Consider the following 213019-nt stretch of genomic DNA (forward strand, 5'->3'; position numbering starts at 1 on the left):
CCAGCCCAAGCCCCAGCAGCATTTCCAGATTGAGTGCAATCGCCAGAAACAGCACCGTGCGGCCGAAGGCAGACCAGAACTTGGCGCTGTGCATGGCTTTTTCGTAGTTATAGGTGCCAATCCAGCGGAAAAGCGAATCCGGCTTGGTCAGCCGGTAAGGCGTAAAGCTCGAATAGAGCGAAAACAGCAGCGGAATCAGCACCACCGCCAGAAGCACGATCAGCGCCGGCAGGATCAGCAGGAACCAGGGGGGGAGTTTCTTGAGAGACATGGCAGGCTCGCAGTTTGAAGGCAGGGGCGGCCCGATTGCCGCCCCTGCAAGATGTCACCGGCTCAATATACGCCGTTTTCCCGCATCATTTCATCAACCGCGTCCGAAGCATCCTGCAGAGCCTCGTCTACAGTCTTGTCGCCCAGAATGGCCGCCTGGATTTCCGGGAAGATCAGGTTACTTGCCTCGATCCAGTATTCGGTTTTCGGCACCGGGAAGGCATAGGTCGCACCCTCCCTGAAGGCATTGAGCGCCATGGTCCGGTAAGGATCGCCCTCAGCGTTCTTCAAAATCACATCCCAGACAGCCGTGCGGGTGGGCAGCGAGCCGCCGGCGCTTTCGGCGATCTGGCTTTCCTCGGATGTCAGGAACTCGACCAGCGAAACCGCGGCTTCTTTATTCGGACAGCCCTCGGTCACGGAAAAGCCGTGAAAGCCCGACCAGCCGGTGTGAATACCCGCACTGCCCACGGGCTGCACGGTAATGCCGACATTGCCGGCCACCTTGGAGCTTTCGGGATCGTTGAAAAAGCCCGACCAGCCCGGCCAATCCAGGTCGATCGCGATGGTGCCCGAGGCAAAGCCCGCGCCCAGCTCATCCCACAGATACGATGTCGTTCCCGGCGGCACGGCCTTGGCCTTGTAGAGGTCCACGAACCATTGCAGCGCTTCCTTGCCGGCGGCGCTGTTGAAGGCCGGAGTCCAGTCGTCGTTGAACATCTTGCCGCCATTGGCCACGACCATTTCATAAAACCGACCTGTTGCACCTTCGTCCTTGCCGGCATATTGCGTGCCGTAGAAATTCGGCGGATCGGCAAAGAAGATCGCCTAGCGCTTGAATTCCTCCAGCGTGGTTGGCGGGGCAAGATCCACGCCGAATTTTTCCTTGTAGGCGGCCTTTTTGTCCGCATCCTCATAGAGCGATTTCTGGTAATAGAGTACCGATACGTCGAATTGCGCGCGCGGCAGCATCACCAGCTTGCCGTCAATCGTCGCGCCTTCGATGATCGACGGCACGAATTCGGCAACATCTTCGGGCGCAACATACTTGGACAGGTCGATATAGAGCGAACCATATTGCGGCGCAAAAGAGGAGTGGTTCGAGCCAACGCACCAGCTGGTGGTGCCGGCGGCAATGTCGGACTTGATCTCGCGGTCCAGCTCGAAGTGAGCCTTCTTCGAGATGATGTTGACCTTGGCGCCGGTGGCCGCTTCCCACTCACTGATGCGCCCGTAAAGCGCTTCGTATTGCTGGCCGCCAATCAGCTTGGCATCAATGGTTATGCCATCGAATTTGCCGGCAAACACAGGCGTAGCCGCCAGCATTGCCAGGCAGGTCGTCGCGCTCAGCAGTGACCGGATCTTGGATTGTTTCATCATGTCCTCCCGTTGGGTTGCAATGTGGAATGTCTCTGTCAGACAGGCACATGTTTCACAGGTAAACTTGACTTTCGTATTTAGTCAAGCAAGACTTGATCTACCGACAAGGAGGCCCCATGTTTTTCGACACCCACCTGCACCTGATCTACCCCGACCGGCTGAGCTATCCTTGGTTGGCGGATTTTCCCGCCCTGAACAAGCCCAGCACCTTTGACGACTATCTGCGCCGCGCGCGCCGTCTGGGGATCACCGATTGCCTGCATATGGAGGTCGATGTGGCCCCGACGCAGATCGGGCGCGAAACCGAGCTGGTCAGCGAACTGATGGCCCTGCCCGCCAGCCCGATGCGTGGTGCGATCTCGGCATGCCGGCCGGAAGAACCGGAATTCGCGGCCTTTCTTGATACCGCACGGCAAAACCCGGCGATCCGGGGCTTTCGTCGGGTCCTGCACACACAGCCCGACGAACTGTCGCAATCGGCGACCTTTCGCGACAACATCAGGCGGCTTACCGGCACCGGGCTCACCTTTGATCTATGCGTGCTGCCACGCCAGCTTGGCCTTGCCGGCAAACTGGCCGATCACTGCCCTGACGTGCGCTTTGTGCTGGATCATTGCGGCGTGCCGGATATCGCCGCAAGCGCGTTTTCGCCATGGCGGGAAAACATGACCGATCTGGCCCGCCGCCCCAATGTCACGGCCAAAATATCGGGGATCATCGCCTATGCGGACCCGGAAAACTGGGGACTCGACGATATTCGCCCCTATTTCGATCATACCGTAGACAGCTTTGGCCATGACCGGATCATCTGGGGCTCGGACAGCCCGGTCTGCAATCTTGGCGGTGGGCTGGAAACATGGGTGGCAGCAACGCACGCCCTGACCGAAGGCTGGAGCGCCGATGAGCGCTCCCGTCTTTATGCCGGTAATGCCCGCGCGCGCTGGAAACTATAGCTTCATTTCGCTTCGATCCCATGATAACCAGCGCCCTTTACCACAATCGACGGAGCCACCTTGAGCAAAACCAAAACCCCAGCAACAGCCCAGGCACCGGAAAAATACAGCGCGCCGGCCCTCTCGAAGGGGCTGGATATTCTTGAGCTTCTGGCCACCCGCAAGGACGGTCTGCGCAAATCCGAAATCGCAAGCGCGCTCGACCGTTCGGTCAGCGAAATCTTTCGCATGCTGGCCGTTCTGGTCGATCGCGGCTATGTCCTGTTCGATCCGGCAGGCGAAAAATATTTGCTCAGCCTCAGGCTGTTCGAACTTGCCCACCAGCACCCGCCGGTCAAGCGGCTGACCACGGTGGCGGCCGAGCCGATGGCACGCCTGGCCGACCGTCTGAACCAGTCCGCGCATCTGGGTATCCTGAGCGGCAACGAAGTGCTGGTCATCGCGCAAAACGACCCCCCTGGAAACAACATAACCAGCGTGCGCCTGGGCGCACGCCTCCCCGCAGCCATCACCGCTACCGGGGCGGCCCTGATTTCGCACCTGAGCGCAACCGAAATTTCACGATTTTGCAGCCAGTTGAAAGATGCCACTCCCGAACAGATCAAAACTTTCAGGGAGAATGTCGAACAGATCAAACAAGACGGCGGATGCGTTTCTCCGTCGATGGTGATTGCCGGCGTGCAGAATATCTCGGCCCCCATAACCGACTATTCCGGCAAAGTTGCCGCCGCCCTGACAGTGCCCTATATTCAGCGCCAGATCTCGACCGACGATCCGGACGCCGAAACCACAAAACACGCCCTCATGGCCGCGACAAAAGAAATCTCGGTTCAGCTGGGCGCGAATGCGGCTGATCCCGCTTCATAGGCAGCACTGCCGGCAAGTCCGTGAACATGGGTCGGGATGACAGCTGCGAACTTGCGGCGCGGCATCAGCCAGCGCGCGTGTCAGCGTTGCTTGGGACCCGGTGGCCGTTGCGTGTCTTGCACGATAAGACCTCTGCATAACATCGGGATTCCCCCGGGTTGGCCGTTTTGGTAAGCTAGCCGGGAAATCTCTGGGGTGAATAGATGGACCTTTTCCTGCACGAAGCGGCGGCACGGATCGGCGCGGATGACGTTCTGTCGAAGATCGACGCGCTGATGGATTGGAACTCGTTTTTGCCGATCCTGCGGCGCGGTCTGGGGCGCTCGGGGATCGGGCCTCAGGGCTATGATCCGCTGGTTCTGTTCAAGTGTCTTCTGGTTGGCCAGTGGCACGGGCTGAGCGACCCGAAGCTGGAGCGGGCCTTGAAGGTGCGGCTGGATTTCATGCTGTTCTGCGGGCTCGATCTGCACGCGTCGGTGCCGGATGAGACGACCCACTGCCGGTTCCGCAATGCGCTGGTCCGGGGTGGCGTTTACGATGAGCTGCTGGCCGAGGTCTGCCGCCAGATCGAGGCGCATGGGCTGAAGCTGAAAGAGGCTGAGGCGGCGATCATTGATGCGACCCTGATCGCGGCGGCGGCGCGCCCGCGCACCCATATCGACGCCCCGCAGGACCGGGCAGAGGACGGGGCAAGGGAAGGGACGCCGGATGATCCGCCCGAGGTCTCACCCGACGGGGCACAGCTGCATTTCAGCGCCGACCCTGATGCCCGCTGGGTCAAGAAGGGCCGCAAGAGCACGCTCGGCTACAAGGGCTTTGCCCGCTGCGACGAAGAGGGCTTTATCGACAAGGTGCACACCACGCCCGCCAATGCCGCCGAAAGCCCCGAATTCGCCACCATGATCGCGGGCGCAAAGGCGCAGCGGGTGCTGGCCGACAAGGCCTATGCGAGCAAGGCCAACCGCCAGATGCTGCGCGGCAAATACCGCGACGGCATCCTGCGCAAGGCAGCGCGCGGCCGCCCCCTGCGGCAATCGGAGAAACGCTTCAACCGGCTGATTTCGAAACGCCGCTTCCGCATCGAGCAGACTTTCGGCACGATGAAACGCCTCTTCGGCCTGCAGCGGGCGAGATATTTCGGGCGCGCCAGGGTGCATGCCCAGATGGTCATGGCCGCCATCGCGCAAAACCTGCTCAAGGCCGCAAACAGGATCACCCTCAACCCGCAAACCCCCGCAATCGCATAGCCCCAAACCCCGCCACCCGTCTGTCCGCCGGACCCGCAGGGGCGCAAGGTGGGCGGCCGAAATCTTGCTTCAACCGAAAGCCATGGCCTCATGCAGAGGTCTTACGATGCTATCAATCGTTGCGCCCGAGGACGGGGAGAAACCGGAAATCAAGTGGCAATAATTTGCGATCCTCCCGACAACTTCACAAAATCACCCGGTTTTCGGGCACGCCTTCAATTTCAGTGACGGTCGCAAAAGTCTTCCCGGCATCTGGATCGGCATGCTCAAGGCCAATCGTGGCCGAGGTTGTGAATAGTGTTTTCATGCCTGGCCCGCCAAAGGCCGGGCATGTCACGTTTTCAGTCGGCATTGCGACAGTGCGCTCAAGGCGCCCGTCCGGCGTGTAGCGCGCGATGCGCGAGGCCCCCCATTGGGCATTCCACAATCCCCCTTCGGCATCGCATACCGCGCCATCCGGGTTCAGCCCCTCTCTGGCGAGATCAAGAAATTTCTCGGCCGCGCCCTTGGGCCAGCCGTCGTGCGCGTCGAGCGGCTGGCGCCAGATCACGGCGTTTGCCGTGTCGGTGTAGTAGACGCACCGCCGGTCCGGTGCGAAACAGATCGCATTGGGGATGGTGACACCGGGGATGAGCCTGCGAAGCTCGCCCCTGAACCAGCGATAGATGGCCCCTGCGCCGGCTTGGGCATCAAGCCCCATCGTGCCAATCCAGAATCCCCCCCAGGGATCGGCGCGACCATCATTTGAGCGGGTCGCCGGGTTGTCGCTTTCCAGCGCGCAAACCTCGCGCCGTTCGCCTGTTTCAAGGTTAAAAAGGAAGAGTGACCGATCATCGGCGATCAGCAGGTTCTCGCGGTCGACCCAGCCCGCAGCCGAAACGAAGCGGTCGAATTGCCAGGCCCGCCCCTTGGTGTGTAGCCGTTTGGCAAGGATGTCGAACCAGAACAATTCCCCGCGCAACGGGTGCCACAGCGGCCCCTCGCCCAGTTCACACGGCGTTTCATCGTAAATCATCGGGTTGCCTCGTCGAATGCCGCAACGGCAGCACGCGCAGCGCGGCGGACCGAGGCAACATCGTCCCCCGCCCGGTAGAGGGATGTGCCCAGCCCGAAGCCATCCGCGCCGGCGGTGATCCATTCGGCAAAGTTGTCGGGGCCGGCGCCGCCGACCGCGTAGCATTGCGTTTGCGGCGGCAGAACCGCGCGGATTGCGCGCAGCCCGTCAGTGCCGATCTTGAAGCCGGGAAACAGCTTGAGCCCATCCGCCCCGTGTTTGAGTGCCGTAAAGCATTCGCTTGGCGTCATGACCCCGGGCCAGGATTGCAGGCCAAGGCGCTTGGTGGCCACAATCACATCGCTATCGCAATTGGGCGAGACGATCAGCCGCGCGCCGGTTGCGGCAACGTCGCGCACCTGCTCGGGTGCAAGAACGGTGCCGGCACCGATCACAGCCTCATCGCCAAAGGCGGCGACCAGTTTTTCGATACTCGCAAGCGGCGATGGCGAATTCAGCGGCACTTCTATCGTGGTGATCCCGGCTTCGATCAGTGCGGCGGCAATGTCGGTAACCTCGTCGGGGCGCACGCCACGCAGAATGGCGATCAGGTTTCGGCTCATGTCTGGCCCTCCTTTGTGAGCGCGCCATATACTGCCTTCAGCCCGTCGAGCGTTGCATCCTCGCCGGCGACCGGTTCGCATTGTGCCCCCTGGGCCTTGAGTGCCCGCAGGTAGATGCCCGCCAGCTTCGCCCCCCCCAGAATGACAAGCCGCATCCCCAGCCACCAGCCCCTGGCCGCGGCAATCTCCTGCCCGATCAAAAGGCCTGAAAGGCGTGCCCGCGCCTGGCCGGCCGGCAGCCCCTTCAGCAGATCCTCTGCGCGCAGCCGGAACAACTCGCCCGCCACCTGGGCCGGAAAACCGGTGCCAGTGGTGACGGCGTTATCAAAGGCCTGCTCGTCGAACCCCCCCGCACCCACGCTGTGGCACAGCACCGAGTGACCGGCCAGCAACGCAAAAAGCTCACCCGTCATGAAGGTGGTGAAGCCGACAACCTCGCCAGCGGAAATACGCACCCATTTGCTGTGGGTGCCCGGCAGGCAGACGACGCCATCAAAATCCGGGCTTTGTGAAAGAAAACCGGCTATCTGGGTTTCCTCACCGCGCATGACATCGGCCGGGTCATCCTGCTTCAGCCCCGGCAGGATGAAGACGCGGATCCGCGGATCGCGCGCCGGGGCCTGCACGGGGGGCACGCGCCCGACCACTGGCGCGGGCACAGGGCGATAGGGGGCCTCGATCCAGCCCTGACGCGCCCCCACCATACCGCAGCAGAGCACATCGGTTTGACTGGCAGGGTCAAGCCAGTCGCCAATGACGTCCAGCAAGGCATCTTCGAACCCGGAAGGTTTCAGCCGCCCCATTCCCCAGTCTGACTGAGCGCTGCCTTGAATTGAACCATCCCCGGCAACCGCCCATGCGCGCAGGTTGCTGGTGCCCCAGTCTACCGCAATCCATTCTGGCGGGGTCTTGTCGCTCATCCGTTCCTCCCGCGCGCCGCTCAGGCCGGGTGATGCAGCACGCTGAGCCCGCCGTCGGCAGTCAGACAAGCCGCATTGATAAAGGGGCATTCATCGGAAATCAGAAACACCGCCGCCATCGCGATCTCTTCGGGGGTTGCAATGCGCCCGCCCGGATGCAGCGCCAGTGTTTGCGCCCGCGCCGCTTGCGGGTCGGGGAAGCTGTTCCAGTAGTCGATGTTCTTTTGCGTTTCCACATAACCGGGCGCAAGCGCGTTCACCCGCACGCCGTGCGGGGCATATTCGATGCCAAGCGCCCTGGTCATGCCCAGCAGCGCATGTTTGGCCACCGGATAGGGAAAGGTATGGGGAATGATCGTGAAGGCGTGGGTAGAGGCGATGTTCAGAATACAGCCGGCCCCCTCGGCAATCATCGCGGGCAGAACCGCCTTGCAGCAGTTCCACGCACCTTTCAGATCGACATCCATGCACTTTTCCCATTCGCTGTCGGGCATGGACAGCGGATCGTGGAAAACATTGATGCCGGCATTGTTGATCAATGCATTGACGCCCCCGAAAAGGGCGCGGGCCTTTTCCACCGAAGCATTGATGGCGTCCTGATCGGTGATGTCGGCAACGGCGTGGCCCAGCTGCCCCGCATCCGCTTCCAGTTCCGTGACGGCCTGTTCCAGTGTTCTGCCATCACGATCTGTCAGGAATACCTGCGCACCCTCACGCAGGCAGGCGCGGGCGATGGCAAGCCCGATCCCCTGGGCGGCACCGGTGATGAAGATCTGCTTTCCCGCAAGCCGTGCCATCTGTCTGCCTGTCCTTCCTCTAGCGCCCGGTCAGGGACTGCCCCCGGATACGGCGTTCGATGATGGTCTGCAACACAACCGATATGACAATCACCAGACCAAAGACCAGCTGGACGAAGAAGGCGTTGATTCCCGCAGACACGACGCCCGCATTGATCGCGCCGATGATATAGGTGGCCACGAATGTGCCGATCACGGAGCCTGTTCCGCCAAAGACGGACGTGCCGCCAAGAAAGACCGATGCGATGGTATTGAGCAGGAAGCCCTCGCCTGTCGTTGGCCAAAAGTAGTAACCGTAGATCGAGGTCATCAACCCGGCAAATACTGCGAACAGCCCGACCAGCATGAAAGCGCGGATCTTGACTGACACCACGTTCACACCCATCAGCCGCGCACTGGTCTGGTTGTCGCCGACAAGAAACACATGCGCACCGAACCTTGTGCGGTTGAGAAGAATCCAGGCGATGACGCCCAGAACAATCATCCAGACGGTCTGAATCGGAATGCCCCAGAGGGGTTCGCGGAAGATCGCGTGCATGGCCGGATATTCCTCGGCCGTCAGCGGCACGCCGGTGCCGTCCATGAGCACCAGTTCGATGCCGCGAAACAGGAAGGATGTGCCGATAGTGATGACCAGCGAGGGGATGTTCAGCTTGGCCACCAGAAACCCGTTAAGCAGGCCACAGGCGGCACCGGTTGCAAACCCTGCAATCAGGCCCACATACCATGGCATGCCGCCATAGGCTGTTGTCAGGGCAAAGACTGCCGTGCCCAGGGCCATGATCGAAGGGAACGACAGGTCGATTTCGCCGGTGATCACGACGAAGGTCAGCGCCAGCGCGATGATGCCGAACTGGGGCGAAGTCTGCATGAAGGCCAGATAGATGTCCTTGTCGGTGAAAACCGCAGGCGCGGCGGCCACAAAGACCAGCCACATCGCCAATCCGACGCCAATGATCCCCAGCTGGCTGCCATAGCGGCGCAAGGCTGAAGGCGGTGCAACCCGGTTGTTGGCGGGAGCTTTCCGTGCGCTCATGTCATTCTTCCTCCAGCTTGCCGGATCGCGCGACGCGATACAGGCTTTCGATCAACTCATCCATGGTGATCTCATCCTTGGAATAGGTGCCTGCCACCTTGCCGCGGTCGAGCACATAAAGTCGGTCCACCACCGGGTAGACATGGAAAATATTGTGGTCGATGAATACCGACGAACGCCCGGCACGTTTGATGTTCTTGATGAATTCCAACGTCTTTTTGGTTTCCGACAGCGACAGGCCCATTGTGGGTTCGTCCAGAATAACCAGCTCGGCTTCGAAATAGAGCGCCCGCGTGATCGCCACGCCCTGCTTTTCACCGCCCGACATTGTCGCGACGATGTTGTCAGGATGCACTGCGGCCGAGGTAAAGCCCATGTGTACACTCATCAGGCGCGCCGCTTCGGCACGCATGCCGGCTACGTCGAGCAATCCGCTCTTGCCGCGCATCTCGCGCCCCATGAACATGTTGCGCCAGATCGGCTGTTTCTCGCAAAGGGCGCGTTCCTGATAGACCGTTTCAATGCCAAGGTCGCGCGCCTTTTGCACCGACCAGTCACTGATCTTTTCACCCCTGAACCAGACCTCGCCGCCGGGATCGGGCTTGTGGAAACCCATGATCGTCTTGACCATGGTTGACTTGCCGGCACCGTTGTCGCCAAGCAGGCCGACGATTTCGCCGGGCCGCACCTCAAAGTCGATATTCGACAGCGCGCGCACCTCCCCAAAGGTCTTCGACGCATTCTTCAACTCGATAATCGCCGGGCCTGTGCCCGTTTGATCCAACGCCATATTCCCACCTCCAGGGTATCGCATGCCAGTTGCGGCAGGACGCGCCCGCCGCAACATTTTCAGAGCCGCAAGGCCTGCTTCAGCGGATTTCGACAGCCGCCAGCGGGGCAACCACCGCCACGTTGTCGGCGTCCACGAAAGCGCCGGCAGTGTTGATATCAAGCCCCGAGAAGCCGAATTTCTTGGTCAGGCAGATATTGAGGATCGGCAGGTAGCCCTGCAGGTAGGGCTGCTGGTCGATCACCAGGTTCTGATAACCCTCCTCGATCGCCTTGGCGGTGTTGGGCGACATGTCAAACCCGGCAAAGAAGACCTGCCCGGGCTCCTACGAGGCTGCCTGGGCAAATACGCCGGCATTGGACGTCAACCCGCCGTGATCGGTGATAACCGCCTTGATGCCCGGGTGCGCCTTCATCACACCAACGAATGTGGCGGTACCGGCGTTGGGCGAGCCGTTCGTTGCGCTGTCGATTTCCTGGTAGGTCACCTTGACGCCCGCTTCTTCAAGCGCGTCAAGAACGCCGACCGTGCGTTGACCGCGGTCACCGCCCTGCCCTTTCAGCCCCCAGACAAAGACTTCATCGCCCTCGCCAAGACCAGCGCGCTTGACCACCTCTGCCCCGAGCGCATGCCCGGCCGCATAGTTGGGCGCGCCAACATAACCCATGCCCTGCGCCGAGTATTTCGCCTGGCTTTCCGGCAGCGCGGTGTTGAGGGTTGTGAAATCCGTACCCTGAGCAAAGGCGCGGTCGACCAGCGGTGCCGTGGCCGGCTCGCCGCCAAAACCGTAGGTGGCGATGCCGTCAACCTTGGTGGCCAGCGCCTGTTGAATCTGGCCAAGCATTTTGTTGGCGTCCCAATCCGAGAAGTAATAGGTCACGTCCGGGCCAAGATCAAGCTCGGCTTGGCGAAACCCGTTGTAGACATTGTTGGAAAATACGCCGCCCTGTGGCCCGCCCGGAAACGCCGCAATGGTCACGCCCTTGCACCATTTTTCAACCGGCTCGGTTGCAAGTGCTGCGGACGGGACGGCAGACGCCATAAGCAGCGCCGCGATAACTTTGGCTGGGGTGTTTGTTTTGCGTTTCATGTCGATCTCCCTGTGAATACCGTCGGGCAAAGCTGTTCTTGAAAAGTCACCCGTTGTACGCACACATATTTCACCAAACATCATACCAGTCAATATTTATTGTATGATGCATCAGGAATTGCTATCAACATTGCGACTACGCGGCGTCCGCCGGTTTGCGTTGTTGGCAAGACAGCACACAACTCGCGTGATATTGACCGCAACCAGACTGAAAAATGAGGGTTCGCCAGTGATGGACCAGAAGGTGAATATGAAAGCACAGCTCAAACGACCGCGGGTCGGCAAGGGGTTCACCGGTGTCCTGGGGCGTGATATTTGTACCGGCACCTTTCCGGTCGGCACCGTCCTGCCCAGTGAAAGCGAGTTGTGCAATCGCTATGGAGTCAGCCGGACCGTTGTGCGCGAAACCCTGAACGTGTTTGAATCCAAGGGGCTGATCAGCCGCAAGGCACGTGTCGGAACCACCGTGAACCCGCAGGACGAATGGAACATCCTTGATGAACAGGTTCTGCGCTGGCTGGGTGACGGCATCCGCGATACCAATATCCTTTTCTCGGTCCTCGAGGCGCGTCGACTGATCGAACCGGTCGCCGCCGAGAAAGCCGCCGAGCGGGCCAGCATGTCGGAAGTGGCCGCACTGGAATCCGCCTGGCAAGGCATGGTCGATGGCCGCGATGACCGTGCAGCTTTTGTCGAGGCTGATGTTGAATTTCACAAGATTCTTTTGAAAGCGAGCCACAACCGGGTTTTTCACCAACTCGGCGCTTCCTTTCAGGCGGCAATTCACATGGTGCTTGAAACGTCGGGCCAGGCGGCAGAGAACCTTGATGACGCAATCGCCACACATGGAAAACTCGTCGAGGCGCTGCGCATCCGAGATAGTGTTCTGGCGCGTGAAACAGTCACCAAGATGCTTGAACTGTCGGCGCGCGATTTGGCGCTGGCCGAAAAGAAAAACGATAACTAACCGGATTGGCCAACACATGCGCATTACCAGACTGACCACATATAACGTCCCGCCACGTTGGGTGTTCCTCAAGGTGGAAACCGACGAAGGCATTGTCGGCTGGGGCGAACCGGTGATCGAGGGCCGCGCGGATACGGTGATTGCCGCCGTGAAGGAATTGTCGGATTACCTTATCGGCAAGGATCCCGCGCAGATCGAGGATCTGTGGAACGTGATGTATCGCGGCGGCTTCTACCGTGGCGGGCCAATCCTGATGAGCGCCATCGCCGGCATCGACCAGGCGCTGTGGGACATCAAAGGCAAGGCTCTGGGCGTGCCGGTGCATCAGCTTTTGGGGGGGCGCTGCCGCGATCGCATTCGCGCCTATTCCTGGGTTGGCGGCGACCGGCCGGGCGATGTTGCCGATGCGGCGCGCGCCGAACAGGCCAGAGGCTTTGGCGCGATCAAGATGAATGGCGCACAGGAATTGCAGATTGTCGACAGCTACGAAAAAGTTGATGCAATCCTTGAGACCATCGGCGCGGTGCGCGATGCGGTTGGCCCGCATATGGGGATCGCGGTCGATTTCCACGGCCGCGTTCAGCGCCCCATGGCCAAGGTTCTCGTGCGCGAGCTTGAGCAATTCCGGCTCATGTTCATCGAGGAACCGGTGCTGAGCGAAAATCACGAAGCGCTGGCCGAGATTGCACGATATACCAACACCCCCATCGCCCTTGGCGAGCGGCTCTTTTCCCGCTGGGATTTCAAACCGATCCTTGCGGCCGGGCATGTGGATATCATCCAGCCGGATCTCTCGCATGCAGGCGGCATTTCCGAGTGTCGCAAAATCGCGGCAATGGCCGAGGCATATGACGTGGCGCTTGCCCCGCATTGCCCCCTTGGCCCGATCGCCCTTGCCGCCTGCCTGCAACTGGACGCGGTCAGCCATAACGCGTTCATCCAGGAACAAAGCGTCGGCATCCACTACAACCAGGGCGCCGATCTGCTGGATTACGTGATCAACAAGGAGACCTTCCGCGCCCAGGACGGATGCCTCCCCCTGCCCCAAGGCCCGGGCCTCGGGGTGGAAATAGACGAAGCCTTTCTTGCTTCAATGGCCCGCAAGGCGCCACACTGGCACAACCCTGTCTGGCGCCACGCAGACGGGTCGGTGGCTGAATGGTAGGGCCGCGGGAATTCGCAGCATTCGCCAAGATGAAACACCCGACAGAAAGGCGATGTGAAATGACGAAAGGGAAGTGCCCGCAACGCTAACAGGTTCTGGGCATCTGGCCTATGCCAGCGCCCGACTCTGCGGTGTCGTTTCACGGTTTTGCATGGACCCACAAGCTTGTAGGGGCGCGGAATTCCCATCCGAAGAAATCATGGGGTTTTTCCGTGTCCAGGGTGATGCTTGAAAATTTTTCAAGCAAAACCCGGATCGCAATTTCCATTTGCGGTGAAGCCATCCATTTTCCGGCGCAAAAATGCGGGCCAAAGCCGAATGCGGCATGGTTTTTAGCATCTCTTTCAATGTCAAAACGGTCGGCATCGTCAAAAACGTCTTCATCCCGATTCGCCGAGGCGAGGACCGCGCAAACCGTCTGACCTTCCGGGATGGTCACGCCGTTCAGCTCGACATCTTGGGTTGTCTTGCGCACCTGCGTGCCAATCGGTGCAACCCAACGTATGCCTTCGGCAACCGCCTTGGGCAAATTGGTCGCCATGTCCGAGCGAACCAGGTCAAGCTGGTCGGGGTTCTCCAGCAAAGCGGCCATGGTGGAAGCCGCCCCGTGGCCGGGCTCCTGCGCGCCTCCGAGCAGCATGACCAGAACTGTCGGCATGATGAACTCGCGCGATCGCCGCTCGCCTTCCGGCATGCCGTGATACATCAGATGCGACAGCGGCGTGTTGTTCGGGGCTTTTTCAAGCTCGGCAAAGATCGGGTCCAGCGCCTTATCAATTTTCTTTTTGGTTTCTTCGCAGATCCGCGTGCGCTCGGGGTCACGCGAGTAGTTGATTGCCCCCATCACAAGGCCATGAAACCATTCTTGCAGCGTTTTCGTGTCAATCCCGTTCACCCCCAGAGTCCGGGCCAGGCATTGCACCGAGATCGGCTCAAAGTAGTCATCGACAAGATTGACATTGCCGTCCTCGGGAAAGGCGGCGATGCATTCTTCGGCCAGAGGCACGACCAGATCCTCGATGTATTCGGCAACTTTTCTGGGCGCATAATGCGGAGCCAGGCCGCCGCGCAGTTCGCGGTGCAGATCCCCATCGGTATGAATGATCGCGGTTTTGCCAAAATGGATCGAGACCGGAGCCTCTTCATCTGTTGCCTGAAACAGATCCGGCGAGGTCCCAATCTTCTGCACGTCGTCCCATTTGGTGACCAGCCAAGAGTTGACCGCCGGAATGTAAACGACCGGAGACTCGGCCCGCAGGCGCCGATAGACGTCGTAGGGGTTGGCTTCCATCTCTTCCAGAGTCAGGTTTTTCGTATAGGGTGTCTGCATCATGTCTACCTGTCGTTTTATGTTTACGCCCCGGAGCGTTTTACTGCTCCGGGGCACTTCCATTTCAAGTCGCCGGGTTACTGAGCCGCAGCTTCATCGACGTGTTCCAGGATCTGCGCATCGGTTTCGATACGCTCAGCCGTTTGTGCGGCATCCTGCCAGTAGACAAATGCTCCGGTGCGTTGCGCCAGTGCCTGAGCTTCCTCGCCCAGAACTGTTTCGCGGGCGACATCCGCGATTGTCTTGATGATTTCGGGATCCGTACCTTCGCGGACAAACAGACCATTCCACAGCTCGACACTAAGATCGGGGTAGATCTCCTTCAGGGTCGGAGCATCGGGTGTCAGCGGGATCCGCTCGGGTGTAAACGAGACAAGGACGTTCAGATCGTCAATGCACGGAAGCAAGAGCTGCATGGTCGAGTTGATCACATCAGCATCACCAGATGCGAGTGTGTTGCAGTCGATTGCATCAAAAGCGGAATCGCTCGCAAAGGTGATCCCCTCGCGGTTCGCCATCGCAAATGTCATCTGCGTCGGGATAAGACCGGCGCCGAAATGTGCCAGAACAACATCGTGGCTCTGCGAATATTCAGCCAGTTCTTTCAGATCCCTGTACGGCGCATCTTTGGATGTGGCCACGACGAAAGGATATGTGAGAAAGCTGCCGACGGGCACAAAGGGGTTGGGCGACAATTCCTCTATCCCGATCTTTGGTCCGGTAATCACAACCCCCATGACAAAAGAACCGATCGTGTAGCCATCCGCGGGCTGCTCGGCCACATAGATAGCACCGGGGAATGGCCCCCCACCGCCACCTGGCTTGTTGACAACCGCAGCCGGCGAGGAAAACGTTTCCTGGAACTGGCTGGCGATCATTCGGGTCAGCTGGTCTTCCAAATCTCCCGGCGGCCAGGGAACGATAAAGGTGACAGGTCTTTCGGGATAGTCTGCGAATACGGCGGTGCCGGTAGCGGCGGCCATGATTGTGGTCATGGCCAAAATAGCTGCGCGTTTCATGATTTCCTCCTGTGTTGGTCGGATGATTGGATCACAGAATTCAGAAAAAGAATTGACATTTTACAGCCTTTTTTTGATAGTTAACATATGAAGTTATCGACAATCCGCTCTTCTGTGCTGGAAGGTTTCACAGATTGTATTGTGAAATTGGGCGGGGATCCCAACAACGTTCTCAAACGAGAAATAAGGGATTCGGACAATGTTGAAGAGCCACTCTCCACTGTTCCGATTGGCCGCTTTCAGAAACTTCTGAACGAGGCCGCTCTGGAAACGGCCACCCCTCATTTTGGTCTGTACTACGGAGCCAGATATCGCCGCAGAAATCTGGGGTTCATGTCATATTTATTTTCCTACAGCGACACGCTGCTGGGCGCTATCAAGCGCTTTGAGCGCAATTTTGCAGCCCTGCAAACCAATTCTCATTATGCCTTCAGGATCTGTGGCAAGTCGGTTGTCATCGAATATGCTGCGCCGGGCGGTGACGTTGCGTTCAAGGCCCAGGATGCGGAGTTTTCCCTGATGCTGCATTGCCGGTTTCTTCAGTTTTCCCTAGGTGGAAAATGGATGCCTCAGCGTATCGACTTTCAACACGAGCAGCTTGGCGGGACTTCTGTTTACGCCCAATTTCTGCAATGCGACACCCGGTTTGGGCAGGGAATGAACCAGGTGGTGTTTGCGTCCAAAGACCTTTTTGTGGAAAATCAGAATGCCGATCGCAATATGCTCCTGCTGATTGAAAGGGCGCTGGAAGAGGCGCGCCGCGAGACAGAAGGCAACATTGATCCGGTTCACTTGGTGCGCCGGGCCATTGTTGATTGTATTTTGTCGTCCAGAATGCCGACCCTGGATACCGTTGCGCAAGTGCTGGGCGTTTCCAGGGATACGCTGGGGCAGGTGCTCAGGCGCAACGAGGTGAATTTCCGCCAATTGCAAAACGAAGAGCGCATACGCTCGGCCAAGGGGTTGCTGCGCGAAGGGCATAAGTCCATTGGCGAAATCTCTGCCTATTTGCAATATTCCGAGATTTCAGCCTTTTCACGGAATTTCAAAAAAGTCGTTGGTCTTTCCCCCAACCAATACCGCCAGAGAAGCATCCAGGAGAACCCGGCGTGAAGCAGGCAAGATCGGCTGAAAAGTCTTGCGCCCGATCCGGTTTGGCCGCTACCCTGTCGAAGAACTGCCACCGGTCCGGCAATACCGTCTATGACCTCAGGAAAAACCATGCCTCCATCCGAGAACCCAGCCTTCGTTTTCATTCATGGTGCCTGGAGCAATCACCACACATGGGACAAGGTGGTTGCCATCCTCGCGAACAAGGGATTTGCCTCTGTCGCCATTGACCTGCCGGGGGCCGGAGCCAATGCGGCAGTGCCTCAATCCTTTCGCCATCGCCCGCTTGATCGTGAAGCATTCGCCGCTGAACCCTCACCCAATGGCGATGTCACCCAGGAAGAACGCACCGCTGCCGTTCTGAACAGCTTGGAAAAGGCCAGGACGCTGGGGAATGGCAAGGTCATTCTGGTCGGGCATTCGCTCGGCGGGCTGACACTCAACCATGTTGGCGAGGCCGCACCCGAACAGTTACACGCTCTGGTTTACCTGTCGGCCTTTATGCTGCCACGCGGGATGGATGCTGTTGAATTCATACGCAGCGCGCCCATGTCCGACGCGGTCGTGCCATCGCTGTTCATGGCCGACCCGGAAGGTGTCGGAGCAATGCGAATTGACCCGACCTCGGATGATCCCGATTATGTCGCAGCGATGCGTGAAGCCTTTTGCGCAGACGCCTCGGAGGAAGACTTCGAGCTGGCCAAAGCCCAGCTTCACCCGGATGAACCGGCGCAGGTAGCGACTGTACAATCACCAATTACCCCTGAACGGTTCGGGTGCGTGCCGCGCCATTATATTTGCTGCTCTCAGGACAAAGCCATTACCATCGCAGGTCAGAAAACGCTTGTTTCACTGGTCGATACACAGTTGGGAAACCAAACCAACGTCCATGTTCTGGATTCAAGCCATGAACCATTTCTGTCGATGCCTGAAGCGGTATGCGATATTCTTGTCCATGCGGCCCAATCACCCCACATTCGAGGAAATCTCTGATGAGCGGGTCAGTTTTTCACTTTCCTCCTCGTCAACGCTTTCCACCAACCGGGTTTCCAGCAATTGCCCATGGCGGTACAAAATCGGATAGGCGATGGCGGAAATCCGGGCGTTGAGGTCCTTTAACGCGCGCAGGGTTTCAAGGTGGATATCAGAGGTGTCAAAACTGCGCTCATCTCCGTCGCGCAGGCGCTTGAGATGTTTCTTGCGGCTTTTGCGCTCGCGCGCGGCAAATTCCGCTTTTTCACTCAGCAGCAACCGCGCGCTTTCGATGTCTTCGCTCACCAGCACATTGAACGCAAGCGACATGTTGCGCATGACCGCATCGAACAGCGCCTCAAGCTCTTTGCGCCCCTCTTCGGTAAATCGCAGGTTATTGCGTTTTTTCTGTTCCGCCAGGACCATCAGGTTCTTGGAAATGATGTCGCCCGCCTCCTCAAGGCTGATCGCGTACTCTACCAATTCGTGAATGCGTTGGCGCTGTTCCTTGGTCATGTCTGTGAATCGGCGTGCAAAACTGACCCACTTGGGTGGGTTATGAGCGAGTAAAATTGACCCACCTGTTTCGTTAACATCCGCGCAAAATTGTGCGGAGGAAAGAGCAGGTGATATTGATGGAAAGCGTATCGAAGATCCGGCGCTGGGTGCTGGTTGAAGGGCGCAGCATCCGGTCTGTGGCGCGGGCGACGGGACTGTCGCGGAACACGATCAAGAAGTATTTGAAGGACGAGAATCCGCCGAGCTACCAGCGCCATGCGCCGCCAGTTCGGCACAAACTGTGCAATGGGTTTGATCTTCGGCTGCAGGAACTGTTTGATCAGGACTCGAGGCGACCACGCCGGGAGCGGCGGACGGCCCAGAAGCTATACGAGCAGCTTGTGGCAGAGGGCTATACCGGGTCCTATTCGCCGGTTCAGCGTTTTGTTCGTGAGTTGAAGCGCGCCGGGGCCTGTTCGGGAGATGCGTTTATCCCGCTGCATTTTGCGGCGGGTGACGCGCTGCAATTTGACTGGAGCGAAGAACGGGTCGTACTGGGTGGTGTCGAGCAGAAGGTGAAGGTCGCTCATTTCCGCCTGTGTCACAGCCGCAAGCCTTTCGTGATTGCCTATCCCGGTGAAGCCCAGGAGATGGTGCTGGATGCTTTCGTGCAGGCGCTGTCCTTTTACGGAGGCGTTCCGCGCAGGGTGATCATCGACAACCCCAAGACCATGGTGACCTACGTTTCGCGCTCGAAGGAGCGGATATTCCATCCCCGGTTCCTGGCCTTGATGAACCACTATGTGATGGAGCCGGTGGCCTGCACGCCCGCTGCGGGCTGGGAGAAGGGACAGGTCGAGAACCAGGTCCAGTTCTTGCGGGGCCGGTTGTTCGTTCCCGAACCGGCCTTTGATGATCTCGAGGCGCTGAACGCGTGGCTGCGTCTGCGTTGCGAAGATCTGGCAGAGCGTCCCCATCCCGAGCAGCAGGATCGCACGATTACCGAAGTGTTCGAAGACGAGCGCGCCGAACTGCGCCCCCTGGGTCGGGCCTTCGACGGCTACGTGGAAAAGACCGTCCGTGTCCGCTCCACCTGCCTGGTTCAATATGCCAGCAATCGCTACAGCGTGCCCTCCCGCTTTGCCGGGCATCATGTGTCGCTACGCGCCTATGCCGGCCGGATCGTGGTGGTCTCCGGTCAGGATGTGATTGCCGAGCACAGGCGTCATTTTACCCGCAATATCAGCTATTTCGAGCCCTGGCATTACGTTCCCCTGCTGGACCGCAAGCCTGGTGCCCTGCGCAATGGCGCCCCCTTTGTGGGCTGGGAACTGCCCGAGGCCATGCATCGGATCAGGGAACATTACATGGCTGGTAAAGGCGGGGATCGGGAGTTCGTCGACCTGCTCCTGCTGGCACAGGATCACGGGATCGAGGTGGTCGAGACGGCCTGCAATCTGGCGGTGGCACAAAACACCCTGCGGCTGCCCGCCATCATCAATCTGATCAACCAGTTGGTGGAACCGGTCATCACACCGCTCAGCGATGCCTGCGCTTATCCGCAGCTGACCTTGCGGCCCGAAGCCGATTGCAAACGCTATGAGACCCTGTGCTCGGCTGAGGAGGTTGCCGTATGAATGCCTTGATCGACCAACTGACAGCCCTCAGGTTGCATGGAATGGCAGCTTGCGCCCATGATCTGCTGTCCGCGCGCAAGCCGCCAAGTCTGACCACAGCGATAAGGCAACTGATCGACGCCGAGACTGTAGAGCGCCGGGTGCGCTCCATCCAGTATCAAATGAGGGTTGCGAAGTTCCCCCATCACAAGGACTTCGCCACCTTCGATTACAGCGCCGCCGCCCTCACCCAGGCCCAGATCGAACCATTCTGCACCGGCCAGTTCACAGAGGAGGCCCATAACCTCATCCTGGTGGGCGGAACCGGCACGGGCAAAACCACATCGCCATCGCGCTGGGAACGACGCTGATCAACAACGGCAAGAAGGCGCGCTTCTTCAACGCCGTCGATCTGATCAACGCCCTGATCAAGGAACAGGCCGACGGCAATGCAGGGAAGATCATCCGGCAGCTCTCGGCTTTGGACTGCGTCATCATCGACGAGCTGGGCTACATCCCGTTTCCCAAATCCGGTGGCGCGTTGCTCTTCCATCTGATCAGCAAGCTCTACGAGAAGACCAGCATCATCATCACAACCAACCTTGAGTTCGGTGAATGGGTCTCGGTCTTCGGGGATGCCAAGATGACAACCGCCCTTCTGGATCGCGTCACTCATCACTGCAACATCATCGAAACCGGCAATACCTCATACCGGTTCGCCCAGAGTAAACGCCGTAGAAAAAACTAGCCGTTCCGCAAGCAAAGCCCCCAGACGGACTCGCTACATGAAGGCGGCCCGACTGGGGGCTTTGCGCCACAAAGGGGGGGGCAAATTTAAATGCCGAAACCGGGTCAGTTTTAAATGCTCATTGACACTTTCGCCAAAGGATCGCTCAGGAACAGGCTTTCCCGGATTTGGGGATCAACCCACAGATCAGGTTTTTCCAGCGCGGATTTCGTTACAGTGATGTCGTTGTTTTCCAGAACAGCGGGGAGTATCCAAGGTGGTTCACCTTCTTTTTGTGGGTATGAAGGTTTCATCAATTTTGGCGAATACTCCGGCACGGCGGCCTGTTTCTGGTTGCCGAAATTGATACAGAAATATTCCCCCTCGACAGGCGTTTCGCGGTCATGTTGAAACAACTCTACCGGATACAGAGCACCCTTCCCCAGATCGAACCTGCGCAGCACATCGGCGAAGGCTGCGGAAACGCAATGGAAGCCGCCTCCGTAAAAAAAGCCGGGGTTAATCCGTTTTACTTTCTTGTCGCGATAGTTGAAGTACATTTCTTTCGGGAAATGGTCTGCAGGCAAGGCAACGCCCTTTTCATTTAATCGCATTGCTTGAAGAAGCCTGTCTTTGGCCTGTTCGAAATTGGCAGGCGTGAATGCCTTTATCAGCCTTGTATCCCCCATCGAATCGCTGACCCAGACGGTTTCGTTTGCTTTGCTCATTTGCTGGTCTCCAAAATATCAGAAGGGGTTGCGTTGCTGACGGTTTACGGCACCGCCAATTGGTATGTGCACATTTTGAATTGACATGCGGCCCTTAGAGCGGGGAACTGTTTTGCTGGGAAAACGGACCAACTGAATAATTTGGATACAAACATAAAACATCTCTTACAATTTTGTGGTAGCTAGACATTTTGTCGCATTTACTATTGGGAACCTCTGTAAATTCCCGTTTTCGCCTTCTTCGCGGCGGGGTGGACGGTTTTTCGCCTGTCCCGCCTGATTGCTTCGGATCATAAACCCATTTTCACCGGTTTCAAGCCGGTTTTGGGTATTTCAGGCACACCTCACCCCATGAACCCTTATCCCGGCGCCGCCAGGCCGCATTCGAACTGGACGAAGCGCTTCATGTTGTAGACCAGGTTCATCATCCCGATGCGAAATCGCGCCCGCTTCAGGCCGATGGAGCGGATCAGCTTGCCGCCCATGGAGCGCTCCTGAAAAGCGAATACATGCTCGACCCGGACCCGCACTTTCGAGCGCCTCCGGTTGGCCTTTTGCTGGCGCTCGCCAAGCGGCTTGCCGCGCCTGCCCTTGTGATGGATATGGCTGTGAAGCCCCCGCTCTTCCAGCTCGCTTTCGATCTTTTGCGAGCGATAGGCGCTGTCGGCCCACAGGTCCGATGAGGTGTTGCTCGCATCAATCAGACCGGCAAGCGCCTGGCTGTCATGCACGGCGGCATCGGTGACATCATAAGCGCGGATGAATTTGTGCCGCCGGTCGACATTGATGTGGTTCTTGTAGCCGTAATAGCTCTTGCCGTGCTTCTTCGTCCAGCGCGCATCCACGTCCTTCTGGCGCTTCTTGTGGGGTTTTTCCTCCCACTCTTCAGGCGTTTCGCCCGCCTTGATTTTCTCGTTCTCGTCCCTTTTGTTGTGCTGGCGCGGCGCCGGAACGATGCTCGCATCAACAATCTGCCCGCCCATCGCCAGATAGCCCTTTTCGCGCAGAAAGGCATCGAACTTGTCAAACAGCTCCTTCATCTTCCCGGCCCCGGCCAGCCTTTCACGGTAGGCCCAGATGGTCTTGGCGTCAGGTACGCTGTCTTCAATGCCAAGGCCGAGAAACCGCATGAACGACAGGCGGTCGCGGATCTGATACTCGATCTGATCGTCAGAGAGGTTGTAGAGCTGCTGCAAAACCATCGTCTTGAATATCAGCACCTCATCCCAAGGCGGGCGGCCAGCGTTGGATTTGCGCTGTTCGGGCGGCGTGCGCCATATGGCCTTCAGCTCGTCCCGGTAATCCTCGAACGGCACCATGTCGTTGAGCAACACCAGCGGATCACCAGATTTGTCCAGTCCCGCGTATCGGCTGGAAAGATCAAAAAATCCCATCTGACCCATGACAAAACCCCGTCGGTCGAATCATTTTCATCCTGATGACGATTCTACCCCGTCAGGCCGGATTTTGGGGGATTTTTAGAGGTTCCCTACAGGCGGAAATCCAGTATCATTACCTGCGCGAGCGGCTAAAACAGATTGCCCTGCCGCCGGAGGTGATCAACGCCGCCCGCGATACTTTCGTAGCGACGCCCAAGCTGAAACTGTTGCTGGACGAGCAAGGCAGCGCCATGGTCGCCGATGCGGTCCAACAGGCGTTTCCAGACGACCCCGTTGATATTCTCTGCATCGACCCGATCCGCAATGTCTTCGATGGCGGCCCCGAAGGCGGCGGTGAAAACGACAATGGCGCGATGATGTTTTTCCTGCGCGACCGTATTGAGGTTTTGCGTGAGGCGGTGAATCCGGAATGCGGTGTGATCCTCGTCCATCACACGAAGAAACTCGGCAAGCATCAGGTCAAGGAGGATCCGTTTCTGGCCCTGTCCGGGGCCAGCTCCCTGCGCGGGTTCTATACCTCGGGCATCATCATGCACCGCCCCGACGAGGAAGCCAGCCAGCGCAAACTGGAAATTGAGCTGCGCAACGGTCCCGCGCTGTCATCCAAGCTGATCGACAAGGTCAAGGGCCAGTGGGTGGAGCTGAATCCGATGAACGAGCGCCTCGTGCGCAAGGACGTGGGCGCAAAACATGATGCCGAGCGGGTGCGCAAGGGCGATGTGATCATCCAGATGATTGCCGAGCAGGCTGCGCGCGGCAAGATGTTCACGATGACCCAGTTCGCGGAGGCTTTCGAGAACAAGGCCGGCCTCGGCGGCAAGACCGTCATCCGGGACCGCCTGAATGTTCTGGCCACGAAAGGCTATCTGAAATTTGTCCGTCAAGACGCGGTGAAGGGTCTGGGGCTTGCTGCCGACCGGAGCAAATACGGGTATCTCTGCGTCGAGGACATGGCCCTGAAAACGGGTGCAGATGCAGTCGACCCGCAGACCGGTGAGGTCACCGAGCAGGCCGTACCCGTGCTTCCCAGCCACTATAAATGCCCACAGACCGGTGCGGTTCTGCCTGTCGAAAATCCCGATATCTGGGTCTATCCGACGGAGGATGAATGATGGGCTATTGTGCTGAAATCACCCCCGTTTTCCATCCGGAATCTGGCGCGGAATTTCCGGAATCTGGCCAGATTACGCGGAATCTGGAATCTGGATGGAATCTGGAATCTGGATTTTACCCTTCAAAAACAATGTGTTGCACCTGCAATTCCAGATTCCGGAAGGGTGTTTCCGAAATCTGGGCTGGAATCTGGATTAACGCAATAAAATCAGTGTATTGCGCCAGATTCCAGATTCCGGATTTTCTTACCCTAAGGGGTAGGTGTCCTTCCCGCTCAAGGCGGGAGAGACACCACCTACCCCGGGGCAGGCTTGTCAGCCCCGACCTTTCACCCCGAGCAGTTCAAACGACAGGAGACCACCTCATGAACACCATCGATCCGACTCTAGCCAAACCCGAACCCGCACTGGCCACTCCCCCACCAACCCTCGGAGCCGTCCTTGCCCTCGATCTTGGCACCACCACGGGCTGGGCGCTGAAGTCTCCTGATGGATTGGTCACCAGCGGAACCGTATCGTTTCGCCCGCGGCGCTTTGATGGCGGGGGCATGCGTTACCTGAGGTTCGTAAACTGGCTGACCGAGCTGGACCAACTCGCAGGACCGATCGCAACCATCTGGTTCGAGGAGGTCCGCCGCCACGCGGGCACCGATGCAGCCCATGTCTATGGCGGGCTGATGGCCACGCTGACCGCTTGGGCAGAAATGCGGGGCGTGCCCTATCAGGGTGTGCCCGTCGGCACGATCAAGAAACACGCCACCGGCAAGGGCAATGCCAGCAAGGCCATGATGATCGAAGCCGCACAGGCACGGGGCTACCGCCCTGCGGATGACAACGAGGCCGACGCCATCGCCATCCTGCACTGGGCGCTGGAAACGAAAGGAGGCATGGCATGAACGGGATGAGGTTTACGCCGAGGGGTTATGGCGGGCATCGCCGCACACCCGATCAGGTCAAGCGAGAGGGCTGGAAGGGTGAGGCGGGACCGTGGCCGCAGTGCGGCCGCGTAAGCCCGCCGAACGGGCTGCTGGCTGTGGCGCTCGATGATGACCGGCTGACCTGGCCGGAACGGGAACTCGTGCGTCAGCTCGGCGAGAAACTTTATGGCAGACGACCTGAAAGCAGCGAGGTATCACGATGACCGGCTGGACAATTGCTCGAGTGCAGGACCGGTTGGAATTGGCGGCCGAGGTCATGCGACAGATGCCGGGCGTGAAACCGCAAGGGTATTTCAATGCCTGGCCGGATTACTTTCACAGCTTTGCCGATCAGGTCGGACAGGAGCCCGTGATGCGAAAACCTCGGCCAAGCCCGCGTATGATCACCGAGGCTGATGAGGCGATGCTGTGGCTGCGCTGGCTGGAGGTGGAGGACGCAAAGCTGGTCTGGATGCGCGCCAATGGCAAGGCGTGGAAGCCGATCTGTTGGGAGTTTGGTATGTCGCGGGCAGCGGCCGCGCGGCGCTGGCAGTACGGGTTGGCCGTGATTGTCTGGCGGCTGAACGGGAGGGTCCCACCGACCAGGCGTTCGCAACGTTTCGTGATTGAGAACGCGAACAGCCTGTCAAGAAAAATCGTATTGTGAGACAATTTTCAGTGAGACACCGAAACGCGTGACACATTCGGTTTGAGGGGCTACAAATTGGACATAATCGCGAGAGACGTGGGCGGAAACGCCTGAAGCGGAAGTCCCGACGAACACGAACCCCACCGATTTGTGCGGGTCCCTTCCTGTGCAAAACGTATACGGGGGGGCTAGGCGCGCAAGTTTCCCAGTGACGCCGGTAAAAACACCCGTTTCGTTTCGTTTTGATAATACAACCCATGAAACAAGGGCCTGACGGCCTATAAACCCTGCCTGAAACGAAACGGCCTCTCGGGGGCATTTCGTTTCGCACGCCGACACGCTTCGTTTTGGCGCACCAACCCAAGGAAAAATGATGGACGTGATCGAACTGCCTCTCGGGCAGATCATTCCCTATGCGCGCAACCCGCGCCAGAACGAAAAAGCCATCGCCACGGTTGCGGCCTCGATCGCCGAGTTTGGCTGGCGGCAGCCGATTGTGGTTGACGAGAACATGATCATTCTGGCCGGTCACACCCGGCTGGCGGCGGCGCAGCACTTGGGCCTGAAAACAGCGCCGGTGCATATCGCCAAGGGGCTGAGCGAAACGCAGGCACAGGCGTTCCGGATCATGGACAACCGCTCGGCGGAAAACGCCGAGTGGATGGAAGATCTGCTGAACCTTGAATTGAGCGATCTGCTGGACGCGGATTATGATCTGGAGTTGACCGGTTTTACCGACGAGGAATTGAACGGCCTGCTGTCCGGCCTTGAGGGCGAAACCGACACAGAGGGCGAGGATGACATTCCCGAGCCGCCCGAGGATCCGGTCAGCCGACCGGGCGATCTCTGGGTGCTGGGCAATCACCGCCTGCTTTGCGGGGATGCTACGGTGGCCACGGATGTGGAACGGGTGCTGGATGGTGCCAAGGCAAATCTCTGTTTTTGCGACCCGCCCTATAACGTCGATTACGCCGGAGGCGCAGGGGCGGAACAGGCTGGCAAGGGGCGTCGGATCAAGAACGATGCGCTTGGCGATGCGTTTGGCCAGTTCCTTTATGACGCCTGCGTGCTGATCAACACCCATACAAATGGTGCGGTTTACATCTGCATGTCCTCGAGCGAATTGCACACGTTGCAAGCCGCCTTCACCAAAGCAGGCGGGCATTGGTCTACCTTTGTGATCTGGGCCAAGAACCGGTTCACGCTTGGCCGGTCCGATTACCAGCGCCAATACGAGCCAATCCTTTATGGCTGGCCCGAAGGTGTGAAACGCCGCTGGTGCGGGGCGCGCGATCAGGGCGATGTGTGGAACATCAATCGCCCGACCAAGAATGACCTGCACCCGACCATGAAGCCAGTCAGCCTTGTGGAACGCGCCATTCAAAATTCCAGCCGCAAGGGTGACCTTGTGTTTGACCCGTTCGGCGGCAGCGGCACGACGCTGATTGCGGCCGAGACCACGGGGCGGGTCTGCCATGGGATCGAGTTGAACCCCGCTTACGTCGATGTGGCCGTCGAGCGCTGGCAGCAATTCACCGGCCAAACCGCAACACTGGACGGGACCGACCAAACCTTCGCCGAGCTGGCGGAAAACCCGCGCTGAGGCATGCATGAGCTGGCTTTACATCCCACCGGAGACACTTCCGGAGCCGCAGACCTGTTCTCAGGTCTGTCGCTCTGCACCGGAGCTGGCGGGATCGACCTTGGCCTCACCATCGCATGCCCCGGGTATCGCACTGTCTGTTACGTCGAGCGGGAAAGCTATGCTGCGGCCACCCTCGTGGCGCGGATGGAAGACGCGGCCCTGGATCAGGCACCTCTGTGGGACGACATTACCACCTTCGATGGCCGCCCTTGGCGTGGCACGGTGGATATCCTCACTGGAGGCTATCCATGTCAACCTTTCAGCGTCGCGGGGAAGCGCCAAGGCGCGGAGGATCCCCGCCATTTATGGCCACATTTCGCGCGGATCATCGCGGAATGCCACCCCGAATGGGTGTTTCTGGAAAACGTCGCCAATCATCTCAACCTCGGTTATCGCGAGGTCAGAGGCGAGCTGGAAGGCCTGGGCTACGACGTTACGGAAGGATTGTTTACAGCGGCAGAAGTCGGCGCGCCGCACAAGCGCCAGCGGCTGTTCATCCTCGCTCGGCGAAACCAACTGGCCGACACCACGCGCCAGCGCGAACGAAAACCGGCAGACCAGACCGACGCCGTCGCAACTGGCCGGCAAGCACGGGATGAATCTGGCGACCAAGGCGGCGATGTGGCCCACGCCCCAGACCGACAGTTTCCGCACGCGGAGTGGAGCGCGCAAGAACGAAAAGGGGCTGGACCGCATGGCGCGGGACTGGCCGACCCCGATGGCGAGCGATGGCTGCAAGCCCAGCGGCGGCAACCGCCGCTCCGCCGATCTGACCCATGTGGCGGGTATGTGGTCGCACCACCCGCAGTGGTCGCACCACCCGCTGTGGCCGACACCGCTGGCGCGGGACTGGAAGGGAACGAACAGCCCCGAGCATGTGAAACAGCAGCCCCCGGCGCGCAATCACATGGATCAACTGGCGAATTTCGCTGTGTATTCCCGCCAGGCCCTGACGATCTCGGGGGATGGCGGGAATACCTCGGATCAGCGCCGCAGCTTGAACCCAGCCTTCGTCGAGGCGCTGATCACTGCCCGGCAGGTGATGCTTGCATCACCGAGAGGGGGCTGGCCAACCGCGTGGACCGGCTTCGACTTTGCGGTAACGGCGTGGTCCCCCTGGTTGCAGCACATGCGTTCAGAATTCTTGCGGCTCGGTTCAGTGATGATGGCTGATGAGGCGGCACAATGAAACAATCGCGCGCAATGAGATAACGGCCTCTAGGGTGGTGATTTACGAGCATTTACGAGATCGCTTCAATAGTGTAAGCCATTGAAAAAGTGAATGGACACGAATTATGATGGGGTGGATGGCTCCACCCGCCGGCATCGCAATGTGCCATATTGGTGCTGTCGCAAACCAATAAGAGAAGGAGCCATCCACAATGGAGATTACAACACTCGGGATCGATCTGGCAAAGTCTGTTTTTCAGCTTCACGGCGTTGATGCTGCAGGACAGATTGTGCTGATGAAGAAATTGCGCCGCAATGCCGTTCTGGAGTTCATGAGCGCGTTGCCGCCTTGTCTTGTGGGAATAGAAGCTTGCGGTACCTCCCATTTCTGGGCGCGGGAGATTGCGGCGCTCGGCCATGATGTGCGGCTGATCCCGCCCGCCTATGTCAAACCCTATGTCAAACGGCAAAAGAACGACATGGCAGATGCCGAGGCGATCTGCGAGGCCGTAACACGCCCGAACATGCGCTTTGTACCGATCAAGACGCCTGGGCAACAGGGTGTCATGGTGCTGCACCGGACGCGAAAGTTGCTGATCCGGCAACGGACCATGATGCTCAATTCGTTTCGCAGCCATCTGGCCGAATTCGGCATCATTGCGCCACAGGGGCCGCAACATGTCGTAAGAATGGCGAAGGCCATGAAGGACGGAGAGCATGACGACCTGCCGGAGGTCGCGCGTACGGCGTTGCTGGGTTTTGCCCGTCAGCTTGAGACGCTCACCGTAGAAATCCGTTTGCTCGATAATCAGCTGCGTGCCTGGCATCGACAAAGTGCGGTGAGCCAGCGGTTACAGACGATCCCGGGCGTCGGGTTCATCACGGCAACCGCCATGGCCGCAAGCGTTCCGGACCCGGCTGCCTTCGCGTCGGGGCGCCAGTTCGCGGCCTTCCTCGGGCTCGTACCAAGGCAGAATTCGTCAGGAGGCAAGGACAGGCTCGGCCGAATATCCAAAATGGGCGATCCCTATCTGCGAACTCTGCTGGTAAATGGTGCCACATCGATCATTCGCAGAGACGGACGCGACGACAGCGCCACCGGCATCTGGATCCGCAGATTGCTTGATAAAAAGCCCGCGCGTGTGGTCACGGTTGCCATTGCCAACAAAACAGCGCGCATCATCTGGGCCGTGCTGTTGCGCGGAGATGTTTATCGCCGCCCGGCAGTCAACTGACAGGAATCGCAGCGACCGGGATACGGGTTCGCCGCACCGAGTTGCGAGGGCAAAGATGAATGATGATGATCAACGAAAGCCGCCGCCGGGACACCCCGTATCGGTAGCCCGGGCATAAAAGCTCGTCTCCATGATTGGGACCCAGGCGACGCGGACTTCATCAGGGCCAGCGGTCAAACGTACCGCGCCAACAGGCCGAACACATGACCGCAACCGCAATGATCAAAACTTCAAATTAACCCTTGCAAAAAAGGAGCCATCCACACATGGCTATAATTGAAAAGTCAAAAAAGCTCTCTTCGGAGCAAGAAGAATACCGGATATGCTCCAAGCCCTATATTTTCTATCGAGTGATCGTTGATCAAAATGGGGTTCGGCTCATGACTGCGACTGCATCGGAGGATACAGGGGAGTACCGTGCCTACAAAGACCTAAAATCACTAATTTCCGCGACGTCGCAAGTCTTCGAAGATTTCGGGATGGAAATCATTCCAAAGGAAGACCATGCTGGCAGGCCCTACATCGAAACGACTGTCTATCCAGACTGTGAATCGGCGTGCAAAACTGACCCACTTGGGTGGGTTATGAGCGAGTAAAATTGACCCACCTGTTTCGTTAACATCCGCGCAAAATTGTGCGGAGGAAAGAGCAGGTGATATTGATGGAAAGCGTATCGAAGATCCGGCGCTGGGTGCTGGTTGAAGGGCGCAGCATCCGGTCTGTGGCGCGGGCGACGGGACTGTCGCGGAACACGATCAAGAAGTATTTGAAGGACGAGAATCCGCCGAGCTACCAGCGCCATGCGCCGCCAGTTCGGCACAAACTGTGCAATGGGTTTGATCTTCGGCTGCAGGAACTGTTTGATCAGGACTCGAGGCGACCACGCCGGGAGCGGCGGACGGCCCAGAAGCTATACGAGCAGCTTGTGGCAGAGGGCTATACCGGGTCCTATTCGCCGGTTCAGCGTTTTGTTCGTGAGTTGAAGCGCGCCGGGGCCTGTTCGGGAGATGCGTTTATCCCGCTGCATTTTGCGGCGGGTGACGCGCTGCAATTTGACTGGAGCGAAGAACGGGTCGTACTGGGTGGTGTCGAGCAGAAGGTGAAGGTCGCTCATTTCCGCCTGTGTCACAGCCGCAAGCCTTTCGTGATTGCCTATCCCGGTGAAGCCCAGGAGATGGTGCTGGATGCTTTCGTGCAGGCGCTGTCCTTTTACGGAGGCGTTCCGCGCAGGGTGATCATCGACAACCCCAAGACCATGGTGACCTACGTTTCGCGCTCGAAGGAGCGGATATTCCATCCCCGGTTCCTGGCCTTGATGAACCACTATGTGATGGAGCCGGTGGCCTGCACGCCCGCTGCGGGCTGGGAGAAGGGACAGGTCGAGAACCAGGTCCAGTTCTTGCGGGGCCGGTTGTTCGTTCCCGAACCGGCCTTTGATGATCTCGAGGCGCTGAACGCGTGGCTGCGTCTGCGTTGCGAAGATCTGGCAGAGCGTCCCCATCCCGAGCAGCAGGATCGCACGATTACCGAAGTGTTCGAAGACGAGCGCGCCGAACTGCGCCCCCTGGGTCGGGCCTTCGACGGCTACGTGGAAAAGACCGTCCGTGTCCGCTCCACCTGCCTGGTTCAATATGCCAGCAATCGCTACAGCGTGCCCTCCCGCTTTGCCGGGCATCATGTGTCGCTACGCGCCTATGCCGGCCGGATCGTGGTGGTCTCCGGTCAGGATGTGATTGCCGAGCACAGGCGTCATTTTACCCGCAATATCAGCTATTTCGAGCCCTGGCATTACGTTCCCCTGCTGGACCGCAAGCCTGGTGCCCTGCGCAATGGCGCCCCCTTTGTGGGCTGGGAACTGCCCGAGGCCATGCATCGGATCAGGGAACATTACATGGCTGGTAAAGGCGGGGATCGGGAGTTCGTCGACCTGCTCCTGCTGGCACAGGATCACGGGATCGAGGTGGTCGAGACGGCCTGCAATCTGGCGGTGGCACAAAACACCCTGCGGCTGCCCGCCATCATCAATCTGATCAACCAGTTGGTGGAACCGGTCATCACACCGCTCAGCGATGCCTGCGCTTATCCGCAGCTGACCTTGCGGCCCGAAGCCGATTGCAAACGCTATGAGACCCTGTGCTCGGCTGAGGAGGTTGCCGTATGAATGCCTTGATCGACCAACTGACAGCCCTCAGGTTGCATGGAATGGCAGCTTGCGCCCATGATCTGCTGTCCGCGCGCAAGCCGCCAAGTCTGACCACAGCGATAAGGCAACTGATCGACGCCGAGACTGTAGAGCGCCGGGTGCGCTCCATCCAGTATCAAATGAGGGTTGCGAAGTTCCCCCATCACAAGGACTTCGCCACCTTCGATTACAGCGCCGCCGCCCTCACCCAGGCCCAGATCGAACCATTCTGCACCGGCCAGTTCACAGAGGAGGCCCATAACCTCATCCTGGTGGGCGGAACCGGCACGGGCAAAACCCACATCGCCATCGCGCTGGGAACGACGCTGATCAACAACGGCAAGAAGGCGCGCTTCTTCAACGCCGTCGATCTGATCAACGCCCTGATCAAGGAACAGGCCGACGGCAATGCAGGGAAGATCATCCGGCAGCTCTCGGCTTTGGACTGCGTCATCATCGACGAGCTGGGCTACATCCCGTTTCCCAAATCCGGTGGCGCGTTGCTCTTCCATCTGATCAGCAAGCTCTACGAGAAGACCAGCATCATCATCACAACCAACCTTGAGTTCGGTGAATGGGTCTCGGTCTTCGGGGATGCCAAGATGACAACCGCCCTTCTGGATCGCGTCACTCATCACTGCAACATCATCGAAACCGGCAATACCTCATACCGGTTCGCCCAGAGTAAACGCCGTAGAAAAAACTAGCCGTTCCGCAAGCAAAGCCCCCAGACGGACTCGCTACATGAAGGCGGCCCGACTGGGGGCTTTGCGCCACAAAGGGGGGGGCAAATTTAAATGCCGAAACCGGGTCAGTTTTAAATGCTCATTGACACGCTCACCGGAGCGGCGCAGGGACAGGAGGAACAGGGTTATTGTGAGGGCGATGGCGGCCCATTTCCCGACGGTTAAGGCAAACCGGCTGCCGGTGAACCATGTGATCAGCGCGCCCATCAGCGCCGCCCCTTTCGCCAGTCGTCCCAACGGGCATAGATGGTGGTTCCGATGCCGATCAGGGCTACGGCGATGAACAGCCAGCGGATTGTGTCGAGATAGGGGATCAGCGGTTGCAGGGCGGACTGGGTGTCGGTGACGGCCTGTTGCACCACCTCGACGCCCGCCGCGCCGATGGTGGCAATGCCCGCTGCGCCGCCTCCTTTCATGGTGCGGCTTTCCGTCAGGCTTTCACGCAGGCGTGGCGGCTCATCGGCAAACCGTGTGGTGCGACCACTGCGAGTGGCACGCGGCGGGAACGGGTCGCCCCACTGGCGGGCGCGGCCGGTGTCGATGTGCATGAAGTTTTGCCTCGGATAGAAGCCGAAACCCGTAAACCCGATGGCCCGCGCTGCTGCTTCAAAACTCTTCGGATCATGGTTGGCCATGGAAATATCAAACGCCGCGCCCTGCAAGTGCATGGAGTGTTTGGCCCCGCCGACCTGCCGGTTATAGGCAGGGCTGCGATAGGCGGAATGCACGATCAACGGCACGCCGAGACGGTTGCGCAGGGCCTGCAGCTTGTCGAGCGCCGGCTCGTTGATGCGTATGGTGCCATCGCCACGGCAGGCGATCTCCTCCGGGCTGAAGTTGGGCCAGCGCCAGAGCTTGTCCGGCACATCGCGCCAGTCGGCGTAATAATGGGTGATAGCATCACTCGCAGTGGTCATGGTTTCCTCCAGAAATGAAAAACCCCGCCAGTTGGCGGGTGTGGTCGGGATAAATTGTGTCGAGGTTGCTTCAGCCGAACAGTTTCAGCTTCACGGCAATGCCCGCGATCAGGGCGAGCAGCAGGCCGGTGGTGCGACCACTGCGAGTGGTGATCAGGCGCACGATGGTCTGCCAGGCGGTGCGCCGCGCAATACGCAGGCTATCGAGCAGTGTGCGCAGATCATGGATGTCGATGGCGGCTTCGGGACCGTCGAGGCCAACGTCGGCCAAGGCACGGCGTGCGCCCTGTTCAGCGGCGCGGGCCAGCATGGCTTCGAATTCATCCTCGGGCATGCGCACGAAGCCCGCTTCAAGTTTGGGCGGGGTCATTTGAGCTCCTTGTTGTTCGGGGTGGATCAGACTTCGCGCCATTTCGGGAAGACCATCTGGTAGACCCAGTTGTTGGTCGAGGTCATGGTGCTGACGGGGTTGCCGGTCCAGCTGGCGGGCAGACCGCCGGTGATCTCGGCCTGGGTAGTGTCGCGAGTTTGGTGGAAATTCGAGGACGGCGTAATCTCCGGGTGCATCGAAGCCACCCAACCGGCGGCTGGAACCGCCAAGGAGATCACGCCATGACAAAGAATACAGCAACATCGACATCCGCGCTACTGGCCAATGAAGCAGGCTATGACCCGATTGAAGACCGGCTGCGCCAGAACATCCGCGCGACGATCGAGGCGGTTTTCGAAGAGGAGCTGGAGCAGTTTCTGGGCCGTTGCCGGTATGGCCGCAGCGGCGGGGCAAAGGCCGGATACCGCCACGGGCATCGCGAGCGGCAACTGGTCGGAACATTTGGAACCGAAACGGTGCGCGTGCCGCGTGCGCGGATCACAGGCGAGGCCGGCAAGGCCAGAGAATGGCGCTCGAAGGCATTGCCCCGCTACCAGCGGCTGACGAAGAAGGCCGAGGCGCTGATCGCTGCTGTCTACCTTTCGGGCACCAACACACGGCGGGTAAAACGCGCCCTGTTCGGCCTGTTTCAGGGGGCGGTCAGCAAGGATGTGGTGAGCCGCGCCTGGCGCAAGGTGAAGGTGGACTGGCAGGCGTGGTGCGCCCGCAGCCTTGCGGATGAAGACATCGTGCGGCTGATCCTGGACGGCACCGTGATCAAAACGCGGATTGACAGGAAGGCCACCAATATCTCGGTTCTGGCCGCGATTGGCGTGCGCCGGGATGGGCAGAAGGTCTTGTTATCACTGATGAACATGGGCGGCGAAAGCACCTCCGCCTGGCGTCAGTTCATCAACGATCTGGATGCGCGCGGGTTGAAACGGCCCGAATTTGTCATCGTGGACGGGGCACCGGGACTTGAGGTCGCTCTCATTGCCCTCTGGGGTGAAGATCTGCCGATCCAGAGGTGCACGGTGCACAAGCACCGCAACCTTCTGGCCAAGGCACCCAAGCGTATGCATGATGAGTTGACAGAAGATTACCGCGACATGATCTACGCCAAAACACCCGAGGAAATCGCCACCCGCCGCAAGGCATTTCTGCGAAAATGGCGGCTGAAATGCAAGGCCGTCGCTGACAGCTTGGAAGAAGCAGGAGATAAGCTTTTCACCTTCACGCGTCTGCCACAAGGCCAGTGGAAATCGGCCAGAACGACAAATGCGATCGAACGCCTGAACGAGGAATTCCGCCGCCGCATCAAGACCCAGACCGTGCTGCCATGCGCCGAGACCGTGCCGATGCTGCTTTGGGCTCTGATGGCCTCGGGGCAGATCGTCATGCGAAAGGTCGATGGCTGGGAAACGCTCGCTCAGCCCGTCGCCGACGCAACCCTTGACCAAGCCGCCTGACCGGCGCATAACTCAACCCGCTCGGAGGTGCCTGAAATCAATTTCCACCACTTTCGAGACACAACCCTCGGCATTGCTGCTGTTTTCATAGAGATAGACCTGCGGGGCGACGACGCGGGGATAGGCGCTGGTGCCGCTGCTGTGGGGATAATACCGGGTCAGGCCCGGCGTCATCCAGCGACCATATCGGGCGTAGGCACCGGCTCCGCTTACCCCCATGGTAGTGACATACCAGCCTTTGCTCAGGGTCTGCGGCGTGGCCAGATCGAAGATTTTGTGCCCCGCCACGTCCGCCGGCAGCGTCCCGAAATCCGCCACCCGCGCACCGATATCCCAATTGTCACCATTGGGCGCGCCAAGCCGGTAGATGCCACAGCGCAGCAATGCCCCTGCGGTGGTCGAGGCGGTATGCTGGGCGACAAACGCGCCAAGCAGCTGGATCGGGCGATCGATAAAAAATGCCATGAAATACATCCGGTTTTGCGACAGGGCCTGCTGCGAGCCGGTGCTGTAACTCAACGTGAACGGATCGACCGGCCCCCACCAGTCGGTGCCGCCGCCCTTGGTCAGGCCGCCAATGCTGCGGCGCTCGGGATCCATGCCGTTCGGAAAGCTGGCCGCGCCGGTATTGCCGTCTGCCTTCATCGCCTCAAAAAACGTACTGCCGTCGGCACTGACCTTGATCGCGAAATCGTCACTGCCCGCCGTGCCCATCTCGGCGCGCCCAGACCAGTTGGTCTGAAACAAAAGGCTGGCGGTGTCAGCGGATGCGGCCTTGTTGATCTTGAGCTGGTGGCCGTTGCCGGCGTGATTGAGCAGGGTTGCGGTGGCGGAAACCGCCAGCCTGTTGGTGGCGTCCGATGAGGTGCCGATGCCGACACCCGCGAGGTTTTGCAGGTTCGGCACAAAGGAAACCCACGCGCTGCCGTTCCAGACCAGCAACTCGCTGGCCGAAACATCCCACGCCATCCAGCCCACCTGCGGGATCAGGCGCAACCATGCACCACCGGAAAACAGAGCGATGCTGTTGTCCCAGCCGGACCATGCACCGGTTGCGCTGCTGCCGATAATGTGGCGATCCCCCTCGGCCGGTGTGGCGGGCGGAGATGTTGCACCAACGGCAACAACTGCCATCTGGGCCAGCGCATCGATCAGGCTCAGCGCCTCGTTGACCGTAACGTGCTTCTGCGCCTGGGCGGCGGCGAGATAGGGCAATGACAGGTTCGGGGTGTTGGTCATAGGCTTTCCTTGATGGCGAGGGTTTCAAAATGCGGAACACCCCGACCGAGCGCGCCGATCTGGTAAAGGCGGACGGACAGGCTGGTGACAGGCCCGCCGAAATCAGCGGTCTGCATTGCGGCGGTGTAGGTGAACGTGGGGCTGGCAACGGTCAAGGATCGCTTGACAGTTGCCCCGTCCAAAAATTCCAGATCATAGGCTTCGCTGGCTTCCGACATCGGCACATCGGTCAGCACCCAGCTATCGGCCGAGAGTGAGCGGTCGCACCGCAGCCAGCGCAGGGTCAGATCACCGTTTGCTTCCCGCCGCATCCGCACCTGTTCCGGAGCGAAAGGCATCAGCCCGCGCCCGTTCGAGGTGAAACTCTGCGCTTGCATGATGGCATCAGACGGGGCCGCGCTGGCCGGACCGATGCGCCAGTTCCATGGCAGACCCAGATCGGCCTCGGCAATGGAGAGCGGTTGGAGGCCGGACCCCAGCACCACCATCCGCGCGCCGGTGGGTGTGGGATTGCCCATGGCATCAAAGGTGCCACGCTGGCCGCGTAGCAGGTGCATCAGGCGATAACGGCCCGAAGAAACCAGCTCCGCATTTCCGAATTGGATGATCTCCCAATTGCCAGTCGCGCTTTCCACCGCCAGCGCATTGGCTCCGGCAAACAACTCGGTATCGGTGACGCTGGTCAGCGTGCCGGAGGAAACATCCAGCAGCAGTTCATTGCCATGATCGAACCGGTCGAGAGGACCGGCCGGAAGATCCGCAACCAGCGTGCCAAACTGCGCCGCCTGACCAATGGTATCCAGCAAGGCAAAGCCCGAAGTGTCGGCACTGCGCCAGACGGCCGCCGTGCCATACCACGGCTTGGCGAACACCGCTGCATAGGGCCGGTGCGCCGGAACGGCATCAGAAATTTGCGGCAGGTCCATCAGGGCAATTTCCGCCGGACCATAAACGGTGGCTCCGGGCAGACTCGCGGGTCGGTATTGCCCGGGTGGCAGGTCGTAAATCGTGGCGTCGGTGCGGATCGCCTCGATGGCCCGCGCGCCGGCGTCACCGATGCGGGTGATGCGATAATCGATCAGGCGACCGTCATTGGCGAGACTGACGACATCACCGGGATCGAGAGACAGGTTTGAGGGTGGAAATTTGGCCGTCAGGGTCTCGCGTCCTATCCACGCTTCCATCAATGCGCGGCGACAGCGTCGGTCGGCCTCTTCCAGCGATACGGCCAGCGGGAAGCTCTCCGAGGTCACGCGGGCAGCTTCCACCGTGACACGGCGGGCCTCGACCGTGGCGGCGTCGTATTCCTCGTCGGGGCGCACCAGTTGCCATTTGAGCGCTTGCGGCAGCTCGGTTTCCTGCCCGCGGGTCAATTCCATCACGTCGCCTTGTGCAGCCACCATGTTATCAGGTGCAATGAAAGCTACGGCCCGCTGGCCACGCGTCATAAACCGGATCACCCCGCCGCTTTCCACCGCATCAAATCCGAAATGCCGCGCCAACGTCGAGATCGAGGCGCGCGGGCTTTCCAGCGCGGAAATCACAAACCCCGGCACCGTGTCGGAAAGCGCGCTGACGTCGATCAGGACATCATCCAGCCCCGCGCGGCGGCAAAGCTCCCGCACCAGCGCGCCGAGCCCGACCGCACCAAGCCGACCGTTCAGCCAATGCCCCAATCGCCAGTTCGGCGCATCGGCCCAGACATCGTCGCGAGCGGGGAAATCCGGATAGGGCCGCGCGTCCCATGTCCACACAGCCGCCTCGCCCATATCGATCATCGGCGCGGCATAAACGCTGCTGGTCGGGTTGTTGGCCGGATCACCCCAGTATCCCAGCATCGCCTCGATATAGCGCCGCTGGATGGCTTCGTCCTGCCAGCCCCGCGAAAAGTGCGGCAGTGCACTCTCGGACGACTTCGGGTCATAAAACACGTTCGGCTGGTTGGTGCCGCGATCGATGGCCGGACAGCCAAGCTCGGTGAAGCGGACGGGTTTGGATTGCGAGATCCAACCGGTCGGCGTTACGCTTTCAACCCCGCCCGGGCGGTCATAATGCGCATTGCCCCACCACGCGCGCATATCCTTGGGGCGGAAAACCCACGGCTTGTTGTAGGCTCCGTCGGTGATGGGGGTGCGGATCTGGGCGATGCGGTCGGCATCGGAGGCATAGAACCAGTCAAACCCTTCGCCGCCCTCGATATTGCTGCGCAGATAGTCGAGGTCACGGATAGAACCCCATCCCGCCTGCGCATCCGCATGATCAAACCCGTCGCGCCAGTCGGACAGCGGCAGGTAATTGTCGATGCCGATGAAGTGGACGTTCGGATCAGACCACAATGGGTCGAGATGATAGAACAGATCGCCGGAGCCATCCTGCGGCTGGTGCCCGAAATATTCCGACCAGTCGGCGGCATAGCTGATGGCGGTGCTGGCTCCCGGAATATTGGCAACATCAGCGACCAGTTGCTTCAGGGCGGTTACAACCGGATAGGTGGTTGCCCCGTCGCGGATTGTGGTCAGCCCGCGCAATTCCGATCCGATCAGAAACGTATCCACCCCGCCAGCCGCCGCGCAAAGATGGGCATAATGCAGGATCATACGCCGATAGCCCCAATCGGGGCCGCCGGTCCAGGAGACGGTCTCGCCGCTGACGCTGAAATCCGAGGCCTGCGCATTGCCCATAAACGCAGACACCTGCGTGGCGGCAGCTGCGGTCTTGTCAACGGTTCCGGCATAGCCTGCCGCCGGAGAACAGGTGATCCGGCCGCGCCAGGGATAGGTGCTTTGTCCAACCGTGGCCGCATTGTCTGAATATGGATCGGGCAGCGTATTACCCACCGGAATATCCATCAGCAGAAAGGGATAGAAAGTGACCCGCAGCCCGCGTGCCTTGAGTTCCTGGATCGCCTGCACCACGGCGAAATCGGCCGGCGTGCCGCCAAAGGCCGTGCGGCCGGTTGCATCGAGGCTGATCACATGGGCCGCCGTGCGTGTGACGCCGTTCACGGCCCAGCTTTTCGGAGTGGTCGCCTTCGTGGTGTTTTCCACACCGGGCACAATCTGGCAGTTTCCGGCCCGCAGGTCGGTTCCAAACCAGCTGACCACGAGGCTGATGCTTTCGATGTTCGGGGCGGCCGCCTGCAACTGATCAAGCGCGGCCACGATATCCGGCACGGCATTGGTGGTGTGCACATTCTCGGAGGCGGTATTTCCGCCGGATCCGCGAGATACCGGCTCGGTGGCATAGACGAACTCGCCGGTGCCGGGGATCAGGGTGACGGAGCGGATCATGCCCTCGGCGGTATCGGGCTCGATGACGGGGCGGAAAACCTCGAAAGACAGCTGCGGGATACGATTGCCGAATTGCTCCAGCGGCAATTCCTCGAACATCACATAGGCGGTGCCGCGATAGGCGGGGGCATTTCCGACCCCCATTTTGGTCTCAACGAACGGGTCCGGTTGCTGGGTCTCGTCGCCCGCATACAGACGCCATGTCACGTTTGAGAGATCGAGCGGCTTGCCATCGGCCCAGATGCGCCCGATGCCCGAGATTGGCCCCTCGCACAGCGCCACGGCAAAGGAGGCGGAATAGAGGTAGGCCGTGGTGGTCACCTTCGGCCCGCCACCCTTGCCGCCACCCTGCGTGGTCGTGTTGACCGTTTCGGTGAAATCCGTGGCCCAGATGATGTTGCCGCCAATCCGCATGCGGCCATAGATGCGCGGGATAATCGCCCCCTCGGTCGAGGTGGTGAGGGTCAGGTCGTCCAGCCGCTGGCCTTCGATGCGCTGCCCGGGGGCAAGTGACGATACAATCCAGCTGTCGATCATCGAGCCCGCGAAGGAGCCGATCGCACCGCCAATGGTGGCGGCCGACACGCCAAGGATCGCCCCGCCGATGCTGCCGCCAATGGCCGCGCCAGCCGAGGCGAGAAGAATGGAAGCCATGGTTTACCTCACAGGAAAACGAAAAGCGAAGGCGATCCGGCGCTGCCAGGCAGGCGACAGATGTTCCTCGATTACGCCTGTGCGCTCATAGGCGTGAATAAAGTGCGAGCGCGCACTGCGGGCGGTGCCAGACAGAATACCGACATGCTTGGCAATCGCGCCCGCACGCATGCGAAACAGGATAACATCGCCGGTGCGGGCCTCCACAACGTCCAGCTCCTGCATTGCCGCCCGTGCGGCCTCGGCCAACACCTCGACCGGTCCCGTTTCGCCCCAGTCGCGGGAATAAGGCGGCACGGGCATCGGTTCGGGACCAATCACATCCCGCCAGACGCCGCGTAAAAGCCCGAGGCAGTCGCACCCGACACCGCGCACCGAGGCCTGATCGTGATACGGCGTGCCAATCCAGCGGCGGGCGGCTTTAACGATGCGGGCCGGGGCGGTCTGCGATGTTTCTTCCATTATCAGTCTGCTTTCATTACTTAGCCGTTGGTGCGTATTTTTTGTGCCACCAAAGATCGGCAAGAGATATCGGCAAGCACTTGCCTTTATGGGCTCTAATGCTCTATATTCAGGGGATAATTTCCCTGCGATAGATCGGCAAAGTATATGATAGAAACACCGGCCAGAATTGAACCCTGCCTTTTCGAGGACAGGATTCCGGCCGATCTCGCCGATCTTGTGGTCGAGATCCAGCAAGCTGCGGATGGCCTGGGGCGCGATCTTCATCCGGAAAGCGCGGCGGAACTGGCCGAGCTCGTGCGGATCATGAATTGCTATTACTCAAACCTGATTGAGGGCCATAATACCCGCCCCCGGGACATCGAGCGCGCTCTTGCCGGTGCCGAGCTGGAAGAGGAAACCCGCCCCCTGGCGCTGGAGGCGCGTGCCCACGTTATTGTGCAGCGGAAAATCGATGAAGACTTTCGAACAGGGACACTCGCCCAGCCGACATCTCCGGAATTTATATCCTGGGTTCACAGGGCCTTTTACGAGGAAATGCCCGGGGAGTTTCGTTATGTCGAGCATCCCGACGGAACAAGGGAGGAAATAATCCCTGGCCGGATGCGTCAGGAGGCAGATACCGAAGTTGCGGTTGGCCGCCATCTTCCACCCTCGTCCGACAGGGTTCCTGCCTTCATGGCGTATTTTGAAAAGCGCTTCGGGATGGCGGAAAAATCCGCCAGCAACCGGATAATTGCCATTGCTTCGGCGCATCACCGCCTGAACTATATTCATCCTTTTCCGGACGGGAATGGTCGGGTCAGCCGGTTGATGTCTCACGCCATGGCGCTGAGGGCCGGTATTGGTGGCCAGGGGCTTTGGTCTGTGTCGCGTGGCCTTGCGCGTGGTTTGGAAGACCGGGGGGAATACAAGCGGATGATGGATTATGCCGATACGCCACGACAGGGGGATCGCGACGGTCGTGGCAACCTGTCCGAGGCTGCACTCCATTCTTTTTGCCGCTGGTTTTTACAGGTGATGCTGGACCAGATCACCTTTTCCGCCCGTTTATTCGATTTGGGCGGATTGGAGGAGCGGTATCGTCGGCTGGTGCGGGATGTCCTGCCGGACAAGCGGGCGGAGGATCTGCTTTCGGCCGTATTGCGGTACGGTTCGCTGGAGCGGGGAGATGCAGCCCTGGTTCTGAAGGTTTCCGAACGCTCGGCGCGCAATACGATGTCCGCATTGACGAAGGCCGGTTTTCTTAAATCGGCATCGCCGAAAACACCGGTACGCCTTGCATTCCCGCTGGAATATCGCGAGCGATTATTTCCCAACCTGTTTGCCGACGGGGAATTGAATCTCTGAGGGTGGTTCACAATACCGACCCCGCATTGGCATCACCCTTGGCCGCGTAGCGGATGATGGTGTCTTGCCCCGGGATATGGGGAAAACCCCGGAAATTGGCGGCGTTAGCGAACCTGGCTTGACAGGTTTCGAACCGCTTGTCGCAACCGGCGAAGATGTCGAAGGTGTTGCCAATCTCTGTTGGCCGCACAGGAGCCTCGAGCAATTTGATGATCACGTCCGCGCCCATGATGGCATGGCTCAGCACCTCGGCCTTGCGTCCGGTATTGGCACCGGTCAGCCATTGCAGGGTTCCAAGCGCAAACCAGCCTTCGGCAAAACCCGAGAGGCTGGAGACCGCAAAGCCGCGATCGCCCGACAGCGAAACCACCGTGCCCGATGCCTTGAAGGCCGGATCGTTCAGATCAACGCCGCAGCGTGCATCCCCCAAGGCGGCATCGCAACTTGCCTGAAACGTCCGCCCGATAGTCTGGCCCAGCACATGCGCCAGCGAGCGCATCTCGGCGACAAAATGTAACCGTCCGCGCCGGACCTGACCGATCGCGCCCCGACGCAGCAGAGCACGGCTGGTGGTGTCGGCCCAGTTGACGCGCCAGATTTCCACGGTGGCGTTGTCCCAGCGGCCATCGAGGATATCGGTCTCGGTGATGGTGGTGGAGGTCAGCACACCCTCGGCCTCCTGCGCATCGACAGACAGGTCGGAACCGGCGCGGATTTCCGAGGCGGTGAAACCGGACTCGGGCTCGAAAATCGTGCTGTCAAAACTCAGCGGCCGGTCATGATCGGTGAAGCCGAACACCGCGCCGTCATTGCGGGTGAGACGCCAGCACCAGGCGAGTGTGGTCGTGCCGGACTCAAAGTGGGTTTGCAGGGACTGGGAAAATTGCTTCATCGCCGGACCTCGATCAGGGGAATGGATGTGATGGAGCCGAGCCGCTCCAGATCATGGGTGACGTCGAGTTGGTCGGTATCGAAACGCACCGGAACATCGAATTCAAAACCGGCGGTGACAATGACGCCGCCGGCCGGAGCTGTGGTGAAGGTGATCTGGCCGGTGGTCGTGTTCACGGACCAGCCTGCAGCCTGCGAAACTCCATCCAGAGCCACCGAGACAGAACCTGCCACCGGTTTCGTGATCGCGCGGGTCCATGTTTGCGCGCCGGATGAATAGGCTTTCACCAGCTGAAACACGGTGGCGGTGCCATCACCAATGCCAATAGCCTGATCGGTTGCCTCCGGTACTCCCGACGGCAAGCACGATTTGTAATCACCCCAATCCTTCCAGCGAAACCCGTAGAGCCGTCCGTTGCGCGCCTCGAAAAACGCCACCACGGCGGCCAGATCGTCGGCGCGGCGGATGCCGTAGGCGGCATCATAGCGGCGACGCGAGTTAGCCCAGCTGGCATTACGCTCCTCGTCGCCGGAGGCCAGCTCGACAATCTGCGTGCGCCGCTCGGGGCCGCCACGCGCGCCCCGGCTGATATTGTCGGGGAAACGGATTTCGTGAAACGCCATTAAGATTTTCCTTGTTCATGCTTCTTGTCCGAAAACCGGTTCCCACTTTTCGGGAAGCCCTCACATGCCCCTCCGGCCCATGGCGACGGCGCGGGCAATATCGGCCGAGACTTGCGTGCGGGATTGCCGGAAGCTTTCCGCATCGCGGGTCTGGATATTGATGGTGATGTTTTGGGAGCCGCCCGTGCCGTATTGGGAAGCCTCGCGCCGCGACAATACCCGTTCGCCCTTTTGCAGGATGGCGGGAACTTCGTTAGGCTTGAGGCCTGCCCACCCGCCGGAATGCATGCGGGGCGCATTTGCAAAAGCCATGGCCGGCACCATCCTTTGCGGCGCGGCACCGCCAACCATACCACCCGCGTGCAGCACCGGTGCAAATATCTTTCCAAGACCTCCAAGTGCCCCCGACAGGGCATTGGCCAGCGGCCTGAGGATGAACTTGCGCGCCGACAGCTTGGCGAGATCGGCCAGCATCGAGGTCACCAGCGAGCTGAAATCCAGCTTGCCGGTTTTGACGAACTCGCCAATGGCGTTCTCCGCGCTGGTGAAGGCCCCGACCAGCGCATCGCCGATCCTCTTGCCGACATTGGCGGCCTTGCTGGCGTAATCCTTGAGCGAATCGGCCGCCAATTCCCATGCGGTTTTGGCGACCTCGGCCGCTGCGCGCGCCGCACCACCGGCACCGGTGACCGCCCGGGACAGAGTTTCCGCAGCGGTAGTCGTGCCCGCAAGGCCGCTTTCGCCGTCCTCGGTGCTGGCTTTCATCGCATCACGCAGAGCCTGCATGGAAGTTAGCGGCGCGGTTGCGGCCTGGGCCATTTCGCGGGAGGACGTCACCAGCCCGTCAGCAGCATTCCTTGCGTCCTCGGCGGTGGCGGCCATTTCGTAATAGGCTGATCCGGCCATGATTGCCGCATTGCCGATGGCCAGCATGGCGCTGTCCATGCCCGGGATATTCGAGATCCCGCGCGTCATCGCATGCAGGAAATCCGTCCATGTCTTCTGGATATTGGCCAGCATCGTCAGCCAGCCGGCCTTGATCCGCGCCCAGACCGACGAGAGCGCCGCGCCGAGGGATTTTCCGCCGAGCTTGATGCGCTCCCAGACCTCTATGGCGACATTCTTCAGCAAGCGCATGGCCTCGCCAAAGCCGCCAGCGCCTTTGACGAGGCGGCTGAACCAGTAGATCAATTCGCCCGCGCCGATGATCAGCGCACCGCGCAGGGCCACCAGTGAAATCGACACGCCTTTGATCCCCAGTGCGGCGCTGGCCAGCGCGATCACCAGCCGACCGCCCAGCACGGCGGCGAAGGTGGCGGCAATGGTGGCGATCTCGCCGATATGGTTAAACAGACCCTTGATGGCGCGCCCGAGCGGGCCGGTAGTCTTGCCGATCACGGCCATGGCGTTGGCGATCGATTCCAGCGCCGGAGCCGCCGCCACTGCCAGCTGGTTGGCAATGCCGCGCCAGAGCAAACCCATGCGGGACAACGCATCATTGGTGCGCTGGATTTGCGCCGCATCGCTCTCGGACACCGCCACCCCGAAATCCTCTACGTCCTGCGTGGCCTGGTGCAGGGTGGCGCTGTCGATGCGGGTGAAAATCAGACCGGCGCGGGAACCAAAAATCTGTGAGGCCACAGCCGCTTGCTGGGCTGTCGGGATGAACTTCGCAATCGCATCCTGAATGGCAGCCATCTTTTCATCGATCGGCAGCTTGGCGAGATCGGCGGCAGACAGATTCAAGGTATCCAGAGCTTTTACAGCAGGGCCTGTTCCCTGCGCCGCCTGGCTCAGGCTCTTGGTCATCATGATCGTGGCTTGTTCAACCTCGCCCTGCGACACCCCAGCCAGATCAGCCGCGCGCGCCAGCACCTGCATGCTTGCCGTCGTGGTGCGCAGGGATGCCGCCAGTTTGGCCTGCTCGTCGATGGTCTGCAGGCTGGAGCGCACCATGGCAATGCCGGCCGCCACCGCAGCCGCCGCCATGATACCGGCGGCGATCTTGGCGCGGCGGGCAAAGCGGGCGAGACGCGCATTCGCAATCTCGGCCTCTTTCGAGACTTTGCCAATCCCGCGCTTGCCAGCCTCGCCGATGCCTTCAAACTCGGCTTTGACCTGTTTGCCGCCCACGGCCGCGAGGCGGACAGAAACCCTTTTCTCGGCCATCTTACTTGTCCATCTGTTCGTTGAGTTTGCGCACCATCACCGCCTCGATTGCGGGGAGGATTTCGGCGGTAGCTATCGGACAGACACCAAGAGCCAAGGCCAATGCCAAAGCCGTGCCCATGTCCCAGCCGATCACGCCACCGCTCGGGGCAACGCGCAACTGGCCACCAAGACGGGCAACCAGATCCCAGACCTGCCAGCCCTCACAGGTTTGCGGCCGGTTCAGGATTTGCGGGCAGTCCGGGCAAGTTTTTGAACAGGCTTGGCAATACCCGTCGCCCCCGCCGAAGACCCATTCGGCAAGGGCGCAGAGGCGTTTTTTTCCGCATCCAGCACCAGACCCTTGGCGACGTATTTGGTCTGGAAAGCTTCGAAGAGCGGCCAGACATCCAGCAGGGCATCGATCCCTTCGGGGCTGACAGGAATGGTGGCACCATCGGCACCCCCGACACCTTCCCAATCCAGCACCGCGTTGCGGGCCAGCGCCTTGGCAAAGACCAGTGCGCTGGCCTCGTCCGTTGCGTTTTCGTCCAGAGCGGTAACAGCCGGATCATTGCGCGAGGCCACCATCATGGCGGTGGTCAGGGGGTGCAGATGCAAGCGAACCCCGTGGCCAAGGTCCAGCCACGCGGGTTCGTTTTTAAGATCAAGATGGATCATGTTGTTCCTCAGTAGGTTGCGATGTCGTTGACAAGGGTGATGGTGCACATCTGCCCGGCGGTGGCGTCATAGGCCGCCTGCCAGTCAAAGCTGGCCTGCACCCCCTGCGGCCCCTGAATTTCGATGCGCGGGCGCGGCAGATAAACGGCATGGGCGGTGATGCTCAGGCTGACTTTGGCGGAAATCGAATAGGCAAATTCCAGACTGGCCGCCGTGCCGTTCAACGCCTGATCCATCAGAGTGGTGTCGGCAAAGCGCACATCCATTTTGCCGGTCAGCGCGGCTATGGACGGATCAGCCCCGTCTATGCGCCCGTCCGAACGGATGGTCTCGATCCGGTCGAGATTGTTGGCATATTGAATATCGGCCGAAACGATATTGCCGAGAGCCGTGCCATTGCGTTTAATCGACCCGTTGAAATGCCCGAACCTTTGCAAGGTCCAGCCGGTCGGTGTTCCGGCGGCCGTTGTGGTTGCCACGTTTTCCCCCTGGGCGATCAGCTTGGCGGAGGCCGTCAGCAGGCCGGAGCGCTGCATTTGCCACGAGAGCTGGTCCAGCACGCAGCCGGTATACATGGCAAAGCGGGGGATTTCCGGCATGGCAACCTCGATGGCCATGCTCGGCAGGGTCCACCCGCCGGATTTGTAGGTATGGGTCTTGTTGGTGGTGCCGGTAGTGACCGGCGCGCCGAACGCTGCCTTCAGCCAGAAGCCGAACGCCTCCGCATCAATCGGTACCACGACGTCGCCATCCGCCGTCACCGCGTCCTTGATCGGGGCCAGCGGATCGCGACCATAGCCCAGCAATTCGGAGGTCAGCAGGGGTTGCTCCGCTCCCAATGAGGCACTGGCAAAGGGCATCCGGAAATATCCGCTTGCCGGTGCCGTGCCATAAGTTGTCTCGAACGCAGCCGCAAGTTGCGACCGCGCGCCTTGTGCGCGTGCCATAGTGTTTTCCTTTGTTTTGTGGTGTCAGCCGGTGGAGCTCATCCCGCGGGGATCAGCCCATGGGGGTCATCCCAATGGGTCGGCCGTGGTGTAAGTCAGAATGACCGGAATGATTGCTGCTTTGAGGGCCGCAGCACCTTCCACCGGCATATCAACCGGCTGCGGGGCCTGGGCCTCCACCCAGTCACAAAGCCCGCCCAGTGTGCGGTCGGCAGCAAGGGCCGTGCCGATGGATTGCAATAGAGTGTCGAAGATGGTCGCCCGCGCGGCAGGTGTTTTTCCCTGCACGATCACCTCAACCTCGGCGCGGTGCTCGTAATGGTATTGCAGCGGTGACAGCGTAACTTCGGGCGTGCCGGGGTCACCATCGCGCAGGATCACGAGGCCACCAGCAGGCAGGCGCTCGGGCAAAACTTCTTCGCGTAGCACGGTTGCTGCGGGCATGGTTTGCAGGGCCGCAAGCAGGGCTTGCAGGATGGTTTCTCGGGGTGTGGGCATGGGAGTTCTCGTCTGATTGGTGTTTTTCAAAACACGGAATTTGTGTTACAGGTAGATCTGCCAATTCCTTTCAGGGGCCATAATATGACAACCAAGCGCGGTGTTCCCGTACAACTCCATCCTGAAATATCCGAACCCGTTGAGCGCGAAGCATTTCGTCAGGCTGGTCTGGAAGCATGGAGAAATTATCGGAAAACCGGCCTGCATCTCGGCCATACTGCAGCCGATGAGTGGCTGGCCAAACTGGAGGCCGGTGAAAAGGTGCCGGCCCCTGATTTCCAGATATGAACCGGCATCTGCTAAGGGCCTAACCTCAATGGTTCTGGTCTGGCCGTTGTTTTTCGAGGCTCGCCAGCTTTGACGGCAGATTGCTCCTGCTGTGCAGAAAATCCACGATGATCACGCTGGCCTCATCCTCGACAAACACGATGAAATGCTGCCCCGAGCGGGCAAAGCGCAAATCCTCTTTCAGTTCGGGGTCGATGATTGCCCGACAGCTTTGTGATGGCACACTGCCCGATGCAATGCCGGAACAGCGCGCAATTAAATCTTCCTCATAGGCCTGCGCTTGACGCGGGCCGAAGGTTTCGATCGTCCAGAGGGCAATATCCGATAGGGACGCTTCTGCCTGACGGGTCAGCCGCCAGGGTTTGGGCATCAGGGCTTGCCTCGCGCAGCGGCAAAAACGCGCCGGATAGCATCCTCGCCGCTCCCTTCGGCCAGATCACCGGCCTTGGCCTGTGCCAGCCCTGTCGCGAGCTGGTTGCGCAGGGCATCGAGTTCACTTTCCTCGCGCTCCAGAAGACGCAAACCGGCACGCAATGCCTCACTGGCATTCTGGTAACGGCCGGTCTCGACCAGGCGGTCGACCAGGCTGGATTGCGTATCGGTCAGAACTACGTTTCGTGTGGCCATGGGGTATCCTTTCGTGTCATTGGCAATATATGCCAATGACGGGCGGATGTCCACAATGCCGAAATTTCCCGAGTGTGGTTCACGCTTGATCCGCCCACTTCTCCACAATCAACCGCGGCACGGACCCCGCAACCCTTTCCGCATCCCGCGCCAAATCGAGCCGTTTGCGCAGTTTTACCTGTGGCACCAGCAGGAATATCGGCGCGCTGACTTGGCCGCGTCCTGTCTTTGACCGCGACGCCACCGCTGTTCCCCGCGTGTTGATCCGCGCCTTTTCGGCCACCAGCAGGCTCGGGCCGTTGCGGCGATAGATGAACCGCAGGCGCGTACCGCGCCGTCGCTCCCATTCCGCCGGTGTCATGCGGGCACCGCGACGGCCTTTTCCGGCGGCCTCGGTCGGGATCGCCAGCCAGAAGCCGGATTTCGAGCGGATCAGCGCGCCGCGATCATGGGCGTTGAGGATTTCCGGCGCGTTGCTCCAGACCAGAGCAGCGGCGTTGATGCTGTCACCGCTGGTCGGATAGGTCCGGTTGCGGATAGTGCGCGGCAGGCGGTGGCCTAACCGCGCGCGGGTGATTTGTTCGCGCCAGTCCTGTTTCAACTCCGCACCGGCGGATTTCATGGCCAAGGTTACCGCGCGCTCACCGGCTTTGATCTCCTGCTCCAGCAGCGCCACCAGATCGGGCGAGAAGGTGACGCCCAGTTTCATACGGGCACCAGTTCTACCGTCCAGATCAGGCGCTCGCGATCCCGCAGCGGTTCGCCCTGCACGGTGTAGGATATGCCGTCAATGTCGATCCTGTCTCCGGTCGCAAGGCTCGGGGCTTCGCTCACCCGAATATCGGCAATCACGGTTTCTGACCAGATACGCGCCGCTCCGAACTCGGTAACCGTATCCGGCGAACGCAGGATCACGCGCAGCGATTGCCCCGGGCCAGTGCCTCCCGGGAACCATGTTGCGGCTTTGCCCATAACGGGGTTAGCGAACAACGCAGCCAGTGCTTTATCCGTCACACCCATCAGACAGCCCGATCAGACCGTGCCGTTGAGGCGCACGCGGCCGATGGTTTCGGAAGCGCCCCCGCCGACGGCAAGAGCCGCCGCACCGATCAGCGTGTTGCCGCTGGCGGTGGTGGTGGCCCGCCAGTTGGTGGCGTCCCAATAGACCTTGGCCCCGATCGCCCAGGATTGCGAGGGGGCTTTGGCAAGATCAAAGACACCGGTCAGCTTGATGGTGCCCTCTGCGCCGGTGGCAATGTCACCGGTGGCCACGCCGAACAGCGCGCCAAGCTGCACCGCGTCGCCCGAGGCGATATCGGCACCGGAGGTGAAGGACAGGCGGTCACCTGTGGAAATGTAGTTTTTCATGGGAGTTCTCCGTCAGAGGTGGGGGTTACACACCGGCGTTTTTGAACAGACCGCGCCAGTCGATGGCCTTGGCGGCAAAATCGTGGCGCGCCTTGATCTCGATGCCGTCGACTTCAAAGCCCGATCGGGTTTCGGTGTAGACACCTTCCTGACCGTCGAGATAGGCATACTCGATCGTATCCACCCGCGAAGGATCGGCCGCCAGAAACCACGGATCATTGCCCGATGCGGGGATAAGGCGCGGTTCCTCGATCACCTGCAAGCGCCCCGCGAATGTGTTGACGTCGGCCGTGGCCGAGGGGGTGGTCTGGGTCATCTGCTTGCGCGCCTCGATAGCCCGCGTGCCGGGCGGTGTAATGATGTAGCTCGGCAGGATCGAGATCAGCCGCCCCTCCAGCCCCTTTTGCGAGCCGAACTTGCGGTAGGCTTCGCCCAGCGCGGTTTCGGTTACACCGGCGGCGGTGCCAATGTTGCCGTGGCTGGCATGGAACAGCGCCTTGTTGTCGGCCATGGTCGGGTTCTGGGTCAGGATCGCATAAACGATATCGCTTTCCAGATCCGCCGCAGCCGCGCCAAAGGCCGAGGGGATGCGGGTGAAGGCATCGAGATCGTCGTTGATCAGCACTTGACGGGTGATTGCCACGATGCGGCCATAGGTGGCCAGTGCGTAGGTTTCCTTGCCTTCGCCGATGGAGCCGTATTTGAACTCGCCGCTTTCCAGCACTTTTTCGAGATCCGGCGCACCGGCAATTTGCGTGCGGCTGACCGGTTTGAAATCGGTGATGGTGGCGCGGCGCGCCTAGGCCGCAAAAGTGCGCGGGCTGCTGGAATAGGCCTGCCGCAGGGTTTTGTTGGCGACATTGGCAAGGATGATCGGAAAGTCCGAGGTGGACATCGCACCGGCGGCGCGGGTGCCCAGCGCCTCTCCGGCCAGCTCCATGCGCGACATGCCGCGGGTCGAGCGTCCGTGGCGTTCCAGCGCGTGGCGGGCCAGCTCGATCAGGGACATGCCGCGAAAGTCCCGCCCGTTGGCAGTCAACTCGTGGGAGGAAGGATTGTGGCGGTGCAACAGGGCCTCAGCCACCGCATCGCGATAGGCGGTGTCCGCATCTCCATTGCCACGCGCCGTTGCAGGGGCCGGTTCATGCACGCGGCCCTGTAGAGGGTCGGCGTCCGCAATCTTGTCGAGGATCTCGGCGCGGGCGGCATCAAGACTGACCCCGCGCCCGATCAGGTCAGCGGCCAGAGTATCGAGATCATGGCGGCGACACAGGGTCATGATTTCGGAGGCGCGCTGGCGTTCCTCCCTGCGGATGGTGTCGGGATCGGGTGTGGGCGGGGTTTCCGGCGCGGGGGGTTGCACAACGGAGTCTTCACTGCGGGTCTTGGTGGTATCATCACCACCCGCTGTTTTGCTCTTGGGCATTTCGTTTCCTTTCGGGAACCTCTGTAAATTCCCGTTTTCGCCTTCTTCGCGGCGGGGTGGACGGTTTTTCGCCTGTCCCGCCTGATTGCTTCGGATCATAAACCCATTTTCACCGGTTTCAAGCCGGTTTTGGGTATTTCAGGCACACCTCACCCCATGAACCCTTATCCCGGCGCCGCCAGGCCGCATTCGAACTGGACGAAGCGCTTCATGTTGTAGACCAGGTTCATCATCCCGATGCGAAATCGCGCCCGCTTCAGGCCGATGGAGCGGATCAGCTTGCCGCCCATGGAGCGCTCCTGAAAAGCGAATACATGCTCGACCCGGACCCGCACTTTCGAGCGCCTCCGGTTGGCCTTTTGCTGGCGCTCGCCAAGCGGCTTGCCGCGCCTGCCCTTGTGATGGATATGGCTGTGAAGCCCCCGCTCTTCCAGCTCGCTTTCGATCTTTTGCGAGCGATAGGCGCTGTCGGCCCACAGGTCCGATGAGGTGTTGCTCGCATCAATCAGACCGGCAAGCGCCTGGCTGTCATGCACGGCGGCATCGGTGACATCATAAGCGCGGATGAATTTGTGCCGCCGGTCGACATTGATGTGGTTCTTGTAGCCGTAATAGCTCTTGCCGTGCTTCTTCGTCCAGCGCGCATCCACGTCCTTCTGGCGCTTCTTGTGGGGTTTTTCCTCCCACTCTTCAGGCGTTTCGCCCGCCTTGATTTTCTCGTTCTCGTCCCTTTTGTTGTGCTGGCGCGGCGCCGGAACGATGCTCGCATCAACAATCTGCCCGCCCATCGCCAGATAGCCCTTTTCGCGCAGAAAGGCATCGAACTTGTCAAACAGCTCCTTCATCTTCCCGGCCCCGGCCAGCCTTTCACGGTAGGCCCAGATGGTCTTGGCGTCAGGTACGCTGTCTTCAATGCCAAGGCCGAGAAACCGCATGAACGACAGGCGGTCGCGGATCTGATACTCGATCTGATCGTCAGAGAGGTTGTAGAGCTGCTGCAAAACCATCGTCTTGAATATCAGCACCTCATCCCAAGGCGGGCGGCCAGCGTTGGATTTGCGCTGTTCGGGCGGCGTGCGCCATATGGCCTTCAGCTCGTCCCGGTAATCCTCGAACGGCACCATGTCGTTGAGCAACACCAGCGGATCACCAGATTTGTCCAGTCCCGCGTATCGGCTGGAAAGATCAAAAAATCCCATCTGACCCATGACAAAACCCCGTCGGTCGAATCATTTTCATCCTGATGACGATTCTACCCCGTCAGGCCGGATTTTGGGGGATTTTTAGAGGTTCCCTTTCGTGATTTCGTACTTATTGGGGGCGTTTTCCTGCCGCGTCAGAATACAGGGGCTGCGGGCCTCGGTTTGATCACCGCTGCGCACCTGCGCGCCCGGATCGGCTCCGATCGGGACGGCGGAGATTTCCAACGGTTCCCAGTCGACCGCGCGCCAAAGCTCGGGCGCACCGTCGCGTTTCTCGATGTCGTAACGATGCACGCGATAACCGACCGAGACATTGCGGATGATGCCGGCGGCAATATCGCGAAACACCGGCTCCACCTCGGCGCGCTCGGAAAAGCGGATCGTGGCGGTGCCCAGCCCGTTTTCAATACGGGCGGAGCCTGCCTCTACCACGCCCAGCACGGAGTCGAGCGACCCCGCGCGGTGCGTGTTTAGAAACGGCGCGCCGGCATTCAGGCGTTCCAGCCGCACGGCATCGGGTTCCACCGACAATTCCTCGTCGATCGCATCCTGAAACAGCCGGTTGCGGCGTACGGTGGCTCCGCTGGTCCAGGTGATTTCAACGGTGCGGGCGGCTTCATTAACGGTTTCGGCGCGCAGATGCGCCTCGCGGCTGAGCGCTGGAAGCTCTATGGTGGTTTCGGGCATATTTTTCTCCTTCAGGTATTGCCCTGATCCGGCGGTTGAACTGGCTGGGACGGGTCGTTGGTCTGGGCGAGGCCGGCCTTGCTGACCAGCCGCGGGTCGCTGTCAAACACCAGATCGAGCGCATCGGTCTTGTCGGCAAAGGCGGCCCAGTCGGCGATCAGGGTTTCCGGATCAAGGCCGCGCCGCGCGATCTGCTGCGGCAGGCTGGAAAATCCTGCGCGCACCTCGAGCATATCGGCCTGCGCATCCTGCAACGGGTTGACGCTTTCAAAGCGCGGCGGGGTCCATTGCGCGGGGATGTGCGCATCTGTTGGCAGAAGGCCTGCCACCTGTGCCATCTCGATAAACCAGCGCCAGATTGGCTCACAGAACATCGGGATCACCGTCTGGTGCTGGATTTGTGCCACCATACGGCGGAATTCATTGAGACCCACACGGGAGGAGGCAAAGTTCGTCTGGCTCAGATCACCGGTCATCAGCGCATAGGGCACGCGGAACCCCGCCGCGATAATGTGGAGTTGCACACGGTGCCATTCATAGACACCGGCGGTGCTGGCGGGCTGGTTGAACTTGATGTCCTTGCCGCCGCGCGCATAGGCAATCAGCCCCGGCTCGAACTGTTCCACGCGGTTGCCATCTGCGTCCTGCACCGTGGGGGCAATCGACATCTGGTCTTCCTCGGCCCCGAAGACGATACCGACAAGGCAGGCCTCGGTTTTCTTGCGCACGAGCTCGGCGTTCTGCCAGTCATCCACATCGCGAATGGCACGCATGGCGGGGGTGCCCCAGGGCACGCCACGGTTCTGCACGCGTTGGCGCTCGAACAGATGAGCGACCATGTTGGCGCTCACGCGCACCGGCGCGGATTGGGTGACGGCAAGGGAATTGCCCGGATGGTTCGGGTGCATCCAGTAGGCGACACGGTTGCCGGACTTGTCGTATTCAATGCCCTGACGAATGCCGGAGCCGTCGCGCAGATGGTTGGCGCGGGCCTCGTCCAGATGATCCGCCTCGCGCAATTCGATACGCAGAGGGACACCTCCGGCCGCACCCTTGCGCTGCGGACGTTTCAGGGCAAACACATCGCCACCCTCGATCATTTCGCGCACGGCAAGGCTCAAAAGCCCCTGAAACGTCGTGTGTCCGTGGGCATCACAGGTGGCCGCCCAGCGCTGCCAGAGCTGATCGACTGTTTTGTCCAGTTCTGCATCGCCGGTATTGGCGCGCGGAATAATACCGGAGCCGACGATATTGTTGACCAGCACCTGCACCGCCTGCGCCGCGATGGCGTTATTGCGCACCAGATCGCGCATGCGCGCCCGCAACAGCGGTCCGGCCACGGCAATTTCCGCGTCGGCCGATGTGCCGCCCGCGACCCAGCCATCGGTGGCCCGTCCGCGCGCCGCGCCGTCATAACCACGACGCATATTGGCAATGGCGACACGGGCGGCATAGCGGCGCGAGGCGGTGCGCGGCGCAATACCGGAAATCACCGCATCCAGCAGCCCCCAGCGCACAGTTGGTGTGGTCGGTTTCATCAGCGTGCCCTGCGCGATGTGGCAAACCCTGCTACGGGAAGCGCTTTTCCCGCTGCCTTGGCCATTTCCCCCTCGATCACGGAGATGCGGCGCAGCATATCTTCGGCGCTGCCGTATTCGACAGATTTGCCGTCATAGGTCAGGCGCAGAACACCCGCGGCAAAGGCCGCCTTTAATGCATCGAGCTCCGTTTGTGTATATGCCATATCCTAAAACCATTTCCCTCTGCGCGACCCCATCCAGTCGGATGGACGGCGCTTTATCTGTTGTTGCGGGGACCGGTTGGGCACGCCCGCAGGCGCGGCCTCGATCTTCCCCGGCCGCAATTGTTCTTCCAGCTGCTCCCAGCGTCGATCATCCCAGCGATCAATGCCCATCAGCCACGCGGCCGCGCGGGCGTAGACCCGACAATCCAGCGCCTCGTTGCGCTCGCGGATCTGCTGCCATTCCAGCTTTTGAAACCCCTGACGGGTTTTACTCGCCATCAGATGCTCGGCCGTCAGCTGGCGGAACCACTCGGCAGGCGTGCCCTTGGGGATGTGGACATATCCGGCGGGCCATTCGCCACCTTCCGCCAGATCATCATCCGTGGGCGGGGTCAGGCGCAGCAGGCGATATAGCTCGGATTTGAACACCGCGCCCGCCACTTTCTAGAGCTGCACGCCGCGTTTGAGTTTACGCCCGCCCTCGGTGGTTTCAACGTAAGTTGGCCCGTCCACCGGCGTGGAGCGATCAAACCCGCCAACCCCCTTGATGGCAATCACCTGACCCCGACCGGCCGCGCGCACCCAGGCGTAAACCATGGCAGTGGTGACCCCGTCGCCGGTATCGATTGCCATCCGAGCCAGCGCCATGCGGGCACCATCCACATGCGGCCATGTGGTGGCGAGAAACTCCGACAATTGCGCCCAAACCTGCGGACTGGCGGTATCCCCGTCAATCACCACATGCTCGATCAGCCAGGATTGCAGGTTTCGTCCCCAACCCCAGATGTCGATCTCGATCCGGTCACGCTGCACATCCGCACCGGCCGTCAGCACCAGCACACCGGCGGGCACATGGCCCAGCTGATAATCCTCGCGCCGCTCGTAAAGCTGTTGCCAGTCAGGCGCTTCGCCGCGTTCCTGCCATGTCTCGCCCAGCACGGTGTTTTTGAGGGTTTTCAGGGCGGCGTCATTGCCCGCTGCTTCCTCCCAGCTGCGGGCTATCTCTACCCAGCCAAGCCAGCCCAGCGGCGAATACAGCCCGTTGATATGATAGCCGACAACACCGGCAGCCTCGGCCACGGCGCGTGTCGCATCATCGGCCGTGGACCTCCAGCAAGCTCCGTTCGCCTCGTCCATCATCTGCGTTTTGAACCGCTCCTCAATCGGCTCCTCGCAATGCTCGCAGATATAGCGCGTGGTTTCCGGTTGGCCTTTCGCCCAGCGCAACCGCTCGAACTGCAGCCACTGCAGGCCGCCGCAGTGCGGACAGGGCACAAAATACCGTCGCTGGTCGGACACTTCATACTCCCGCTCGATCCGGCTCACGCCCTTGATGGTCGGGGTCGAGGTCAGAAACACTTTTGATCGGTGCCCGAAACTGATGGTGCGCGCCTCGGCCAAGGCAATCGGGTCGCCTTCGCCATCAATGTCGCCCGGATAGGCATCGACCTCGTCCAGAAATATCCAGCGTGCCGGCATCGAGCGCAGGCCCACCGCCGAATTCGCCCCTGTCAAAATCAACTGCCCGCCGGGAAAGCGTTTTGCCAGAATGGTATTGCCGGAATCCCGCGATCGCGACGGCATGATCAGTTCGCGCAGCTCGGGGCTTTCCTCGACCAGCGGGTTGATCCGCTGCTGGCTCAGCCGCTTGGCCAGATCGACCGTCGGCTGTACCGCCAGAAACGGACCCGGTGCGCGGTGGATGCAATAGCCGATCCAGTTGTTGCCCGCCTCGGTCGCCCCGACCTGGGCAGATTTCATGAACACAACGCGCCGCGCGGGGTGGCTTGGTGATAGCGCGTCCATGATTTCGCGCATGAACGGCGTACGGGCGGTGCGATAGGGACCGGCCTCCGAGGCCGAGCGCGACGACAGTATCCGGTGGCGATCCGACCATTCGGAAACCGTTAGCGTCGGGTCCGGTGCAAGGCCTGCTTTCCAGGCCCGCAGGAGTTCATCCGAGCCGTCAAATTCACCTGAGCGCAATCTCTATCTCCGCCATATCGGCGAGGTGCCGGCGCAGGTATTTGTCCAGCACCTGTTCGGTCAGATGCGTATCCACACCCAGCTCGGCCGCCATATTGGCCGCCACGCGCGAGGGCCAGTTCAGCCAGGCATCGCGCTCGCGCCGCGCCAGATCAAACACCATGGTGGTGGCGCTGGCCCGATCGACCAGTTCGCCCTTCATCTTTTGCAGCCGCACCTTGGCGGTTTGCGCCTTCAGCACCTCGTTGGCCATGCGGGCGCGCATGAAAGACACCTCGCCACCGGCTTCCGGCATGGCTCCAGCATCGCGCAGGGTGTCATCCACGGCGCGCAGAGCGGATTTGGGCACGGGCTTTGTTGCCGCGCTTCCGGTATTCCGGCCCCGCTGCATCGCCGGATCGGTCTGCGCGGCCCACTGCCTATCGGCCTTCACCGGATCAATGGTGCCGTCCGCCTCCACCGTAATGCGTCCCGCCGCAATGGCCTTGCGCACAGCCTTTTCACTGACCCCGCGACGGGTGGCATATTTCCTGCGCGAAAGGCCCATTTCCGGCATGTTTCCTGTGTTGGATTGTAATCATGTGGCGGGTCATAAAGCACTGAAATTACGTCGATTATCGTTGATTAGACGTGCGGATAGAGCGAATCTGATTACAACGAAAAGGAGCCAGACCATGACAACCAAAACCAACCAAGCCGCCCCCGCCGACCTGATGACCGGCATTGCCCAAAAGCACCTCTTCATCGAGACGCTGGAAGAGCGCAAAAGCGACAGCCTCGACTTTCACGAGGTTTCGGTCTGGGGCGTCAAAGCCGCCCTTGAAGCCGCCTACGCCGCAGGGCTGGCCGCCGCACAGGAGGCAAAATGATGACCCGCAGCAATGACAAGGCTCTGGTCGCCTTCCTGACCCGCAAGGCCGAGATCGACACCATGCTTGCCCGCCTTCAGGGGCTCAGTGACGAGCATTTCGAGGCCAACCCCGATGAAATTCACTGATGGCGTGGATGGCCCCTGCTTCCGTCAACTCACTATGGCAAAGTGAGGGCCGTAGAAGTGCTTCACAAGGAGAGGATCATGAACAAGAAACTACAAGCAGAGGCTATCGTCACCGTCGGCCTCGACATTGCCAAGAATGTTTTTCAGGTGCACGGCATTGATATACAAGGGCAAGTGATTGTCCGACGCCAGTTGCGCCGCAGCCAGGTTCTTTCATTCTTTAGGCTGCTGAATTCCTGTCTGATTGGCATTGAGGCCTGCGCCGGAGCCCACTTCTGGGCGCGTGAGCTGACACGTCTGGGCCATAATGTGCGTCTGATGCCACCTTCTTATGTCAAGCCCTACATCAAGCGTCAAAAGACGGATGCCGCAGATGCGGAAGCAATATGCGAGGCTGTAACCCGGCCGACCATGCGCTTTGTGCCAGCCAAGACCGAAGAACACCAAGCCATCTTGATGCAACACCGCACCCGCGATATTCTGGTCCGGCAGGTCACGCAGATCGTCAATGCCATCCGCTCGCATCTGGCTGAATTCGGAATTGTTGCGCCTGTTGGCGTACAAAATGTCGACCGTCTGCTTGAGGCAGCCGCAGAGCTTCCAGAACAAGCTGGCGTTGCATTCGATCTCCTTTCCCGGCAGTTCCATGAGACCCGTGATCGGGTTGCCGAAATCACCCGCCAAATTGAGATTTCCCAACGGCAAGACCCAACTGCACGTCGCCTGACCACGATCCCCGGTGTCGGGGTGCTGACTTCCAGCGCGATTACCGCGACAACGCCGGATGTGTCGCAGTTCCGCTCAGCACGCGACTATGCGGCATGGATCGGCCTTACCCCCAAACAGAATTCAAGCGGCGGTCGGGAACGGATGGGTGGCATATCGAAAATGGGTGACCGGTATATTCGACGGTTACTTTATCTTGGCGCTCTGGCGCGTATCCGCACACGACGCCGGCGTGGGGAAGGCGATGATTGGATCTGGCAATTGCTGAAGAGAAAGCCGGTGAAGGTGGTGGCGATTGCCATTGCGAACAAAATGGCCCGAACGATCTGGGCGTTGTTGAAATCCGGCCAAAGCTACCGGCCCGCATAAATTGACCAAAACACAATAGCCGGGCCCGCCCGGCTTCCGAGACGGCAAGGCGCAAAGTGAGGTGATGGCAAAAGGCAATAAACGTATCAGGACACCCCGTGTGGCCCCAAGCGATACGATCGCGTTCCACTGATTGGACCTGATACATGCGGACTTCATCAAGGCGCGCAGAAATACATCTGCAAACAGACGCCGAATACATGGCCGCGAAACGCCAGTTGCAGTACCAATTTTGTACTTGCCCAGCAGGGGCCATCCATACATGGGGCCATGTGGGCGATCTGGCCGACATTTCAAAGAACCTGCGCGAGATTTGCGACCGCGCCTTTCAAGAAGGAGAATATTCAGCATGAGCAAACTTACCGAAACCCAGACCCTCATCTTGTCGCGTGCGTCGCAACAGGACGACCGTATTGCCTTGCCGCTGCCGGACCGCCTGCGGGGCGGGGCCGCCAACAAGGTGATCGTGCCCTTGATCCGGAAGGGTTTTCTGGACGAGGTCGAAGCCGATATTCGCAAGGGCGAACCGACATGGCGCAAGACCGGCGATGGCCACGGCACCACGCTGGTCATTACCGATGCGGGGCTGGCGGCCATCGGGGTCGAAACAGAAACGCCGCAAACTGATCCGGCACAGCCCAAACCCCGAGCAGGCACCAAACAGGCCATGCTGATCGAGATGCTCGAAGCCCCCGACGGGGCAACGATCGCCGAGATCGCCAAGGCAACTAACTGGCAGTCGCACACTATACGTGGAGCCATTTCAGGCACATTGAAAAAGCGGCTGGGGCTGGCCATCACCTCCGAGAAAGTCGAGGGGCGCGGTCGAACTTACAAAATCGCTTCCTAGCCATGTCATTCATTGCCATTTAAAGGTTTGGTTGGGGTATCTAAAATTAGACGATTGATCAGAAGGTAGTGTCGCGAGTTTGGTGGAAATTCGAGGACGGCGTAATCTCCGGGTGCATCGAAGCCACCCAACCGGCGGCTGGAACCGCCAAGGAGATCACGCCATGACAAAGAATACAGCAACATCGACATCCGCGCTACTGGCCAATGAAGCAGGCTATGACCCGATTGAAGACCGGCTGCGCCAGAACATCCGCGCGACGATCGAGGCGGTTTTCGAAGAGGAGCTGGAGCAGTTTCTGGGCCGTTGCCGGTATGGCCGCAGCGGCGGGGCAAAGGCCGGATACCGCCACGGGCATCGCGAGCGGCAACTGGTCGGAACATTTGGAACCGAAACGGTGCGCGTGCCGCGTGCGCGGATCACAGGCGAGGCCGGCAAGGCCAGAGAATGGCGCTCGAAGGCATTGCCCCGCTACCAGCGGCTGACGAAGAAGGCCGAGGCGCTGATCGCTGCTGTCTACCTTTCGGGCACCAACACACGGCGGGTAAAACGCGCCCTGTTCGGCCTGTTTCAGGGGGCGGTCAGCAAGGATGTGGTGAGCCGCGCCTGGCGCAAGGTGAAGGTGGACTGGCAGGCGTGGTGCGCCCGCAGCCTTGCGGATGAAGACATCGTGCGGCTGATCCTGGACGGCACCGTGATCAAAACGCGGATTGACAGGAAGGCCACCAATATCTCGGTTCTGGCCGCGATTGGCGTGCGCCGGGATGGGCAGAAGGTCTTGTTATCACTGATGAACATGGGCGGCGAAAGCACCTCCGCCTGGCGTCAGTTCATCAACGATCTGGATGCGCGCGGGTTGAAACGGCCCGAATTTGTCATCGTGGACGGGGCACCGGGACTTGAGGTCGCTCTCATTGCCCTCTGGGGTGAAGATCTGCCGATCCAGAGGTGCACGGTGCACAAGCACCGCAACCTTCTGGCCAAGGCACCCAAGCGTATGCATGATGAGTTGACAGAAGATTACCGCGACATGATCTACGCCAAAACACCCGAGGAAATCGCCACCCGCCGCAAGGCATTTCTGCGAAAATGGCGGCTGAAATGCAAGGCCGTCGCTGACAGCTTGGAAGAAGCAGGAGATAAGCTTTTCACCTTCACGCGTCTGCCACAAGGCCAGTGGAAATCGGCCAGAACGACAAATGCGATCGAACGCCTGAACGAGGAATTCCGCCGCCGCATCAAGACCCAGACCGTGCTGCCATGCGCCGAGACCGTGCCGATGCTGCTTTGGGCTCTGATGGCCTCGGGGCAGATCGTCATGCGAAAGGTCGATGGCTGGGAAACGCTCGCTCAGCCCGTCGCCGACGCAACCCTTGACCAAGCCGCCTGACCGGCGCATAACTCAACCCGCTCGGAGGTGCCTGAAATCAATTTCCACCACTTTCGAGACACAACCGATCAGAACGGAATTTCACTGTCATCGTTGGCTGTGGAACTGTTTATACTCGGTGTTTCTGATTTATCATTCGAGGCGAAATCCTTGCTGTCCGTGAAAAATACTTCAAAGCCATCAGAAGTCCGCCGCCGAACATGAGGGCGCTCATTCGTACGATCCCAATTGGATAATTCCTCAAACGATGAAAACAGCGGGCCCTGTGTGTATCCTCTTGCAAACATCGACGCCCGCCAAGTTTCCTGCCCATCCTGACTATTCGCGGTTTCAAGCTTTTGTTTGCGGGTTTCTCGTAGGTATTCCCTGTTGTAGCCATCAATAATATCGACAGCGTCGGCCCCCGCACCAAAGACATCCTCAAAATCACCCATATTGTTACACCGTCCGTTTCGTGAAATCCAACGTCTCGCTCAGTTAAAAATTATTTTTCGATCATCCGACCGTCCGGCGTAACCCACATTCCGTCGCTGAGGTAAGTATCTTCGCCATTATCACTTATGGAAAACTCGTCATACAATGTCTTCATTTCTCGAAGTGCAAGTACCGAAACATCTTCAAATCCAATGCGATCAAGTGCTGTAGTGGCGATGTGAAGTAAATGCTCTTTGTCTGGATTGTCAATGAGCATTTAAAACTGACCCGGTTTCGGCATTTAAATTTGCCCCCCCCTTTGTGGCGCAAAGCCCCCAGTCGGGCCGCCTTCATGTAGCGAGTCCGTCTGGGGGCTTTGCTTGCGGAACGGCTAGTTTTTTCTACGGCGTTTACTCTGGGCGAACCGGTATGAGGTATTGCCGGTTTCGATGATGTTGCAGTGATGAGTGACGCGATCCAGAAGGGCGGTTGTCATCTTGGCATCCCCGAAGACCGAGACCCATTCACCGAACTCAAGGTTGGTTGTGATGATGATGCTGGTCTTCTCGTAGAGCTTGCTGATCAGATGGAAGAGCAACGCGCCACCGGATTTGGGAAACGGGATGTAGCCCAGCTCGTCGATGATGACGCAGTCCAAAGCCGAGAGCTGCCGGATGATCTTCCCTGCATTGCCGTCGGCCTGTTCCTTGATCAGGGCGTTGATCAGATCGACGGCGTTGAAGAAGCGCGCCTTCTTGCCGTTGTTGATCAGCGTCGTTCCCAGCGCGATGGCGATGTGGGTTTTGCCCGTGCCGGTTCCGCCCACCAGGATGAGGTTATGGGCCTCCTCTGTGAACTGGCCGGTGCAGAATGGTTCGATCTGGGCCTGGGTGAGGGCGGCGGCGCTGTAATCGAAGGTGGCGAAGTCCTTGTGATGGGGGAACTTCGCAACCCTCATTTGATACTGGATGGAGCGCACCCGGCGCTCTACAGTCTCGGCGTCGATCAGTTGCCTTATCGCTGTGGTCAGACTTGGCGGCTTGCGCGCGGACAGCAGATCATGGGCGCAAGCTGCCATTCCATGCAACCTGAGGGCTGTCAGTTGGTCGATCAAGGCATTCATACGGCAACCTCCTCAGCCGAGCACAGGGTCTCATAGCGTTTGCAATCGGCTTCGGGCCGCAAGGTCAGCTGCGGATAAGCGCAGGCATCGCTGAGCGGTGTGATGACCGGTTCCACCAACTGGTTGATCAGATTGATGATGGCGGGCAGCCGCAGGGTGTTTTGTGCCACCGCCAGATTGCAGGCCGTCTCGACCACCTCGATCCCGTGATCCTGTGCCAGCAGGAGCAGGTCGACGAACTCCCGATCCCCGCCTTTACCAGCCATGTAATGTTCCCTGATCCGATGCATGGCCTCGGGCAGTTCCCAGCCCACAAAGGGGGCGCCATTGCGCAGGGCACCAGGCTTGCGGTCCAGCAGGGGAACGTAATGCCAGGGCTCGAAATAGCTGATATTGCGGGTAAAATGACGCCTGTGCTCGGCAATCACATCCTGACCGGAGACCACCACGATCCGGCCGGCATAGGCGCGTAGCGACACATGATGCCCGGCAAAGCGGGAGGGCACGCTGTAGCGATTGCTGGCATATTGAACCAGGCAGGTGGAGCGGACACGGACGGTCTTTTCCACGTAGCCGTCGAAGGCCCGACCCAGGGGGCGCAGTTCGGCGCGCTCGTCTTCGAACACTTCGGTAATCGTGCGATCCTGCTGCTCGGGATGGGGACGCTCTGCCAGATCTTCGCAACGCAGACGCAGCCACGCGTTCAGCGCCTCGAGATCATCAAAGGCCGGTTCGGGAACGAACAACCGGCCCCGCAAGAACTGGACCTGGTTCTCGACCTGTCCCTTCTCCCAGCCCGCAGCGGGCGTGCAGGCCACCGGCTCCATCACATAGTGGTTCATCAAGGCCAGGAACCGGGGATGGAATATCCGCTCCTTCGAGCGCGAAACGTAGGTCACCATGGTCTTGGGGTTGTCGATGATCACCCTGCGCGGAACGCCTCCGTAAAAGGACAGCGCCTGCACGAAAGCATCCAGCACCATCTCCTGGGCTTCACCGGGATAGGCAATCACGAAAGGCTTGCGGCTGTGACACAGGCGGAAATGAGCGACCTTCACCTTCTGCTCGACACCACCCAGTACGACCCGTTCTTCGCTCCAGTCAAATTGCAGCGCGTCACCCGCCGCAAAATGCAGCGGGATAAACGCATCTCCCGAACAGGCCCCGGCGCGCTTCAACTCACGAACAAAACGCTGAACCGGCGAATAGGACCCGGTATAGCCCTCTGCCACAAGCTGCTCGTATAGCTTCTGGGCCGTCCGCCGCTCCCGGCGTGGTCGCCTCGAGTCCTGATCAAACAGTTCCTGCAGCCGAAGATCAAACCCATTGCACAGTTTGTGCCGAACTGGCGGCGCATGGCGCTGGTAGCTCGGCGGATTCTCGTCCTTCAAATACTTCTTGATCGTGTTCCGCGACAGTCCCGTCGCCCGCGCCACAGACCGGATGCTGCGCCCTTCAACCAGCACCCAGCGCCGGATCTTCGATACGCTTTCCATCAATATCACCTGCTCTTTCCTCCGCACAATTTTGCGCGGATGTTAACGAAACAGGTGGGTCAATTTTACTCGCTCATAACCCACCCAAGTGGGTCAGTTTTGCACGCCGATTCACATTTTAGACATACGAATATAGCCAAAAACGGGGAAAACATGAAATTCAAAGAAGTTTTGTCGCGTGTTACCGGGCTGAGCAGTCCAGTTTGTGGTGTCTCGTGGACCCCGCCAGAGGCGCAAATCACCACTGCGCGAAAACTCGTTACATTCTTGGAAGATCGTAGGGTGCTCTACAATCCGTCCGAGATGGAGGTGCCGATTCACTGCGTAAGACCTCTGCATAACATCGGGATTCCCCCGGGTTGGCCGTTTTGGTAAGCTAGCCGGGAAATCTCTGGGGTGAATAGATGGACCTTTTCCTGCACGAAGCGGCGGCACGGATCGGCGCGGATGACGTTCTGTCGAAGATCGACGCGCTGATGGATTGGAACTCGTTTTTGCCGATCCTGCGGCGCGGTCTGGGGCGCTCGGGGATCGGGCCTCAGGGCTATGATCCGCTTGTTCTGTTCAAGTGTCTTCTGGTTGGCCAGTGGCACGGGCTGAGCGACCCGAAGCTGGAGCGGGCCTTGAAGGTGCGGCTGGATTTCATGCTGTTCTGCGGGCTCGATCTGCACGCGTCGGTGCCGGATGAGACGACCCACTGCCGGTTCCGCAATGCGCTGGTCCGGGGTGGCGTTTACGATGAGCTGCTGGCCGAGGTCTGCCGCCAGATCGAGGCGCATGGGCTGAAGCTGAAAGAGGCTGAGGCGGCGATCATTGATGCGACCCTGATCGCGGCGGCGGCGCGCCCGCGCACCCATATCGACGCCCCGCAGGACCGGGCAGAGGACGGGGCAAGGGAAGGGACGCCGGATGATCCGCCCGAGGTCTCACCCGACGGGGCACAGCTGCATTTCAGCGCCGACCCTGATGCCCGCTGGGTCAAGAAGGGCCGCAAGAGCACGCTCGGCTACAAGGGCTTTGCCCGCTGCGACGAAGAGGGCTTTATCGACAAGGTGCACACCACGCCCGCCAATGCCGCCGAAAGCCCCGAATTCGCCACCATGATCGCGGGCGCAAAGGCGCAGCGGGTGCTGGCCGACAAGGCCTATGCGAGCAAGGCCAACCGCCAGATGCTGCGCGGCAAATACCGCGACGGCATCCTGCGCAAGGCAGCGCGCGGCCGCCCCCTGCGGCAATCGGAGAAACGCTTCAACCGGCTGATTTCGAAACGCCGCTTCCGCATCGAGCAGACTTTCGGCACGATGAAACGCCTCTTCGGCCTGCAGCGGGCGAGATATTTCGGGCGCGCCAGGGTGCATGCCCAGATGGTCATGGCCGCCATCGCGCAAAACCTGCTCAAGGCCGCAAACAGGATCACCCTCAACCCGCAAACCCCCGCAATCGCATAGCCCCAAACCCCGCCACCCGTCTGTCCGCCGGACCCGCAGGGGCGCAAGGTGGGCGGCCGAAATCTTGCTTCAACCGAAAGCCATGGCCTCATGCAGAGGTCTTTGCGTGCACTCTGTAACGGAAATACGCCGGTTCCTGACCGACCTGCTCTATTCAGCAGCTGCGAACAGCGAGTTGGCCGAGAGCATTCGCGCGCTTCGGTTATGCCTCCAATCCTTCTTATAAATTATCCTATAGACCTTTGCCCGCTTCCATTGGCATAAACAGGAAAACAAACGAGGCACGCCAATGAAAATCGCAAACCGCAGCATTTCCCCCGACCACCCGCCACTGGTAATCGCCGAAATCGGCATCAATCATGGCGGCAGCCTTGAGGTTGCCAAGGAAATGGCGCGGCTGGCGGCGGCTTCGGGGTGCGAGATGGTCAAGCACCAGACCCACTTCGTAGCTGATGAAATGACAGACGAGGCAAAGGCCATCTTCCCCCCCAATGCCGATGTGTCGATCTGGGAGGTGATGGAGCGGTGCGCCCTGTCCAAAGACGATGAAATCGCGCTGAAGGATTATGTTGAATCCCTTGGCATGATCTATATTTCCACCCCGTTTTCCCGCGCTGCCGCCGATTTCCTGAACGACATCGACGTGCCTGCTTTCAAGATCGGCTCGGGCGAGGCGGATAACCTGCCGCTGATCCGCCACATCGCCGCTTTTGGCAAACCGGTGATCATGTCGACGGGGATGCAGACGATTGAAAGCCTGCGGGCCTCGGTTCAGATACTGGAGGACGCGGGCGTGGAATATGCGCTGCTGGAATGCACAAACCTGTACCCATCGCCGCCGGAAATTGTGTCGCTGAAGGGGGTGACGGAGTTGCAAAAGGCCTTCCCGAACGCCGTTGTCGGCTTTTCGGACCATTCGATCGGACCGGAAATGGCGCTGGCCTCGGTCGCGCTGGGGGCTTGCATTCTGGAGCGTCACTATACCGATAGCCGGTATCGCGCAGGGCCGGATATCATCTGTTCGATGGACCCAGCCGAACTGCGTCTGTTGGTGGACCGTTCGCGCGAAATCCACACCGCGTTGCACAACGACAAACAGCGCACCGGGCCGGAAGAGGACGTTTACCGTTTCGCCCGCGCCTCGGTGGTGGCCGACCGTGATTTGCCAGCGGGCCATGTGATCACCGAAATCGACATCTGGGCGCGGCGCCCTGGGTCGGGGGAAATTGCAGGATATGATTTTGACAAGGTTGTGGGCAAACGCCTGACCCGTGCGGTGACGCGCAATGAACAACTGAAATGGAATGATCTGTCGGGCTGACTTGCCCCGCCCTTACCGATGGCGTTAGTGTCAGGCCAGATAGTGTAGTACGGATCAACATGAGCAAAAGAATCCTCTTCGTCACCGGAACCCGCGCCGATTTCGGCAAGCTGGAGCCATTGGCCCTTGCCGCCCGAGATGCCGGTTTCGACGTCGGCTTTTTCGTCACCGGCATGCATATGATGGAACGCTACGGGCTGACCAAAAACGAAGTCCACCGGATGCAGGGGGTCGTGGTTTCGGAATACCTGAACCAGCGGCAGGATGACCCGCAGGATATGGTGCTTGCCAAAACCGTGATCGGCTTTTCCGATTTCATCGCCGAACAGAACCCCGATCTGGTGGTGGTGCATGGCGATCGGGTCGAGGCCTTGGCCTGCGCGCTGGTCTGTGCCACCAACTATGTGCGCTGTGCCCATATCGAGGGCGGCGAGGTGTCGGGCACGATCGACGAGGTATTCCGCCACTGCAACACCAAACTGGCCGCCAGCCATTTTGTCAGCTCGGACGTGGCCAAGAAACGTATCATGGCGATGGGCGAAGTGGCGGAGACGATCCATGTGATCGGCTCGCCCGAACTGGATTCACATGCGGCGGATTCCGGTGTGACCATTGACGAGGTGCGCAAATATTACGACATCCCGTTTGAGGATTACGGCATCGTCACCTTTCACCCCGTCACCAGCGAACAGGCCAGCATCGGCGCGCAGGCCCGCGCATTGTTTGACCGGCTGGTCGCGTCAAACCACAACTTTGTTGTGATCTTGCCCAACAATGATCCGGGGGCCAGCGACATTCTGGATGTGGTCAACACCCTGCCAAAGGATCGTTTCCGCGTGATCCCCTCGATGCGGTTTGCCTATTTTTCCGAACTGCTGAAAAACGCCGCCGCCCATATCGGCAACAGTTCGGTTGGCGTGCGCGAAGCCCCGTTTCTGGGCGTGCCGAGCCTTGACATCGGCACGCGGCAAAACAACCGCTCAGAGGCGGCTTCGATCACCTCTTGCCCGGCCGATGATGCCGCCACGATTGACAGTTTTCTAAAGGACAAATGGGGCAAACGTCTGCCTTCGGACACGGGGTTTGGCGCGGGGCAATCCGCACAGCGGTTTGTCGAGGTGCTAAGGGATGAAACCTTCTGGTCGCGCCCGCTGCAAAAAGAGTTTTGCGACCTTGGCTAAGCCGCCCAAATCCGCCCTGCTGGGACTGTATCTGACGGCCAGCCCTCTGATCCGCCTGTTTGCCCGCCGCCATCTGGAAAAACGCGTGTTGCGTGGCAAAGAGGACGGGCAGCGGTACCGCGAAAAGCTGGGGCTGACCGATGTGCCCCGCCCCGATGGCCCGCTGGTCTGGATGCACGCGGTGGGGGTGGGCGAGCTGCTGGCCCTGCCCGCGTTGATCCGTGAAATGCAGGCCCGTGATCCGGCGCTGAATTTCCTGCTGACGTCTTCGGCCAAGACCTCGGCTCAGGCGATTGAACACAACCTGCCACCGCGCACGATCCACCAGTTTCTGCCACTGGACACCCGCGCCTATGCCCGCCGGTTTTTGGACCATTGGCAACCGCAACTGTCCGTCTGGGCCGAGCGCGATATATGGCCGGTGTTCCTGACCGAGGTTGAACGCAGAGGCATCCCGCTGGCCCTGATCAACGGAAGGATGAGCCACGAGTCCGCCGCCAAAAAACAACGCGCCAAGGCAATGTTCGCCGCCCTTTACGCCAAGTTCCGCTTTATCGAGGTGCAGGATGAGGAGAGCGCCGAAGGGTTCGGGTGCCTTGGGGTTCCTGCCGACAAGATCACCGTCACCGGCACTTTGAAAGCGGGGGCTGATCCGCTGGCCGACCAGCCGGAAAAGCGCAGCCAAATGGAACAAGCACTGGCAGGGCGGCCCGTGTGGCTGGCGGCCTCGACCCATCCCGAGGACGAAATCGCCGTGTTCAAGGCACATCGAAAGATTCTGGAAACCGCGCCCGATACCTGCCTGATCCTCGCTCCGCGTGACCCATCCCGTGCGAGGCGGATTTTAAACCACGCACTGGATCTGGGGTTTGATGCTGCCATTCTGGATGGGGCGGATAGCCTGAAAGGCGCACAAATCGCCATCATTGACCGGATCGGAGAATTGGGCCTGTGGTTCCGGCTGACAGACCGCTGTTTCATCGGCGGATCAATCGCCCCCGTTGGCGGGCATAACCCGTATGAGCCGGCCCGACTGGATTGTGCCATCACCTTTGGTCCCAACGTGCAAAATTTCGCGGATGACTATGCCGCCTTCCACGCCGCCAATGCCGCGCGGCAGGTGACGGACGGGGAAACCCTTGCCGAAGCACTGCTGGACCCCGCCCTGACAGACTTGCGCCCCGCCGCCGCCAAGGTGGCCGATGCAGGGCGGCAAGCGGTGGTCAGGACGGCAGAGCGGTTGTTGGGGGTGATGTAAGCCCTTCTTTCACACCCGGTATTTTGCCAGACCCTTTACCAGACGCAAATCATACGCGTTTCATACCCCCCAATGTAGCCCTACAATATTCCGCGTGACCCTCCCTGCCCCTGCCGCTATTCATACCCCCGTAAACAAACAGACAGGTGCCCCGATGTTCACGATTGACGATCTGAAAGCCGCGCAAGGACTGGTTTACCGCCAGATGCTGCCCACCCCGCAAATCCACTGGCCGCAACTGACCGCCCCGACCGGCGCCCACGTCATCGTCAAACACGAAAACCACGCCCCCACCGGCGCCTTCAAGGTGCGCGGCGGCATTACATTCATCGACTGGCTGAAACGCACCCACCCGGATGCCCGCGGCATCATCACCGCCACCCGCGGCAACCACGGCCAGTCTCAGGCCCGCGCTGCAACCGCCGCCGGTCTGGTCGCAAAAATCTATGTCCCGCGCGGCAATTCGGTGGAAAAGAACGCCGCGATGCGGGCCTATGGCGCGGAACTGGTGGAATTCGGAGATGACTTTGACGAGGCCAAAACCGAAGCCATGCGCGTGGCCGAGGCCGAGGGACTGTTCGTCGTTCCGCCATTCCATACCGAACTGATGCGCGGGGTGGCGACCTATGGGGTTGAGCTGTTCACCGCCCACCCCGATCTGGACACGGTCTATGTGCCGATTGGTTGTGGCTCGGGCATTTGCGGCACCATCACCGCCCGCGATGCGCTGGGGCTGGATACCAAAATCGTCGGCGTGGTGTCGGAAAACGCCCAGACCGCAAAGCTGTCGGTTGACGCGGGCCGGATGGTCGAAACCAATTCCGCCGTCACCTTTGCCGATGGCATGGCCGTGCGGGTTCCGGTGCAGGCCGCTTATGACATTTACGCCAAAGGCGCGGACCGGATCATCACTGTTTCGGATGATGAAGTGGCGAATGCCATCCGCACCTATTACACCGGCATCCACAATCTGGCCGAAGGCGCGGGTGCTGCCCCGCTGGCCGGTCTGATACAGGAAAAGGACCGGATGCAGGGCAAGAAGGTTGGTGTGATCCTAAGCGGTGGCAACATCGACAGTGCCTGGTTTTCCAAGGTTTTGACGGGCGAAACACCCACGCCATAGGGGGATTCCGCCCAACAATTTGCCAATTTTGCACTATTTACCACAAAATATGGGGAACCTCTAAAAATCCCCCAAAATCCGGCCTGACGGGGTAGAATCGTCATCAGGATGAAAATGATTCGACCGACGGGGTTTTGTCATGGGTCAGATGGGATTTTTTGATCTTTCCAGCCGATATGCGGGACTGGACAAATCTGGTGATCCGCTGGTGTTGCTCAACGACATGGTGCCGTTCGAGGATTACCGGGACGAGCTGAAGGCCATATGGCGCACGCCGCCCGAACAGCGCAAATCCAACGCTGGCCGCCCGCCTTGGGATGAGGTGCTGATATTCAAGACGATGGTTTTGCAGCAGCTCTACAACCTCTCTGACGATCAGATCGAGTATCAGATCCGCGACCGCCTGTCGTTCATGCGGTTTCTCGGCCTTGGCATTGAAGACAGCGTACCTGACGCCAAGACCATCTGGGCCTACCGTGAAAGGCTGGCCGGGGCCGGGAAGATGAAGGAGCTGTTTGACAAGTTCGATGCCTTTCTGCGCGAAAAGGGCTATCTGGCGATGGGCGGGCAGATTGTTGATGCGAGCATCGTTCCGGCGCCGCGCCAGCACAACAAAAGGGACGAGAACGAGAAAATCAAGGCGGGCGAAACGCCTGAAGAGTGGGAGGAAAAACCCCACAAGAAGCGCCAGAAGGACGTGGATGCGCGCTGGACGAAGAAGCACGGCAAGAGCTATTACGGCTACAAGAACCACATCAATGTCGACCGGCGGCACAAATTCATCCGCGCTTATGATGTCACCGATGCCGCCGTGCATGACAGCCAGGCGCTTGCCGGTCTGATTGATGCGAGCAACACCTCATCGGACCTGTGGGCCGACAGCGCCTATCGCTCGCAAAAGATCGAAAGCGAGCTGGAAGAGCGGGGGCTTCACAGCCATATCCATCACAAGGGCAGGCGCGGCAAGCCGCTTGGCGAGCGCCAGCAAAAGGCCAACCGGAGGCGCTCGAAAGTGCGGGTCCGGGTCGAGCATGTATTCGCTTTTCAGGAGCGCTCCATGGGCGGCAAGCTGATCCGCTCCATCGGCCTGAAGCGGGCGCGATTTCGCATCGGGATGATGAACCTGGTCTACAACATGAAGCGCTTCGTCCAGTTCGAATGCGGCCTGGCGGCGCCGGGATAAGGGTTCATGGGGTGAGGTGTGCCTGAAATACCCAAAACCGGCTTGAAACCGGTGAAAATGGGTTTATGATCCGAAGCAATCAGGCGGGACAGGCGAAAAACCGTCCACCCCGCCGCGAAGAAGGCGAAAACGGGAATTTACAGAGGTTCCCTATGGTGAAAACCCCTGCAAGTGCTTCCAAATTGTCTAAAACTTGCCTATTTTAATCATTAGCAAAGAAAAACACGCTAATAACGCGGGTAACAGGTATTAAACGGCGGCAAAAAGACGTGACTGTAGTCAAGGTAAAACACAAGCCACAGCGGCTGGATGTGTCACACAAGCATGACGTGCGCACCCAATTCGGGGCGCTGTGCTATCGCATCCATGACGGCAAGGTGCAGGTGCTGCTGGTGACCAGCCGCGGCACGGGGCGCTGGATCATTCCCAAAGGCTGGCCGATGGATGGCGAAACCCCCGCTGGTGCCGCCGCAACCGAAGCGTTCGAGGAAGCCGGGGTCGAGGGCAAACCATCCGACATCTGCCTTGGCATCTATTCTTACACCAAAGCCCTGCCCAAAGGGGACAACCTGCCGATCATCGTTGCAGTGTTCCCGTTCAAGGTTAAGCGGGTTTTGAAAGAATACCCCGAGGCAGGTCAGCGCAAGCGCAAATGGTTCAGCCTGAAAAAGGCCGCCATGATGATCAGCGAACCCGAGTTGGGTCCACTGATCCGCAATTTTGATCCGAAACGGCTGAAGCATTAGGCCGTTGATTTCGAGCCACAAATGGTTACTTTTGATCTGCACGATACAAAGGCCAAGGCAATGATCCGCTATTCGCTAAAATGCGAAAATGACCACAGGTTTGAAAGCTGGTTCCAGTCGGGACCGGCCTTTGACAAGCTGTATGCCGCCAAAATGGTGGCCTGCCCGACCTGCGCCAGCACAACGGTGGAAAAGGCCATCATGGCCCCGCGCGTGCGCACTGCCCGCAAGGCCACACGGACCCCGCAACCGGAACTCCAGCAACCGGACGCCCCCCTGACCACGCCGCAGAACGATGCGGAACGCGCCATCGCCGAGTTGAAATCACAGGTCGAGGCCAATTCCGAATACGTCGGCATGGAGTTCGCAACTCAGGCCCGCGCCATCCACGATGGCGATGCGCCCGAACGCCCGATCTATGGCGAAGCCGCGCCGGAAGAAGCCAGGAAGCTGCTGGAAGACGGCGTGCCCGTGGCCCCTCTGCCCTTCACCCCCAGCCGCAAAACCAATTAGGTGCATTGCCGCATTCGGCCCCTCTTGCCCTGACGCCAATCGCCCCGTAAACACCCTCTAAACAAAAGCAAAGTTGCAAAGGGCGGATATGCCGACACTTGTGATGAAATTCGGTGGCACTTCGGTGGCCACGCTTGACCGCATACGCCGCGCCGCCAAACGGGTCGGTGTCGAGGTGGCCAAGGGCTATGACGTGATCGTCATCGTCTCGGCCATGTCGGGCAAAACCAACGAACTGGTGGGCTGGGTCGAGGAAACCTCGCCGCTGTTCGATGCGCGGGAATATGATGCCGTGGTATCGTCCGGTGAAAATGTCACCGCCGGTCTGATGGCGCTGATCCTGCAGGAAATGGATGTGCCCGCCCGCAGTTGGCAGGGCTGGCAAGTGCCGCTGAAAACCAATTCGGTGCATTCGGCCGCACGGATCGAGGAAATCCCGACAGACAACATCAACGCCAAATTCGCCGAGGGCATGAAGGTGGCCGTGGTCGCCGGATTTCAGGGCGTCAGCCCAGAGGGGCGCATCACCACGCTGGGCCGTGGCGGGTCCGACACGACAGCCGTGGCCTTTGCCGCTGCGTTTGATGCCGAGCGCTGCGATATCTACACCGATGTGGACGGCGTTTACACCACCGATCCGCGGATCGAGGACAAGGCCCGCAAACTGGACAGGATCGCGTTCGAGGAAATGCTGGAACTGGCGTCACTGGGTGCCAAGGTTCTGCAAACCCGCTCGGTTGAACTGGCCATGCGGTTTGGCATGCGCCTGCGGGTGCTCAGTTCGTTCGAGGAACAATCAGATGACGCAGGCACATTGGTCTGCCCCGAGGAGGAAATCATGGAAAGCAATGTCGTTGCCGGAGTCGCCTATCAACGTGACGAGGCCAAGATGACCCTTATTTCGGTCGCCGACCGCCCCGGTATCGCCGCCGCCATTTTCGTGCCGCTGTCGGATGCGGGCGTGAATGTGGATATGATCGTGCAGAATATTTCCGAAGAGGGGCGCACGGATATGACCTTTTCCTGCCCCGTCGATCAGGTCGCCCGCGCCGAAGCTGCAATGGCCGAAGCCAAAGCCAGCGGCGAGATCAATTTCCACGATTTGTTGGCCGATACGGACGTGGCCAAGGTTTCGGTCGTGGGCATCGGCATGCGCAGCCACACCGGCGTTGCCGCCAAGATGTTCGAGGTTCTGTCGAACGAAGGCATCAACATCAAGGTGATCACAACTTCGGAAATCAAGATTTCCGTGCTGGTCGATCGTAAATATATGGAATTGGCCGTGCAGGCGCTGCATGATGCGTTCGAACTGGACAAGGTTGGGTGATTTGGCGGGGCGCATATTCACCAGCAAACCCATTTTCCACAGCCTGTTAACCGAAAACATATGGAACTTGCGCCCCTAACACGGCATGATGCGCTTAAACTCGGCACGACCGGTTGAATCACCCGAACGAGGGGGGCGCATGACAAACAGCACCAAAAGCAAAAGCCGCACCCTGCTGGTGCGCCTGCGTGAAGCCTTGGCCGGCGAGGGCGAAGGCCAGGAACGGCTGGACCGGATCACCCAGATCATCGCGGAATCGATGGAATGCGAGGTGTGCTCGATCTATCTGTTTCGCGATGATGAAACGCTGGAACTATGCGCAACCCAAGGGCTGAACCCTGAATCCGTTCACCAGACCCGTATGCGGCTGGGCGAAGGGCTGGTGGGGCGTGTGGCCAAAACCTCGCATATAGTGAACACGGCGGATGCGCCATCGTCGCGCGGGTTTCGCTTTATGCCGGAAACCGGCGAAGAGGTGTTTCCATCCTTTCTGGGTGTGCCGATCCAGCGGCTGGGTGAACGGCTGGGCGTTTTGGTGGTGCAATCGCGCGAGGCACGCAAGTTTTCGGACGACGAGGTTTACGCGCTGGAAGTCGTGGCGATGGTGGTTGCCGAAATGACCGAGCTCGGCGCTTTCATTGGCGAAGGCGCGGCCCTGTCGGCCCGCCACCAGCAACCGGTTCTGTTTCGCGGCGGTGTGGGGCAGGAAGGGGCTGGTATGGGTCATGTTTTCCTGCATGAACCCCGCGTTGTGGTGACCAACCCGATTGCCGATGATCCGCAGGCCGAACTTGCCCGCCTGCACGCCGCTGTCGATGAATTGCGGGTGTCCGTGGATGATATGCTGGCCACAGCTGGCAATGGCGCAGGGGCCGAACATAAAGAACAAATGCAGGTTCTGGAAACCTACCGGATGTTTGCCAATTCCAAGGGCTGGATGCGCCGGATGGAAGAGGACATTGCACGTGGCCTGTCGGCCGAAGCCGCCGTGGAAAAAGAACAATCCGCCGCCCGCACCCGCATGGGCCAGGTTACAGATGCCTACCTGCGTGAACGGCTGCATGATCTGGACGATCTGTCAAACCGCCTGTTGCGGATCTTGACCGGCCAAGGGAACCACACCGGCGTGGAAATGCCCGATGATCCGGTTCTTGTGGCCCGCAACATCGGCCCGGCCGAATTGCTGGAATACGGGCGCAAACTGCGCGGCATCGTGCTCGAGGAAGGCTCGGTCGGCAGTCACGCCGCGATTGTTGCGCGCGCACTGGCGATCCCGCTGGTGATCCACGCCGAACGCATCACAACCGAAGCCCTGAATGGCGATCCGATCATGGTCGATGGCGATCAGGGCATCGTGCATCTACGCCCCGACGACAACGTGGTTAACGCCTTCAAAGACAAAATCGCAATGCTGGCCAAGGAACAGGAGCGTTATTCCTCGATCCGCGACAAACCGGCCGAGACACTGGATGGTAAGATCATATCCCTGTCGATGAACGCGGGGTTGATTGCCGACCTGCCGTCGCTGGAAAGCTCCGGCGCCGAGGGTGTGGGCCTGTTTCGCACCGAATTGCAATTTCTGATCCGCAATAAAATGCCCAAACGCGCCGAACTGGCAGAGCTATATTCCCGCGTTATCAAAGCCGCCAAAGGCCAGCGCGTGGTGTTTCGCACGCTTGATATCGGTTCAGACAAGGTGCTGCCCTATTTGAAAGCCCAGGACGAACCCAACCCCGCCCTTGGTTGGCGTGCCATCCGTGTGGGGTTGGACAAACCGGGCGTGATGCGGATGCAACTGCAAGCGTTGATCCGTGCCGCCAACGGACGCCCGCTGACCGTGATGTTTCCGTTCATCGCCCAGTTCGAGGAATACTGCCAGGCCCACGACCATCTGGACCGTGTGCTGGAACGCGAAGCGGCACTTGGCCACCCGATACCCGAAAAACTCGAGGTCGGGGCGATGCTGGAAACCCCGTCATTGGCCTTTGCCCCACGCAAATTCTTTGAAGAAGTGGATTTCATCTCAATCGGCGGCAACGATCTGAAACAGTTCTTCTTTGCTGCAGACCGTGAAAACGAGCGGGTACGGCAGCGTTACGATACCCTGAATGTCAGCTTCCTGAGCCTGATCGAGCGGATCGTGGAGCGTTGCGATGAAACCGGCACGCCTGTGTCTTTTTGTGGCGAGGATGCCGGCCGGCCAATCGAAGCCTTGTGTTTCGCCGCGATGGGCCTTCGCATCCTGTCCATGCGCCCGGCCTCGATTGGCCCCGTCAAAAGCCTGCTGCGCCGCGCCAATCTGGACCAGGTCAAAGCCGTGATCGACGAGGCCCGCGCCCGTGGTGATCAATCCGTGCGCCCTGCCATCATGGGCTGGCTAAGAGGACGGTAACAAATATGGAAAACACAGCAATACTCGCCACGGTCACCATCACGGCTGCCGTATTACTGTGGCCACGGCTGGCTAACTCTAAAGGGTGGCGGGCCATGATTACCCCGTTGGCCTCGATCATCGGCAGTGGTTTTCTGGTTTTGGGGCCAATCCTGAATGATTCCTTCGGCGCCTACGCTCCGCTGATGCTGCTGGTGCTGTGCGGTGTCGCCTATCTGTTCGGCCATGCCATCCGGTTTAACATTGCCGAATTGAACAATGGCACTCCTCGCCCTTTTCTTGCCGAGCGGATGGAAACACTTTCCAGCTGGATGTTGTCCTTTGCCTATTTTATTTCAGTTGCCTATTACCTGAACCTGCTGGGTGCTTTCGGTATGCGCCTAACGCCTTGGAACTCCCCCTTGAATGCCCGCCTGCTGACCACCGCCGTATTCCTGTTCATCCTGTTCATCGGCTGGACCCGCGGGTTCAAAGCCCTTGAACATCTTGAAGAATACAGCGTCGGAATTAAACTGGCCATCATTGCCGGATTACTGGTCGGGATGGGGTTCTATTTTACCAATCGCGCAGTTGAGGGCGCCATGCTATTGAACCCGCCCACAATTACCGGTTGGCCTGCCCTGACGCTGGCCTTTGGATTGTTGATCACGGTGCAGGGGTTCGAAACCTCGCGCTATCTGGGCGAAACCTATGACGCGAAAACCCGCATCCGATCGATGAAACAGGCGCAGTGGCTTTCGACGCTGATTTACATCGTTTATATCGTTCTGCTGGCCTATGTCTTTGCCCCGGGCACAATGAAACTGACAGAAACCGCAATTATCGACATGATGGAAGTCGTCGCTCCAATCCTGCCCTTTTTGCTAATCATCGCCGCTCTCGCTGCCCAGTTCAGCGCCGCCATTGCCGATACGTCCGGTGCCGGCGGGTTGGTCGAAGAACTGACCAGCCACCGTTTAAAACCGCGCGATGCCTATGCGGTTCTGGTCGCGATCGGATTGCTTTTAACATGGGCAACCGATATTTTCCAGATCATCGCCTATGCCTCGAGGGCCTTTGCGCTCTATTATGGTATGCAAGCCGCCATCGCCGCCATCACTGCCGCCAAAACCCCGCGTCTGCACCGTGCCAAATGGTTCTACGGGGCATTGGCCATACTGGGCTTTGCCATCGCCATCTTTGGTCGCGCGGTCGAGGGAGGCTAACCCCTCCTTCTTTTTGCCAATAAATACCTGCGCCGCAGGCATCCGTGCGCCCCGACAGGGGCGCGCGGGGTGATGCGCGCCAGCGCAGCACAACCCCTTCCCAAAGCCAAATCCAGCAGATAGGTATTGCCACAAAACACCCACATTGAACCGGAGCCATCCCCATGTCCGAAACCCTCGCCACCGCCCTTCTGCATGCTCTCAAATCCCGTGGCGCCAAGAATATTTTCGGCATCCCCGGCGATTTCGTGCTGCCGTTTTTTCGCGTGATCGAGGACAGCAATATCCTGCCGTGGTACACCCTGTCCCACGAACCCGGCGTGGGCTATGCCGCCGATGCCTCGGCGCGGATCAGTTCCACCCTTGGTGTGGCCGTGATCACCTATGGCGCAGGCGCGCTGAACATGGTGAACGCCGTGGCGCAGGCCTATGCTGAAAAATCACCACTGGTGGTGATTTCCGGCGGGCCGGGCAAGGGCGAAGGCGAAATGGGCCTTGGGCTACACCATCAGGTGAAAACCCTGAATTCACAGCTGGAAATCTACAAGGAACTGACCTGCGATCAGACCGTATTGAACAATCCGGCCACCGCCCCTGCCGAAATCGCCCGCGTGCTGGACAGCGCGCAAAAACATTCGCGCCCCGTCTATATCGAAATCCCGCGCGATCTGGTTGATGCGCCCTGCGGTCCGGTTCCCGCCTTCACCCCCGACACCCCCGACATGGACGCCGCCCGTGCCTGTGCCGTTGAAATCCTCACCCGCCTGAAATCCGCCAAATCCCCGGCCATCCTGATCGGCGTTGAATCGCGGCGCTACGGGCTTGAGGACAAGATCGGCAAGCTGTGCAAAACCCTCAGCATTCCCGTTGCCACCAGTTTCATGGGCCGCGGGCTGTTTGCCGAACATGATCTGCCATTGCTGGGCACCTATCTGGGCACCGCTGGTGACGAACATATCGCCCAAAGCATCGAAGGCGCGGATGCCCTGTTGATGCTGGGGGCGATCACCAGCGACACCAATTTCGGCGTATCCGGCAAAAACATCGACATGCGTGGGGCGATTTCCGCCTTTGACAACGCCGTGGGTTTTGCCCACTACCGTTATCCCGACATCACGCTGGAAACCCTGATCGACGCGATGACCGAGATTGCCAAGCCCATCGGCAATGCCACCGGCAACCACAAACCCGCCTATTCCCGTGGCCTGCCCGATGATGACACGCCGCTATCCCCCTCGCATATCGCCACCGCCGTGAATGATCTGTTCGCCACGCACGGGCGGATGCCGATTGCATCAGACATGGGTGATTGTTTTTTCACTGGTCTCGAGATTGAAAACACCGAATTCGCCGGCCCCGGTTACTACGCCTCGATGGGGCCCGGTGTACCGGCCGGCATGGCGATTGCCGCCTCTGGCAAACGACCAATCGTGCTGGTTGGCGACGGGGCCTTTCAGATGACCGGCTGGGAGTTGGGCAATTGCCGCAAATACGGCTGGGCGCCGATTGTGATCCTGTTCAACAACAAAAGCTGGGAAATGCTACGCACCTTTCAGCCCGGCCCCAGCTATCATGATCTGGATGATTGGCATTACGCCGAAATCGCCCCGCATCTGGGCGGCAAGGGTGTGCGGGTTCACACCTGTGCCGAGTTGAAACAGGCGCTCGATGCGGCCCATAAGGACGACAGTTGTTTCCAGTTGATCGAGGTAATGCTGGAACGCGGCGACGTGTCGGACACGTTGGCGGGGTTTGTCGATGCGGTGCGCAAAATGTCGGCATTGGGGGATGAATAACCTTGTTTTTCTCTTGACGAAGGCCCTCTAAAGATTCCACCTTCCCCGTGCAACCAATCGGGCGCTGAGCGCGGCACGCAATATGCGGCAACCGCGGCGCTGGCCCCTTTTGTGTTTCCGGTTGCCGCAAAATATCAGGGGTCATTTCCTAGGAGAGCCCTTGATGAAAACCATCATCGAACCATTCCGTATCAAAGCCGTTGAACCCATCCGCATGACCACCCGCGACGAGCGGCGGGCGAAACTGGCAGCGGCCAACCACAATGTTTTCACCCTTGCCTCGGATGATGTGCTGATTGATCTGCTGACCGACAGCGGCACCGGCGCGATGAGTAGCGAGCAATGGGCCGCCATCATGCGCGGCGATGAAAGCTATGCCGGATCCCCATCGTTTGAGCGTTTTCAGGCCGCCATTCGCAATCTGATGCCGTTTGATCATATCATCCCCACCCATCAGGGCCGCGCCGCCGAAGCGATCCTGTTTTCCATCCTTGGCGGACCGGGCAAGAATTTTCCCTCGAACACCCATTTCGACACCACCCGTGGCAATATCGAAGCCGGTGGCGCGCGCGGGCATGACCTGTTGATTGACGAGGGCAAAGACCCCGCCAACCTGCACCCGTTCAAGGGCAATATGGACCTTGAGAAACTGGAAAAATACCTGCAGGAACACGGCGACAGCGTGCCTTGCGTGATGCTGACCATCACCAACAACGCCGGTGGCGGCCAGCCCGTCAGCCTTGAAAACATCCATGCGGTGGCCGAAATCGCCCACGCCCATGGCCGCCCCTTTATCATCGACGGCTGCCGCTTTGCCGAAAATGCATGGTTCATCAAGCAGCGCGAAAAGGGGCAACAGGACCGCTCGATTCCCGACATCGTGCGCGACTGTTTTTCGGTGGCCGATGGCATGACGATGAGCGCCAAAAAGGATGCATTCGCCAATATCGGCGGCTGGCTGGCGCTGAACGATCCGGACCTTGCCGAACTGGCCCGCGCCCGCCTGATCCAGACCGAGGGTTTCCCGACCTACGGCGGCCTTGCCGGTCGTGATCTGGACGCCATCGCGCAGGGTCTGACGGAAATCGTGGACGAGGATTATCTGCGCTACCGCATCCGCACCAACGAATACATCATCGAGCGGCTGGATGCGCTGGGCATTCCCGTGGTCAAACCGGCGGGCGGGCACGCGGTGTTCATTGACGCCAAAGCCTGGCTTCCCCACATCCCGCCGCTGGAATATCCGGGCTATTCGGTGGCCGCCGCGCTCTATGAAATCGGCGGGATACGCTGTGCCGAAATCGGCTCGGTGATGTTTGGCCGCCAACCGGACGGCAGCGAAAAACCGGCAATGATGGAACTGGTCCGCATGGCCATCCCGCGGCGCACCTATACGCAATCGCACGCGGATTACATCATCGAATGTTTTGCCGAGCTGGCGGCGAAAAAGGACAGCCTGCGCGGCTATCGCATCACATGGGAGCCAAAACTGATGCGTCATTTCACCTGCAGGTTTGAACCGCTCGCCTGATCCATGCGCTCATCAAGCCTTGCGGCTTTCTTCGCGAAGAATGCCAGTCAGGGCTTGATGAGCCGCTCCACATCCCCCCGCACCCCATCCCAGGCACCCGCAATCAATTCCCGTGCCAATACCCGCGCGGGATTGGTTGGCGGCGGCATCACCACCCCTTTGATCCGCAAAAACCCGAACCGTTTGTAATAAGGCTTGTCCCCCACCAGCAGCGCCCGTTCCCAACCCAGCGCCTGTGCCTTGGCCAGTGACTGCCGGATCAGCACACCGCCCAGCCCTTCGCCCTGCCGTGTGGGATGCACCGCCACCGGTCCCAGCAGCAGCACCCGCGCGCCGCCAACCTGCACCGGCCAATAGCGGATCGCACCACCGATGATGCCGCCCTCGTCCCGCGCCACAAAGCACAGATCGGCCACCGGATCGACACCGTCGCGCAGCCTGTAGGACGACAACGCCTCGCGCCCCGGGGCAAAGCACAGATCATAGAGTGCCTCGACCTCCCACCAGTCGTCTTTGGTTTCCCGCATTAGCCCGATCACGTGATGCCCCGTCTTTTCACTGGAAACCGCCCTAGCATGGCGTTATCCCCTGATCAAACAAAGGATACGCGAACATATGGGAACCTCTAAAAATCCCCCAAAATCCGGCCTGACGGGGTAGAATCGTCATCAGGATGAAAATGATTCGACCGACGGGGTTTTGTCATGGGTCAGATGGGATTTTTTGATCTTTCCAGCCGATACGCGGGACTGGACAAATCTGGTGATCCGCTGGTGTTGCTCAACGACATGGTGCCGTTCGAGGATTACCGGGACGAGCTGAAGGCCATATGGCGCACGCCGCCCGAACAGCGCAAATCCAACGCTGGCCGCCCGCCTTGGGATGAGGTGCTGATATTCAAGACGATGGTTTTGCAGCAGCTCTACAACCTCTCTGACGATCAGATCGAGTATCAGATCCGCGACCGCCTGTCGTTCATGCGGTTTCTCGGCCTTGGCATTGAAGACAGCGTACCTGACGCCAAGACCATCTGGGCCTACCGTGAAAGGCTGGCCGGGGCCGGGAAGATGAAGGAGCTGTTTGACAAGTTCGATGCCTTTCTGCGCGAAAAGGGCTATCTGGCGATGGGCGGGCAGATTGTTGATGCGAGCATCGTTCCGGCGCCGCGCCAGCACAACAAAAGGGACGAGAACGAGAAAATCAAGGCGGGCGAAACGCCTGAAGAGTGGGAGGAAAAACCCCACAAGAAGCGCCAGAAGGACGTGGATGCGCGCTGGACGAAGAAGCACGGCAAGAGCTATTACGGCTACAAGAACCACATCAATGTCGACCGGCGGCACAAATTCATCCGCGCTTATGATGTCACCGATGCCGCCGTGCATGACAGCCAGGCGCTTGCCGGTCTGATTGATGCGAGCAACACCTCATCGGACCTGTGGGCCGACAGCGCCTATCGCTCGCAAAAGATCGAAAGCGAGCTGGAAGAGCGGGGGCTTCACAGCCATATCCATCACAAGGGCAGGCGCGGCAAGCCGCTTGGCGAGCGCCAGCAAAAGGCCAACCGGAGGCGCTCGAAAGTGCGGGTCCGGGTCGAGCATGTATTCGCTTTTCAGGAGCGCTCCATGGGCGGCAAGCTGATCCGCTCCATCGGCCTGAAGCGGGCGCGATTTCGCATCGGGATGATGAACCTGGTCTACAACATGAAGCGCTTCGTCCAGTTCGAATGCGGCCTGGCGGCGCCGGGATAAGGGTTCATGGGGTGAGGTGTGCCTGAAATACCCAAAACCGGCTTGAAACCGGTGAAAATGGGTTTATGATCCGAAGCAATCAGGCGGGACAGGCGAAAAACCGTCCACCCCGCCGCGAAGAAGGCGAAAACGGGAATTTACAGAGGTTCCCATATGTTTTATCAACCCAAAAACGGTCATACGCTGCCGCACAACCCTTTTTCCGCCATCGTGTCCCCGCGCCCGATCGGCTGGATCTCGACCCGTGGCAAGGACGGGGTGGACAACCTTGCCCCCTATTCGTTTTTCAACGCGGTGGCTTACGCGCCGCCACAGGTGATGTTCGCCTCGACCTCTTTGAAAGAGGGCCGGCACATGGGCAAGGACTCGGTCGCCAATATCGACGAAACCGGCGTGTTTTGCGTGAATATTGTGGAATATGCGATGCGCGATGCGATGAACGCCACTTCGGCCAGCCACCCCGAGGGCGGCGACGAATTCACCCATGCAGGGGTGGAACGGGCGGAATGCGAAACCATCGCCTGTTCACGAGTGGCTGGGGCGCCGGCAACGCTGGAATGCAAACTGTTGCAAATCGTGCCATTGGCGGGCGAGCACAACCTGATCGTGATCGGTGAAGTCACCGGCGTGCACCTGCGGGATGATTGCCTGAAAGACGGGGTGTTCGACGTGACCAGCTATCAGCCATTGGCGCGGCTGGGCTATCAGGATTACACGCGGGTGGAGGGGCTGTTCAGTTTGAAGCGGCCGGAGTAGCTCCGACCGCCCCATGCCCATTTTGTGGAAATGACAGCACCCGCCCGGGTGGGTGCGTGGCGTATCGGATTTCGCTTGCGGCACTGTGGCAGACAAATCCAAAACGGTCACTCTGATGCAGCGTTGCATAGCACCCGCCGTGGGGCGGGCGGGTGCTGTCATTTCTACAAAATGACGGACGTATATAAACGGGAATATGCACAAAGCGGAAAATCGCATCCCCTCTCCCCCCTCTCGTGCATATTCCCCCGCAAGCACCAACAAGGGGGATCCCATGACCAATACAGTAATAGGCATCATCGGCGGCTCGGGCGTATATGATATTGACGGGCTGCAAGACGCCGCATGGCAAAGCGTGGACAGCCCGTGGGGCAAGCCCTCGGACGACATTCTGACCGGCACGCTGGACGGGGTGAAAATGGCCTTTCTGCCCCGTCACGGGCGCGGGCATGTGCATTCGCCCACCACCGTCCCCTACCGCGCCAATATCGATGCGCTGAAACGGCTCGGCGTCACCGATGTGATCTCGGTTTCCGCCTGCGGCAGTTTTCGCGAGGAAATGGCGCCCGGCGATTTCGTGATTGTAGATCAGTTCATTGACCGCACCATCGCCCGCGAGAAATCCTTTTTTGGCACCGGCTGTGTGGCGCATGTGTCCGTCGCGCACCCAACCTGCCCGCGCCTGTCCGATGCCTGCGAGGTGGCGGCGCGTGACGCGGGGATCACCGTGCACAAGGGAGGCACTTATCTGGCGATGGAAGGACCGCAGTTTTCCACGCTGGCCGAAAGCAGAATGTATCGCGAGGTCTGGAATTGCGACGTGATCGGCATGACCAACATGCCCGAAGCCAAACTGGCCCGCGAGGCCGAGCTTTGCTATGCGAGCGTTGCGATGATCACCGATTACGACAGCTGGCACCCCGATCATGGCGAGGTGGACGTGACCGAGATCATCAAAACCCTGACCGGTAACGCCGACAAGGCCCGCAATCTAGTGTCCCGCCTGCCCGCCCTGCTGGGGACCGGGCGCAGCCCTTGCGAACACCACTGCGACCGCGCGCTGGAATACGCCATCCTGACCGCCCCCGAGGCCCGCAATCCGGCGCTGGTGGAGAAACTGGACGCCGTGGCGGGGCGGGTGTTGTAATCCCCGTATGAGCGCGCCCCGAACCCTCCTGCTTGGTGCCGCCGGTTTCATCGGCCAGCACATCGCCATTGCCCTGCGCGATGCGGGCCACAACGTATTGGCCTCTGCCCGCGATACCCGACGCCTGACCGCGATGGGGTTTGATACGCTTCAGGCCGATCTGACCGATCCCGCCACCCACAGCCCCGATTTCTGGCGCCCGCATCTGGCGGGCTGCATCCGTGTGATCAACTGCGCCGGTCTGCTGACCGGTACCGATACGGATTTCCACGCTGTCCATGTTGCTGCCCCGCAGGCCGTCTATGCGGCCCTGCCCACCACGGCCCGCGGTGTGCTGATCTCTGCCGTCGGGATAGATGCCGATACCCCCTTTGCCCACTACCGCCGCAGTGGTGAAGAGGCCGCCCAAACCGCCCCGATCCCTGTCACCATCCTGCGCCCCGGTCTGGTGCTGGCCGATGGCAGCTATGGCGGCTCGTCCCTTGCCCGCGCGCTGGCAGCGCTGCCGTTAATCACGCCTGTGATCGGCATGGGCAACCACCCCTTCAACCCGATCCACGCCGATGATCTGGCCGCGCTGGTGATCGAGGCACTGGAGGTCAAAACACCCGCCCAGCCAATCGAAGTTGGCGGACCCGAGCAGATCACCCAGACTGCCCTGCTCACCTCCTTGCGCGCATGGCTGGGCCTGCGCCCCGCCCGTATCCTGCACTTGCCCCTGCCGCTGGCCCGCCTGACGGGCCGCATCGGGGATGCCCTGCGCCTTGCCCCGATCTCGGCCACATCGGTGCAGCAACTGGAACAGGGCGTGGCCACCGACATAACCGGACAGATCCGCCATTTCAAAACCCGCCCGCGCGGCTTTGCCTCTTTTCTGCGCGCCCGCCCCTCGCAAACGCAAGACCTGTGGCACGCCCGCCTTTACCTGCTGCGCCCCGTTTTGCGGCTTACGCTGGCGCTGATGTGGCTTGCCTCGGGCCTAATCGGCCTGCTGCTGCCAACCGACAGCTTCCTGCCCTATGTTTCAGGCCTGTTGCCCGACGGACTACTGATCGCCGCCGCCCGTATCACCGGTGCCATAGACCTTTTGGTCGCACTGGCCCTGCTGCGCGCATGGCACCTGAAACAGATCGCATGGCTGCAGTTTTTGATGGTCGCGGGCTATACTGTGGGCCTGACCCTGATCAGCCCCGCCCTTTGGCTTGCCCCGTTCGGCGGATTGCTGAAAAACCTGCCGATCCTTGTGCTGATCCTGATCCACCGCGTGCTAGAGGAAGAACGGTAAATGGACCCGTACCTGACCCTGAAATACCTGCATATCCTGTCCTCGACCGTGCTGTTTGGCACCGGCATGGGCACGGCCTTCCAGATGGTCTGGGCCTGGCGCACGGGGCGGGTGGAGACCATCCACTCGGTCGCCTCGGGCGTGGTGGTGGCTGACTGGATTTTCACAACCCCCGCCGGATTGCTCCAGCCCCTCACCGGTTATTTTCTGATCCAGCAACAAGGATATGACTGGAACGAACCCTGGCTGCTGTTAACCTATGCCCTATACACACTCGCCTTCATCTGCTGGGCCCCTGTCGTTCACCTGCAAATCAAAATCCGCGATCTGGCTGGCGAGGCACTGGCCAACAACACCCCCCTGCCCGATCAGGCCCGCAAACACTTCCGCCTGTGGTTTATATTGGGCTGGCCCGCCTTCGCGGCGCTTGCCTGGGTGTTCTGGCTGATGGTGAATAGGCCGGATATGCCTCTATAACGCTCGCCCCTCCGCAGAGCGAGGTTGCCCTTGCGCCTCAATGCCACAATCGCCTGACCAATCTATGGTCAGTATTGTGAAATTGTGTGAAGTGGCGGAGTTAGAGGGAGATTATTCGAACCCCGGATGCTTCCATCGTTTCTGCGAAACGACTACCGCCCAACACTTTAATTCGGATGTTTCTGGCGTTTTGCTGCGCAAAAAGCCTGTGGCGGAGGAGATGGTTTTGGCAGCGGACGTTCTCTGGAACAGGTTCGCAAGTCTGCGAAAATCCGGTGCTTTCTGTCTGCCTTTAATGCAGTGTCGCTCAATCGCTCTGTTCATCTTCGGCGAACGCCTGCACCAGCGCCTCGAGCAGCAGGCGCACGCGGCGGGGCTGGTTCTGGCCGGGAGGGTAGACGACCTGTAGCGGGATGGGGGCGACCTCGTAATCCTGCAAGAGCGGGATCAGCCGGCCCGCGGCCAGGTCATCGGCGATGTCCCATTGGGATTTGCGGGCGATGCCGTGGCCCTTGACGCACCATTTGCGCACCAGGCCGCCGTCATTGGCGATGCGGTTGCCACGCACTGCCAGCACCTGTTTGCGCCCGTCCTTTTCAAACGGCCAGAACCGGTCGGCATCGGTGCCAAAGCGCATCAGCAGGCAGTTGTGGTGCAGCAGGTCATCGGGGGTGGCGGGTGTGCCGCACCGCGCCAGATAGGCGGGCGAGGCGACAACGATGCGCGCGCTGTCGGCCAGTTTGCGCAGCTTCAGGCTGCTGTCGCCCAAGGCGCCATAGCGGATCGCCAGATCGGCCCCCATGCCCGCCAGATCCACATAGCCATCCCCCAAGGTGAGGTCGATGCTGACTTCGGGGTGTTCATCGAGAAAGGCGTCAAAGACCCCGGACAGTTTGTTGCGCCCCAGATCGACCGGCGCATGCACATGGATGATTCCGGCCACCCGGTTCACCCCCAGCCTGATCCGGGTTTCCAGATCTTCTGCCTCGTTCAACAGCCGCTGCGCCCCTTCCACCAGATCGCGCCCCTCGTCGGTCAGGCTGAGCGAGCGGGTGGTGCGGTTGAGCAGCCTTGCGCCGTAATGGGCCTCGAGTGCTGCGAGACGCTCGGACACCGTTGCCGGCGACAGGCCCAGTTCGCGTCCCGCAGCGGCCATGCCGCCCTTTTCGACGATGCGCAGAAACAGGGAGAGGTTGTCTAGCAGCATTGTTCGCCTTGTCCGAATTATGTTTCCGGCAATATCCCAATTATCTTTGTGTTCCGCAAGGTGTATCTCCTGCTCAAGCGCAAAGGAGCAACCCTATGCACATTGACCATATCACCATCCGCACCCGCAACCTGCCGGTGACACGGGATTTTTTCCTCGATCTGTTCGAGCTTGAGGAGCACGAACGCCCCGAGGCGATCCGGCGCATTCCCGGCCACTGGCTGTATTCCGGGGGCAAGCCGATCGTGCATCTGATCGCCAGCCACGGGCGCGGGCTGGACGGGGCGGCCGAAGCCTATGACCACGTCGGGTTTCGCCTTGAAGGCTACGGCGCATTTCGCGCCAGGCTCGAGCGTCTTGGCATCCGTTATTCCCCCATGGATCTGCCGGAACTGAACGAACGCCGGCTGTTTTTCCGCACCCCCTGCGGCCCCCTGCTGGAGGCCGTTTTCACCGAACCGATGCCCGAAGGAGCAAAGCAATGAATACTTTCACCGAGCAAACCCGAACCCTGATTGTCGGCGGCACCTCGGGCATCGGCAAGGCCGTTGCCGATGCGCTGTCAGAACGCCCCGGCAAGGTTGTTGCAGTATCGCGCGCGACAGGCCTTGACGTGAGCGATGCCAAAGCGGTTTGCGCCTATGTCAGGGAAAACGGCCCGTTCGATCACCTCGTTTTCACCGCCGGTTCCGCCGCCCCCGGCGGGGCTGTAACCGATGTCGACCTGCAGGCAGCCAGAGCCGCGTTTGATACCAAGTTCTGGGGCGGCATCAACGTGGTACGCGCGGTGGCACAGAAGATGCCCGCCGGCGGCACGATCACCCTCACATCCGGTTTTCTGGCGCGCCGCACCGTGCCGGGAACCTTTGTCAAGACCGCAATGAATGCCGCGATCGAGGCCAGCGCCAAGATACTTGCCAAAGAACTGGCTCCGATCCGGGTGAATGTCGTCAGCCCCGGCCTGACCGACACAGAAGCCTACGCCGGCATGCCCGAGGAGGCCCGCAAGGCGATGCTGGAGGCCACAGCGGCGAAACTGCCCGTGGCCGGGTCGGTCGAGCCCGGGACATTGCCCGGGGCTACCTGCTGGCCATCGACACCCCCTTCATGACCGGAGCAGTCATCGACATCGATGGCGGCGCCCTGATCAACTGAATTTCGCGCAGGAAAGGAACGCGCCATGTCACTGAAAACAAGGGGCTGACCCAGATAACCTAAAAAGAGGTTATGATGGGAAGCATGAGAAAGAGTCGCCTGAGCCACTACAAGCAAGACCGTCTTACGGAGCATTTTGTTTCGGGATCGACAGCACGAACAGCAGCCAGTTTGTGTGGTGTAAACCGCAAGACCGCAGCGTTTTATTTTCTACGCCTGCGCGAGATAATCGCCTATGAGCTGGAGGCGGAAAGCCAAGCTATGTTCGGCGGAGAAATAGAAGTGGACGAAAGCTACTTTGGCGGCAAACGCAAAGGTAAACGCGGGCGTGGTGCGGCAGGTAAAATTCCCGTTTTTGGTATATTAAAAAGGGGTGGGAAGGTTTACACCAAGATCATCCCGGACGCCAAATCCGCCACTCTGATCCCGATCATAGAGCGCAAAGTCGTGCCGGATTCCATCGTCTATTCCGATTGTTGGCGCGGTTATAATGTGCTGGATGTGTCAGACTTCCACCACTTTCGCATCAACCATTCCAAGCTCTTTGCAGACCGTCACAACCACATCAATGGCATCGAGAATTTCTGGAACCAAGCCAAGCGCCACATGCGCCGATTTAACGGTGTCCCCAAGGCCCAATTTGGGCTATATTTGAAGGAATGCGAGTGGCGTTTCAACAACAGTGACCCTTCAGCTCAGTTATTGCAGCTAAGACAATGGGTTAAGCGTTACTTGAAGTAGTTATCTGGGTCAGCCCCTTCCGGTTTTATCGGGCGGCGCAAATCATCCCCGAAAAGGCTCTGAAGCTCTTCGCGCGACGTTGGCTGTGGTTTCATATCTTTCTGACGGATCTTGCCGTGCCCTTTGCGAAATGTGGGCAACGCAATGCGGATTACAGCGCGTGGCGTTGCATCATTGTGGAAATCGTCAGCAGGAACCGACGTATTGCGCGACATAGCAAACATACTTTTTCCTCAACTTGGGCACGAAATTTAATCACTCGTTAAAATATAACCGCGTGCGCCTGAAAAACCGAGGGGGAAAATTGCCCAAATACCTGCCTAATTGGGCAGTTTTTCGCCATGACGTAACGTAACTTTCAGCCAAATTCCGTCTTTTGAGCGCACAGTCAGGTGTGCAATTGGCGTTGCCGGCCGGTTTTCAACCGATTCGAATCGTAGCGCCCGCACTAACATTCCAAGGATCAGCGGCCCTTCAATCATCGCAAATCCGGACCCGGGACAAACCCGTGATCCGGCGGAAAACGGGATATAAGCCTCTCGCATACTTGCTTTTCCTGCTTTGGTTTGCCACCTTTGGGGATCAAAATCATCCGGTCTGTCCCATAGGCGTTCGTGCCTGTGCAGGTGCCACGGGCTGATCACGATCTGTGCCCCTTTACGAATTGCGCGGTTGCGAAAATTCACGGGGCAAGTATTTTCGCGCACCATCATCGGAACCGGCGGATACAAGCGCATCGCCTCGCGGAACACATCGCGGGTCAGCTTCAATTTTGACACCGCCGAGAAATACGGCACCTCGGGGTCAATCACCTCGGCAGCCTCGGCGGCGACACGATCCTGCATCCCCGGGTTGGTGGCCAAAAGATACAACGCCCAACCCAAAGCCGAAGCACTTGTTTCATGCCCGGCAAGAAAAAAGATGGCCACCTGATCGACCATTTCATCGGGCGTAAAGCATTTGCCGGTTTCCGGATCAGGCGTTGTCATGATCTTGGTTGCCAGATCATCAGGTGCGGTGCCGGCCTGAATTTCCTTCATCCGCTGATGGGTCAATTGCGAAATCAGCCCGCGAATGTTACGCGCCGTTTCCTTGGTGCGTTTTTTGAAAAACCGCGGCATCCATTTGGGCATCGGCAGTAGTGCTGCGATATTCACAATCGGCTGGGTGCGCTGGTAATCCTTGAACTCGGAAAATACCTTGGCCGCAACCTCGTTTTCGATCGGAATGGAAAACAGCGTGCGGAATATCACATCCGCTGCCACATGGCTGGTCACCCCCTCCATTTCAACCGGTCCCTGCCCCGCCTTTTTCTTAAGGCGTTCGACAGCGGCCACAGCCGCATCCCAGATTGCTGGATAAATCTCGCGCAGGCGTCCGCCTTCGAATGCCGGATCAATAATGCGCCGCTGGGCCTTCCAGATATCGCCATTGGTGACAAATACCGAATTGCCCAGTAATGGTGCCAGCCCTTCTTTTACCCGGTCGGATTTTGGGAAATCATCTGGGCGTTCGCGTAAAACCGTGTTGATCAGATCAGGCTGGTTGATCATGTAGGACCGAAAGAACGGTGTGCGAAATTCTGCCATCCACGCCCGATACAGGCGCTCGGGCTGGGCTGACAGGATGTCTTGGCGAAACAGTTTGATATACTTGAAAAAGGAAACCTTGTTCGGGCGCGAGGGGGGTTTGGGGGGTAAGGTCATTGGGTCACTGAGGTAAAAGGCGATGCCGGCACATCAATGCGCGATTTTGATGGTTGCCGGTTCTGGTAACGGGAATGCAGGGTTTCCGGTCCTGCGGTGATTTTAAAGTAGTCATAATCGCCGGGGCGATCAAATGCACATAAATACTGGAAATGCAGCCGGAAATACCGCCACTTTAGCGCGGCCCAGCGGTTCGGCGACAGGGTTTGCGTAAAGGCAGCAGAAATAACCAGCGGCCAGCGTTTGACCTTTGGCGCAACACCGGTGACCGCCACAGGATCGCACAGCGAAAAGGCGCAGACATCGCCGGGGGCCGAGACATCAACCCAGATCAATTCGTCCCGCGTGGAAAGGTATTTCAAATCTGCCCGCAAGCGGTATGCTTTGGGCAGGAACGACACCATCGGCACCACCTGCCCCAGAGTCAGAAACTCCAAAGCGGGGCCACCCATTGGCACCCTGCCTGCGCGGATCAGATCGGCCAGCACAGACACCCCGATATGCGCGCCCGAGGAATGGCCAACCACCAGAACCTCGTCCAGATCGCTCTTCAGAGCGGCGGCGATCTCATCGGTAAATTCAGCCATACGCGCCTCAAGCTCTGGCGGGTCTTCCCCCTTGGAGCGGGCGGAGTAGGCGTAATCATGCATCAGGTAATAGGCAAACAGCTTGTTATCTATTTTGCGGAATCCCCGCAGGATCACGACGATCAGCGGCAGTGCGGCAGCCCAGCCCAGCATCCGCGCAACCATCTGCCAATCCACCAGAACCCGCACGCCTTTGGCAATCATGGCCCCGACGAACCACGCCAGCAACACTGCGATCAGCAGTTGCAGCAACAGCATCCCGATCGGATAAAGCGCGGTCAGCACCGGCCCCTTGCGCAGCCACATCAACCGGCGCAACGCGCCCGAGGCAATATAGGTCCAAGCCATGCGGGCCAGCACCAGATAGGTTTGCGGGATATTCAGATCCATCGAGGATTTGACAATATCGGACCAGACCAGCACGTCGAAACCGGCATCCACCTGTGATCCGTCAATGTGGCCCATAACGTGCCAGCCATAGCGCCCGCCGCCCTGCTTTGGTGACAGATCAAGGGTATATCCTGAAATTTTCGCCTGATCCGCGCCTTCGCTGCGATATAATTCGCGATAGCGACGCGGGTGAATCGGGTCATAGCCGGGAATATAGAACACCCTGCGCTTTGCGACTGTCTGACCTTCACCCTGCATTTACTGGCAATCCCGTTACATAACTGGGCGCAGTTTAGCGCAAAGACGCGGCATTGCTAGCCAATGTTCGCAAGTGCCGGAAATGTTTCCAACAGCCAGAATGAAAATGCGCTGAAGGCACCGGTCATCAAGGCAATGCCAACCACGATCAGCAACAGCCCCATCACCTTTTCTATCATTCCCATGTGGCGTTTTAGCCGGTTCATCACGCCGACTGCCCGCTGGATAAAAATTGCGGCCAGCAGAAACGGAATGCCCAGTCCCAGCGCATAAACTGCCAACAAAGCCGTGCCGCGTGTGACAGATGCCTCGGAGGCGGCCATCGATAGGATCGCCCCCAGTTGCGGGCCGATACACGGCGTCCAGCCAAAGGCAAAGGCCAATCCCAGAATATAGGCGCCAAAGGCCGATCCGCCCCGATCCCCCGCATCAATCCGCGTGTCGCGGTCCAGAAATGGGATACGAAAAATACCAAGAAAATGCAGGCCGAATAGCACGATCACCCCGCCGGATATTTTCGCGAAAAGCTCTTGATTTTGCAGGAAAAACGCTCCAAAAACCGAGGCCGTGAACCCCAGCAGCAAAAAGATGGTCGAAAGCCCCAGCACAAAGAACAGCGCCGGAATAATCGCCCCGCCGCGCTTGCCGCCTTCGCCAGTCATTTCGCTCATGGTCATGCCGCTCATGTAGGCCAGATAGGGTGGCACGATTGGCAATACGCAAGGCGACAGAAACGATAGCAACCCGCCCATTAAGGCAACAAACATCGCCGGCAGCAGGCTTGCATCAAGAATTTCGATTCCGAACATCACAGGGCCTTCCAATTGATTTGCCCATTCTTAGGCGATCCACCCCGCCGCGTCACCTGCCGAAATGTCACATTTGCGTGGACTTGTGACAAATCCCGCCCTATCCAGACGCCATGACCATTGATGAAGAAATCGACGCCATCGGCATGCTCTGCCCCCTGCCCGTTCTGAAACTGCGCAAGCGGCTGCAAAGCCATGTTTCGGGGGCCGTTGTGCGATTGTTGGCCGATGATCCGGCGGCGGTGATTGATGTGCCGCATTTTTGCAATGAACAAGGTCACGAGTTGATCGAGGTGGCGCAGGGCGAACACAGTCAAACCTATCTGGTACGCAAAGCCTGAGGCATAAAAAAACCGGCAAGCACATGGCCCGCCGGTTTTTTGTTTCAATATTCAGCCGATATTACCGACCCAAAGACCACCAGCCTTTGCGCTTGGGCTTATCTGACTTTGGCTCGGGCTTGACCTCAACCGGCTCCGGGGCCGCTTTTGGCTCCGGCTTCACCTCTATCGGCTCGGGTTTGGCCTCGGCCACAGGTGCTGTGTCTTCTGCCGGTGCGGTTTCGACTTCTTCTACCTTGGCCTTTTTCGCAGCAGGCTTGCGCCGAGTGCGTTTCTTGGGCGCAGGTTTCTCTTCCTCGGCAGCAACCTCGGCTTCAGGGGCTTCTTTTGCGGCCTCCTCGGCTTTGGGGGCGTCCTCGGCATCCGCTTTCTTGCGACGACGGCGAACCGGCTTTTTCTTGGGCTCTTCTGCAGCTTCCTCTGGTGCGGCTTCTTCCGAAGCGGCCTCGTCGGGTTTGGCACCCGAAATTTCCGCATCAGCCGCTTTGGCCGATTTGCGCGGGGCACGTTTGCGTGGCTTGCGCTTGGGCTTTTCGTCCTCGGCTTTTTCCTCGGTCCCGGCAGGTGCTTCGACAACCGCTTCATCCTTGGCAGCATCTTCTGCCATGGCTTCACCCTCGGGTGCCGCGTCGGTTTTCACCGCGTCCTCACCATTCTGTCTTGCCTCGGCGTTATCCCCACCACGGCCGCGACGACGACGACGGCGACGGCGGCGCTTCTTGGGCTGTGCCTCGCCTTCCCCTTCGTCAACGGCTTCCACCGGTGTTTCTTCCTCGACCACCTCGGCGTCATCAATATCATCCATGATCGCGGCGCTACCGGATACCACCGGCGCGCTGACCTGTTTGACAACGCGGCTGGCGGTCTTGAATTTCTCGATCGAGAAATCGGGCGACACAAGGAACGGATCGGCCTCGATACGCACGGACATGCCGTAACGCGCCTCGATCTGGGCGATGTGCTCGCGCTTGTTGTTCATCAGATAATTGGCGATGCCCACAGGTGCCTTCAACAGCACCTCGCGGCTACGTTTGCGCGTGCCCTCTTCTTCCAGCTGACGCAGGATCGACAGGGCCAGATTTTCGTCCGAACGGATCAAACCGGTGCCGTGGCAATGCGAACAAGGCTGTGTTGTGGCCTCGATCATGCCGGGGCGCAGACGCTGGCGCGACATTTCCATCAGGCCGAAACCGGAAATACGGCCCACCTGAATGCGGGCGCGGTCGTTCTTCAACCGGTCCTTCAGACGCTTTTCAACCGCGTTGTTGTTGCGGCGTTCGTCCATGTCGATGTAGTCGATCACGATCAGACCAGCCAGATCGCGCAGACGCAATTGGCGTGCCACCTCGTCCGAGGCTTCCAGATTGGTTTTCAGCGCCGTGTCCTCGATGCTGCCCTCTTTGGTCGACCGACCCGAGTTCACATCAATCGCCACCAGTGCTTCGGTAATCCCGATTACAATGTAGCCGCCGGATTTCAGTTGGACCGTCGGATTGAACATGCTGGCCAGATAGCCTTCGACCTGATAGCGGGCGAACAGCGGCATTGCTTCGTTATACAGCTTAACGTTTTTAGCGTGGGACGGCATGATCATTTTCATGAAGTCCTTGGCCACGCGATAGCCTTCTTCGCCTTCCACCAGAACTTCGTCAATCTCGCGGTTATACAGGTCGCGGATCGAGCGTTTGATCAGGTTGCCTTCCTCGTAAATCTTGGCAGGTGCGATGGATTTCAGCGTCAGGGCGCGAATTTCTTCCCACAGGCGCTGCAAATACTCGTAGTCGCGCTTGATCTCGGATTTGGTGCTCTTGGCACCGGCCGTGCGCACGATCAGACCGGCCCCTTCGGGCACTTCGATTTCGTTTGCGATGGCTTTCAGTTTCTTGCGGTCGGCGGCGTTGGTGATCTTGCGGGAAATGCCGCCACCACGCGCGGTGTTGGGCATCAAGACACAGTAACGACCCGCCAGCGACAGATAGGTGGTCAGGGCCGCGCCCTTGTTGCCGCGCTCCTCTTTCACCACTTGCACCAGAAGGATCTGGCGAACCTTGATCACTTCCTGAATTTTGTAGCGGCGCGGACGGGGTTTGCGCACGGGGCGCAGTTCCTCGGGGGCGTCATCATCGGCCACCGATTCAATCCGGTCGTCTTTTTCGGTTGCTTCCAGCGGTTCATCTTCGCCATCCGCATCATCCGTCGTATCCGCGTCATCCGCTCTCGCATCCTCAACCGGTGCTTCCGCAGGCGTTTCGATCTTGGCGGCCTCATCGGCCTCGCCGGATTCTGGCGTGTCTACCGGTGTTTCGGCAACCAGTTCCATTGGCGATGATCCCTCGACGGAATCTTCGCCCAGATCAACCACATCCATACCGGATGCGCCGTTGTTCTCGACCTCTTTTGTCTCGACTAAATCGTCAGACTTGACCTCTTCGGCCTTGCTGCGCGAGCGCGAGCGGCGGCGGCGTTTTGGTTTGGGTTTTTCGTCTTCCTCGGCCATTGCCTTGGCGTAGGCGCGTTCCTCGGCCAGCAGGGCCTCGCGGTCGGCGACGGGGATCTGGTAGTAATCCGGGTGGATTTCCGAAAACGCCAGAAAACCATGCCGGTTTCCGCCGTAGTCAATAAACGCCGCCTGTAGCGACGGTTCAACCCGTGTAACTTTTGCCAGATATATGTTGCCAGCTAGCTGGCGTTTGTTTTCAGACTCAAAGTCGAATTCCTCAACCTTGGTTCCGTCAACCACCACAACGCGGGTTTCTTCCGCGTGGGTGGCATCGATAAGCATCTTTTTAGCCATGTTTTCTCATTGCACCGCGGCAATCGCCGTAACCCCGGGGGGCTTTTTGATTGCAGGGGGTGTCTTGTAAGGGCGAAGGGGGACGCGCAGCACATGCGCAGGTCGGCCATTTCGGCCCCTGTCGCAGTCTCTGAATTCTTTTCGCGTCGCATCGCGTTTCTATCTCCGGACGCCAAATTTGCGTCCAAACTGTGAAGCCCCGGCCAGTTGGCACAAGGGCATAAATACCGGTCTTTCGACCCAATCGGTCTGTTCTGTCGGGAATTGGCAGGTGTATTTTTCTGCGTAACCTCGGGAACAGCGAAACTTTTGTCCGGTGGTTCAACTGCTGTTGCGCTGACCACCTTGGATGGAACATAAGGGGGATGGGGGTGCAATTACAATGGGGAAAATAGTTAATGTGTGAATTTGCCGTCTTCTTTTCCCTAGAGCATGTCGTACCACCCCGAGGGTTGTGTCTCGAAAGTGGTGGAAATTGATTTCAGGCACCTCCGAGCGGGTTGAGTTATGCGCCGGTCAGGCGGCTTGGTCAAGGGTTGCGTCGGCGACGGGCTGAGCGAGCGTTTCCCAGCCATCGACCTTTCGCATGACGATCTGCCCCGAGGCCATCAGAGCCCAAAGCAGCATCGGCACGGTCTCGGCGCATGGCAGCACGGTCTGGGTCTTGATGCGGCGGCGGAATTCCTCGTTCAGGCGTTCGATCGCATTTGTCGTTCTGGCCGATTTCCACTGGCCTTGTGGCAGACGCGTGAAGGTGAAAAGCTTATCTCCTGCTTCTTCCAAGCTGTCAGCGACGGCCTTGCATTTCAGCCGCCATTTTCGCAGAAATGCCTTGCGGCGGGTGGCGATTTCCTCGGGTGTTTTGGCGTAGATCATGTCGCGGTAATCTTCTGTCAACTCATCATGCATACGCTTGGGTGCCTTGGCCAGAAGGTTGCGGTGCTTGTGCACCGTGCACCTCTGGATCGGCAGATCTTCACCCCAGAGGGCAATGAGAGCGACCTCAAGTCCCGGTGCCCCGTCCACGATGACAAATTCGGGCCGTTTCAACCCGCGCGCATCCAGATCGTTGATGAACTGACGCCAGGCGGAGGTGCTTTCGCCGCCCATGTTCATCAGTGATAACAAGACCTTCTGCCCATCCCGGCGCACGCCAATCGCGGCCAGAACCGAGATATTGGTGGCCTTCCTGTCAATCCGCGTTTTGATCACGGTGCCGTCCAGGATCAGCCGCACGATGTCTTCATCCGCAAGGCTGCGGGCGCACCACGCCTGCCAGTCCACCTTCACCTTGCGCCAGGCGCGGCTCACCACATCCTTGCTGACCGCCCCCTGAAACAGGCCGAACAGGGCGCGTTTTACCCGCCGTGTGTTGGTGCCCGAAAGGTAGACAGCAGCGATCAGCGCCTCGGCCTTCTTCGTCAGCCGCTGGTAGCGGGGCAATGCCTTCGAGCGCCATTCTCTGGCCTTGCCGGCCTCGCCTGTGATCCGCGCACGCGGCACGCGCACCGTTTCGGTTCCAAATGTTCCGACCAGTTGCCGCTCGCGATGCCCGTGGCGGTATCCGGCCTTTGCCCCGCCGCTGCGGCCATACCGGCAACGGCCCAGAAACTGCTCCAGCTCCTCTTCGAAAACCGCCTCGATCGTCGCGCGGATGTTCTGGCGCAGCCGGTCTTCAATCGGGTCTTAGCCTGCTTCATTGGCCAGTAGCGCGGATGTCGATGTTGCTGTATTCTTTGTCATGGCGTGATCTCCTTGGCGGTTCCAGCCGCCGGTTGGGTGGCTTCGATGCACCCGGAGATTACGCCGTCCTCGAATTTCCACCAAACTCGCGACACTACCCAAATCGAATTCGCCGACCCGACCGAACGCATTCACTTATGCAAACGCTGCCTCGGTCGGGTCAGCGAATGCTAAAATCTGATCAGGTGCGACACGCTCTAAATACTTGCACCGCAGGCATTGAAAAATCAAAGCCTGCAGCCTGTTCGCAAATAAAGCATAAACAACGATTTACAGGTAATCCGACCGCTGCAACCCGTATTTCGCCATCTTTTCGTTCAGCGTACGCCGTGGCAGGCACAACTCGTCCATCACATTGACGATGCTGCCTTTATGGCGGCGCATAGTGTTGTCGATCAGCATCCGTTCAAACGCCTCGACATACTCCTTTAGCGGCTTGCCCTCGGTGGTCATCACCGGCTGGGTTTCCTCGTTATCGGCCATCAGCAGGCTAGCAATGGTGCCCGAGCCACGACGGTTTTGCAGCACCGCCCGTTCGGCCACGTTGATCAACTGGCGGATGTTGCCGGGCCACGGGGCTTGCAGCAGTTGCGCGGCCTCTTGCGCCGAAACCTCGGGGGCATCACAGCCGTATTCCTCGGCGAATTGTTCGGACAGGCGGGCAAACAGTGTCAGGATGTCTTCACCACGCTGGCGCAGCGGTGGCAGGGTGATTTTCATCGCTGCCAGACGGTAATAAAGGTCGGGGCGCAACACATCCTCGACGGTTTTATCCTCGGCCTGAAGGTTGGAAATGGCCACGATGCGGGTTTCTGCGGGGCTGCCCTGTTCATTGATATAGGTCAGCAGGCGCGCCTGCAGGCCATCCGACAGTGCATCAATATCCTCAAGCACCAGCGTGCCGCCACGGGCTTCCTCGACCAATGGCTGCGGACCATCGTCCAGCATCGGGCCGAACAGGCGGCGACCAAGGTCTTCTTCTTCAAACGCCGCGCAGGAAACCAGCGAGAATTTCTTGCCCGCACGCGATCCCACCGCATGAAGCGCATGGGCCACCAGCGTTTTGCCGGTGCCGGTTTCGCCATCAATCAGCACATGGCCATCGGCCTGCCCCAGATCCAGAATATCCTCGCGCAGGCGCTCCATCACCGGAGAAGACCCGATAAGTTTCTTCATCACCGCCGTGCCATCGCCCAATTCGCGCCGCAACGCGCGGTTGTCCAATGTCAGGCGGCGGGTCTGGGTGGCCTTTTTGGCCAGTTCGGTCATCTTGTCGGGGTTGAACGGCTTTTCCAGAAAGTCATAGGCGCCGACACGCATCGCCTCAACCGCCATCGGCACATCGCCGTGACCCGTGATCATGATCACCGGCAGGCCCGAATCCACGCTCATCAACCGTTTCAGAAACTGCATCCCGTCCATACCGGGCATTTTGATATCACTGACCACCACACCGGGATAATCCGGCCCCAGCTTTTTCAGCGCGTCCTCGGCGTTGGCAAAGGTTTCGGTATCAAACCCCGACAGGGCCAGCCATTGGCTGATCGACTGGCGCATGTCCTGCTCGTCATCCACAATCGCGATTTTCATTGCTTGTGCCATAATTCAGTGTCTCACTCGGCTGCTTTGGTTTCATCTAACAATATGGGCAACTGCACTTCAAATACAGCCCCGCCCACCGTGGCGTTCCTTGCGGTTAACCGTGCGCCCAAGTCGTTCACGATGCCCGAGGAAATGGCAAGCCCCAAGCCAACCCCGTCGCCGGCCTGTTTTGTGGTGTAGAACGGCTCGAACAGGTTATCCAGATCCTCGATCCCTGCCCCGTTATCGCGCACCGTTAACAGCGCGGTTTCACCGGCCGCAAGCAGGATGTCGATCTGCGGATCTTTCACGGTTTTGGTGGCGTCCAAGGCATTGCGAAACAGGTTGATAATCACCTGTTCAACGCGCACCCGATCGCCCAGCACCATCACCGGTTCGCGCGGCAGGGTTTTGGTGATTTCCACATGGCGGCGTTTCAATTGCGGCTCCATCATCGACAGGGCCGAATTGACCGCATCCCTCATGTCCAAAGGCGCAAACGCATCGCCGCCTTTGCGGGCATAGCTTTTCAACTGCTTGGTAATCGCGCCCATGCGTTCAATCAGATCATCAATCCGCTGGAACGACGAAACCGCCTCTTCCGGCCGTTTTCGACGCAGCAAAAGGCGCGCGCCGGCAAGGTAGGTTTTCATTGCCGCCAAGGGCTGGTTCAACTCGTGCGACACAGCTGCCGACATTTCGCCCAGCGCCGCCAGTTTCGAGCTTTGTGCAAGGGTCTGTTCGGCCACCTGAAGGCTCTTTTCCGCCTTTTCACGTTCGGCAATTTCCCGCTGCAAGCGCTGGTTAAGCTGGCGGAGTTCTGCCGACTCGCGCTGGAAAAACCGCGACTGCACCTGCGCCTTGCGCGACAGGAAGAAAAACGTCAGCGCCAAAAGGATGGCAAATCCCATAATTTCCAGCGCCAGAACCCCGTTCACCCGCTGGCGCACCGACGCATAGGTGGTGAACGAGGTCATCTTCCACCCCTGAAAGGGTATCCGCGCCTCTTGTCGCATGACACCGGACCCCAGCAGATTTGCGGCAGTGGTCAGGGTAACCCAGTCAGTTGTTGTCTGGATTGACCGCTGGATAGCCGCTGAAGGAGACCGTAAATGAAGTGCTTCTTTTTCGTTCATACCCCTCCATGCGGGTTCGGTTGCCAAAAGGATTTCACCCTCGCTGTTGGAAACAAAAACCGCGTCCGAAATACCTGCCCAGCTATTTTGAAACTGTTTCAGGTCCACTTCGACAACAATCACTCCGATCGGGCTGCCCGCATATTCCATCTTGCGCGAGTAGGTGAACATAACAGCGCCGTTTTCATCCTTTGTGACCGTAAAAATTGTATCGTTCGAGCGCACAGCGTTTACGAAATAGGCATCCGATCTGTGGTTCGCCCCGATAAGGTTGCGATCCGATGCAGCAACCACGCGACCAGAGTTGTCCAACAACAGCAGCGAGGCCGCGCCGATCTCGTCAATATAGGAAATCAGACGTTGCGAGCTTTGGGTGTAATCCTGCGAATTCAGTGCCCCGATCAGGGTTGGATCACGCGCCAGCAATTGAGGCACAATAGATGAACGCTTCAATTCGCTGATCAGGTTCCCCGCAGATAGCGTCATGCGGACTTGTGCCCGATTGCGCGTGCTTTCAGTGAATCGCGCTGTCAGCAAGGAATTTGTGACCCAGACAACTCCAACAGCAATCGCAATCAGCAACAGAATCGCAATCCGGACACGCCAGTGGTTCTCTGGGTGGTCTTGCTCGGTTTTTGTTGTATCGGAATCCCCGCTCATAGGACCAGTCTACGCCCGAACGTGTCCCGCCTCAAGTTAGGCGTGCTGCATTGCCCCGACAACCGCGCGGAAAAGCGCCTGTCCGTCGGTGCCCCCATGCTGTGCATCCGCCGCACGTTCAGGATGGGGCATCATTCCCAGCACATGGCGGTTCTGGCTAAAGATACCCGCGATATCGGCGGTCGAACCATTGGGGTTGTCGGCATAACGGAACGCCACACGCCCGTCGCCCTCAAGGCGTGCAACAGTATCGGCGTCAGCGGTATAGTTGCCATCGTGATGGGCAATCGGGAACATCACCTGTTCGCCCTGACTGTACCCCGATGTATAGGCGCTGTCGGTGTTTTCCACTGTCAAGGGAATGGTCTTGCAGATGTATTTCAGGTTGGCATTGCGCAACAGCGCACCGGGCAGCAGGCCGGTTTCGGTCAGGATCTGAAAGCCGTTACAAACCCCCAGCACATAGCCCCCTGCCTTGGCATGATCGACCACCGCGCGGCAAATCGGGGATTGCGCCGCAATCGCACCGCAGCGCAGGTAATCGCCAAAGGAAAACCCGCCCGGAACACCGATCATATCCAGCCCCTTGGGCAGGGATGTTTCCTTGTGCCAGATCATCGTGACATCAGCACCGGCGGCGCGAAAGGCAACTTCCAGATCACGGTCACAGTTGGACCCCGGAAAAACGACAATCCCGACCAGCATCACAGTATCTCGATGCTGTAAGATTCAATCACCGTATTGGCCAACAGCTTCTCGCACATCTGGCCAACGGTCTTTTCGGCAGCGGCGGCGTCGGTTTCGGCCAGATCCAGCAGGATCACCTTGCCTTGCCGCACCCCGTTCACCCCGTCAAAGCCCAAAGCGTCCAGCGCATGGTGCACCGCCTCGCCTTGCGGGTCCAGAACCCCGTTTTTCAGCATCACAGTCACACGCGCTTTCATCCCCTGATCCCCCTAGTTGACAAGCGTTGGTTTGCCGGGCTGCGGCCCGTTCACTGGCAGCACACCCAAACGGCGCGCCACTTCGGTATAAGCATCGGCCAGATTGCCCAGATCGCGGCGGAACACGTCCTTGTCCAGTTTCTGGCCGGTTTCAACGTCCCACAGACGGCAGCTGTCGGGGCTGATTTCGTCGGCCACAATCAGCCGCTGAAAATCGCCATCCCAGACGCGGCCGATTTCGATCTTGAAATCAATCAGCTTGATGCCGACCGCCATCATCACACCGGACATGAAATCATTCACCCGCAGCGCCAGCGACACGATATCGTCCAGATCCTGCTGACTGGCCCAGCCAAAAGCGATGATATATTCTTCGGGCACCAGCGGATCTCCCAGCGCATCATCCTTATAGGAAAACTCGACAATCGGGCGCGGCAGTTGTGTGCCTTCCTCGATCCCCAAACGTTTGGAGATGGAGCCAGCGGCCACATTGCGCACGATCACTTCCAGCGGGATAATCTCCACCTGCCGGATCAGCTGTTCGCGCATGTTCAGGCGTTTGATAAAATGGGTCGGCACACCGATCTGCATCAAACCCTTCATAAAGAATTCGCTTAAACGGTTGTTCAGCGCACCCTTGCCGTCGATCACGTCCTTTTTTTCAGCGTTAAAGGCCGTGGCGTCATCTTTGAAATATTGCACCAATGTGCCCGGTTCGGGGCCTTCGTACAGGATTTTGGCTTTGCCTTCGTAAATCATCTTGCGTCGCGACATGGGGTCTCCGATCCGGTCGGGGCAGAAATTAAGTGCCTGTTGTCCGCGCCTATACGACATGCCCTGCCTTCCCGCAATCCCGCAATGGCAGCTAAGTGGCGATAAACTGTCGCTGCCCCCTTGCGATATGGCCCGCGCAAGGGCATATCGGGTAGGAACACGAACCCTTTTTCCCAAGCGAGGATATAATGAGTACATTCGACGACCGCGAAACCGCCTTCGAGAACAAATACGCCCATGACGCCGAAATCCAGTTCAAGGTTAATGCGCGCAGTCATAAGCTGTTGGGCCTGTGGGCCGCCGAAAAGCTGGGCAAATCCGGGGACGAAGCGGAAAGCTATGCCAAGGAAGTGGTCATTTCCGATCTGGAAGAAGCCGGTCACGAGGACGTTGTACGCAAGGTTGCCAGTGATCTGGGCGACAAAGCCAGTGCCGATGAAATCCGCGCCAAGATGGACGAATTTTTTGTCGAAGCAAAGAAACAAGTCATGACCGAAGACTGATTGGCCAATACGGATTACGACAAGGGCATCTGTTTTGCAGGTGCCTTTTTTAATAGAATTTCGAATTTTCCCACAACCGGCCACCTTTCTTAACGCCATTTTCAAGATCATTATGATCAATATGCGTTTGCACTAATGCCTTTACCGTGGCATTGGACCAGCAACAGCCGCCTTTGTGCGGCCGAATTTCGTGCATGAAAGGCTATTTCAAATGACCAACGCCCTATCGCGTATGCTGGCTGAGCGGGACTGGATTTTGGCGGACGGGGCCACAGGCACCACGCTGTTCAACATGGGCCTAAGTTCGGGCGATGCGCCGGAACTCTGGAACGTCGACCACCCGGAAAAAATCCGCGCGCTTTATCGCGGCGCAGTGGATGCGGGCAGTGATCTGTTTTTGACCAACAGCTTTGGTGGCAACGCCTCGCGCCTGAAACTGCACGGCGCTGAATCGCGCGCCCGTGAATTGTCGCGCATCTCGGCTGAACTGGGCCGCGAAGTGGCCGATGCCTCGGGCCGGACCATCATCGTTGCAGGCTCGGTCGGACCGACCGGTGAAATCATGGCCCCGATGGGGGAATTAACCCACGAGTTGGCCGTCGAAATTTTCCACGAACAGGCCGAGGGCCTGAAAGAAGGCGGCGTGGATGTTTTGTGGTGCGAAACCATTTCCGCCCCCGAAGAATACAAAGCCGCCGCCGAAGCCTTTGCACTGGCCGATATGCCGTGGTGTGGCACGATGAGCTTTGACACCGCCGGACGCACCATGATGGGCCTGACATCTGCCGGCATGGTCGATATGGTCGAAAAACTGAAGAACCCACCGATTGCTTACGGGGCCAACTGTGGTGTCGGTGCTGCGGATTTGCTGCGCACCATTCTTGGCTTTGCCGCGCAAGGGTCGGAACGCCCGATCATCGCCAAAGGCAACGCCGGTATCCCGAAATTCCACGATGGTCACATCCATTACGACGGCACACCGGAACTGATGGGAAAATACGCCTGTCTGGCCGCCGATTGCGGTGCCAAAATCATCGGCGGGTGCTGTGGCACCACGCCCGAACATCTGGTCGCCATGCGCGCCGCGCTGGAATCCCACACACCCGGCCCGCGCCCCTCGCTCGAGGCAATTGCCGAGGTGCTGGGCGGCTTTTCATCCGCTTCGGACGGCACCGATGACGCCACCCCCGCCGCCCGAAAAAACCGCCGCCGTAGCAGGGGTTAGCCTCGTTTTGGTCGTTGCCGGAGCGGTCCATGTCGCAAGTGGCCTATACCGGCCAGCGACAAAACGCCAATCTGGTGAAATAGAAAACCGCGCGACATGCGCCTGTCAGGGAAAGAAACCATGGCCGAAGAAGATGATCTGATCCTCTCCGAACTGTCTGACGACGAACTTGTGCTGCAAATGCACGATGACCTGTATGATGGCATGAAAGAGGAAATCGAGGAAGGCGTGGCCATCCTGCTGGACCGTAAGTGGGAGCCTTACAAAGTCCTGACCGAAGCACTGGTTGCCGGCATGACCATCGTCGGGGCCGATTTTCGCGATGGCATCCTGTTTGTGCCCGAGGTTCTGCTGGCCGCCAACGCGATGAAGGGCGGCATGGCCATCCTGAAACCGCTGCTGGCCGAATCCGGCGCACCGCGCATGGGCAAAATGGTAATCGGCACCGTAAAGGGCGACATCCACGACATCGGCAAAAACCTGGTTTCGATGATGATGGAAGGCGCCGGTTTCGAGGTGGTCGATCTGGGCATCAACAACCCGGTCGAGGATTATCTGGACGCCCTGACCCGCGAAGACGCCGATATTCTGGGCATGTCCGCCCTGCTGACCACCACCATGCCCTATATGAAGGTTGTGATCGACACGATGGTCGAAAAAGGCATCCGCGATGATTACATCGTGCTGGTCGGCGGCGCCCCCTTGAACGAGGAATTCGGCAAAGCCATCGGCGCCAACGCTTACTGCCGCGATGCGGCGGTTGCGGTGGAAACGGCCAAAGACCTGATGTTGCGCAAACATAACCAGATGGCGGCGGGCTGATCCGCCAAGGCGGGATCATGACACCTGACGATAAAACCCTGACCGAAAGCGGGTTTGCCCCAACCGGGGACAAGGCCCGCATCCTGCTGCTGGCCTGCGGGGCGTTGGCACATGAAATCCTGTCGCTGATCAAACTGAATGGCTGGGATCACATCAGCCTGACCTGCCTGCCCGCCAACCTGCATCTTTATCCCGATCGCATTCCCGCCGCAGTCGAGGAAATCGTGCTTAAACATCATGCGGATTATGATGATATATTCGTGGTTTACGCCGATTGCGGCACCGGCGGGTTGCTACAGAAAAAATGTGCGGAACTGGGCATAGAGATGATGCAGGGGCCGCATTGCTATTCGTTTTACGAGGGAAATGACACCTTTGCCAAGATTTCCGAAAACGAATGCACGGCCTTTTACCTGACCGATTTTCTGGTTCGCCAGTTTGATGCCTTTGTCTGGAAACCAATGGGGCTGGACCGGCACCCGGAATTGCTGGAAATGTATTTCGGCAATTACGAAAAGCTGGTGTATCAGGCGCAAACAAATGCGCCCGAACTGGATGAAAAGGCCCGCGAATGCGCCAGACGCATGGGGCTGACCTATGAGCGGCGTTTTACCGGATATGGTGATCTGGCGACAACGCTGGATCAGGTCGCAACCTAACCCGCCGCTGCCTCGCCTGCGATTTTGCGGATGCGTTCCACCATTGCCCGCAACCCGTTGCTGCGCTGCGCTGATAGATGGTCGTTCAACTGAAGCCGCGCCAATTCGCCACCCGCGTCCACCTTCAGCACCTCAGCCACCGTCAACCCGTTGAACAGCGCTGTCAGGACTGCCACCAGACCGCGCACGATCATCGCATCGCTGTCGCCGCGAAACCGGAACACCGCCTCAGGCCCGCTGCCGTCAACCTGTGCTGCGATCCACACCTGCGAGGTGCAGCCGTCCACTTTGGTCGCGGGCACTTTCAACGCATCCTCCAGCGGGTCCATCGCCTTGCCCAGATCAATCACGAACCGATAACGGTCCTCCCAATCGTCCAGAAATTCAAAATTCTCTACGATGTCTTCAAAGGCTTCGGTTGCCATCTGCCTGCTCCTTCATTTGTGTCCCATCAGATAGTGGGCCAAAGCAGAAAGGTCCAGACCGCACAAGACGGGTTTTCAAACCCCGCGCAATCGGCTAATTCGGTTACATGGAACGAAGGGGCCTGACACCATGAGAACACCGATCGCTGCATTATTGCTGGGCACGCTTGTGCTGACAGGCTGTGCCACCAAACTGAACCCGTTCAATTGGTTCAAACGCGGCAGCACACAGGAAACGCTTGCCGAATTGCCAGACCCGACCGTGATCAATGATAATCGCGCCTTGGTGCAACAGGTGGTGTCCTTGTCGGTCGACAAAACCCCCGGCGGCGCCATCATCCGTGCAACCGGCCTGCCCCCGACCCAAGGATACTGGGATGCCGAACTGGTCCCCGAGAATGGTGAAGAGCCGGTAAAAGGCGTGCTGACATATCAATTCCGCATCGAGGAACCGATTGATTTCCAACGTGTTTCCACCCCGCAAAGCCGCGAAGTGGTGGTGGCGCGATTTGTGTCGAACATCAAATTGGATGGCGTGCGCCAAATCCGTGTGGTCGGGGCGAAAAACGCCCGTTCGACCCGCCGTTAAAGGTCTACAACCTTAACCGCTGTGCCCTGCGCTGTCAGGGCGATCTTACCGTCACACAGACGCAAGGCATCTTTGCCGAACACCTCGTTACGCCAACCCGACAGGGATTTCCCGTTGCGCTGGCCTGCCGCGATCTTGTCCAGTTCGGCGGATGTGGCGATCAGCTTCAACGCCACGCCGGCCTCCTCGGCCTTGGATTTCAACAGCACCCGCAACAGATCGGCCAACGCCGGATTGACCTGTAGCTTTTCGCGCGATTTGTCGGGTTTGGGGAAATCGGCGGGATCGGCGACCAACCCTTTGGCGACGGCGGCCAATATACCCTCGGCAATCTCGCCCTTGCGGGCTTCGCGTTGCAACAGGCGTGAACGGCCCAGATCCTGCATGGTCTTTGGCTTGGTCGAGGCCAGTTCCAGCATCGCCTCGTCCTTGTAGACCCGATTGCGCGGCACATTGCGCCCTTGGGCATAGATTTCGCGAAACGCCGCCAGTTCTTTGACAATCGCCATGAAGCGGCCGGAATTGCTGCGGGTTTTCACCCGTTTCCACGCGTTTTCGGGCTGGATGATATATGTTTCGGGGCTAAGAAGAACTTTAAGTTCCTCTTCTACCCATTTGGTTCTGTTTGTTTTTTCAATCTTGCCCTTCAGGAATTCGTAAATCACCCGCAGATGGGTCACATCCCCGATCGCATAGGTTTTCTGTGCATCCGTCAGGGGGCGGCGTGACCAGTCGGTAAAGCGGGATGACTTGTCCAGCGATTCTTTGGCGATCTTGCGCACCAGTGTTTCATAGCCCACCTGCTCGCCAAAATCACACACCATAGCGGCGACCTGGGTGTCGAACAACGGCTTGGGAAACACCCCGCCTTCGATAAAGAAAATCTCAAGGTCTTGACGTGCGGCATGGAACACCTTGACCACATCCTCGTTGCGAAACAGATCGTACAGTGGTTCCAGCGACAGCCCGTCGGTAGTGTCGCGAGTTTGGTGGAAATTCGAGGACGGCGTAATCTCCGGGTGCATCGAAGCCACCCAACCGGCGGCTGGAACCGCCAAGGAGATCACGCCATGACAAAGAATACAGCAACATCGACATCCGCGCTACTGGCCAATGAAGCAGGCTATGACCCGATTGAAGACCGGCTGCGCCAGAACATCCGCGCGACGATCGAGGCGGTTTTCGAAGAGGAGCTGGAGCAGTTTCTGGGCCGTTGCCGGTATGGCCGCAGCGGCGGGGCAAAGGCCGGATACCGCCACGGGCATCGCGAGCGGCAACTGGTCGGAACATTTGGAACCGAAACGGTGCGCGTGCCGCGTGCGCGGATCACAGGCGAGGCCGGCAAGGCCAGAGAATGGCGCTCGAAGGCATTGCCCCGCTACCAGCGGCTGACGAAGAAGGCCGAGGCGCTGATCGCTGCTGTCTACCTTTCGGGCACCAACACACGGCGGGTAAAACGCGCCCTGTTCGGCCTGTTTCAGGGGGCGGTCAGCAAGGATGTGGTGAGCCGCGCCTGGCGCAAGGTGAAGGTGGACTGGCAGGCGTGGTGCGCCCGCAGCCTTGCGGATGAAGACATCGTGCGGCTGATCCTGGACGGCACCGTGATCAAAACGCGGATTGACAGGAAGGCCACCAATATCTCGGTTCTGGCCGCGATTGGCGTGCGCCGGGATGGGCAGAAGGTCTTGTTATCACTGATGAACATGGGCGGCGAAAGCACCTCCGCCTGGCGTCAGTTCATCAACGATCTGGATGCGCGCGGGTTGAAACGGCCCGAATTTGTCATCGTGGACGGGGCACCGGGACTTGAGGTCGCTCTCATTGCCCTCTGGGGTGAAGATCTGCCGATCCAGAGGTGCACGGTGCACAAGCACCGCAACCTTCTGGCCAAGGCACCCAAGCGTATGCATGATGAGTTGACAGAAGATTACCGCGACATGATCTACGCCAAAACACCCGAGGAAATCGCCACCCGCCGCAAGGCATTTCTGCGAAAATGGCGGCCGAAATGCAAGGCCGTCGCTGACAGCTTGGAAGAAGCAGGAGATAAGCTTTTCACCTTCACGCGTCTGCCACAAGGCCAGTGGAAATCGGCCAGAACGACAAATGCGATCGAACGCCTGAACGAGGAATTCCGCCGCCGCATCAAGACCCAGACCGTGCTGCCATGCGCCGAGACCGTGCCGATGCTGCTTTGGGCTCTGATGGCCTCGGGGCAGATCGTCATGCGAAAGGTCGATGGCTGGGAAACGCTCGCTCAGCCCGTCGCCGACGCAACCCTTGACCAAGCCGCCTGACCGGCGCATAACCCAACCCGCTCGGAGGTGCCTGAAATCAATTTCCACCACTTTCGAGACACAACCAGCCCGTCCACCAGCGGATCGACCAGAACCGCGCAGTCCTTATCATCGCCTTTGACCGCCAACTGGACCAGGCACAGTTTGGAATAATAGGTGCGTTCGCGTAAAAATTCGGTGTCGATCGTCACATAGGGGTGTTTGGCGGCCATTTCGCAAAAATCGGCCAGCTGTTGCGTGGTGGTCAGGGTTTTCATAAAGGTCTGCTGCTCAATTGGGACTGGTTGGCGGCTTCTTACGCAATTTGCGCAGAAATGGAAAGCCTCAGGGCAAATTGACCACGGTTTTGTCCCCCGCCGCAAAACGGCGCAACACGTCAGGATAAAGCCGATGTTCCATCGGCAGCACGCGGGCGGCCAGGGTTTCCGGGGTGTCACCCGGTAAAACCGGCACCCGCGCCTGCCCCAAAACGGGCCCGCCATCCAGTTCGGCAGTGACCAGATGCACGGAACAACCGGCCTGTTTATCGCCGGCCTCGATCGCGCGGGCGTGGGTGTGCAACCCTTTGTATTTGGGCAATAATGACGGGTGGATGTTCAAAATCCGGCCCTGCCAGCGGGTGACGAAATCAGCCCCCAGCACCCGCATGAAACCGGCAAGGCAAATGATGTCGGGTTGAGCCTGTTCCAGCCTGCGGGTCAACGCGGCCTCGAACGCGGCGCGGTCCTTGCCAAAGGGGCGATGATCAACCACCGCCGCGGCAATCCCCATATCCGCTGCCTTTTGCAAGCCACCGGCATTCGCATTATTGGCCAGCACAAGAACGGCGCGTGCGGGGTGGTCCCCTGTCATCGACTGCGCCAGGGCCACCATGTTCGAGCCACCGCCCGAAATCAGTATCGCCACCCGTTTGTTCACAAAAGCGCGCCTGTATAGGAAACGCCCGACCCGTCAGCCACCTGACCGATGCGGAACACCGTTTCGCCCTCGGCCAGCAATAGTTCGGTGATGGCATCTGCGCGATCTGCAGATACGGCCAGCACCATGCCGATCCCGGCGTTGAAAGTTTTCAGCAGTTCGGACTGCTCCATGCCGGCCGTTTCGGTCAGCCATTTGAACACCGGCGGCAAGTCCCATGCCGACAGGTCCACCTGTGCCCCCATCCCTTCGGGCAATACCCGTGGCACGTTTTCCGTCAACCCGCCGCCAGTGATATGGGCCAGCGCATGCACACCCCCTACCCGTATCGCCGCCAGCGTCGATTTTACATACAGCCGTGTGGGCGCCAGCAGAGCCGTGCCAAGGGGACCATCGCCAAACGGGCAATCCGCGTCCCAGCCAAGGCCGGAAACCTCGACCACCTTGCGCACCAGCGAATATCCGTTGGAATGCACCCCGTCACTGGCCAGCCCCAGCAACACATCCCCCGCCGCCACACCATCCGGCAGGGCCATTCCACGCTCCATCGCGCCCACGGCAAAACCGGCCAGATCAAAGTCGCCATCGTGGTACATCCCCGGCATTTCCGCCGTTTCGCCGCCAATCAACGCGCAACCGGACAATTCACAGCCCTTGGCGATACCCTCGATAATCTGCGTGGCCTGATCCAGTTCCAGCTTGCCTGTGGCGAAATAATCCAGAAAGAACAGCGGTTCGGCCCCCTGACAAATCAGGTCATTCACACACATCGCCACCAGATCAATGCCGATGGTGGATACATTGCCGGTATCAATCGCAATCCGCAGCTTGGTGCCAACCCCGTCGGTCGCGGCCACCAGCACAGGGTCGGTATAGCCCGCGCCCTTCAGATCAAACAGCGCGCCAAAGCCGCCCAGCCCCGACATTACCCCGGGCCGTGTGGTGCGTTTGGCGGCGGGTTTTATCCGCTCGACCAGCGCGTTGCCCGCATCAATATCCACACCGGCATCGGCATAGGTCAAACCGTTTTTACCCGAAGTCATCTGGCAGCACCCCTTGGAATAGAATCCGTTTAGCAGCGCAGTAACAACTCTGCCCCCTTCTGTCCATCATAACGGGCAAAACACCCCTTGACCAAAGGGCTGCACACAAATACCCATGCGCCCATGACTACAGTGGGCCTGTAGCTCAGTTGGTTAGAGCAGAGCACTCATAACGCTTTGGTCGCAGGTTCGAGTCCTGCCGGGCCTACCATGGTTTTCTAACAGTGCTTGTTTACGAAATAGCCTGCAAACAGGCATCGGCATCAATCCGTTTGATCACGGCATTTTCCGGCGGGATGGCCAGATCGGGACAGTTGGCTTGCAAATGCAGCTTCATTTCCGCCCCTGTCATCGGATCCAGACCCTCCTTGCGCCGTTTTGCCTGAATCAGGGAAACAACACCGGCCACAATACCACTGGCCGCCGAGGTCCCCCCGAACGAGGCAAACTGCGAACGCTGCATAATCGAGGATTCGTACCCCGTTTCCTCGATCGTGGAAACGCCGCCATCTTCGGCCCCGAAGGCACCCGGCACATCTGTGGACAGGACGCCCCATGTGGAATAATCCCCTGCATCCGCAGGCTCGGACCCGGCCTGTGTGACAACATGGTTGTGCATCGTGCGCCCCTTTGGATCAAGGCGCAGTTCCTTGTGGGTCCAGACCGGTGCGTCATCACTGGGGGCATAGACCGTCACGTTCCTTGTGTTGGTATAGGAACTCGGCTTGCGCTTGCCGTTGATTGCCCCGACCGAGATCAGTGCATTATCGGGACCAGCCAGTGACGCCGGATAAACCGTTTCACTTTTGAACCCGTTGTTGCCTGCGGCAATGATCACCGGCACACGCGCTGCTATTTCCAGCAGCAGGGATTCGAAAATTTCCGAATGCCGTTTCACAACCGGATCGGTATCAATCCGCGAGGCGCGTTTGTCTTTTGGACGGTGCGGATCAACCTTGTTGCCTTTGGCCGTCGGCATATAAATCGCGCGCGGGATGCAAATGGCATCGGCCCCCATGCCAACCGCATAAAGCAGCGCATGGATCAGCCCGATGAATTCGGGCCGAAAACTGGTGTTTAGCGGCAACAGGCGGCAACGGGGATCAGCACCGAAATAGGCGATAGCCTCGGCACATTCTTCGGGCATCACGGCAGGGGCACGCGCCCCCACAACACCGGCCAGCAATGTGCCATGTGTCGGCAGATCATCTGCATATGTGGTGACCGAGCGGACAACACCCTTTGTATTTTCAAGGGCATCGATGATGTCACTCACCCCTTGTATATCGGTTTCCTGATCAAAATCGCTAATACGTTGCCAGAAGTTCGGGTCAGCCGCATTAGCGGCATCAAAATGGTTCAGGCGGCCTTCGCGGTCCGTGGTGCATTTTTCCGTTTCATCCGCTGCGTCTTCGTCATCCAACGGACGTATAATCGCCCCGAAATCATGGGTGGCAAAATCTATGCCTTCGACCATGCCACCGGCATTCCCCACCGCTGGCAAATAGGGGTGTTGCGATGAACAGCCGTTGTCAATCATCACCACAAGCGACGGTTCCACTGCATCGTCATACAGATCATCCCAGACACTGCCGGTAACCTCGTAATGTGGCAGGCCCTCGCCTTCGGCCAGTTCAAGGGTTATCACGCCCGCATCATGCAGATGCCACAGGTAATGGGCGTATTCGCTGTCACGGTTCAGATCATTTACCGGCATTATATCCACTCCTGCATCGCGGCGAACACCTGTTCGCGGCATAATTCGATCATGTAAGGGCAGAACCATTTGGCCAGCAAACGGCCTGCATCTGTGTCAGACGGGTAGTGGATACCGGCATATTCGCGGTTTTCACCCACCCGTTGCGCAACTAAAGAACAATTCCGGCATCGCCCCGACTTCGGGTACCATGCGCGACAGAACCTCGGCGACGGAATACATCTGGAATGTATGGTTTGACGGATAGGCATTATGCGGCGGGTTGCCGACAAAGGGGCGTAATGTCGGATCAATCAGGTTTGGCCGTGTGCGGCTGAATTTGTCCTTGTAGTGAAACCCGACAACGCCTGCGACATCAATCACCGTCCGGATCAGGGTTTCAGTGGCACCATACCCGCCCAGTTCTTCAATCCCCATTGGCCGTAAAATATCGCTGATATCTTCGGTCGTTGCCTGATCCATGATTTCGGACTGACGCAAAGGGTCTTTCATCAAGCGTTTTTGATATTTATGTAAATGCTTGATCTCTTTGATAAAAGTTTCATCCTGATCCGGCGGGGCGGGCAATGGCAGGTTTTCCCAGGCAAACCGTTTTGCCTTCAATTCTTCTGGCAATTGCGCCCAGAACAGCTCGCGAAATTCGTACCAGTTCTGTAACGGTGCACCGCCCCCTGCTGCCGCCACATTGCTGCGGGACCGCGACCGGCTGCGTGATCTTGAGCGACTGCGGGACCGGCTGCGCGATCTGGACCGGCTAAGCGCACCGGAACCGGTTGCCGCCGCCCCTGCCCCTTCGCCCGATCCGGTTCCGAACGCACTGATCAGCTGTGACACGCCCCCCGGTTCCACATGGACCAGTTTGCTGTTTCTGTAGACCAGCAAATTGCCACTGATCGACTCGGAAAATTTTGGATACACAATAGTATCTGGCATAATCATATTCCTTAGGGAACCTCTAAAAATCCCCCAAAATCCGGCCTGACGGGGTAGAATCGTCATCAGGATGAAAATGATTCGACCGACGGGGTTTTGTCATGGGTCAGATGGGATTTTTTGATCTTTCCAGCCGATACGCGGGACTGGACAAATCTGGTGATCCGCTGGTGTTGCTCAACGACATGGTGCCGTTCGAGGATTACCGGGACGAGCTGAAGGCCATATGGCGCACGCCGCCCGAACAGCGCAAATCCAACGCTGGCCGCCCGCCTTGGGATGAGGTGCTGATATTCAAGACGATGGTTTTGCAGCAGCTCTACAACCTCTCTGACGATCAGATCGAGTATCAGATCCGCGACCGCCTGTCGTTCATGCGGTTTCTCGGCCTTGGCATTGAAGACAGCGTACCTGACGCCAAGACCATCTGGGCCTACCGTGAAAGGCTGGCCGGGGCCGGGAAGATGAAGGAGCTGTTTGACAAGTTCGATGCCTTTCTGCGCGAAAAGGGCTATCTGGCGATGGGCGGGCAGATTGTTGATGCGAGCATCGTTCCGGCGCCGCGCCAGCACAACAAAAGGGACGAGAACGAGAAAATCAAGGCGGGCGAAACGCCTGAAGAGTGGGAGGAAAAACCCCACAAGAAGCGCCAGAAGGACGTGGATGCGCGCTGGACGAAGAAGCACGGCAAGAGCTATTACGGCTACAAGAACCACATCAATGTCGACCGGCGGCACAAATTCATCCGCGCTTATGATGTCACCGATGCCGCCGTGCATGACAGCCAGGCGCTTGCCGGTCTGATTGATGCGAGCAACACCTCATCGGACCTGTGGGCCGACAGCGCCTATCGCTCGCAAAAGATCGAAAGCGAGCTGGAAGAGCGGGGGCTTCACAGCCATATCCATCACAAGGGCAGGCGCGGCAAGCCGCTTGGCGAGCGCCAGCAAAAGGCCAACCGGAGGCGCTCGAAAGTGCGGGTCCGGGTCGAGCATGTATTCGCTTTTCAGGAGCGCTCCATGGGCGGCAAGCTGATCCGCTCCATCGGCCTGAAGCGGGCGCGATTTCGCATCGGGATGATGAACCTGGTCTACAACATGAAGCGCTTCGTCCAGTTCGAATGCGGCCTGGCGGCGCCGGGATAAGGGTTCATGGGGTGAGGTGTGCCTGAAATACCCAAAACCGGCTTGAAACCGGTGAAAATGGGTTTATGATCCGAAGCAATCAGGCGGGACAGGCGAAAAACCGTCCACCCCGCCGCGAAGAAGGCGAAAACGGGAATTTACAGAGGTTCCCCATAGATTAACACACCCACCAGCACCGCCCCGCCAAAGAACAGGAATAGCGCCTGATAGGGCTGTGCGGGATCCGTTGCGCCGACCAAAGCCGCCCCATGTACCCGCCCGCTTAGCGATTGCAGGATGCCCGCGCCACCAATCCCGAACAGGTTCAGCAATGTCACCCCCCGCCCCGTCAGATGCGGCGGGATAAAGGCCCGCGCATGCGCGATGATCACAGCAAAGCTGGCGGCAAACAGACCCACAGCCGCCATCATCGCAATGGAAAACCACAGGTTGCTGGCAGGCAGAAAATACAGCGAAAGCAGCGAAATCGCCGCCGCCAGATTGCCCCAGAACACGATCCACTTGCGGGTCGGGAACAAACGATCCAGCGGTCCGTAAACGAAATTTCCCAGCGCCATCGCCAGCCCCATTGCCAGCGTCGCCTTGCCGATCATTGCCGCATCGGCGGTAAACACATCGCTCAGGTAGGGCCCGATCCACAGGCCGCGGATACCGGCAGCGGCCGCGTAATTCACCGTCATCATCGGGAAGATTAGCCACAGCGCGGGCATTTTCAGCAGGCTGAAAACAGAGCCTTGGGCATCCTGTTCATGCGCCGGTGTTTCCGGATCTTTGACAAATAGCAGGATTGCCAGCGCAACAGCCAGCGTAATGGCCGCCAGCGCAAACAATGTCTCGCGCCAACCGAATGTTTCACTGGCCCATGTCATCGGCAGGGAACTGGCGATATTGCCCAGTGACCCGAACCCGATGATCGCCCCGGCAAGCGAGGCAAACACAACGGGCAGAAAGCTGCGGGCGAAGATGTAGAAAGAGGCCATCAACACCGGCGCGCATCCGATCCCCAACAGCACCATCGCGATGATGATATGCAGCGGCGATTGCGCCAGTCCGAACACCAGCGCGCCACCGGCCCCGCCAAAGGCCAGCAGGATCGACGCGGTGCGCTTTGGCCCGATCTTGTCCAGCGCCCATCCGACCGGCAATTGCATCACCGCAAAGGCCAGAAACCACATCCCCGAGGCCAGCGACAAATCATCCGGCAACGCCCCGATATCCGCCTTTAACGCAGGCGTCAGCACCGCCAGAAAAGCGCGGTAAAACTGGCTGAGCATATAGGCCAGAACGAGGGTGAAAATTCCGAGTTTCATCCGCAGCAGTTTTCACGGCTTGGGGCGGGATGCAAGTTTTATTACCAGTGGGGGGATCGTTTGCTGAATGATGTCGGCTCATGGTCCGAGGTGGTTTTGTCCGAGGCTTTGGTCGAGCCGCTGTGGGCGTATAATCTGACGGTCGAGGGGTGGCAAACAGCGGGATACCTTGCCAGTCAAGAACATCCCCGTTTATTCCCTCGCCCCCTTGCCCTAAGATACCCGTAACAACAGGCAAGGAGCGGTGATGTTACGGACATTGGGACGGGGTCTGATGGCCCTGATGCTATTGGCGGGCTGTGTGCCCGAGCAGCAGGTGCAAACCGGCGGGCAATGTGTGCCCAAACCGGCGTTTCAGGCTCCGCCGGTCAATCCTTGCGCCGATTCCGAACGGGTCCGGCTGACCATCGTGGGCGATGTGTTGCTGCATTGGCCGATCCAGCAAACCGGCTATCGGTATGGTTTTCGCAAGATGTGGGCGCAGGCCGATCCCTATCTGGCGTGGGGTGATCTGACCATCGGCAATATGGAAGGCCCCGTTGCGCCGGGGGTGGATCAATCGGGCCGTCAGGTGGGCGATCCGGGGCCGGTTTATGGCACCGGCGTCTATACCGGCTTTCCGATGTTCAACTACCATCCACAGATTTTGAAGGAACTGAAAGCCTCGGGGTTTGACCTGATGACCACCGCGAACAACCACGCGATGGATCGCGGGTCACTGGGCGCAGATATGACATTGCGCGAAATGTCCAAAGCGGGGTTGGGGGCTGTGGGAACGATCCGGTCGGGCGCGGCGCGGCGGTTTGCGGTGCGACGGGGCACGGCATTGGGCACGGTTTCCTTTATCGGGTGCAGCTTTTCGACCAACGGCAACCCTGATCCGAAACGGCAGGTTTTGCTTTGCTATGGCAATCGCAGCGAATTGCTGTCGCTGGTGCGACGCGAGGCGGCCGATCCATCTGTTGCGGCGGTGATCGTGCTGCCGCACTGGGGGCAGGAATATTCCTCGACTCCCGACACACAGCAAGTGGCGCTGGCCCGTGATCTGGCAGCGGCGGGGGCTACGGCAATCGTGGGCACCCACCCCCATGCGGTGCAACCGTTTCGTCTGTTGAATACGGGGCGCGGGCAGGTGGTGCCGGTGGTTTATTCCACAGGGAACTTCATTGCGATGCAGACCGAAATGCCCTCGATCGTGGGGGCAATAGCCCTGTTGGAGATGTGCAAGGCACCAAACGGCAAGGTGCTGACGGTAAATCGTCTGGGCTGGATTGCCGAACAGATGCATTTCACCAAAACCAAATACTGGATGGAGATCGCGCCCGTGGGGGCCACAGGAGACAAAGGATTGCCCTATCGCCATCTATCCAAGATCGCACCCGGTTTTTCAGCCCAGCCGCAGGCGTGTCGCTAGGCTTTGCCCAGCGCCCGACTGCGTTCCAGCAACTCGTCACGATTGGCGGCGATGTCGGCAATGGTCAGCCTATCCAGAACGGCCATAAAGGCGGATGTGGCCTCTTGAATGGCAAAGGACAGGCGGCAAACGCCCGACAGCAGGCAGGTATTTTTGCTGGGGTTGAAACACTCGACCACATCCAGATTACCTTCGGTCAGGCGCACCACTTCGCCAACGTTGATCTGGTCCGCCGGCCGCGCCAGCCGAAACCCGCCGCCACGCCCGCGCTGGGTTTCCAGATAGCCCGCCTTGCCCAGTTGATGCACGATTTTCACGATGTGCGGGCGGGCCAACCTATGCACCTTGGCTACATCATCAACCCGCAACAGATTCGGGTCATGCAGGGCAGCCATTTGTAACGTGCGCAGAGCGTAATTCGTGTAACTCGTTAGATTCATAGGTATTTCCGCTTATTCCAAGGTGCGACAATAAAGATATATTTCAGATATTGCTTTATGGCAAGCATCTCTATTAAACATGTATCCATTAAATATATATGGCTATTATAACTATGAGGCATCGCCATGTTTGACGGATTCACAGCCGAGGCTCTGGCACGGGCACAATTCGCCTTTACCATCTCGTTCCATATCATCTTTCCGGCCTTTTCTATCGGGCTGGCCAGTTTCCTGACGGTTCTAAACGCCCTCTGGCTGCGCACGCAGGACCGCACCTATCTGACGCTGTTTGAATACTGGAAAAAGATATTTGCAGTGGTGTTTGGCATGGGCGTGGTTTCGGGCATCGTCATGTCCTACCAGTTCGGCACCAACTGGAGCGTATTTGCCGACAAAACCGGCCCCATCCTGGGCCCGTTACTGGCCTACGAAGTTTTGTCTGCCTTTTTCCTGGAAGCTGGATTTCTGGGCATCATGTTGTTTGGCCGTGAAAAGGTGGGGCCGCGCCTGCACATGTTCGCAACTGCAATGGTGGCGATCGGCACACTGATGTCGGCCACATGGATTCTGTCGGCCAATTCCTGGATGCAGACGCCTGCGGGCTATTCCATCAACGAGGCGGGGCAGTTCATACCCCAGGATTGGTGGGCGATCATATTCAACCCGTCCTTCCCCTACCGTCTAGTGCATATGGTGCTGGCAGCGTTCCTGTCCACATCCTTTGCGGTTGCTGCTGTTGCTGGCTGGCATCTTTTGAAGGACCGCAACAATGGCGCAACCATGCGAATGTTTTCCATGGCGATGTGGATGGCGGCGATTGTTGCCCCGATCCAGATCATTGCCGGTGACGCGCACGGGTTGAACACACTGGAACACCAGCCCGCCAAGGTGATGGCGATGGAAGGTCACTACGACAGCCACCCTGACGGCGCCCCTCTGATCCTGTTTGGCATCCCGAACCCGCAGGAAAAGCGCATCGACTACGCTATTCAAATTCCGAAGTTGTCCAGCCTGATCCTGAAACATGATCTGAATGCACCGCTCGCGGGGCTGGACACAGTGCCGGATGCAGACGAGCCGCCCGTTACCGTTTTATTCTGGTCCTTCCGCATTATGATCGCCATTGGTTTTGCCATGCTGGGCATTGGCGGCTGGAGCCTGTGGCGGCGCTGGCGCGGCACCCTCTATCAAGACAAATGGCTGCACCGCGTTTCGGTTCTGATGGGACCAAGCGGCTTTATCGCTCTGCTGGCCGGATGGATCACCACCGAAGTCGGCCGCCAGCCCTTCACCGTCTATGGCGCGTTGCGCACGGTCGATTCCATCGGGCCGGTGGATGCGCCCGCCGTGGGCGCATCGCTGCTAGCCTTTATCTGGGTCTATTTCTTCGTCTTCGGCGCCGGGCTGTTCTACGTTTTCCGACTGATGCAGCAGGCACCGGATGCGCCCGCGCCGACCACCCCACCCGCCAACACAGTTCCCGCATAGGAGGCTGAAATGCTGTTCGATCTACCATTCATCTGGGCCGGTATCATCGCCTTTGCCGTGCTGACATATGTTGTCCTTGACGGGTTCGACCTTGGTGTCGGAATTCTGTTTCCCTTTGCCAAATCCGAACAGGACAAAGACCTGATGATGAATTCCATCGCGCCAGTCTGGGATGGCAACGAAACATGGCTGATCCTTGGCGGCGGGGGCCTGTTGGCCGTGTTCCCGCTGGCCTATGCCATCATCCTGCCCGCCCTGTACATGCCGATCATAACCATGCTGCTGGCACTGATATTCCGCGGGGTTGCCTTTGAGTACCGTGGCTGCACCAAACGCTGGAAACCGGTGTGGGAGGTTGGATTTGCCGCCGGATCAACCATCGCAGCAATGATGCAGGGCATTACCCTTGGCGCATTTGTGCAGGGGATTAACGTGGTGGACCGTGCCTATGCCGGTGGCTGGTGGGACTGGCTTAGCCCGTTCACTGTGCTGACCGGCCTGTCCGTGGTTGTCGGTTACGCCTTGCTGGGGTCAACATGGCTGATCCTGAAAACCGAAGGCGCGTTGCAACAAATGATGCGTGAAAAGGCCACCATGCTGGGCATGATCACACTGGCCGCAATCGGCACCGTCTCGGTGCTGACCCCGTTTCAGGATCCGGTCTACTTCCAGCGTTGGTTCAACCTGCCCGGCAGCCTTTATACAATGGTCGTGCCACTGGCGATGATGGCCCTGACTTGGCTGTTGTTCAGCAGCCTGAAAGCGGGTCACGAAGCCCGCCCCTTCATCGCCTCTCTGCTGATATTCGTGGTCAGTTTTGTCGGCGTCGGGATCAGTTTCTACCCCAACATCGTGCCCCCGTCTGTCAGCATCTGGGAGGCCGCAGCACCGGACTCGAGCCTGCGCTTCACCCTATATGGCACGCTGGCCCTGATGCCTGTGATCCTTGGATACACCGGATACGCCTATTGGGTGTTCCGTGGCAAAGTTAACCCTGACGAAGGATACCACTGATGACCCAACACAGGTAGTGTCGCGAGTTTGGTGGAAATTCGAGGACGGCGTAATCTCCGGGTGCATCGAAGCCACCCAACCGGCGGCTGGAACCGCCAAGGAGATCACGCCATGACAAAGAATACAGCAACATCGACATCCGCGCTACTGGCCAATGAAGCAGGCTATGACCCGATTGAAGACCGGCTGCGCCAGAACATCCGCGCGACGATCGAGGCGGTTTTCGAAGAGGAGCTGGAGCAGTTTCTGGGCCGTTGCCGGTATGGCCGCAGCGGCGGGGCAAAGGCCGGATACCGCCACGGGCATCGCGAGCGGCAACTGGTCGGAACATTTGGAACCGAAACGGTGCGCGTGCCGCGTGCGCGGATCACAGGCGAGGCCGGCAAGGCCAGAGAATGGCGCTCGAAGGCATTGCCCCGCTACCAGCGGCTGACGAAGAAGGCCGAGGCGCTGATCGCTGCTGTCTACCTTTCGGGCACCAACACACGGCGGGTAAAACGCGCCCTGTTCGGCCTGTTTCAGGGGGCGGTCAGCAAGGATGTGGTGAGCCGCGCCTGGCGCAAGGTGAAGGTGGACTGGCAGGCGTGGTGCGCCCGCAGCCTTGCGGATGAAGACATCGTGCGGCTGATCCTGGACGGCACCGTGATCAAAACGCGGATTGACAGGAAGGCCACCAATATCTCGGTTCTGGCCGCGATTGGCGTGCGCCGGGATGGGCAGAAGGTCTTGTTATCACTGATGAACATGGGCGGCGAAAGCACCTCCGCCTGGCGTCAGTTCATCAACGATCTGGATGCGCGCGGGTTGAAACGGCCCGAATTTGTCATCGTGGACGGGGCACCGGGACTTGAGGTCGCTCTCATTGCCCTCTGGGGTGAAGATCTGCCGATCCAGAGGTGCACGGTGCACAAGCACCGCAACCTTCTGGCCAAGGCACCCAAGCGTATGCATGATGAGTTGACAGAAGATTACCGCGACATGATCTACGCCAAAACACCCGAGGAAATCGCCACCCGCCGCAAGGCATTTCTGCGAAAATGGCGGCTGAAATGCAAGGCCGTCGCTGACAGCTTGGAAGAAGCAGGAGATAAGCTTTTCACCTTCACGCGTCTGCCACAAGGCCAGTGGAAATCGGCCAGAACGACAAATGCGATCGAACGCCTGAACGAGGAATTCCGCCGCCGCATCAAGACCCAGACCGTGCTGCCATGCGCCGAGACCGTGCCGATGCTGCTTTGGGCTCTGATGGCCTCGGGGCAGATCGTCATGCGAAAGGTCGATGGCTGGGAAACGCTCGCTCAGCCCGTCGCCGACGCAACCCTTGACCAAGCCGCCTGACCGGCGCATAACTCAACCCGCTCGGAGGTGCCTGAAATCAATTTCCACCACTTTCGAGACACAACCCTTTGGACAGTGTTCTGGATTCTGATGATAGTTCGCAACAGCAAGAGTGGTTTTCTTCTAAGGAAGATGCGCTAATCGCAGTGAGGGAAATGTGGGCATAATTACCAAATGTGGAAATTAAAGATGTATCGTTCAAAAGGACAATTGTCACACTGTCTCCGATAGGAACCATTTATGGCCCCAAACAATGGCAACAAGAATAAAGCAGGGCAACTGGTTCTGCTTCGCGGGGTCCACCCCTTTTATGTCGATATGGACTTTCAGGATTTTTGTGTAGCTTTGAAAGGCTGGGAGGTTGAAGATGCTAACGTTACCGTTGACGAGTATTCTCTAGGTGCCAAAAAGAAATGGGATACATCGCTAAGTTTTGTTGCCAAATGTAATTCATTTAGAGTTGTATTAAACTTTATAGGGAACCCCCGTGGGCGTGTGAATTTTTCAGATCTGGTAAGTATTGAAACAGATGATGCTATCTTGCCTGATGGCCGCGCTCTTTCCGAGATAGGTATTCGTGAATTTGAAGAAATATTTTCCTGTGAACTGATACGAGATGAGATACCCGACCACCAAATTGAGGGAATGGGGCACTGGAGTTGTGAAGATGATTTGGCGTCTATGTCAGTTTTTGAATATGAAGGACTGGTCACTGGTATAGGGATATACAGGGATCCTGTAAGCGATACTTGATGTGGGTGTCAGACATCGGTTGTGTCTCGAAAGTGGTGGAAATTGATTTCAGGCACCTCCGAGCGGGTTGAATTATGCGCCGGTCAGGCGGCTTGGTCAAGGGTTGCGTCGGCGACGGGCTGAGCGAGCGTTTCCCAGCCATCGACCTTTCGCATGACGATCTGCCCCGAGGCCATCAGAGCCCAAAGCAGCATCGGCACGGTCTCGGCGCATGGCAGCACGGTCTGGGTCTTGATGCGGCGGCGGAATTCCTCGTTCAGGCGTTCGATCGCATTTGTCGTTCTGGCCGATTTCCACTGGCCTTGTGGCAGACGCGTGAAGGTGAAAAGCTTATCTCCTGCTTCTTCCAAGCTGTCAGCGACGGCCTTGCATTTCAGCCGCCATTTTCGCAGAAATGCCTTGCGGCGGGTGGCGATTTCCTCGGGTGTTTTGGCGTAGATCATGTCGCGGTAATCTTCTGTCAACTCATCATGCATACGCTTGGGTGCCTTGGCCAGAAGGTTGCGGTGCTTGTGCACCGTGCACCTCTGGATCGGCAGATCTTCACCCCAGAGGGCAATGAGAGCGACCTCAAGTCCCGGTGCCCCGTCCACGATGACAAATTCGGGCCGTTTCAACCCGCGCGCATCCAGATCGTTGATGAACTGACGCCAGGCGGAGGTGCTTTCGCCGCCCATGTTCATCTGTGATAACAAGACCTTCTGCCCATCCCGGCGCACGCCAATCGCGGCCAGAACCGAGATATTGGTGGCCTTCCTGTCAATCCGCGTTTTGATCACGGTGCCGTCCAGGATCAGCCGCACGATGTCTTCATCCGCAAGGCTGCGGGCGCACCACGCCTGCCAGTCCACCTTCACCTTGCGCCAGGCGCGGCTCACCACATCCTTGCTGACCGCCCCCTGAAACAGGCCGAACAGGGCGCGTTTTACCCGCCGTGTGTTGGTGCCCGAAAGGTAGACAGCAGCGATCAGCGCCTCGGCCTTCTTCGTCAGCCGCTGGTAGCGGGGCAATGCCTTCGAGCGCCATTCTCTGGCCTTGCCGGCCTCGCCTGTGATCCGCGCACGCGGCACGCGCACCGTTTCGGTTCCAAATGTTCCGACCAGTTGCCGCTCGCGATGCCCGTGGCGGTATCCGGCCTTTGCCCCGCCGCTGCGGCCATACCGGCAACGGCCCAGAAACTGCTCCAGCTCCTCTTCGAAAACCGCCTCGATCGTCGCGCGGATGTTCTGGCGCAGCCGGTCTTCAATCGGGTCATAGCCTGCTTCATTGGCCAGTAGCGCGGATGTCGATGTTGCTGTATTCTTTGTCATGGCGTGATCTCCTTGGCGGTTCCAGCCGCCGGTTGGGTGGCTTCGATGCACCCGGAGATTACGCCGTCCTCGAATTTCCACCAAACTCGCGACACTACCCAGACATCTATTGCAAATGATCACTGTCCACTTCGGTAGAAGTATGCCCCCTCAAAAATCCACCGCGATCCCCTTCTTCTCCCAATCGCCATAGCGCACAGGTTCCGGACCGTCGCGGCCGCCCAGTTCTTTGGGCAGTTCTGCGGCTTTGGCCTTTTGGCGGCGCTCCTCGGCTTCCTTCAGCGCGCGTTGGGCAGCGGGGGGCAGGTCTTTGGGGGTATCTGGGCACGTATCGGGCATGGCTCATCTCTTGTTCAGCTTGCCCCTATGATATAGGCCGAAACACAGGCACTTCAACAAAGGAATACACCATGTCCCAACCCGGTCTAAACCCGCGCCGCGCGGCGGTTCGATTGCTGGACGGGGTGTTGGGCAAAGGCGCGTTGCTACCCGAACTGTTGGTGACCGGTGCGCTGGACAGGCTGGACCCATCCGAAAAGGCCCGCGCACAGCGGTTGGTAATGGAAACCCTGCGCTGGATGGACCGGGCCGACCGGATGCTGGGGCCGTTCCTGCAACGCAAACCGGACCTGATGGTGCATAATGTGTTGCGCCTGTCCGTGGTGGAACTGTGCGTCGATGGCGCGGCGGCGCACGGGGTGGTGAATTCGGCGGTGTCGATGGTCAAGGCGGACAAGGTAAATCATCGCGCCTCGGGCATGGTCAACGCGGTGCTGCGCAAGATCGACGTGGCGGCGTGGGACAAGCTGCCGCTGCCGCGATTGCCGAAATGGTTGCGCAAACCGCTGGTGGCCGATTACGGCAAGAAAACCGTCGAGGCGATGGAAGCCAGCTTTGCCAAGGGCGCGCCGCTGGATTTGACCCCCAAAGGGGATGCGGCGCCGCTGGCCAAGGCGGTTGGCGGCACAGTGTTGCCGACTGGATCAGTGCGGGTGTTGGGGGCTGGTCAGGTCTCGGCCCTTGCCGGATATGAGGCAGGCGACTGGTGGGTGCAGGACGCCGCCGCCGCAATCCCCGCCAAGGTTTTGAACGCACAGGCCGGTGAACGGGTGCTGGATATGTGCGCCGCCCCCGGTGGCAAAACGATGCAACTGGCCGCGGCAAGGGCCGATGTGGTGGCGATTGATGTCTCCAAAAAGCGGATGGCACGGGTGCGCGAAAATCTGGAGCGCACAGGGCTGGATGCAACCTTGCGGGTTACGGACGCGCTGGAGTGGCGCGAGGCGCTGTTTGACGCGATCCTGCTGGATGCGCCATGCACCGCGACGGGCACGATCCGGCGGCATCCCGATTTGCCCCACGCCAAGGATGGCGCGGGTTTTCCCGCGTTGTTTGCCTTGCAGGAATGTATGATTGATCACGCCCTAAGCCAGTTGAAACCCGGCGGGCGACTGGTGTTTTGCACCTGCTCGCTGTTGCCGGATGAAGGCGAAATCCAGGTCGAGGACGCGTTGAAGCGGCATAAGGATATTTCGGTCGAGCCTATCACGTTAACGGGGCTTGATCCGGCATGGGCCACCCCTGAAGGCGGCCTGCGGCTGCGCCCCGATTACTGGGGGGATATGGGCGGCATGGACGGGTTTTACATCGCCATCATTCGCAAGGCTTCTTAGCGCGGTTTGGTAACATTGCGCATGGCGGTGCGGGCCAGCCCCAACTGCCGTTCGCGAAACACGATGGCCACGCCCGACAGGATGATCAATGCGGCACCGGCCAGCATCGCCCATGTGGGCACCTCGCCGAAGGCGAAATAGCCGATCAGCAATGACCAGATCATCGACACATAGGTGAACGGCGCCAAGGTGCTGGCATCGGCAAAGCGGTAGCTGCTGGTCAGCAATATCTGCCCAACCCCGCCAACCACGCCCGCGCCGATCAGGTAAAACCACTCCATCCCCACCGGCCAGACCCAGCCGAAGGGCAGCGAAAACAGCGACAGAACCATCGATGTCATCGAGAAATAGAACACGATGGCCGCAGTTTTCTCGATCCCCGCCATGCTTTTGATCGCGATCTGCGCAAAAGCGGCAAATCCGGCCGATGCCAGCACCATCCCCGCCCCGATCAATTCGCGCCGCCCCGCGCCTGCAAACCCGGCATCAAGACGCGGCCACAGGATGATCAGCACCCCGACCAGCCCCGCCAAAACCGCCGCCAGACGCACCATGCGGATGCGTTCGCCCAGCAGGATGGCTGCAAAGATCACAATCAGGATCGGGGTGATAAACCGCAGGGCCGTGACCTCGGGCAGAGGCAGGAATTTCAGACCGGCAAAGCCCAGCCCCATCGCCAGCGTCCCTGCCACGCTGCGGTAGATGTGGCCGCGATAGTTTTGTGTGTGCAACCCGTGTTTCAGATCACCGCGCGAGGCCAGCCAGATCAGGATGATCGGCAATGCACAGGCCGAGCGAAAGAACACCGCCTCGCCTGCGGGCACCCTTCCGGCGGCTTTGACAAAGGCGGACATCAGGGAAAACACCGTCACCGCCAGCACGATCAGCAATATGCCGCGCGCGGGCCTCATGCTGTTAGCCGTTCAACGGCCCAGCGGGCGGCATCGGCGACCATTTCCTCTTCGTCATTCACCAATCCGGCGGCGACATCGCGCAGGGCAGAATCGCCGGAATTGCCGATGGCATACAAAACATTGCGCACGAACCGGCCCCGTTTCATCCGCTTGACCGGACTGCCGGAAAACATTTCGCGAAAGGCGGTATCGTCCAGCACCGCCAGCTCTGCCAGCTTTGGCGCCAGCAGTTCATCGCGGGCGATATAGCGCATCTCGCGGGCCTCGGCTGCGAATTTGTTCCACGGGCAGGCGGCAAGGCAATCGTCGCAACCATAGATGCGGTTGCCAAGGGCGGTGCGGAATTCCAAATCCACCGGTCCCCAGTGTTCAATCGTCAGATAGGAAATGCAGCGCCGCGCATCCAGTTGGTAGGGCGCGGGGAACGCGTTGGTCGGGCAGGCGTCCAGACAGGCGGTGCAACTGCCGCAGGTTTCACTTGCCCGTTCGTCGGTCGGCAATTCAACGGTGGTAAAGATCGACCCAAGAAAGAACCAGCTTCCCAGATCGCGCCCGACCAGATTGGTGTGCTTGCCCTGCCAGCCCAGCCCAGCCGCCGCCGCCAGCGGTTTTTCCATCACCGGCGCGGTATCGACGAACACTTTGATCTGCGCCTTAGGTTCCTGTTCCAGCAGCCAGCGCCCGACCCGTTTCAGCCGTTTCTTGACAATATCGTGGTAGTCGCGGTTTTGGGCATAGACCGAAATCGCGCCCCTGTCCGGCATCCCGACCACCTGCATCGGGTCATGGTCGGGCGTGTAAGGTTCGGCCAGCATGATCACCGATTTTGCCTCGGGCCACAGTTCCGCCGGATCACCGCGCCAGTTCATCCGTTCCGCCATCCAGCCCATCTGGCCGTGGCGCCCCTTTTTGACATAGGTTTTCAGGCGCTCGGCAATCTGTGGCACGTCCCACGGGCGACAGATACCTACCTTGGAGAACCCCTCGTTCAGGGCGAAATCAACCAGCCGCGCCTTTAGCTCGGCCGTCAAAAATCCAGATCCGCGTAATGGGCAGGCGGCGGAAAGCCCGACACCTGATCGGCCAGAATGGACCGGAACGCGGGGCGCGATTTGATCTTGGCATACCATTCGCGCACGTTTTCGTTGCGGTTCCAGTCGACGTCTGAAATATAATCCAGCGATGACAGATGTGCAGCGGCGGCGAAATCGGCCAGCGTCATTTGCCCGCCTGCCAGCCAGCGGCGCTGATCCAGCAACCAGCCCATATAATCCAGATGGAATTTGATCTTTTTGGCACCGGCCTTGATGTTCTTGCTGTCCGGATACCCCTGCCCCATCACCTTTTTGTTCACCCGCTCATACAGCAGGTTGGCGGTAACCTCGTGATGGAATTTATCGTCAAACCAGCTGACCAGCCGCCGCACCTCGTAACGCTGTTTGGGGTCTTTGGGCAGCAGGGCGGGCTCTGGATATGCCTCTTCCAGATATTCGCAGATCGGGGCGGATTCGGCCATTGTCATGCCGTCCATTTTCAGCACCGGCACCTTGCCCGCCGGATTGCGGCGCAGGAAATCCGGGTCTTGCTCCCAGTATTTTTCCTCGACCAGTTCGACCTCGATCTTCTTTTCCGCCAAGGACAGGCGCACCTTGCGGCAATAGGGGGATAGCGGAACGTGGAAAAGTCGGTTCATTGCAAATACCACTCGGTTTTTTCTTTTGTATTAGCCGTGATTGGCCACACATATCAACCTTCGAAACAGGCCGACCGCCCATCCGCGCGGATGGTTGCCGCCCCGCTGATGATCGCGCGGGTGCGTTTGCGGATAAATGCCGTGGGCTTTGACGCCGACCGCCCCTTGGGATTTGGCAACACGGCGGCAAGGCGCGCGGCCTGTGTCGGGGTCAGGTCTTCGGGGCCAACGCCAAAGTAATGCCGCGCCGCCGCCTCGACCCCGAACACGCCTTCGTCAAATTCAGCAATGTTCAGGTAAACCTCGAGTATCCGGCGCTTGGTCCAGACGGCCTCGATTAGCGGTGTCATCAAGGCCTCGAGCGCCTTGCGGGTCCAGCTGCGGCCCTGCCAAAGGTAGGTATTCTTCACCACCTGCTGGCTGATGGTTGATGCGCCACGGTTGGCGCCGGAATCGATTGCCGCCCGGATCGCGACCATGTCAAAGCCCCAGTGATTGCAGAAATTCGCATCCTCGGCGGCGACGACCGACCGTGCCATAACAGGGGCGATTTCGTCGATCGGCACCCACATGCGGTCAACCCCGTCCAGACGGCGGGATTCGGACCAGATGTAGGGGGTGGTTGGCGGGTTTACAAAGGCATAGAAAACCACGGCCAGAACCATCAGAGCAGCAAACACCAGACCGGCGCGAAACGCCCATTTCATCACCCACCGGAGCGGGCGAAAACGCCGCTTTTCGGCGGGCGCGTCCTTCTTCGGCTTTTTCTTGGCCGCGGGTTTCTTTTTCACTGTTTTCTTAGCCACAGGAAACCATAGCCGCCGGATGTTGCGCGGTGCAAGCCCCGTTCAGGTTAATCGGGAATACCAAGGCTGCCGTATGGCAAAAAGCGCACCATGTCGCCTTCGTTGATATCCAGCGCGCCGTCGGGCAGTTCCACCAGACCATTGGCCCACGCCAGCCCCGATATCCGGCCCGAGCCTTCGGATTTGAACACCTCGACCCGTCCGTCCGCACCCATCCGCGCCCGCAAATATTCACGCCGGCCCGGTTTTTTGGATTTGCTAAAGGCAGCAGGCACCATGAACCCTTGCGGCGTGACCCAGCCCGCGCCGGACAGGGCCGACAATGAAGGGCGGGCGAAAATTGCCGCGGTGACAAAGGCCGCGACGGGGTTGCCCGGCAGGCCGAACACCGGCACCCCGTGCCACATGCCCAACGCCAGCGGTCGCCCGGGTTTCAGTGCGATGCGCCATGCCTCGAGCGCGCCTTCTTCTTTCAACAGGGCGGAAACATGATCTTCGTCCCCCGCCGAGGCCCCGCCCGAGGTCAGAATCACATCCACCTTTTCGCGGGCATCATCCAGACAGGTTTTCAGCAGCGCGCGGTCATCCTTCACATGGCCCAGATCGACAGCTTCGTGGCCCCATTCCGCCGCCAGCGCCAACAGCATCGGGCGGTTGGCGTCATAGGTTTTGCCCTTGGGCGATGCACCGCCATCGGCAGGCACGATTTCATCACCAGTCGATAGAACCCCGACCCGCAGGCGTTTGTAAACCGTCACACTGGCAACACCCAAACCGGTCAGCAAGGCCAGATCGGGGCTACGCAGTTTGTGACCCGCAGCCAAGGCCAACTGCCCCGCCTCGACATCCTCGCCCGCCTTACGGGTGTTGGCGTTCGGTTTGACCGGCCCCTGAAACGCGACATGCCCGTCCTGCACGTTCACGTCTTCCTGCATCACCACGGTATCGACCCCTTCGGGGATCAGCGCGCCGGTCAGAATGCGGATCGCATGGCCCGCAGGCACCACACCTTCAAACGGCTCGCCAGCGGCCGCGCGGCCATCGACCAGCGGCAAAACCTGTGGGCCATCCATGGTGTCGGCATGGGCAAATCCATATCCATCCACCGCCGAATTGGCGCCGGGCGGGTTCGAGCGCAGCGCCATCTGGTCCACCGCCAACACGCGGCCAGCGGCATCTGGCACGGCGATTTCTTCGGTTCCGACAACCAGCCCCAGACGATCCTTCAGATGCGCAAGGGCATCATCCACAGGCATCCATTCCACACCGGGCGGCAGGGCAAAACAGTCGTCTTTCATAACAGGTGCGGCGATGTCGGGAACGCCCGCAACCGGTTTGGCAACCAGCCCTGTTTCCTGCAAAATGAAATCCGCAATCGCCACGGTGTCATCCAGATTGAACACCGGCACCGACAGGCCTTGCGGGTCATTGTCACTGGCCACGGCCCGCACGGTTTCATCCTCGAGCGCCAGCAGGGGTTGGCCCGTGGCTTTGCGGTTGGCCTCGATCTTGGGGTGATCGTCGCGCTTGTAGCCCTCGATCAGCACCAGATCATTGGGCGACAGATGCGCCAGCAATTGTTCCAGCACGGGTTCGTCCTGCCCGCGCAGTTCGTGCATCAACGCCCAGCGCTGGCGCGAGGCCAGCAGCACTTCGGTTGCCCCTGCCTCGCGGTGGCGGTAGCTGTCTTTGCCCTGATGATCGACGTCAAAACTGTGATGCGCGTGCTTCAGTGTCGCCACAGTGAACCCGCGCGATGTGATCTCGGCCACCAGCCGTTCCATCAGACCGGTTTTGCCCGAATTCTTCCAGCCAACAACCCCGAAAACCCTCATGCCTTTTCCCCTGTCAGCAATTCTTCTGCCCGTGTCATATCCTCGGGCGTGTTGACGTTAAAGAAGGGATCGAACCCCTGCACGTCAAACGGCGCTAATGCCGCACCGTGGCTGTCGGTCCATTGCACGATCTTGCGCACCCCGTCGGTCAGCGCTACCCGCAGGTCATCACGCAGGGCGACCGGCCACAGGCCAAAGGTGGGCTGGCGCAACATCCCGCGTGTGGGGTGCGGAGTGGCGGCAAGGGCAATCGGCACGCCTTGGGTTTCGGCCGCCAGTTGCAAGCGCGGCACCAGATCGGCGGGGAAAAACGGTGTGTCGGCGGCGGCGGTCACGATATGCTCCGCCCCCTGCCCTGCGGCCCAGTCCAGACCGGCCAGAACCCCCGCCAAAGGCCCCGCGAACCCCTCAACACTGTCGGCCACCACCGGCAGCCCGTATTCAGCGAACCGCCCCGCATCGCCATTTGCATTGATCGCCAGACCGGCCACTTGCGGTTCCAGCCGTTCAATCACCCGTGACAGCAGGCTTTGGCCGCCCAGCATCAGCAACCCCTTGTCACCACCGCCCATGCGCCGCGCCAGACCGCCCGCCAGTATCACACCCAAAGGAGCCTTCATCCCTCATACGCCCCCTTGCGACGATGTTTCTTGTCCTCGTCCGGCACCGATGAGGGGTCCGCATCACGCACCAGCCGTTCAGCCCCCGCAAGGCACTGGAACCGCCGCCCGCGCATCCGCCCGATCAGCGTTAAACCGACCTGATTGGCAATCTCCACGCCCCAAGCGGTAAAGCCCGAACGCGAGGCCAGAACCGGTATTCCCATCATCGCCGTTTTGATCACCATCTCGCTGGTCAACCGGCCCGTGGTATAGAGGATCTTGTCCGCCGCCGTGACGTTGTTGGACAGCATCCAGCCCGCCACCTTGTCCACCGCGTTATGTCGCCCCACGTCCTCCATATAGACCAGCGGGCGGTCCTTCTCGCACAGCACCGTACCGTGTAGCGCACCAGCGGTCAGATATAGGCTCGGCGTGCGATTTATCTTGTCCGACAGCGCATAAAGCCAGGATGTGCGCAGTTCGGCATCGGGCAATTTCACCCCCGCCAACCCCTCCATCATATCGCCAAACACCGTGCCCACGGCACAGCCCGACGTGCGGGTTTTGCGGGCCAGTTTATCCTCGTAATCGGTTTCAACGGCGGTCCGCACCACAACGGTTTCCAGTTCCTCGTCAAAATCGACGCCGGTAATTTCCTCGTCCTCGGCCAGCATCCCCTGATTGCGCAGGAACCCCAGCGCCAGATAATCGGGGTAATCGCCGATGGTCATCGCCGTGACGATCTCGCGTTTGTTCAGGAAAATTGTCAGCGGGCGCTCCTCGATCACGCGCACCTCTTGCACCTGCCCCAGATGATCCACCGCAGGCACCGCACGGGTCAGCCGCGCGGCCTCGGGATCGGGCGCGATCAGATAGTCGGTCAGATGGTCGTTATTTGCCATTTACATGTTCCCCAAAAACACCCTACTCCGGAAAGCAAGATTAGCGAACGGAACGAAAATGACCACCACAAAACGCGCCTTTCTGCAAGGTATCCGTGACAGCCTGCCCTTTATCGTGGTGGTCGCCCCTTTCGCGATGCTGTTCGGCGTGGTCGCAACCGAGGCCGGCCTGTCACCATTGCAAACCTTCGGCTTTAGCGTGGCGGTGATTGCAGGGGCGGCCCAGTTTGCCGCCGTGCAACTGATCGCCGACAACGCGCCGCTGCTGATTATCGTTGCCACAGCGCTGGCGGTAAACCTGCGGATGGCGATGTATTCGGCCTCGATCGCGCCATACCTGCGCGGGGTGCCGTTCTGGCAGCGGGCGTTCATATCCTATGTGCTGGTTGATCAAAGCTATGCCATTGGATTGCTGAAATACGAAACCGAACCGGACCTGACACCACCCGCCCGCGTTGCCTATTTCTTCGGCACGATGGTACTGAATATGCCGCTTTGGTATGGCGGCACATTGGTCGGCGCGTTGGTCGGCAACCGTATCCCGCAGGACTATGCGCTGGATTTCGCGGTGCCGATCACCTTTTTGGCGCTGGTCGGGCCGATGCTGAAAACGGCGGCACATGTGGCGGCGGCGTTTACCTCGGTTCTGCTGACGCTGGTGCTGGCGTTCCTGCCCTTTAATCTGGGACTGATGGTGGCGGCACTGGTGGCGATGATGGTCGGCGCACAGGTGGAACTGATGGTGGAAAGGCGGCGGGCATGACTATGGGCAACGCAGAAATCTGGACCGTTATCGCGCTGGTGGCAATTGGCACCTATCTGATCCGGTTTTCCTTTATCGGCCTGATCGGGGATCGCGACCTGCCCCCCTGGGTGCTGCGCCATCTGCGCTATACGCCGGTTGCCGTGCTGCCCGGTCTGGTTGCCCCGCTGGTGCTGTGGCCCGAGGCCACAGGCGGAAACCCCGACCTGCCCCGCCTGATGGCGGCGGCAGTGACGGTGCTGTTAGGTGTGATGTTCAAAAACCTGCTGCTGGCAATTCTCGGCGGCGGTGCCACCCTGTTCGTGATGCTGCAAGTGATGGCGTAGGGCGGGGTTCACCCCGCCACCCCTAATACCGGTTCTTCTGCTGTTCTTTCAACAGTCCCGAATTGTCGTCCTCGTCATCATCATAGACCGTATGTTCCACCACGCCCGGAATTTGGCTGAATTCCCGCATTGCCTTCTTCGGATAGAACGTCTCTTTTATGCTTTCAAACCCCGGCAAAGTGCGCAACACCTGCGTAATACTTTTGGTGCAAAACGCCTTTGGTGCTGCCCCATGTGCCTCGACCGCGCGAATGGCCATTTCGGCCACTTCGGGCGACACTTCAACCGTTTGCATCACCGTGTGATAGGTCACGCGGGTATGGTAATCGATGTAATAGCTCAGCACACGCGGCGTGATGCCATAATGCACGTCGTTGCGTTCGGGGATGCTGGGACTCCACCACGTCCCGGCCGGATCGAACAGCACCCGCTGCGAGCCGTTGATCATCAGACCCGCATGTGCCCCGCTGCCTGTGCGGTTTGAAATCACGGTGAACAAGGTGATCGAGGGCGGGCCATCGTGGTGATACCGCACCCGCGCTACATCCGCGTCAGGCGCCCATTTTGGCTCGGCCGCGCCACAAGCCGCCAGAATCAGGGGCAGCAAAAGGCCCAGCAATAATTTACGCATTCGTCACTCCGTCACCCTTAAAATACGGGTTAGCCTCGTATCAATCCCAGAAAAAACAAAAACACCAACGCGCCCAGCAGCCCGTACCCGGCAAATCTTAAAAACCCGTGAAAGGTTTTTTCCTGTGCGGATGTATCCATTGATCCATGTTTAAATTCAGACATTTCCGTTTCCTTTTCTCCAGTTCGCCCAACCGGAATAAACGATTTTTCCGCGTCTGTCACGCATGGATAATCCGGCCTTATTCCGCCTTCAGATCCGCCACCAGCCGAAAGCCGATCCTGTTGGGTTCGGCGGCATCCGCCACCTTGGGAACTGCGCGCAACATCACACTAAGTTGCGTAACATGCTGGATCAGCTGGGTCTTGGTGCCACCGCCATCCTGTCCGTAAAATGTCACGATGTCGGGGTCGAAAAATCCCAGCCCCTCGATCCGCAAAACACCGGCATCGCCGCCAACAAATCCCACCGCAACCTCGTGTTCATTGTCCAGTTGTTCTTCGAAATTCTGGATATAAATGACCAGCCGTTCATAGGCCCATTCGGCGGGGCTTTTGTCATCAACCGGCTTGTTTGCAATGCCTTCGGGCAGCGGTTTGTTTTCCGCAGTTTCGGGCGCGTCGGGGTCCAGATGCACCACATGGGCACGCGGTTCGGAACAGGATTTATCCCAGGGTTTCTTTGCCATTCCCTACCCTTTCAAAGACCACAGCCACGCGCCATCCTCGCGCATTTCCCGATGTGCCTGCCCGGTGGCAAGCATGTGGTTAAGGTGGGCCATCGCCTCGACCAAGGCAAGGCCATAGACATCTTCGCCGATCTTGCGTTTGAACAGCGGCGCAAAACAGTCCGAGGCCACACGCGGCGTTTGCAGATGTTCCGCCAGCCGTTTCAGGCAACCGTGGTGGTTTTCGATCAGCTGACGCAGGCGGGTGGGCAGGCCGATGAACGGCAACTTGTGGCCGCCCAGAACCAGTTGATCCTCGCGGGCAAGCGGGGCCAGCCGTTCGCAGGATTCCAGCCAGTCGGCCACCGGATCTGCATCGGGTTCGGTGGCATAAACGCCGATGTTGGGGGAAATCGAGGGCAACAATTGGTCGCCGCCCAGCACAAGGTTGTCGTCCCTGCTCCAGAACGTCGCGTGTTCGGGCGCGTGGCCGTTGCCGATATGCACGTCCCACATCCGCCCGCCAATGCGGAGCACATCGCCCTGTTTGATTCGTTTGAACCCCAGCGGCATCGGCGCAACCACATCGGCAAAATTGAAGGGGCGCTCGTTGGCCCGTTTGTCATAGATCGCTGCATCCATCCCGCCGGATCGCCAGAACGCCAGCGTTTCCGGCGTAGGCCGGTCTTGCACATCCAGCGTCAACATGCGTGAAAACAGCCACGCGGTGCGGGTGGTCCGCAACTCGGCCCCATATTCGGCCTGAAACCAGCCCGCCAGCCCAACGTGGTCTGGATGGTGGTGGGTAACGATCACGCGGGAAACAGGTTTGCCCGCTAGCGGTCCCTTCAGCAGCTTTTGCCTGATGGCACGACTGCGGCGGGTATCAAAACCGGTGTCGATGATGGTCCAGCTATCGCCACCGTCCAGCGCATAGATGTTCACATGGTCCAGCGCCATTGGCAGCGGCAGGCGCATCCACAGCACACCATCAGCAACTTCTATCGCCTCGCCCTCGGCGGGTGGGGTTTCATACGGGTAGCGAATGCTGGCAATCGGGTGATCCATCAGGCCGATAGATCATCAACCGATATGCTATACAAGCCCTTGGCGCCCGCTTTGGCATGGATCAAAAGCGCTGCGTGTTCCGGCAACAGACGGGCGATATAGAACCGCGCCAGTTCGCTGCGTGGCCCCTTGCCACCCTCGGCCACTGCCGTTTTCAGATGAAAATGTGAACCCAGCACGCGGGCGAATGCCTTTTGATAGGGCACGGCGCCGGCAAAGCGTTCGTTTATATCGTCCTGCGACACCAGCCATTCGGTGGCCTCGCGCAGGGTTTCTGCCGCATCCCAGACCGCACCGGCCATATCGGGGAAATCCCCGCGCACGGCTTCGGCGTTTGCCTCGATCTCGTCGATCAGACGAAAGGCCATCTCGCCGCCGTCCATCATCTTGCGCGCCACAAGGTCCATCGACTGGATACCGTTGGTGCCTTCGTAAATCTCGGTCACGCGCACGTCGCGGACATATTGGGCCGCGCCCGTTTCTTCGATATAGCCCATGCCGCCATGCACTTGCAGTCCCAGATTGGCCACCTTCGTGCCTGTGTCGGTGCCATAGGCCTTGGCGATTGGCGTCAGAAACGCCGCGCGGGTTTTCCACTCGGTCTGAGCGGTTGCATTGGCCATATCAATCGCCACCCCGCAGGCCAGCGTAATCGCACGGGCCGCATGGATTTCCGACTTCATCGTCAGCAGCATCCGGCGCACATCGGCGTGATCCACAATGGTGCCTTCCCCCAGCGGTGTGCGCCCCTGTTTGCGCTCCAGCGCATAGGCCAGCGCATGTTGATACGCCCCTTCCGCCGCGCCCAGCCCCTGAACGCCAACCCCCAGACGGGCGTTGTTCATCATGGTGAACATTGCTTTCATACCCTGATGGGGTTCACCCACCAGCCAGCCGGTCGCGCCCTCATATTCCATCACGGCAGTGGGGCTGGCGTGCAGGCCCATCTTGTGTTCCAGCGACACCACCTTCAGGCTGTTGGCCACACCCGGGTTGCCGTCTGCATCAGGGATCAGTTTGGGCACCATGAACAGGCTGATGCCTTTGGTTCCCGGCACACCGTCCGGCAGACGCGCCAGCACCAGATGGCAGGTGTTGGCAATGAAATCCGTATCGGCCCAGCTGATGAAAATCTTGGTGCCGGTAATCGCATAGGTGCCATCCCCGTTCGGTTCGGCCTTGCTGCGCAATGCGCCGACGTCCGAGCCAGCCTGCGGTTCAGTCAGGTTCATCGTGCCGTGCCATTCGCCGCTGATCAGTTTGGGCAGGTACAGCGCCTTGATCTTGTCGCTGGCGTGATGCTCCAATGCCTCGATCTGGCCCTGCGACATCAGCGGGTTCAACTGCATTGCCAGACAGGCCCCCGCCATCATTTCATTTACCGCTGTGGTAACGGCCATCGGTAGGCCCATGCCGCCGCTTTCGGGCCGTGCGGAAATGCCGATCCAGCCGCCATCTGCAATCGCGCGGTATCCTTCGGCAAAACCGGGGCTGCACCGCACCTTGCCGTTTTCCAGAACGGCGGGGTTCAGATCACCGGCACGCTGCAACGGGTCCAGCACCTTGCCGCTCAATTTTCCCGCCTCGTTCAAAATCGCCTCGACCATATCTGGCGTTGCCTCGGCGAACAGATCGGTCGCGGCCACCTGATCCAGCCCGACCACATGGTCAAACAAAAACCGGAAATCTGAAACGGGGGCGCGGTAGGGCATGGTCTTTCCTTTTAGAAACGGCTTGGATATGTCAGCAGTAATGCGGGCAACCTAACCGAAGTTGCCCACCTATCAACCAGAACGCAGCGTCAGACCGTGGAACAGATCAAAACCGAAATGCTGAATGCCGATGAAACCGGCACCAAACGTGCCGCTGCTGTGCTGCGTGACGGCGGGCTTGTCGCCTTTCCTACGGAAACGGTTTACGGGCTGGGCGCGGATGCCTGTAACGGACAGGCGGTAGCGCGGATTTATCAGGCCAAGGGGCGACCATCCTTCAACCCGCTGATCGTGCATGTGGCCACGCTGGAAATGGCCCAAGGGATTGCGGTGTTTGACGATACCGCCCTGCGCCTTGCCAGCGCCTTCTGGCCCGGCCCGCTAACGCTGGTTCTGCCCCTGCGCCCCGAGGCGGATGTTTCGCCGCTGGTCACCGCCGGCCTGTCCACCATCGGCCTGCGCCTGCCCGACAGTGAAACCGCCCGGCACCTGCTTGCCACCTTCAACGGCCCCGTTGCCGCACCCTCGGCCAACCCGTCGGGGAAAATCAGCCCCACCACGGCCAAACATGTGGCCGAAGGCCTGTCCGGCAAAATCAACGCCATCCTTGACGCCGGTCCCTGCGCGGTTGGCCTTGAAAGCACTATAGTCGGCTTTGATCCCGCGCCGGTCCTGCTGCGCCCTGGCGGCTTGCCTGTCGAGGCAATCGAAGCCTGTCTTGGCGCCCCACTAAAGACACACCAACCGAACGAAACACCCAACGCCCCCGGCCAGCTGTCATCGCATTATGCCCCGACTGCGACCTTGCGCCTGAACGCAGGCAGCAAAAAAGCGGGGGAACTCAAACTGGGCTTCGGACCGGATGATCATGCCGATCTGAACCTCTCGCCCACCGGAGATCTGGTCGAGGCGGCGGCCAATCTGTTCACCCACCTGCACGCATTGGACGCAAAAGGCGCGCCCATCGCTGTGGCGCCGATCCCGAACAAAGGCCTTGGCATCGCCATCAGCGACCGCCTGAAACGCGCCGCCGCACCCCGTTCTTGACTTCTTCTTGCTAAAAATACCTCCGCCGGAGGCTTCTGCTTTCAACCGCCAAACCGGCCTTGAAAACAAGGCACCCCGTCCCGTTTTCTTTCAAAGAAAACGTTCTGAAATCTTTGCAAGATTTCAGCTACGCCCGCCCCGCCGTTGCCGACAGCATGAACGGGTCAATCCCCAGCAGTTTCAGCGCCGCTACCCATTTGTCGGCATCCGGCACATCGAACACCACTTCGGGTGTCGCATCACAGGTCAGCCAGCCGTTTTGCTGCAGCTCATCCTCAAGCTGCCCTGCGCCCCAACCGGAATAACCCAGCGCCAACAATGCCGTATCTGGCCCCTTGCCCGCCACCATGTCCATCAGCACATCGCGCGTGGCAGTCATGCCAAAGCGGTCATCCACCGTCAGGGTCAGATCGTCCAGATGGTAATCACCGGAATGCAACACAAACCCGCGCCCCAGCTCCACCGGTCCGCCAAAATAAATCCGCGTGTCCGGCGCACCCTTTGCGCCATCAATCGAAAGTTGCTCCAACAATTTCGGAAAAGTCACCTCGGGTGTGGGTTTGTTGATGATCAACCCCATCGCGCCGTCATCCGAATGGGCACACATATAAACCACGCTTTTTTCAAAGCGCGGATCGCCCATTCCGGGCATGGCGATCAACAGCTTGCCACACAGGTTCACGGTATTTTCAGGCATATCCATACCATCAAAATGGGGCAGCGCAGGCACATGTGCAAGGGGCGATAACGGCATCCCTCGCCCGATTGTGACTTCCCTTGGCGAAAATCATACCTATGTTCGCGTTATGATAAAACGAATCCTTATATTGTGCAGCCTACTGCTGATCGCCCCCGCCCTTGCCGCCGCCCAATCCGGCAGTGTCCCCAAAGATGTGTTGAAGCTAACCGTTCTGCCCGGCTGGCGCACCACAACCGGCACGCATATGGCCGCGCTGAAGATCCAGATGAAACCGGGCTGGAAAACCTATTGGCGGGCGCCCGGTGATGGCGGCATCCCGCCGCAATTCGACTGGTCCGGTTCCAGCAACATCCGCAGCGTGCAATTTCACTGGCCCCGCCCCGAGGTCACAAACACCAATGGTATGCGCACCATCGTTTATCATAACGAAGTCATCGTTCCGGTTGAATTCACCCCCGCCAAACCCGGCCAGCCACTAACCCTGATGGGCCGCGTCGATCTGGGGGTCTGTAATGACATCTGTGTGCCCTACAGCACCAGTTTCAGTGCCACCTTGTCGGCAGACATGACCAAAGCCGATCCGGTCATACGTGCCGCCTTGGCCAAACAACCCATGTCCGCTGCAAAGGCTGGTGTGCGCAGAGCGACCTGCGCGATTGAACCCATTTCCGACGGGTTGCGCGTGACCGCGACCATCACCATGCCTTCGACCGGCGCGAACGAGGTGACTGTGATCGAGGCACCGGATCAAAACATCTGGGTGGCCGAGGCCAGCAGCGTACGCAGTGGCAATACCCTGACAGCAATCACCGAAATGGTGCCGCCGTCGAATGCACCCTTCATGCTGGACCGCTCGAAAATCAGGATCACCGTGATGGGGTCAAAACGTGCCGTGGATATTCAGGGCTGCACGGGTTAGCGCACACGCCGCCGCAATCCGAACGCCACAACACCCAGCACATAGGCCAGCAGCGCCAGTGCAGCTGATCCCGCGACAAACAGCCCGAAGGCCTCGGCCATTGATCCGCTGCCCATTGCCAGCGCTTTCGGCAAGGATCCGTTCCAGATCACCGCCCCCAGCGTTGCCGCGAACAGCCCCGCCATCGCCAGTGCCACAGCACCCGTTACCAAAGCCACGGCAGCGCCGCGCCGCCCGGCGCAGCGCCCGCAATTGGCGCCCGAAATCTTGCTGCATGGCCAGCAATGCCGGCACCAGCAACAGCACCAGCACCAATCCGAACCCCAGCCCGTAAACCAGCGTGATCACCGTCGGTTTCAGGAATTGCGCCTGCGAGGATTTCTCGAACAACAGCGGAGCCAACCCCAGAACCGTGGTCAGCGTAGTTAACAACACCGGCCGCAACCGGTCGGCGGTGGCGTCAATAATCGCAGGCACCAGCCCGCGCTCACGGGCATATTCGTCGACCGTGGAAATCAGCACAATCGCATCATTAATAATGATCCCCGTCATGCCGATCATACCCACAACCGTAAACATCGACAGTGGCACATCCCACGCCATATGGCCGTAGATTGTGCCGACAAAGCCGAACGGAATGATTGCCATCACCACCATCGGCCGTGTCCAGCTGGAGAAAATCCACGCCAGCGTCAGGAATATCCCGATCAGGCACAGGCCAAAGCCAACCAGCGCATCCGACAGGAATTCGCGCTCGTCCTCGGACTGGCCTGCCGCTTTCCACTCAATACCAAACCGGCTGGCGATGTCGGGCATGATCACATCGCGCAGCTCTTTCATAATCTCGGCGGCACGCGCCGGATCATCCTCGGAAATATCGCCATTCACCGATACCAGCCGGATACCGTTTTCCCGCTGAACCGTGGAAAAGCCGGTCTTGCTGGTCACCGATACGATATCAGACAGCGGCACATATTGCCCCGCCTTGGTGCGCAACTGCATCCGGTCCAGAAAATCGGCGGTCTTTTCCCCGTCCGGCAGCTCGACCCGAATTTCCGCCGAGCGCGCCCCGTCGGGGTAGGTCGCCGCCTCGATCCCGTTCAACCGGTTGCGCAACACCCGCCCCAAACCGTCAATGGTAAAGCCCAGCGCCTGCCCTTGCGGGGTCAGGTCCAGCACTAGCTCGGCCTTGTCATAGGCCAGCGAATCTTCCAGTCCCGAAACCTCGCCATATTGCGAAAGCGCGGTTTTCAGTGCCTCGGCCGCGGCCTTGAGCGTAGAGGCATCCGCGCCATAAATATCCACCGCCAAAGCATCGCCCGACGGGCCGGAACGCCAGCCACGGAAACTGACGGTTTCGGCCATCGGATGCTGGCGCACCACATCCTGCAGATCGCCGACAAACTGGAAGGATGAATAGGGGCGCAGATCGGGGTCGATCAACTCGATCGCAATCGAGCCAAGCAGCATCTTGTCCTTGTTGCGCGCGCTGGCAATCGGATGGCCGGTGTTGCCGCCAATTTCGGCCACCACATAATCCAGCGGGTTCAGCCCGTAATCCTGCTCGTATTTTGCGGCCAGTTCATTCGTGGCCCGCTGCATCTCGCGCATCATGGCCAGTGTTTCTTCGCGGGTGGCGCCCTCGCTCATCGCAAAGTTACCCGTGACCGAGGAGCGTTCCGGCGCGTTGAAGAACCGCCATGTCACATCGCCCCTAAGGAAATGGCCGACATAGACCGACAACAGCAGCACAATCCCCGCCAGCACCGGATAGCGCGCCCAGATCACCAGTGCCATCAGGCGGCGGAAAACCACATCGCGCACCCAGCCAAACCCGCGGTTGAAAATACGGCTGGGTAGGTCGTACCAATGTCTCTTGTCGGTGTGGGCCAAGGCATGCGCCATATGATTTGGCAGGATCAGGAAACATTCGATCAGGGACGCAATCAGCACCACTGACACGGTGAACGGAATATCGGCAATCAGGTTGCCCATCGTGCCGCCCACCACAATCAGGCTAAAGAATGCAATCACCGTGGTGATGGTGGACGAAAACACCGGTGCGGCCATCCGGCGGGCAGCGTTTTCAGCGGCCTCAATGGGTGGTTCGCCCAACTCCCGCGCCCTGAAATCAGCGTGTTCGCCAACCACAATGGCGTCGTCCACCACGATGCCCAGCGTGATGATCAGCGCGAACAGCGAAATCATGTTGATGGTGATCCCCGCCATATACATCATCGCAATCGCCGCCAGCATTGAGGCCGGAATCCCCGCTGCAACCCAAAACGCCGTGCGGGCGTTCAGGAACAAAAACAGCAGCAGAACCACCAGTCCCAGCCCCATCAGCCCGTTTTCCAGCAGGATATTCAGGCGGCTTGAAATCATCTCGGCCCGCGTGCGGATCAGGTCGATTTTAACCTCGGGTGGCAGGGTCAGCAGCATCTTTTCCGCGACCTGCTCCACCTTGCCCTGAATATCAATTGCATCGCCCCGCGCCGAGCGATCCACCCGCACCGAAATTGCCGGATCATCCCCGACGAAATAGGCGCGGTCACGATCCACACCCGCCACCAGCACCCGTGCCACATCGCCCACCGTCAGGGTGGACCCATCCGCATTACTGCGCAATACAATCGCCGCGATCTGATCGGCACTGCGTTTGGCCACCCCCGTACGCACCCGTGCATTGGCACCGGCGACTTCACCTGCCGGGTCGGCGGCGGCTTCCTCGGCAATCGCGCGGGAAATTTCCTGCATGGTGACATCGTGGCGGATCAACGCTTCAGAGGTGATCTCGACCACCGTTTCCGGCGATGCCACCCCGCGAATGGTGGCCCGCGTCACCCCGCGATTGAACAGGCGTGTGACAAATTCATCGGCAAAGCGCCCCAACTGGTCCACCGCCACAGGGCCGGTGATCACCACATCTGTCACGCGATCCCGCCACGCGCCGCGCCGCACGTTCGGATCATCCGCCTGATCGGGCAAGGTGGTTACCGCATCCACCGCCGCCTGCACCTCGTCCGTGGCGCGGGCCATATCCCAGCCCGGCTCGAATTCGAGGGCAACAATCCCCACACCTTCGCGCGATGTGCTGTTTGACGAAGTCACACCCTCGACCGACAGCAAAACTGGCTCCAGCACCTGCACAATGGCGGAATCCACATCCTCGGCTCCGGCGCCCTGCCAGGCAACGCTGACGGTCACTTCGTCAATCACCACATCGGGAAAAAACTGTGCCCGCATCCGCGGCAGGGCCGCCAGCCCCAACGCCAGCAACACCACCAACAGCAGATTGGCCGCCGTGCTGTGGCGGGTGAAATAGGACAGGATCCCCTTCGAGGCGCCAGTGACAGACATGCCCTAGCCCCCCATCTTTGCTTCGATCCGTTGCACGGTTTGTGCTGGCACCTTGTCCTTGGCCAGTTGCGCCAGAACCTTGGCCTTGGCGTCTTCGGGCATCTGGGCATTGCCTTTGACAAAGGCAATCAAGGCGGCGCGACGTTCCTCGGACAATTCCAGCAGCGCGGCATCCTCTTGCGTCTCACCGGGGCGTACTACCTTGACCTTGATTCCGGCACCCAGCAGCGGCGATCGTTCCGCCACCACATCGCGCCCGACAATTTTAGGCCCGCGCACGATCACATCATCGCCCTGCTTGCGCAGAACCGTCACAGTGACCTGCTCCAACCGGTCACCTTCACCGATCAGCAACACATTACCGCCGGAATCCACTGCAGACGCAGGCAACATAACCACATCGCGCAACACAGGTTCCTTGACCTTCACGGTTACAAAATCGCCGGGCCGAAACCCCTGCGCCGCATCCAGCGTGGCAAACAGCAAGCGACCGGTCAGCCCCTCGCCCACCGCCGCGCTTTCACGGCTGATGCGGCCCTGCGCCACCATATCCGCACCGGATGATTTCAAAACCACCAAAACCGGCGCCTTGATCAGTTTGCCGTCGTCATCCAACAGCCGCGCATATTGGCTGGTGGACAGGCGGAAAGACACTTCCAGCGCGTTCGGATCCACCAGCTGCGCCAACCGTTCGTTCAGGGTCACAACCCCGCCCTGCACGGCCGTCACACTGTCCAATGTGCCGTCAAACCCTGCGTAAATCTCGGTATCGGCCAAGCGCCGTTCAGCCTCGGCCAGATTGACCTTTTGCCGTGTCAGGCGGGTTTTGGCGCGGGTCAGGCGAGCCTGTGCCTGCTGCAATGCCTGCCGGCGCGATAGCACCGCCTGACGGGCCACGGCCTCGGCCAGTTCCGATGCCTCGACCGCCGCATCGGTGCCAACACCACGTTCGCGCAGGTTCTTTTGACGGGTCAACGCCTGAAGGCGAAGCCGGGCCTGTTCCTCGGCTGAGGCAACCTCGTCACGGGCTAGAACCAGTGCCGCTTCGGCTTCTTGTAGCTCGGCTTCGGCCTCGACCAGATCGCCCTTGGCGCGTTCCAGCGCGGAACGTGCGTTTTCGGGGTCAATCCGCAACAGTAGATCACCGGATTTCACCGTTCCGCCTTCGACAAAGCCGTCGGCCAGTTCCACGATCCGGCCCGCCGCTGTGGCGCGCAAATCCAGCACCCGCTGGCTGCGAATTTCGCCAAAGGCGGTCATTTCCGGCACCACATCGCCCGCTTTCGCAGTCAGCACATTGACCGAGAACACCCGTTCACGCCGCGGCTGTGCCTTGCTTTCCTGTGCCCATTTGTCCTGCAAGGCGGAATAAACAGAATTGCCTGCCCACGCCAACATCCCCACTGTCAAAGACAGCAGGAACAGGCCAACAAGGCTGCGTCGCAAGAATCGCATCTGAAAACTTCCCTCTGGATCGCGGTCAGTTCCCAATATAGGCGGCATCAACAGCAGTTACCACACCCGCGAAGGGGATGATCAGTTCACTTCAGACAGGTAAATCCCCAAACCACCCTTCGGGTGGCGAAATACCACAACCCAAAGCACCCCCCGGACCCGCGCATTGACAATGGCCGATTTCAGATCCTCATTGTCAGCCGATGTCATATAGCAAGCGGTATAATACCGTGCCGACCCGAACTGGCTGCGCTGTTTAAGCGAGGCAAAGTAGCCATCATACTGATCCGAGAAATCTCCGTCGCGATCCAGTGTGCCGGTCTTGTGCACATTGGCACGGTCCTGCTGCAACACAGCGGCAACATCATTCAGGCGCACGCCCTTTGAATTTGTCAGATCACGCGGCGCAATCAGCGCGGTATAGGATTCGATCACCCCGACCTGAATCGGTTGCCCCCCATAGCGCAATGTCACCATATCCCCGGCATCCTCGACGCAATCTGCCGCCATACCGGCGACGGGTAAAAGGGCACTTGTTACGACAGCTACAACTTTGAAAAAGTTACGGATCATGACCGTATTCTCCTTGGATATGTGAACTATACGTTTGTTATTTCCGGCGTTTGTGTTCCTCCAGCCGCGGGAAAATCTCGACGAAATTACAAGGGCCGTGGCGGTAATCCAGTTGCACCGACAGGATTTCGTCCCATGCGTCCTTGCAAGCGCCGGGACTGCCGGGCAGGGCAAACAGATAGGTGCCGTTGGCCACACCGCCACAGGCGCGCGATTGAACGGCAGACATGCCCACCTTGGGGAATGAAATCATGGTGAACAGGGTGGAAAAGGCATCCATTTCCTTTTCATACACATCCCTGTGGGCCTCGACCGTTACATCGCGGCCTGTCAGGCCGGTGCCACCGGTGGAAATCACCACATCCACGTCTTTATTTGCACACCATTCGCGCAACTGATCGGAAATCTGTTCGCGTTCATCGCGGAGGATTTTGCGATCAGCCACGATGTGGCCCGCCCCTTCAATCCGGTCAACCAGCGTTTTGCCGGATTTGTCGTCCTCGATCTTGCGCGTGTCCGAAACCGTCAAAACGGCGATGCGGACGGGGATGAATTCTTTTTCGTTCGACATGGTTTCACTTTTCCTGTTTTTCTGTAGCGCACTCATCGCTCCCTGAACGGGCGCTCTTCGATTGTCGCGAAGAAAGCCGTCAGGCTTGATGAGCCGCTCTCTTGGATAGTTTCATTAGCCAATTTTGTCATTGCGTGTCATGCGCCAGATCAAGAAAAGGGAAATTAACCCTCTGCCAATTTTGCCTTCAGCACCAGCAAATCCGCCCAGGCCTCGCGTTTGGCATGGGGGCTGCGCAACAGATAGGCCGGATGGAACATTGGCAGCGCGGGCCGATCCATCACCGTGTCCCAGTTGCCGCGCATCCGTGTGATCCCCTTGCGGCCCAACATTGCAAGGCAGGAAATATTCCCCATCAGCACGATCACATCGGGTGCGACCAGTTCGATATGCCGCTCGACAAAGGGGCGCAGCATGGCGATTTCTTCGGGCGACGGGTCGCGGTTTTGCGGCGGACGCCACGGCAGGATATTGGTGATATAAACGCTGGACGCCGGATCGGGTCCGGCACGATCAAGGTCGATCGCCGCCAGCATCTTATCCAGCAACTGCCCTGCACGCCCCACAAACGGCCGCCCCTCGCGATCCTCGTCACGACCCGGGGCTTCGCCGATGATCATCACCCGCGATTGCGGATTGCCGTCCGAAAACACAAGGTTGCGCGCGCCGCGCTTCAATTCGCAATGCTCGAACGCTGCCAGTGCGGCCTGAAGTGCGGGCAAATCCGCCGCCCCCGCAGCCGCCTGTTTTGCCACAGCCACCGTATCCACCTTAACCGGTTTCGGAGCCGCAGGTGCAGCTTTGGCAACAGGGGCGGATTTGGGCTTGGGGGCTTCGGCAACCAGTTCGTACCGGTTCAGCGGTTCATCCTCGATCGCCTCGTCCGCGCCCAGTTCAACCTGCCATTCCAGCGCGGCCTTTGCGGCGTAATATTCCATTGCAGAATCCATGAGGCCCAAGGTAGGCCCCTTTGCGCCCAAGGTAAATGCCTTGCCGCAAACCCGCGGCTTTTCTATAAGCAGGAAAACAAGGACAGACGCCCATGAGTTTTGACCACAGACACCTCCTTGGAATTGAACACCTAAAGCCCTATGAAATAACCACGATTCTGGATTTGGCAGATCAATATGTCGATCTGAATCGCCGTCAGGTGAAACATTCCGATACTTTGGCCGGGCTGACGCAAATCAACATGTTCTTTGAAAACTCCACCCGCACGCAGGCGTCTTTTGAAATCGCCGGTAAACGGCTGGGCGCGGATGTGATGAATATGGCAATGCAGGCCAGCAGCATCAAAAAGGGCGAAACCCTGATTGATACCGCCCTGACCCTGAACGCCATGCACCCCGATCTGCTGGTGGTCCGCCACCCGCATTCGGGGGCCGTGGACCTGCTGGCGCAAAAGGTGAATTGCGCGGTTCTGAACGCCGGTGACGGCACCCATGAACATCCAACGCAAGCCCTGCTGGACGCCCTGACAATACGGCGCGCCAAGGGGCGGTTGCACCGGCTGAGCATCGCCATTTGCGGCGACATCTCCCACAGCCGCGTAGCGCGCAGCAACATCATGCTGCTGGGGAAAATGGAAAACCGCATCCGTCTGATCGGCCCACCCACTTTGATGCCCGCAGGCATTGCCGAATTCGGGATCGAGGTGTTTGACGACATGCGCGAAGGGCTGGATAATGTGGATGTGGTGATGATGCTGCGCCTGCAAAAGGAACGGATGGACGGCGGGTTTATCCCCTCAAGCCGCGAATATTACCACCGCTTCGGACTGGATGCCGACAAACTGTCCCATGCCAAAGAGGACGCCATCGTGATGCATCCCGGCCCGATGAACAGGGGCGTTGAAATTGACGGCACACTGGCCGATGACATCAACCGCTCGGTCATTCAGGAACAGGTGGAAATGGGCGTGGCGGTGCGCATGGCGGCAATGGATTTGCTGGCACGGAATTTGCGGGCGAAAGATACGTCACAAGGAGTAATGGTGTGAACAAGCCTGACGTAAACGAACGCATTATCCTGACCATTCCCGCCGACCGACGCACCTATAACCGCGAGCACGTGGTGCTCTTCCTGATCGGGGCCATTGGTATGTATGGTGTTCTGTGGGCCATCGGAAACCCCTACCCGTGGACCGGCATTGTCGGGGCGGCGTTTGCCATCATTATTCGCTGGTTCTATGTCGCCTCGGAAGCAATGGGCGTGGTCTGGACCCTGACCGATACCCATCTGATCGGCCCGTCCGAGCGGTCAATCCCTCTGGCCAGCATCAAAACCGTGCGCAGCCTGTTTTCTGCTGTGCAGGTGATCACCCACACCGGTGACAAATACATGCTGAAATATCTGGCCGACCCCGAAGGCACCGTGAATGCCATCCTAACGGCGCGCGACAGGGGGATGGCATGACAATCCCGACCGGTTGGGAAGGTATCTTTGAGCAGGACGAAAAAATCGTCTGGCAAGGGGTGCCCGATGGCAGCGTCCACATTGGTGCACGGCAGATCCCGAAGATGGCTTTTGGCGCATTGTTTGCCGGTTTTGCCTTGTTCTGGATGATTGGTGCCGCCGCAACCGGTGGCAGTTTCTGGATGTTCGGTCTATTGCATTTTACCATTGGTATACTGCTGGCCTTGTCCCCCGTGTTCTGGGGGCCATACCGTCGCCGCCATACATGGTATACACTGACCAACAAACACGCCTTTATCGCCACCGATCTGCCGCTGCTGGGGCGCAAGTTGAAATCCTATCCGATCACAGGCGATATGCCGCTGGAGCTGGAGAAAACGGACATGCCGACGGTCTATTTCGCCGAAGAATGGAAACGGCGCAAGAACGGAAGCTACCGGCACAAGATCGGTTTTGAACGTGTCCCGGACGGACTAAAAGTCTATGGCCTGCTCCGCGACCTGCAGAGAAACAAGCCATGACATTGACCTTTACAAACGCCCGCCTGATTGACCCCGAAACAGGCACCGATACCATCGGCAGCCTGACGATAGAGGATGGCGTGATCACCGGTATCAACACAGCCCCGCGTGGCGATGTGGTGGATTGTGGTTGCAAATGCCTTGCGCCGGGCATTGTCGATATTGGCGTGAAGGTGTGCGAGCCGGGCGAGCGGCACAAGGAAAGCTATCGCACCGCCGGACTGGCCGCGGCGGCAGGCGGGGTGACGACCGTTGTCACCCGCCCCGATACCATGCCCGCCATCGACAGCCCCGAGGTTCTGGAATTCGTTGCCCGCCGCGCGCGCGAAGCATCCCAAGTTCGCATGATCCCGATGGCCGCCCTGACCAAAGGCCGCAAAGGGCGCGAGATGGTCGAGGTGGGATTCCTGAAGGATGCCGGTGCCGCCGCCTTTACCGATTGCGACCGTGTGGTGACAGATACCAAGGTGTTCGCCCGCTGCCTGACCTATGCCCGCAGCCTGAACGCGCTGGTGATTGCCCACCCCCAAGACCCCGTGATGTCCAAAGGCGCGGCTGTAACCAGCGGCAAATTTGCCTCCTTGCGCGGTCTGCCCGCAGTATCACCCACGGCCGAACGTATGGGGCTGGAACGCGATCTGGCCTTGGTGGAAATGACCAATGCCGCCTATCACGCCGACAACCTGTCCACCGCCGCCGCCCTGCCCGCGCTGGAACGCGCCAAGGCGGCGGGGCTGGACGTGACCGCTGGGGCCAGCATCCACCACCTGACCCTGAACGAGTTGGACGTGGGCAACTATCGCACCTTCTTTAAGGTTAAACCGCCCCTGCGCAGCGAGGACGACCGCAAGGCGCTGGTCGCCGCCGTGGCCAGCGGGTTGATCGACATCATATCCTCGATGCACACCCCGCAGGACGAAGAAAGCAAACGCCTGCCTTATGAAGAGGCCGCATCCGGCGCCGTTGCGCTGGAAACCCTGTTGCCTGCCGCGATGCGCCTGTATCACGCGGGCGATATGGACCTGCCGACCCTTTGGCGCGCACTGTCGCTGAACCCTGCAAAACGGCTGGGACTAGAGGGCGGTCGGCTGGCTGAAGGTGCGCCTGCCGATCTGGTGCTGTTCGATCCGGATGCGCCTTTTGTGATGGACCGTTTCAAGCTACAGTCAAAATCGAAGAATACCCCATTTGACGAACAGCGGATGCAGGGCAAAGTGCTTGCGACCTATGTTGGCGGCAAAGAAATATACAGAAAAGGATAACCCATGCCGGAAATCACCAGCAGTATGCAGATGCTGATCCTTGCGGGCGTGTTGGGATATGTGCTGGGGTCGATCCCCTTTGGCATGGTTCTGGCCAAAGTGATGGGGCTGGGCAATCTGCGCGAAATCGGCTCGGGCAATATCGGGGCGACCAATGTTCTGCGCACGGGCAACAAAAAGGCCGCTGCGCTGACACTGCTTTTCGATGCAGGCAAAGGCGCGGTTGCAGTGCTGCTGGCCCGCGCATTCATCGGCGAGGATGCTGCGCAAATCGCTGGGCTGGCGGCGTTTCTGGGCCATCTGTTCCCCGTCTGGCTGGGCTTTCGCGGCGGCAAAGGGGTGGCCACCTTTCTGGGTATCCTGCTGGCGCTTTACTGGCCGCTGGGTCTGGCCGCTTGTGCCACATGGCTGTTTTTTGCGCTGACTTTTCGGATATCGTCGCTCGCGGCGCTCGCCGCAGCCGCATTTTCACCGTTCTGGATGATCATTCTGGGGAATCTGGAGCCTTTGTTCCTGGGAATGGCCCTGACCCTTTTGATCTTTATCCGCCACGGGGCCAACATCAAACGGATCAAGGCCGGAACCGAACCCAAAATAGGCAACAAAAACAGCGCAGCCTAGGGCAATCTGTCCTATTTCCCAAAATACATGTTGTGCAGCGCGATATTCCCTATATCCAAGCGGGAACGACACTTATCAGGCACTTTCATGAACAACCCGAATTCGCCACATATGGCACCGACCGAACCCGAAACCACACGCGAGTGGGTGCGCCATCTGGCAAAATACCGTGATCCAAAGCTGTTTCGCAGCCTTTTGGAGCTAACGGCGACGGCCGGCCCCTTCATCGCCCTTTGGGCGCTGGCATGGTGGTCGCTTTCCTACAGCTATTGGCTGACATTCGCATTATCCCTGCTGAACGGGTTTTTCGTGGTGCGACTGTTCATCATCCAGCATGATTGCGGGCACAGTTCCTATTTCAAAAACCGGATTACAGGCGACTGGGTCGGGCGTGTGCTGGGGGTGTTTACGGTTACGCCCTATGATGTCTGGAAACGGGCGCATAACATCCATCATTCGACTTCGGGCAATCTGGACCGGCGCGAACTGGGCGATATCGATACCATTACCGTAGATGAGTATAAGGCGCTATCACGCTGGGGGCGGTTCAAATACCGTTTCTATCGCAACCCCGTTATCCTGTTCCTGATCGGCCCCAGCTATGTTTTCCTGCTGACCAACCGTTTACCAATGGGCTTGATGAAATCCGGTGCGAAATACTGGTTCAGCGCCCTTGGCACCAATGCCGCCATATTGGTCCTGCTGGCCATCATCGTCTATTTTGGTGGCTGGATGCCGCTACTGCTGATCTTCCTGCCCAGCACCGTGATGGGCGCAACGATTGGCGTTTGGTTGTTTTATGTGCAGCACCAGTTCGAAGACACCTATTGGGATCGCGACGAAAACTGGAACCTGCATGACGCCGCCCTGCACGGAAGCTCGCATTACGTTCTGCCCGAGCCGCTGCAATGGCTGACCGGCTATATCGGCATTCACCATGTGCATCACATGTATGCCCGCATCCCGTTTTACCGGCTAAAAGAAGTGCTGCGCGATTTCCCAGTTCTGAACGAAGCCCAGCGCCTGACAATCCGCGAAAGCCTGTCTTGTGTTAAGCTACAGCTGTGGGACGAAAAGAACCGCAAACTGCTGACCTATCGCCAGATGAAAGAGATGTACGGGGCGGTTTGACACATGCTCATCAAGCCTTGCGGCTTTCTTCGCTGTAAACGAAGAGCGCCCGCAAGGAAGCGATGAGTAGAGCGCTGTCAGTAATTATACTCGCCATAAATCCGGCTCAAATCGCCACCCCACTCGCCATAATACTTCTCCAGCAACTCGTCCGCTGGCACCTTGCCCTCTTCCACGCTGTCGATCAGCGCGTTCAGGAAATGGCGTTCGTCCAGAACCATGCCGCCTGCACCGGGTTTGGCGCGGGCCTTTAATCCCGCTTCGGAAATCGCCAGAACCTCGCGGGCCAGATCCTGCATTACGCGCCCGCCAACCTTGGCCTGAAGCGCGTCTTTGGAGGCCGCCACGCGCCATTCCTCGCGGGTTTCGGCGTCCCAGTGCTTGACCAGATCCCATGCTGCATCCAATGCTCCCTGATCATACATCAGGCCGGTCCAAAAGGCCGGCAGGGCACACAGGCGTCGCCACGGGCCACCATCAGCGCCGCGCATTTCCATATATTGCTTGATCCGCGCCTCGGGGAACAGGGTGGTCAGATGGTCCGCCCAATCCGACATGGTGGGTTTTTCACCCGGCAATGCGGGCAGTTCCCCTTTCAGGAAATCACGAAACGACATACCCAGCGCATTGATATATTCGCCATCGCGATAGACAAAATACATCGGCACATCCAGCGCATATTCGACATAGCGTTCAAACCCCATGCCATCCTCGAACACAAAAGGCAGCATGCCGGTGCGCGAGGCATCCAGATCGCGCCAGATACGCGAACGCCAGCTTTTATAGCCGTTCGGCTTACCCTCGAAAAACGGTGAATTGGCAAACAGTGCGGTGGCCACGGGTTGCAGCGCCAATGCCACGCGAAACTTCTGCACCATGTCGGCTTCGGACCCGAAATCAAGGTTCACCTGAACCGTACAGGTGCGATACATCATCTGCGTGCCGTGGGTGCCAACCTTTTCCATATAGGGCGTCATCAGGGCATAGCGCCCCTTGGGCATCATCGGCATGTCCTCGTGTTTCCAGATCGGCGCCGCCCCCAGCCCCAAAAACCGCACGCCCGCGCCATCGGCTACGGACTGGACCTCGCGCAGATGCACGTTAACCTCGTCGCAGGTCTGGTGGATGGTGCACAGTGGCGCGCCCGACAGTTCCAACTGCCCGCCCGGTTCAAGGCTAATATTGGCCCCGTCCTTGGTCAGGCCAATAATATTTTCGCCCTCATAGATCGGGTTCCAGCCAAATTGCGCCCGCAGCCCTTCCAGAATCGCCTTGATCGAATGGGCACCCTCGTAGGGCAGCGGTTTGTGCGTGTCTTTGCAATAGCCGAACTTTTCGTGCTCGGTGCCGATGCGCCAATCGTCCTTTGGCTTGCAGCCATCGGCCATATACTGTGCCAGATCGGCATGGTTTTCGATCGGGGCGCTGCCGCCGGATTGGGGGATGGACATGTTTCTGGGCCTCGCTCTGTTCGCTATTTTACAAGGCCAGAGTTGGAGCCAAACGCGCGGGATGTCAATGCAGATGGGCTGTGCGTTTTTGCCATATCACGACAGGTTGAGCTGGGCGCGCATTCAGCGCGTTCAGCATCTTTTGCGTGGCAAAGCCGTTCAGCACGCTGAAGGCATCAAACAGGTCTTCGGAATGTTCGGCATCGGTGGGAATCGACAGCGGGGTCTGGCCCAGCTCGACCAACAGCCAGTGATGCGTGCCGGATTCAGCGGGGATCAGTTCAACGCGGATCAGCCCCTCGATTGACACGGCCCCGCCATCGTGTGGGCCAAAATAGATTATCTGCCGTTCATCCACCTGCACCACACCGGCACCACCATCGCCAATACGAAACCGCGCCCTTTGCCAGCCGGCAAACAGGCCCACCGCACCGAATGCCACAACAAACCAGCCGAAACCGGCGATCAACCCATAAGACGTCAGGCCCAGCCACAGCCCCCACAGAAACACCGCCAGCGCCACAAGCACTTCGCGCCAACGCCAGAAAAACGCGCGGGATTCGGGGCGGATGAAACCACTCATCCTTTTCCTTCCTCCCGATCAAGCGGATGCCACTGGTTCAATTCTGCCTTGTCACTTTGGGTGTCATACGGGGCGCGTATGGGTTCAAAAGACATATCGGTAAAATCCCTAATGAGGGATAGTTCCATCCCTTTTCGACGATAAAGCGCGCCGCCCTGTGTGTCATAACGATCCAGCGGCGAGTGCCAATCGTCCCCTTCCAGTATCCGTAGGCGCAATTCACGGGAAAGCGGCGCGCGGCTTCCGTCTGCCAGAACGATACCCGTTGCGACCTGGCGGGTTGGCTCTATCTGGAAAGCGCGGGTCAGACCCTTGGCGCGACCGATGATGTCCTTTGTATCGGGATAGGTATTCACGATATACAGATCATTTCCCACAAACACCCCACCGCCCCCCATGTGTCGCCTTGCGGATAAAGCGCAAGTGCTGTGAAATACGGAGGTCGGCTGATTGCGGTATAGCTCCCTTTGGTTTCGCTATCCCGTTTCCCGTTCAATGCAAAATACAAAAAATGTTTTCCATCAGGAGAAAGGCAACAGCGTTCGGGATAGACTTTGTGGCGCAACCATTGCCCATCTTCAAAGGTGTCATTGTCGGTATTCCATAATATCATCCGAAACACCTTGCTTGGACCTTGCCGCAGGATCACGGCACAAGGCACATCGCGAGCAAAAAACAGGTGCAGGCGGATAATTGGTCGGGTGTTCAACTACCAATCCCCCAGAGTTGCCTGCCACAGCGTGATCGCCGCCACCGCCGCCGTGTCTGCCCGCAGGATGCGCGGGCCAAGGCTGATTTTGGTGACAAAGGGCAGCGCCGAAAGCTGTGCGCGTTCCTCATTGCTAAAGCCGACTTCGGGGCCGATCAGGATGGCCCATTTTTTCTGCCCCTCCTGCGCAGCCAACATTTCCCTCGCCCCCGCAAGGGATTCGTCGCAAAATACCAATTGGCGATCCTCGGGCCAATTGGCCAGCACGGCATCCAGCCGCCGGATGTCCTCAACTTCGGGCACATAGGTTGCGCCGCATTGTTCGGCAGCTTCCAGCGCATGGGCCTGCAAACGGTCCTGCCGGATACGGTCGGCATTGGTGAACCGGGTTTGCACCGGACAAATCCGCGCCACGCCCAGTTCGGTCGCCTTTTCCACGATAAACGCCGTGCGGGCTTTTTTGATCGGGGCGAACAGAAGCCACAGGTCGGGCGGCATTTGCAAGGGTCGGGTTTGCTCAAGGCATTCCAGCGCACCCTTGCGCTTGCCGGCCTCGACCACCTCGGCCAGAAATTCGCCATCCGCACTGTTGAACAACAGCACATGCGCGCCCTGTTTCAGCCGTATCACCCCGAAAAGGTAATGCGCCTGATCGCGCGTCAAAGGAATGGTTTGCCCCACCCCCAATGCCTGCGTTACACAGAGCCTGATCTTTGCTTCTTTCATGGACCGAACCATATGCCCGACACATCCGAATTGCCAGAGCAACAGGGACAGGTTTCCGATGCCGTCAAAGGCAACTGGGTTGATACCCTTGCCCCCGAATGGACCCGCCCCTATCTGCGCCTGAGCCGTGCTGACAGGCCCATCGGCATATGGCTGTTGCTGCTGCCGTGCTGGTGGGGCGTGCTGCTGGCGGCATTGCATGGCGGTGATTTCGGGCGGTTTGATATCTGGATCATCGTCGCCTGTGCTGCCGGTGCATGGCTGATGCGCGGAGCGGGGTGCACATGGAACGACATCACCGATCGCAAGATCGACGCCCAGGTCGAACGCACACGGTCAAGGCCCATCCCGTCAGGGCAGGTCAGCGTGAAAGGCGCGGTTGTCTGGATGGCGCTGCAATCGCTGGTGGCTTTTGCGATTTTGCTGACATTCAACCGCTATACCATCCTGCTGGGCATCAGTTCACTGGCGCTGGTGGCGATTTACCCCTTTGCCAAACGGTTCACATGGTGGCCGCAGGTATTCCTTGGACTGGCGTTCAACTGGGGGGCATTGCTGGCATGGGCGGCCCATGCGGGCCAACTGCACTGGCCCGCCGTGCTGCTGTATCTGGCGGGCATCGCCTGGACGCTGTTTTACGACACGATATATGCCTTTCAGGATACCGAAGACGACGCCCTGATCGGTGTGAAATCCACCGCGCGACTGTTTGGCGACAAGGCGGCGAAATGGCTGTCGGGGTTTATGATTCTATCCGTAACCTTGTTGGCAGCGGCCGTGATTCTGTCGCTTTCAGACAAACAAAACCCCATGGTTATGGTGGTTGCATTGGCCGTGCCATGGGCCTTTGGCTGGCATCTGGCATGGCAAATGCGCATCCTTGATACAAACAATCCACAAATCTGCCTGCGATTGTTTCGCGCCAACCGTGATTCAGGCCTAATCTTTGCGCTGTTTCTTGCCGTTGCGCTATTGCTGTGATTGAACATCTGTAAGATGCAGCCTAGACAGATAAAAACCTCACCGGACAATCCGAGTTAACATGCGCCTTTCCAAAATATTCTCGATCCTTGCCGTTTTTCTGATTGCCGGCGCCGCCAGCACCTTTGGTGCCATGCGCGCAGCAGACTTTATCGAAGAACGCTCACTTGCCGATGTTACAAATGCACTGGTTGCGCAGGACCAAACATGGGTTTCTGTGCATGTGGACGGGCTGCGGGTAGAGCTGACCGGCACTGCACCGGACGAAGCCACACGCTTCAAGGCTCTGACTGTCGCCAACAGCATTGTAGATGCAGAACGGGTGATCAACAGCATGGATGTGCTGGACGCCGCCGCAATTGCGCCACCAAAGTTCAGCGTCGAGATCCTGCGAAATAACGAGGGGATTTCACTGATCGGGCTTATTCCGGCGTCCTCGGACCGTGAAGAGATCGTGTCGTCAATCGAGGGGCTGACCAAAGGCAGCGAAATCACCGACATGCTGGACACAAGCGACTATCCGGCCCCCGAAGGGTGGGAAGCGGCCTTGAAGTTTGGCCTGAATGCCGTGCACGATCTGCCAAAATCCAAGGTTTCGATATCCGAATACGGTGTTGCTGTTACAGCCATTGCAGGCAGTATCGAGGAAAAGCGCAAGATCGAGGCTGCTTTGGCCCGCAAGGCGCCAGATAACATGTCTTTGATCACGAAAATTACGGCCCCGCGCCCAGTGATTACGCCCTTTACTACCCGCTTTGTTATTAACGGGGATAGCGTCCATTTCGATGCCTGTTCCGCCGATAGCGCAGACACCCACGCGAAAATTATCAGTGCCGCGCTGGATGTGGGGCTGAACGGGAAAACCGATTGCACCATCGGGCTGGGCGTGCCGAGCACATCATGGGGCGACGCCGTTGTCAGCGGTATCAAGGCGCTTAAGGATATTGGCGGTGGCAGCATCACCTTTTCGGATGCCGATGTTACTCTGGTTGCGCTGGACACCACCCCGCAGGCCACATTTGACCGCGTGGTGGGCGAGCTGAAAGCAGCCCTGCCCGATGTGTTTTCGCTTCATGCCGTTCTGCCCGAACCCGTAAAGATAGACGGCACAGGCGAAGGCGCAGGATCCCCCGAGTTCGTCGCCACCCTTAGCCCCGAAGGTCAGGTGCAACTGCGCGGGCGCGTTACGAACGAGCGCACACGCGCCGCTGTTGACAGCTATTCCCGCGCCCGTTTCGGCAGCAAGGTCGTTTATGACGCCACCCGTCTGGACGAAGAATTGCCCGACGGCTGGCCGATCCGGGTTCTGGCTGCACTCGAGGCGCTGGCCGAACTGAACCACGGTAGCGTTGTGGTGCAGGAAGACTTTGTCGATGTGCGCGGGGTGACTGGCAATCCTGAAGCCCGGGCAAACGTTGCTCGGCTGTTGTCCGAGAAACTGGGCGCGTCCGAGAATTACGGTATCGATGTCAAATACGAAAAAACACTGGATCCGGTTGCCGGGCTGCTTAAACCTGCTGAATGTGTTGATAATATCAACGACGTACTGTCAGAACGTAAAATCAGCTTTGCGCCGGGGTCGGCGGAACTGGACAGTGCCGGTCAAGCCGTGGTGGACCGGATCGCGGACATCCTGAAAACCTGCAACAAACCCCGGATCGAAATTGCAGGCCACACGGACAGTCAGGGCCGCGAAGTGATGAACCTGAACCTGTCACAGGCCCGCGCCGATGCCGTGCTGCAAGGGCTGATCGCACGCAAGGTTCTGACCACAGGTATGCGCGCCAAAGGCTATGGCGAAACGGTTCCCATCGCCGACAACAAAACCGAAGAGGGCCGCGAGGCCAACCGGCGGATTGAATTCACTCTGATTGTCCCGGAAAAAGTGCAAGAAGAGGCAACGGGCCTTGAACAGATGGAAGCACCGGCAGTAGAACAACCACATACAGACAACAGCCATCCCGAAGCGGCGGAGACCACACCGAATGAATAGAACCGAGATTATCACCGCCATTGCGATCATTCTGTTTGTGGCCTTTGTGCTGGGCTGGTTTGCACATTGGCTGTTGCATCGCTTCACCCGTGTCTCGCAGGCCGATCTGGGCGAGCTGGACAACATGGCCCAGGCCCTGCACGAAGCCGAGGAAACCCGCGATCAGGCGATCACCTATTTGCAACAACGCGAAGCGGAAATGACCAACCAGTTGTCCCAGACCGAAGCGGAATTGTCAGCGGCCATGGACGGTTTGCGGGCCGCACGGCAAGAGGCAGAAGAACTGCGTGCCTATGTGGAAAAGGTTAATCGGGACTAAACGCCTACCATTTGGTCAGCGCATCTTCGTCCTCGTCCTTGGCGGCAACCCATTCGGCACCATCCGTGGTATATTCTTTCTTCCAGAATGGCGCGCGGGATTTCAGGTAATCCATCAGGAACATTGCTGCCTCGAACGCGTCGCCTCGATGGGGCGATGATGTGGCCACCATCATAATCAGATCACCGGGCCGCAAGGTGCCGTAGCGATGGATGATCAGGCAATCCTTCAGGTTCCAGCGCTTCATTGCCTCGGCCTCGATCCCTTTCAGGGCATTTTCGGTCATGCCGGGGTAATGCTCCATCTCCATGCGTTCCAGATTGCCATCCGGTGTGTTGCGCACGATGCCGGTAAAACTGACCACTGCCCCGGCATCATCGCGCCCAAGGGCAAAGGCCTGAACCTCGGCCCCCAGATCAAACGCTTGTTCCTGAACCCGAACGGTCATTTTCAGCCACCCGTCATCGGCGGGAAAAACGCCACTTCGCGCGCACCGGCCAATGGCGCATCAAAATCTGTCAGTTCCTGATCCACGGCCACCCGCAGGGCCGATACGTCCTCGAACGCAGCGGCATAGCGTTCTTCGCGCGCCTTCAGTTCTTCGACCAGATCAGCCACTGTTGCGGCGCCGGTTTCTACCTGTTCTTTCGGCAATCCGATGCGTTCACGCACCCATGCGAAATACAGAACGTCAATCATTTCGTATCATCCTTTAGAAACGGCAGTGCCTTAACAAAGTAGTCCCAGCCGGTAATCAGCGTCAAACCCGCCGCGATCCACAGCAAGGCAATACCGCCATAATAGCTGGCATTCGCACCCTTTTGCACCCAGAGCAATCCATTCAGATCCTCTTGCTGGCCGGTTATAATCGCATCAATCATCTGCGGGTCCATCGCCTGCGTCAGTTCCACAAAGCGATCTGCAAAAATCCCTTGGGAAAACAGCACCGCGATGGCAATCATTTGCGCCGTGGTTTTCCATTTCGCCAGTTTGGTGACTTTCAGCTTGCTGGCCTTGTCCCCCAGATATTCGCGCAGGCCCGAAACGAACACCTCGCGGAAAAAGATCATGGTTGCGGGCAGCAATATCCACGGTTTCACGCCGGAAAACCCGATGATCACCAATAGGGCAATCAACACCATCGCCTTATCCGCGATCGGGTCCAGCATGGCGCCGAACTTGCTCTCTTGTTTCCAAGCCCGTGCCAGATAGCCATCGACGAAATCCGTCAACGCAGCCGTTACGAACAAGATCAGTGCAAACCAGTCCGCCCAAGGGGTGTTGAAATACAGAAACATCACCGCCAAAGCGGGCGCCGCCAGCAGGCGGATCACAGTCAGGATATTGGGCACATTCCATGTCATATCGCTATCCTTAACCGCTCAACCTTTGTCATGGAAGAAGTCATAGAGTGTTTCTGCCAACCGGTGCGAAATTCCCTCAACTTTCTTAAGATCTTCTAACCCCGCACGGCTGACCGCCTTGGCACTGCCGAAATGTGCCAGAAGGGCGCGTTTTCGGGCCGCACCGACGCCCGGAACCCCATCCAGAGGCGTTGCACCCATTGCTTTGGCTCGTTTGGCGCGGTGGGTGCCGATGGCAAAACGGTGCACTTCGTCACGCAGGCGCTGCACAAAATAAAGCACCGGATCATTATGCCGCAGGGCAAAGGGGCGTTTGCCGGTGCGATAAAATTCCTCTTTGCCCGCATCGCGGTCCTCGCCTTTGGCCACGCCGACCATCGCAATATCGTCCACCCCGTATTCGCGCATGATCTCGGCCACCGCCGAAACCTGCCCCGCGCCGCCGTCAATCAACAGCAGGTCGGGCCAGTTGTCGCCTTTGCGATCGGGGTCTTCTTTCAACAGGCGTTTGAACCGGCGGCCCAGCACCTCTTTCATCATGCCGAAATCATCACCGGGGGTCAGCTCGGTATCCTTGATGTTGAACTTGCGGTACTGGCTTTTGATATAGCCCTCAGGCCCCGCCACAATCATCGCCCCGACCGCATGGGCGCCCTGAATATGCGAGTTGTCGTAAACCTCGATCCTTTTGGGGGCTGCGTCCAGATCAAAGGCTTCGGCCAGCCCTTTCAACAGTTTCGCCTGTGTTGCGGTTTCCGCCATCCGGCGGGCCAGACTTTCGCGGGCGTTGCGGGCGGCACCTTCGACCAGTTCGGCCTTTTCGCCGCGTTTGGGCACGATCAGTTCTACCTTGCGACCGGCCTTCTGGCTTAGTACCTCTTGCATCAGGTCGTCGTTTTCAATCGGGTGGGACAGCAAAATCTGGCGTGGCGGTTGTTTGTTGTCATAAAACTGCCCAAGGAAGGCCTCGAGCACCTCGCGTTCCTCGGCCCCTGCGCCGGTGCGCGGATAGAAATCCTTGTTGCCCCAATTCTGGTTGGCGCGGATAAAGAACACCTGAACGCAAGCCTGCCCGCCCTCCATATGCAGGGCAATCACGTCCGCCTCGGCCACGGTTTGCGGGTTGATGCCCTGCACCTGCTGCACCTGCGTCAACGCCTTGATCCGGTCGCGCAGGGCGGCGGCGCGTTCAAACTCCAACGCATCGCTGGCCTGTTGCATTTGGGCTGCCAGTTCACCCTGAACCTTGGTCGATTTGCCGGACAAAAACTGTTCGGCATCCCGCACCAGATCGGCGTAACCGGATTCTGTGATCAACCCGACACACGGCCCCGAGCACCGCTTGATCTGATACAGCAGACAGGGCCGCGTCCGACCGGAAAACACCGAATCCGAACAGTTGCGCAGCAGGAACACCTTTTGCAACTGGTTCAGCACACGATTGACCGCACCGGCACTTGCGAAGGGGCCGAAATAGCTGCCGGCCTCGCCCTTGCGGCCACGGTGTTTTTTGATCTGCGCAAAAGGGTGGGTTTTGGCCAGCAGGATCGAAGGGAAGCTTTTGTCATCGCGCAGCAGCACGTTGTAATAGGGTTTCAACTGCTTGATCAGGTTCTGTTCCAGCAACAGCGCTTCGGTTTCCGTTTTGGTGGTCAGAAACATCATGCTGGCGGTTTGGTGGATCATTCGCGCAATCCGCACCGTATGCCCGCGCGAGTTGGCGTAGTTTGACACACGTTTCTTCAGATGCCGCGCCTTGCCGACATACAGAACCCGCCCCTCAGCATCCAGCATCCGGTACACGCCGGGACTGCCGTCCAACGTGTTCAGATAGCTGCGGATCAACGCATGCCCCGTCAAGGGTGCGTCTGCCGGTTTGTCGTCTATCGCGTCGCTCATCTGCGCCCCAAAGTGATTCCCGCCTGTGGCTGCAACCTTATCCGTTATCTGGCAAGAGAAAACATCTCCACCGGAACTGTGGATAAGTTTGTAGGTAACTTTCCCCCATCCCGAATTTTTCGTTTAATTCGGGCAATTTCGCCGAATTGCCTAATTTTTAGGCGATTTCTTAAGTAACTGTTTTTGCATGATATTTTTCTTTCCACAGGGCAAATTATTGAATTCATTAAGAAAATTCTAACAGCATTGTGACCGATTGATCAAAAGTGCACAACTTTGGCCAAAGGATCACTCAACCCCAAGCACATCAGAGGTTTTCCATGCCAGATTCTGCCCACCATCCACACACAAAAGCTGGCCCGTTACGGCCGGAGCATCCAGAAAATAGCCAAGCGCCGCTGTCACATCTTCCGGATGCGCACCACGCCCCAGCGGCACATTGGCGCGCTGGTTGCTAAAGTGGTCCTCGGACTGCCGCGCGCCGCGCAATGTTGGCCCCGGACCAATCGCATTGACGCGAATATCGGGGGCCAGCGCCTGTGCGGCGGTTTGGGTAAAGGCCCACAGGCCCATCTTGGCAATCGTGTAGGTCATGAATTCGGGAGTCAGTTTACGCACCCGCTGATCCAGCATATTCACCACCAGCGCGGGTGATAACGGTTCACCATTTTCATCCCGCGTTGCCTTGGGGGCCTGTGCGGCGAAACACTGGGTCAGCACAAATGGCGCCCTCAGGTTTGATCCGATATGCCGGTCCCAGCTTTCGCGGCTGGCCGTTTGCAGCGTGTCATATTCAAAAATCGAGGCGTTATTAACCAGACAATTAATTGCTCCGCCCAAACCATCGACGGCACGGCCGGTCAACGCCTGAACCTCGGCTTCATTCAGCAGATCGGCTTGCAGGGCAACGGCCTGTTGGCCCATGGCCTGTATCTGTGCCACAACTTCGTTTGCGTCTTTTTTGGAACTGGCATAATGCACCGCAACGTCATAGCCGCGCCCCGCCAGATAGAGCGCCATTGCACGCCCCAGCCGGATGCCTGCCCCCGTTACCAATGCGCGTTTTGTCATATCGCCTCCAGGTTAAACCAAGATGACAACAATATAGGCTGCATAAGCCGCAGATAAAACCACGCCCCAGCCTTTGGTGATATTCTGTTTGAGAAATACAAACGGGATCAACAGCGCCGATGAGGCCAGCATCACCCACAGATCAAACCGCAGAATGCCATCTGCAACCGGAATATCGCCAACAAAACTGGCGATACCGATGATCGCCAACAGGTTGAACATGTTCGATCCGATGACATTGCCCAGCGCCACATCGGCCTGATTGCGAATGGCCGCCATAACGGTTGTTGCCAGTTCGGGCAGCGATGTGCCCACCGCCACCAGCGTCAGCCCGATCACCGTTTCACTAACCCCGTAATAGGTGGCGATGTTCACCGCCCCTTCGACCAACAGATTGGCCCCCAGCGGCAGGCCAATCAGGCCCAGCACCATGAACACCCCGATTTGCCACCACGGCATATCCGGATCAACGCCTTCGATGTCTTCCAGATCATCCTCGGACGCACATGCAATTTTGCTTTCGCGGCGATGTGAACGCGCCTCGAGAAATGAATCCGACAGCACAAACCCTAAGGCGGCCAACAGGACCACCCCGTGGATCCATGTAATCGGCCCAAGGAAGCACATGGCAACAAACAGCAGGGTTGCGAATATCATGAACAGGTAATTCTTGCGCGTGTCGCATTCCGAGGTATGGAAGGTGGCAATCAGTGCCGGCAGACCCAGCACCAGCAATACATTGGCGGTATTTGACCCCACCACATTGCCCAGCGCCAGACCCGGCGCGCCATCATGGATCGCCTGTATCGCAATCAGCAATTCCGGGGCCGAGGTGCCAAAGGCCACGATCGTCAGGCTGACAATCAGCGCGGGCACACCCAGCCGCAAACTCAGGTTCACCGCCCCTTTGACCAGCGCATCCCCCGCAAGCAACAAAATAACCAGCCCAAGACCGGCATATACCCAATCCATTTTTAACCCTTGTTCTTTCGCTTACAGACACAAGGCCCGCTGCCAATCCGGTAACGCCCGCATTTGGGGCATTTGCGGCTTTCCAGCTTGGCCTGCCCGGGGAAACGCAGGCGACCGAACATCGCCAGAACCAGCATCCCGATCAAAAACAGGCTGACAACTTTAACCATATTCTAAAGCCCAAACCGCGCGAAATGCGCACGTTCCTCTATTCCGTCCAGCGCATCACCCACAATGCGCGCGCCAAACCGTTGCAAGATCGACCGCTTTACCCCGTAACGGGCAAAACGCACCTTCTTGCCATAGCGTTCTTTCATCACCGGCACCAGATGCCCGATGCCATCAATCAACCCGACATCCTGCGCCGCGCGCCCGACCCAGATTTCGCCGGTGAACAGATCCTTGTCCTCGGGCAGTTTTCCGGCCCGCCGTGTGGTGATCTGGGTTTTGAAATTCACATGGATTTGTTCCAGCATCACCTTCAGACGTTTCACATCCGCCGGTTTTTCCGGCTGGAACGGGTCCAGCATGGATTTGGATTTACCGGCGGTATAAACGCGGCGTTCAACCCCGTGGCGGTTGATAAATTCGTTCAGGCCGAACCCCATGGAAATAACGCCGATTGATCCGATGATCGAGCTTTCATCCGCAAGAATCTCGTCCGCCGCACTGGCCAGCCAATAGCCACCGGATGCGGCAATATCCTCGACAAAGGCCACCACGGGAATTTTCTTTTCCTCGGCCAGTCGTCGGATGCGCGCCGCGATCAATGACGATTGCACGGGTGAGCCACCGGGCGAATTAATCAGCAGGGCCACGGCCTTGGGTTTGCCGCGCTTGAAAGCCTTTTCAATCACGGGGGCTAATGTTTCATCATTTAGCGACCCGCGCCCGCCTGCGGCTATCATACCGGACAGGCGAATTACGGCGACAACGGGGTCAGATTTTATAAAGGGGATCCAGCGTTTCATAAGGTAGGATGTAGAGTGCCGCATGGGTGCAAACAAGGTCGCGACCAAAATCAGCCGTTAGTGTTGCCAATTAATAACCCATCGCCCCTTTAACCGCCCTCTTCCACGCACCGTATTTTGCATCGCGCACATCATCACCCATTGCCGGTTGAAAGCGTTTTTCCAACACCCAACTGCGGGCAAATTCGTCCTGCTTGGGGTAAACGCCCGCCTTCATTCCGGCAATCCACGCCACCCCCAGCGCCGTGGTTTCCAACACCGTCGGGCGGTCCACCCGTGCGTCCAGAATGTCGGACAAAAACTGCATGGTCCAGTCACTGGCGCTCATGCCGCCATCCACCCGCAATATGGCTTCGCCACCTGCGCCCTGCCAGTCGGCCTGCATCGCTTCCAGCAAATCGCGGGTCTGATAGCCAACACTTTCCAGTGCCGCGCGGGCCAGTTCTGCCGGACCGGAACCACGGGTCAAGCCGAACACCGCCCCGCGACATTCGGCATCCCAGTAAGGTGCGCCAAGACCGGTAAAGGCGGGCACCAGAACCACATTCTGCCCATCGTCCGCTGCCTGCGCCAGTGCCTGTGTTTCGCTGGCCTGCTGGATGATCCCCAGCCCGTCACGCAGCCATTGCACCGCCGCACCGGCAATAAAGATCGAGCCTTCCAGCGCATAGGTGGTAACCCCGTCAAACTGATAGGCAATGGTGCCCAGCAACCGGTTTTGGCTGCTGACCAGTGTCTGGCCCGTGTTCAACAGGGCAAAACATCCGGTGCCATAGGTGGATTTCATCATCCCGGGCGCAAAACACGCCTGCCCCACAGTTGCGGCCTGCTGATCCCCCGCAACCCCTCGAATGGGGATCGGAGTGCCGAACAGATCAGCAGTGGTTTCGCCAAAATCCCCGTCGCAATCGCGCACCTCGGGCAGCAAAGACATAGGAATGTCCAGAAGGGTGCAGATTTCCTTGTCCCAGTGACCCTCACGGATATTATACAAAAGGGTTCGCGCCGCATTGGTGGCATCGGTCGCATGAACCGCACCGCCGGTCAGGCGCCAGATCAGATAGCAATCGACCGTGCCGAACAGCAAATCGCCCGCCTCTGCCCTGGCGCGGGCCCCTTCGACGTTATCCAGCAGCCACTTTACCTTGGTGCCGGAAAAATACGGGTCCAGCAGCAGGCCGGTTTTACGGGTGATTTCTGCCTCGTGCCCCGCTGCCTTTAGCGCCTCGCAAATTGGCGCCGTGCGTCGGTCCTGCCAGACAATGGCATTGTGAATGGGGGTGCCGGTTTTCCGGTCCCAGACGATGGTGGTTTCACGCTGGTTGGTGATACCGACGGCGGCAATGTCACCGGCTGTTGCGCCGGCCTGATCCATCGCGTCGCGGGCGGTCTGAACCACGGTTTGCCACAGGTCTTCGGGGTCATGTTCCACCCAGCCCGATTGCGGGAAATGCTGGGTGAATTCCTGCTGCGCTGTGACCGCAACCTTTAGATCGCCATCAAACAATATCGTGCGCGATGATGTGGTGCCTTGGTCGATTGCCATCACATAGGTCATAAGATTTCCCCCTTGTTGTCCGGTAGAGTGTTCCGCAAATTACGGCCTCGCACAACAAAAAACCCCGCCGAGGGCACGGCGGGGCAAGTTAGTGCTCTGTAGTCAGGCCACAGGCACCGGCGGTATTCGTTTGAAACAGATCAGTTCGGTCGTTCGGCCATTTCAGCGCGGATTTGCTGACGCAGCAGGTCGATCGGGACCTTTTTGCCATCGCGCTTGAAGCACCAGTAGGTCCAGCCGTTGCAGCTGGGCGCGCCTTCCAGATGGGCGCCGACCTGATGGATGGACCCCTTCACATCGTCGCCAATCAGCGAACCGTCGGCCCGCACGCGGACCTTGTGGCGGTTGTTCATCGAGTAAAGCTCGTCCCCCGGGTTCAACATGCCGCGTTCTACCAGCTGACCGAATGGCACACGGGGTTCGGAACGTTTGGCGGGGGTGACTTGCAGGCTTTCTTTGTCGAACTTGCGGATTTTCGACAGGCGTTTGGCGGCAACCTTGCGATAGGCCTCTTCGCGTTCAATACCGATATATTCGCGGCCCAGTTTCTTGGCCACAGCACCCGTGGTGCCAGTGCCAAAGAACGGGTCCAGAACCACATCGCCGGGGTTGGTGGTGGCCACCAGAATCCGGTGCAGCAGGCTCTCGGGTTTTTGGGTTGGATGGGCCTTGTCGCCATCCTCGTTCTTCAGGCGTTCGTGGCCCGTGCAAATCGGCAGAACCCAGTCGGAACGCATCTGGATGCCTTCGTTCAACGCCTTCAGGGCATCATAGTTGAAGGTGTATTTGCTGGCCTCTTCTTTCGAGGCCCAAATCAGTGTTTCGTGGGCGTTGGTCAGGCGTTTGCCACGGAAATTCGGCATCGGGTTGGTTTTGCGCCAAACAACATCGTTCAGCACCCAGAACCCCTGATTTTGCAACGCAGCCCCAACGCGGAAAATGTTGTGGTAAGAGCCGATCACCCAAATCGCCCCGTTCGGTTTCAGCAACCGGCGTGCGGCCTTTAGCCAGTCCTGCGTGAACTTGTCATAGGCAGCAAAGGACGAAAACTGGTCCCACGCATCGTCAACCGCATCCACCTTGGAATTATCGGGGCGGTGCAGGTCACCGCGCAGTTGCAGGTTATAAGGGGGATCCGCGAAAATCAGATCAACCGAACCCGCAGGCAGGCTGTTCATTACGTCGATGCAATCGCCATCAAGGATTTGGTTCAGCGGCAGCTTGGAAGCCGCTTTTGTCTTGGTTTTCGTTGTCATTTTCTGCCTCTACGGTTGCGCATTTTTGCGCTTGTTGTTGAGGCCTAGGATGAGTCATTGGCGATTCGCCGTCAATTTCTTTTTTGAATCAAGAGGTTAGAAAATTCTCTTGCTACAACATCTTGTATACGGGTTTGAACGAACGTCTATGGTGTGGGGTCACCCCAAGTTTTTGTAGTGACTCCAAATGCACAGCTGTGGGATATCCGGCGTTCTTTTCCCAGCCATAGCCGGGATACTGTTGCGCCAAATCCACCATGATGCGATCGCGCACTGTTTTGGCCATGATCGAAGCGGCGGCAATCGACACAGATTTGCCATCGCCTTTGATGACCGCCTGCGCGGAAAGGGTCAAACCCTTGGGGATCAGGTTGCCATCAATCAAAACGTGGTCGGGGGTTTTGGGCAATCCGGCCACCGCGCGTTCCATTGCCAGATGCGAGGCGCGCAGGATGTTCAGCTCGTCAATCTCGGCAACTGTGGCGTGGGCAACCGATACGGTGGCGCATTCCAGCAGCAGATCATACAGCGCCTCGCGGCGTTTGGCGGTCAGCTTTTTGGAATCGTTCAGACCGGCGGGGATGTTCTGCGGATCCAGAATAACAGCGGCGGCGGTGACAGGACCGCAAAGGGGCCCGCGGCCGACTTCGTCAACGCCGGCAATCAGGGTGTGGCCGGCATCAATGGCGGTTTGTTCAATGGTGAAATCCGGGGCTGGTTTTGTCATATGCCCAGAAAACCCAGAACCACCATTCATGCAAGAGAAAAGGGCGGGGAGCCTTTTTTCCGGCTCTCCCGCCCCAAAGGTGCGAGGACGCAACAAAACCGCACCTTTTACCCGATAGTTTCGGGATTACTGCACAGCCACGCGGTAGCCGTTGTCACGCAGGCAATAGGGACCGTAAACATTCCGACGGCCATAGTCGGTATTGATCCGGCGCTTGCACTGCTGCGGCAGACTTAGGCGGGGTGCATATTTGGCGACACAATGGGCACCGTAAGCACGGATGGCGCCATTAGGTGTATAAAAGGTTTTCAAACAGCGGTTCGGTACTGCCGGTGCAGCGGGCACTGGGGTAGTGTCGCGAGTTTGGTGGAAATTCGAGGACGGCGTAATCTCCGGGTGCATCGAAGCCACCCAACCGGCGGCTGGAACCGCCAAGGAGATCACGCCATGACAAAGAATACAGCAACATCGACATCCGCGCTACTGGCCAATGAAGCAGGCTATGACCCGATTGAAGACCGGCTGCGCCAGAACATCCGCGCGACGATCGAGGCGGTTTTCGAAGAGGAGCTGGAGCAGTTTCTGGGCCGTTGCCGGTATGGCCGCAGCGGCGGGGCAAAGGCCGGATACCGCCACGGGCATCGCGAGCGGCAACTGGTCGGAACATTTGGAACCGAAACGGTGCGCGTGCCGCGTGCGCGGATCACAGGCGAGGCCGGCAAGGCCAGAGAATGGCGCTCGAAGGCATTGCCCCGCTACCAGCGGCTGACGAAGAAGGCCGAGGCGCTGATCGCTGCTGTCTACCTTTCGGGCACCAACACACGGCGGGTAAAACGCGCCCTGTTCGGCCTGTTTCAGGGGGCGGTCAGCAAGGATGTGGTGAGCCGCGCCTGGCGCAAGGTGAAGGTGGACTGGCAGGCGTGGTGCGCCCGCAGCCTTGCGGATGAAGACATCGTGCGGCTGATCCTGGACGGCACCGTGATCAAAACGCGGATTGACAGGAAGGCCACCAATATCTCGGTTCTGGCCGCGATTGGCGTGCGCCGGGATGGGCAGAAGGTCTTGTTATCACTGATGAACATGGGCGGCGAAAGCACCTCCGCCTGGCGTCAGTTCATCAACGATCTGGATGCGCGCGGGTTGAAACGGCCCGAATTTGTCATCGTGGACGGGGCACCGGGACTTGAGGTCGCTCTCATTGCCCTCTGGGGTGAAGATCTGCCGATCCAGAGGTGCACGGTGCACAAGCACCGCAACCTTCTGGCCAAGGCACCCAAGCGTATGCATGATGAGTTGACAGAAGATTACCGCGACATGATCTACGCCAAAACACCCGAGGAAATCGCCACCCGCCGCAAGGCATTTCTGCGAAAATGGCGGCTGAAATGCAAGGCCGTCGCTGACAGCTTGGAAGAAGCAGGAGATAAGCTTTTCACCTTCACGCGTCTGCCACAAGGCCAGTGGAAATCGGCCAGAACGACAAATGCGATCGAACGCCTGAACGAGGAATTCCGCCGCCGCATCAAGACCCAGACCGTGCTGCCATGCGCCGAGACCGTGCCGATGCTGCTTTGGGCTCTGATGGCCTCGGGGCAGATCGTCATGCGAAAGGTCGATGGCTGGGAAACGCTCGCTCAGCCCGTCGCCGACGCAACCCTTGACCAAGCCGCCTGACCGGCGCATAACTCAACCCGCTCGGAGGTGCCTGAAATCAATTTCCACCACTTTCGAGACACAACCCAAATTTTTCATTTCGTTAGTTTGATCCGTTATGGGGCATGGCACTGCTGCACCTTTAGCAATCTGAATAAAGTACACTCGGAAAAGCGACAAATTGGTTGTCGAAAAGCGCCAACTTGGTGTCGAAATTTGAGTTATGTATTAGGGAACCTCTAAAAATCCCCCAAAATCCGGCCTGACGGGGTAGAATCGTCATCAGGATGAAAATGATTCGACCGACGGGGTTTTGTCATGGGTCAGATGGGATTTTTTGATCTTTCCAGCCGATACGCGGGACTGGACAAATCTGGTGATCCGCTGGTGTTGCTCAACGACATGGTGCCGTTCGAGGATTACCGGGACGAGCTGAAGGCCATATGGCGCACGCCGCCCGAACAGCGCAAATCCAACGCTGGCCGCCCGCCTTGGGATGAGGTGCTGATATTCAAGACGATGGTTTTGCAGCAGCTCTACAACCTCTCTGACGATCAGATCGAGTATCAGATCCGCGACCGCCTGTCGTTCATGCGGTTTCTCGGCCTTGGCATTGAAGACAGCGTACCTGACGCCAAGACCATCTGGGCCTACCGTGAAAGGCTGGCCGGGGCCGGGAAGATGAAGGAGCTGTTTGACAAGTTCGATGCCTTTCTGCGCGAAAAGGGCTATCTGGCGATGGGCGGGCAGATTGTTGATGCGAGCATCGTTCCGGCGCCGCGCCAGCACAACAAAAGGGACGAGAACGAGAAAATCAAGGCGGGCGAAACGCCTGAAGAGTGGGAGGAAAAACCCCACAAGAAGCGCCAGAAGGACGTGGATGCGCGCTGGACGAAGAAGCACGGCAAGAGCTATTACGGCTACAAGAACCACATCAATGTCGACCGGCGGCACAAATTCATCCGCGCTTATGATGTCACCGATGCCGCCGTGCATGACAGCCAGGCGCTTGCCGGTCTGATTGATGCGAGCAACACCTCATCGGACCTGTGGGCCGACAGCGCCTATCGCTCGCAAAAGATCGAAAGCGAGCTGGAAGAGCGGGGGCTTCACAGCCATATCCATCACAAGGGCAGGCGCGGCAAGCCGCTTGGCGAGCGCCAGCAAAAGGCCAACCGGAGGCGCTCGAAAGTGCGGGTCCGGGTCGAGCATGTATTCGCTTTTCAGGAGCGCTCCATGGGCGGCAAGCTGATCCGCTCCATCGGCCTGAAGCGGGCGCGATTTCGCATCGGGATGATGAACCTGGTCTACAACATGAAGCGCTTCGTCCAGTTCGAATGCGGCCTGGCGGCGCCGGGATAAGGGTTCATGGGGTGAGGTGTGCCTGAAATACCCAAAACCGGCTTGAAACCGGTGAAAATGGGTTTATGATCCGAAGCAATCAGGCGGGACAGGCGAAAAACCGTCCACCCCGCCGCGAAGAAGGCGAAAACGGGAATTTACAGAGGTTCCCTGATGATGGGCGAGGCGGTTCTTATGTACGGTATAGGGGCAGTGAAGGCCGGCACCAGCTGGCTGTTCAACTACCTAGAGGGGCACCCCGAGTGCGCCATGCCGCCGTATAAGGAGCTGCGCTATTTCTATATGCTGGAAAATGACCATTTCGAGGGCCAGATCAAAAAGGTGCGCGAGTTGATTGCGGATCTAAAGGACAGTCTGGAAACAGCCCCCGAAGATCGCAAACCGATGATCCAGAAGCGTCTGAACAAGACGCGCCACTGGTTGAAGGTTCTGCGCGAGCACCGCGATGATCCAGCAGCCTATGCGGCCTATATGATGAATGAAGCCAATGGTGCCAAGCTGACAGCGGACATTACACCGGAATATTCGATGATGCCGGTTGCGCGTTTGAAACAGATGGCCGGTGTGGTGGCCAATACGCGGTTTGTCTATCTGCTGCGTGATCCGCTGGATCGGCTGTGGTCGAATATCCGTATGAACGCCTGGCGCAAATCCAAAGACCCCAAGGCGATGCGCGCCCTTGCGCTGGCCGAGGTGGACCGGATTCTGGATGGCAAATCCAGCCCCGCGTTCGAGCGTTCGGATTACGCCCACGGGTTGTCGGCGCTGGAAACAGCCGTGCCCGAGGGGCGCCGCAAGGTGATGTTCTACGAAAACCTGTTTACGGATGACAGCATCCGCGAGCTGTGCGCCTTTTTGGGGCTAAGCAATCACAAGGCCGCATTGGACAAAAGAATACACCAAGGTGTGCCGATCAAGCTGGATGCTGCGCGACGCTCCGGCCTGCAAAAACTGCTTGCGCCGCAATACCATGCGGTTGAAAAGCGCTTTCAGACACTTCCTGCCCGCTGGCAGGACAATATGGCGAGGGTCTAGGATTATGGACGGCTCCAAATTTGACGACGGATCGGTTGATGCCCGTCAGGGTGAACAGAAGATCCGCAATTTCAACATCAACTTTGGCCCGCAGCACCCTGCGGCCCACGGTGTGTTGCGGATGGTTCTGGAACTGGACGGCGAGATTGTAGAACGCGCTGACCCGCATATCGGCCTGCTGCACCGCGGCACCGAGAAGCTGATGGAGAGCCGCACCTATCTGCTGTCGCTGCCCTATTTCGACCGACTGGATTACGTTGCGCCGATGAATCAGGAACATGCCTGGTGTCTGGCGATTGAAAAGCTGACGGGTGTCGAGGTTCCGCGTCGTGCGCAGTTGATCCGCGTGTTGTATTCGGAAATCGGCCGTATTCTGAACCACCTGCTGAACGTGACCACACAAGCGATGGACGTTGGTGCGCTGACGCCACCGGTCTGGGGGTTTGAACAGCGCGAAATCCTGATGGTGTTCTATGAACGCGCCTGTGGTGCGCGCCTGCACGCCAACTATTTCCGTCCCGGTGGTGTGCATCAGGACCTGCCGCCGCAACTGATCGAGGATATCGACGATTGGGCGGTGAATGAATTCCCGCAGTTCATGGAAGATCTGGACGGGTTGCTGACCGAAAACCGTGTGTTCAAGCAGCGCAACGTGGATATCGGCGTTGTGAACGAGCAGGACATTCTGGACTGGAGTTTTTCCGGTGTGATGGTGCGTGGTTCCGGCCTTGCATGGGATTTGCGCCGTGCGCAGCCTTATGAATGCTATGATGAATTCGAATTCGATATTCCGGTGGGCACGAACGGTGATTGCTATGACCGCTATCTGTGCCGGATGCAGGAAATGCGCGAAAGCATCAAGATTATCCGCCAAGCCTGTGAAAAACTGCGCAACGAGCCGGGTGATGTGCTGGCGCGTGGCAAGCTGACCCCGCCAAAACGCGGCGAGATGAAAACCAGCATGGAAGCGCTGATCCATCACTTTAAACTGTATACCGAGGGTTTCCACGTTCCCGCAGGCGAGGTTTACGCCGCGATCGAGGCCCCCAAAGGGGAATTTGGTGTATTTCTTGTGTCAGATGGCAGCAACAAACCTTATCGCGCGAAAATCCGTGCGCCGGGGTATTTGCACCTACAAGCAATGGATTTTGTCGCCAGTGGCCATCAGTTGGCCGATGTTGCGGCGATTATCGGTAGTATGGACGTTGTATTTGGAGAAATTGACAGATGAATAAATTTATAAAACTGACAACCGTTGTTGCGGCCGCTTTGGTTGCAATGCCCGTGATGGCGCAGAATGTGCAAAGCCCCAGCAAAGGGCTGTACCGTCTGATTGACAATTCGGACGGGTATTTCAATGTGCGCGACAATGTGGTGATGATTGAAGGCGAGGACGATATCAAAGCCTGCCGTTTCGGCCTGACACCTGAATTCTTTGCCGCTTACGGGGCAGGGGACGCCGCCGGGATCGAGGCAAACCAGCCCGAAGTCGTTTGCGCCTCGATCACTGAATTCAACGTGGTTGATACGGCTGCCGAAATCAACGACACGGCGGAACTGTATAACTTTATCGACAATTCCGAAGCCTATGTGAACGTCACACAGAATATCGTGATGATCGAAGGCGAAAGCGATATCGAGTTTTGCCACTTTGATCTGTCGGATGAATATTTCGCTGCTGTGGCGGGTAAAGATGATGCCGCGATGGCCGCGAACCAACCCGTGGTGACATGCGTTCCTTTTGCGGACGTCAGCAAATGATCCAGACCGGCAACATATCCTTTGTGACAAAGGCCGTTGCCCTGTGTGGCTTGGTTTTCACAGCCGGTTGCGCGCCGGCTGACGAAAGTCATGTTACGCAAAAACAGAAAGAACAATTTATCGCCGCAATGATTTCTGCCGGATGTTACGTAAATTCGGAAAAAGAGGCGGCGATAGTTGAAAAACTGACCGCGATTGTGCTTGAGCTGAAAGAGACCGGAGAAGTGATCCGGGAAAGCGACAGCCTGAAACTGATAAACGAGGGATGCCCGTAATGCTGCGACGCCTGCACCATACGCAACCGGATGATTTTGCTTTTACCCCTGCCAATCAGGCATGGGCCGAGGCGCAGATCACCAAATATCCCGAAGGCCGCCAGGCCAGCGCCATCATTGCGCTGCTGTGGCGCGCGCAGGAACAGGAAGGCTGGCTGACACGCCCCGCAATGGAGCATGTCGCCGATATGCTGGGCATGGCGCATATCCGTGCCTACGAAGTGGCATCGTTCTATTTTATGTTCCAGCTACAGCCGGTTGGCTCGGTCGCGCATATTCAGGTTTGCGGCACCACGTCCTGTATGATTTGCGGTGCCGAGGATCTGATCGGTATTTGTCGCGAGAAAATCGCCCCCAACCCGCATGAACTGTCGGCAGACGGCAAATTCAGCTGGGAAGAGGTCGAATGTCTGGGTGCTTGCACCAACGCGCCGATGGCGCAAATCGGTAAGGATTACTATGAGGATCTGACCGGCGAACGTTTTGCCGAAATTCTGGACGAGCTGGCCAAGGGCAAAGTGCCCGTGCCCGGCCCGCAGAATGGGCGCTATGCCGCAGAACCGCTGGGCGGGCTGACGTCATTGACAGAATATGACAGCGGCAAGACACAGTATAACGCCTCTGTACAACGGGCTGTGGATATTGGCGATACGGTCAAGCGGATCGACGGCACTGAAGTGCCGTTGCTGACACCGTGGCTGGGGAAATCCGGCAAGGCGGCTGCGAAACCCGCAGCTAAACCTAAAGCGGCAGCAAAGCCAAAGGCCAAACCCGCCGCAAAACCGGCGACCAAGCCACGCGGCACCAAAACCACGACCAAAGTCGCCCGCAAGCCGGTGGCAGCGGATGGCAAGCCCGAGTTGCTGAAAAAGGCGCGTGCCGGTGGTGCGGATGATCTGAAACAGATCAAGGGCGTTGGTCCGAAGCTGGAAAAAATGCTGAACACCATGGGCGTGTTCCATTTTGACCAGGTCGCAAGCTGGCGTGCGAAAGAAGTGCAATGGGTTGACGACAACCTTGAAGGTTTCAAGGGCCGCGTTTCGCGGGATGAATGGGTCAAGCAGGCCAAGGTTCTGGCCAAGGGCGGCACCACCGAGTTTTCGAAGAAAGTCAAAAAGGGCGGTGTTTACTGATAACACCGGAATAAACAGGTTCTACCGATATGAGTGACAAACAGAACATAGCAACAAGAAGCGAGCGCCCGCGTGGCAGCATCGCCTGCGGTTCTGTGCGTATTTTTGCAACAGGGATAAAAAAGGGATGAATGATATGAGTGAAGAAAAAGAAGGCGGTCTGTTTACCTGTCCGGTGATGAGCTGGATCGTGGGGGCGTTGTTGGGATTCGCAACCTATCTGATCATGTCCGGTAGATATGAATATGGCGTCGTTGCGTCCGTCATTGCGGCTTTGATTGTATTGGGGCTGTTTGGTTTCCTGCTGCAGCGCTTGTTCTGCCGCGGGGTAACCGAAACCCGTCATCCTGAACCGGAAGTCCATGAAATTGCTGCTGATCCGGTTGCCGTTGCCGAAGTCGAAAACATCAACCCCGGCGATATGGCCATGCCATACGGCATTCCAGAAAGGGCACCGGAAGAACCTAGGCCTGTAGCCGCGGCAAAACCCGTCGCAGTGGCAAAAACGGCCTCCGAGGATAGCGTTTCCAAAGCGGATGCGGCCCAGGTAGGCGATGTACCCGAGGCCAAACCAGCCGCCAAAGCGCCGACAGCGCCGAAAGCCAAAGCCAAGGCGGCAACCAAGCCCAAAGCCGCAACCAAGCCCAAAGCCGCAGCGAAACCGAAAGCAGCTGCAAAACCGGAAGCCAAAAAGCGGGCAACAAAAACCACAACCAAAGTGGCCCGCAAACCCGTTGCAAAAGACGGCAAGCCCGAATTGCTGAAAAAACCCCGCGCCGGTGGGGCGGATGATCTGAAGCAGATCAAGGGTGTTGGCCCGAAAATGGAGAAAATGCTGAACACCATGGGTGTGTTCCATTTTGATCAGGTTGCCGGCTGGCGCGCAAAAGAAGTCCAGTGGGTTGACGATAACCTTGAGGGTTTCAAAGGCCGTGTTTCGCGGGATGAATGGGTGAAGCAGGCCAAAGTTCTTGCCAAGGGCGGAAAGACCGAATTTTCCAAGAAAGTGGAAAAGGGCGGTGTCTACGCCAAGAACAAGAAGTAAACGAGAGAGTTAGGAAATGACATTGAGCCCCGATCAGGAACAAGCGCTGGCGCGCAAGTCGCGTATGGTGGCCGTGGTTATCGCGGTTGTCGTGGTGCTGTGGATGGGGGCTCAGTGGATTGGCGGGCAGGTCGGGCTGGACCCGAAATTTGCCTTCCTGTTTGATCTGGCCGCACTGGCCGCGTTCTTTTGGACAATGATCGTAACATATCAAATCTGGCGCACGCGCCGGGACAGCAGAGGATAAGGCCCATGCTCAAGGATCAGGATCGGATCTTTACCAATCTATACGGGATGCATGACCGCAGCCTTGCGGGCGCGAAAAAGCGTGGCCATTGGGATGGCACCGCTGCCATCATCAAAAAGGGCCGTGACTGGATTGTGGAAGAGGCTAAGGCCTCGGGCCTGCGCGGGCGTGGCGGCGCGGGTTTTCCCACGGGGCTGAAATGGTCGTTCATGCCAAAGGAAAGCGATGGGCGACCGGCCTATCTGGTGATCAACGCCGATGAATCCGAGCCGGGCACCTGCAAGGACCGCGAAATCATGCGCCATGATCCGCATACATTGGTCGAGGGCGCGCTGATTGCCTCTTTTGCGATGGGGGCACATGCGGCCTATATCTATATCCGCGGCGAATTTATTCGCGAACGCGAAGCCCTTCAGGCGGCGATTGACGAAGCCTATGACGCCGGTCTGCTGGGCAAGAACGCCGCAAAATCCGGTTGGGATTTCGACCTCTATCTGGCGCATGGTGCCGGCGCCTACATCTGCGGCGAAGAAACCGCGATGCTGGAAAGCCTTGAGGGCAAAAAAGGCATGCCGCGCATGAAGCCGCCATTTCCGGCGGGCGCGGGTCTGTATGGTTGCCCGACCACAGTGAACAATGTTGAATCCATCGCCGTGATCCCGACGATCATGCGGCGCGGGGCCAGCTGGTTTTCATCCATGGGGCGCCCGAACAACGCGGGCACCAAACTGTTCGGGATTTCCGGCCATGTGGTGAACCCCTGTGTGGTCGAAGAGGAAATGTCGATCCCGCTGCGCGAATTGCTGGAGCGTCATTGCGGCGGTGTTCGCGGTGGCTGGGACAATCTGAAAGCGGTTATTCCGGGGGGATCAAGCGTGCCGTTGCTGCCGCGTGATGTGGCCGACGAATGTATCATGGATTTCGACTGGCTGCGCGAACAACGCTCGGGGCTGGGCACGGCGGCGGTGATCGTAATGGACGAAAGCACCGACATCATCAAAGCGATCTGGCGGCTGAGTAAATTCTACAAACACGAAAGTTGCGGGCAATGCACCCCGTGCCGCGAAGGCACCGGCTGGATGATGCGCGTGATGGACCGTCTGGTGACAGGGGACGCGGAAATTGAGGAAATCGATATGCTGCTAAGTGTGACCAAACAGGTCGAGGGGCACACGATTTGCGCCCTTGGCGATGCCGCAGCCTGGCCCATTCAAGGGCTGGTGCGCCATTTCCGTGGTGAAATCGAAGATCGTATCAAGTATAAGAAAACAGGGCGGGTTTCCGCTGTGGCGGCTGAGTGATGAAGCAGTGTTATTGCATAACAACAGATGGAACTCCCATCTCCTTTTTATCAAAAGGAGACGACCTATGACTTATGTAAAATCAACACTTGTAACCGCTTTGACTGTTTTCACCCTGACAACGGGCATGGCTTTGGCCAAAACGCCATTGCCAAAGGAAAACCATATCAATTATTCGCTGATGGCCGGCGTGGTGGCGGATAATATCCGCAAAACCTGCCCCAGCATATCGGCACGGATGTTTGTGGCCTGGAGCAAGCTGAACGCGCTGAAATCCTATGCGATCAGCAAAGGCTATAATGAGCCCGAGGTCCGCGCCTTTCTGAAAGATCCAAAAGAAAAAGCCCGCGTCAAAGGCATGGCGGCGGATTATCTGAAAGCGCATGGCGCGGTTGCAGGTGATCCCGAAAGCTATTGCGCCGTGGGCCGTGAAGAAATCGCCAAAAAGAGCCTTATTGGCCAGATGTTGAGGGCAAGATAACACCATGACCGACCTGCGCAAAATCATCATCGACGACACCGAAGTCGAAGTTGAAGGGGCAATGACCCTTATTCAGGCATGTGAAGAAGCAGGCGTGGAAATCCCGCGTTTTTGTTATCACGAACGTCTGTCCATCGCGGGGAACTGCCGCATGTGTCTGGTCGAAGTTGTCGGGGGGCCGCCCAAACCTGCGGCCTCTTGCGCCATGCAGGTGCGCGATTTGCGCCCCGGTCCAGAAGGGCAGCCGCCGGTGGTGAAAACCAATTCGCCGATGGTGAAAAAGGCCCGCGAAGGTGTGATGGAATTCATGCTGATCAACCACCCGCTGGATTGCCCGATTTGCGATCAGGGCGGCGAATGCGATTTGCAGGATCAGGCGATGGCCTATGGTCTGTCCGGTTCCCGCTACAAGGAACCAAAACGCGCGGTTGATAATCTGGACCTTGGCCCGCTGGTCGCCACCGAAATGACCCGCTGTATTTCCTGCACCCGTTGCGTGCGCTTCACCACCGAAGTCGCGGGAATCACCGTGATGGGCCAGATCGGTCGGGGCGAAGACGCGGAAATCACCGCCTATCTGGACGAAACCCTGAACAGCAACCTGCAAGGCAATATCATTGATCTGTGCCCGGTCGGCGCGCTGACCAACAAACCATATGCGTTCACCGCCCGTCCGTGGGAATTGACCAAGACCGAAACGATTGACGTGATGGACGCGCTGGGGTCCAACATCCGGGTCGATACCAAGGGGCGCGAAGTCAAACGCATCCTGCCGCGCAACCATGATGGCGTGAACGAGGAATGGATTTCCGACAAAACCCGTTTTGTCTGGGATGGTCTGCGCAGCCAACGTCTGGACCAGCCTTATGTGCGTGTAGCTGGCAAGCTGAAGCCTGCAACATGGGGCGAGGCGCTGGCCGCTGCTGCCAAAGCCATGAAAGGCGCCAAGGTTGCCGGTCTGGTTGGTGATCTGGTGCCGGTCGAGGCCGCATTTGCCTTGAAGCAACTGATCGAAGGGCAGGGCGGGAACGTCGAATGTCGCGTTGACGGGGCGAAATTGCCTGCGGACAACCGTTCGGCATATGTTGGCACCGCCACGATCGAGGATATTGATAACGCGCAGATGATCCAGTTGATCGGCTGTGATCCGCGCAATGAAGCACCGGTTCTGAACGCGCGCATCCGCAAGGCATGGGCGCGTGGGGCGCAGATTGGTCTGATCGGACAGCCGGTCGACCTGACCTATGATTATTTCCACATGGGTGAAGGCCGCGCCGATCTGATGACGACCATGGACAAGAAATTCGACGAGGTGCTGAAAGTGCCGTCCGTTGTGATTGTCGGCATGGGTGCGCTGCGCGAAGCCGATGGCGAAGCGGTTCTGTCCCAGGCGATGAAACTGGCCGAGGCCACGGACAGCAAACTAATGGTGCTGCACACCGCCGCCGCCCGCGTGGGTGCGATGGATGTGGGCGCTGTAACCGAAGGCGGCATGGCGAGCGCGCTGGACGGGGCCGATGTGGTCTATAATCTGGGCGCGGACGAGGTGGAAATCGCCAAAGGCGCATTCGTGATCTATCAGGGCAGCCACGGTGACCGTGGTGCGCATCGTGCGGATGTGATCCTGCCTGCTGCGGCCTATACTGAAGAAAACGGCGTATTTGTGAACCTTGAGGGGCGGCCACAGATGGCCAACCGTGCAGGGTTCCCTCCGGGGCAGGCCAAGGAAAACTGGGCCATCCTGCGGGCGTTGTCCGCGGAACTGGGCAATGCACTGCCTTACGATACGCTGGCGCAACTGCGTCAGGCGATTGTTGCCGAGGTGCCGCATATGGCGCAAATCGACGTGGTTCCTGAAAACGAATGGAAACCCGTTCCGTTGCGCAATCCGGCCAAGAACGCCAGTTTCCTGAACGCGATCAATGATTTCTATCTGACCAACCCGATTGCACGGGCCAGCAAATTGATGGGCGAACTATCGGCACTGGCCAAGGCACGCGGCACAACCAAGGTGGCGGCAGAGTAATGATGCAGCAGGCAGTTCATAAGCCACCGATTGCCCTTGCCCTTTTGGGTGGGGTGGCAGCCTGTGCGCCTGCGGAACCTGTGGATCCGGCCGTGTTCGAGCCTGAATATCTGGGCGTGCAAACGCGGCTGCTGGATGATGATCTGGTCAATATGTTCGTCACCATGCGCGGTGCGCGGGACCGGGCGGATGTGGCGGCCTATGCCGAATGTGCGGCGGCGGAATATACGCTGATCCGTGGCTACAATTATTTGCGCCATTTGCGCACAAATATTGATGAAAAGAATGGCCAGTGGCGCGGGGATGCTATTTATACCATCTCGGCGGACAAGCCGCTGGGACTGAAGACAATTGATGCCAAGGCCGCGGTGGCCGGATGCGTCGAAAACGGGATACCAAGGGTGTGAGGACCAATGGCTGAATTTTTAGCAACCCCGCTGGGGATATTCGTACTAATCTTCGCACAAGTGCTTGCGATCATTGCTTTTGTGATGATTTCGCTGCTGTTTCTTGTCTGGGGCGATCGTAAAATCTGGGCCGCTGTGCAGATGCGCAAAGGGCCGAACATTGTGGGGGCTTATGGCCTGCTGCAATCGGTGGCCGATGCGCTGAAATATGTGGTGAAAGAGGTGATCGTGCCAGCGGGTGCGGACAAGCCGCTGTTCTTCCTTGCGCCAATGGTGGCCTTTGTGATGTCGATGCTGACATGGGCGGTGCTGCCGTTCAATGACGGCTGGGTTCTGGCCGATATGAACGTTGCGGTGCTGTATGTGTTCGCGATTGGCGGGCTTGAAGTATACGGCGTGATCATCGGCGGTTGGGCGTCCAACTCGAAATACCCGTTCCTTGGCGCGATGCGTTCGGCGGCACAGATGATTTCTTACGAGGTGTCGATCGGCTTGATCCTGATCGGTGTGATCATCTCCACCGGTTCGCTGAACTTTAGCGACATTGTGCGCGCGCAGGATGGCAATTACGGCTTCTTCAGCTGGTACTGGCTACCACATTTCCCGATGGTGTTCCTGTTTTTCATCAGCTCGCTGGCGGAAACCAACCGCCCGCCATTCGATCTGCCCGAGGCAGAATCCGAACTGGTTGCGGGTTTCATGGTGGAATATTCGGCAACCGTTTACCTGCTGTATATGGCTGGTGAATACATCGCCATCTTTATGATGTGCGGCCTGATTTCGGTGCTGTTCTTTGGCGGCTGGCTGTCGCCCATCCCGGGCCTACCTGATGGCGTGCTGTGGATGTTTGGCAAAATGGTGTTCTTCTTTTTCATCTTCGCGATGGTCAAGGCGATCACCCCGCGCTACCGCTATGACCAGTTGATGCGCATTGGCTGGAAAGTGTTCCTGCCGCTGTCGCTGGCTTGGGTTGTTCTGGTTTCTTTCTTTGCACATTTCGGAATGTTCGGCGGGGCATATGCCCGCTGGGCGATAGGGGGCTGAACCGATGGCATTTGATTACGTTCGCGCAACCAAATACTTCCTGCTGTTTGATTACATCAAAGGCTTCCAACTGGGCCTGAAGTATTTCTTTGCCCCCAAGGCAACGCTGAACTACCCGCATGAAAAGGGGCCTTTGTCGCCGCGGTTTCGCGGGGAACATGCGCTGCGCCGCTATCCAAGTGGCGAAGAACGCTGCATCGCCTGTAAACTGTGCGAAGCGATCTGCCCAGCACAGGCGATCACCATTGATGCCGAACCGCGTGATGATGGCAGCCGCCGCACCACGCGCTATGACATCGATATGACCAAATGCATCTACTGCGGGTTCTGCCAAGAGGCCTGCCCGGTGGATGCGATCGTCGAGGGGCCGAATTTCGAATTCGCCACCGAGACCCGTGAAGAACTGTTTTACGACAAAGAAAAACTGCTGGACAACGGCGACCGCTGGGAAGCCGAGATTGCCCGCAATCTGGAACTGGACGCGCCTTATCGCTAAGGCAAGCTGGGGCAACGACCCCGTGAACGAAGGGACATAGAAATGGGTGTAGCCGATTTCGCATTTTACATCTTCGCCATTAGTGCGGTGATCGGGGGGCTGTTTACGGTCGTCTCGAAAAACCCTGTGCATTCGGTGCTGTGGTTGATTTTGGCGTTCCTGTCGTCGGCAGGGCTGTTTGTGCTGCTGGGGGCCGAATTCGTGGCGATGCTGCTGGTCATTGTTTATGTCGGCGCTGTGGCGGTTTTGTTCATGTTCGTGGTGATGATGATCGACGTGGACTTTGCCGAACTACGCGGGCAGATGGCGAAATATGTGCCGATTGCCCTGTTAATCGGGGTGGTTTTGTTGCTGGAACTGTCACTGGCCTTTGGCACATGGCAGGTGTCCAACAACGCCGAGGCCGTGCGCGCCGCGATTGCGCCTGATATGACCGAGGTGACGAATACCGCGGCATTGGGCCAGCTGGTCTATGAGAAATATATCTATCTATTCCAGACGGCGGGTCTGATCCTGCTGGTGGCGATGATCGGTGCGATTGTGCTGACGCTGCGCCATCGTGTGAACATCAAACGCCAGAACGTAATGGCGCAGATGCACCGCGATCCGGCCAAGGCGATGGAAGTGATTGACGTGAAACCGGGGCAGGGGTTGTGAACATGATCGGAATTGAAAACTATCTGGCCGTCGGGGCCGCGCTTTTCGTGATCGGGATTTTTGGGATTTTCCTGAACCGCAAGAACGTGATCATCATTCTGATGTCGATCGAACTGATGCTGCTTGCGGTCAATATCAACCTTGTCGCCTTTTCCGCCTTTTCCGGTGATCTGGTCGGGCAGGTGTTCACCATATTTGTGCTGACCGTGGCCGCTGCCGAGGCGGCGATTGGTCTGGCGATCCTTGTTGTTTTCTTCCGCAACCGCGGCACGATTGATGTTGAAGACGTCAACGTGATGAAGGGGTAAATACGATGCTGCAAACAATACTTTTTGCCCCCCTGATCGGCGCGCTAATCGCCGGTTTCGGTTGGCGGATCATTGGCGAAAAAGGGGCCGAGGTGCTGACCACGGGGCTGTTGTTCCTGTCAGCGCTACTATCCTGGGTGGTGTTCATCGGATTTGACGGGGAAACCCAGCACATCCAGATCCTGCGCTTTATCGAAAGCGGCTCGCTGTCCACCGATTGGGGTATCCGGCTGGACCGTTTGACCGCGATCATGTTGATTGTGGTCACTACAGTGTCCAGTCTGGTTCACCTTTACAGCATGGGATATATGGAGGATGACCCGCAATGGGGGGAGGGCCAGAATTATAAGGCGCGTTTCTTTGCGTATCTTTCCTTCTTTACCTTTGCCATGCTTGCGCTGGTGACGGCGGATAATCTGGTGCAGATGTTCTTTGGCTGGGAAGGTGTTGGCGTTGCCTCCTACCTGCTGATCGGCTTTTACTATAAGAAACCCAGTGCGAACGCCGCCGCGATCAAGGCCTTTGTGGTCAACCGTGTGGGCGACTTTGGCTTTGCTCTGGGCATCTTTGGCCTGTTCTATCTGACAGACAGTATCAAGATGGACGATGTGTTTGCCGCAGCCCCAGCACTGGCTGAAACCAATCTGCATTTCCTGTGGACTGACTGGAATGCCGCCAACCTGCTGGCCGTTCTGCTGTTCATCGGCGCGATGGGGAAATCGGCACAATTGTTCCTGCACACTTGGTTGCCCGACGCGATGGAAGGTCCGACCCCTGTGTCGGCCCTGATCCACGCCGCGACCATGGTGACTGCCGGTGTGTTCCTTGTCTGCCGCATGTCGCCGCTGATGGAATACGCTCCGCAAGCCACCGCGTTTATTGTGGTGATCGGTGCCGTCACGGCCTTTGCCGCGGCCACAATCGGGCTGGTGCAAAACGACATCAAACGCGTGATCGCCTATTCAACCATGTCGCAGCTGGGCTATATGTTCGTGGCGGCTGGTGTTGGTGCTTATGGCGTGGCGATGTTCCACCTGCTGACACACGCGTTTTTCAAGGCGATGTTGTTCCTTGGGGCGGGATCTGTGATCACCGCGATGCATCACGAACAGGACATGCGTAACTACGGAAACCTGCGTAAGAAAATCCCGCTAACGTTCTATGCAATGCTGATTGGCACGCTGGCGATTACCGGTGTGGGTATTCCGTTCAGTGGTGATTTGTTCGGTGTGCCGATCGGTTTTGCCGGCTTCCTTTCCAAGGATGCGATCATCGAATCCTCGTTCGGGGCGCAAACCGGTGTTGGCAACTTTGCCTTCTGGATGCTGGTTATCGCCGCGGCGTTCACCAGTTTCTATAGCTGGCGTTTGATGTTCATGACCTTCTGGGGTAAAGCGCGCGGTGATGCGCATACGCACGACCACGCCCACGAAAGCCCGCTGACCATGCTGGTGCCACTGGGGGTGTTGGGTCTTGGGGCCGTCTTCTCGGGGATGGTCTGGTATAACAGCTTCTTTGGGGATCATGAAAAGATGCTGACGTTCTTTGGGATCGAGCAGCATCAGGTCGAAGCCACAGCCGAGGGCACAGGTGCGTCGGAAGATACGGCAAGCCACGAAGCGATGGCCGGTATTGCGCCCAAAGGGGCAATCTTTATGGGGCCGGAAAACGAAGTGATCGAAAAGGCGCATGAATCGCCTGCCTGGGTCAAGGTGTCGCCGTTTATTGCGATGATTCTGGGGTTTGTGCTGGCATGGTATTTCTACATCGTGAACACCGCCGCACCCCGCCGTTTGGCCGAGGTTCAGCCGATGCTGCACCGGTTCTTGCTGAACAAATGGTATTTCGATGAAATTTACGATGTGCTGATCGTGCGCCCTGCGTTCGCGATTGGCCGGTTCCTGTGGAAGAAGGGTGATATGGGCGTGATTGATGGCAGCATCAACGGGGTAGCGATGCGGATAATTCCGTTCTTTACCCGCCTCGCGGGTCGCGCACAAAGCGGCTATGTCTTTACTTATGCGCTGTCTATGGTGATCGGGATTATTGTTCTGATCAGCTGGATGGCGATCGGCGGGGGGGCAGAATAATGGAAAATCTGCTGTCAATTGTCACCTTTATCCCCGCGCTAGCCGCGCTGATACTGGCGGTGTTCCTGCGCGGTAACGACCCTGCGGCGCAAAAGAATGCGAAATGGCTGGCGCTGCTGGCAACATCGGCCACCTTCATCCTGTCGATCTTTATTCTGACCGGGTTTGACCCGTCCGACACCGGCTTTCAATTTGTCGAGGAAAAGGACTGGATCCTTGGCCTGAAATACAAAATGGGCGTCGACGGGATTTCGGTTCTGTTCGTGATGCTGACCACCTTCCTGATGCCGATCACCATTGCGGCCTGCTGGAAGGTCGAGGTGCGCGTCAAGGAATATATGATCGCCTTCCTGCTGCTGGAAACCCTGATGCTGGGCGTGTTCATGGCGCTGGATCTGGTGCTGTTCTACCTGTTCTTCGAGGCAGGCCTGATCCCGATGTTCCTGATCATCGGTATCTGGGGGGGCGCAAACCGGATTTATGCGGCGTTCAAGTTCTTCCTTTATACCTTCCTTGGGTCGGTGCTGATGCTGGTGGCGATGGTTGCGATGTATCGTGACGCGGGCACCACGGATATTCCGATGCTGCTGAAACATACGTTTACCTCGGACACGATGGCGATATTCGGGTTCCAGATTGTCGGCGGGTTGCAAACCCTGCTGTGGCTGGCGTTCTTTGCGTCCTTTGCTGTGAAAATGCCGATGTGGCCGTTTCATACCTGGCTGCCCGATGCCCACGTTCAGGCCCCCACGGCGGGGTCGGTTGTGCTGGCCTCGGTGCTGTTGAAGATGGGGGGCTACGGGTTCTTGCGGTTCAGTCTGCCGATGTTCCCTGTGGCGTCGGATATTTTCACGCCGCTGATCATGTGGCTGTCGGTGATCGCGATTATCTACACCTCGCTTGTGGCGATGGTGCAGGAAGATATGAAAAAGCTGATCGCCTATTCGTCGGTTGCCCATATGGGCTATGTGACGATGGGGACATTCGCGATGAACCAGCAAGGCGTTGACGGGGCCATCTTCCAGATGGTCAGCCACGGCTTTGTCGCTGGCGCGCTGTTCCTGTGCGTTGGCGTGATCTATGACAGGATGCACACCCGCGATATTGATGCCTATGGCGGTCTGGTGAACCGGATGCCGAAATACGCACTGGTGTTCATGTTCTTCACCATGGCCAATGTCGGCCTGCCGGGGACATCCGGTTTCGTGGGCGAATTCCTGACATTGATGGGCACCTTTCAGGTGAACACATGGGCGGCGGCGTTCGCGACCACGGGCGTGATCCTGTCGGCATCCTATGCGCTGTGGCTGTATCGCCGCGTCGCATTCGGTGACCTGATCAAGGAAAGCCTGAAATCCATCACCGACATGGACACCCGCGAAAAGCTGATCTTTGCACCGCTGGTGTTCATGACACTGTTGCTGGGGGTATACCCGGCGCTGGTGCTGGACATCATCGGCCCCTCGGTCGAAGCACTTGTTAACAACTATCACGCAGTGATCCCGGTCGATAGCGCCGCGGCACTGGTATCACATTAGGGGTGGCGTAATGCTGAACACCGATATTTCCATTGTTCTGCCTGAGATCGTCCTGGCCTTGTTCGCCATGGCCGCCCTGCTGTTCGGGGTCTACACCAAGAAAGACAAGGTCGCGGGGCCGATCCTTTGGGCCACATCCGCCGTTCTGGCTGCAATTGGCATCTGGATTGCCATGTCGCCTGCGGGCACACACACAGCATTCAACGGGGCCTTTGTCGACGACAGCTTTGCGCGGTTTGCCAAGGTCACGATCCTGCTGTCCGCCGCCGCCGTTCTGCTGATGAGCGCGGATTTCATGTATCGCCGCGGATTGTTGCGGTTTGAATACCCCATTCTGGTGGCCCTGTCGGCTGTCGGCATGATGATGATGGTTTCGGCTGGCGACCTTATGGCGCTGTATATGGGGCTGGAGTTGCAATCACTGGCGCTTTATGTCGTTGCTGCCTTGAACCGTGACAGCCTGAAATCGACCGAAGCGGGCCTGAAATACTTTGTACTGGGCGCCTTGTCGTCAGGCATCCTGCTCTATGGCGCATCACTGGTTTACGGGTTCGCCGGAAGCACGGTATTTTCGGACATCATCGTTTCCGCTGAAGGGCACATTCCGCTGGGCCTGTTATTCGGTCTGACATTCGTGATCATGGGGCTGGCATTCAAAGTGTCCGCCGTGCCGTTCCACATGTGGGCGCCTGATGTTTACGAAGGTTCGCCCACACCTGTCACCGCCTTCTTTGCCACCGCACCGAAAATGGCCGCGATGGGGCTGTTTGCCCGCGTGGTGCATGATGCGTTTGGCATGGCCGTGGCGGACTGGAGCCAGATCATCGCGCTGCTGGCCGTGGCCTCGATGTTCGTCGGTTCGATTGCCGCGATCGGACAGACCAATATCAAACGCCTGATGGCCTATTCGTCGATTACCCACATGGGCTTTGCCCTGATGGGGTTGGCGGCGGGAACCGTTCTTGGTGTTCAGGCGATGCTGGTTTACATGGTGATCTATGTGACGATGAATATCGGCACCTTTGCCTTTATCATGTCGATGGAAAAAGACGGTGTTCCGTTGACTGATATTTCGGCCCTGAAACAATATTCAAAACGCGAACCATTAAGGGCACTGGCCCTGCTTTTGCTGATGTTCAGCCTTGCCGGTGTGCCGCCGCTGTTGGGGTTCTTCGGGAAGTTCTATGTGCTTAAGGCGGCCGTGGATGCCAATATGACTTGGCTGGCAACAGCGGGTGCAATCGCATCGGTGATCGGGGCGTTTTATTACCTGCGGATCGTTTACTATATGTATTTCGGCGAAAACGAAGAAGAAACGCTGGATGTCACGATGGCCCCGACCCAATGGGTGTTTCTGATGGCATCGGCAGCAATCATGCTGCTGGGTCTGGTGAACATGTTTGGCGTCGAAGGGTTCGCGGCTGCCGCCGCCGAGGCTCTTGTCAACTAACGACTGGCCTGCCGGTTACGGGCGGATCATTCTGCCCGAGGTCGACAGCACCCTTTCCGAGGCAACACGACAGGCTCCGTCATTGGCGGGGCCGACGTGGATTCTGGCCCATCGCCAAACCGCAGGGCGCGCACGGCGCGGGCGGGCGTGGGTTGATCCGGTCGGAAATTTTGCCGCAACACTGGTGATGCGCCCTGATGGTGGCCCTGCGCAGGCGGCGCTGAGATCCTTCATTGCCGCGCTGGCGCTGTATGACGCGATTGTCGCGGTGACGGGGCGTGCCACGGGACTGGCGCTGAAATGGCCCAATGACGTGCTGCTGAATGGCGGCAAGCTGGCGGGGATACTGCTGGAAAGCAACAGCACCGGTGCGCTGTCGATCGGTATCGGGGTGAACCTGTTGAACGCACCGGACAAGGCGCAGGTCGAAGAGGGGGCCGTGCCCCCCGTCAGCCTGCTGTCGGAAACCGGTGCAGATGTCACGCCCGAGGATTTCCTGAACGCCCTTGCCCCCGCCTTTGCCCGATACGAGACACAGTTCAACACCTATGTGTTTGCCCCGATCCGCACCGCATGGCTGGATCGTGCGGCGCGGTTGGGGCAGGTGATTACGGCGCGCACCGGTGCGAATGAATATACCGGCACGTTCGAAACGGTGGACGACAGTGGCGCACTTATACTAAGGACAAACCAAGGCCTTCAGGCGATCCCTGCAGGCGAGGTTCATTTCTAGGCGCGGGAACCGGTTTTGGGGCCAGGTTGCGCGATAACAAAAGGAAGCGCCATATGCTTTTGGCAATCGACTGCGGCAATACCAATACAGTTTTTTCCCTTTGGGACGGCGAAAAATTTCTATGCACCCTGCGCACGTCTACCCATCATGCGCGCACGGCGGATGCCTATTTCACCTGGTATTCCACATTGATCGGGCACTACGGCATCGACGCGCCGATTACAGATGTGGTGATTTCCTCGACCGTGCCACGGGTGGTCTGGAATCTGCGTGTTTTCGCGGACCGTTTCTTTGGCTGTCGACCGCTGGTGGTTGGCAAACCCGAATGCCTGTTGCAACACGCCCCGCGCGTGGACACCGGCACCGCTGTGGGGCCGGACCGGCTGGCCAATGCTGCCGGCGCCTTTGACCGACACGGTGGCGATGTGATGGTGGTGGATTTCGGCACGGCAACCAACATCGATGTGGTGGCCAGTGATGGTGCCTATGTCGGCGGGGTGATTGCCCCCGGTGTTAACCTGTCGCTGGAAGCCTTGCATCAGGGCGCCGCAGCCTTGCCGCATGTGGATATATCGCAACCGGACAAGGTGATAGGCACGAATACGGTTGAATGTATCCAGTCGGGGATATTCTGGGGCTATGTCGGGTTGATTCAGGGGTTGACCCAAAGGGTGCGGGACGAATATGGCAAACCGATGAAAATCATCGGCACCGGTGGTCTTGCCCCCCTTTTCGCGCAGGCAGAAACATTGTTTGACACGATCGAGGACGATTTGACCATGTATGGTCTGGTGGTGATCCACGCCTATAACAAAGAGCAGGGAAATATATGACGAAATCTGACCGGCTGATCTATCTGCCCCTTGGCGGGGCGGGTGAAATCGGCATGAACGCCTATGTCTATGGCTATGGCAAACCGGGCAAGGAACGCCTGATCCTTGTCGATATCGGCGTGACATTCCCCGATATGGACAGCAGTCCAGGGGTGAACCTGATTGTGCCCGATATTGCCTGGCTGGAAGCCAACAAAAGCCGTCTGGATGCGATTTTCATCACCCATGCCCACGAAGACCACGTTGGCGGGTTGGGCTATCTGTGGCGCCGTCTGGGCGCGCCGGTCTTTGCACGTGCCTTTACCGCCCACCACGCACGCCGCAAGATGGAGGATGCAGGGAATTCGCCGGACGAGGTAACCACCGTTTCGCCTTATCCCGAAACCGTCAAGGCAGGGCCGTTCACGGTGTCTTTCCTGCCGATATCCCACTCGATCCCCGAAAGTTCGGGCCTTGTGATCGACAGCCCCGCGGGGCGGGTGATCCATACGGGCGACTTCAAACTGGACGAAACTCCGGTGCTGGGCGAACCTTTCGACGAAGCGCTGTGGCGCGAGGTGTCCAAGGGCGGGGTCAAGGCGCTGGTTTGTGATTCCACCAATGTATTTTCCGAACATGCCGGCCGTTCCGAGGCCAGCGTGAAGCCCGAGATCACCAAGCTGGTGGCAGGGGCCAAGGGGATGGTCGTGGCGACCACCTTTGCCTCAAACATCGCGCGGTTGAAAACTTTGGCCGAGGCCGGGCAGGCGGCGGGGCGCGATGTGTGTCTGCTGGGTCGTGCCATGCAGCGGATGGTGGCGGCGGGCGAAGCCATGGGGATCATTGGGAAATTTCCCACAACCATTCCTGTGGAAGAGGCCCGCGATCTGCCGCGTAACAAATTGATGCTGATTGTCACTGGTTCTCAGGGCGAACGCCGTGCGGCCTCGGCGCAACTGTCGCGCGGGAAATATCTGGGGATGACGATGAAGGACGGGGATATGTTCCTGTTTTCATCCAAAACCATTCCGGGCAATGAGCGCGGCGTGATCCGCATTATGAATGCCTATTCCGAAATGGGTGTGGACATTGTGGACGACAGCGCCGGTCGCTACCACGTTTCCGGCCACGCCAACCGGCCCGACCTGCTGCGGATGCATGACATTGTGAACCCCGAAATGGTGATCCCGATGCACGGCGAACACCGGCATTTGCGCCAGCACACGCGGCTGGCGATTGAAAAGGGTCGCGCAGGGGCGTTGCTGGTCAACGGCATGATGGCCGACATTTCCGGCCCCGCACCCGATGTGGTGGAATACATCGAAACCGGCCGCACCTATCTGGATGGAACCGTGCAGATCGGGGCGATGGATGGCATCATCCGCGACCGGATCCGTATGGCGTTGAACGGGCATGTTACGGCCACCGTGATCATGGACGAGGACGACGAACCACTGGGCGATGCCTGGGTCGAGGTGATGGGGCTGGCCGAGCTGGGAAAATCCAACATGCCGCTGGTCGAGGTGGTCGAGGGTGATCTGGGCCAGATTCTGATGCGGATGAACGACAAAACCTTGCAGGATGACGACAAGATGGAAGAAGCCATCCGTCGCGAGGTGCGTCGGTCTGTTATGGACGAGATTGGCAAGAAACCCGAGGTGACGGTGGTTGTCAGCCGGTTGATCGGGTAGGGGTGGCGCAAGGCGGGGTTAAACCCCGCCCTACGGCTTAATTGTCGCGGCGGTCGTCAAAGCTTTTGGCGATGAAATCGGGCATGTGGTCGCCCATGCCGACAACCTTGTTCTGGTTGCCACGGCCTTTGTTATTATTGTTATTGCCCTTGTTCCCGCCGCGATTGCGTTCGCGCGGGGCGCGTTTTTGCGGTTCGTCTTTGGGCTGTTCCGCAGGTGTTTCCACCGCTTCTTTGGCTTCCACGGGTGCTTCGACCTTGGGTTTGCGGCTGCGCCGGGTGCGCTTTGGCTTTTCGCTCACTTCGTCTTTAGGTGCCTCGGGGGCGGGGGACGATTTGCTTGCAAGCGGGTTTTCCAGACGCGGGATTTTATTTCCCACCAGCCGTTCGATGTCTTCCAGATTCTTTTCGTCACGCGGAATGCAGATCATCAGCGCGGTGCCGGATTTGCCAGCCCGCCCTGTGCGACCAATGCGGTGAACGTAGTCTTCCGCATGACTGGGCACATCAAAGTTGAAGATGTGGCTCACATTGGGGATATCCAGCCCGCGCGCCGCTACATCCGAGGCACACAGGAACTTGATCTTGCCATCGCGAAAGCCGGCCAAAACTTCCATCCGGCGGGATTGATCCAGATCGCCGTGGATTGGTTCAGCATTATAGCCGTGCTTTTTCAGGGATTTGGCTACGGTATCCACATCAACTTTGCGGTTGCAAAACACAATCGCGCTGGTGCAGGAATCGCCTTCTTTTTCAATCATCGTTCGCAGAAGATCGCGTTTTTCACTGGCTTCGCGGCGTTTGTTTTCCGAGCGGAACATCACCACGCCCTGTTTGATATTCTCGCCTGTCGTTGCGGCGCGGGCCACTTCGATTTTGGCGGGATTTGACAGGAAGGTGTTGGTGATCCGTTCGATTTCGGGGGCCATGGTAGCGCTGAAGAACAGCGTCTGGCGGGTAAACGGCGTTAGGGAAAAGATACGTTCGATATCGGGGATAAAGCCCATATCCAGCATCCGGTCAGCCTCGTCCACCACCATGATCTGAACACCGGTCAGCATCAGCTTGCCGCGTTCGAAATGGTCCAGCAGACGGCCGGGGGTGGCGATCAGAACGTCGACGCCACGGTCGATCAGCTTGTCCTGCTCCTTGAAGGAAACGCCACCAATCAGCAGCGCCTTGGACAGTTTGCTGCCCACAGCGTAGTTGTCAAAGTTTTCAGCAACCTGCGCGGCCAGTTCCCGCGTGGGGGCCAGCACCAAGGAGCGCGGCATCCGCGCACGGGCGCGGCCGCGGCTGAGCATGGTGATCATCGGCAGGGTGAAGCTGGCGGTTTTGCCTGTGCCCGTCTGGGCAATGCCCAAAACATCGCGCCCTTCAAGCGCAGGGGGAATCGCGCCGGCCTGAATGGGGGTAGGGGTTTCGTAACCTGCGGCTTCAACCGCTTTTAATACTTTGGGCGATAATTTTAAATCGGCGAATTTTGTCATTGTTATCCGTGTTCTACGGCATTTCGCGCCGCATCGGTTCTGGGGGCGGGCGGCCCGGATGGCCAAAAGTTATGCACAAGCATCCCCCGAATAATGTCTGACCTACTGAAAATATGCAGCGGGGTCAATAAAGGTTCCGGATTCCGGTAAATACCAGCGTGACTGCGGCAAAACGATAAATGCTGAATAACTGGCAGTATATTTCAATGCCTGGAATAATTCATATTTATGAATGGGTTAGTGGTAACAGTCGGAAAGGCCAATAAACAAAGGTGCTTTTGGCCAGGGTATTTTACGCCAAAGGGGTATTGCGGCACAGGGCCGCAATACCTGCTAAAGCATCATTTCCTTGGTCGCGGTCAGTTTTACATCGGGATAATCGCGCACAACGCGGTCAATGTCCCATTGCAGCCGAGTCAGATAAACCGAGTCGCCATCGTTATCCGTGGCCATATGCCCCTTGTTTTCATTCACAAACTTATCCACAGCCTCTTTTGGTCCGGCAACCCAGCGGGCCGAGGTGAACTGGCTGGCCTCGAACCGCACCGGCAGATTGTATTCCTGCTCGATCCGGCTGGCCAGAACCTCGAATTGCAAGGCCCCTACAACGCCGACGATAAAGCCCGAGCCAATCATCGGTTTGAACACTTTGGCGGCGCCTTCTTCCGCAAACTGCATCAGCGCCTTTTCCAGATGTTTGGCCTTCATCGGGTCACCGGCCCGAACCGTTTGCAGCAGTTCCGGCGCAAAGGACGGGATGCCGGTAACGCGCAGGGCCTCGCCTTCGGTCAGTGTGTCGCCAATGCGCAATTGCCCGTGGTTGGGGATGCCGATGATGTCGCCTGCCCATGCTTCTTCGGCCAACTCGCGATCAGCGGCCAGAAACAGCACGGGGTTCGAGATGCTCATCACCTTTTTGCTGCGCACATGGGTCAGTTTCATGCCACGTTTGAAATGGCCCGAGGCCAGCCGCACAAAGGCCACGCGGTCGCGGTGTTTGGCATCCATATTGGCCTGCACCTTGAACACGAACCCTGCGACGTTCTTTTCTTCGGGCATCATCGGGCGGGGGGTGGCGGGCTGTGGCTGTGGCTCGGGGCCATAGTTGGCGATGCCATCCATCAGTTCTTTCACGCCGAACGAATTGATTGCCGAGCCAAACCAGATCGGGGTCAATGTTCCCTCTAACATCGCCTTGGCGTCCATCGGCGGCATCAGTTCGCGCACCATTTCCACGTCTTCGCGCAGCTTTTCCAGCAGATCGGCGGGGACGTGCTCGGCCAGTTTGGGATCATCCAGCCCGTTGATCGAAACGCTTTCGGCCACTTTGTTGCGGTCGGCGCGGTCCATTAGTTCCAGACGGTCGCGCAGCAGATCGTAACAGCCGATAAAATCACGGCCAACGCCGATGGGCCAACTGGCGGGGGTGACATCAATTGCCAGATTTTCCTGAATTTCATCAATAATTTCGAATGTATCGCGGCTTTCGCGGTCCATTTTATTACAGAAGGTCAGGATCGGCAAATCACGCAGGCGGCACACTTCGAACAGTTTTTGGGTCTGGCTTTCGATCCCCTTAGCCCCGTCGATCACCATCACGGCGGCATCGACAGCCGTCAGGGTGCGGTAGGTATCCTCGGAAAAATCCGAGTGGCCGGGGGTGTCGACAAGGTTGAACCGGTAGTTGCCAAAATCAAACGACATGGCGGATGCGGACACCGAGATGCCGCGGTCCTGCTCCATCTTCATATAGTCAGATCGGGTGCGGCGGGATTCACCTTTGGCACGCACCTGTCCGGCCATCTGGATTGCGCCACCATAAAGCAGGAATTTTTCCGTCAGTGTGGTTTTACCCGCATCGGGGTGGCTGATGATCGCGAATGTGCGGCGCCGCGCGATTTCGAGCGGCAATTCGGGGCGATTTGTGCTTTGGTCCAACATGGTCCCGCGTATAGGGGGGCAGGATTATGAGCGCAACACAAAGTGGCCCGGTTCTACCTCGTCATACAATGACGGGCCGGGGTCGTAATCCAGCGGAAAGATCGGCGAGGGGATCGGTTTAAAGTTCAGGTCCGCCTCGACCTTGCGCTTGCGCGGGTCGGCCACGGGCACAGCCGACAGCAGGCTTTGGGTGTATTCGTGCTGTGGATTTTCAAACACGGCAGCGCGTGGGCCGATTTCGACGATGCGACCCAGATACATTACGGCGGTGCGGTGGCTGACCCGTTCGACCACGGCCATATCGTGGCTGATGAACAGGAAGGAAATGCCAAGGTCAGCCTGTAGTTCCATCATCAGGTTCAGCACCTGCGCCTGCACGGTCACATCCAGCGCCGATACGGATTCATCCGCGATGATCAGTTTCGGGTTCAGCGCCAAGGCGCGGGCAATCGCGACCCGCTGGCGTTGCCCGCCGGACAGTTCGTGCGGGTAACGGCGCATGAATTCGCGTGGCAGTTCCACGCGGTCAAACAGGGTGGCCACCCGGTCATGCAGGGCCGAGCCGCGTTCAACCTTGTAGTTCAGCAGCGGTTCGGCAACCTGGTCGGACAGGCGCATTTGCGGGTTCAGCGAGGCAAAAGGATCCTGGAACACCATCTGCATATTGCGTCGTGCCTCGCGTAGTTCGCCCGGATCCATCTGTAAAATATCTTGACCGTTCAGCAGAACCTGACCGGATTGCGGCGTGTTCAGCCGCAGGATCGAGCGGCCACAGGATGATTTACCACAACCGGATTCCCCCACCAGCGACAAGGTTTCGCCAACATTGATGGAAAAGGACACATCCTCGACCGCATGCACGTTGGAGATGGTGCGTCGTAGTAAACCGCCCTTGACCGGAAACCGCTGCACAAGGTTTTTCACATCCAGCAACAATTCGTCCGTGGCGATGATCGGTTCACCCGCATGGGGGTTTTCCTCGCCTAGAATACGCATCCGTTCAGGCGCGGATTTGCTGCGCATTTCACCCAGTTTGGGAACGGCGGACAGCAGGGCCTTGGTGTAATCCTCTTGCGGGTTCTCGAAGATGTCTGTGACAGACCCTTCTTCAACCATATTGCCACGGAACATCACCACCACACGGTCGGCCATTTGCGCGACCACCGCCATATCGTGGGTGATGAATAAAACAGCGGTGCCGGTTTCGCGTTTCAGCCGGTCGATCAGCGCCAGAATTTCGGCCTGAATGGTCACGTCCAGCGCGGTTGTGGGTTCGTCCGCGATCAACACGCGCGGCTCGCAGGCCAGCGCCATCGCGATCACCACACGTTGGCGCATCCCGCCGGATAATTCGTGCGGGTATTGTTTTAGGCGGCGTTCTGGCTCGGGAATGCGCACGCGGCGCATCAGCTCCAGCGCATGATCGGCGGCCTCTTTTTTCGACATGCCTTTGTGAACGCGAAGGCCCTCGGTCAGTTGGCGCTCGATCGTGAACACGGGGTTTAGCGATGTCATCGGTTCCTGAAAGATCATACCGATTTCATTGCCGCGGATGGTGCGCATCAAATCGTTTTCGGCATGGGCCAGATCAATCGCGCCTTTCCCATCTCCGTGGTCGCGACGGTCAAACATGATCCGCCCGCCTGTGATTTCGCCACCGCCAAATTCGACCAGCCGCATCAGCGACAGCGAGGAAACCGACTTGCCGGAACCGGATTCGCCCACCACACAGACGGTTTCACCGGGATTGATGCTAAAGCTGATGTCCTCGACCCCGATAACAGGGCCGTCTTTGGTGGAAAACTCGACCCGGAGGTTTTCAATGGAAACAAGCGGGGTGGGTTTGGAAGTTTCGTCAAGCATCAGTCAGGTAGCCCAGTTTGATTGTGAGTTGCACGACAGTAGCGCGGAATGGGGGCATGTCAAACCCGAACCATTCCAATTCAAAGACCTCTGCATGAGGCCATGGCTTTCGGTTGAAGCAAGATTTCGGCCGCCCACCTTGCGCCCCTGCGGGTCCGGCGGACAGACGGGTGGCGGGGTTTGGGGCTATGCGATTGCGGGGGTTTGCGGGTTGAGGGTGATCCTGTTTGCGGCCTTGAGCAGGTTTTGCGCGATGGCGGCCATGACCATCTGGGCATGCACCCTGGCGCGCCCGAAATATCTCGCCCGCTGCAGGCCGAAGAGGCGTTTCATCGTGCCGAAAGTCTGCTCGATGCGGAAGCGGCGTTTCGAAATCAGCCGGTTGAAGCGTTTCTCCGATTGCCGCAGGGGGCGGCCGCGCGCTGCCTTGCGCAGGATGCCGTCGCGGTATTTGCCGCGCAGCATCTGGCGGTTGGCCTTGCTCGCATAGGCCTTGTCGGCCAGCACCCGCTGCGCCTTTGCGCCCGCGATCATGGTGGCGAATTCGGGGCTTTCGGCGGCATTGGCGGGCGTGGTGTGCACCTTGTCGATAAAGCCCTCTTCGTCGCAGCGGGCAAAGCCCTTGTAGCCGAGCGTGCTCTTGCGGCCCTTCTTGACCCAGCGGGCATCAGGGTCGGCGCTGAAATGCAGCTGTGCCCCGTCGGGTGAGACCTCGGGCGGATCATCCGGCGTCCCTTCCCTTGCCCCGTCCTCTGCCCGGTCCTGCGGGGCGTCGATATGGGTGCGCGGGCGCGCCGCCGCCGCGATCAGGGTCGCATCAATGATCGCCGCCTCAGCCTCTTTCAGCTTCAGCCCATGCGCCTCGATCTGGCGGCAGACCTCGGCCAGCAGCTCATCGTAAACGCCACCCCGGACCAGCGCATTGCGGAACCGGCAGTGGGTCGTCTCATCCGGCACCGACGCGTGCAGATCGAGCCCGCAGAACAGCATGAAATCCAGCCGCACCTTCAAGGCCCGCTCCAGCTTCGGGTCGCTCAGCCCGTGCCACTGGCCAACCAGAAGACACTTGAACAGAACCAGCGGATCATAGCCCTGAGGCCCGATCCCCGAGCGCCCCAGACCGCGCCGCAGGATCGGCAAAAACGAGTTCCAATCCATCAGCGCGTCGATCTTCGACAGAACGTCATCCGCGCCGATCCGTGCCGCCGCTTCGTGCAGGAAAAGGTCCATCTATTCACCCCAGAGATTTCCCGGCTAGCTTACCAAAACGGCCAACCCGGGGGAATCCCGATGTTATGCAGAGGTCTTATTCAGATATTTGAAGCGCGGTGCAACCGTTCGGCAATGTCCCCGCCGTAAATATCGTCTGGGTCGAGTTCGAATTCTTCGTGTGTCTGTTTGCTGTGCTGGTGCAACATATGCCCGATTTTTTGTGCTAAATCTTTGGGCAGCGCCGGAGTGGTCCTGTCATCCAGTATCAGGCTTTCGGCGGCAATTCCCTCGGCAAAAATTATCTGGTGATTGTCAAACAGCAATTGGTAGTAGTCAACAAAACCACCCGTTTGGCGAATAATGTTGCGGCCGTTGATCAGATGCTTTGCCTTGACCAGAACCTCGCTTCGGCCTGTGCCCAACTGATCCACGCGTTGATAAATGAACAGCCGGTGATTAGGGCTGACGGCCAGATCGTTTTCATTGTTCAATGTGCCCTTGGCAATTACGACAGGGGCAAAATCGCCAATAGCGCGCATGGTTGTCTGGCCGATCCAGCGAATGGCTTGAATGCCGTTATCACGGGTCAATACCTTGTCGCCGATATGCAGGTTTTCAATCGGGCGCTGCTCGCCACTGGCCATCGTAATGTGGGTACCACGGGCAAAGCTGGCGCAGGCGGCTTCGGCCATACGGTCGGCGGCGTTTTCTCGGTCAACTTTGACCAGACGATAATCCGTTTTCGACAGCAGCGGGGCGAGCGGCATCAGATAGATATCGACAATCAGACCGGTTGTCTGATCTACTTCGACAAGAATAACCACATCAAATGGTGTCAGGGAACCTCTGTAAATTCCCGTTTTCGCCTTCTTCGCGGCGGGGTGGACGGTTTTTCGCCTGTCCCGCCTGATTGCTTCGGATCATAAACCCATTTTCACCGGTTTCAAGCCGGTTTTGGGTATTTCAGGCACACCTCACCCCATGAACCCTTATCCCGGCGCCGCCAGGCCGCATTCGAACTGGACGAAGCGCTTCATGTTGTAGACCAGGTTCATCATCCCGATGCGAAATCGCGCCCGCTTCAGGCCGATGGAGCGGATCAGCTTGCCGCCCATGGAGCGCTCCTGAAAAGCGAATACATGCTCGACCCGGACCCGCACTTTCGAGCGCCTCCGGTTGGCCTTTTGCTGGCGCTCGCCAAGCGGCTTGCCGCGCCTGCCCTTGTGATGGATATGGCTGTGAAGCCCCCGCTCTTCCAGCTCGCTTTCGATCTTTTGCGAGCGATAGGCGCTGTCGGCCCACAGGTCCGATGAGGTGTTGCTCGCATCAATCAGACCGGCAAGCGCCTGGCTGTCATGCACGGCGGCATCGGTGACATCATAAGCGCGGATGAATTTGTGCCGCCGGTCGACATTGATGTGGTTCTTGTAGCCGTAATAGCTCTTGCCGTGCTTCTTCGTCCAGCGCGCATCCACGTCCTTCTGGCGCTTCTTGTGGGGTTTTTCCTCCCACTCTTCAGGCGTTTCGCCCGCCTTGATTTTCTCGTTCTCGTCCCTTTTGTTGTGCTGGCGCGGCGCCGGAACGATGCTCGCATCAACAATCTGCCCGCCCATCGCCAGATAGCCCTTTTCGCGCAGAAAGGCATCGAACTTGTCAAACAGCTCCTTCATCTTCCCGGCCCCGGCCAGCCTTTCACGGTAGGCCCAGATGGTCTTGGCGTCAGGTACGCTGTCTTCAATGCCAAGGCCGAGAAACCGCATGAACGACAGGCGGTCGCGGATCTGATACTCGATCTGATCGTCAGAGAGGTTGTAGAGCTGCTGCAAAACCATCGTCTTGAATATCAGCACCTCATCCCAAGGCGGGCGGCCAGCGTTGGATTTGCGCTGTTCGGGCGGCGTGCGCCATATGGCCTTCAGCTCGTCCCGGTAATCCTCGAACGGCACCATGTCGTTGAGCAACACCAGCGGATCACCAGATTTGTCCAGTCCCGCGTATCGGCTGGAAAGATCAAAAAATCCCATCTGACCCATGACAAAACCCCGTCGGTCGAATCATTTTCATCCTGATGACGATTCTACCCCGTCAGGCCGGATTTTGGGGGATTTTTAGAGGTTCCCGTCAGATCATTCCCCATCAGCGTAACAGCGCAATCCGGAAACACCCTGTTGCCACTTTTTCCCGTTGGTGATCCGTCTGCGATAACGAAATAATCGGTGTTTTGCCGGTCTATGATCAGTGGAACCTGACGTATATTTTCTGCAAGAGTGTAAACATCATCTAGAACCAGTTCATCGGCGTGGCCGATTGGGTCTTTGTAATTCACGCAATCGGTCACACAAAATCCCGCTGCCGCATAAACCGGCAACGTTCTCGTAATTTTTACAGCTTCGGTATTTTGCTTGTTCATAGCCAATATTGCACGCGATCCGATATACTAGCACGCCATCCATCTTGCACGGATAACCCCATCCAAGATGGCTGATTTGATTTTGTTACTGGAGCCCCTCTACAGGGTTGTGTCTCGAAAGTGGTGGAAATTGATTTCAGGCACCTCCGAGCGGGTTGAGTTATGCGCCGGTCAGGCGGCTTGGTCAAGGGTTGCGTCGGCGACGGGCTGAGCGAGCGTTTCCCAGCCATCGACCTTTCGCATGACGATCTGCCCCGAGGCCATCAGAGCCCAAAGCAGCATCGGCACGGTCTCGGCGCATGGCAGCACGGTCTGGGTCTTGATGCGGCGGCGGAATTCCTCGTTCAGGCGTTCGATCGCATTTGTCGTTCTGGCCGATTTCCACTGGCCTTGTGGCAGACGCGTGAAGGTGAAAAGCTTATCTCCTGCTTCTTCCAAGCTGTCAGCGACGGCCTTGCATTTCAGCCGCCATTTTCGCAGAAATGCCTTGCGGCGGGTGGCGATTTCCTCGGGTGTTTTGGCGTAGATCATGTCGCGGTAATCTTCTGTCAACTCATCATGCATACGCTTGGGTGCCTTGGCCAGAAGGTTGCGGTGCTTGTGCACCGTGCACCTCTGGATCGGCAGATCTTCACCCCAGAGGGCAATGAGAGCGACCTCAAGTCCCGGTGCCCCGTCCACGATGACAAATTCGGGCCGTTTCAACCCGCGCGCATCCAGATCGTTGATGAACTGACGCCAGGCGGAGGTGCTTTCGCCGCCCATGTTCATCAGTGATAACAAGACCTTCTGCCCATCCCGGCGCACGCCAATCGCGGCCAGAACCGAGATATTGGTGGCCTTCCTGTCAATCCGCGTTTTGATCACGGTGCCGTCCAGGATCAGCCGCACGATGTCTTCATCCGCAAGGCTGCGGGCGCACCACGCCTGCCAGTCCACCTTCACCTTGCGCCAGGCGCGGCTCACCACATCCTTGCTGACCGCCCCCTGAAACAGGCCGAACAGGGCGCGTTTTACCCGCCGTGTGTTGGTGCCCGAAAGGTAGACAGCAGCGATCAGCGCCTCGGCCTTCTTCGTCAGCCGCTGGTAGCGGGGCAATGCCTTCGAGCGCCATTCTCTGGCCTTGCCGGCCTCGCCTGTGATCCGCGCACGCGGCACGCGCACCGTTTCGGTTCCAAATGTTCCGACCAGTTGCCGCTCGCGATGCCCGTGGCGGTATCCGGCCTTTGCCCCGCCGCTGCGGCCATACCGGCAACGGCCCAGAAACTGCTCCAGCTCCTCTTCGAAAACCGCCTCGATCGTCGCGCGGATGTTCTGGCGCAGCCGGTCTTCAATCGGGTCATAGCCTGCTTCATTGGCCAGTAGCGCGGATGTCGATGTTGCTGTATTCTTTGTCATGGCGTGATCTCCTTGGCGGTTCCAGCCGCCGGTTGGGTGGCTTCGATGCACCCGGAGATTACGCCGTCCTCGAATTTCCACCAAACTCGCGACACTACCCCTCTACACACAAAGAGACATTAGTTAGCAGTTACTGTAACGTCAACTTGTTTGCCTGCAAATGGTAAGGTGGTCACCGATTTACGGCCACCTTGGCGGTTTCACTCTTGTAGAAGATTTGTTGAAGTGGAGTAACTCACCTCGAAGCTGTTATTGCGATTCGCTGGATCAGGCGTGATAAAGGTTGGGTGTAATACAGGGGAGAATTGACCATGGAAACGGGTATTGCAGGCAAACGAGCACTGGTTTGTGCGTCATCAAAAGGATTGGGCCGTGGCTGCGCCGAGGCTTTGGCTGCCGAAGGGGTGCATCTGGTGATGAATGCCCGCACCGAAGGGCCATTGCTGACCGCTGCCAGGGAAATCAGTGATAAATACGGGGTCGAGGTTGAGGCTATTGCCGCCGACATTACCAGCGAGGAAGGCCGCGCCAAGGTGCTGGCTGCGGCCGGGGATGTGGATATTCTGGTGACCAACGCGGGTGGCCCGCCCCCCGGCATGTGGACGGATTGGGAGCGTGAAGATTTCATCAAGGCGCTGGACGCCAATATGCTGACGCCGATTGCGCTGATGAAGGCGCTGTTGCCGGCGATGATGCAAAAGGGCTGGGGCAGGGTCGTGAACATTACCTCGCAGTCGGTCAAAGCGCCGATCGCGGTTCTTGGCCTGTCCAATACTGCCCGCACCGGTCTGACGGGTTATGTCGCCGGCACCGCGCGGCAGGTGGCCGGATCGGGTGTTACGATCAACAACCTGCTGCCAGGCATCCATGCAACGGATCGTGCGGTATCGCTGGATCAAGGAGTCTGCAAGGCGCAAGGGATCACGATTGAACAGGCGCAGGCGCAACGTATGGCCACCATAACGGCAGGGCGTTATGGCACACCGGAAGAATTTGGCGCGGCCTGTGCATTTTTATGTTCGGACAAGGCGGGATTTATCGTCGGGCAGAATATTTTGCTGGATGGTGGCGGGGTGAATTCAACGCTATAGCACAATTGAAACATATCGGTACGAAAAGGTCGTGGAATGTTGACCCGCAGCCATTTGGACGCAATATGGAAGTTCCCAAAATAACCCAAGGGCACAGCTGTTGCGTTTAATTGTATTTATCAACGGGTTGATCCTGATTTTCGGCGGCGTGTTAATGGCGGTTGTGGCAATCGTTTTTGGCAACGAGTCGGGGGTTTTTTTGCTAACATCCGCTTTGTCCATCACATTGGGTGCATTGTTGGCGCTGGCCTCGCATTGCGATTTCCCCGATTTGCAAACGCGTAAAACCTTTTTACTGACTGCGACCGTTTGGTTGACTGCTTCGGCTTTTGGCATGTTCCCGCTTTACATGTGGGGGCTGTCATTTACCGATGCCTTTTTTGAATCCATGTCTGCGGTAACGACAACCGGCTCAACGGTGATGAGCGGTCTGGACACAACAGCACATGATATTCTGTTGTGGCGCGGCATTCTGCAATGGCTGGGCGGGGTTGGTTTTATCGTGACAGGTATGGCACTGCTGCCAATGTTGAAAGTGGGCGGGATGCAGTTGTTTCGCACCGAAAGCTCGGATCAGGGTGAAAAAGAGCTGAAAAGCTCGACCATGTTTGCCGCAGCGACATTCTGGGCTTATTTGTTCCTGACCATAGCGTGCATGCTGGCATATTCCTGGGGCGGGATGAGCGTTTTTGATGCCATCGTGCACGGGTTGACGACACTGTCCTCGGGCGGTTTTTCCAATTACGATTCATCGTTTGGACATTTTGACAGCCCATTTTTGCAATGGACGGGCACCTTTTTCATGGGATGCGCCGGTATCCCCTTTGCCTGGTATATACGCGCTGCACGCAAACAGGATTTTCGTAGCGAACAGGTTCGGGTCTATCTGGCAGTGGTAGCGGGGGCGACGCTGTTGTTGACGCTCTGGCTGTCGGCCTTTCGCGGGTTCGATGTGATGGACGCATTGCGTCTGGTTACTTTTAACGTGGTATCGGCAGTGACGACGACGGGGTATGCCACCACGGATTACACCACATGGGGCGGGTTGGCGGCAGTTGCATTTTTCTTGCTGACGGCCTCGGGGGGCTGCACGGGGTCAACGGCGGGCGGTGCCAAGATGATGCGCTGGATCATTCTGGTGCGTAGCCTGAAGATCCAGATATACAAAATCCGGTATCCGCATGTGGTCATGCCATTGAAATACGAAGGCAAAACCGTTTCCGACAATGTACTGGACGGGGTGATGTCATTCTTTGTGTTCTATATTTTTACCGTGGCTATTCTGGCAGCATTGCTGAATATGATCGGGCTGGATTTTTCCACCGCGATCAGTGGCGCGCTGACGTCGGTCGCAAATGTTGGCCCGGGTGTGGGAAATATCATCGGGCCTGCCGGAAACTTTGCCAGCTTGCCGGATTCCGCCAAATGGGTGCTGTTTTTCGGCATGTATGTCGGGCGGCTGGAAATGCTGACCGTGTTTATGTTGCTGACCCGTGGATTCTGGCGCGAGGCAGTTTAACATTGGCACAAGATTGCGTGAGCAAGGCGTAGCATGGTTGCGCCGGTCATATCCTCTGGTTAGCTGTTCCTGAAAAGACGATCAAAGGAGCCGCCCATGAACCACGAATCCGTCAAGGAATATTACGGCGAAACCCTGCAAGGCAGCGAGGATTTGCAAACCAATGCCTGCTGCACGGCGGGGGCTGTGCCTGCGCATTTGAAAAAGATTTTGGCCAAAATCCATGACGAAGTGATGGCGAAATATTATGGTTGCGGTCTGATTGCGCCCGATGCCTTGAAAGGGGCGCGCATCCTTGATCTTGGTTCGGGGTCGGGCCGTGATGTTTACGCGCTTGCGGGGCTGGTGGGCGAGGGCGGCCATGTGGTTGGCGTGGATATGACCGACGCACAACTGGATGTGGCGCGGGCGCATCAGGACTATCATGCGCAGGCCTTTGGCTATGCCAGACCCAACACCGAATTCCACAAGGGCTATATTGAAAAGCTGGACGAACTGCCGCTGGAGGCGGGCAGCTTTGACATTATCGTTTCCAACTGCGTGCTGAACCTTGCGATGGACAAAGAGGCCGTTTTGCGCAGCGCTTACACCCTGTTGAAACCGGGCGGCGAGATGTATTTCAGCGATGTTTACGCCGATCGCAGGATGCCAAAAGAACTGATCGGGGACAAGGTGCTGTATGGCGAATGCCTGTCTGGTGCGCTTTACTGGAACGATTTCGAGAACATGGCCAAACGGGCCGGTTTCAACGATCCACGTCTGGTCGAGGACCGCGTGCTGACCATCGAAAACCCCGAAATCGAGGCAAAGGTGGGCAACATCAGCTTTACCTCGGCCACCTACCGGTTATTCAAAATCGATGGGCTGGAGCCAGCCTGCGAGGAATACGGGCAAGCAGTGATATACAAGGGCACGATTGCGGAATGCCCCAACACATTCGTCTTGGACAAGCATCACGCGATCGAGGCGGGCAAGGTATTTCCGGTCTGCGGCAACACTTACCGGATGCTGAACGAATCCCGCTTTGCCCCTCATTTCGAATTCGTCGGCAATTGGGACACCCATTACGGGCTGTTCGGGGATTGTGGCGGCGAAACCCCGTTTGATGGTCCGGTAGAAGGTGACGCCGCAACCAGCGGAAGTTGCTGTTAAAGACCTCTGCATGAGGCCATGGCTTTCGGTTGAAGCAAGATTTCGGCCGCCCACCTTGCGCCCCTGCGGGTCCGGCGGACAGACGGGTGGCGGGGTTTGGGGCTATGCGATTGCGGGGGTTTGCGGGTTGAGGGTGATCCTGTTTGCGGCCTTGAGCAGGTTTTGCGCGATGGCGGCCATGACCATCTGGGCATGCACCCTGGCGCGCCCGAAATATCTCGCCCGCAGCAGGCCGAAGAGGCGTTTCATCGTGCCGAAAGTCTGCTCGATGCGGAAGCGGCGTTTCGAAATCAGCCGGTTGAAGCGTTTCTCCGATTGCCGCAGGGGGCGGCCGCGCGCTGCCTTGCGCAGGATGCCGTCGCGGTATTTGCCGCGCAGCATCTGGCGGTTGGCCTTGCTCGCATAGGCCTTGTCGGCCAGCACCCGCTGCGCCTTTGCGCCCGCGATCATGGTGGCGAATTCGGGGCTTTCGGCGGCATTGGCGGGCGTGGTGTGCACCTTGTCGATAAAGCCCTCTTCGTCGCAGCGGGCAAAGCCCTTGTAGCCGAGCGTGCTCTTGCGGCCCTTCTTGACCCAGCGGGCATCAGGGTCGGCGCTGAAATGCAGCTGTGCCCCGTCGGGTGAGACCTCGGGCGGATCATCCGGCGTCCCTTCCCTTGCCCCGTCCTCTGCCCGGTCCTGCGGGGCGTCGATATGGGTGCGCGGGCGCGCCGCCGCCGCGATCAGGGTCGCATCAATGATCGCCGCCTCAGCCTCTTTCAGCTTCAGCCCATGCGCCTCGATCTGGCGGCAGACCTCGGCCAGCAGCTCATCGTAAACGCCACCCCGGACCAGCGCATTGCGGAACCGGCAGTGGGTCGTCTCATCCGGCACCGACGCGTGCAGATCGAGCCCGCAGAACAGCATGAAATCCAGCCGCACCTTCAAGGCCCGCTCCAGCTTCGGGTCGCTCAGCCCGTGCCACTGGCCAACCAGAAGACACTTGAACAGAACCAGCGGATCATAGCCCTGAGGCCCGATCCCCGAGCGCCCCAGACCGCGCCGCAGGATCGGCAAAAACGAGTTCCAATCCATCAGCGCGTCGATCTTCGACAGAACGTCATCCGCGCCGATCCGTGCCGCCGCTTCGTGCAGGAAAAGGTCCATCTATTCACCCCAGAGATTTCCCGGCTAGCTTACCAAAACGGCCAACCCGGGGGAATCCCGATGTTATGCAGAGGTCTTTGTTAAGTCTTGTCGTAACCACGGCAGGCTGATAGCTGTTTTTCAATCCCGATGGTTTTGATCGGGTTTGAAAGGGAAACGGCACTTGGTACAGACACCTCCACGTCTTGAAATCAGGAATATCATCCGCAGCTATGATGGCCGGCGGGTGGTTGATGGTGTGTCCCTAAGGGTCGAGCCGGGGCAGGTGACCTGTCTGCTTGGCCCTTCGGGCTGCGGCAAATCCACCACCTTGCGCATCATTGCGGGCGTCGAAATGCAGGACAGCGGCGAAATATACGCCGATGGTGAACTGGTGTGTGACACCGTATTCCGCATCCCGCCCGAGGGGCGATCGATCGGGTTGATGTTTCAGGATTTCGCGCTGTTCCCGCATCTAAGCGTGGCGCAAAACGTGGGCTTTGGCCTGCCGCGCAAAGGCGCCGGGGTTGATGCGCGGATCATGGAACTGCTGGAACGGGTCGGGCTGGCGCATCACGCCCAAGATTACCCGCACCAACTGTCGGGCGGCGAACAACAGCGGGTGGCGCTGGCTCGCGCCTTGGCCCCGCGCCCGAAAATCATGCTAATGGACGAGCCGTTTTCCGGCCTTGATAACCGCTTGCGCGACGGCATCCGCGACGAAACACTGGACCTGTTGAAAGAAGAAGGCACTGCCGTTTTGCTGGTCACACACGAGCCGGACGAGGCCATGCGCATGGCCGATGAAATTGCCCTGATGCGTGATGGCAAGATCATCCAGCAGGGCGCACCCTATAACATCTACAACAGCCCGCGCGACAAAAAAGCGGCGGCATTTTTCTCGGATATCAATGTGATAGAGGGCACTGTTAAAGGGGCGCTGACGGAAACGCCCTTTGGCCAGTTCCTTGCCCCCGGCGTGCCCGATGGCACCAAAGTGGAAATCGTTTCCCGCCCGCAGCATATCCGCATTGATTTTGATCGCGGCGGACGTGGCCCAAACCCGACCGCCAGCGATGGCGTGGCGGCGCGGGCCAGCGTGATGCGAGCCCGGTTCATGGGGCGCGAGAGCCTTGTGGAATTCCGCATGGATGCCGACGGCTCGGTTCTGAAGGCGACCGTGCCGTCAGTGTTTCTGCCCGCCGAGGGAACCGTGATGTGGTTGACCCTGCCACGCGCGCGGTGTTTCGTGTTTCCCAAGACGGCGTAAACATAGAAAGCAACCGTGCTGATGGCTGAATACCTGCCCCTTGAAATTCCCGAAGACGGCAAGCTGGTGCATAACATCACCCGCTTTGCCCGTGCAGAGGTGGTCCCACTTTTTTGACCAGTCAGCAGCCAGTTTAAGATGGATCAGGGTTTCATTTAGGCTGCCAAACTCATTGGTTTTGTTTTTCTGTCATAGGCTTCATCCGGGGTCAATATTCCGTGGGTGGAATGCGGGCGCTCGGTGTTGTAGTAAGCCAACCATTTCCCGATCCCGGCGCGGGTCTGCGAACCCGTTTCAAATGCGTTGAGGTAAATGCATTCGTATTTCAAGGATCGCCAAAGCCGCTCGATCATCCGGTTATCGACCCAGCGACCTTTGCCATCCATCGAGATTTTCACGTCGGCTTCTTTCAGCGCCTGCGTCCATTCAAACCCGGTGAACTGGCTGCCCTGGTCGCTGTTCATGATATCGGGCTTGCCGTATTTGGCCATAGCCTCTTTCAGGGCTTCAACGCAAAAATCTGCCTCCATGCTGTTTGACAATCTCCAGCTCAAAACCTTGCGGCTGTGCCAGTCCATGATCGCGACCAAATAGAGGAACCCGCGCTGCATCGGAATGTAGGTGATATCTACGCACCACACATGGTTTGGACGATCAATCGTCAGGTCTCGCAGCAGATACGGGTAGATCTTATGCTGCGGATGTTTCTTGCTCGTGTTGGGCGTCTGGTAGATCGGAACCAACCGCATCAGCCGCATCAAACGGCGGACCCTGTGGCGACCACACTTGTAACCTTGGCGCTGCATGTGCCGGGCCATTTGCCGTGATCCATACCACGGCGTCTGCAAGAATTGCTTGTCGATTATTGTCATGAACCGCAAATTTTCAGCACTTTCGCCTTTTGGCTGGTAATACAGGTTCGAGCGCGCCAGAGAAAGTAGCCCGCATTGTCGTCGCACACTCAGATCATGCTCACGGCTCACCATTTTTTGCCTCGCTTCCCGAGCAACTGTTGCGAGGCGTTGGCTAAAAAATCCCGTTCCACGACCAGCTGACCAATCTTGGAGTGCAGCTTCTCAATCTGGGCTTCATCAACCCGATCAGGATCACGGCCCCGTCTGGAAAATGCCGTGGCCATGTTTTCAATCGCTGCTCGTTTCCATGTGCCAATCTGGGTTGGATGCACACCATACTTCTTCGACAGCTCCGCCATCGTCATTTCCTCGCGGATTGCTTCAAGCGCAACGCGGGCTTTGAATTCGGGAGAATGGTTCTTTCGTTTCGTCATTTTGAATCGTCTTTCTCATAAGTCGATCCACCTTAACAACTGGTCCGAATTTCCGCGACCACCTCTTGCCTTGCGGGCCGCCGGTGTGCCGGTGGGGGCGGGGCGGCTGATCGGGGCGATCCATGCGGTGCAAGCCACGGGGTTTTCGGACCAGCGCGATTTCTACTGGTGTCTGCACGCCTGTTTCGTTTCCAAACCCGAACAGCGTGCGACCTTCCATCAGGTATTTCGCCTGTTCTGGCGCGATCCGCGCTATCTGGAACATATGATGGCAATGATGCTGCCTGCCGTGCGCGGGGTTCAGGAAGAACGCGCCGCCAAATCCGCCGAGAAACGCGCCGCCGAGGCCCTGCTGGATGGCGTCACCCGCGATGTGCCAGAGGTGGGCGAAGAAGGCGAAAGCGAGATCGAGATCGACGCCAGCCTGACCATGTCGCCCGAGGAACGGCTGCGCACGCTGGATTTCGAACAGATGAGCGTGGCGGAAATGGCACAGGCAAAACGGATGCTGGCGCGGCTGACCCTGCCGGTGAATCCGCTGCAATCGCGGCGCACACAGGCGGATGCGCGCGGGCGGGTGCTGGACTGGCGGCGCACGATGCGGGATGCGATGCGGCAGGGTGGCGAGGTGCAGGCGCTGGCGGTGAAAAAGCGCCGTGTGCGCTGGCCCAATCTGGTGGTGATCTGCGATATATCCGGGTCCATGTCGCACTATTCCCGCGCGGTGCTGCATTTTCTGCATGCTGTGGCCAATCAAAAGGGCGCGGGGTGGTCCAGGGTTTACGGGTTCACCTTTGGCACCCGCCTGACCAATATCACCCGCCATCTGGCCACGCGTGATGTGGATGCGGCACTGGCGGCGGCGGGGGCCGAGGCGCAGGACTGGGAAGGCGGCACGCGGATCGGGGCCTGTCTGCATACGTTTAACCGCGACTGGTCGCGGCGGGTGTTGGGGCAGGGGGCGGTGGTGCTGTTGATCACTGATGGGCTGGACCGCGACGATGCGGGGGCGCTGGGGCGTGAAATGGAGCGCCTGCACCTGTCTGCCCGCCGCCTGATCTGGCTAAACCCGCTGCTGCGCTGGGATGGCTTTGCCCCCAAGGCCCGCGGGATCGCGGCGATGCTGCCGCATGTGGACAGCTTTCGCGCGGGGCATAATATTGCGTCATTAGAGGCACTGGCGCAGGCGATTTCACGACCTGATGACATGGGCGAAAAATCCCGCCTCATGGCTGCGCTACAGGGTTAGGGCCGGCTGGTTGTTCTTGCGGTGCCGCCCCGCCATGTTGCGCGCCTTTTGGCCGCTCACCAACAGGCGTGCCGAGACCGGGCTTTCGATAAAATGATCCCACCCATTCCCGAAAATCAGACGTAATTCGGTGCGGGCTGCGGGCGTGATCGCATGCAGGGTCTGGGTGCCCAGATACAGGCTTTCTGCGGGCGCTCCTTCCGCAATCAGGATCTCGTGCTTGTCCATCAGGATATGATAATAGGTTATGTCACCAGTTATAGGTGCCACATCGATGCCTTCGATTGCGGTCAGGTCTTTTGCGGGGGCCAGAACCTCGGGCATGCCATACATCCGTTTGGCAATTTTAGAGCAAATCAGCAAACGGTGGTGAGCTATGCCCAAAAGTTGGTGACGCAGTAATCAGGCGGCATGTTTTTCCTGCTTGATCCCGTCCTTAAATTCAACCCCTTCGATGATTTCCGGCAATCGGAATGCGTCGTCGAGTTTACGCCATTTCTTCTTTGCCGACATCATCAGGCGGAAGGTCATTGCCAAGGCGGTCTTGCGCCCGAGGCAGCCTTTGGTCTTCTTCGTTCGGTGCCGCACGGTGGCAAATATGCTTTCGATGGGGTTGGATGTGCGGATGTGTTTCCAGTGCTCGGCAGGGAAGTCGTAGAAGGTCAGCAGCACGTCCCGGTCCTTGGTCAGCTTCCCCACGGCACGCTCGTATTTCACGCCATAGGC

217 protein-coding genes, 1 tRNA gene and 6 pseudogenes (1 of these 224 running past the window's edge) are annotated in these 213019 nt (G+C 58.8%); 108 read left to right on the forward strand and 116 right to left on the reverse strand.

Annotated features, from left to right (window positions below; all coding sequences use genetic code 11):
- A protein-coding gene (locus tag ACQY4M_RS11345; protein WP_428543999.1) for a carbohydrate ABC transporter permease crosses the window boundary here: on the reverse strand, window positions 1-271 show its beginning. 626 nt of this gene lie to the left of the window's left edge; only the first 271 of its 897 coding nucleotides appear in the window; it begins with the start codon at window positions 269-271; its stop codon lies off the left edge, out of view.
- 62 nt (window positions 272-333) lie between these two features.
- Window positions 334-1650 (reverse strand): annotated as a pseudogene (locus tag ACQY4M_RS11350) (ABC transporter substrate-binding protein).
- Between the two features lie 116 nt (window positions 1651-1766).
- Between ACQY4M_RS11350 and ACQY4M_RS11355 the strand changes: the two are divergent.
- The 3 genes from ACQY4M_RS11355 (at window position 1767) to ACQY4M_RS11365 (ending at window position 4717) form a co-directional block, all read left to right on the forward strand.
- Window positions 1767-2603 (forward strand): amidohydrolase family protein, encoded by an 837-nt coding sequence (locus ACQY4M_RS11355; RefSeq protein ID WP_428544001.1) that lies wholly within the window; start codon window positions 1767-1769, stop codon window positions 2601-2603.
- A 60-nt stretch (window positions 2604-2663) separates the two neighbouring features.
- Complete coding sequence (locus tag ACQY4M_RS11360; RefSeq protein ID WP_428544003.1) at window positions 2664-3470, forward strand: IclR family transcriptional regulator; 807 nt, start codon at window positions 2664-2666, stop codon at window positions 3468-3470.
- Between the two features lie 203 nt (window positions 3471-3673).
- Window positions 3674-4717 (forward strand): IS5 family transposase, encoded by a 1044-nt coding sequence (locus ACQY4M_RS11365; RefSeq protein WP_428539221.1) that lies wholly within the window; start codon window positions 3674-3676, stop codon window positions 4715-4717.
- A gap of 184 nt (window positions 4718-4901) precedes the next feature.
- On the opposite strand, the gene ACQY4M_RS11370 is transcribed toward ACQY4M_RS11365, so the two are convergent.
- From ACQY4M_RS11370 to ACQY4M_RS11405, 8 genes are all read right to left on the reverse strand, one after another.
- A complete protein-coding gene (locus ACQY4M_RS11370; protein WP_428544005.1) occupies window positions 4902-5732 on the reverse strand; it encodes an SMP-30/gluconolactonase/LRE family protein in 831 nt (276 codons plus the stop codon).
- Window positions 5729-6334: a 2-dehydro-3-deoxy-6-phosphogalactonate aldolase gene (locus ACQY4M_RS11375; RefSeq protein WP_428544007.1), complete on the reverse strand. Its 606-nt coding sequence runs from the start codon at window positions 6332-6334 to the stop codon at window positions 5729-5731. Before ACQY4M_RS11375 ends, ACQY4M_RS11370 begins: the two co-directional genes overlap by 4 nt.
- Window positions 6331-7254: a 2-dehydro-3-deoxygalactonokinase gene (locus tag ACQY4M_RS11380; RefSeq protein WP_428544009.1), complete on the reverse strand. Its 924-nt coding sequence runs from the start codon at window positions 7252-7254 to the stop codon at window positions 6331-6333. The genes ACQY4M_RS11375 and ACQY4M_RS11380 overlap by 4 nt, the downstream gene beginning before the upstream one ends.
- 20 nt (window positions 7255-7274) lie before the next feature.
- Entirely contained in the window at window positions 7275-8051 is a 777-nt protein-coding gene (locus ACQY4M_RS11385; protein WP_428544011.1) for an SDR family oxidoreductase, read from the reverse strand.
- Window positions 8052-8070: 19 nt separating this feature from the next.
- Window positions 8071-9087 (reverse strand): ABC transporter permease, encoded by a 1017-nt coding sequence (locus ACQY4M_RS11390; RefSeq protein WP_428544013.1) that lies wholly within the window; start codon window positions 9085-9087, stop codon window positions 8071-8073.
- A gap of 1 nt (window position 9088) precedes the next feature.
- Window positions 9089-9877, reverse strand: coding sequence for an ATP-binding cassette domain-containing protein (locus ACQY4M_RS11395; protein ID WP_428544015.1), 789 nt, complete (start codon window positions 9875-9877; stop codon window positions 9089-9091).
- A 79-nt stretch (window positions 9878-9956) separates the two neighbouring features.
- On the reverse strand, window positions 9957-10169 hold the full coding sequence (locus ACQY4M_RS11400; protein ID WP_428544017.1) for a hypothetical protein: 213 nt from the start codon (window positions 10167-10169) through the stop codon (window positions 9957-9959).
- A gap of 33 nt (window positions 10170-10202) precedes the next feature.
- On the reverse strand, window positions 10203-10967 hold the full coding sequence (locus ACQY4M_RS11405; protein ID WP_428544019.1) for a substrate-binding domain-containing protein: 765 nt from the start codon (window positions 10965-10967) through the stop codon (window positions 10203-10205).
- 232 nt (window positions 10968-11199) lie between these two features.
- Here ACQY4M_RS11405 and ACQY4M_RS11410 point away from each other — a divergent pair, with 232 nt between their 5' ends.
- Together ACQY4M_RS11410 and dgoD are read left to right on the forward strand one after the other, a co-directional pair.
- On the forward strand, window positions 11200-11934 hold the full coding sequence (locus tag ACQY4M_RS11410; RefSeq protein ID WP_428544500.1) for a FadR/GntR family transcriptional regulator: 735 nt from the start codon (window positions 11200-11202) through the stop codon (window positions 11932-11934).
- A gap of 16 nt (window positions 11935-11950) precedes the next feature.
- Window positions 11951-13099, forward strand: coding sequence for a galactonate dehydratase (gene dgoD, locus ACQY4M_RS11415; RefSeq protein WP_428544021.1), 1149 nt, complete (start codon window positions 11951-11953; stop codon window positions 13097-13099).
- A 139-nt stretch (window positions 13100-13238) separates the two neighbouring features.
- Here dgoD and ACQY4M_RS11420 read toward each other — a convergent pair whose 3' ends face one another.
- Window positions 13239-14432, reverse strand: a complete 1194-nt coding sequence (locus ACQY4M_RS11420) for a cytochrome P450 (protein WP_428544023.1) — start codon at window positions 14430-14432, stop codon at window positions 13239-13241.
- A 74-nt stretch (window positions 14433-14506) separates the two neighbouring features.
- Complete coding sequence (locus tag ACQY4M_RS11425; RefSeq protein WP_428544025.1) at window positions 14507-15448, reverse strand: tripartite tricarboxylate transporter substrate-binding protein; 942 nt, start codon at window positions 15446-15448, stop codon at window positions 14507-14509.
- Between the two features lie 87 nt (window positions 15449-15535).
- On the opposite strand from ACQY4M_RS11425, the gene ACQY4M_RS11430 reads away from it, so the two are divergent.
- Both ACQY4M_RS11430 and ACQY4M_RS11435 read left to right on the forward strand, forming a co-directional pair.
- Window positions 15536-16561 (forward strand): AraC family transcriptional regulator ligand-binding domain-containing protein, encoded by a 1026-nt coding sequence (locus ACQY4M_RS11430; RefSeq protein ID WP_428544027.1) that lies wholly within the window; start codon window positions 15536-15538, stop codon window positions 16559-16561.
- A 90-nt stretch (window positions 16562-16651) separates the two neighbouring features.
- A complete protein-coding gene (locus ACQY4M_RS11435) occupies window positions 16652-17551 on the forward strand; it encodes an alpha/beta fold hydrolase (protein WP_428544029.1) in 900 nt (299 codons plus the stop codon).
- On the opposite strand, the gene ACQY4M_RS11440 is transcribed toward ACQY4M_RS11435, so the two are convergent.
- The gene (locus ACQY4M_RS11440; protein WP_428544031.1) at window positions 17525-18046 is read right to left on the reverse strand and encodes a hypothetical protein; all 522 of its coding nucleotides are present in this window, start codon (window positions 18044-18046) and stop codon (window positions 17525-17527) included. The genes ACQY4M_RS11435 and ACQY4M_RS11440 overlap by 27 nt on opposite strands.
- A 119-nt stretch (window positions 18047-18165) precedes the next feature.
- Between ACQY4M_RS11440 and istA (ACQY4M_RS11445) the strand changes: the two genes are divergently transcribed.
- Complete coding sequence (gene istA, locus ACQY4M_RS11445; protein WP_428539289.1) at window positions 18166-19665, forward strand: IS21 family transposase; 1500 nt, start codon at window positions 18166-18168, stop codon at window positions 19663-19665.
- Window positions 19662-20392, forward strand: a pseudogene (gene istB, locus ACQY4M_RS11450) (IS21-like element helper ATPase IstB). The gene istA (ACQY4M_RS11445) and the pseudogene istB (ACQY4M_RS11450) overlap by 4 nt, the downstream one beginning before the upstream one ends.
- Window positions 20393-20502: 110 nt before the next feature.
- Here istB (ACQY4M_RS11450) and ACQY4M_RS11455 read toward each other — a convergent pair.
- From ACQY4M_RS11455 to ACQY4M_RS11465, 3 genes are all read right to left on the reverse strand, one after another.
- Complete coding sequence (locus tag ACQY4M_RS11455; RefSeq protein ID WP_428544033.1) at window positions 20503-21099, reverse strand: hypothetical protein; 597 nt, start codon at window positions 21097-21099, stop codon at window positions 20503-20505.
- A gap of 165 nt (window positions 21100-21264) precedes the next feature.
- Entirely contained in the window at window positions 21265-21393 is a 129-nt protein-coding gene (locus tag ACQY4M_RS11460) for a hypothetical protein (RefSeq protein ID WP_428544035.1), read from the reverse strand.
- Window positions 21394-21458: 65 nt separating this feature from the next.
- Complete coding sequence (locus ACQY4M_RS11465; protein WP_428539227.1) at window positions 21459-22502, reverse strand: IS5 family transposase; 1044 nt, start codon at window positions 22500-22502, stop codon at window positions 21459-21461.
- Between the two features lie 35 nt (window positions 22503-22537).
- Between ACQY4M_RS11465 and ACQY4M_RS11470 the strand changes: the two genes are divergently transcribed.
- From ACQY4M_RS11470 to istB (ACQY4M_RS11520), 11 genes and pseudogenes are all read left to right on the forward strand, one after another.
- The gene (locus ACQY4M_RS11470; protein ID WP_428544037.1) at window positions 22538-23611 is read left to right on the forward strand and encodes a hypothetical protein; all 1074 of its coding nucleotides are present in this window, start codon (window positions 22538-22540) and stop codon (window positions 23609-23611) included.
- Between the two features lie 548 nt (window positions 23612-24159).
- Entirely contained in the window at window positions 24160-24507 is a 348-nt protein-coding gene (locus ACQY4M_RS11475) for a hypothetical protein (RefSeq protein ID WP_428544039.1), read from the forward strand.
- Window positions 24504-24752 carry a hypothetical protein gene (locus tag ACQY4M_RS11480; protein ID WP_428544041.1) on the forward strand — a complete coding sequence of 83 codons (249 nt, stop codon included), beginning with the start codon at window positions 24504-24506 and terminating at the stop codon, window positions 24750-24752. Before ACQY4M_RS11475 ends, ACQY4M_RS11480 begins: the two co-directional genes overlap by 4 nt.
- A complete protein-coding gene (locus tag ACQY4M_RS11485) occupies window positions 24749-25195 on the forward strand; it encodes a DUF6362 family protein (RefSeq protein ID WP_428544043.1) in 447 nt (148 codons plus the stop codon). The genes ACQY4M_RS11480 and ACQY4M_RS11485 overlap by 4 nt, the downstream gene beginning before the upstream one ends.
- A gap of 352 nt (window positions 25196-25547) precedes the next feature.
- The gene (locus ACQY4M_RS11490; RefSeq protein WP_428544045.1) at window positions 25548-26780 is read left to right on the forward strand and encodes a DNA modification methylase; all 1233 of its coding nucleotides are present in this window, start codon (window positions 25548-25550) and stop codon (window positions 26778-26780) included.
- Window positions 26781-26783: 3 nt separating this feature from the next.
- Window positions 26784-27365: pseudogene (locus tag ACQY4M_RS11495) on the forward strand (DNA cytosine methyltransferase); the annotation flags it as partial.
- Between the two features lie 151 nt (window positions 27366-27516).
- Window positions 27517-28011 carry a hypothetical protein gene (locus ACQY4M_RS11500; protein WP_428544537.1) on the forward strand — a complete coding sequence of 165 codons (495 nt, stop codon included), beginning with the start codon at window positions 27517-27519 and terminating at the stop codon, window positions 28009-28011.
- A 193-nt stretch (window positions 28012-28204) separates the two neighbouring features.
- The gene (locus ACQY4M_RS11505; protein ID WP_428544047.1) at window positions 28205-29227 is read left to right on the forward strand and encodes an IS110 family transposase; all 1023 of its coding nucleotides are present in this window, start codon (window positions 28205-28207) and stop codon (window positions 29225-29227) included.
- Between the two features lie 266 nt (window positions 29228-29493).
- Window positions 29494-29823, forward strand: coding sequence for a hypothetical protein (locus ACQY4M_RS11510; RefSeq protein ID WP_428544049.1), 330 nt, complete (start codon window positions 29494-29496; stop codon window positions 29821-29823).
- Between the two features lie 65 nt (window positions 29824-29888).
- Window positions 29889-31388, forward strand: coding sequence for an IS21 family transposase (gene istA / locus ACQY4M_RS11515; RefSeq protein ID WP_428539289.1), 1500 nt, complete (start codon window positions 29889-29891; stop codon window positions 31386-31388).
- Window positions 31385-32116, forward strand: coding sequence for an IS21-like element helper ATPase IstB (istB, locus tag ACQY4M_RS11520; RefSeq protein ID WP_428539322.1), 732 nt, complete (start codon window positions 31385-31387; stop codon window positions 32114-32116). The genes istA (ACQY4M_RS11515) and istB (ACQY4M_RS11520) overlap by 4 nt, the downstream gene beginning before the upstream one ends.
- Before the next feature lie 33 nt (window positions 32117-32149).
- On the opposite strand, the gene ACQY4M_RS11525 is transcribed toward istB (ACQY4M_RS11520), so the two are convergent.
- From ACQY4M_RS11525 to ACQY4M_RS11540, 4 genes are all read right to left on the reverse strand, one after another.
- Window positions 32150-32362: a hypothetical protein gene (locus ACQY4M_RS11525; protein WP_428544051.1), complete on the reverse strand. Its 213-nt coding sequence runs from the start codon at window positions 32360-32362 to the stop codon at window positions 32150-32152.
- Window positions 32362-33072: a YcbK family protein gene (locus ACQY4M_RS11530; RefSeq protein WP_428544053.1), complete on the reverse strand. Its 711-nt coding sequence runs from the start codon at window positions 33070-33072 to the stop codon at window positions 32362-32364. Before ACQY4M_RS11530 ends, ACQY4M_RS11525 begins: the two co-directional genes overlap by 1 nt.
- Window positions 33073-33142: 70 nt before the next feature.
- A complete protein-coding gene (locus ACQY4M_RS11535) occupies window positions 33143-33484 on the reverse strand; it encodes a DUF6127 family protein (protein ID WP_428544055.1) in 342 nt (113 codons plus the stop codon).
- A complete protein-coding gene (locus ACQY4M_RS11540; protein WP_428544057.1) occupies window positions 33469-33639 on the reverse strand; it encodes a hypothetical protein in 171 nt (56 codons plus the stop codon). The genes ACQY4M_RS11535 and ACQY4M_RS11540 overlap by 16 nt, the downstream gene beginning before the upstream one ends.
- A gap of 45 nt (window positions 33640-33684) precedes the next feature.
- On the opposite strand from ACQY4M_RS11540, the gene ACQY4M_RS11545 reads away from it, so the two are divergent.
- Complete coding sequence (locus tag ACQY4M_RS11545; RefSeq protein ID WP_428539582.1) at window positions 33685-34911, forward strand: IS256 family transposase; 1227 nt, start codon at window positions 33685-33687, stop codon at window positions 34909-34911.
- Between the two features lie 12 nt (window positions 34912-34923).
- Here the strand turns inward: ACQY4M_RS11545 and ACQY4M_RS11550 are convergent, their stop codons facing one another.
- The 3 genes from ACQY4M_RS11550 to ACQY4M_RS11560 are packed head-to-tail and all read right to left on the reverse strand — an operon-like array spanning window position 34924 to window position 40556.
- Window positions 34924-36150, reverse strand: a complete 1227-nt coding sequence (locus tag ACQY4M_RS11550) for a DUF2793 domain-containing protein (protein WP_428544059.1) — start codon at window positions 36148-36150, stop codon at window positions 34924-34926.
- Window positions 36147-40094, reverse strand: a complete 3948-nt coding sequence (locus tag ACQY4M_RS11555) for a baseplate multidomain protein megatron (protein ID WP_428542647.1) — start codon at window positions 40092-40094, stop codon at window positions 36147-36149. Before ACQY4M_RS11555 ends, ACQY4M_RS11550 begins: the two co-directional genes overlap by 4 nt.
- A 3-nt stretch (window positions 40095-40097) precedes the next feature.
- Window positions 40098-40556 (reverse strand): NlpC/P60 family protein, encoded by a 459-nt coding sequence (locus ACQY4M_RS11560; RefSeq protein ID WP_428542650.1) that lies wholly within the window; start codon window positions 40554-40556, stop codon window positions 40098-40100.
- A gap of 147 nt (window positions 40557-40703) precedes the next feature.
- Here ACQY4M_RS11560 and ACQY4M_RS11565 point away from each other — a divergent pair, with 147 nt between their 5' ends.
- Window positions 40704-41906: a Fic family protein gene (locus ACQY4M_RS11565; protein WP_428544061.1), complete on the forward strand. Its 1203-nt coding sequence runs from the start codon at window positions 40704-40706 to the stop codon at window positions 41904-41906.
- A gap of 7 nt (window positions 41907-41913) precedes the next feature.
- Here the strand turns inward: ACQY4M_RS11565 and ACQY4M_RS11570 are convergent, their stop codons facing one another.
- The 7 genes from ACQY4M_RS11570 to ACQY4M_RS11600 all read right to left on the reverse strand — a co-directional run bounded on the left by ACQY4M_RS11570 (window position 41914) and on the right by ACQY4M_RS11600 (window position 47695).
- Window positions 41914-42798: a DUF2163 domain-containing protein gene (locus tag ACQY4M_RS11570; RefSeq protein ID WP_428542653.1), complete on the reverse strand. Its 885-nt coding sequence runs from the start codon at window positions 42796-42798 to the stop codon at window positions 41914-41916.
- A complete protein-coding gene (locus ACQY4M_RS11575) occupies window positions 42795-43421 on the reverse strand; it encodes a phage distal tail protein, Rcc01695 family (RefSeq protein ID WP_428542656.1) in 627 nt (208 codons plus the stop codon). The genes ACQY4M_RS11570 and ACQY4M_RS11575 overlap by 4 nt, the downstream gene beginning before the upstream one ends.
- A gap of 60 nt (window positions 43422-43481) precedes the next feature.
- Entirely contained in the window at window positions 43482-45590 is a 2109-nt protein-coding gene (locus tag ACQY4M_RS11580; protein WP_428542659.1) for a phage tail tape measure C-terminal domain-containing protein, read from the reverse strand.
- Window position 45591: 1 nt separating this feature from the next.
- A complete protein-coding gene (locus ACQY4M_RS11585) occupies window positions 45592-45750 on the reverse strand; it encodes a DUF7697 family protein (protein ID WP_428542662.1) in 159 nt (52 codons plus the stop codon).
- Between the two features lie 62 nt (window positions 45751-45812).
- Entirely contained in the window at window positions 45813-46250 is a 438-nt protein-coding gene (locus ACQY4M_RS11590; protein WP_428542665.1) for a hypothetical protein, read from the reverse strand.
- Window positions 46251-46258: 8 nt separating this feature from the next.
- A complete protein-coding gene (locus ACQY4M_RS11595) occupies window positions 46259-47197 on the reverse strand; it encodes a phage tail tube protein (protein WP_428544063.1) in 939 nt (312 codons plus the stop codon).
- Between the two features lie 66 nt (window positions 47198-47263).
- A complete protein-coding gene (locus tag ACQY4M_RS11600; protein ID WP_428544065.1) occupies window positions 47264-47695 on the reverse strand; it encodes an acyl-CoA transferase in 432 nt (143 codons plus the stop codon).
- Window positions 47696-47779: 84 nt separating this feature from the next.
- Between ACQY4M_RS11600 and ACQY4M_RS11605 the strand changes: the two genes are divergently transcribed.
- Entirely contained in the window at window positions 47780-47983 is a 204-nt protein-coding gene (locus ACQY4M_RS11605) for a hypothetical protein (RefSeq protein WP_428544067.1), read from the forward strand.
- Between the two features lie 25 nt (window positions 47984-48008).
- Here ACQY4M_RS11605 and ACQY4M_RS11610 read toward each other — a convergent pair whose 3' ends face one another.
- The 13 genes and pseudogenes from ACQY4M_RS11610 to ACQY4M_RS11670 all read right to left on the reverse strand — a co-directional run bounded on the left by ACQY4M_RS11610 (window position 48009) and on the right by ACQY4M_RS11670 (window position 57579).
- Window positions 48009-48353 (reverse strand): type II toxin-antitoxin system RelE/ParE family toxin, encoded by a 345-nt coding sequence (locus tag ACQY4M_RS11610; RefSeq protein WP_428544069.1) that lies wholly within the window; start codon window positions 48351-48353, stop codon window positions 48009-48011.
- Window positions 48353-48610: a type II toxin-antitoxin system ParD family antitoxin gene (locus ACQY4M_RS11615; RefSeq protein ID WP_428544071.1), complete on the reverse strand. Its 258-nt coding sequence runs from the start codon at window positions 48608-48610 to the stop codon at window positions 48353-48355. Before ACQY4M_RS11615 ends, ACQY4M_RS11610 begins: the two co-directional genes overlap by 1 nt.
- 79 nt (window positions 48611-48689) lie before the next feature.
- Window positions 48690-49319: a DUF6441 family protein gene (locus ACQY4M_RS11620; RefSeq protein ID WP_428544073.1), complete on the reverse strand. Its 630-nt coding sequence runs from the start codon at window positions 49317-49319 to the stop codon at window positions 48690-48692.
- Entirely contained in the window at window positions 49316-49630 is a 315-nt protein-coding gene (locus ACQY4M_RS11625) for a head-tail joining protein (protein ID WP_428544075.1), read from the reverse strand. The genes ACQY4M_RS11620 and ACQY4M_RS11625 overlap by 4 nt, the downstream gene beginning before the upstream one ends.
- A 12-nt stretch (window positions 49631-49642) precedes the next feature.
- Window positions 49643-49978, reverse strand: a complete 336-nt coding sequence (locus ACQY4M_RS11630; protein ID WP_428544077.1) for a DUF2190 family protein — start codon at window positions 49976-49978, stop codon at window positions 49643-49645.
- Between the two features lie 25 nt (window positions 49979-50003).
- Window positions 50004-50702 carry a hypothetical protein gene (locus ACQY4M_RS11635; RefSeq protein ID WP_428544079.1) on the reverse strand — a complete coding sequence of 233 codons (699 nt, stop codon included), beginning with the start codon at window positions 50700-50702 and terminating at the stop codon, window positions 50004-50006.
- 75 nt (window positions 50703-50777) lie between these two features.
- The gene (locus ACQY4M_RS11640) at window positions 50778-51503 is read right to left on the reverse strand and encodes a hypothetical protein (RefSeq protein WP_428544081.1); all 726 of its coding nucleotides are present in this window, start codon (window positions 51501-51503) and stop codon (window positions 50778-50780) included.
- Between the two features lie 65 nt (window positions 51504-51568).
- Window positions 51569-52612, reverse strand: a complete 1044-nt coding sequence (locus tag ACQY4M_RS11645; RefSeq protein WP_428539227.1) for an IS5 family transposase — start codon at window positions 52610-52612, stop codon at window positions 51569-51571.
- Window positions 52613-52687: 75 nt separating this feature from the next.
- Window positions 52688-53293, reverse strand: coding sequence for an HK97 family phage prohead protease (locus ACQY4M_RS11650; protein ID WP_428544083.1), 606 nt, complete (start codon window positions 53291-53293; stop codon window positions 52688-52690).
- 11 nt (window positions 53294-53304) lie between these two features.
- The gene (locus ACQY4M_RS11655) at window positions 53305-54831 is read right to left on the reverse strand and encodes a phage portal protein (RefSeq protein WP_428544085.1); all 1527 of its coding nucleotides are present in this window, start codon (window positions 54829-54831) and stop codon (window positions 53305-53307) included.
- Window positions 54831-55037, reverse strand: coding sequence for a phage head-tail joining protein (locus ACQY4M_RS11660; protein ID WP_428544087.1), 207 nt, complete (start codon window positions 55035-55037; stop codon window positions 54831-54833). The genes ACQY4M_RS11655 and ACQY4M_RS11660 overlap by 1 nt, the downstream gene beginning before the upstream one ends.
- A 3-nt stretch (window positions 55038-55040) precedes the next feature.
- Window positions 55041-57023: pseudogene (locus tag ACQY4M_RS11665) on the reverse strand (phage terminase large subunit family protein).
- Entirely contained in the window at window positions 57010-57579 is a 570-nt protein-coding gene (locus ACQY4M_RS11670; RefSeq protein WP_428544089.1) for an elements of external origin, read from the reverse strand. The pseudogene ACQY4M_RS11665 and the gene ACQY4M_RS11670 overlap by 14 nt, the downstream one beginning before the upstream one ends.
- A gap of 118 nt (window positions 57580-57697) precedes the next feature.
- Between ACQY4M_RS11670 and ACQY4M_RS11675 the strand changes: the two genes are divergently transcribed.
- The 5 genes from ACQY4M_RS11675 to ACQY4M_RS11695 all read left to right on the forward strand — a co-directional run bounded on the left by ACQY4M_RS11675 (window position 57698) and on the right by ACQY4M_RS11695 (window position 61355).
- Window positions 57698-57892 carry a DUF6900 domain-containing protein gene (locus ACQY4M_RS11675; RefSeq protein ID WP_428544091.1) on the forward strand — a complete coding sequence of 65 codons (195 nt, stop codon included), beginning with the start codon at window positions 57698-57700 and terminating at the stop codon, window positions 57890-57892.
- Window positions 57892-58020, forward strand: a complete 129-nt coding sequence (locus ACQY4M_RS11680) for a hypothetical protein (RefSeq protein ID WP_428544093.1) — start codon at window positions 57892-57894, stop codon at window positions 58018-58020. The genes ACQY4M_RS11675 and ACQY4M_RS11680 overlap by 1 nt, the downstream gene beginning before the upstream one ends.
- Window positions 58021-58098: 78 nt before the next feature.
- Window positions 58099-59115 carry an IS110 family transposase gene (locus tag ACQY4M_RS11685; RefSeq protein ID WP_428542502.1) on the forward strand — a complete coding sequence of 339 codons (1017 nt, stop codon included), beginning with the start codon at window positions 58099-58101 and terminating at the stop codon, window positions 59113-59115.
- Between the two features lie 349 nt (window positions 59116-59464).
- On the forward strand, window positions 59465-59965 hold the full coding sequence (locus ACQY4M_RS11690; RefSeq protein ID WP_428544095.1) for a DUF3489 domain-containing protein: 501 nt from the start codon (window positions 59465-59467) through the stop codon (window positions 59963-59965).
- A 163-nt stretch (window positions 59966-60128) separates the two neighbouring features.
- A complete protein-coding gene (locus ACQY4M_RS11695; RefSeq protein ID WP_428539582.1) occupies window positions 60129-61355 on the forward strand; it encodes an IS256 family transposase in 1227 nt (408 codons plus the stop codon).
- 68 nt (window positions 61356-61423) lie between these two features.
- On the opposite strand, the gene ACQY4M_RS11700 is transcribed toward ACQY4M_RS11695, so the two are convergent.
- From ACQY4M_RS11700 to istA (ACQY4M_RS11715), 4 genes are all read right to left on the reverse strand, one after another.
- Window positions 61424-61789 (reverse strand): hypothetical protein, encoded by a 366-nt coding sequence (locus ACQY4M_RS11700; RefSeq protein ID WP_428544097.1) that lies wholly within the window; start codon window positions 61787-61789, stop codon window positions 61424-61426.
- A 50-nt stretch (window positions 61790-61839) separates the two neighbouring features.
- The gene (locus ACQY4M_RS11705; RefSeq protein ID WP_428544099.1) at window positions 61840-62046 is read right to left on the reverse strand and encodes a hypothetical protein; all 207 of its coding nucleotides are present in this window, start codon (window positions 62044-62046) and stop codon (window positions 61840-61842) included.
- Window positions 62047-62160: 114 nt separating this feature from the next.
- Complete coding sequence (gene istB / locus ACQY4M_RS11710; protein WP_428539322.1) at window positions 62161-62892, reverse strand: IS21-like element helper ATPase IstB; 732 nt, start codon at window positions 62890-62892, stop codon at window positions 62161-62163.
- On the reverse strand, window positions 62889-64388 hold the full coding sequence (gene istA, locus ACQY4M_RS11715) for an IS21 family transposase (RefSeq protein ID WP_428539289.1): 1500 nt from the start codon (window positions 64386-64388) through the stop codon (window positions 62889-62891). Before istA (ACQY4M_RS11715) ends, istB (ACQY4M_RS11710) begins: the two co-directional genes overlap by 4 nt.
- 153 nt (window positions 64389-64541) lie before the next feature.
- Here istA (ACQY4M_RS11715) and ACQY4M_RS11720 point away from each other — a divergent pair, with 153 nt between their 5' ends.
- From ACQY4M_RS11720 to ACQY4M_RS11790, 15 genes are all read left to right on the forward strand, one after another.
- The gene (locus ACQY4M_RS11720) at window positions 64542-64763 is read left to right on the forward strand and encodes a DUF6650 family protein (RefSeq protein ID WP_428544101.1); all 222 of its coding nucleotides are present in this window, start codon (window positions 64542-64544) and stop codon (window positions 64761-64763) included.
- A 29-nt stretch (window positions 64764-64792) separates the two neighbouring features.
- Entirely contained in the window at window positions 64793-65836 is a 1044-nt protein-coding gene (locus ACQY4M_RS11725; protein ID WP_428539221.1) for an IS5 family transposase, read from the forward strand.
- Between the two features lie 289 nt (window positions 65837-66125).
- Window positions 66126-67157, forward strand: a complete 1032-nt coding sequence (locus tag ACQY4M_RS11730) for an N-acetylneuraminate synthase family protein (protein WP_428544103.1) — start codon at window positions 66126-66128, stop codon at window positions 67155-67157.
- A 59-nt stretch (window positions 67158-67216) separates the two neighbouring features.
- Complete coding sequence (gene neuC, locus ACQY4M_RS11735) at window positions 67217-68338, forward strand: UDP-N-acetylglucosamine 2-epimerase (protein WP_428544105.1); 1122 nt, start codon at window positions 67217-67219, stop codon at window positions 68336-68338.
- Window positions 68331-69596, forward strand: a complete 1266-nt coding sequence (locus tag ACQY4M_RS11740; protein ID WP_428544107.1) for a 3-deoxy-D-manno-octulosonic acid transferase — start codon at window positions 68331-68333, stop codon at window positions 69594-69596. Before neuC ends, ACQY4M_RS11740 begins: the two co-directional genes overlap by 8 nt.
- A 154-nt stretch (window positions 69597-69750) precedes the next feature.
- Window positions 69751-70719, forward strand: coding sequence for a threonine dehydratase (locus ACQY4M_RS11745; protein ID WP_428544109.1), 969 nt, complete (start codon window positions 69751-69753; stop codon window positions 70717-70719).
- 139 nt (window positions 70720-70858) lie between these two features.
- Complete coding sequence (locus ACQY4M_RS11750) at window positions 70859-71902, forward strand: IS5 family transposase (protein ID WP_428539227.1); 1044 nt, start codon at window positions 70859-70861, stop codon at window positions 71900-71902.
- A 65-nt stretch (window positions 71903-71967) separates the two neighbouring features.
- On the forward strand, window positions 71968-72108 hold the full coding sequence (locus ACQY4M_RS11755; protein ID WP_428544111.1) for a hypothetical protein: 141 nt from the start codon (window positions 71968-71970) through the stop codon (window positions 72106-72108).
- Window positions 72109-72171: 63 nt separating this feature from the next.
- On the forward strand, window positions 72172-72648 hold the full coding sequence (locus ACQY4M_RS11760; protein WP_118943574.1) for an NUDIX hydrolase: 477 nt from the start codon (window positions 72172-72174) through the stop codon (window positions 72646-72648).
- Window positions 72649-72708: 60 nt separating this feature from the next.
- Window positions 72709-73161 (forward strand): DUF1178 family protein, encoded by a 453-nt coding sequence (locus ACQY4M_RS11765; RefSeq protein WP_428544502.1) that lies wholly within the window; start codon window positions 72709-72711, stop codon window positions 73159-73161.
- A gap of 88 nt (window positions 73162-73249) precedes the next feature.
- Window positions 73250-74488, forward strand: coding sequence for an aspartate kinase (locus ACQY4M_RS11770; protein WP_428544113.1), 1239 nt, complete (start codon window positions 73250-73252; stop codon window positions 74486-74488).
- 139 nt (window positions 74489-74627) lie between these two features.
- Window positions 74628-76880, forward strand: a complete 2253-nt coding sequence (gene ptsP / locus ACQY4M_RS11775; protein ID WP_428544115.1) for a phosphoenolpyruvate--protein phosphotransferase — start codon at window positions 74628-74630, stop codon at window positions 76878-76880.
- Between the two features lie 95 nt (window positions 76881-76975).
- On the forward strand, window positions 76976-78085 hold the full coding sequence (locus ACQY4M_RS11780; RefSeq protein ID WP_428544117.1) for a hypothetical protein: 1110 nt from the start codon (window positions 76976-76978) through the stop codon (window positions 78083-78085).
- Between the two features lie 164 nt (window positions 78086-78249).
- Window positions 78250-79881, forward strand: a complete 1632-nt coding sequence (gene ipdC / locus ACQY4M_RS11785) for an indolepyruvate/phenylpyruvate decarboxylase (RefSeq protein WP_428544119.1) — start codon at window positions 78250-78252, stop codon at window positions 79879-79881.
- A 163-nt stretch (window positions 79882-80044) separates the two neighbouring features.
- Window positions 80045-81412, forward strand: a complete 1368-nt coding sequence (locus ACQY4M_RS11790; protein ID WP_428544121.1) for a tryptophanase — start codon at window positions 80045-80047, stop codon at window positions 81410-81412.
- A 47-nt stretch (window positions 81413-81459) separates the two neighbouring features.
- On the opposite strand, the gene ACQY4M_RS11795 is transcribed toward ACQY4M_RS11790, so the two are convergent.
- Window positions 81460-81939, reverse strand: coding sequence for a GNAT family N-acetyltransferase (locus ACQY4M_RS11795; protein WP_428544504.1), 480 nt, complete (start codon window positions 81937-81939; stop codon window positions 81460-81462).
- A gap of 177 nt (window positions 81940-82116) precedes the next feature.
- Between ACQY4M_RS11795 and ACQY4M_RS11800 the strand changes: the two genes are divergently transcribed.
- The 5 genes from ACQY4M_RS11800 to ACQY4M_RS11820 all read left to right on the forward strand — a co-directional run bounded on the left by ACQY4M_RS11800 (window position 82117) and on the right by ACQY4M_RS11820 (window position 86825).
- A complete protein-coding gene (locus ACQY4M_RS11800) occupies window positions 82117-83160 on the forward strand; it encodes an IS5 family transposase (protein ID WP_428539227.1) in 1044 nt (347 codons plus the stop codon).
- Window positions 83161-83313: 153 nt separating this feature from the next.
- Window positions 83314-83916, forward strand: a complete 603-nt coding sequence (locus ACQY4M_RS11805; RefSeq protein ID WP_428544123.1) for a flavin reductase family protein — start codon at window positions 83314-83316, stop codon at window positions 83914-83916.
- A 274-nt stretch (window positions 83917-84190) separates the two neighbouring features.
- Window positions 84191-85063, forward strand: coding sequence for an S-methyl-5'-thioadenosine phosphorylase (locus tag ACQY4M_RS11810; RefSeq protein WP_428544125.1), 873 nt, complete (start codon window positions 84191-84193; stop codon window positions 85061-85063).
- Between the two features lie 7 nt (window positions 85064-85070).
- Window positions 85071-86348: an SDR family oxidoreductase gene (locus ACQY4M_RS11815; protein WP_428544127.1), complete on the forward strand. Its 1278-nt coding sequence runs from the start codon at window positions 85071-85073 to the stop codon at window positions 86346-86348.
- Entirely contained in the window at window positions 86349-86825 is a 477-nt protein-coding gene (locus tag ACQY4M_RS11820) for a DUF2269 family protein (RefSeq protein WP_428544129.1), read from the forward strand.
- Between the two features lie 307 nt (window positions 86826-87132).
- On the opposite strand, the gene ACQY4M_RS11825 is transcribed toward ACQY4M_RS11820, so the two are convergent.
- Window positions 87133-88032, reverse strand: a complete 900-nt coding sequence (locus ACQY4M_RS11825) for a LysR family transcriptional regulator (RefSeq protein ID WP_428544131.1) — start codon at window positions 88030-88032, stop codon at window positions 87133-87135.
- A gap of 95 nt (window positions 88033-88127) precedes the next feature.
- On the opposite strand from ACQY4M_RS11825, the gene ACQY4M_RS11830 reads away from it, so the two are divergent.
- From ACQY4M_RS11830 to ACQY4M_RS11840, 3 genes are all read left to right on the forward strand, one after another.
- Entirely contained in the window at window positions 88128-88517 is a 390-nt protein-coding gene (locus ACQY4M_RS11830) for a glyoxalase (protein ID WP_428544133.1), read from the forward strand.
- On the forward strand, window positions 88514-89143 hold the full coding sequence (locus ACQY4M_RS11835; protein WP_428544135.1) for an SDR family oxidoreductase: 630 nt from the start codon (window positions 88514-88516) through the stop codon (window positions 89141-89143). The genes ACQY4M_RS11830 and ACQY4M_RS11835 overlap by 4 nt, the downstream gene beginning before the upstream one ends.
- A gap of 128 nt (window positions 89144-89271) precedes the next feature.
- The gene (locus tag ACQY4M_RS11840; RefSeq protein WP_428539609.1) at window positions 89272-89928 is read left to right on the forward strand and encodes an IS1595 family transposase; all 657 of its coding nucleotides are present in this window, start codon (window positions 89272-89274) and stop codon (window positions 89926-89928) included.
- Here ACQY4M_RS11840 and ACQY4M_RS11845 read toward each other — a convergent pair.
- The 4 genes from ACQY4M_RS11845 to ACQY4M_RS11860 form a co-directional block, all read right to left on the reverse strand.
- A complete protein-coding gene (locus ACQY4M_RS11845) occupies window positions 89916-90152 on the reverse strand; it encodes a hypothetical protein (RefSeq protein WP_428544137.1) in 237 nt (78 codons plus the stop codon). The genes ACQY4M_RS11840 and ACQY4M_RS11845 overlap by 13 nt on opposite strands.
- A 96-nt stretch (window positions 90153-90248) precedes the next feature.
- The gene (locus ACQY4M_RS11850; protein WP_428544140.1) at window positions 90249-91634 is read right to left on the reverse strand and encodes a cytochrome P450; all 1386 of its coding nucleotides are present in this window, start codon (window positions 91632-91634) and stop codon (window positions 90249-90251) included.
- Window positions 91631-92869: a hypothetical protein gene (locus ACQY4M_RS11855; protein WP_428544143.1), complete on the reverse strand. Its 1239-nt coding sequence runs from the start codon at window positions 92867-92869 to the stop codon at window positions 91631-91633. The genes ACQY4M_RS11850 and ACQY4M_RS11855 overlap by 4 nt, the downstream gene beginning before the upstream one ends.
- Window positions 92870-92925: 56 nt before the next feature.
- Window positions 92926-93678, reverse strand: coding sequence for a cytochrome c biogenesis CcdA family protein (locus tag ACQY4M_RS11860; protein ID WP_428544507.1), 753 nt, complete (start codon window positions 93676-93678; stop codon window positions 92926-92928).
- Between the two features lie 113 nt (window positions 93679-93791).
- Here ACQY4M_RS11860 and ACQY4M_RS11865 point away from each other — a divergent pair, with 113 nt between their 5' ends.
- Window positions 93792-94019, forward strand: a complete 228-nt coding sequence (locus tag ACQY4M_RS11865; protein ID WP_428544146.1) for a sulfurtransferase TusA family protein — start codon at window positions 93792-93794, stop codon at window positions 94017-94019.
- A 61-nt stretch (window positions 94020-94080) separates the two neighbouring features.
- On the opposite strand, the gene ACQY4M_RS11870 is transcribed toward ACQY4M_RS11865, so the two are convergent.
- From ACQY4M_RS11870 to purC, 7 genes and pseudogenes are all read right to left on the reverse strand, one after another.
- Complete coding sequence (locus ACQY4M_RS11870; protein ID WP_428544149.1) at window positions 94081-96813, reverse strand: Rne/Rng family ribonuclease; 2733 nt, start codon at window positions 96811-96813, stop codon at window positions 94081-94083.
- A gap of 516 nt (window positions 96814-97329) precedes the next feature.
- Window positions 97330-98556: pseudogene (locus ACQY4M_RS11875) on the reverse strand (IS256 family transposase).
- A 270-nt stretch (window positions 98557-98826) separates the two neighbouring features.
- On the reverse strand, window positions 98827-100158 hold the full coding sequence (locus ACQY4M_RS11880) for a sigma-54-dependent transcriptional regulator (RefSeq protein WP_428544152.1): 1332 nt from the start codon (window positions 100156-100158) through the stop codon (window positions 98827-98829).
- 11 nt (window positions 100159-100169) lie between these two features.
- On the reverse strand, window positions 100170-101933 hold the full coding sequence (locus ACQY4M_RS11885) for a sensor histidine kinase (protein WP_428544155.1): 1764 nt from the start codon (window positions 101931-101933) through the stop codon (window positions 100170-100172).
- A 36-nt stretch (window positions 101934-101969) separates the two neighbouring features.
- Window positions 101970-102638, reverse strand: coding sequence for a phosphoribosylformylglycinamidine synthase subunit PurQ (purQ, locus tag ACQY4M_RS11890; RefSeq protein WP_428544158.1), 669 nt, complete (start codon window positions 102636-102638; stop codon window positions 101970-101972).
- The gene (gene purS / locus ACQY4M_RS11895) at window positions 102638-102877 is read right to left on the reverse strand and encodes a phosphoribosylformylglycinamidine synthase subunit PurS (protein ID WP_428544161.1); all 240 of its coding nucleotides are present in this window, start codon (window positions 102875-102877) and stop codon (window positions 102638-102640) included. The genes purQ and purS overlap by 1 nt, the downstream gene beginning before the upstream one ends.
- A 12-nt stretch (window positions 102878-102889) precedes the next feature.
- Window positions 102890-103651, reverse strand: coding sequence for a phosphoribosylaminoimidazolesuccinocarboxamide synthase (purC, locus tag ACQY4M_RS11900; protein ID WP_428544164.1), 762 nt, complete (start codon window positions 103649-103651; stop codon window positions 102890-102892).
- Window positions 103652-103839: 188 nt separating this feature from the next.
- Between purC and ACQY4M_RS11905 the strand changes: the two genes are divergently transcribed.
- The 4 genes from ACQY4M_RS11905 (at window position 103840) to ACQY4M_RS11920 (ending at window position 106860) form a co-directional block, all read left to right on the forward strand.
- Window positions 103840-104154, forward strand: coding sequence for a DUF1476 domain-containing protein (locus tag ACQY4M_RS11905; RefSeq protein ID WP_428544167.1), 315 nt, complete (start codon window positions 103840-103842; stop codon window positions 104152-104154).
- Between the two features lie 211 nt (window positions 104155-104365).
- Window positions 104366-105379, forward strand: coding sequence for a betaine--homocysteine S-methyltransferase (gene bmt / locus ACQY4M_RS11910; RefSeq protein WP_428544170.1), 1014 nt, complete (start codon window positions 104366-104368; stop codon window positions 105377-105379).
- A gap of 120 nt (window positions 105380-105499) precedes the next feature.
- Complete coding sequence (locus ACQY4M_RS11915) at window positions 105500-106201, forward strand: corrinoid protein (RefSeq protein ID WP_428544173.1); 702 nt, start codon at window positions 105500-105502, stop codon at window positions 106199-106201.
- A gap of 17 nt (window positions 106202-106218) precedes the next feature.
- Complete coding sequence (locus ACQY4M_RS11920) at window positions 106219-106860, forward strand: DUF1638 domain-containing protein (RefSeq protein WP_428544176.1); 642 nt, start codon at window positions 106219-106221, stop codon at window positions 106858-106860.
- Here the strand turns inward: ACQY4M_RS11920 and ACQY4M_RS11925 are convergent.
- Window positions 106857-107285, reverse strand: coding sequence for a SufE family protein (locus ACQY4M_RS11925; protein WP_428544179.1), 429 nt, complete (start codon window positions 107283-107285; stop codon window positions 106857-106859). The two genes, ACQY4M_RS11920 and ACQY4M_RS11925, sit on opposite strands and share 4 nt — an antisense overlap.
- Before the next feature lie 130 nt (window positions 107286-107415).
- On the opposite strand from ACQY4M_RS11925, the gene ACQY4M_RS11930 reads away from it, so the two are divergent.
- Window positions 107416-107874 carry a hypothetical protein gene (locus tag ACQY4M_RS11930; RefSeq protein WP_428544182.1) on the forward strand — a complete coding sequence of 153 codons (459 nt, stop codon included), beginning with the start codon at window positions 107416-107418 and terminating at the stop codon, window positions 107872-107874.
- Here ACQY4M_RS11930 and ACQY4M_RS11935 read toward each other — a convergent pair.
- Window positions 107871-108899, reverse strand: a complete 1029-nt coding sequence (locus tag ACQY4M_RS11935; RefSeq protein ID WP_428544185.1) for a ribonuclease D — start codon at window positions 108897-108899, stop codon at window positions 107871-107873. The two genes, ACQY4M_RS11930 and ACQY4M_RS11935, sit on opposite strands and share 4 nt — an antisense overlap.
- Window positions 108900-108944: 45 nt before the next feature.
- Here ACQY4M_RS11935 and ACQY4M_RS11940 point away from each other — a divergent pair, with 45 nt between their 5' ends.
- On the forward strand, window positions 108945-110171 hold the full coding sequence (locus ACQY4M_RS11940; protein WP_428544510.1) for an IS256 family transposase: 1227 nt from the start codon (window positions 108945-108947) through the stop codon (window positions 110169-110171).
- A gap of 65 nt (window positions 110172-110236) precedes the next feature.
- Here the strand turns inward: ACQY4M_RS11940 and ACQY4M_RS11945 are convergent.
- From ACQY4M_RS11945 to purM, 3 genes and pseudogenes are all read right to left on the reverse strand, one after another.
- Window positions 110237-110428, reverse strand: a pseudogene (locus tag ACQY4M_RS11945) (ribonuclease D); the annotation flags it as partial.
- 67 nt (window positions 110429-110495) lie between these two features.
- Window positions 110496-111089 carry a phosphoribosylglycinamide formyltransferase gene (gene purN / locus ACQY4M_RS11950; protein WP_428544188.1) on the reverse strand — a complete coding sequence of 198 codons (594 nt, stop codon included), beginning with the start codon at window positions 111087-111089 and terminating at the stop codon, window positions 110496-110498.
- Window positions 111086-112132: a phosphoribosylformylglycinamidine cyclo-ligase gene (gene purM, locus ACQY4M_RS11955; RefSeq protein ID WP_428544191.1), complete on the reverse strand. Its 1047-nt coding sequence runs from the start codon at window positions 112130-112132 to the stop codon at window positions 111086-111088. Before purM ends, purN begins: the two co-directional genes overlap by 4 nt.
- Window positions 112133-112266: 134 nt before the next feature.
- On the opposite strand from purM, the gene ACQY4M_RS11960 reads away from it, so the two are divergent.
- Window positions 112267-112343, forward strand: a tRNA-Ile gene (locus ACQY4M_RS11960).
- Between the two features lie 21 nt (window positions 112344-112364).
- Here the strand turns inward: ACQY4M_RS11960 and ACQY4M_RS11965 are convergent.
- A complete protein-coding gene (locus ACQY4M_RS11965) occupies window positions 112365-113849 on the reverse strand; it encodes a S8 family serine peptidase (RefSeq protein WP_428544194.1) in 1485 nt (494 codons plus the stop codon).
- A gap of 132 nt (window positions 113850-113981) precedes the next feature.
- Complete coding sequence (locus tag ACQY4M_RS11970) at window positions 113982-114683, reverse strand: hypothetical protein (protein WP_428544197.1); 702 nt, start codon at window positions 114681-114683, stop codon at window positions 113982-113984.
- 200 nt (window positions 114684-114883) lie between these two features.
- On the opposite strand from ACQY4M_RS11970, the gene ACQY4M_RS11975 reads away from it, so the two are divergent.
- Window positions 114884-115927, forward strand: a complete 1044-nt coding sequence (locus ACQY4M_RS11975) for an IS5 family transposase (protein ID WP_428539227.1) — start codon at window positions 114884-114886, stop codon at window positions 115925-115927.
- A gap of 137 nt (window positions 115928-116064) precedes the next feature.
- Here ACQY4M_RS11975 and ACQY4M_RS11980 read toward each other — a convergent pair whose 3' ends face one another.
- Window positions 116065-117237 carry an MFS transporter gene (locus ACQY4M_RS11980; RefSeq protein WP_428544200.1) on the reverse strand — a complete coding sequence of 391 codons (1173 nt, stop codon included), beginning with the start codon at window positions 117235-117237 and terminating at the stop codon, window positions 116065-116067.
- A 247-nt stretch (window positions 117238-117484) separates the two neighbouring features.
- Between ACQY4M_RS11980 and ACQY4M_RS11985 the strand changes: the two genes are divergently transcribed.
- Window positions 117485-118651, forward strand: coding sequence for a CapA family protein (locus tag ACQY4M_RS11985; protein WP_428544203.1), 1167 nt, complete (start codon window positions 117485-117487; stop codon window positions 118649-118651).
- Here the strand turns inward: ACQY4M_RS11985 and ACQY4M_RS11990 are convergent.
- Window positions 118648-119091 (reverse strand): RrF2 family transcriptional regulator, encoded by a 444-nt coding sequence (locus ACQY4M_RS11990; RefSeq protein ID WP_428544206.1) that lies wholly within the window; start codon window positions 119089-119091, stop codon window positions 118648-118650. The genes ACQY4M_RS11985 and ACQY4M_RS11990 overlap by 4 nt on opposite strands.
- Window positions 119092-119217: 126 nt before the next feature.
- On the opposite strand from ACQY4M_RS11990, the gene ACQY4M_RS11995 reads away from it, so the two are divergent.
- The 4 genes from ACQY4M_RS11995 to ACQY4M_RS12010 all read left to right on the forward strand — a co-directional run bounded on the left by ACQY4M_RS11995 (window position 119218) and on the right by ACQY4M_RS12010 (window position 123684).
- Window positions 119218-120579 (forward strand): cytochrome ubiquinol oxidase subunit I, encoded by a 1362-nt coding sequence (locus tag ACQY4M_RS11995; protein WP_428544209.1) that lies wholly within the window; start codon window positions 119218-119220, stop codon window positions 120577-120579.
- Between the two features lie 9 nt (window positions 120580-120588).
- Complete coding sequence (gene cydB, locus ACQY4M_RS12000; RefSeq protein ID WP_428544212.1) at window positions 120589-121593, forward strand: cytochrome d ubiquinol oxidase subunit II; 1005 nt, start codon at window positions 120589-120591, stop codon at window positions 121591-121593.
- Window positions 121594-121704: 111 nt separating this feature from the next.
- Window positions 121705-122931, forward strand: coding sequence for an IS256 family transposase (locus ACQY4M_RS12005; RefSeq protein ID WP_428539582.1), 1227 nt, complete (start codon window positions 121705-121707; stop codon window positions 122929-122931).
- Between the two features lie 240 nt (window positions 122932-123171).
- Window positions 123172-123684 carry a hypothetical protein gene (locus ACQY4M_RS12010; protein WP_428544215.1) on the forward strand — a complete coding sequence of 171 codons (513 nt, stop codon included), beginning with the start codon at window positions 123172-123174 and terminating at the stop codon, window positions 123682-123684.
- 83 nt (window positions 123685-123767) lie between these two features.
- On the opposite strand, the gene ACQY4M_RS12015 is transcribed toward ACQY4M_RS12010, so the two are convergent.
- A complete protein-coding gene (locus tag ACQY4M_RS12015) occupies window positions 123768-124994 on the reverse strand; it encodes an IS256 family transposase (RefSeq protein WP_428539895.1) in 1227 nt (408 codons plus the stop codon).
- A 150-nt stretch (window positions 124995-125144) separates the two neighbouring features.
- Window positions 125145-125333 carry a DUF1674 domain-containing protein gene (locus ACQY4M_RS12020; protein WP_428544218.1) on the reverse strand — a complete coding sequence of 63 codons (189 nt, stop codon included), beginning with the start codon at window positions 125331-125333 and terminating at the stop codon, window positions 125145-125147.
- A 71-nt stretch (window positions 125334-125404) separates the two neighbouring features.
- Here ACQY4M_RS12020 and ACQY4M_RS12025 point away from each other — a divergent pair, with 71 nt between their 5' ends.
- The gene (locus ACQY4M_RS12025; protein WP_428544221.1) at window positions 125405-126667 is read left to right on the forward strand and encodes an RsmB/NOP family class I SAM-dependent RNA methyltransferase; all 1263 of its coding nucleotides are present in this window, start codon (window positions 125405-125407) and stop codon (window positions 126665-126667) included.
- On the opposite strand, the gene ACQY4M_RS12030 is transcribed toward ACQY4M_RS12025, so the two are convergent.
- The 7 genes from ACQY4M_RS12030 to ACQY4M_RS12060 all read right to left on the reverse strand — a co-directional run bounded on the left by ACQY4M_RS12030 (window position 126664) and on the right by ACQY4M_RS12060 (window position 133419).
- The gene (locus ACQY4M_RS12030) at window positions 126664-127578 is read right to left on the reverse strand and encodes a DMT family transporter (RefSeq protein WP_428544224.1); all 915 of its coding nucleotides are present in this window, start codon (window positions 127576-127578) and stop codon (window positions 126664-126666) included. The genes ACQY4M_RS12025 and ACQY4M_RS12030 overlap by 4 nt on opposite strands.
- Window positions 127575-128612: a tRNA epoxyqueuosine(34) reductase QueG gene (queG, locus tag ACQY4M_RS12035; RefSeq protein WP_428544227.1), complete on the reverse strand. Its 1038-nt coding sequence runs from the start codon at window positions 128610-128612 to the stop codon at window positions 127575-127577. Before queG ends, ACQY4M_RS12030 begins: the two co-directional genes overlap by 4 nt.
- The gene (locus ACQY4M_RS12040) at window positions 128609-129274 is read right to left on the reverse strand and encodes a glutathione S-transferase family protein (RefSeq protein ID WP_428544230.1); all 666 of its coding nucleotides are present in this window, start codon (window positions 129272-129274) and stop codon (window positions 128609-128611) included. The genes queG and ACQY4M_RS12040 overlap by 4 nt, the downstream gene beginning before the upstream one ends.
- 53 nt (window positions 129275-129327) lie before the next feature.
- The gene (gene mtgA, locus ACQY4M_RS12045; protein WP_428544233.1) at window positions 129328-130065 is read right to left on the reverse strand and encodes a monofunctional biosynthetic peptidoglycan transglycosylase; all 738 of its coding nucleotides are present in this window, start codon (window positions 130063-130065) and stop codon (window positions 129328-129330) included.
- 62 nt (window positions 130066-130127) lie between these two features.
- On the reverse strand, window positions 130128-131915 hold the full coding sequence (locus tag ACQY4M_RS12050; RefSeq protein WP_428544236.1) for a bifunctional molybdopterin-guanine dinucleotide biosynthesis adaptor protein MobB/molybdopterin molybdotransferase MoeA: 1788 nt from the start codon (window positions 131913-131915) through the stop codon (window positions 130128-130130).
- Window positions 131912-132535, reverse strand: coding sequence for a molybdenum cofactor guanylyltransferase MobA (mobA, locus tag ACQY4M_RS12055; RefSeq protein WP_428544239.1), 624 nt, complete (start codon window positions 132533-132535; stop codon window positions 131912-131914). The genes ACQY4M_RS12050 and mobA overlap by 4 nt, the downstream gene beginning before the upstream one ends.
- Complete coding sequence (locus ACQY4M_RS12060) at window positions 132532-133419, reverse strand: formate dehydrogenase accessory sulfurtransferase FdhD (protein ID WP_428544242.1); 888 nt, start codon at window positions 133417-133419, stop codon at window positions 132532-132534. The genes mobA and ACQY4M_RS12060 overlap by 4 nt, the downstream gene beginning before the upstream one ends.
- A 58-nt stretch (window positions 133420-133477) precedes the next feature.
- On the opposite strand from ACQY4M_RS12060, the gene ACQY4M_RS12065 reads away from it, so the two are divergent.
- Window positions 133478-134182 (forward strand): AzlC family ABC transporter permease, encoded by a 705-nt coding sequence (locus ACQY4M_RS12065; protein ID WP_428544245.1) that lies wholly within the window; start codon window positions 133478-133480, stop codon window positions 134180-134182.
- Complete coding sequence (locus ACQY4M_RS12070; protein WP_428544248.1) at window positions 134179-134508, forward strand: AzlD domain-containing protein; 330 nt, start codon at window positions 134179-134181, stop codon at window positions 134506-134508. The genes ACQY4M_RS12065 and ACQY4M_RS12070 overlap by 4 nt, the downstream gene beginning before the upstream one ends.
- 22 nt (window positions 134509-134530) lie before the next feature.
- Here ACQY4M_RS12070 and ACQY4M_RS12075 read toward each other — a convergent pair whose 3' ends face one another.
- The 5 genes from ACQY4M_RS12075 to ACQY4M_RS12095 form a co-directional block, all read right to left on the reverse strand.
- Entirely contained in the window at window positions 134531-135139 is a 609-nt protein-coding gene (locus ACQY4M_RS12075) for a hypothetical protein (protein ID WP_428544251.1), read from the reverse strand.
- A 29-nt stretch (window positions 135140-135168) separates the two neighbouring features.
- Entirely contained in the window at window positions 135169-135303 is a 135-nt protein-coding gene (locus tag ACQY4M_RS12080) for an aa3-type cytochrome c oxidase subunit IV (protein ID WP_428544513.1), read from the reverse strand.
- Between the two features lie 77 nt (window positions 135304-135380).
- A complete protein-coding gene (locus ACQY4M_RS12085; protein ID WP_428544254.1) occupies window positions 135381-135827 on the reverse strand; it encodes a DUF6173 family protein in 447 nt (148 codons plus the stop codon).
- A gap of 3 nt (window positions 135828-135830) precedes the next feature.
- A complete protein-coding gene (locus ACQY4M_RS12090; protein ID WP_428544257.1) occupies window positions 135831-136874 on the reverse strand; it encodes an MBL fold metallo-hydrolase in 1044 nt (347 codons plus the stop codon).
- Window positions 136874-138586: an acyl-CoA dehydrogenase gene (locus ACQY4M_RS12095; RefSeq protein ID WP_428544260.1), complete on the reverse strand. Its 1713-nt coding sequence runs from the start codon at window positions 138584-138586 to the stop codon at window positions 136874-136876. Before ACQY4M_RS12095 ends, ACQY4M_RS12090 begins: the two co-directional genes overlap by 1 nt.
- A 117-nt stretch (window positions 138587-138703) precedes the next feature.
- On the opposite strand from ACQY4M_RS12095, the gene ACQY4M_RS12100 reads away from it, so the two are divergent.
- Window positions 138704-139633, forward strand: a complete 930-nt coding sequence (locus tag ACQY4M_RS12100) for an L-threonylcarbamoyladenylate synthase (protein WP_428544516.1) — start codon at window positions 138704-138706, stop codon at window positions 139631-139633.
- 127 nt (window positions 139634-139760) lie between these two features.
- Here ACQY4M_RS12100 and ACQY4M_RS12105 read toward each other — a convergent pair whose 3' ends face one another.
- A complete protein-coding gene (locus ACQY4M_RS12105; protein WP_428544263.1) occupies window positions 139761-140330 on the reverse strand; it encodes a YqgE/AlgH family protein in 570 nt (189 codons plus the stop codon).
- A 130-nt stretch (window positions 140331-140460) separates the two neighbouring features.
- Between ACQY4M_RS12105 and ACQY4M_RS12110 the strand changes: the two genes are divergently transcribed.
- Entirely contained in the window at window positions 140461-141252 is a 792-nt protein-coding gene (locus tag ACQY4M_RS12110) for a protein-disulfide reductase DsbD domain-containing protein (RefSeq protein WP_428544266.1), read from the forward strand.
- On the opposite strand, the gene ACQY4M_RS12115 is transcribed toward ACQY4M_RS12110, so the two are convergent.
- From ACQY4M_RS12115 to ACQY4M_RS12135, 5 genes are all read right to left on the reverse strand, one after another.
- Entirely contained in the window at window positions 141214-144612 is a 3399-nt protein-coding gene (locus tag ACQY4M_RS12115; protein WP_428544269.1) for an efflux RND transporter permease subunit, read from the reverse strand. The two genes, ACQY4M_RS12110 and ACQY4M_RS12115, sit on opposite strands and share 39 nt — an antisense overlap.
- A 3-nt stretch (window positions 144613-144615) precedes the next feature.
- On the reverse strand, window positions 144616-146067 hold the full coding sequence (locus ACQY4M_RS12120) for an efflux RND transporter periplasmic adaptor subunit (protein WP_428544272.1): 1452 nt from the start codon (window positions 146065-146067) through the stop codon (window positions 144616-144618).
- An 81-nt stretch (window positions 146068-146148) separates the two neighbouring features.
- A complete protein-coding gene (locus tag ACQY4M_RS12125) occupies window positions 146149-146640 on the reverse strand; it encodes a hypothetical protein (protein ID WP_428544275.1) in 492 nt (163 codons plus the stop codon).
- A 37-nt stretch (window positions 146641-146677) separates the two neighbouring features.
- On the reverse strand, window positions 146678-147211 hold the full coding sequence (gene moaB / locus ACQY4M_RS12130) for a molybdenum cofactor biosynthesis protein B (protein ID WP_428544278.1): 534 nt from the start codon (window positions 147209-147211) through the stop codon (window positions 146678-146680).
- A gap of 164 nt (window positions 147212-147375) precedes the next feature.
- Window positions 147376-148161, reverse strand: a complete 786-nt coding sequence (locus ACQY4M_RS12135; protein ID WP_428544519.1) for a uracil-DNA glycosylase — start codon at window positions 148159-148161, stop codon at window positions 147376-147378.
- Between the two features lie 92 nt (window positions 148162-148253).
- Here ACQY4M_RS12135 and ACQY4M_RS12140 point away from each other — a divergent pair, with 92 nt between their 5' ends.
- The 6 genes from ACQY4M_RS12140 to ACQY4M_RS12165 all read left to right on the forward strand — a co-directional run bounded on the left by ACQY4M_RS12140 (window position 148254) and on the right by ACQY4M_RS12165 (window position 153161).
- Window positions 148254-149210 carry an aspartate carbamoyltransferase catalytic subunit gene (locus ACQY4M_RS12140; RefSeq protein ID WP_428544280.1) on the forward strand — a complete coding sequence of 319 codons (957 nt, stop codon included), beginning with the start codon at window positions 148254-148256 and terminating at the stop codon, window positions 149208-149210.
- On the forward strand, window positions 149207-149626 hold the full coding sequence (locus tag ACQY4M_RS12145) for a hypothetical protein (protein ID WP_428544283.1): 420 nt from the start codon (window positions 149207-149209) through the stop codon (window positions 149624-149626). The genes ACQY4M_RS12140 and ACQY4M_RS12145 overlap by 4 nt, the downstream gene beginning before the upstream one ends.
- Window positions 149623-150147, forward strand: a complete 525-nt coding sequence (locus ACQY4M_RS12150; RefSeq protein WP_428544286.1) for an aspartate carbamoyltransferase catalytic subunit — start codon at window positions 149623-149625, stop codon at window positions 150145-150147. The genes ACQY4M_RS12145 and ACQY4M_RS12150 overlap by 4 nt, the downstream gene beginning before the upstream one ends.
- Window positions 150144-151409, forward strand: a complete 1266-nt coding sequence (pyrC, locus tag ACQY4M_RS12155) for a dihydroorotase (RefSeq protein WP_428544289.1) — start codon at window positions 150144-150146, stop codon at window positions 151407-151409. The genes ACQY4M_RS12150 and pyrC overlap by 4 nt, the downstream gene beginning before the upstream one ends.
- A 3-nt stretch (window positions 151410-151412) precedes the next feature.
- Window positions 151413-152030 carry a glycerol-3-phosphate 1-O-acyltransferase PlsY gene (gene plsY / locus ACQY4M_RS12160; RefSeq protein WP_428544292.1) on the forward strand — a complete coding sequence of 206 codons (618 nt, stop codon included), beginning with the start codon at window positions 151413-151415 and terminating at the stop codon, window positions 152028-152030.
- Between the two features lie 87 nt (window positions 152031-152117).
- Complete coding sequence (locus tag ACQY4M_RS12165; protein WP_428544295.1) at window positions 152118-153161, forward strand: fatty acid desaturase; 1044 nt, start codon at window positions 152118-152120, stop codon at window positions 153159-153161.
- A gap of 77 nt (window positions 153162-153238) precedes the next feature.
- Here the strand turns inward: ACQY4M_RS12165 and ACQY4M_RS12170 are convergent, their stop codons facing one another.
- From ACQY4M_RS12170 to ACQY4M_RS12185, 4 genes are all read right to left on the reverse strand, one after another.
- Complete coding sequence (locus ACQY4M_RS12170) at window positions 153239-154612, reverse strand: glutamate--cysteine ligase (RefSeq protein WP_428544298.1); 1374 nt, start codon at window positions 154610-154612, stop codon at window positions 153239-153241.
- A gap of 64 nt (window positions 154613-154676) precedes the next feature.
- Entirely contained in the window at window positions 154677-155195 is a 519-nt protein-coding gene (locus tag ACQY4M_RS12175; RefSeq protein WP_428544301.1) for a hypothetical protein, read from the reverse strand.
- Complete coding sequence (locus ACQY4M_RS12180) at window positions 155192-155578, reverse strand: hypothetical protein (protein WP_428544304.1); 387 nt, start codon at window positions 155576-155578, stop codon at window positions 155192-155194. Before ACQY4M_RS12180 ends, ACQY4M_RS12175 begins: the two co-directional genes overlap by 4 nt.
- Before the next feature lie 326 nt (window positions 155579-155904).
- A complete protein-coding gene (locus ACQY4M_RS12185; RefSeq protein WP_428544307.1) occupies window positions 155905-156630 on the reverse strand; it encodes a 16S rRNA (uracil(1498)-N(3))-methyltransferase in 726 nt (241 codons plus the stop codon).
- 12 nt (window positions 156631-156642) lie between these two features.
- Here ACQY4M_RS12185 and ubiA point away from each other — a divergent pair, with 12 nt between their 5' ends.
- The 3 genes from ubiA to ACQY4M_RS12200 all read left to right on the forward strand — a co-directional run bounded on the left by ubiA (window position 156643) and on the right by ACQY4M_RS12200 (window position 159923).
- Window positions 156643-157611: a 4-hydroxybenzoate octaprenyltransferase gene (gene ubiA / locus ACQY4M_RS12190; protein ID WP_428544310.1), complete on the forward strand. Its 969-nt coding sequence runs from the start codon at window positions 156643-156645 to the stop codon at window positions 157609-157611.
- 61 nt (window positions 157612-157672) lie between these two features.
- Window positions 157673-159604: an OmpA family protein gene (locus ACQY4M_RS12195; RefSeq protein ID WP_428544313.1), complete on the forward strand. Its 1932-nt coding sequence runs from the start codon at window positions 157673-157675 to the stop codon at window positions 159602-159604.
- A complete protein-coding gene (locus tag ACQY4M_RS12200; protein ID WP_428544316.1) occupies window positions 159597-159923 on the forward strand; it encodes a hypothetical protein in 327 nt (108 codons plus the stop codon). Before ACQY4M_RS12195 ends, ACQY4M_RS12200 begins: the two co-directional genes overlap by 8 nt.
- Window positions 159924-159927: 4 nt before the next feature.
- On the opposite strand, the gene ACQY4M_RS12205 is transcribed toward ACQY4M_RS12200, so the two are convergent.
- The 11 genes from ACQY4M_RS12205 to rnhB all read right to left on the reverse strand — a co-directional run bounded on the left by ACQY4M_RS12205 (window position 159928) and on the right by rnhB (window position 169741).
- A complete protein-coding gene (locus ACQY4M_RS12205; RefSeq protein ID WP_428544319.1) occupies window positions 159928-160371 on the reverse strand; it encodes a molybdenum cofactor biosynthesis protein MoaE in 444 nt (147 codons plus the stop codon).
- 2 nt (window positions 160372-160373) lie between these two features.
- Window positions 160374-160619, reverse strand: coding sequence for a molybdopterin converting factor subunit 1 (moaD, locus tag ACQY4M_RS12210; RefSeq protein WP_428544522.1), 246 nt, complete (start codon window positions 160617-160619; stop codon window positions 160374-160376).
- A complete protein-coding gene (gene pgsA, locus ACQY4M_RS12215) occupies window positions 160619-161287 on the reverse strand; it encodes a CDP-diacylglycerol--glycerol-3-phosphate 3-phosphatidyltransferase (protein WP_428544322.1) in 669 nt (222 codons plus the stop codon). Before pgsA ends, moaD begins: the two co-directional genes overlap by 1 nt.
- Window positions 161288-161305: 18 nt before the next feature.
- Window positions 161306-163186, reverse strand: a complete 1881-nt coding sequence (gene uvrC, locus ACQY4M_RS12220; protein WP_428544325.1) for an excinuclease ABC subunit UvrC — start codon at window positions 163184-163186, stop codon at window positions 161306-161308.
- Window positions 163187-163474: 288 nt separating this feature from the next.
- Window positions 163475-164257, reverse strand: coding sequence for an SDR family oxidoreductase (locus ACQY4M_RS12225; RefSeq protein WP_428544328.1), 783 nt, complete (start codon window positions 164255-164257; stop codon window positions 163475-163477).
- A 12-nt stretch (window positions 164258-164269) separates the two neighbouring features.
- Complete coding sequence (locus ACQY4M_RS12230) at window positions 164270-165229, reverse strand: calcium/sodium antiporter (RefSeq protein WP_428544331.1); 960 nt, start codon at window positions 165227-165229, stop codon at window positions 164270-164272.
- Window positions 165230-165231: 2 nt separating this feature from the next.
- Window positions 165232-165399: a hypothetical protein gene (locus ACQY4M_RS12235; RefSeq protein ID WP_162891812.1), complete on the reverse strand. Its 168-nt coding sequence runs from the start codon at window positions 165397-165399 to the stop codon at window positions 165232-165234.
- A gap of 3 nt (window positions 165400-165402) precedes the next feature.
- Window positions 165403-166200, reverse strand: coding sequence for a S49 family peptidase (locus ACQY4M_RS12240; RefSeq protein ID WP_428544335.1), 798 nt, complete (start codon window positions 166198-166200; stop codon window positions 165403-165405).
- Between the two features lie 70 nt (window positions 166201-166270).
- Window positions 166271-167758, reverse strand: coding sequence for a glycerol kinase GlpK (gene glpK / locus ACQY4M_RS12245; RefSeq protein ID WP_428544338.1), 1488 nt, complete (start codon window positions 167756-167758; stop codon window positions 166271-166273).
- 140 nt (window positions 167759-167898) lie between these two features.
- Window positions 167899-169014, reverse strand: a complete 1116-nt coding sequence (locus ACQY4M_RS12250) for a site-specific DNA-methyltransferase (protein WP_428544341.1) — start codon at window positions 169012-169014, stop codon at window positions 167899-167901.
- A 112-nt stretch (window positions 169015-169126) separates the two neighbouring features.
- Window positions 169127-169741 carry a ribonuclease HII gene (rnhB, locus tag ACQY4M_RS12255; RefSeq protein ID WP_428544344.1) on the reverse strand — a complete coding sequence of 205 codons (615 nt, stop codon included), beginning with the start codon at window positions 169739-169741 and terminating at the stop codon, window positions 169127-169129.
- 447 nt (window positions 169742-170188) lie between these two features.
- Between rnhB and ACQY4M_RS12260 the strand changes: the two genes are divergently transcribed.
- From ACQY4M_RS12260 to ACQY4M_RS12375, 24 genes are all read left to right on the forward strand, one after another.
- Window positions 170189-171415, forward strand: a complete 1227-nt coding sequence (locus ACQY4M_RS12260; RefSeq protein ID WP_428539582.1) for an IS256 family transposase — start codon at window positions 170189-170191, stop codon at window positions 171413-171415.
- A 297-nt stretch (window positions 171416-171712) separates the two neighbouring features.
- Window positions 171713-172756: an IS5 family transposase gene (locus tag ACQY4M_RS12265; protein ID WP_428539227.1), complete on the forward strand. Its 1044-nt coding sequence runs from the start codon at window positions 171713-171715 to the stop codon at window positions 172754-172756.
- Between the two features lie 65 nt (window positions 172757-172821).
- Window positions 172822-173019 carry a hypothetical protein gene (locus tag ACQY4M_RS12270; RefSeq protein ID WP_428544540.1) on the forward strand — a complete coding sequence of 66 codons (198 nt, stop codon included), beginning with the start codon at window positions 172822-172824 and terminating at the stop codon, window positions 173017-173019.
- Window positions 172931-173791: a sulfotransferase gene (locus ACQY4M_RS12275; protein ID WP_428544525.1), complete on the forward strand. Its 861-nt coding sequence runs from the start codon at window positions 172931-172933 to the stop codon at window positions 173789-173791. Before ACQY4M_RS12270 ends, ACQY4M_RS12275 begins: the two co-directional genes overlap by 89 nt.
- 4 nt (window positions 173792-173795) lie before the next feature.
- Window positions 173796-175022, forward strand: a complete 1227-nt coding sequence (locus ACQY4M_RS12280; protein ID WP_428544347.1) for an NADH-quinone oxidoreductase subunit D — start codon at window positions 173796-173798, stop codon at window positions 175020-175022.
- Window positions 175019-175552, forward strand: a complete 534-nt coding sequence (locus ACQY4M_RS12285; protein ID WP_428544350.1) for a hypothetical protein — start codon at window positions 175019-175021, stop codon at window positions 175550-175552. Before ACQY4M_RS12280 ends, ACQY4M_RS12285 begins: the two co-directional genes overlap by 4 nt.
- Window positions 175549-175827: a hypothetical protein gene (locus ACQY4M_RS12290; protein WP_428544353.1), complete on the forward strand. Its 279-nt coding sequence runs from the start codon at window positions 175549-175551 to the stop codon at window positions 175825-175827. Before ACQY4M_RS12285 ends, ACQY4M_RS12290 begins: the two co-directional genes overlap by 4 nt.
- Window positions 175827-176960 (forward strand): NADH-quinone oxidoreductase subunit E, encoded by a 1134-nt coding sequence (locus tag ACQY4M_RS12295; protein WP_428544356.1) that lies wholly within the window; start codon window positions 175827-175829, stop codon window positions 176958-176960. The genes ACQY4M_RS12290 and ACQY4M_RS12295 overlap by 1 nt, the downstream gene beginning before the upstream one ends.
- 136 nt (window positions 176961-177096) lie before the next feature.
- Complete coding sequence (locus tag ACQY4M_RS12300; protein WP_428544359.1) at window positions 177097-178005, forward strand: hypothetical protein; 909 nt, start codon at window positions 177097-177099, stop codon at window positions 178003-178005.
- Window positions 178006-178021: 16 nt separating this feature from the next.
- Window positions 178022-178252, forward strand: a complete 231-nt coding sequence (locus ACQY4M_RS12305) for a DUF5337 domain-containing protein (RefSeq protein WP_428544362.1) — start codon at window positions 178022-178024, stop codon at window positions 178250-178252.
- A gap of 5 nt (window positions 178253-178257) precedes the next feature.
- Window positions 178258-179553, forward strand: coding sequence for an NADH-quinone oxidoreductase subunit NuoF (gene nuoF / locus ACQY4M_RS12310; protein ID WP_428544365.1), 1296 nt, complete (start codon window positions 178258-178260; stop codon window positions 179551-179553).
- A 67-nt stretch (window positions 179554-179620) separates the two neighbouring features.
- Window positions 179621-180034, forward strand: a complete 414-nt coding sequence (locus tag ACQY4M_RS12315; RefSeq protein WP_428544368.1) for a DUF5333 domain-containing protein — start codon at window positions 179621-179623, stop codon at window positions 180032-180034.
- Between the two features lie 4 nt (window positions 180035-180038).
- Window positions 180039-182060, forward strand: coding sequence for an NADH-quinone oxidoreductase subunit NuoG (gene nuoG / locus ACQY4M_RS12320; protein ID WP_428544371.1), 2022 nt, complete (start codon window positions 180039-180041; stop codon window positions 182058-182060).
- Window positions 182061-182062: 2 nt separating this feature from the next.
- Window positions 182063-182467, forward strand: a complete 405-nt coding sequence (locus ACQY4M_RS12325) for a hypothetical protein (RefSeq protein ID WP_428544374.1) — start codon at window positions 182063-182065, stop codon at window positions 182465-182467.
- 6 nt (window positions 182468-182473) lie between these two features.
- Window positions 182474-183511: an NADH-quinone oxidoreductase subunit NuoH gene (gene nuoH, locus ACQY4M_RS12330; RefSeq protein ID WP_428544377.1), complete on the forward strand. Its 1038-nt coding sequence runs from the start codon at window positions 182474-182476 to the stop codon at window positions 183509-183511.
- A 4-nt stretch (window positions 183512-183515) separates the two neighbouring features.
- Window positions 183516-184007, forward strand: coding sequence for an NADH-quinone oxidoreductase subunit NuoI (nuoI, locus tag ACQY4M_RS12335; protein ID WP_428544380.1), 492 nt, complete (start codon window positions 183516-183518; stop codon window positions 184005-184007).
- A 42-nt stretch (window positions 184008-184049) separates the two neighbouring features.
- Window positions 184050-184664 (forward strand): NADH-quinone oxidoreductase subunit J, encoded by a 615-nt coding sequence (locus ACQY4M_RS12340; RefSeq protein WP_428544383.1) that lies wholly within the window; start codon window positions 184050-184052, stop codon window positions 184662-184664.
- Between the two features lie 2 nt (window positions 184665-184666).
- Entirely contained in the window at window positions 184667-184972 is a 306-nt protein-coding gene (gene nuoK / locus ACQY4M_RS12345) for an NADH-quinone oxidoreductase subunit NuoK (RefSeq protein ID WP_428544386.1), read from the forward strand.
- A gap of 5 nt (window positions 184973-184977) precedes the next feature.
- A complete protein-coding gene (nuoL, locus tag ACQY4M_RS12350; protein WP_428544389.1) occupies window positions 184978-187062 on the forward strand; it encodes an NADH-quinone oxidoreductase subunit L in 2085 nt (694 codons plus the stop codon).
- A complete protein-coding gene (locus ACQY4M_RS12355) occupies window positions 187062-188600 on the forward strand; it encodes an NADH-quinone oxidoreductase subunit M (RefSeq protein ID WP_428544392.1) in 1539 nt (512 codons plus the stop codon). The genes nuoL and ACQY4M_RS12355 overlap by 1 nt, the downstream gene beginning before the upstream one ends.
- Before the next feature lie 10 nt (window positions 188601-188610).
- Complete coding sequence (nuoN, locus tag ACQY4M_RS12360; RefSeq protein ID WP_428544395.1) at window positions 188611-190050, forward strand: NADH-quinone oxidoreductase subunit NuoN; 1440 nt, start codon at window positions 188611-188613, stop codon at window positions 190048-190050.
- On the forward strand, window positions 190040-190783 hold the full coding sequence (locus ACQY4M_RS12365) for a biotin--[acetyl-CoA-carboxylase] ligase (RefSeq protein WP_428544398.1): 744 nt from the start codon (window positions 190040-190042) through the stop codon (window positions 190781-190783). Before nuoN ends, ACQY4M_RS12365 begins: the two co-directional genes overlap by 11 nt.
- Before the next feature lie 53 nt (window positions 190784-190836).
- Window positions 190837-191616: a type III pantothenate kinase gene (locus tag ACQY4M_RS12370; RefSeq protein ID WP_428544401.1), complete on the forward strand. Its 780-nt coding sequence runs from the start codon at window positions 190837-190839 to the stop codon at window positions 191614-191616.
- Window positions 191613-193286: a ribonuclease J gene (locus tag ACQY4M_RS12375; RefSeq protein ID WP_428544404.1), complete on the forward strand. Its 1674-nt coding sequence runs from the start codon at window positions 191613-191615 to the stop codon at window positions 193284-193286. The genes ACQY4M_RS12370 and ACQY4M_RS12375 overlap by 4 nt, the downstream gene beginning before the upstream one ends.
- A 37-nt stretch (window positions 193287-193323) precedes the next feature.
- Here the strand turns inward: ACQY4M_RS12375 and ACQY4M_RS12380 are convergent, their stop codons facing one another.
- The 8 genes from ACQY4M_RS12380 to ACQY4M_RS12415 form a co-directional block, all read right to left on the reverse strand.
- The gene (locus ACQY4M_RS12380; protein WP_428544407.1) at window positions 193324-194775 is read right to left on the reverse strand and encodes a DEAD/DEAH box helicase; all 1452 of its coding nucleotides are present in this window, start codon (window positions 194773-194775) and stop codon (window positions 193324-193326) included.
- Window positions 194776-195108: 333 nt separating this feature from the next.
- Window positions 195109-196716, reverse strand: a complete 1608-nt coding sequence (locus ACQY4M_RS12385) for a peptide chain release factor 3 (RefSeq protein ID WP_428544410.1) — start codon at window positions 196714-196716, stop codon at window positions 195109-195111.
- Window positions 196717-196740: 24 nt separating this feature from the next.
- Window positions 196741-198579: an ABC transporter ATP-binding protein gene (locus ACQY4M_RS12390; protein WP_428544413.1), complete on the reverse strand. Its 1839-nt coding sequence runs from the start codon at window positions 198577-198579 to the stop codon at window positions 196741-196743.
- A gap of 186 nt (window positions 198580-198765) precedes the next feature.
- Window positions 198766-199809, reverse strand: coding sequence for an IS5 family transposase (locus tag ACQY4M_RS12395; protein WP_428539221.1), 1044 nt, complete (start codon window positions 199807-199809; stop codon window positions 198766-198768).
- Window positions 199810-199889: 80 nt separating this feature from the next.
- On the reverse strand, window positions 199890-200615 hold the full coding sequence (locus ACQY4M_RS12400; RefSeq protein WP_428544416.1) for a Hint domain-containing protein: 726 nt from the start codon (window positions 200613-200615) through the stop codon (window positions 199890-199892).
- A gap of 165 nt (window positions 200616-200780) precedes the next feature.
- Window positions 200781-201824 carry an IS5 family transposase gene (locus ACQY4M_RS12405; RefSeq protein WP_428539227.1) on the reverse strand — a complete coding sequence of 348 codons (1044 nt, stop codon included), beginning with the start codon at window positions 201822-201824 and terminating at the stop codon, window positions 200781-200783.
- Between the two features lie 44 nt (window positions 201825-201868).
- Window positions 201869-202201: a hypothetical protein gene (locus ACQY4M_RS12410; protein WP_428544419.1), complete on the reverse strand. Its 333-nt coding sequence runs from the start codon at window positions 202199-202201 to the stop codon at window positions 201869-201871.
- A 171-nt stretch (window positions 202202-202372) separates the two neighbouring features.
- Complete coding sequence (locus ACQY4M_RS12415; protein WP_428539582.1) at window positions 202373-203599, reverse strand: IS256 family transposase; 1227 nt, start codon at window positions 203597-203599, stop codon at window positions 202373-202375.
- Window positions 203600-203910: 311 nt separating this feature from the next.
- On the opposite strand from ACQY4M_RS12415, the gene ACQY4M_RS12420 reads away from it, so the two are divergent.
- From ACQY4M_RS12420 to ACQY4M_RS12430, 3 genes are all read left to right on the forward strand, one after another.
- Window positions 203911-204690, forward strand: a complete 780-nt coding sequence (locus ACQY4M_RS12420) for an SDR family oxidoreductase (RefSeq protein WP_428544422.1) — start codon at window positions 203911-203913, stop codon at window positions 204688-204690.
- A gap of 154 nt (window positions 204691-204844) precedes the next feature.
- Window positions 204845-206209, forward strand: coding sequence for a TrkH family potassium uptake protein (locus ACQY4M_RS12425; protein WP_428544528.1), 1365 nt, complete (start codon window positions 204845-204847; stop codon window positions 206207-206209).
- Window positions 206210-206305: 96 nt separating this feature from the next.
- Window positions 206306-207361, forward strand: a complete 1056-nt coding sequence (locus ACQY4M_RS12430) for a methyltransferase domain-containing protein (RefSeq protein ID WP_428544425.1) — start codon at window positions 206306-206308, stop codon at window positions 207359-207361.
- Between the two features lie 102 nt (window positions 207362-207463).
- Here the strand turns inward: ACQY4M_RS12430 and ACQY4M_RS12435 are convergent, their stop codons facing one another.
- Window positions 207464-208507, reverse strand: a complete 1044-nt coding sequence (locus ACQY4M_RS12435; protein WP_428544428.1) for an IS5 family transposase — start codon at window positions 208505-208507, stop codon at window positions 207464-207466.
- A gap of 163 nt (window positions 208508-208670) precedes the next feature.
- On the opposite strand from ACQY4M_RS12435, the gene ACQY4M_RS12440 reads away from it, so the two are divergent.
- Entirely contained in the window at window positions 208671-209756 is a 1086-nt protein-coding gene (locus ACQY4M_RS12440) for an ABC transporter ATP-binding protein (protein WP_428541641.1), read from the forward strand.
- Window positions 209757-209911: 155 nt separating this feature from the next.
- Here ACQY4M_RS12440 and ACQY4M_RS12445 read toward each other — a convergent pair.
- A protein-coding gene (locus ACQY4M_RS12445) for an IS3 family transposase (RefSeq protein WP_428539245.1) occupies window positions 209912-211044 on the reverse strand; the annotation gives its coding sequence in 2 pieces (ribosomal slippage) (window positions 209912-210792 and window positions 210792-211044; 1134 coding nt in all).
- A gap of 25 nt (window positions 211045-211069) precedes the next feature.
- On the opposite strand from ACQY4M_RS12445, the gene ACQY4M_RS12450 reads away from it, so the two are divergent.
- Window positions 211070-212293 carry a vWA domain-containing protein gene (locus ACQY4M_RS12450; protein WP_428544531.1) on the forward strand — a complete coding sequence of 408 codons (1224 nt, stop codon included), beginning with the start codon at window positions 211070-211072 and terminating at the stop codon, window positions 212291-212293.
- Here the strand turns inward: ACQY4M_RS12450 and ACQY4M_RS12455 are convergent.
- Complete coding sequence (locus ACQY4M_RS12455; RefSeq protein WP_428541647.1) at window positions 212282-212677, reverse strand: Hint domain-containing protein; 396 nt, start codon at window positions 212675-212677, stop codon at window positions 212282-212284. The genes ACQY4M_RS12450 and ACQY4M_RS12455 overlap by 12 nt on opposite strands.
- A gap of 18 nt (window positions 212678-212695) precedes the next feature.
- Window positions 212696-213019, reverse strand: a 324-nt coding sequence (locus ACQY4M_RS12460) for a transposase (protein WP_428544431.1), incomplete at its 5' end; no start/stop codon positions are given.

The sequence above is a fragment of the Profundibacter sp. genome (assembly GCF_965277155.1).
Classification (GTDB): Bacteria; Pseudomonadota; Alphaproteobacteria; order Rhodobacterales; family Rhodobacteraceae; genus Profundibacter.

Coding starts and splice junctions, on each gene's coding strand:
- ACQY4M_RS11355 (WP_428544001.1), top strand. CDS start 1,767: ATGTTTTTCGACACCCACCTGCACCTGATCTACCCCGACCGGCTGAGC.
- ACQY4M_RS11365 (WP_428539221.1), top strand. CDS start 3,674: ATGGACCTTTTCCTGCACGAAGCGGCGGCACGGATCGGCGCGGATGAC.
- ACQY4M_RS11370 (WP_428544005.1), bottom strand. CDS start 5,732: ATGATTTACGATGAAACGCCGTGTGAACTGGGCGAGGGGCCGCTGTGG.
- ACQY4M_RS11375 (WP_428544007.1), bottom strand. CDS start 6,334: ATGAGCCGAAACCTGATCGCCATTCTGCGTGGCGTGCGCCCCGACGAG.
- ACQY4M_RS11380 (WP_428544009.1), bottom strand. CDS start 7,254: ATGAGCGACAAGACCCCGCCAGAATGGATTGCGGTAGACTGGGGCACC.
- ACQY4M_RS11385 (WP_428544011.1), bottom strand. CDS start 8,051: ATGGCACGGCTTGCGGGAAAGCAGATCTTCATCACCGGTGCCGCCCAG.
- ACQY4M_RS11390 (WP_428544013.1), bottom strand. CDS start 9,087: ATGAGCGCACGGAAAGCTCCCGCCAACAACCGGGTTGCACCGCCTTCA.
- ACQY4M_RS11395 (WP_428544015.1), bottom strand. CDS start 9,877: ATGGCGTTGGATCAAACGGGCACAGGCCCGGCGATTATCGAGTTGAAG.
- ACQY4M_RS11400 (WP_428544017.1), bottom strand. CDS start 10,169: ATGTCGCCCAACACCGCCAAGGCGATCGAGGAGGGTTATCAGAACCTG.
- ACQY4M_RS11405 (WP_428544019.1), bottom strand. CDS start 10,967: ATGAAACGCAAAACAAACACCCCAGCCAAAGTTATCGCGGCGCTGCTT.
- ACQY4M_RS11410 (WP_428544500.1), top strand. CDS start 11,200: ATGGACCAGAAGGTGAATATGAAAGCACAGCTCAAACGACCGCGGGTC.
- dgoD (WP_428544021.1), top strand. CDS start 11,951: ATGCGCATTACCAGACTGACCACATATAACGTCCCGCCACGTTGGGTG.
- ACQY4M_RS11420 (WP_428544023.1), bottom strand. CDS start 14,432: ATGATGCAGACACCCTATACGAAAAACCTGACTCTGGAAGAGATGGAA.
- ACQY4M_RS11425 (WP_428544025.1), bottom strand. CDS start 15,448: ATGAAACGCGCAGCTATTTTGGCCATGACCACAATCATGGCCGCCGCT.
- ACQY4M_RS11430 (WP_428544027.1), top strand. CDS start 15,536: ATGAAGTTATCGACAATCCGCTCTTCTGTGCTGGAAGGTTTCACAGAT.
- ACQY4M_RS11435 (WP_428544029.1), top strand. CDS start 16,652: ATGACCTCAGGAAAAACCATGCCTCCATCCGAGAACCCAGCCTTCGTT.
- ACQY4M_RS11440 (WP_428544031.1), bottom strand. CDS start 18,046: ATGACCAAGGAACAGCGCCAACGCATTCACGAATTGGTAGAGTACGCG.
- istA (WP_428539289.1), top strand. CDS start 18,166: ATGGAAAGCGTATCGAAGATCCGGCGCTGGGTGCTGGTTGAAGGGCGC.
- ACQY4M_RS11455 (WP_428544033.1), bottom strand. CDS start 21,099: ATGAGCAAAGCAAACGAAACCGTCTGGGTCAGCGATTCGATGGGGGAT.
- ACQY4M_RS11460 (WP_428544035.1), bottom strand. CDS start 21,393: ATGATCCGAAGCAATCAGGCGGGACAGGCGAAAAACCGTCCACCCCGC.
- ACQY4M_RS11465 (WP_428539227.1), bottom strand. CDS start 22,502: ATGGGTCAGATGGGATTTTTTGATCTTTCCAGCCGATACGCGGGACTG.
- ACQY4M_RS11470 (WP_428544037.1), top strand. CDS start 22,538: ATGACGATTCTACCCCGTCAGGCCGGATTTTGGGGGATTTTTAGAGGT.
- ACQY4M_RS11475 (WP_428544039.1), top strand. CDS start 24,160: ATGCGTTACCTGAGGTTCGTAAACTGGCTGACCGAGCTGGACCAACTC.
- ACQY4M_RS11480 (WP_428544041.1), top strand. CDS start 24,504: ATGAACGGGATGAGGTTTACGCCGAGGGGTTATGGCGGGCATCGCCGC.
- ACQY4M_RS11485 (WP_428544043.1), top strand. CDS start 24,749: ATGACCGGCTGGACAATTGCTCGAGTGCAGGACCGGTTGGAATTGGCG.
- ACQY4M_RS11490 (WP_428544045.1), top strand. CDS start 25,548: ATGATGGACGTGATCGAACTGCCTCTCGGGCAGATCATTCCCTATGCG.
- ACQY4M_RS11500 (WP_428544537.1), top strand. CDS start 27,517: ATGGCGCGGGACTGGCCGACCCCGATGGCGAGCGATGGCTGCAAGCCC.
- ACQY4M_RS11505 (WP_428544047.1), top strand. CDS start 28,205: ATGGAGATTACAACACTCGGGATCGATCTGGCAAAGTCTGTTTTTCAG.
- ACQY4M_RS11510 (WP_428544049.1), top strand. CDS start 29,494: ATGGCTATAATTGAAAAGTCAAAAAAGCTCTCTTCGGAGCAAGAAGAA.
- istA (WP_428539289.1), top strand. CDS start 29,889: ATGGAAAGCGTATCGAAGATCCGGCGCTGGGTGCTGGTTGAAGGGCGC.
- istB (WP_428539322.1), top strand. CDS start 31,385: ATGAATGCCTTGATCGACCAACTGACAGCCCTCAGGTTGCATGGAATG.
- ACQY4M_RS11525 (WP_428544051.1), bottom strand. CDS start 32,362: ATGGGCGCGCTGATCACATGGTTCACCGGCAGCCGGTTTGCCTTAACC.
- ACQY4M_RS11530 (WP_428544053.1), bottom strand. CDS start 33,072: ATGACCACTGCGAGTGATGCTATCACCCATTATTACGCCGACTGGCGC.
- ACQY4M_RS11535 (WP_428544055.1), bottom strand. CDS start 33,484: ATGGCGCGAAGTCTGATCCACCCCGAACAACAAGGAGCTCAAATGACC.
- ACQY4M_RS11540 (WP_428544057.1), bottom strand. CDS start 33,639: ATGCACCCGGAGATTACGCCGTCCTCGAATTTCCACCAAACTCGCGAC.
- ACQY4M_RS11545 (WP_428539582.1), top strand. CDS start 33,685: ATGACAAAGAATACAGCAACATCGACATCCGCGCTACTGGCCAATGAA.
- ACQY4M_RS11550 (WP_428544059.1), bottom strand. CDS start 36,150: ATGACCAACACCCCGAACCTGTCATTGCCCTATCTCGCCGCCGCCCAG.
- ACQY4M_RS11555 (WP_428542647.1), bottom strand. CDS start 40,094: ATGGCTTCCATTCTTCTCGCCTCGGCTGGCGCGGCCATTGGCGGCAGC.
- ACQY4M_RS11560 (WP_428542650.1), bottom strand. CDS start 40,556: ATGGAAGAAACATCGCAGACCGCCCCGGCCCGCATCGTTAAAGCCGCC.
- ACQY4M_RS11565 (WP_428544061.1), top strand. CDS start 40,704: ATGATAGAAACACCGGCCAGAATTGAACCCTGCCTTTTCGAGGACAGG.
- ACQY4M_RS11570 (WP_428542653.1), bottom strand. CDS start 42,798: ATGAAGCAATTTTCCCAGTCCCTGCAAACCCACTTTGAGTCCGGCACG.
- ACQY4M_RS11575 (WP_428542656.1), bottom strand. CDS start 43,421: ATGGCGTTTCACGAAATCCGTTTCCCCGACAATATCAGCCGGGGCGCG.
- ACQY4M_RS11580 (WP_428542659.1), bottom strand. CDS start 45,590: ATGGCCGAGAAAAGGGTTTCTGTCCGCCTCGCGGCCGTGGGCGGCAAA.
- ACQY4M_RS11590 (WP_428542665.1), bottom strand. CDS start 46,250: ATGATCCATCTTGATCTTAAAAACGAACCCGCGTGGCTGGACCTTGGC.
- ACQY4M_RS11595 (WP_428544063.1), bottom strand. CDS start 47,197: ATGGCACGCGCACAAGGCGCGCGGTCGCAACTTGCGGCTGCGTTCGAG.
- ACQY4M_RS11600 (WP_428544065.1), bottom strand. CDS start 47,695: ATGCCCACACCCCGAGAAACCATCCTGCAAGCCCTGCTTGCGGCCCTG.
- ACQY4M_RS11605 (WP_428544067.1), top strand. CDS start 47,780: ATGACAACCAAGCGCGGTGTTCCCGTACAACTCCATCCTGAAATATCC.
- ACQY4M_RS11610 (WP_428544069.1), bottom strand. CDS start 48,353: ATGCCCAAACCCTGGCGGCTGACCCGTCAGGCAGAAGCGTCCCTATCG.
- ACQY4M_RS11615 (WP_428544071.1), bottom strand. CDS start 48,610: ATGGCCACACGAAACGTAGTTCTGACCGATACGCAATCCAGCCTGGTC.
- ACQY4M_RS11620 (WP_428544073.1), bottom strand. CDS start 49,319: ATGAAACTGGGCGTCACCTTCTCGCCCGATCTGGTGGCGCTGCTGGAG.
- ACQY4M_RS11625 (WP_428544075.1), bottom strand. CDS start 49,630: ATGGGTGTGACGGATAAAGCACTGGCTGCGTTGTTCGCTAACCCCGTT.
- ACQY4M_RS11630 (WP_428544077.1), bottom strand. CDS start 49,978: ATGAAAAACTACATTTCCACAGGTGACCGCCTGTCCTTCACCTCCGGT.
- ACQY4M_RS11640 (WP_428544081.1), bottom strand. CDS start 51,503: ATGATCCGAAGCAATCAGGCGGGACAGGCGAAAAACCGTCCACCCCGC.
- ACQY4M_RS11645 (WP_428539227.1), bottom strand. CDS start 52,612: ATGGGTCAGATGGGATTTTTTGATCTTTCCAGCCGATACGCGGGACTG.
- ACQY4M_RS11650 (WP_428544083.1), bottom strand. CDS start 53,293: ATGCCCGAAACCACCATAGAGCTTCCAGCGCTCAGCCGCGAGGCGCAT.
- ACQY4M_RS11655 (WP_428544085.1), bottom strand. CDS start 54,831: ATGAAACCGACCACACCAACTGTGCGCTGGGGGCTGCTGGATGCGGTG.
- ACQY4M_RS11660 (WP_428544087.1), bottom strand. CDS start 55,037: ATGGCATATACACAAACGGAGCTCGATGCATTAAAGGCGGCCTTTGCC.
- ACQY4M_RS11670 (WP_428544089.1), bottom strand. CDS start 57,579: ATGCCGGAAATGGGCCTTTCGCGCAGGAAATATGCCACCCGTCGCGGG.
- ACQY4M_RS11675 (WP_428544091.1), top strand. CDS start 57,698: ATGACAACCAAAACCAACCAAGCCGCCCCCGCCGACCTGATGACCGGC.
- ACQY4M_RS11680 (WP_428544093.1), top strand. CDS start 57,892: ATGACCCGCAGCAATGACAAGGCTCTGGTCGCCTTCCTGACCCGCAAG.
- ACQY4M_RS11685 (WP_428542502.1), top strand. CDS start 58,099: ATGAACAAGAAACTACAAGCAGAGGCTATCGTCACCGTCGGCCTCGAC.
- ACQY4M_RS11690 (WP_428544095.1), top strand. CDS start 59,465: ATGAGCAAACTTACCGAAACCCAGACCCTCATCTTGTCGCGTGCGTCG.
- ACQY4M_RS11695 (WP_428539582.1), top strand. CDS start 60,129: ATGACAAAGAATACAGCAACATCGACATCCGCGCTACTGGCCAATGAA.
- ACQY4M_RS11700 (WP_428544097.1), bottom strand. CDS start 61,789: ATGGGTGATTTTGAGGATGTCTTTGGTGCGGGGGCCGACGCTGTCGAT.
- ACQY4M_RS11705 (WP_428544099.1), bottom strand. CDS start 62,046: ATGCTCATTGACAATCCAGACAAAGAGCATTTACTTCACATCGCCACT.
- istB (WP_428539322.1), bottom strand. CDS start 62,892: ATGAATGCCTTGATCGACCAACTGACAGCCCTCAGGTTGCATGGAATG.
- istA (WP_428539289.1), bottom strand. CDS start 64,388: ATGGAAAGCGTATCGAAGATCCGGCGCTGGGTGCTGGTTGAAGGGCGC.
- ACQY4M_RS11720 (WP_428544101.1), top strand. CDS start 64,542: ATGAAATTCAAAGAAGTTTTGTCGCGTGTTACCGGGCTGAGCAGTCCA.
- ACQY4M_RS11725 (WP_428539221.1), top strand. CDS start 64,793: ATGGACCTTTTCCTGCACGAAGCGGCGGCACGGATCGGCGCGGATGAC.
- ACQY4M_RS11730 (WP_428544103.1), top strand. CDS start 66,126: ATGAAAATCGCAAACCGCAGCATTTCCCCCGACCACCCGCCACTGGTA.
- neuC (WP_428544105.1), top strand. CDS start 67,217: ATGAGCAAAAGAATCCTCTTCGTCACCGGAACCCGCGCCGATTTCGGC.
- ACQY4M_RS11745 (WP_428544109.1), top strand. CDS start 69,751: ATGTTCACGATTGACGATCTGAAAGCCGCGCAAGGACTGGTTTACCGC.
- ACQY4M_RS11750 (WP_428539227.1), top strand. CDS start 70,859: ATGGGTCAGATGGGATTTTTTGATCTTTCCAGCCGATATGCGGGACTG.
- ACQY4M_RS11755 (WP_428544111.1), top strand. CDS start 71,968: ATGATCCGAAGCAATCAGGCGGGACAGGCGAAAAACCGTCCACCCCGC.
- ACQY4M_RS11765 (WP_428544502.1), top strand. CDS start 72,709: ATGATCCGCTATTCGCTAAAATGCGAAAATGACCACAGGTTTGAAAGC.
- ACQY4M_RS11770 (WP_428544113.1), top strand. CDS start 73,250: ATGCCGACACTTGTGATGAAATTCGGTGGCACTTCGGTGGCCACGCTT.
- ptsP (WP_428544115.1), top strand. CDS start 74,628: ATGACAAACAGCACCAAAAGCAAAAGCCGCACCCTGCTGGTGCGCCTG.
- ACQY4M_RS11780 (WP_428544117.1), top strand. CDS start 76,976: ATGATTACCCCGTTGGCCTCGATCATCGGCAGTGGTTTTCTGGTTTTG.
- ipdC (WP_428544119.1), top strand. CDS start 78,250: ATGTCCGAAACCCTCGCCACCGCCCTTCTGCATGCTCTCAAATCCCGT.
- ACQY4M_RS11790 (WP_428544121.1), top strand. CDS start 80,045: ATGAAAACCATCATCGAACCATTCCGTATCAAAGCCGTTGAACCCATC.
- ACQY4M_RS11795 (WP_428544504.1), bottom strand. CDS start 81,939: ATGCGGGAAACCAAAGACGACTGGTGGGAGGTCGAGGCACTCTATGAT.
- ACQY4M_RS11800 (WP_428539227.1), top strand. CDS start 82,117: ATGGGTCAGATGGGATTTTTTGATCTTTCCAGCCGATACGCGGGACTG.
- ACQY4M_RS11805 (WP_428544123.1), top strand. CDS start 83,314: ATGTTTTATCAACCCAAAAACGGTCATACGCTGCCGCACAACCCTTTT.
- ACQY4M_RS11810 (WP_428544125.1), top strand. CDS start 84,191: ATGACCAATACAGTAATAGGCATCATCGGCGGCTCGGGCGTATATGAT.
- ACQY4M_RS11815 (WP_428544127.1), top strand. CDS start 85,071: ATGAGCGCGCCCCGAACCCTCCTGCTTGGTGCCGCCGGTTTCATCGGC.
- ACQY4M_RS11820 (WP_428544129.1), top strand. CDS start 86,349: ATGGACCCGTACCTGACCCTGAAATACCTGCATATCCTGTCCTCGACC.
- ACQY4M_RS11825 (WP_428544131.1), bottom strand. CDS start 88,032: ATGCTGCTAGACAACCTCTCCCTGTTTCTGCGCATCGTCGAAAAGGGC.
- ACQY4M_RS11830 (WP_428544133.1), top strand. CDS start 88,128: ATGCACATTGACCATATCACCATCCGCACCCGCAACCTGCCGGTGACA.
- ACQY4M_RS11835 (WP_428544135.1), top strand. CDS start 88,514: ATGAATACTTTCACCGAGCAAACCCGAACCCTGATTGTCGGCGGCACC.
- ACQY4M_RS11840 (WP_428539609.1), top strand. CDS start 89,272: ATGAGAAAGAGTCGCCTGAGCCACTACAAGCAAGACCGTCTTACGGAG.
- ACQY4M_RS11845 (WP_428544137.1), bottom strand. CDS start 90,152: ATGTTTGCTATGTCGCGCAATACGTCGGTTCCTGCTGACGATTTCCAC.
- ACQY4M_RS11850 (WP_428544140.1), bottom strand. CDS start 91,634: ATGACCTTACCCCCCAAACCCCCCTCGCGCCCGAACAAGGTTTCCTTT.
- ACQY4M_RS11855 (WP_428544143.1), bottom strand. CDS start 92,869: ATGCAGGGTGAAGGTCAGACAGTCGCAAAGCGCAGGGTGTTCTATATT.
- ACQY4M_RS11860 (WP_428544507.1), bottom strand. CDS start 93,678: ATGTTCGGAATCGAAATTCTTGATGCAAGCCTGCTGCCGGCGATGTTT.
- ACQY4M_RS11865 (WP_428544146.1), top strand. CDS start 93,792: ATGACCATTGATGAAGAAATCGACGCCATCGGCATGCTCTGCCCCCTG.
- ACQY4M_RS11870 (WP_428544149.1), bottom strand. CDS start 96,813: ATGGCTAAAAAGATGCTTATCGATGCCACCCACGCGGAAGAAACCCGC.
- ACQY4M_RS11880 (WP_428544152.1), bottom strand. CDS start 100,158: ATGGCACAAGCAATGAAAATCGCGATTGTGGATGACGAGCAGGACATG.
- ACQY4M_RS11885 (WP_428544155.1), bottom strand. CDS start 101,933: ATGAGCGGGGATTCCGATACAACAAAAACCGAGCAAGACCACCCAGAG.
- purQ (WP_428544158.1), bottom strand. CDS start 102,638: ATGCTGGTCGGGATTGTCGTTTTTCCGGGGTCCAACTGTGACCGTGAT.
- purS (WP_428544161.1), bottom strand. CDS start 102,877: ATGAAAGCGCGTGTGACTGTGATGCTGAAAAACGGGGTTCTGGACCCG.
- purC (WP_428544164.1), bottom strand. CDS start 103,651: ATGTCGCGACGCAAGATGATTTACGAAGGCAAAGCCAAAATCCTGTAC.
- ACQY4M_RS11905 (WP_428544167.1), top strand. CDS start 103,840: ATGAGTACATTCGACGACCGCGAAACCGCCTTCGAGAACAAATACGCC.
- bmt (WP_428544170.1), top strand. CDS start 104,366: ATGACCAACGCCCTATCGCGTATGCTGGCTGAGCGGGACTGGATTTTG.
- ACQY4M_RS11915 (WP_428544173.1), top strand. CDS start 105,500: ATGGCCGAAGAAGATGATCTGATCCTCTCCGAACTGTCTGACGACGAA.
- ACQY4M_RS11920 (WP_428544176.1), top strand. CDS start 106,219: ATGACACCTGACGATAAAACCCTGACCGAAAGCGGGTTTGCCCCAACC.
- ACQY4M_RS11925 (WP_428544179.1), bottom strand. CDS start 107,285: ATGGCAACCGAAGCCTTTGAAGACATCGTAGAGAATTTTGAATTTCTG.
- ACQY4M_RS11930 (WP_428544182.1), top strand. CDS start 107,416: ATGAGAACACCGATCGCTGCATTATTGCTGGGCACGCTTGTGCTGACA.
- ACQY4M_RS11935 (WP_428544185.1), bottom strand. CDS start 108,899: ATGCACCCGGAGATTACGCCGTCCTCGAATTTCCACCAAACTCGCGAC.
- ACQY4M_RS11940 (WP_428544510.1), top strand. CDS start 108,945: ATGACAAAGAATACAGCAACATCGACATCCGCGCTACTGGCCAATGAA.
- purM (WP_428544191.1), bottom strand. CDS start 112,132: ATGACTTCGGGTAAAAACGGTTTGACCTATGCCGATGCCGGTGTGGAT.
- ACQY4M_RS11965 (WP_428544194.1), bottom strand. CDS start 113,849: ATGCCGGTAAATGATCTGAACCGTGACAGCGAATACGCCCATTACCTG.
- ACQY4M_RS11975 (WP_428539227.1), top strand. CDS start 114,884: ATGGGTCAGATGGGATTTTTTGATCTTTCCAGCCGATACGCGGGACTG.
- ACQY4M_RS11980 (WP_428544200.1), bottom strand. CDS start 117,237: ATGAAACTCGGAATTTTCACCCTCGTTCTGGCCTATATGCTCAGCCAG.
- ACQY4M_RS11985 (WP_428544203.1), top strand. CDS start 117,485: ATGTTACGGACATTGGGACGGGGTCTGATGGCCCTGATGCTATTGGCG.
- ACQY4M_RS11990 (WP_428544206.1), bottom strand. CDS start 119,091: ATGAATCTAACGAGTTACACGAATTACGCTCTGCGCACGTTACAAATG.
- ACQY4M_RS11995 (WP_428544209.1), top strand. CDS start 119,218: ATGTTTGACGGATTCACAGCCGAGGCTCTGGCACGGGCACAATTCGCC.
- cydB (WP_428544212.1), top strand. CDS start 120,589: ATGCTGTTCGATCTACCATTCATCTGGGCCGGTATCATCGCCTTTGCC.
- ACQY4M_RS12005 (WP_428539582.1), top strand. CDS start 121,705: ATGACAAAGAATACAGCAACATCGACATCCGCGCTACTGGCCAATGAA.
- ACQY4M_RS12010 (WP_428544215.1), top strand. CDS start 123,172: ATGGCCCCAAACAATGGCAACAAGAATAAAGCAGGGCAACTGGTTCTG.
- ACQY4M_RS12015 (WP_428539895.1), bottom strand. CDS start 124,994: ATGACAAAGAATACAGCAACATCGACATCCGCGCTACTGGCCAATGAA.
- ACQY4M_RS12020 (WP_428544218.1), bottom strand. CDS start 125,333: ATGCCCGATACGTGCCCAGATACCCCCAAAGACCTGCCCCCCGCTGCC.
- ACQY4M_RS12025 (WP_428544221.1), top strand. CDS start 125,405: ATGTCCCAACCCGGTCTAAACCCGCGCCGCGCGGCGGTTCGATTGCTG.
- ACQY4M_RS12030 (WP_428544224.1), bottom strand. CDS start 127,578: ATGAGGCCCGCGCGCGGCATATTGCTGATCGTGCTGGCGGTGACGGTG.
- ACQY4M_RS12040 (WP_428544230.1), bottom strand. CDS start 129,274: ATGAACCGACTTTTCCACGTTCCGCTATCCCCCTATTGCCGCAAGGTG.
- ACQY4M_RS12050 (WP_428544236.1), bottom strand. CDS start 131,915: ATGAGGGTTTTCGGGGTTGTTGGCTGGAAGAATTCGGGCAAAACCGGT.
- mobA (WP_428544239.1), bottom strand. CDS start 132,535: ATGAAGGCTCCTTTGGGTGTGATACTGGCGGGCGGTCTGGCGCGGCGC.
- ACQY4M_RS12060 (WP_428544242.1), bottom strand. CDS start 133,419: ATGGCAAATAACGACCATCTGACCGACTATCTGATCGCGCCCGATCCC.
- ACQY4M_RS12065 (WP_428544245.1), top strand. CDS start 133,478: ATGACCACCACAAAACGCGCCTTTCTGCAAGGTATCCGTGACAGCCTG.
- ACQY4M_RS12070 (WP_428544248.1), top strand. CDS start 134,179: ATGACTATGGGCAACGCAGAAATCTGGACCGTTATCGCGCTGGTGGCA.
- ACQY4M_RS12075 (WP_428544251.1), bottom strand. CDS start 135,139: ATGCGTAAATTATTGCTGGGCCTTTTGCTGCCCCTGATTCTGGCGGCT.
- ACQY4M_RS12080 (WP_428544513.1), bottom strand. CDS start 135,303: ATGTCTGAATTTAAACATGGATCAATGGATACATCCGCACAGGAAAAA.
- ACQY4M_RS12085 (WP_428544254.1), bottom strand. CDS start 135,827: ATGGCAAAGAAACCCTGGGATAAATCCTGTTCCGAACCGCGTGCCCAT.
- ACQY4M_RS12090 (WP_428544257.1), bottom strand. CDS start 136,874: ATGGATCACCCGATTGCCAGCATTCGCTACCCGTATGAAACCCCACCC.
- ACQY4M_RS12095 (WP_428544260.1), bottom strand. CDS start 138,586: ATGCCCTACCGCGCCCCCGTTTCAGATTTCCGGTTTTTGTTTGACCAT.
- ACQY4M_RS12100 (WP_428544516.1), top strand. CDS start 138,704: ATGCTGAATGCCGATGAAACCGGCACCAAACGTGCCGCTGCTGTGCTG.
- ACQY4M_RS12105 (WP_428544263.1), bottom strand. CDS start 140,330: ATGCCTGAAAATACCGTGAACCTGTGTGGCAAGCTGTTGATCGCCATG.
- ACQY4M_RS12115 (WP_428544269.1), bottom strand. CDS start 144,612: ATGTCTGTCACTGGCGCCTCGAAGGGGATCCTGTCCTATTTCACCCGC.
- ACQY4M_RS12120 (WP_428544272.1), bottom strand. CDS start 146,067: ATGCGATTCTTGCGACGCAGCCTTGTTGGCCTGTTCCTGCTGTCTTTG.
- ACQY4M_RS12125 (WP_428544275.1), bottom strand. CDS start 146,640: ATGATCCGTAACTTTTTCAAAGTTGTAGCTGTCGTAACAAGTGCCCTT.
- moaB (WP_428544278.1), bottom strand. CDS start 147,211: ATGTCGAACGAAAAAGAATTCATCCCCGTCCGCATCGCCGTTTTGACG.
- ACQY4M_RS12135 (WP_428544519.1), bottom strand. CDS start 148,161: ATGGATTCTGCAATGGAATATTACGCCGCAAAGGCCGCGCTGGAATGG.
- ACQY4M_RS12140 (WP_428544280.1), top strand. CDS start 148,254: ATGAGTTTTGACCACAGACACCTCCTTGGAATTGAACACCTAAAGCCC.
- ACQY4M_RS12150 (WP_428544286.1), top strand. CDS start 149,623: ATGACAATCCCGACCGGTTGGGAAGGTATCTTTGAGCAGGACGAAAAA.
- pyrC (WP_428544289.1), top strand. CDS start 150,144: ATGACATTGACCTTTACAAACGCCCGCCTGATTGACCCCGAAACAGGC.
- plsY (WP_428544292.1), top strand. CDS start 151,413: ATGCCGGAAATCACCAGCAGTATGCAGATGCTGATCCTTGCGGGCGTG.
- ACQY4M_RS12165 (WP_428544295.1), top strand. CDS start 152,118: ATGAACAACCCGAATTCGCCACATATGGCACCGACCGAACCCGAAACC.
- ACQY4M_RS12170 (WP_428544298.1), bottom strand. CDS start 154,612: ATGTCCATCCCCCAATCCGGCGGCAGCGCCCCGATCGAAAACCATGCC.
- ACQY4M_RS12175 (WP_428544301.1), bottom strand. CDS start 155,195: ATGAGTGGTTTCATCCGCCCCGAATCCCGCGCGTTTTTCTGGCGTTGG.
- ACQY4M_RS12185 (WP_428544307.1), bottom strand. CDS start 156,630: ATGAAAGAAGCAAAGATCAGGCTCTGTGTAACGCAGGCATTGGGGGTG.
- ubiA (WP_428544310.1), top strand. CDS start 156,643: ATGCCCGACACATCCGAATTGCCAGAGCAACAGGGACAGGTTTCCGAT.
- ACQY4M_RS12195 (WP_428544313.1), top strand. CDS start 157,673: ATGCGCCTTTCCAAAATATTCTCGATCCTTGCCGTTTTTCTGATTGCC.
- ACQY4M_RS12200 (WP_428544316.1), top strand. CDS start 159,597: ATGAATAGAACCGAGATTATCACCGCCATTGCGATCATTCTGTTTGTG.
- ACQY4M_RS12205 (WP_428544319.1), bottom strand. CDS start 160,371: ATGACCGTTCGGGTTCAGGAACAAGCGTTTGATCTGGGGGCCGAGGTT.
- pgsA (WP_428544322.1), bottom strand. CDS start 161,287: ATGACATGGAATGTGCCCAATATCCTGACTGTGATCCGCCTGCTGGCG.
- uvrC (WP_428544325.1), bottom strand. CDS start 163,186: ATGAGCGACGCGATAGACGACAAACCGGCAGACGCACCCTTGACGGGG.
- ACQY4M_RS12225 (WP_428544328.1), bottom strand. CDS start 164,257: ATGACAAAACGCGCATTGGTAACGGGGGCAGGCATCCGGCTGGGGCGT.
- ACQY4M_RS12230 (WP_428544331.1), bottom strand. CDS start 165,229: ATGGATTGGGTATATGCCGGTCTTGGGCTGGTTATTTTGTTGCTTGCG.
- ACQY4M_RS12235 (WP_162891812.1), bottom strand. CDS start 165,399: ATGGTTAAAGTTGTCAGCCTGTTTTTGATCGGGATGCTGGTTCTGGCG.
- ACQY4M_RS12240 (WP_428544335.1), bottom strand. CDS start 166,200: ATGAAACGCTGGATCCCCTTTATAAAATCTGACCCCGTTGTCGCCGTA.
- glpK (WP_428544338.1), bottom strand. CDS start 167,758: ATGACCTATGTGATGGCAATCGACCAAGGCACCACATCATCGCGCACG.
- ACQY4M_RS12250 (WP_428544341.1), bottom strand. CDS start 169,014: ATGACAACGAAAACCAAGACAAAAGCGGCTTCCAAGCTGCCGCTGAAC.
- rnhB (WP_428544344.1), bottom strand. CDS start 169,741: ATGACAAAACCAGCCCCGGATTTCACCATTGAACAAACCGCCATTGAT.
- ACQY4M_RS12260 (WP_428539582.1), top strand. CDS start 170,189: ATGACAAAGAATACAGCAACATCGACATCCGCGCTACTGGCCAATGAA.
- ACQY4M_RS12265 (WP_428539227.1), top strand. CDS start 171,713: ATGGGTCAGATGGGATTTTTTGATCTTTCCAGCCGATACGCGGGACTG.
- ACQY4M_RS12270 (WP_428544540.1), top strand. CDS start 172,822: ATGATCCGAAGCAATCAGGCGGGACAGGCGAAAAACCGTCCACCCCGC.
- ACQY4M_RS12275 (WP_428544525.1), top strand. CDS start 172,931: ATGTACGGTATAGGGGCAGTGAAGGCCGGCACCAGCTGGCTGTTCAAC.
- ACQY4M_RS12280 (WP_428544347.1), top strand. CDS start 173,796: ATGGACGGCTCCAAATTTGACGACGGATCGGTTGATGCCCGTCAGGGT.
- ACQY4M_RS12285 (WP_428544350.1), top strand. CDS start 175,019: ATGAATAAATTTATAAAACTGACAACCGTTGTTGCGGCCGCTTTGGTT.
- ACQY4M_RS12290 (WP_428544353.1), top strand. CDS start 175,549: ATGATCCAGACCGGCAACATATCCTTTGTGACAAAGGCCGTTGCCCTG.
- ACQY4M_RS12295 (WP_428544356.1), top strand. CDS start 175,827: ATGCTGCGACGCCTGCACCATACGCAACCGGATGATTTTGCTTTTACC.
- ACQY4M_RS12300 (WP_428544359.1), top strand. CDS start 177,097: ATGAGTGAAGAAAAAGAAGGCGGTCTGTTTACCTGTCCGGTGATGAGC.
- ACQY4M_RS12305 (WP_428544362.1), top strand. CDS start 178,022: ATGACATTGAGCCCCGATCAGGAACAAGCGCTGGCGCGCAAGTCGCGT.
- nuoF (WP_428544365.1), top strand. CDS start 178,258: ATGCTCAAGGATCAGGATCGGATCTTTACCAATCTATACGGGATGCAT.
- ACQY4M_RS12315 (WP_428544368.1), top strand. CDS start 179,621: ATGACTTATGTAAAATCAACACTTGTAACCGCTTTGACTGTTTTCACC.
- nuoG (WP_428544371.1), top strand. CDS start 180,039: ATGACCGACCTGCGCAAAATCATCATCGACGACACCGAAGTCGAAGTT.
- ACQY4M_RS12325 (WP_428544374.1), top strand. CDS start 182,063: ATGCAGCAGGCAGTTCATAAGCCACCGATTGCCCTTGCCCTTTTGGGT.
- nuoH (WP_428544377.1), top strand. CDS start 182,474: ATGGCTGAATTTTTAGCAACCCCGCTGGGGATATTCGTACTAATCTTC.
- nuoI (WP_428544380.1), top strand. CDS start 183,516: ATGGCATTTGATTACGTTCGCGCAACCAAATACTTCCTGCTGTTTGAT.
- ACQY4M_RS12340 (WP_428544383.1), top strand. CDS start 184,050: ATGGGTGTAGCCGATTTCGCATTTTACATCTTCGCCATTAGTGCGGTG.
- nuoK (WP_428544386.1), top strand. CDS start 184,667: ATGATCGGAATTGAAAACTATCTGGCCGTCGGGGCCGCGCTTTTCGTG.
- nuoL (WP_428544389.1), top strand. CDS start 184,978: ATGCTGCAAACAATACTTTTTGCCCCCCTGATCGGCGCGCTAATCGCC.
- ACQY4M_RS12355 (WP_428544392.1), top strand. CDS start 187,062: ATGGAAAATCTGCTGTCAATTGTCACCTTTATCCCCGCGCTAGCCGCG.
- nuoN (WP_428544395.1), top strand. CDS start 188,611: ATGCTGAACACCGATATTTCCATTGTTCTGCCTGAGATCGTCCTGGCC.
- ACQY4M_RS12370 (WP_428544401.1), top strand. CDS start 190,837: ATGCTTTTGGCAATCGACTGCGGCAATACCAATACAGTTTTTTCCCTT.
- ACQY4M_RS12375 (WP_428544404.1), top strand. CDS start 191,613: ATGACGAAATCTGACCGGCTGATCTATCTGCCCCTTGGCGGGGCGGGT.
- ACQY4M_RS12380 (WP_428544407.1), bottom strand. CDS start 194,775: ATGACAAAATTCGCCGATTTAAAATTATCGCCCAAAGTATTAAAAGCG.
- ACQY4M_RS12385 (WP_428544410.1), bottom strand. CDS start 196,716: ATGTTGGACCAAAGCACAAATCGCCCCGAATTGCCGCTCGAAATCGCG.
- ACQY4M_RS12390 (WP_428544413.1), bottom strand. CDS start 198,579: ATGCTTGACGAAACTTCCAAACCCACCCCGCTTGTTTCCATTGAAAAC.
- ACQY4M_RS12395 (WP_428539221.1), bottom strand. CDS start 199,809: ATGGACCTTTTCCTGCACGAAGCGGCGGCACGGATCGGCGCGGATGAC.
- ACQY4M_RS12405 (WP_428539227.1), bottom strand. CDS start 201,824: ATGGGTCAGATGGGATTTTTTGATCTTTCCAGCCGATACGCGGGACTG.
- ACQY4M_RS12410 (WP_428544419.1), bottom strand. CDS start 202,201: ATGAACAAGCAAAATACCGAAGCTGTAAAAATTACGAGAACGTTGCCG.
- ACQY4M_RS12415 (WP_428539582.1), bottom strand. CDS start 203,599: ATGACAAAGAATACAGCAACATCGACATCCGCGCTACTGGCCAATGAA.
- ACQY4M_RS12420 (WP_428544422.1), top strand. CDS start 203,911: ATGGAAACGGGTATTGCAGGCAAACGAGCACTGGTTTGTGCGTCATCA.
- ACQY4M_RS12425 (WP_428544528.1), top strand. CDS start 204,845: ATGGCGGTTGTGGCAATCGTTTTTGGCAACGAGTCGGGGGTTTTTTTG.
- ACQY4M_RS12430 (WP_428544425.1), top strand. CDS start 206,306: ATGAACCACGAATCCGTCAAGGAATATTACGGCGAAACCCTGCAAGGC.
- ACQY4M_RS12435 (WP_428544428.1), bottom strand. CDS start 208,507: ATGGACCTTTTCCTGCACGAAGCGGCGGCACGGATCGGCGCGGATGAC.